The sequence below is a fragment of the Sporolactobacillus vineae DSM 21990 = SL153 genome, assembly GCF_000377985.1.
GTDB lineage: Bacteria > Bacillota > Bacilli > Bacillales > Sporolactobacillaceae > Sporolactobacillus > Sporolactobacillus vineae.
The window spans coordinates 57,672-288,357 of the sequence record NZ_KB899044.1; the positions used below are offsets into that span (position 1 = coordinate 57,672).

The following is a 230,686-nucleotide window of genomic DNA, read 5'->3' on the forward strand; positions in this document are numbered from 1 at the left end:
TGAGTGAATCCAGTGTCATCCGCAGTTTTTTCAAATTCTTTTCAAGGATCTTTCCGCTTTCGATGACCACAGTCGGTTCACCGCTGAAGACGGCTCTGGCTTTTCGGCTTTTCAGCGACAGATAAGTCGTCAGCAGAATGATGGCACTGAAAAGCAGCGCCGACACAAGAAAATTGCTGAAGCGGATCGAGGTATTGAAGGTCAGATTGCCGGCAATTGATCCGAGGGTGATCGACGCGATAAAATCATGATACGTCATCTGGGAAATCGCCTGTTTGCCGATCAGATGGGCGATGAGAATAAACAATACAAAAGCCGAAATGGTCCGGACTGCCACTTCAAGAACACTCGCCATTGAACCATCGCCCTTTCCCGGTCTCTATTCTATTTTCTTGCCCATTACCGGCCGGGTTTATTCATCGAGCATCCGATGGAAGTCCAGGCGCGGACCGGATCAGTCGGCACGGTTGAGAAAATCTTTGATCTGCCTGGTGAACGCTGAACGATCATAGTCGTTGTACAGCCCGGAATCCAGCCGGACCGGGTCACCAAAGAAGAATCGCTCATAAAGTACCTGCCGGCCGGCAAATCCGCTCAGAGACAGATCCCAGGCCAGCCGGAACAGTCTGACTTTTTCATAGCCGTCGCGATCGGCGGACTGAAGATATTTCCTGAGCTCGGCTCCGTTTTCCATATTGAAATCCGCAGCCCTTGGAATCGAGACCAGGCCGCTGGCACCGATCAGCTGGATGATTTCGATGAAGCGGGGATAGATTTTCGGAAAATAGCTCATGGCCGCCATCAGCGGTTTGCGGTCAGGCGTCATCGTTCCCCAGCGATCGACGGAAGCATTCACTTCGGACGCTGTCAGCAGTGCTTTCATCGTTTCGAGGCCAATGATGATCTCGGCAATCTTGCCCTGAATATGCTGATACTCGCCGACATTGATGGCATCGACGAGCGACTGGGCCACACCGAGGACAAATTCCGTCTTGACAATGTTTCGTGCGGTTACCTGATGGACCTGCTGCGGGAGAAAACCGCTGTCTTTATACAGCCTTGAGGCGATGTCTGTATCTCCGCAGAGGAAGACGCGATCCCAGGGGACGAGTACGTGATCAAACAGGACGATCGAATCTACTTCTTCAAAGCGCGAACTAAGCGGATGGTCAAACGGAACGCTTCCGTCTGAAAAAGCCTCCCGGCAGATGAATTTCAGTCCCGGTGTATTTGCAGGGATCGAAAAAGCATAGGCATATGCTTCATCAAAGTGAAAGTTTCCGGATGGGAAGACGAGCACCTCGTCGGTCATCCCGCCCTGCGTCGCCAGCAGCCGGGCACCGTGAATGATGATCCCTTCGCTGTTCCGGTCAATGACCCGTGCGGCAACCGGCTCGTCACTGCTTTCCAGATATACCGACGAACGGTTGACCTGGGGCTGGATGAATGTGTGGGTCAGCGAAATGTCGTTGTCGATGCAATAGTCATAAAAGTGGCGCATGTTCGTACTGTAGCGCGTATTGCCGAACAATTCGGCACAGGCGGCGAAGTTCATCACCACGGTGTTCATATAATCCGGCGACCGGCCCATCATCCCGGCAGAATAACGCGCCCAGACCTGGAACGCTTTCCGGCGCCGGGCCAGATCTCTTCGAGTCTTCGGCTGCAGGTAAGCTGTGCCGGCACTCCCGGAATGGTTTGCAGGCTGAAACGTGAGAACTTTCCGGTAAGCCGGGTCATGCTGCAGATCATACAAGGCCGCCTGACTCTTCATTGCGCCGGAAAACGCCGGATGTTCCGAGAGCCTGCCTGTTATTTTAGTGCCGTTGATCCAGACTTGATTATGGAGCTGATCAATCCGGTTTAAATACGTTTCCCCGTTGATGCAGGACATGTTGGTGTTCACCTTCATCCGCTGGAATTTGAGCATGCATCTTTTTATCTATATGAATGGTGTTTCAGGTGTATGACCGGATGGACCGGCGGGCGGAACGTCGGGAGCAGCTGTTTTTCTATCGCTAAACTTATGTAACAGATGTAACAGTTCAATTTCTTTTTGCCAACATTAAGCGAAAAAGAATGTTTTTACAGATTGTAACATTGACTGACTTGCGGATCGTGTTATCTTAATAAAGAGGCTTGTGTCACCACAGCATTATCGTTCGTTCAGACAGTTTCATCTTTATAGCAGCGGCATCCGTTCATTCAGTAAAATGACGGGTGCTGTTTGAGACGAATCGATGAAACGGAATCGGTTACCTGTGTGCCGGTGTCAGGCTGACTATGTCGGAGAGGGTTCGGGAAATAAATGACACACAAGAACATCAATTCTGAAATGGAAAATCAGGAATCAATACATATGAATCAGGAACAACAACAAACGGATGGAGGAAGCGGAAGAAGGGAGGAATGGCTGCGCGAGAAGCACCGCCGGTATATGCCTGGTCTGGATGGACTGCGGGCGGTCGCCGTATTTGCGGTGATCTTTTTTCATCTGGGATTTCCATGGGCGGGCGGAGGTCTGCTCGGTGTCAGTATCTTCTTTGTTCTGTCAGGCTATCTGATCACCGATATACTGATTTCAGAGTGGCAGGAGCGGGGAACGATCAGCCTGAAAGTCTTCTGGCTGCGTCGTGCGCGGCGGCTGTTTCCTGCGCTTTATCTGACGCTGATCCTGCTGCTGTTCTGGCTGATCTTCTTCCGTCCGTCCATGCTGGCGTCGTTCCGCCTGGACGCACTGGCGGCAATTTTTTATGTTAGCAACTGGTGGTATATCGTCCATCATCTGTCCTATTTCGAGAGCTATGCCAATCCTTCTTTACTGACGCATTTCTGGTCGCTGGGTGTTGAAGAGCAGTTTTATTTATTCTGGCCGCTGCTCATGATCTTTGCGCTGCGTCATCCGAGAGTGCGCCGCTTTCTGGCTATCCTGACAATTGGGGCGGCGATACTTTCCGCGGTGTGGATGGCTGTGCTTTATCAGCCGGGAGAAGACCCGAGCAGAATTTATTACGGGACAGATACCCGGGCCTTTTCACTCCTGATTGGTGCGGCACTGGCCATGATTCTGCCGAGCCGCAAATTCACGCAGATGACGCTGACCAGGATACAGCGTCTTTTGCTTGAGGCATCCGGAGTTCTCGCTTTTGCTGTGGTGGTGACGATGATCGCCTTATCGAATGAGTATGACGGCTTCGTGTACCAGTGGGGAATGTTCGTGCTGTCACTGGCTACCGCGGTTGTCATCGCAGCTGCAGCACATCCGTCAACATGGTTCGGCAAGATACTGGGCTGTTTTCCGCTGCGCTGGATCGGCCTGCGTTCCTATGGCATGTATCTGTGGCAATATCCGATCATCATGCTGTCGCTGAATAATTTTGATGCCGGTGTGCCGCGGCTGGCCAGATACATCGTTGAAATCGTCCTGATCATTGTTGTCTCAACGCTGTCTCTGGAGCTTGTGGAAAATCCGTTCCGCTCCGGCGCTGTCGGACGCTTTTTCCGGAAAAATGTGTTCCGGAAACCCAGGCCAGCCCGCTGGCGGATCATTATTCTGACCGGTTCCCTGCTGTTTCTGGTCGTCTCCGGCGTCAGCGCCCTGGCACAGGTAAGGGCCCAGGGAGCGAAGGCGGCCAATGTTCAGATGGTGCGCAAGAGCATCGCCGGTTCATCTATCCAGGCACCGACGGACAGCAAGGACAGTAAATCGAATAAAAGCGATTCTGGAAATCGGGCAATAAAAAAACCGGCGGGCACGAGCCGTCATCGCGCCGCAACCAAAACCGCCGTGAAAAATACATCGGGCCCGGCAGCGAAAAAGTCGCAGCCGGCAAAAGCACCTTCAGCCGGCGGACAGCCAAAAAGCACGCTGGCTCAGAAAAAGATATCGGCGATCGGCGACTCGATTATGGTTGATGTCCAGCCCTATCTGAATAAATCATTTAAACAGATCACCGTCAATGCACAGGTCGGCCGGCACATTGAGCAGGCACCAGCCATTGTCAGCCAGATGAAACAAAATGGTACGCTCGGATCGGCCGTGATTATTGAACTGGGAACCAATGGTCCGGTAACCTCCGGACAAATGGCCGCACTGGTTCATCAGATCGGTTCCGAAGTGCAAATCATTGTCACAACGACGCGTGTACCACGGCCCTGGGAGGATCAGGTGAATCAGACGATGAAGAAGGCTGCGTCCACGTTCAAAAATGTTCATCTTGCCGACTGGTATGCCGCCAGCACCGGCCACAGCGAATTCTTTGCCCCGGATATGATTCATTTGAATCCGTCGGGCGCCAAAGTGTTTGCAAATCTGCTCTATGCGACGGCTGCAGCAGCAGTTAAGTAAATTTCGGCCCGGGGAGCGCTCGTCAGGATCTGAAACGGGTTCCATGATGGCTGCCAAGATCGGTGAACGTCAGGAAAAGCCAGTAACTGAGTAGAATATAGACGGCAAACAGCAGCGAATAGCCGATTGCGTACAGATTAACATGTGACGCCAGCTGTGTGAGCAGGCGGGACGGGTGAATGATATCCCAGGAGTTAAAGCGCAGAAATCGGCCGATAAACATGGCATAGCCGCTGATCAGACAGATCAGGAAGATGGCCAGATGGGCATGCTTAGTGCCCAGCCGGCGCGTCAGGTGGTCGTGAATAAGTGCCATGGAGAGCAATCCCGACAAGTTGCCGAAGAGGACACCGATACCAATCTGGATCAGGCTCAGCCAGGCGGCCGGATTTTCAGTCATCACAACGCGCGCTCCGGACGCAGCATCCGTAAAGAATGAAACCGCCGACAGGTGTGCAAAATCGGTAATCATATAGGGCGCATTGGGGAAGAAGAGCAGCCAGAGCATCCCCAGCGGCAGGTTATATCGCCATGAACCGGCAGACGGCGGCCGGAACTGCCAGGCGAAAACCAGCGGCAACAAGGCCAGAAAACAGTTCCAGATCATCATCAGATTGATCATCCGCTGCGTGATTACAGCGACCGGCAAACTGAAAACGAGGTACAGTACAAAAAAACAGAGAACGGCGTTTTCTGTTGATCGGATGTGACGGACTGGTTTCAAAGGCACCGACCTCCAGCTGTCCCAATGGACGCATTTAGGTTCCTGTTCCATCATACGGGAAAAATCCGGAATTAGAGCGGTCCGCCGGAATGCCGTTCGGACTCACCTATGTTTTGACAATAACGGAAAGAAAGCATTACCCTTAAAAAGGCACAATTAAAGGACAAGTGGAAACTCAGGGTGATGATCATGGATACAGAATATGAGACAACATGTCTGAAAATAAATGGTTCCGGCAGGAAAAATTCAGAAGAAAGGCTGATCAGCCTGACCATCGGAGTTGAAGAGATGGATCCGCTGATTTTTTATCAGACGGGTCAGCCATTGGCAGCAGGAAAACGTTTCTACTGGCAAAGCCCGTCGGGGGATTTAACACTTACCGGCATTGGTGCGGCGGCTGTGATTCACGCCGGATCCGGGCGGGACAGGATGCTCCGTGTCCAGAAGCAATGGTCGCAGTTAACCGAACAGGCGGTTCAGTACGGAGATGCCAGTTTGCCGGGAACCGGTCCGATTCTCTTCGGCGGTTTTTCGTTTACTCCGGGAAAAGAGACGGATAGACTCTGGGGCCATTTTGTGAACGGACTTTTTCTTCTTCCCAGACTGATGCTGACCGTAAATCATGGGCAGACTTTCCTGTCGGTGAATGCCCTGCATCAGCCGGGTGAGTCTTTGGAACAGCTCGTCCGCATGATGAAGCAGCAGGCTGAAGACGTGCAGCAAATGCCGTCCGGCCGGGCAGTGGAACAGAGACCGGAATTGCTGCAGGCAGATCAGCAGGCGCCGGATGAGTGGCTGACGCTCGTCAACCGGGCCGTCGCCGCGCTGAAGGCAAAACAAATGGATAAGGTGGTCCTGGCAAGAACGCTCCGGCTGCACTTTAACGGCCACCCGGATGCAGCAGCCGTTCTCCGCAGGCTGAAAGCACAGCAGGCAGGAGATTTTATCTATTGTCTGGAGGCATCGGGGGATTATTTTATCGGTGCTTCTCCTGAGCGTCTTGTCCGGAAACAGGATTCGATGATTGAATCGATGTGTCTGGCCGGATCGGCTGCGCGCGGACAGACAAAAGAAGCGGACGATTTGCTGGGAGACCGTCTTTTACATGATGCGAAAAATCGCCGCGAGCATCAGTACGTCGTGACGATGATCCGGCAAGCGCTCGGCAAGCTGTGCCGTTCGCTGACGGTTCCGGATCACCCGGTTCTGATGAAAAACCGCGACATTCAACATTTATTTACTCCAGTCAGCGGCAGATCCGGCGACAATTTGTCCGTTCTCCATTTTGTTGAACAGCTGCATCCCACGCCGGCTCTGGGCGGTCTGCCGCGCGACCGCGCGGTACGATGGATTAGTGAAAACGAGCCGTTCAGCCGCGGGATCTATGGTGCACCGGTCGGCTGGTGCGACAGGCACGGAAATGGGGATTTCTCAGTCGGCATCCGCTCCGGACTGGTTCAGGGTCATCAGGCGGTATTATTTGCCGGGTGCGGCATTCTCGAGGCATCCGTTCCGGAACAGGAATATAAAGAAACGAAGACAAAGTTCAGGCCGATGCTGAACGGACTGGGGGTCGATACAGATGGAGCACAGTAAGGTGATGACGGCTTATCTTACCGCGGTCATCGATGAACTCGTGGCCGGCGGCGTCAGAAAAGTTGTGCTCAGTCCCGGATCACGGTCAACACCCCTCGCGCTTCTGCTGGCTGCCTGTCCGGAAATACATATTTATCTCGATATTGATGAGCGTTCTGCCGGGTTTCTGGCACTCGGAATGGCCAAGGCAGAGAGGCGGCCGGTGGCGCTTGTCTGCACCTCCGGAACGGCAACGGCCAATTATTATCCGGCCGTAGTCGAAGCTTTCTATGCCCGTGTCCCGCTGATCGTGATGACCGCAGACCGCCCGCACGAATTGCTGCACGTGGGCGCACCGCAGACGATTCAGCAGGCAGGTATGTACGGGAATTATGTTAAAAGTGCATCGGAGATAGACATTCCCGAACAGGACCTAACGATGATCCGGCATGACCGGCTGATTTGCGCGCGTGCCGTCGCACTTGCCGTTACACGGCCGTACGGGCCGGTTCATCTTAATTTTCCGCTGCGTGAGCCGCTTGTTCCGCAGATTCCGGAACCTTGGCCAGAGAACCGGTTTGATTCAGCAGCAGTTCGTGTCACAGCGGGGGTCAGGACATTGCCCGGGACGGAGGTCGAGGTACTGGCGGCCGGCTTGAAAGGCATCAAGAAGGGCCTGATTATTTGCGGTGAACTGGAAGCGGCCGATGCCGGTGCAGAACTGCTCCGGCTGGCGGAAAGACTGGGCTTTCCGCTGCTCGCCGATCCGCTGTCCGGCCTGCGGCGTCCAGATGCAGGTGCTACCGTGATCTGGAGCTATGACACGTTTCTCAGAGCAGAGCACACAGCAGCGTCTTTTCATCCGGAATTAATTCTGCACTTCGGTGCCGTTCCGGTGTCAAAAGGACTGAAGCTCTGGCTGAAAGGGCAGACTTGCCCGCAGTTTGTGGTCGACGGCGGCGATGGCTGGCGGGATCCGGAAGGAACAGCCCGGAAAATGATCTATTGCGATGAAGCCTGGCTTTGCCGCACGCTGGCAGACCGGCTGCCGAGACAAAATGACCGCGAATGGATCGGCCGGTGGCAGCGTGTCAGCGGCGAGACCGCGAATGCGCTTGCCGATGTGCGCCATCGGCCGCTGCTTGATGAAATGCAGGTTTTTGCCTGCCTGCAGGACTTGCTGCCGGCTGACGCGCATTTATTTGCCGGCAACAGTATGCCGATCCGTGAACTGGATACTTTTTTAACCGGAGATCATTCGTTCCCGGCGGTCTACGCAAACCGTGGCGTGAACGGAATCGACGGGGTCGTGTCGACAGCTGTCGGTGTCAGCCTTGTAAAGAAGCACACGGTTCTTGTCATCGGTGATCTGAGTTTCTTTCATGACATGAACGGACTGCTTGCCGCCAGGCAGCATCACGCGGATCTGACGATCATTCTGATGAATAATGACGGCGGCGGCATTTTCTCGTTCCTTCCGCAGGCTTCGGAGAAGAAATATTTTGAAGCACTGTTCGGTACACCGCATGGCCTTGATTTTGCCCATGCCGCCGCACTGTATGGCGCAGATTATTCTGAAGTCACTGAGCTTGCCGGTTTTGAACAGGCGCTAAAGCACGCTTTTCATCGCTCCGGTCTCAAGATTATTGAGGTCCCGGTGAGCCGCAGTGAAAATGTGGCCGGACACCGCCGCCTCAGGCAACAGATCGGCGATGCTCTTGCCGGTTTTCGTGGAGATGAAACGAATGATTAAAAATCTGCGCGGCGTTCCCTATCATATCGAAATCAGCGGCACAGGAAAGCCGCTGCTTCTTTTGCATGGCTTTACCGGGAGTCTTAACGCCTGGCGGTTTCTGAAATCATCAATGGAAAAGCATGTTCAGCTGATCGGGGTCGATATTATCGGACACGGCAGATCCGGCAGTCCGGCAGATCCTCAGCGGTACACCATGGAGGAAACAGCACGGGATCTCCGGGATCTGATCGGGCAGCTTCACCTGGCCAGAACGGATGTCCTTGGCTATTCGATGGGCGGTCGGCTCGCGCTCAGCTTCGCCATGCTGCATCCGGAATGCGTCGGCCGGCTGATGCTCGAAAGTGCGTCGCCCGGGCTCCGGACCCGTCAGGAACGTGAAGATCGGCGGTTGCACGACGGGAAACTGGCAGAAAAAATCCGGATTGAAGGGATACACCCGTTTGTCGATTTCTGGGAAAATATCCCACTGTTTCAGACGCAGAAAAAGCTGCCTGCCGACAGAAGACAAAGCGTCAGAGACGGGCGGCTGGCAAATTCTGTTCAAGGTTTGGCCTGCAGTCTGAGGGGGATGGGCACCGGTTCCCAGCCGTCCTGGTGGGATCAGCTGCATCGTTTCACCCGGCCTGTGCTTCTGATTACAGGCAAGGAGGATGCAAAATTCTGCCGCATCGCCGCGGAGATGGAGAAGCAGCTGCAGTATGCGGCGTGGACGGTCATTCCGAACGCCGGGCACAATACCCATCTTGAACAGCCTGCCGAATTTATCCGGGCCGTTCATCATTTTCTCCTGGACACGAACGAACTTCCGAAGGTATGAAAGGAGTTGCCCCGTCATGCAACTGGCCGGTTTCACACTGCGGTTGATTGAAGCGCCGCTTAAAGCACCGTTTATCACGCATCTCGAAACCGTCCGGAAACGGCAGGCGATCATTATTGAAGCGACAGACCGTGACGGCCGGACGGGATTTGGCGAAGCGGATCCTTTTTCCAGTCCATGGTATGCAGGGGAGACGATTGACACGTGCTGGAAGGCGCTGCGCGATTTTCTGCTTCCGCGTGTTCTGGATCACGATCTGCATGGCGCAGCCGCACTTGACACGCTTACCCGTCCGGTCCGCGGCAACCGGACGGCCAAGGCCGGACTGAGCCAGGCAATCTGGGATTTATATGCCCGGGAAAAAGGATGCACTATCGGTAAGTTGTTCGGGGCAACACGGAAACATGTTGATGCGGGAGCGGTCATCGCCGCGGAAGGACCCGATCAGGCACTGGCAATGATCGAACAGCTTCTTCCTGCCGGCTATAAACGCTTCAAAATAAAAATCTCCCGTCACAATGACCGGAAGCTCCTCGACGCAATCCGAAGCCGATACCCGGAACTTCCGCTGATGGCCGATGCAAATTCGGCTTATACCCTCGATGATCTGGACCACTTGAAAGGGCTCGACGCCTACCGCCTGCAGATGATCGAACAGCCGCTCGGTGAAACGGATCTGGTCGATCATGCGCAGCTTCAGCGTGTCCTGGCTACGCCGGTCTGTCTTGATGAAAGCATCCGGACCAGCGACGACGCCCGGTCGGCACTCGCACTGGGCAGCTGCCGCGTGATCACTGTTAAGATGGCACGTGTCGGCGGCTGGACCGAAGCTGTGCGGATCCATAATCTGTGCCGATCACAGAATGTCCCGGTCTGGTGCGGGGGCATGATTGAATTCGGCATCGCCAAGGCACACAATATGGCGCTCGCCGCACTCAGCAATTTCACACTGCCCGGTGACCTTTCCCCATCCTCACGATACTGGAGTGAAGATATTATCGAACCCGGGATTATGGTCAACCATGGATCGATTAAAGTCCCGGAAGGACCGGGAATCGGTGTCTCAGTCAATCGTAAAACCCTGGATCGACTGACCATAGCGAGGATCACACTTAATTCACAAAACGTTTGAGGGAGATTCCAGGGCCAAATGATTTCGGGCTGCTGTTTGCACTTGATCCGCCTTTCTATTTTCTCAGAACGGAGCGGCACATGGCTGGATTTATTGCTGTTTCGCGTGAAATCGTATACATTGTTAGAAGATGGCAAGATCCGATTGCCTGATGCCAATGACGGCAACGGATCCCAGCCTGTAAAGGCAGCACAGGAGGCGTTCAAAAGATGACCTCGGTTTATCGGAACACGAAAGATGCAGAGAGAAAGTTTCTTGCAGCCTACGACCGGACCCTTCAGGCCTGGAACATTCCCTTCGATTCTGAATTTGTGATCACGTCCTTTGGGAAAACGCATATTCTTGTTGCGGGAAAGGAACATTCAGAACCTCTGTTTCTTTTTCACGGATTTGCTTTCAGTTCGGCAAGCTGGATCGACAATATCCCGGCGCTGAGCGAAATGTACCGGGTGTATGCGGTTGACTTTGTCGGCGACATTAACCGGAGTACGGCATCCCGGCCGGTCCGGTCGAAAGAAGACTGCGCGCAATGGTTTCGTGAACTGCTCGATCATTTTGAGATCCGGCGAACGCATATTGGCGGTCATTCCTTCGGGGGATTTGTTGCCCTTGTTCTGGCAAGCTATGCCCCGGAATCGATCAGCAAGGTGATTGCAATCAGTCCCGCCGGATCCTTCCGGCGGCAAAGTATCCGATTCTTTTACAAATGCCTGCTTGCCGGACTTTTGCCGTCGACCCGCAGACTGGACAATCTGGTCCGTTATATGACCGGGGCGGGGCAGACCGTGAACAGGCTGCTGAGTGACCAGTTTATCACAGCGATGCAAAACGCGTTGCCGCGGACCCGGCTTTTCCCTTCGCGTCTGAGCGTCAGAGAGCTGGGCCGCATTCAGCAACCGGTACTGCTCCTGATTGGCGACAGGGACATCCAGTATGCTCCGGAAAAAGCCATTAAGCGCGCCGAAAGTGCACTCCCCATGATTGAAACACATCTGATCAGTAATACCGGTCATGGACTCCCCTTCGAACAACCCGCGAAAGTCAATCAGCTGATGCTCCGGTTCCTGAGTCGTAAAGAGGCCGAAAAGAAGGCGTGAACGGCGTCTTTTCCTTGCATTTTAAAAATTCTTTGTTCTCAGAAAAAATTGTGTTGGTCCGGAGCAATTGTTTTGATTCTTCCAAAGAACCGGCATATAATGATGTAAGCGCTTTAATGTGAACATTCTGTGACATTTTATTCGACTGGAGGAATCTCAATGCAGGAACAATTGCTGTTACCGGCCGAACACGGAACACATGATCTGGACAATATCGAGAAGCTCAGAAAGTCCTTTCAATGGAAACAGGCGGAGAACTTTTTCAGTTGGAAAAAGACGGGGAAAATGAACCTTGCTTATGAAGCCATTGACCGGCATGCCGAGCATGGCAGAGGAGAACAGACGGCACTGTATTATTCGGACCAGGTGAGGGATGAAACGTACACATTCAATCAATTGAAAAGACTCACCAATCAGGCGGCCAATATTTTGAAAAATGACGCCGGAGTTGAAAAGGGCGACCGGGTATTCATCTTTATGCCGCGTTCGCCCGAACTCTACATTTTGTTTCTGGGCGTGATCAAGGCCGGGGCGATTGTCGGGCCGCTGTTCGAAGCTTTTATGGAAGGAGCGGTCAGAGACCGTCTGGAGGACAGCGGGGCAAGCGTTCTGTGCACCACGCCTGAACTGCTCTCCCGTGTTCCGTATACCGAACTCCCAAATCTGAAAAAAATCATTCTTGTCGGCGATACGGTGCAGGATGACGGCTACTTTATTGACTATCAAAAGGCCATGGATCGTGCAGAACCGACGTTCCCGATCGAATGGATGGATAAAGATGACGGACTGATCCTGCATTATACCTCAGGTTCAACAGGGAAACCAAAAGGCGTACTTCATGTTCATTACGCGATGGTGCAGCATGCGCAGACCGGGCGATGGGTGCTCGATCTGAAAAAAGACGACATCTATTGGTGCACGGCTGACCCCGGGTGGGTGACCGGAACTTCTTACGGCATTTTTGCCCCGTGGCTGAACGGTGCAGCCAATGTCGTCCGCGGCGGCCGTTTCAGCCCTCAGGACTGGTATGAAACGATTGAAAAATATCAGGTGACGGTCTGGTACAGCGCTCCGACCGCTTTCCGGATGCTGATGGGTGCAGGCAAAGCACTGGCGGATCAACACGATCTGTCCAGTCTGCGGCATGTACTCAGTGTCGGTGAACCGCTCAATCCGGAAGTCGTGAAGTGGGGCTGGGAAGTGTACCATAAGCGGATTCATGATACATGGTGGATGACCGAGACAGGAGCGCAGCTAATCTGCAATGTCCCGAGCATGACGATTAAAGCGGGTTCGATGGGCAAACCGCTGCCTGGAATCACGGCGGCTATTGTCGACAATTCCGGGCATGAACTCCCGCCGAATACAATGGGAAACCTGGCGATTAAAAAAGGCTGGCCGTCGATGATGCACACGATCTGGAATAATCCGGAAAAATTTAATTCCTACTTTACGCCAAACGGCTGGTATGTATCGGGCGATTCGGCGTACATGGACGAAGACGGCTATTTTTGGTTCCAGGGACGGGTGGATGATGTCATTATGACCAGCGGTGAACGAATCGGCCCCTTCGAAGTCGAGAGCAAGCTGGTGGAGCATCCTGCCGTGTCGGAAGCCGGGGTCATCGGTATCCCGGATCCTGTCCGCGGTGAAATCATTAAAGCTTTTATCTCATTGAGAGAGGGCTTTACCGCAACCGAAAGTCTGAAATATGAGATCCATCACTTTGTGAAAAACGGTCTGGCCGCGCATGCCGCTCCGAAAAAGATCGATTTTCTTGAAAAATTACCGAAGACACGCAGCGGCAAGATCATGCGCCGTGTACTGAAAGCCTGGGAACTGAACCTACCCACGGGAGACCTGTCGACCATGGAAGATTGACTTCTAAACTGATGAAAATGATATCCGGCGCCGCAGCCTGGCGGCGTCTTTTTTGTCTGTTCGCTGATGCGTTCGGTTATAATAAGGTCAAACAAAAAAAGGACGTATTAAAAATGAAAGATCGATTCAGTGCAAAATATAACTGGCTCATCAAGGAAAAATCGCCTTACTTATTGCAACATGCCACAAATCCGGTAAACTGGCTTCCGTGGACGCCCGCCGCTTTTCAGAAAGCAAAACGGGAGGGAAAACCGGTACTCGTCAGCATCGGCTATTCTGCTTGTCACTGGTGTCACGTGATGGCCGGCGAATCATTTGAGGATCAGGAAACGGCGGCACTCTTAAACGAAAATTATGTATCCATCAAGGTGGACCGTGAAGAACGGCCGGATATTGACGCCGTTTATATGAAGGTCTGTCAGACGCTGACGGGACAGGGAGGATGGCCGTTGAATGTCTTTCTGACGCCGGATCAGACGCCCTTTTACGCAGGTACGTATTTTCCCCTCCATGCAGCTTATGGGCATCCCGCCTTCAAGGATGTGCTCCGGGAGCTTAAAAAGCAGTATGATCAGAATCCGGATAAAATCGCTGCGATTGGATCGCAGATTATGACAGCTCTGGCGAAGCAGAGCAGAAGCGGGCGGAAACTGACAGATGAGACAGTGCGTAAGGCATACGAAGCGCTGTCCGAAAATTTTGATCCTCGGTTCGGTGGTTTCGGCGATGCACCGAAGTTTCCTGCACCTCATCAGTTGATCTTCCTGCTTCGTTTTGGTTCGCTGACCGGAAAGAAGCAGGCAATGGATATGGCTGTCCGAACGCTGCGCGCTCTGGCAGAAGGCGGGATTCGTGATCATATTGGCGGTGGATTTTGCCGCTACGCAACGGACAGGCAGTGGCAGGTGCCGCATTTTGAGAAAATGCTGTATGATCAGGCGATGCTGGCAGCGGCGTTTACCGAGGCGTATCAGGCAACCGGAGAGGCCGCGTTCAGAGATGTTGTCGCGACGATCTTCGACTACTGCGAACGTGATTTGCTGAGTCCTGCCGGCGGCTTCTACTGTAGTGAAGATGCGGATTCCGAGGGTGAAGAGGGCAAATACTATCTCTGGAATCCCGGTGAAGTCCGTGCCGTGCTGGGAGCGGATGCGGGCCTTTTCTGCGAGGTGTATCACATTACAGACGCCGGAAATTTTCACGGACAAAGCATTCCGCATCTGAGCGGAAGTGACCTCGGCCGTATTGCTGAAGCAAATCATCTGTCACTGCCGGCCCTGAATCAGCAGCTCGCTGCTTCCCGGCATAAACTATTTGCCGCGAGACAGAAACGTGTCCATCCATTTAAGGATGATAAGATTCTGACCTCATGGAATGCCTTGATGATCGCGGTACTTGCTGAAGCAGGAAGGGTGTTACATAACAAACATTATGTTAACTTAGCGAAATCTTGCTTTCATTTTATTGACACACACTTAGTTCAGGACAGCACACTGCTTGCCAGGTACAGGGACGAAGAGGCCAGATTTTCAGCCTATCTGGATGATTACGCTTTTTTAACTCTGGCTTGTGAGGCGATGTATGAGGCGACCTTCGACTTGACGTATCTGGAGAAGATGAAGGTCTGGGGCGACCGGATGACCGGCCGGTTCATGGACCGGGAGCACGGCGGATTTTTCATGGAAGAGCCGCAGTCAACGCTGATTATCCGCAACAAGGAGGCTTACGACAGCGCGGTGCCCTCGGGAAACAGTGCTGCTGTCCTTGCACTGCTCAGACTCTCGGAAAGAACGGGTGATCAAAACTATATCCATTACGCGGATCAGGCATTCGCCGCCTTTGCCGATGAGGTTTCCGAATATCCTGCCGGCTATACATTTATGCTCTCTGCACTGATGCTCCGGCTCTCCGGTCCCAGTGAGCTGGTTGCTCTGCAGGGAGCGAAAGGGGAGGCCGCAGTGGCCGAACTCAGGTCCTCTGATCTTCCTTATCTGCCGGGACTAGCCTTGTATGCCGGAGACCCCTGCCGGCTTTCCGCGTTCAATGAAAACATCGGGATCTACTCACCGATTGCCGGAAGGACGACGTACTTCTTCTGTCAAAATTTTATCTGCCATCTGCCTGTCACCGAATTTGCGAAGCTGAAAACGCAGCTGAATGATGAGGCTCAGAAGACTTCAAAAACGGATTGATGATACAATAGAAAAAGAAATCATGGTCTGGGGGAGAGACAATGGAATTCAAAACCGTACTTTTTGATTTTGACGGCACCGTGGCCAACACGCTGCCCTTGTGCATCCACGGCTTCAAATCGGTTTTCAAAAAATATGATCATCGTTCGATCGATACGGAAGGGATCATCTCGATGTTCGGTCCGACCGACGACGCGATGATCCGCAAAAATTTGCGCGATCAGGACGCCGTTCCGGAAGCCATCGAATTTTACTATCAGATCTATACAAATGAACATAAAAAATATGTCGGGGATCATCCGGCTATTCTCCGTCTTCTAAAAGCGCTGAAGCGCAGACAGATCCAGGTCGGTCTGATTACAGGCAAGAGCCGGCGCGCCTACACGATTTCGGAAAAACTGCTCGGCTTCGAAGGCTTTTTCCAGAGCGTGATAACCGGAGACGACGTCACGGTGCCGAAGCCCGATCCGCAAGGGATTCTGAAAATGCTGGATCATTTTCACGCAAACAAGGAAACAGCGATTTACATTGGCGACAGCAACAACGATATTCTCGCCGGGAAAGCGGCCGGGATCCATACCGCTGCGGTACAGTGGTTCCCGATGTCTCAGTCCGGTTCCTACCCGGCCGGTCCGGATTATTACTGGACCGACGTGAATGACTTCATTGACCTGCTGCAGCGCAGCAATCCGGTCTGAAACCCTGGTCAGTTCAGGGCAGCATCCGGATCAAAATGGTTGAAGTCGGTTTTGACAAAAGAATCGATACAATCCATCTGCAAAGCTTTCCGGTCATTGATCAGCAAGGTCGGAACGCCTTGCATTTTTGCGTATAACGGGAGCCTGTTTGCCGGTGTTACGGCAAGCGATGAACCCAGCACGATCAGCCGGCTGGCCCTGCGCACAGCCTGTTCGGCTTCCTCAAAACCGCGCACGGCTTCGCCGAACAGAACGATGTCCGGTTTCAGAACGGCACCGCAGATGCTCCCTTTGTCTGTTTCGGAGGAGCAGCGGGGAAAGGCCTGATCACGGATTGATGCCGTGCTGTAGACTTTGCCGCAGCGCGGACAAACCGTCCTGGCGAACGAACCGTGAATTTCAATGACATGCGAACTGCCGGCCTGGCGATGCAGCCCGTCGATGTTCTGCGTCATCACGGTCACTTTATGGTGCTTTTCAAGATCTTTAATCCAGAGATGAACCGGATTCGGCCGGGCAGAGAGCAGAAGATCCGCGTCGAATAAATTCCAGTAAAAGGTCCAGAAATCTTTCGGGTGACTGTGCAGATACGCGATATTCAGGCAGCGCTCAACGTCGGCATTCTTGTAAAGCCCGTTTGCGCCGCGGAAAGGCGGAATCCCCGACGGAACACTGACACCCGCACCGGTCAGTACAGCCAGAGTATCATCAGCAGCGATCAGCTGATTCAATGTCGTCATTTTACTTCCCCCAGTCATTCGTTTCTAACCTTATTTTAGGATCACCAACGAACAGAATATAGCGAACGTGTATTCGATATGTTATAATTATGAGATGAAAAACGAGTTCGATCATGACGCGGGATGCTCATAATCTCTACGCCGATCCGTGAAGTGACGGAAATGACGATCATGTTCAGAGAACACAAGAGGGAGGGGTCATAATGAAAGCACGGCAATCGATGGATGAGCTTCTGAGCGATCTGAAAAGGGATCCGAATGTGGTTCACTGGCATACGGTACCCGGTCGCGAGGCGGTGTCCGTACCGTTTCCCGAAAGTCTCGACAGCCGTATCTGCCGGGCGCTGAACCATCGCGGCATCAATGCTTTATATAGTCACCAGGCCGACGCCTTTCAATCAGTCATGGCCGGCAAAGATGTTGTGCTCGTGACGCCGACAGCTTCCGGAAAAACGTTGTGTTATAACCTCCCCGTATTGCAGCATTTGCTTGACGACCCGACTTCAAGGGCACTGTATTTCTTCCCGACGAAGGCACTGGCTCAGGATCAGAAGAATGAAATGGAACAGCTGATTCAGGAAATCGGCGTGCCGTTAAAAAGTTATACATATGACGGCGATACCTCCGGCACAATCCGGCAGTCGATCCGTCGTGCCGGGCAGATTGTCATGACCAATCCCGACATGCTCCATTCATCGATCCTTCCCCATCATACGAAGTGGGTTTCATTTTTTGAAAATCTTAAGTTTATCGTGATCGATGAACTTCATGTCTACCGGGGGGTGTTCGGCAGCCATGTGGCCAACGTGATCCGAAGGCTGGAACGGATCTGCAGCTATTACGGGAGCCATCCGCAGTTTATCTGCACGTCAGCGACAATCCGGAATCCCCGGGAACATGCGGAAGCTCTTACGGGACGTAAAATGACCCTGATCAACCGGAATGGCGCACCGGCAGTCCGCAAACATTTTCTGTTCTATAATCCCCCGGTGGTTAATAAACAACTGAATGTGCGTGAGGACGAGATGATCGCCGTGAAAACAATTGCAGCACGCTTTCTGAAGAACCGGATTCAGACGATTGTGTTTGCCCGAAGCAAATTGAAGGTCGAGCTGCTGGTCAGCCACCTCCAGGAAATCAACAGCGGACGTGACGAGAAAGCGAAAATCTGTGCCTATCGCGGCGGCTATCTTCCTCTGGAACGCAGACGCATTGAGCGCGGCCTGAGAAACGGCGATATCATGGGCGTGGTCAGTACCAATGCACTGGAACTGGGCGTCGACATCGGCCAGCTGCGCGTCTGCATCATGACCGGCTATCCTGGAAATATGGCGAGCGTCTGGCAGCAGGCGGGGCGCGCCGGAAGACGTCAGGGGGATGCAATTATTATTATGGTTGCGTCCTCCAATCCGCTTGATCAGTACATGGCGACGCATCCGGATTACTTCTTCTCGCGGAACCCTGAAGACGTCAGAATCAACCCGGATAATCTGATGATTCTTGCCGACCACATCAAATGTTCGGCCTATGAGCTGCCCTTTAAGAAGGGTGAGAAATTTGGCGGTCAGCCGGCCGACGACCTGTGTGAATTTCTTGCCGATGAGGATCTGCTTCACTTTCAGGCTGGTAAATGGTACTGGATGAACGATGCATTTCCGGCCAATGAGATCAGTCTTCGCTCGGCTGTTCAGGATTCATTTGCGATTGTCGATGTGACGGACCGCGGTCATGCCCGGGTTATTGGTGAAATGGACCGGTTCGGCGCAATGACCATGCTCTATGAAGACGCCATCTATATTCACCAGGGCGTTCAGTATCATGTTGATCAGCTGGACCTCGACGAGCGGAAGGCTTATATCCGCAAGGTCAACGTCAACTACTACACGGACTCTGATCTGGCGGTACAGATGGACGTTCTGGAGACGGACGAGAAAAAACCGCTGCAGGGGCTGGACGCGGATCAGTCGTTCGGCGATGTTTCCGTCCGTGCACTGCCGACTGTTTTTAAGAAAATTCGATTTGAAACGATGGAAAACATCGGCTGGGGGCATATTCATCTTCCGGAGATGGAGATGCATACGAACGGGACCTGGATCAGCTTTTCAGAGGCCTGGACCAATCGTTTCGGCAAGGATGTTTTTCAGGGCGTGCTCGCCGGGCTGAGCCATCTGCTCCGGCATGCGGCGCCGCTCTTTGTCCTCTGCGATCAGTCGGATTTATCGGTGGTCCCGAGAATCAAGGCTACCCATAATGAGCTCCCGACCCTTTTCATCTACGATAAATATCCTGGCGGGATCGGGCTGAGTAAGAAATTATATGAGGCGATGCCGGATCTGCTCCGCAAGGCGAGAGAAATGGCGGCGGCCTGCGACTGCGAATCCGGCTGTCCGTCTTGCATCGGCTTTGTCAGCGAAGGACGTGCTGCAAAACAGGCTTTGCTTCATCTGCTGGGAGCGGTTGCACCATGTCGCTGAAACAGAAACTGGCTCTGTATAAAAAGCAGCTGCATCAGGCACAGCAGGCTGAAAAACAACCGATTCACCGGCAGACCGAAGATCACAGTACTGAGAACGAATCAGAAATTCTTGTTGCAGCAAATGCCCTTAAATCGGGAATTCGCCGTTTTGAGGACGAGTATGTACTTGTTCATTCCGAGCAGCTTTCTCTGACCCACAAGATCGGGCCGTATCGACCGGGAGATCTCTTTCGTACGGTCGCACTCTGGCACGAAGGCCCGAAAAATCATCCCCTTTCCGCGGCAGCACTGCGTGCAGAAGATCTGCTCTTTTTTGATACGGAAACTACAGGCCTGTCCGCCGGCGCCGGTGAGATGATTTTTCTGATTGGTATGGCCCGGGTCAACCGAAATGGTGTCGTGCTGAAACAGTATCTCCTTCCCGGTCCGGGGCATGAAGTGGCTTTTTATGATGCGTTTCTGTCAGACTGCGGTTCACTGAAAAATCTGGTTACTTTTAACGGGAAGGCATTTGACTGGCCGCGGGTGAAAACCAGATATCAGTTTGTCCGCGATCAGGTTCCCCGGTTACCGGCTTTCGGTCATTTCGATCTCCTGCATGCCTCCCGCCGTCTGTGGAAAGACAGACTGGATTCGGTTCGCCTGCAGTCGGTTGAAAAGGCGATTCTGTCGATGGGAAGGACCGATGATGTTCCTGGAAAAATGGCTCCGTATCTCTATTTTAAGTTTTTGAAACATCCTGATGCCGGACTGATTTCCGGTATTCTGGAGCATAATCGCGAAGATGTTCTGTCGCTGATTTCCCTTTATATTCATCTTTCCGGTCTGATTCTCGGCGATTTGCCTGCTGATGAAGGCGAATCCTTCCAAATCGGGCGCTGGTTTGCGCAGCTTGGTGCCGCAGACCGGGCACGTTCACTATTTGAACCGCTGGCCCTGCGCAGCGATGCGTACGGCATCCGGTCAAAAATTTTTCTGGCAAAGTTGTGCAAGCGGGCAGGGAAGTATGGGCATGCACTGTCGCTGTTCCGGTCGGCGATTGCTGAAGAGAAGGAACCCGACAATCTGCTCTTTATTGAAGCAGCCAAGCTCATGGAGCATCAGTTTCGGGATTACTCCGGTGCCATGCACTATACGCAGCGAGCCATTCACGGTCTCAGGGAGCGCGCGAACGCGGAAGATCATTCCGGAGCAGCCTTGCTGTCGGATTGCCTGAAGCGGCTCAACCGGCTCGATCAGAAAATGCTCAGGGAAAACAATGGCTGAATCTTTGGAAATAGTCCGCGTCAGCATAGAAATATTCCCCGGGCAAGCGCAAAAGGGGTCATAAATCGCCTTTTAGCGCCGATATTTTTACTATTTAAAAGATTTAACGACATTTTTCTCAATTCCGGACGGTCATTGTGCGAGAACGGACCGGTGAACTTCTTTTTCCTGATGTTGAATAAGAAAGGAAGTGAAACAGTGAATCAGGAATCGCTGCTTGTTGCCGGCTATAAGCCCTACGAGCTGGGCATTCTTTCTGCGGATCATCCGGGTATTCCGGTAATCCGGTACTGCCTGCGGAACCATTTGCAGGAGATGGCGGATGCCGGTCTGAAATGGGTGGTGATCAGCGGAGAACCCGGCGTGGAGCTATGGGCCGCGGAAGAAACGCTTAAACTGAAGCGAACGTATCCGGAGCTGAAACTGGCCGTTCTCGTCCCTTTTCTCGGCCAGGAGGAACGTTTCAAGGACTGGGTCCGAACCCAGTATCAGTCTGTTCTTGAAAAAGCTGATTTTACCGGAGCCATCAGCAATCGTCCGTATGAAAGCCCGGTGCAGCTGCGCCAGAAGAACGATTTTCTGGTGGCCAAAACAGACGGTATGCTTGCACTCTATGATGAAGAAAAGGCAGGGTCGCCCCGATACTACCTTGCTGCCGCCCGAAAAAGGGCAAAGCGGGAGAATTATCCGGTCACGCTCATCGATCGTTATGATCTGGAACTCGCCTCAGAAGATCTGCGGGAGCAGGATCCGGATTACTGGGCGCAGAAGTGATTGACAAGACCGGCTGAATTTGAAAAAATGAGAAACAGATATAATCTGGGGTGATGAAGGACATGGCAGAACAGAAAACAGTCCGGCTGACAAAGAATGATATACTGCATAAAGAATTTAAGACGGCTTTTCACGGCTATCAACCGGATGAAGTCGATCAGTTTCTGGATATCGTGATCAGTGACTATGAAGTTTTTAATGCGGAAATTCTCCGTCTTCGGGAAGAGAACAAACGATTGAAAGCGGGGCAGAACGCTGAGACGGCCGACCATCGCAGCCAGGCTTACTCAGACAATCTCGGTCAGACGAATTACGATATTCTGAAGCGCCTGTCGAATCTGGAAAAGCATGTTTTCGGCAATCGTCTGGATGAATAAACCCGGAGTCAGATAAGGGTTGACTCTTTTAATAAACTGGGTTAAAATTACTTCTTGTGACATTGTTCGTGTTCGGGTGATCGCTGTATTCCTTAGGGAATATAGAGGAAAGTCCATGCTCGCACGGCCTGTAACGACCGTAGTGTTCGTGCCTGGCGAAGTCATAAGCCAGGGTAGTCCGGATTTGTCTGGATTAACGGCGGAAGAACGACCTGTGTCCTTCGGGATATGGTCCGGTATTCTGTAAAGTGCCATAGAGACGAGTTCTGCCGGAAACGGGAGAAATGGAACGTGGTAAACCCCTCGAGCGGGAAACTCAAACTTGGTAGAGGAACCCTTTGGAAGGAACCAAACGGAAAAAGGGACAGATTTTATCTGTAGATAGATGATTGCCGCTTTTGTACGAGGAGCCTTGCTCCGTATGAGTGCGAAAGTACAGAACATGGCTTACAGAACATGGATGATGCATAAAAAAAGCCCTTTATGGGCTTTTTTTATTATCGGGTCATTTATCCCGGCCGGCTGCACCTGATGTTGATCCACCTGTCATGCAGCTGATGCACGCACTCTTCGGGTCAGACAGGCAATGAAGTCTGAACCGATTTGGGAGGTCAGAGTTATGGAAAATGAACTTGAGCTGTTTGCTACGACAGCGATGGGTCTGGAAAGCGTAGCCGCCTCAGAGCTTAAGAAACTGGGTTACGAGCAACTGACTGTTGAAAATGGAAAGATTACGTTCCCTGGAAAATTGATTGATATTAGCCGGACGAATCTGTGGCTCAGAACCGCCGACCGCATTCGGCTGAAAATCGGATCATTTAAAGCAATGACCTTCGACAGCCTGTTTGAACAGACTAAGGCATTGCCCTGGGCAGAATTTCTACCCGCCAATGCGGCTTTCCCGGTGACGGGGAAATCGCATCAATCCCAGCTGCACAGCGTACCGGACTGTCAGGCAATTGTAAAAAAGGCGATTGTTGAAAGCATGAAACAGCACTACGCGACCGACTGGTTTGCTGAAGACGGACCGATGTTCAAAATTCAGGTGGCGCTGGATAAAGATGTCGCAACGCTGTCCATCGATACGAGCGGTGAAGGCCTGCATAAGCGAGGGTACCGTCAATTACATAATCAGGCACCGCTCAAAGAAACGCTGGCCAGCGCGATGATTCTGCTCAGCCGCTGGACACCGGACCGGCCGTTTGTCGATCCGTTCTGCGGCTCAGGCACGCTTCCGATTGAAGCGGCGATGATCGGTCAGAATATCGCGCCCGGATTCAACCGGTCGTTTGTATCGGAACAGTGGCCGTTTTTCCACCAGAAAGAATGGGAAAAAGCCAGAGAAGAAGTTGAAGACCTGGCCAATTACCAGCAGTCACTGATGATTCTCGGCAGTGATATCGATCATCAGATGATTGAACTGTCCGAGCACAATGCGGCGGAAGCCGGATTCAGCGGACTGATCGACTTTAAACAGATGCAGGTGGCCGACTTTACCACCAGTCAGGAACATGGCTGTATGATCGGCAATCCGCCGTACGGTGAGCGAATGGGCGACCTTGAACAGATTAAGCAGATCTGCCGGGATCTTGGGGAATTATTCAGGCGCTATGAAACCTGGTCGTTTTATTTTATCTCTTCTTTTGCGGATTTTGAAAGCTGCTTCGGCCGCAAAGTCTCAAAGAAGAGAAAACTGTATAACGGCCGCATCCGGACGGATTACTATCAATATTTTGGAAGAAAACATCCATTCACTGACAACACAAAACGTTGATCATCACGGGAACGAAGTCTGTCACGTTTTGAAAAAACGCTGTTTAGCTTCATTGCTGTTTCCCGCTGCAGTTGCTCGCTTTCCACGGGCGATCCGTGAGCCTCCCTGCTCGCTGTTCCCGAGGAGCCTCACATCTTCCGCTCCAAACAACAAGGTGGAAATAAACAACATTTTTTCACAGAGCTCTCAAAAAAAGAAACAATCTGTGTCTTTTCAGCAACCGGCAGGATTATTGCTTCCCGGGATGGAAAATAGACAAAGCAGGTTTTTTAGGATAAATTAAATGAACAGTTATTCCTTCTGAGAAAAGAGTGATTCAGATTGTCTGTGGACGATACGGTTAAAGCATACAAAAAATATGTCAAAAAGATCATGGATTTTAATGAAGCCATTGCTCTGGCTGGATGGGACATGCGGACCGGTGCTCCGAAAAAGGGCATTTCGCAGCGCTCCGAAGTTGTCGGAACGCTTTCCGACGAAGTCTTCAAACGGTCGACGTCACGGGAAATGAAACATTTTCTGGATCAGCTGGCCGACCCTGACGTTCAGGATCAGCTCAGTCCGGTGACCCGACGGATGGTTGAAAAATCCAAGAAAACGTATGACCACTATGTAACGATTCCTGCTGAAGAGAATCAGGCTTATGTCATTCTTCAGTCAGAAGCGCAGAGCGTATGGGACGAAGCCAAAGCGAAAAGCGACTTCTCCATGCTGCGTCCTTATCTGGAAAAAATGGTTGCTTTTAAACGAAAGTTTATCGGCTACTGGGGCGTAAAAACAAATAAATACGACGCGCTTCTGGACCTGTATGAACCGGGCCTGACCGCTGAAACGATCGATCACGTCTTCGGCAGGCTGCGCGATCATATCGAACCGCTCGTCGCGGCAGTTACAGCTTCTGCCCATCAGCCGAAAAGTGATTTTCTCCATGTCTTTATTCCGGCCGACAGGCAGAAAGCGTTCTGCAAGCATCTGCTGCGCGAGAACGGCTACGATTTTCAGGCCGGACGGCTGGATGAAACCGAGCATCCGTTTGAGACGACGCTGAATCCCGGTGACGTTCGGGTAACGGCAAACTTTCAGGAACATGATTTTATGTCCACTGTTTTAGGCACGATCCATGAGGGCGGCCATGCCTTCTATGAACAGCATATTTCCCGCGATCTTGTCGGGACGCCGCTGTGCGAAGGCACATCGATGGGCATTCATGAGTCGCAGTCGCTGTTCTTCGAAAACTTTCTCGGCCGCAGCAAAGCATACTGGGAACTGCATTATGACGAACTGAAAAAAATCGCGGACGGCCAGTTCGACGCGGTGCCGCTTGACGATTTTTACCGTGCGATTAATCAGTCCCATCCGTCGCTGATCCGGACACTGGCCGATGAGCTGACCTATCCGCTGCACATCATGGTGCGCTACGATATTGAAAAGGCATTGTTCAACGGCGACCTGGCAGTCAAGGATTTGCCGGGGGTCTGGAACGAGAAAATGAAAGAATACCTTGGCATTGTGCCGAAAAACGATCGTGAGGGTGTTCTCCAGGATATTCACTGGCCCGGCGGTGATTTCGGTTATTTCCCGTCTTATGCACTCGGTTACGTCTATGCCGCACAGTTCAGACATGCGATGGCGCGTGACCTGCCGGACGTTGACGGGCTGATTCGCAGCGGCCGGTTGTCAGAAGTGACCGGCTGGCTGAGTGAACATATTCATCGCTTCGGCAGTCTTAAAAAGCCGCTGGAGATTCTGAACGACGCAACGGGTGAAGGACCGAACCCGGATTACCTGATTAACTATCTGACCAACAAATACAGTGAGATTTATCGGCTGTAAACGTCCGGCGCAGCGAGCGGATTGGATTGGACCGGCCGCTGCCGCCAACGCCGAAGGGAGTTTTCTGCTTGGCAAAGAATGCATCAGCTTACACAGATGATACGATACAAATACTTGAGGGCCTTGAAGCCGTGCGAAAACGGCCGGGCATGTATATCGGCTCAACGGATGCCCGGGGGCTGCATCATCTGGTTTATGAAATTGTCGATAATGGCATCGATGAAGCACTGGCCGGATTCGGCAATGAAATCCGGGTCACGATCCATAAGGACGGCAGCATCAGCGTCCGTGATTATGGACGCGGCATGCCGACAGGGATTCATAAAACAGGAAAACCGACCGTGGAAGTCATTTTCACTGTTCTGCATGCCGGAGGAAAATTCGGACAGTCCGGCGGATACAAGACCAGCGGCGGACTGCACGGTGTCGGATCTTCTGTGGTCAACGCGCTGTCCGAATGGCTGGAAGTCACGATCTGGCGTGACGGTGCTGTTTACAGGCAGCGTTTTGAACACGGCGGTCATCCGGTGACCACGCTGGAGAAAATCGGGACAACCCGTGAAACCGGATCGCTGGTCTCCTTCAAACCGGATAAGACGATTTTCAGCACAACTTCCTTTCAATTCGAGGTGCTCAGCGAACGTCTGCGCGAATCGGCCTTTCTCCAGAAGGGCATGAAGATTGTCCTGACCGATGAGCGCAGCGACAGGCAGGAAGTCTATCACTATGAAGACGGGATCAAGGCGTTCGTCGCTTACCTTAATGAGGATAAAGATGTGCTCCATCCCGTTGTGGCGTTCGAAGGCAAAGCCAATGAAATGGAAGTGGACGTGGCCTTCCAGTATAACGACGGTTATTCGGAAAACCTGATCTCCTTCGTCAATAATGTCCGCACCAAGGACGGCGGTACCCACGAAAGCGGATTCCGGACAGCACTGACCCGCGTCTTCAACGACTATGCCAGAAAATCCGGGTTGCTTAAGGAAAAGGATAAGAACCTGGACGGCAGCGACATCCGTGAGGGTTTCATGGGCATCGTCTCCGTCCGTATTCCTGAACATCTGCTCCAATTTGAAGGACAGACCAAGGAGAAACTGGGTACGAGCGAGGCGCGGTCGGCTGTCGATACGGTTGTTTCCGAACAATTAGCCTATTTTCTGGAGGAAAACCCTCAGATCAGCGAGATGCTGATCCGGAAATCGATGCGGGCGCGTACGGCTCGTCTGGCGGCGCGCAAAGCGCGTGAAGAAGCCCGCAGCGGCAAGAAGGGGAAGCGCAAGGAGACGATCCTGAGCGGCAAGCTGACCCCGGCATCGTCAAAAAATGCCGACCGCAATGAGCTTTATCTTGTCGAAGGCGACTCGGCCGGCGGTTCAGCCAAACAGGGCCGTGACCGGAAGTTCCAGGCTGTGCTCCCGCTGCGCGGGAAAGTCATCAATACACAGAAAGCACGTCTCGAAGACATACTGAAAAACGAAGAAATCAGCACGCTGATCTATGCCATCGGCGCCGGTGTCGGATCCGATTTTTCCATTAAGGACAGCAATTACAATAAAATTGTGATCATGACCGATGCCGATAACGACGGGGCCCATATTCAGGTCCTGCTGCTGACTTTTTTTTACCGGTACATGCGGCCGCTGATCGAAGCAGGCAAAGTTTACATCGCGCTGCCGCCGCTCTATAAAGTCAGCAAGGGGACAGGCAAGCATGAGTCACTTGAATATGCCTGGGACGACAGTGGACTAAAGACCGCCATTCAGCATATCGGTAAAGGATACACCATTCAGCGCTATAAGGGGCTCGGCGAAATGAATGCCGACCAGCTGTGGGAGACGACGATGAATCCGCAGTCCCGCACACTGATCCGGGTCCGGATTGACGATCAGGCGTTTGCCGAACGACGGGTGACCACCCTGATGGGGGACAAGGTCGAACCGCGCCGGAAGTGGATTGAATCGCACGTTGCTTTCGGACTGGATGAAGAGACGAACATACTGGAGAACGAGAACCTGACGGTCGTGAAAGGTGCTGAGTAATTTCAATGAGCCAGGAAAAACTGCTGGATCTGCCGCTTGAAGAAGTCATCGGCGACCGGTTCGGAATATACAGTAAATACATTATTCAGGAACGTGCGCTTCCGGATGTGCGGGACGGATTGAAACCGGTTCAGCGCCGGATTCTTTACGCCATGTTCCGCGATGGAAACACGAGTGACAAGCCGTTTCGAAAATCGGCGAAAACGGTGGGTAATGTCATCGGCAATTACCATCCGCACGGGGACTCATCGGTGTATGAGGCAATGGTCCGGATGAGCCAGGACTGGAAGGTCCGGATGCCGTTGATCGAAATGCACGGAAATAACGGCAGTCTGGATGGCGACCCTGCGGCGGCAATGCGCTACACGGAAGCCAGGCTGTCGAAAATTTCCGCCGAGCTGCTTCGGGATATGGATGCGGAGACCGTGGATTACGTCTCAAACTTTGACGATACGCTGAAGGAACCGATCGTGCTGCCTTCCCGTTTTCCAAATTTGCTGGTCAACGGATCCACCGGGATCTCAGCCGGATACGCGACGGAGATCCCGCCGCATAATCTGGTGGAAATCATTGATGCCACAATCATGCTGATGGAGCAGCCGGACTGCACGGTGAAAGATCTGATGACTGTCGTCAAGGGGCCTGATTTTCCTTCCGGCGGAATCGTTCAGGGTATTGACGGGATTCGGAAAGCCTATGAAACCGGCCGCGGGAAGATCATTCTCCGGGGCCGGACGCATGTGGACGACCTGCGCGGCGGACGCCAGCAAATCGTTATTACCGAACTGCCTTATGAGGTGAACAAAGCCCTGCTCGTCAAAAAGATGGACGAACTCCGGCTGGACCACAAGGTTGAAGGCGTTTCGGAAGTCCGTGATGAGACGGACCGTACCGGCTTGCGGATCGTTATTGAATTGAAGAAAGATGCCGATGCAAAAGGCATTCTGAACTATTACTTCAAGAATACAGATCTGCAGATTTCCTACAATTTTAATATGGTCGCCATTGACCATAAGGCGCCCCGTCAGCTGGGACTGAAACAGATTCTCGAGGCCTATGTCGCGCACCAGAAAGAAGTCGTGACCCGCCGTTCACAGTTCGAACTGCAGAAAAGCAAGGAACGCCAGCACATCGTTCAGGGTTTGATTAAAGCAGTATCGATCCTTGACGACGTCATCCGTGTGATCCGCGCTTCCAAAGATAAGAAGAATGCCAAGCAGAATCTGTCCGAATCGTTCGGATTTACTGAAGCTCAGGCGGAAGCAATTGTCAATCTGCAGTTGTATCGCCTGACGAACACGGACATTCTGACGCTCCAAAAAGAAGAAGGCGAACTGGCAAAAATTATCAAACGTCTTGAGGGGATCCTCGGATCCGAAAGAAAACTGGTTTCCGTCATTAAAAAAGAATTAACGGAGATCAGGGAGAAGTATCAGGATGCACGCCGGACGACGATCGAGTCGAAGATTGAGGAGATCAAAATTGATCTTGAGGTGACTGTGGCTTCCGAAGACGTGATCGTGATGCTCACGAAACACGGTTATATCAAACGCGCCAGCCTGAGGTCTTTTGCAGCAAGCAATGATGACGCCGTCGCCATGAAGGACACCGATCATGTGCTGTTTCAGCAGCAGATGAATACGACCGATACGCTGCTTGTCTTCACGGATAAGGGGCGCTATCTGCTCTTCCCGGTTCACGAGATCCCCGACAAACGGTGGAAGGACCTGGGCCAGAACGTCACCAGCCTCATTCAGATCGAGCCGGATGAACAGACGATTGCGGCCATTCCAATCAGTGATTTTAACGAAGAGAACAATTATCTCACCTTTATTACGCGTCATGGAATGGTCAAACGGTCGGCACTCTCTGAATATCAGGCACAGCGCAGGTCAAGACCACTGACCGCATTAAATCTGAAGAAAGGGGACATCTGCCTGAATGTCTTCCTGACAGACGGAAAAAGGGATCTGTTTCTCGCAACTTATGACGGGTACGGACTCCGTTTTCCCGAAGAAGAAGCCGGAACCGTGGGTATCCGCGCTTCAGGCGTTAAGGCCATCCAGCTGAAGGGTGACGATCGGGTGGCCGCGGGCTTCGCCTTTGCCCCGGAGGTTAATCCGGATGTCCTGATTGCCACCGACCGGGGTTCGGTGAAGAAAATGCGGCTGCTTGCCCAGATGGAGCAGAGCCATCGCGCGCGCCGCGGATTGCTGATTCTGCGTGAATTGAAAACAAAGCCGCATCATGTTGCTGCGGCTTTACCGGCCGGTCCGACAGATAAAATCCAGTTGCTGACCGACAAAGGAAAAGCCGTATCGCTTTCCGCTTCGGAAGTGCGCGATTCGGATCGTTACAATAACGGGTCTTTTGTCTTTGATCAGGATGAGGACGGCAGCGTCGTCGATGCCTGGAAAGATCCGGAAAAGAATGACGGCGGAACGAATTAATTCGAACGCTGCCTGAAGGATGACCTGCTTTTTGCAATTTGATTGACAAAATAATGGTAATACAGTAGGGTCAGACTAAGCACGAACAAATACACAGGAAAAGACTGCAGTAATGTGTAGCCTTTATTGTAGTGATAGACACCTGCCAGCCAGGCTGCCCCCTCAGACAGTATCGAAAAGACCGCCCATCCGATGACGTATGCGAATACGCCCAGTCGTGTCTTTCGGATCACTGTCAGACCGGAGAGGTAAATGTAAGTGAATGGTGTGTACATGAAATATGAGAGTAAATCCCATATTGTAAACGAACCACTGTCGTTGACATCATAATAATTAAACGGTGGTTTTGCCAGGGTTTGGTCGAACAGGGTGACAAAATAAAATCCGATCAGGAACATCGTCAGCCTTTGAGGACGGGTAAACTTTCGCGGAAACAGAGTGATCACAAAAAAACCGGCGATGCTGACGGTCAGGATGAACCATTCATTGATTTCCAGTATTTCAGCCAGATAACTCATGGATCTTTGACCGTTTCCATCTGATTTTTTGCCGACCACCGGAAAAGTTGATGAAGCAGCAGCATCGTGCACAAGTAAAAAGCCGTGAATGCAAAAATGTAAGGGACATGTGTCACGATTGTTAACCGCTCATCGAGTCTAATGTAACTTCCGGTAACCAGTGAAAACACGGTCAGAAAGAGGATCTGCACAGGCCAATTCCGACGTGTTATCCAACCGATGAACAGAACGGTCAGAAGAGGAAAAAGGAGATTACGATTCAGGAGGAAAACAGTCTCCTCGCTCATGCCGAACTTCATGTCCGGAGATTGCAGACTCGCTGCCGGAATCGAAAAGAGCAGCATAATAATAATCGAACTGGCTAAAAAGAGGAACAGCCATTCTTCCTTAGTCAGGCGTCCTGGGAACAGAACCATCAGACTGAGGGTCAGCCAAAGCAAACAAGGGGTAATGGTCAGCAATAGTGCAGCACCTTCTCCTGGAGCATCTTGTCTTAATTATCTTGTTCTGATTGGTCAGATTTCATGCGGATGAAAATATCTCCCGGCCGGTTTATTCTTTCAGTGTTATTTCAGACTTTCGGTTTAGGATGAGGTACAAGAGACAGGCCGGCGGATGCATTGATCATCCGTCGCCGATGTCAGTACGATGGATTCATTAGCCTGGTGAACAGTTTATGGAGGGATTAATTTGGGAGAAACTCAGGAGCTTTACGATATCACAATTATCGGTGGTGGTCCCACCGGGCTTTTTGCCGCATTCTATGCCGGTTTACGGCAGATGAAAGTCAAAATTATTGAGAGTCTGCCGCAGCTTGGGGGGCAGCTGGGCACGCTCTATCCGGAGAAAGAAATTTTTGATGTTGCCGGTTTTCCGAAGATTAAAGCGAAGGATCTGGCAAAAAATCTGATTGCTCAGGCGAAGCAATTCCATCCGGATGTTGTCCTGGATGAACGCGTGGCTGCACTGGATCGTGACAAAGATCATTTTGTGATCACTTCGGAATCGGGCAACCGTCACCTGACGCGAACGGTACTGATTACTGCAGGCGTCGGTGCGTTCTCACCGCGTCCGCTGAAAGTTGAAGGCGCGGAACAGTACCAGGATAAGAATATGCACTATTATGTGGATGATATGAACCGGTTCGCCGGTAAGCGGGTCGTTATCCTCGGTGGCGGTGATTCTGCCGTCGACTGGGCGCTTACCCTGGAGCAGATCGCTTCTGAAGTGGCAATCGTTCACCGCCGGGATCAATTCCGCGCGCATGAGAAAAGTGTTGAAAAATTGAAACAGTCAACGGTTAAGATTTACACCCCATTTACAGCTAAATCAATCATTGGCGATCAAGACAAGATCGACCAGCTGGTCATCGGTGAGGTCAGAGGCGATCGGGAAGAAACCCTTCCGCTCGATGATCTGATCGTCAATTACGGTTTTGTCTCCGCACTGGGACCGATTAAGGACTGGCCGCTTAATTTTGAAAAGAATGCCATCGTCGTTAATACCAGAATGGAAACAAGTATCCCTGGTATTTATGCTGCCGGTGATATTGCTTCATATCCTGGTAAAATAAAGCTGATTGCGACCGGTTTCGGTGAAGCACCGACGGCAGTGAATAATGCGAAGCATTACCTCGATCCGGATTCGAGAACGCAGCCGATGCACAGTTCCAGCTCCGGAGAACTGTTTTCTAAGGAAAATGCCTGATTCGTGCGTTTTTCAGTATTCTTTGAGGCCCGGTATTCTCATTCTGAATGCCGGGCTTTATTACTGCGCTGCGTAATCTGTCTGCATCGCTTTTGTTTCGAACTGAGTATCGTTTTTTCTCCGGCTTTCCCGTATAATGAGCTTACATAACGAATTGATGGAGACGATGGAATGATCATTAAAAAATATGCCCGTCTGAATTCTGAGACAACAGAGGAACTGCGAAAACTTGAAAACGTTTGCCGGACGTATAACCGGATACAAAGCGAGCCGGTTTATCTGGATATATCCCTGCATTATGACAAAAGGATCTGTCACACTTTCATTGCATATGAGTCGGGACAGGCAGTCAGTTTTGTCCACTTATTTCTTCCGACAGCCCGCGAGGCGGAACTGACCGCAATGACTCATCCGGATTATCGCGGCCAGGGCTATTTCACTGCTTTGCTTTTCTCAGTAGAAGAAGAACTGAATAAATACAGGATTCCTGATCTTTTATTTGTTTCCGATCATGTCCAGTCGGCACAAAATGAAAGCATGCTGGAACATCTTGATGCGACCTATGACTTTTCCGAATATGTGATGACCGTTCAGCGTCAGGAATGGAACAATTCGACAACGGACAATGGGCTGATTCTGGAAAAAGCGGAATACAAAGATCTTGATGACCTGACGGCTCTGAGCGTCGCCGCTTTCAATGACAGTCCCGAAGATGCAAGGAGGCTGGCGGAAAAGGCGCTGCTATCAGGTTCAAGAGAAGGGTTCAAGGCCGTTTTCAAAGGCAAGGTCGTCGGCATGCTAAGTATCGATTATGAAGAAAAGGACCCCGGAATTTTCGGATTCGCCATTCATCCGGAGTATCAGAAGAAAGGATTCGGACGCCGGCTAATGTCGCTGATCCTCATCCATTTGTTTGAACGCGGTGCGCTCTGCGTCAAGCTGGAAGTGGACAGTAAAAATGCTCATGCACTGCATTTGTATCAGAAAATCGGTTTCAAGGCCGTTTCCGGCTATGATTACTATCGAAAGCCTTTGAATAAACACGTGATCGGACAGGAGATTGAGTAAGAACGATGAAATCAGCTGATGAATCTTGGGAAAAAGCACTTTTAAGAATTATTTCTTTGCTGAATGACGAAGGTGTTGCGTATACCGTTTCCGGGGAGACTGCACTTCGGGTCCAGGGAATTCAGGTACCGGATCCTCCTGATAAAATTCAAATTCTGATTCAGTGGGATGCTGCCGACAGTTTGCATGAAAAGTTACAGAAATTAGTTTCAGGTGACGTATTAAAAAATTTACGGCACATCAGTTTTTGCCTTAATATCGATCATTTTACTGCTGAACTGACAGGAGAATATGGCACCGTAATCCGAACGGATCCTGACCGGATTGTGTACCAATTGGACGGGTCGTCTATATATGTCCGATCACCGTACTACTTTTTAAATCGATATAATCCGGAAGATTCCCGTTATCGTGCTGTTAAGCATTATCTGCGCCGGATCCAGCAAACGGATTCCGGTGAAAACAGGCTGGCCTGGAATGAGGAAGCATTCCAGGCCTGGGTACGTCGGTTCGGTTCACCGGAACAGGCGGCGGAAAAAATAAGGAGAGATCCGACCGGCCGGCTGGCACAATTAGCACCGTATATCCATGAAGTCAGGGGGAAGAAGGTGATCAATCTGCTCGGTTCACACGGCGGTAAAGCACTTGCCCTGGCTTTGCTTGGTGCCCAGGTTACAGTTGTCGATATCTCGGCGGAGAATGCCGAATATGCCAGGCAGACCGCCGCGGCACTTGATCTCCCGTTGAAGTACATTGTGTGCGATGTGCTGCAGCTTCCTGACGATGAAAAGACAGCGGACTATGATTTCGTCATTATGGAACTGGGGATCCTTCATTATTTTGTTGACCTTGATCCACTTGCCAAACTTGTTCGGGATTTGCTGAAACCCGGAGGTCAGCTGATTCTCCAGGAATTTCATCCTGTATCTACGAAATTAGTCACAACTCATGGAAAGAAACAGGTCGTTTTCGGAAACTATTTTGATCCGACGCTGAGAACCAGGGAAGTAGCCTACAGCAAGCATCTGAATGCTGCAGAAACACAGGATTTAAAGAGCAAAGTCTATTTGCGCGAGTGGACACTTGGCGAAATTGTCACTTCTTTTGCCCGTTCCGGATTGCGTATTACACGTCTTGATGAGCAGCCGAATATGAAAATCAGCGATATCGGTCTGCCCAAATTGTTCACCCTAATCTGTACGAAATAACCTGTCGTTAAAAGAACAGCAATTGCTGTTCTTTTGTGCTGCATCATTTATCACCTGCCTGTTCCTGAAATCAGCGGGCAGGGGAGTCAGACGGTTCGGCCTTCGGTTTCCCGATCCGACCCCGCCCGGCAGAACGGAAATAACGTTCCAGTTCCTCCAGAGAACGCCCGTTGGTTTCCGGAAGATAATTCCAGACAAAGAACAGGGCGATAATCCCAAACAGGAAGAAAATAAAGAATGTCGTTGATAAACCGATCCAGTCGAGTAATACCGGGAAGACAAGACCAATCAGGAAATTCGTGATCCAGAGACAAAAGACAGTTACACCCATGCCGATTCCGCGGAGTTTCAGCGGAAAAATTTCTGAGAGCATCAGCCAGGTTACAGGGGCGATCGCACCTTGCTGAAAAGCCAGAAAGGTGACCGTCAGGCTGAGGATAACATACGGTAATGCGGGAGTTCCCTGTAACGTTAGCGATGCAACTCCGATCATCAGCAGTACTGAAGTTGTACCGATAAGTCCGGTGACCAGCATCGGACGATGATTGGTTCTCCCAAGCAGCCACATACCAAACAGTACGGCAACAACGGAAATGATGCCATTGGCTATATTGGCAATCATGGCGACTTCAGTCTGAAAACCGGACTGTTCCAGAATATGCGTACCATAATACATGATCGAGTTCACACCGGTTATTTGCTGAACGACGGCGATCCCAATACCGAGAAATACAATCCGGCGAATCCAGGGAATACGAAGATCGCGGAATGTCGCCTGGATCGTCTGCTTCTCTTTATCGACTGATTTTTTAATTTCAATCAGCTCAAGATGTGCCCGTTGATGCCGGCGAATTCTGCGAAGGACGTTAAGAGCATTTTTTAGCATTCCCTGAGAAGCGTACCAGCGCGGACTTTCAGGCACGATCATCATGCCCAGCCAGAGCAGCACCGCAGGAATTGTCGCCATAACCAGCATATAACGCCAGACATAACTGGCACCTCCTGCGTAGGCAGCAATGATCGCGTTGAAAACATAGGCGAGCAGCTGACCGCTGACGATCATCAGTTCGTTTTGGGTGACAATCCGGCTCCTTTGCTCAGCCGGCGCGACTTCAGCCAGATACGTCGGAACGGTCACCGACGCACCGCCTACCGCAATCCCAAGAAGGAACCGGAACGTAATCATCATTCCGGCGTCTGGTGCCAGTGAACAGCCGATGGTGGTCAGCAGAAAGACGATGGCGAGATATTTGATTACCCTTTTTCGTCCGAATTTATCGGCTAGTTTTCCACTGAACACAGCACCGAATGCGGCACCGAGAAGCAGCGAACTGGCGACAAGACCTTCGGCCAGGGCATTAAGATTCAACTGACCTGGTTGCGCCATTAGCGGGAGCGCGCCATTGATGACCCCGGTGTCGTATCCGAACAGGAGCCCGCCGAAAGTTGAAATAGAAGCAATAATCCGTAGAAATCTTCGATACTTGTTTGATCGGGGTAATTTCCCGAGGGCATTCTGACTATCTAAGTTAGGACTATTCGTCATGATAAGATAACTCCTCCTAAAAAATACATCATACTTACGTTTGAATCGCAGACAAAACGGCAATAGAATAGAGGTCTTATACATCCATGCGATGGGTTAAGCGTTGAGATCCTGAAACAGGAGAATGAAAAATAGAATCATGGAAATCGTAGAGATAAAAAGTTGTGTACAGAACTTTAAACGTAATTACTGATGCAATATAATTAGTTTAGCATTAAACTGATCATACGTCAAAAAAGGTGAAATAAATTGAAAAAAGCGATTAATGAAAAAACAGTGGATAAAGGCAAGAAAAAGGACCGGCAGCTCTGGCAGACACTTTCCCAGACCTATCATATACAGTTGCGTTCTTTCGGACGTTTCTTGTTAGAATGGAATTTGTCTGTTTCACAATACAGCGTGCTGAGATATGTTGCTGAGTCAGAGCGGATTTCGCAGAAGGCACTGGCACAAAAACTGCTTGTTTCGAAAGGAAATGTCACCCAGCTGATCGTGAAAATGGAAAGGTCAGGCTATATTCGGCGAGAGCAGCAGTGGAAGACAAAGTATATCTCACTGACTGAGAAAGGGTATTCTGTCTATCAACAATTGCTTCCTGAACAGGAAGACTACTTTGCCGGCCAGTTCCAGTCTCTAACAAAGAAAGAAGAGAAACAGCTGATTAAGCTGCTTCATAAAATCATGCCTGAAGGAGGCGGAAAAAATGAAAAAAAGTAAAGCGATAAAGCAAACAAGTGAAATAAATAAACGTATGTTTAATCTGTTTGTTCGTAAATAAAGTAAAAAAAGAATGAGTCAGTGCAGCAGCTGCTCTAAAATGACCGCCACACCATCCTCATCATTGGAACGTGTGATCAATGATGCACTTTGTTTCACCCGCTCAATCGCATTATCCATCGCCACCGGAACGCCGCAGGTATGGAACAGTGCAAGATCATTGGTATCATCTCCGAAAGCCATGACCTCGCTCATGCTGATTTTTTTCATCCGGCAGATTCGATCCACGCCCGAAGCTTTAGACACGCCTTTTCTCATCATCTGAACCAGACTTCCTCCATCCGTCACAACAAAGGATGTTTCCTTCCTGTACTTTTCGATCACCGGCAGTCCCGTTGTAAAGTGAGAAACCAGAATTTTATTTGCCGGAATTTTTACGAGTTCCTGAAAAGACATTGTTGAAGGTGTGAAAAGGAAACGCTGGCTGTGAATGATCTCTGGCGGCATTGTTGTAAACAGGTGATCTTCGGATTCTACTGAAAGATAAGCCTGATTCACGTTCTTCCGCACATCGTTCAGAATCCGGACCGACAAGGAAGAGGGAATCCATTCACTGTGGCTATGGCCCAGCGTATCGAACGTCAGTGCTCCGTTATAGCAGACAAGTTCGACACGATGAAGTATATCCGGCGGCAGGAATTGCCGGACTGAACGCGGCGGCCTTCCGGTAGCAATGATGACGATGATACTCCGTGACAGACAGGCCCGCAGAGACGCAATGCTCCGCGACGACAAGCGCTTTTTTGAGTTCAGCAATGTACCGTCAAGATCAAGGGCAACGGCTTTAAGGTCTTGCTTCAGTTCCATTTCTTCTCCCTCAATTCCATAAAAAAATACTTGTGTCCACTATAACATGTTTTACTCAAAAGCTTATGCCTGAATGTCTACGTACAATCATGCGTATAATATGTCGGAAAATATATGATAAATATACATATAAAATACTGTATTTCCACGTATAGTTCCGCTATATTTATATGTATAAAGCAAATAGATCAATCGAATGGAAGGAAATGGGGACGCCTTATGCCAAACAAAACCATCTACGTACCAGATGCTGATCTTGCGGTTTTTGACCATGCGCAGAATGTTTCCGGAAAAAACTTGTCCGCAACCATTGTTCAGGCACTCAGATATTTTATTAAGATTGGTGAAGGGAAAGGCTTCGAACACGTAGAAGTTGCTGAAGGCGAGAAGGGGTTTTATAAACGGAAGCGGTTCATCGGCAGGGAGCTGGCATCGGCAACCGTGACCGACGGGGAAAGTTCGGTTACGACAGATTATACCGTTTACGAGACCGTCCACGGCCGGTTCGCGGTTTATAAAACCATTGCAAAAAAAATTCCTTTTGAACAGTCGATTGAACGCGAACTCGAAAAACGGATCATGGAAAAGATCGGGGCAGAAAATGTCACGACTTTTCAGCCTGCTGAGGATGATGAAGAGTTCGATGTATGCAAACTTGAGGTATACGGGTCGCTCGACTTGCTTTCAGGGCATGTGCCCGGAGATTTGTTCCGGACACTCCATGAAATTAGAGACGGGGATTTTTTGGATATTTGACCGACAGTAGCGCAGGAGAAAAATTGATGAGCACGATAAAATGCTGCAGATTGGGAAAAGGAGTATCGTCGTATGATCCGGATTCTGGCCAAGACCGGGGAGGAAACACTGAATGATCGGATGAATCTGAACGAGCTTGAAGCCGCCGATGCCGAATGGTACTGGGTGGACATCAGTGAACCTGAGCAAAATGAAACAGATCATTTCTATCAACGTTTTCCTGCAGCCCGGTCACACCTGAAAAATGAACACCGCTACTCAAAAAGGCCGCAAATGAAAATCTCAAGTGACTATTATTATCTTTCGGTTCAGGCGGTCAGCCCAAGCACGATGAAACCGCACGAGCTTCAGCTGTGTATCGGTAAAAATTACTTTTATTCCTTCCATAATGATAATTTGAAAGCAGTTAACGATGTATGGCATGCAAGCCGGATGAACGACAAGATTGATGAAAAAGCAAAAAGCGCTAATGAGATTCTTCAGCACTTGTTCGACCGACTGATTGAACAGTATTTTATGGTCGCCAATCAGCTGGAAGACAAGATTGATGCCTTAAATATGAATGCCAAGCATGAATCCATTCACATCATGAATACGAAGGTCTTTCAGTTAAGAAGTGAACTGCTTGGATTCCGCCGTGCGGTGACGCCTTTGCTGGACATCTTGCAGCGGATGGTCGGGTCGCCTTATATCCCGACCAGTGACACGGACAATCTCTATCTGAATAATCTCTGTGAAAACCTGTCGCGTCTTACCCATATGATCGAATCCAACATGGAGATCACCTCGGACATCCGTGACAGTTATTTGTCACTGACATCCTACAGGACAAACAGTATCATGCAGACGCTGACGGTGATTACAACGATCTTTATGCCGCTGACGTTCATCGCCGGAATATATGGAATGAACTTTAAATATATGCCTGAATTGAACTGGAGAGATGGTTATTTTCTGGTGCTGGGGCTGATGCTTGGCATCGCGATTGTCATGTATTTCTGGTTCCGTAAAAAAGGTTGGTTTGATCAGTGAAAAAGGGACTGCCGCATGGGCAGTCCCTTGATCTTTTTGCACACATCATGATAAATTTTTAACGATATCGATAACTTTCGCCGGATCGGTCCGCTCTTTATAGTCCGAGCTGACATGGGCGAAGGTGATTTTTCCGGTTTTATCGAGAACAAATGTAGCCGGCTTGGGTAATTCCCACTTGTCATTCCCGTTTCTCGTTTCAAGATCAATTCCTGACTGTCTGTAGCTTTGAATCAGATAATCGGGAAGCTTGAAGATCAGATGGTAACGATCGGCGATTTTACCATCCTGATCACTCAACACAATGAATTCCAGTTCATCTTTTTCCTTAGTCGACAGACTGGCATCCGGTGTCTGCGGACTGACCGCAATCAGTTGTGCCCCGGCTTCCCGGATCTGCGGAAGCGCACGCTGATAGGCTCTTAATTCAAGATTGCAATAGGGGCACCAGCCGCCGCGATAGAATGAGAGAATGACCGGACCTTTTTTCAATTCCCCGGAAAGCGCAATCTCTTTTCCCGTGGCGTCCGGCAGAGTAAAATCCGGGGCCTGATCACCTGTTTTCAGTCCTGGCGCCAGTCCCGATTTCTCCAGTTCCTCAATGGCACGGGCGTTCAGGCGCTGTTTTTCGGGTGACGATTTCTTTTTTGATTCAGCTTGATAAGCATCTATTTCATCAGTCAGCGATGACACAACAACTGCCTCCTTCATTGATGAACACTTTAATTATAGAAAAATAGTTTCATGTTTCCTAATCTTTAGCTCAGATCCGGAAAGTCAGACAGACCGGTCAGTTTTCTTTTTTAAATTAGGTTCGACATGAACACTGATTGCCAGAACGTGAAAAGTCTCGGTGAGGTATTTTTCCACTCGCGTCGCAATCGCATCAGCTTCACGCAGACCAAGAACCGGATCGACAAGAATGACCATTTCCAACGCCGTATTATTGCCGTATTTTCTTGCCCGGATTGAAGCAACACCTTCAACGCCGTCCATTTTCCCGACGGCGTCCGTGTAATCGGCGATCTGTTTATCATCGAACCCGTCGGACAAATTGAACGCCGCTTCTTTAAAGATGTCCCAGCCGGTTTTACAAATCAGCAAGCCGACTATAAAAGCGGTTACAGTATCCAGCCAGGCAAAATTCAGCTGGGCGGCAAAAATACCGGCAGCGGTGCCGAAACTGACCCAGGCATCAGAGAGATTGTCTTTGGCGGCTGCCAATACTGAGGAGCTGTTGATCTTCTGCGCCAGACGCTTATTATAACGGTAGACAAAGTACATCGCGGTTCCGGCACAAATACCGACCCATGCAGCCATAACATCCGGTTTCTGATCATGCCCCTGAAACAGGGTCGACAGCGCATCATACAGCACATTCAATCCGACGGCAAACATGATCAATGAAGCGATCAGCGAGGAGATCGTTTCACTGCGCCAGTGCCCGTAGGGGTGGTCGCTGTCGGCCGGGCGGCGTGAGATTCGAAGCCCGATCAGCACCGCGATTGACGCTACGATATCTGTCGCATTGTTCAGACCGTCGGCGCGCAGTGCCTGAGATCCTGTCGACAGGCCAATGACCAATTTACATACAGACAGTACAATATAGGCTGCGATACTGATCAAGGCACCGCGTTCACCTAATTTTAGATTCTCATATTTATCCTGGATCAAATCTTCACCTTCTTCCGGCAATAAATTAATCATAACAAGCGACTCCGCTGTGTGTCTACAGCAACCTTATTGCCGGAGAACAGAGAGATGAAGGCTGAGAAAAACAGTTAGCCGAAAGAAACATATACCTTTTTTTACAGCTGCCGGGTAGTTTCTCATTCTGTTCCAGTGTATACTACTTAGCAAAAGCCGGGTGTACCGGATATAAGAGAAAAAGTGAGGGATAATGAACAATAATGAAAGAATTGAAAAGACGGATACTTGAAGATGGCCGAGTGATCGGAACGGATATCCTGAAGGTCGACCATTTTCTCAATCATCAGATCGATCCTGTTCTGATGCAGACAATCGGAAATAAATTTGCTGATATCTTTAAAAAGGATCAGGTCAGTAAAGTGATCACGATTGAATCATCCGGAATCGCACCGGCGCTGATGACCGGACTCGCACTCAAGGTGCCGGTGATTTTCGCCCGCAAGAAAAAGCCGGTGACCCTGAATGAGGGAAGCCTTGCCACTGAAATTGTTTCGTTCACCAAGCATGTCCGGAATACCGTTTACATTGAAAAAGACATGCTTCAGACCGGTGACCGGGTCCTGATTATCGATGATTTTCTGGCAAACGGGGAAGCCTCACTGGGACTGGCACGGCTGATTGAGATGGCCGGCGCCGAAGTGGCAGGCGTCGGTATCGTGATCGAAAAATCGTTTCAGGAAGGCCGGCGCAGACTGGATCATGCCGGCTACCGGGTTTGTTCACTGGCCCGAATTGCCTCACTGGGCAATGGTAAGGTTGAATTTGTGGACAAATGAGCAAATGGTGCATACATAAAAATAGTTATGTTAACTAATAAATCTCTGTTTAAACTTAAACTTAAAACGGTTGTTTTCCGGAAAGCGAGCACCCGCAGCGGCAAACAACACCCGGATTAAGAAAGCCTCAAACTTAGTTCCCATCCGGGGCAACAAAATGATCATCCATATGATCGACCGCTTTTTTCAGCTCTTCATTCGACAGATGTGTGTAGATCATTGTTGTCTGGATCGATGAGTGGCCCAGCTGGCGGCGAAGTTTCGGTATATCGTTGTTTTCTGCCTGATAGCGTGTTGCAAACGAATGGCGCAGTTTATGGACAGAGAGGGCAGGCTTTCCAAAAGCGACGGCATATTTTTTAACCAGATTTTCTATCGCACGCGGACTGAGTCTCCGGGTCGTCCGGTGCGGGCCCATCGACGCGGCAACGAATAGTGCTTTATTAGACGGAGGCAGCTGATATTTTTTCGCACGGACATCGAGATAGTCCGCAAGGTCAAGTCCGGCCTGTTCGCTGAAATAAACATATTGCTCCTTATTTCCTTTACGAAGAACGCGGACCATTCGTTTCTTCAGATCAACATCGCTGAGATCAAGTCCGACCACTTCGGAAAGCCGGAGCCCCGAACCGAGAATCAACGAGATGATGGCTGTGTCGCGCTCGGCATTCTGCTGATGAAAATTCAGCAGTTTTTTATTATCTTTCACCGTCTCGCAGTAGTCCTCCGCAACGAACTGGCGAAAGGCATCGTATTCATCGTTCCAGAGGATTTTACCGGCCATCTTCTGAGCTACCGTTTCCTGGTCTTCTTTTATCTTGTTGAAAGCGATCTTGGCCATGACGTTTCGCACGAGATAAGGCTTGAGATCGCTCGTTTCAGCTACATTTTGTAAATAGTTAAACAGTGATTTGAGTGAGGACAGTTTTCTGTTGATCGTAAATCGGTCATTATTGAGCCGGAAGTGAAGGTAGGACAGAAAATTTTCGATCTGCTGCGGCGTCAGTTTCTCCAGACAGCTGAGAGGGACATCCTGACGTTTTCCATTATAAAAGCCTTCAGTGAGCAGCCAATTGAAGAAAATCAGATAATCGTGACAATAATTGAGCAGGGAGCGGGGGGACATCGTGCGTCTTTTTTTGTCCACATATTCGCCGACATACCAGGGAAGTTCCGCAGTTTTTTCATCAATTCGATCGAGAAGTTCCTGCTGGCGATAGTCATCCATGATTCAATCCCTCCGTAGGTGTTAATATTTACCATCTTTAGTGTAACTCAGAAGATTTGCGGTGTCAATATTTTACGCAGTAATCTCAATTCTTATGACACAAGTACAAAGGTTGGTACAAATCATGTGCATCGGGGACTTTTAATGAACAGAAATAGAAAACATAAAAAATAAGCGGAAACTTAAAAGATTACGCCAAGATCAGCCGGAAAATTGATTACCCAGATGAAAATGCACGTTCCGGTGCCAAAGTGAGCCGCTCAAATCGGAGTTTATCAGCCAATTTGAGAATATATCAGCCGAAATCGAGATTTATCAGCCAACCAGAATGCTGAAGCGTGCATGTAGAATTGGAAGACAATCCAGAAGGAATCAATTAAGACGGCGAAAGTGCTGAACGTTTTTTAAACTGCAGCAAGAGCACCTTCAGAGAATCAAAACAGATTACTTCGTCAAAATTATATTTTACGTAGTAATGTCCAGAGCTGAAATGACCTCCTCTTTTTGTGATCGTCATGATAAGTTCATCAGTTCATCCATTAATCAATTTCACCGAAAAATTTCAGTACATCATTCCAGCTGTTCATTCGGTTCTCCGCTTTTTCGTAATAATTATGCGGCGATGAAAAAAGTAAACCTTTGCCGGAAAAATGTGTGAAATGACGGCTGTTGTCATCAATCAGGTAATCTGCATGAATAATCCGTTTATCCCCGCAGAAAACATAATTTAGTTCCGGGATAAAATCAAAATATCTTCTCAGCCAGTTGTACTTATCAGTCACGCTGTTCGGAAATTCCATGGCCGCCGTCGTAATAAAAATGTTATGGTGCCGGGATAGTTCACGGACGACTTGCTGCGCATCCGGAATGACCTCCAGATCCGCAAAATAGCCATTTGTATTTCGCAAATAAAGCAGAACATCGCTGAATTCAGGTTTTAACTGACGCAGGCTGGTGCCTCTCAGATCATCTCGGGTCACGGATTCGTGAAACAAACGATTGAACAATTTTAGCTCCTTACCGACAAAGTCGGCGATTACTTCATCCATATCGACAGCGATTGCAGCCATCTGCCATCCCCCAGTCCGGATCAGAAGAATTGGATTCACTTTTACTATTGTAAACGATCGCGCGCCATTCTGATAGAAAAAAACCGGGATCATTCTACTGGTCCCGGACATTGCTCATCATTCATTCACGTGCAGGATTATATCGATCCTGGAAGGATCCGTGATCCGGACCCCTCCCTTCTCTTCAGAAACCGGAAACCCCATCTCCTTGACGCGCGCAATGGCTTTTGCCCGCGTGGCTGAATCAGGATACTCAAGGGTAAAATCTTTCATACCTGCTGTAAGCGCACTGTCTGCCGGGCGGCCTTTGCTCATCCAAACATTCAATCCAATATGGTGGTGGTAACCGCCTGTTGAGAGAAAGTCTGCCTGATCCCCATATTGGGCAACCAGCTGAAAACCGAGACCTTGGCAATAAAAGCGCTCCGCTGCATTCAGATCGGCCACCTGCAGATGAATGTGCCCCATGATCGTGTTTTTCGGCATCCCGCTCCAGCCTCTTTCATCACGTTCATCGAGAATGTGTTCGTCGATCGCATCGGTCGTCATGTAAACTCTGCCATTCTCCCATTTCCATTCTGCCGCCGGACGGTCGCGGTACAGTTCAATCCCGTTTCCATCCGGGTCGGCCAGATAAACCGCTTCACTGACAGCATGATCCGAACCGCCCTGAAGCGGATAGTCTTCTTTCAGTATGCGGTAAAGGAGTGTTGCCAGGTCCCTTCGCGACGGAAGCAGCAATGCGAAGTGATAGAGACCGGCCTGTCGGGAACGGTGCGGCTGAATCCCTGCAGGCTGTTCCAGCGTGATCAGCGGATCGGTTCCGTTCGCTGAGAAAGTGATCGTTCCCTGTTCCTTTTTCAGAACACGGAAACCAAGCAAATCCTGATAAAATATTTCAGATCTCTGAAGGTTCATGACGCTCAGATGAATCTGACTGACATATCTATTCGGTGCAGTATGAAATGACATGGCGCGTCCTCGCTCTCCTCTCTCACTCCACAGAAAACTCATTATTTAAGTAAGATGACGTAAGTCAATATATATTAATAAGCGCGGGACGTCCAATAATCGTTCTCGAGTGCCCGGATTATTCTTGATCCATTCAGGTCATTCATCGTTATTGCCGGAACGAGTTCATTCTGGAAAAGATTATACGTTTTCGAGTTGTCGCTCATGATTCCTGTGAAAAGGGCCTTCTGTTCCTTTGTCACCATATAGGGCTGAACCGCTTTCTCGGACCGGGTCAGTTGCAGCTGTGCGGCTGAATACTGTCGGGCTTGCTTCAAGGCACTTTTTGTGAAAATTATGTAAATCCAGATTTATAAACGCTAAGAACCGGATGGATCGGTCCATCCGGTTGTATCCTTTCGCATTATTGAGCCAAGAGCCGTTTATTTTCCGGCGAGCAGCTGTTCGCCGATTGAAAAGTTCGCTTCGGTTTTCGCCTGGACCTCTTTAAGCGAAGCTCCGGGCTGCAGTTCGACCAGTTTGAGCTGTCCGTCATCCAGGTGGAATACGGCAAGATCAGTAATCAGACAGTCGACAACACACTTTCCTGTGAGCGGCAAGGTACAGGTTTTTCTAATTTTCGGTGTGCCGTGCTTCGATACATGGTCCATAATGACCACCGTCCGTTTTGCCCCCTGGACAAGATCCATGGCTCCGCCCATACCTTTGACCATCTTCCCCGGAATCATCCAGTTTGCCAGGTCCCCCGACTCCGAGACTTCCATACCGCCAAGAATCGCAAGATCAATATGTCCGCCGCGGATCATGGCAAATGATTCAGCACTGTCAAAAAATGAGGCGCCTTTAATTGCCGTTACGGTTTCCTTTCCGGCATTGATCAGATCCGGATCCACCTCAGTTGTGTGCGGATAAGCGCCAATGCCCAGCAGACCATTCTCGGACTGTAGCATGACATGGCTGTCGGCGGGGATTCGGTTAGCAATCAGTGTGGGCATACCGATGCCAAGATTCACATACATCCCGTCTCTGATTTCCTTCAGCGCACGGCTCAGTATAAGTTCCCGATTTCCCATGCAGTGCTCCCCCATTCATTTAGTTTTCAGCAACGGTCAACCGTTCAATCCGTTTCTGATAATCGGATCCGGCAAAAACGCTCTGAATATAAACCCCTGGAGTATGGATCTGATCAGGATCAAGCGCTCCTGAAGGGACAATCTCTTCTACTTCGGCAAAGGTGATCTTACCGGCTTTTGCCGCCAGCGGATTAAAATTCTGCGCTGTTTTTCGGTATATCAGATTCCCGTCCGGATCGGCTCTCCAGGCTTTCACAAGACCGAAATCGGCTTTGATTGCCTTCTCAAGGATATAGGTCCGGCCATCAAACACCTTCTCCTCTTTTCCCTTCGCAACCTCCGTGCCCACGCCTGTTGCCGTATAGAATGCGGGAATGCCGGCACCGCCGGCTCTCAGCCGTTCGGCCAGTGTACCCTGCGGAACGAGCTCGACCTCCAGTTCACCACTCAGAAACTGCTGCTCAAAGCGTTTGTTTTCACCGACATAAGAGGCAACCATTTTACGGATCTGTTTATTTTCCAGGAGCAGTCCCAGCCCCCAGTCGTCAATACCGCAATTATTGCTGATGACGGTCAGATCGCGCACCCTGCTTTCCCGCAGGCCGAGAATCAGTTTCTCAGGGATGCCGCACAGGCCGAAACCGCCGGCGATCAATGTGGCGCCGTCATGGATTTGTTCGATCATTGCGGCGACAGAACCCGTTACTTTTCCCATTTTTGACTTTCCTCCGATCAGAAAAAGAATGAACTGCCGATCGCCAGCAAGAATACGGTGGCCGTTTTCAGAATGGTAATCATGAAGATATCCTTATAGGACTGCCGGTGCGTCAGTCCGGTGATCGCCAGCAAGGTGATGACCGCCCCGTTATGCGGGAGCGTATCCATACCGCCGGAAGCCATTGAGGCGATCCGATGCAGCAGTTCCGGATTGATGCCCATGGCGTGTGCTGCCTGCAAATACTGTTTGCTCATCACTTCAAGAGCAATTGACAGACCGCCTGACGCAGAACCTGTGATTCCCGACAGCACATTGACCGAAACCGCTTCTGAAATCAGGGGATTGCTGCTGGCATTGAACACGTGATGCTGAATAGCTGAAAATCCGGGCAGTGTTTTAATCACATTGCCGAACCCGACTTCCGAAGCGGTATTGAAGATCGCCAGCAGCGCCCCGGATGCGGCGATCGTCAGGCTGGAAGTGAGTTTCACTTTAACAGTCCGGAACCGGATGGCCAGAGCCACAAGGATGCCGAGTGACAGCGCGACAACCAGTGACCAGGACGACACCACTTTGCTGACGTCCGCAATGGCAAAGACTTTATTCAGCATGGCGGCACTGTACCAGTCTTTTGCCGACAAGGCAGTCCGGCTGAAGATAAAATTAAAGACGATCACGACAACAAGCGGAGAAACAGCCAGCCAGAAATTCGGGAGCTTATCACCCAGATTTGCGTCAGGTTCATTGATGTGGCCGGTGCCGTAGCCTTCATTCTTCCTTGCTGCCTGACGCCGCCGGTGTTCCAGCCAGAGCAAGCCTCCGATAAGCACAATGATCGAGCCGATGATGCCGACGATCGGCGCGGCATAGGTATCGGTTCCAAAATAACTGGTGGGGATAATGTTCTGAATCTGCGGCGTGCCCGGTAGTGCATCCATCGTGAATGTGAACGCGCCGAGTGCGATCGCCCCGGGAATCAGCCGTTTCGGAATGTCTGCTTCCTTGAAAATGGCTGCCGCGAACGGATAAACGGCAAAGGCCACGACGAATAGTGAAACACCGCCGTAAGTCAGAATGGCGCAGGCCAGGACAACAGAAAGCATGGCCCGTTTCGAGCCGATTCCTCTGACAATCGTATGGGCAATCGATGCGGCGGCACCGCTCATTTCCATGATTTTTCCGAAGACCGCGCCGAGCAGGAAGATCGGAAAGAAGTTCTTCACATAGGTTGCGGCATTGGTCATGAAGACTTCAGTATAAGTCGGGAGCAAATGCCCTCCCGACAGGAGCACAGCAAATAGGGCCATCAGCGGGGCAATGATAATAACCGGGTAGCCGCGATAGGCAAGAAGCATCAGAAGGCCAAGGGCCAGAATAATCGCCAGAATCTGTAAAGCCATAAATCATCTCCCCATTTCGGTTTAAAATTTATAGTAACCGCTTACATTAATCCGGTACTTCATTGTTCACAATGACGGCCGTCCCCTGACCACCGCCGATGCAAAGAGCGGCCAGACCGGTCTTTGCGCCGGTCCGCTTCATCCCGTAAAGCAGAGTACAGAGAATACGGGCACCTGAGGCCCCGACGGGATGACCCAGTGCGATCGCACCCCCGCTGACATTTACCTTATCCGGATCCAGTTTCAGATCGCGGATGACAGCGATTGACTGCGCAGCAAAGGCTTCATTAATTTCCGCCAGATCAATGGCGCCAATATCCAGATTGGCCTGATGCAGCGCTTTCTTGACTGCCGGAACCGGTCCGTAACCCATGATCTGCGGATCCAGTCCGGCACTGGCATAGGAACGGATCGATGCGAGTACAGTCAGTCCGGCCTCCCTCGCTTTCTGGCGCGTCGTCAGGACAAGCATGGCGGCCCCGTCGTTCAGTCCGGAGGCGTTGCCGACGGTCACCGTCCCGTTCTTCCGGAACACAGGTCGCAAACCGGACAGGGTCTCCAGTGTCATGCCATGCCGGGGATGCTCATCCTGACGGACCTCGGATTTCTTCTTCTTTACCGTCACTTCAACCGGAACGATCTCTTCATCAAAATAGCCGAGAAGCTGCGCCTTCTCTGCTTTCAGCTGACTGTTCAGGGCGAATGCATCTTGCTCTTCCCGGCTGATGTGCCACTGTTCGGCGATGTTCTCCGCCGTCACACCCATGTGAACGTGACTGAACGCATCGGTCAGGGCATCCATAATCATCGAGTCCTCGATCTGTCCTTCGCCCATCCTTTTTCCCCAGCGATAATCAGTGAGCAGATAGGGTGCACGGCTCATGCTCTCCGTTCCCCCGGCCAGAATAAAGTCGGCATCACCGGCACGAAGCGTCTGAACTGCCTGGATCACGGCACGAAGTCCTGATCCGCAGAGCATATTGATGCCGACCGCCGTCGAGCTATCGGACATCCCGGAATGAAGCGCGATCTGCCGGGCAATATTCTGCCCAAGCCCGGCCGACAGAATATTGCCGATCACGGCTTCATCAATGTGGTGTGCCGGGACACCGGAGCGCCGGATAGCTTCCCTGGCGGCTGCAGTTCCAAGAGCAACAGCTGAGACTCCGGATAAGGCGCCGCCAAATGAACCGACCGGTGTTCGTGCAGCGCCGACGATCACAACCTCTTTCATCAGACCTCCCCCTTTATCAGGTAACTGAGAATAACGGTAGGCTGCGTTCAATTTTCGGTGAATCATAGCTCTGTGACCGTTTTGTGACAATTCATTGTATTGGTGCATTTCGAGAATTATGTGAACAATCTACTGGTCTAATTCTGAACACAGGACTTATACATTTATTAGGACCTCCTCTGTCTGCTTCGCTTCTGAAATCGTTGGACAGTGACAAGTCAGGAGCAGGCAGTCAAGAGAATATGGACAAAGATGCGGAGGAAAACAGATTGGTCAGAGGGAAAACAGTTGTGATTACAGGCTCGGCCCGGGGAATCGGTTTCGAAATTGGCAAATCATTCGCTCAAAACGGAGCAAATGTTGTGCTTTCCGATATTAACGCATTATCCCTTGCTGAAGCGGAGCGCACGATTACGGCTCTTGGCGGGACGGTAACTGCCGTTGCCGCGGACGTCACTAAAGAAGATCAGATTCAGAATCTGATCGATCAGGCAGTGAAGACCTATGGTGGTGTTGATATTCTCATCAATAATGCCGGGCTGCAGCATGTCGCACCGATCGAAGACTTCCCCTCGGAAAAATTCGAGCAGATGATCCGAATTATGCTGATTGCCCCGTTCTATGCGATTAAGCATGTACTGCCGGTCATGAAAAGCCGGAAATACGGACGGATTATTAATATCGCATCAATCAACGGCCTGATCGGCTTCGCAAATAAAGCGGCGTATAACAGTGCCAAACACGGCCTGATCGGCCTGACTAAAGTCGCTGCACTGGAAAGTGCGGCATACGGCATCACGGTAAATGCCCTCTGCCCGGGTTACGTTGATACGGCGCTTGTCCGCGGCCAGCTGAAAGATGTTGCGGCGACACGTAACGTGCCGGTTGAGGCGGTTCTCGAAGAAGTTTTTTATCCGCTTATTCCACAGAAACGCCTGCTCGACGTTCGTGAGATTGCCGATTATGCCTTGTTCCTGGCAGGCGATAAAGCCCGGGGCGTCACCGGCCAGGCGGTTGTTCTTGACGGCGGCTACACCGCACAGTGACGGCTTCACGGTACATCATCCCTGGTCTCTAGCGTTTCTATCCTATTGATAGAAAACCGGTCATCGTCAGATGCACCGGTTTTTTCACACATATTCATACCTTTCAATTCTATTAAACTGAAAAGAATCTTTAAAAAAAGTAGTCTATCTCCTCCTCCTCGCGTCATAGAGTTAGAGAGATGAAGCGATTCTCAGAGGAGGGACAAGCATGCACGGAATGAAACGGCGGCGAACGCGGGTAGTCAATCTTATCATCACTTATCTGTCCGTCTTAATCGCTTTCTTTGTGCTTGCTGCAGCGGTCACCGTCAGCCAGGTCCGGATCCTTTCGATAGAAAATGCGCTCCAGAAGGCAACATGGCCGGCTGAAACACTTCTTTCTCAGACTTTCGGGAATGAAAATGCCGCCTTTCTTCACGTCCTCCGCAGCACGGACCGGCCGAAGAGCCTGGGCCATCTGGCATTTGAATCGATGACCGATCTCCGTTTTGACGACATTCGAAGTCTGTTCGGATCGGAAATTCCCGGATTTTCGATTTATAATACAAAGATCTTTGCTGCCGGAGAAGGCCTGAATTTTAATAACCTCCCTCAGGACAATCCGCCGCAGATAAAAATTGAAGCGCCGAAAAAGCCGGCCAAAGTACCCGGCAAGACCCCTGTCGCTGAAAATAAGCTGACCAAAAAAGTCCTCCTTTACCAGACACATTACTGGGAATCCTATAAACCGGCAAACAACGGTCTGGATGCCAATACGACCAACCCGAATGTCGGCGTTTTCCGCGCCGGCAATGAGGTTGCCCAGGTCCTTCTGAATAACGGGATCGGTTCCCTTCACCCAGATCCGCGCAACTGGGGAGCCAATACAGCCTATGCAAGTTCCAGACAGCTGGTCCGGAGCATGCTGAAACAGAATCCGTCACTGACTTATCTGATCGATATTCACCGGGATTCTCTTGGCCGTTCCGTAACAACAATGAAGCGTAACAGCAACACGTATGCCCGGATCAGCTTCATCGTCGGGGAAACCAATCCGGGCTACACCGCCAATCTATATTTTGCGAAACAGCTGAAAGCGATTCTGGACAAGCACTACCCGGGAATCGTCCGCGGCATCGTCGGCAAAACGAAGTTTGACGGCAATGGGATTTATAATCAGGATTTATCTAAAAATGCAATTCTGATTGAAATCGGCGGCGTCGACAACACACTGGCCGAAGTGGACCGCTCTTCCAAAGCCGTCGGCGAAGCGCTGTCCGAATATATTAAAAGTGCGAAAAAGTAAAATAACGGTTGTAGAATTTAGTATCAGGTATTAATATGTAATTATAAATTCTGATAAAAAAGCTCACGCAGGATGGACTGAGCGTGACGAAAATGAGGTGCATTAATATTGGAACTGAAAGATCTTATTGCTCCGGACACATATAATCTAACCAGTGAAATCGACCGGTTCGATTCAGAACGGATCGCGCTGCGCTGGGAAAGTGACAAGGGAGAAAAAAAGACGATCACGTATCATCAGCTGATTCAGCGGGGAAAACAGTTTGCCAATGTCTTGTCCGGCCTTGGCCTGAAAAAAGGCGACCGGATCATGACCATCGTTCCAAGGATCATCGATGCCTATGTCATCTACCTTGGTGCGCTGCGCGCCGGCATCGCCGTCATTCCGGGTTCCGAAATGCTCCGGTCGGCCGACATTGCGCTGCGTCTCAGCCAGGGCGAAGCCAAGGCAATCGTCGCTTATCGTGATTACACCAGCCAGGTTGACGGGATTAAAGAAACTTTGCCCGCATTAAAATATAAAATTTCCGTTGATGGGGAGACGGACGGCTGGCTGTCGATGAACCGGCTGGTCAGTGAGGCATCCGCAGACTTTACAACGGTCCGGACGAGCAAAGACGATATGGCTTTTCTGACGTACACATCCGGCACATCCGGCACGCCAAAGGCGGTCATTCACAGTCACGGCTGGGCATACGCGCATCTGAGGATCGCGCCCTCCCGCTGGCTCGACATTCATGACGGCGATACGTTCTGGGCGACAGCCGGACCCGGCTGGCAGAAATGGATCTGGAGCCCTTTCCTATCTGTCCTTGGGAAAGGTGTTACCGGTCTCGTTTACTTTGGGCGTTTCCACCCGGAGAAACAGCTGCAGCTGCTTCAGGACTATCGGGTGAACGTGCTTTGCTGTACACCGACAGAATACCGGCTGATGGCCAAGGTTAACAATCTTGGCAAGTATGATCTGTCGCATCTGCGCAACGCCTGCTCTGCCGGAGAGGCATTGAACCGGGAAGTGACCGATATCTTTAAAAGGACCTTTGATATTCAGTTGAAAGACGGTTATGGGCAAACTGAGAGCACACTGCTGATCGGTACAATGGTCGGCGATCAGATCCGTGTCGGTTCGATGGGCAAAGCGATACTCGACCCGTTTATCACGGTTATTGACGAAGAAGGCCACCCGGTACCGGACGGGACAGTCGGAAACATTGCCGTCAGGCGTGATTTTCCTGCACTGTTCCGCGGCTACTTCCATCAGGAAGACCGCTACGAAGCAGCTGTTCGCGGCAACTACTTCCTGACTGGCGACCGTGCGGCGAAAGATAAAGACGGTTACTTCTGGTTCCATGGACGGCGCGACGATGTGATCATCAGTTCAGGTTATACCATCGGACCGGTGGAGGTTGAAGATGCTCTGTTGAAATCCCAGGCTGTTAAAGACTGCGCTGTTGTCGGAATACCGCACGAGATTCGCGGGAATATCGTGAAAGCATTTGTGATTCTCCGCGACGGGTACGAACCGTCACAGGATTTGATTCACGAACTGCAGACTTTTGTGAAGAAAGAAACAGCGCCGTATAAATATCCACGGGAAATCGAGTTTGTTCAGGATCTTCCAAAGACCATTTCCGGAAAGATCAAGCGCTCGGCACTCCGCGACCTCGAAGTACGCCGTGCCCGTGAAAAAGGCATGAACGTCGAATAAGTTCCGATTATCAGAAAGCAGCAAAAAAGCACGTCTTCCGACGAAATGGAAGACGTGCCTTTTTGCTGTTTATCCAATGGTTCAGTACCCGTCGATGACATTGGTATACGGCGTCAGCGGAATCCAGCGGGACAGAAGAAATCCGGAGACGACCGTGACTGTCATGACCGAGAGAAAGATGAGATCTTTCCTGCTCCATCCGATCTGGTAATAAAATGTCCGCTTTTCTTTCATCGAAAAACGTTTGGCTTCCATAGCAACTGCAGTCCGCTGCGCCCGGCGGATGGACTGTACAAGGATGCCCAGGGCATAGTGCAGAAATCGCTCGTAGAACGCCCGCAGTCCCTTCTGTCGCGACATACCGCGGACTTTCATCGCCTGACGGATGTGTCCGAGCTCTTCCGCCATCATCGGCAGCATCCGGAACGCAGCAAGACAGCCGTAAGCATAGCGTACGGGTACCTTCAATTGTTGCATGAGTGAATAAAAGAAAGGCACCGGCGGCGTCGTGGACGCGAACAGAACACCGAGCAGACCGAACACAAAGGTTCTGAGGCCTAGCTGGATCCCGCGGGCCAGGCTCTCCTCTGTCGTCCGAATCAGAAACCACTGAAAAAGTACGTGTGAGCCCTTACCATAAAGGATCATCGCTGAAGCACTGAAAAAAGAAACAATAAAGGTCATCAGAAAAAATCCGACCGACCATTTCCGGGGCAGTCCGTTCGCCCAGAGCGTCACAATGGAAAAAGCGACAGTGGTCCAGATCATCGTATTCAGATTCTGCACGGACAGGTAGAGAATGAACAAAAAGGCGAAACAGATCAGTTTCAGCGACGGATTGACTTTAAAGAATAATTTACTGGTGTCTGTGATAACGGGATCCATTTTCGGTCTCCTCTCCCCGCCCGGATGCGGGAACCCGGCTGTCCCCGATCAGGCGGCCGTCCGCGACGGTCAGGACACGTGTCGCAAATCTGCGGACAATCTCCATCTCATGAGTGACCATAATGACAGTTGTGCCTCCGTCTACCAGCGACTGGAACAGATCAAGCAGGGCAAATGTATTGCGGGCGTCCTGGCCAAACGTCGGCTCATCGAGGATCACCGCCTGCGGCCGGTCAATCAGCGAGGCAGCGACACTGAGCCGGCGTTTCTGACCGACCGACAGTTGATACGGATGTGTCGTCCGCTGCTGTGTCAGGGCAAATTGCTCCAGACTACGGGTCACCAGCTTCTCGATCTCTGAAACAGGCAATTTATTCAGCTTCAGACTGAAACCGAGTTCATCTTCCACTTTGTCGGTGACAAACTGATATTCAGGATTCTGGAAGACAAAGGAAACATCCTCTTCCTTGTGATCCAGGTACCAGTGCATGATCCCTTCATGGCGGACCAGACTGCGGATGCCTTCGACCATTGTGCTCTTTCCGGCCCCGTTCTTACCGATCACAGCCACCCATTCCCCGCGATACAGGTGCAGTTCAGGAACGGTGAAACACTTCGTCCGCCCATGATAGACTGAGAAATTCTTCAGATCCAGAATCGGCTCTTCATGTTTCTGCCGGCGTATCGGCACGGGACGGCGCCGCTCATAGGCCGGCCAGGCATCCGGATGCCAGATTCCGTAGGCATCGAGTTCATCACGATATTGCTCCAGCACCTGGTCTTTAGGCCCGTCCGCTAATATGCGGCCGTCCGGATCAAACAGAACGATACGTGCTACCAGATCAAGGATCCGGCTGATTTTGTGTTCGACGATGAGCAGCGTCCGGCCCTTACTGATCCGGCGAACGGTCTCCCAGAGCTGCTCCGTGCCATCCGGATCGAGAAGCGCCGTCGGTTCATCAAGAAACAGGACCTCCGGCTCAAGCGCAAGCACACTCGCAATGGCGAGCCGCTGTTTCATCCCCCCCGACAGCGTGCGGATCAAACGATGCGGATCGGAAAAGTCGAGCCCGGTAAGCTTCAGGTAATCGTGAATCAGTCCCGGCATCTTTTTCGGATCGATTCGACGGTTTTCCAGGACGAAGGCAATTTCTTCATCGACATAGGGCATGCAAAATTGTGTATCGGGATCCTGAAAAATAAAACCCCAGCTTTTCGGGATCGACAGCTTCTCCGTATGCACCGGCAAGGGGACACTTTTAGGAATCAGCCCTGACAGAACCTGAAGCAGTGTCGATTTGCCGCAGCCCGACGGCCCGAGAAACAGAATTTTCTCACCCTTTTGATAATTGAAACTGAGATCCTTAAAAAACATGTCCTTTTTTTGAGGAAATGCCAGCCTTAAATCAGTGACGCCCCATACGGGTTCGTTACTTTTTAAGCACATCGTAATCTTCCTTGGTGACCGGGCGAACAAGCTGGGTCACACCGGTCTTCTCAAGTGCTTTGACCAGAATATAAGGAAGAAATCCGGCAAGGATAATCGCGCTGATGAATCGGAAAACGATATTCAGTGTCAGGTTCCAGCCGACCAGACCGGTCAGATAGCCATACGGAATATCAAGAATAAACGAACCGATCGAAGCGGCAACGCCGGACAATATAGCGGTAAGAAGCGTAAACCTCTTATAAAGAAATGCAGCAAATACAGCTTCGGAGAATACCCCCTGGATCAGTCCATAATAAACGTTGATGATACCGCCGCTGCCGGCAAACAGCAGTTCAACTGCCGCCGCCGCGGTTTCTGCAAGAAATGCGACCCCCGGTTTGCGGATCAGCAGGGCTACGAACGGTCCGGCAATAAACCAGATACCGTACGTCAGCATTTCCAGCTGAAGGCCGAACGGCTTTAATAAGTCATAGACCGGCCCCATCAATCTGAAGATCAGTCCGAAAACCAGTGAAGCGACAATCGTGACCAGAATATCGGTCAGATTCAGTTTACCAATCTTTTGTTCAGCCATTGCAATTCCCCCTGATGTCGCCCGCCCGCCATGATGCGAATGCTGCCGGTTGATGCCGGAAAGCAAAATTAAACCGCTTCCTTTGAGCGATAGAAAGCGGTTTTTGTATTTCCTATGAGTACCACTTTCCTACGCTGGCATTAACCAGATCAGGTCCAAGGGTCGGAGCCCAAACTCCTCTCAGCAAAACGCACCCCTAGTGGACAGGCATATTCTTTTTTACCTCTTAAATGTACACCATCGCCGGGGAATCTTCAAGAATCAGAAGACGGAACATCCGCTACTTACTGAAAACAGTGGACAGACATTCATAATTTATCAGGACAAGCCATATCTTTTGATAGAGCCATTTTCCTAAGGAGGAAACAGAAGATATGGAAAAAATCGTCCCTGTCATCCCGAAAACAAGACGCGCCCTTCTGTTTGAGAGAGTCACCCGTTATTTCCGCAAATTTGACCGGCTGTCTGCAGAAGATTGTTTCGAGGCGCTGACAGCCGTCATGTACCGGCTCATTTTGTTTTTAGGCGTCCCCTATCTCGTTTTCCAGATTGTCCGCTTTCTATTTCTTCCCGGAAACTGATCCTTCCGCGGTATTCTTACGGTCGGCATCCAGTTGTGTCAGCAATGTATCCAGAACAAAATCGATGGCTTCGATCGTCTCGATAAACCGGCGTCGCCGCGTATCCTCCTGGAAGGCGGTGACACAGACAATCTGAAGGTTTTCGCAAGTTGCCTTGATTTGCTCAGGGTGGACATATCTGGGCTTCCGCTTCCGGACCCAGTCCCCGGCCATGGGTTTCCAGGCATTTACGGCTGACTGCATCAGATCTGCAAACGGCTTGACCCTGCCCTGGAAATCAACCTGATAACCCGGCAGCGTTGTCACGTTCATAAACTGGTCGCAAGCTTTCTTATTCAGCATTTTCAGCTCTTTCGTCGTCTTTCTGAGTCGATCGGTCGGATTGTTCATCTGTATCTTCCTCCATGGCTGCAGCAGTCTTTCCTGCTCCCCTAGTTTACCATGGTTTGAGAACGATGAAACGGCGGGGCCTCTTCACGTACCTGCACCGGTACATCATTTGTGCCATGTCCGCCGGCTTCCGCATGCCGAGCCGGCAGAGGGTCAAAAAGTGTGCTGTTTCGTTCGAGACTGAGGAGGCGCCGGACCGACCGGAGCAGGAGTTTCCTGTATTGGCCCCGATAATCCCCGGTTTCGTCGATCAGCCGGCGCTGACACTTCTTCTGAAGCTGTTCGACGTCAAAGATCATACCGGTTAATTTTTCATCGATCTGTTCCCTTGTAAGGCTTCCGGAGTCGTGCCGAACTGTCATGACAGTTCCCTTCTTTCCTTATTATTTATCTGTTAAAACATTCGCCCGGCAGATGCGGAACTCCTTTATGGATGACAAAAGTGGTGCCACGCCGACAAAACTAGTGTTCTGTCGGCACCTTCAGAAACCGGATCCGCCATATTTCCGATTTACAGAGGTTCCAGGGAGACAGGTGTTCCCGTTACTACAGGATTTTTGGTATACTGTTAACGACCGCCCGCTTGGTCTGTGAAGGGAGACTGGGAGAATGACCATCAACTATCCGAATGGACAGCCTTACGTAGCGAACGGAATGCACCGGAATACCCCGGCAGAGGATCATGTCGAATACGGGCATCGCGGCATGACGCTCGAAGACGATCTCAACGTCTCGAACAAATACTATCTTCAGACGGATCAGGCCGTCATTTATAAAAAACCGACGCCGATTCAGATTGTTCACGTGGACTATCCGAAACGGAGTGCAGCGAAAATCACCGAGGCGTACTTCCGGAAAGCTTCGACAACAGATTACAATGGGGTATTCAAGGGCAAATATCTGGATTTTGAAGCAAAGGAAACGACATTCGCCAATTATATCCCTTTGAAGAATTTTCATGCCCACCAGGTGGCGCATATGCAGCGGATTCAGAGACACGGAGGAATCGGATTTATTATCGTTAAATTCACCAAAACCGGTGAAGTCTTTTTCCTTGATGCCCGGTATCTGTCGGAATGCTGGTCGGCATCGCTAAAAACGGGCGGAAGGAAATCAATTCCGAAAACACTTTTTCAGGATCAGGGGTACCTGATTCCTAAGCACTATTTACCGCGAATTGATTACCTTTGTGTTGTAAATGATGTATACTTTTAAGCTAGTCAGAATTTCTGATTATCTGCGAATAGTCTAGCATCGCGGATTGTTGGTTTTGTGTCTGGAAAGGTAGGAATGATCTATGACGGAATATCGTACGAGGATGGAAAGGCGTCGCGCGTCCGAACTGGAGAGCCAGTCGGGAGACGGCCACAATGGGAAACACGCAGCGCCTAAGTCATCCGGCGGCGGGCATAAAAAAAGAGGCTGGTTCAAGCGATTGCTGATCATCTTTTTCCTGGTCCTTCTCTTCTTTATCCTTGCCGGAACGATCACTGTTTTCGCAATTATAAAGAATGCTCCGGCACTGAATGAAAATGAACTGAAGAACCCGGTTTCTGCGGTACTCTACGACCAGAGCAACCGGAAAGCCACATCCCTGGACACTGGCGTCAGCAGGCAATACGTAAGCATCAGCCAGATCCCGCTTGTCGTTCAGGACGCTTATATTTCAACTGAGGATACACGATTCTATCAGCATTTCGGTATTGACCCGGTACGTATCCTTGGGGCCGAGGTTGCGCAGTTTACGAAGGGCTATAAATCGGAGGGTGCCAGCACGATTACCCAGCAGGTGGTCCGTAATGCGATGCTGAGCCAGAATAAGACGTTTACACGGAAGATTCAGGAGATGTATCTGGCCGTCCAGGTCGAAAAAAAATATACCAAGAAACAGATTCTGGAGATGTATCTGAACCAGATCTATCTTGGGAGCGGTCCCACTTATGGCGTTGCGGCAGCTTCCGAGCACTATTTTGGTACGAATATTAAGAACATTACTCTTCCCCAGGCCGCCATGCTTGCGGCGATGACCCGGAATCCAAGTTACTACGACCCGATTCTTCAGCCGGCCCATGCCAGGCAGCGGCGTGATCTGGTGCTTGACCTGATGGTAAAAAACAAGGCCATTACACCGGATCAGGCAGCGCAGGCTAAAGCCGTCTCAATGAAGACGATGACCCGGGGCCACAGAGCCGTTCCTGTCAGCAACCGGAAATACGGTGCATTTGTCGATTATGTACGGCGCGCCATTCTGAGCGATAAAAGTCTCGGTATCACCGAGAAGGATCTGAATTCGGGCGGACTGAAAATATATACGACACTGGATCAGTCGATTCAGCAGCAGACGCAGAACACCCTGAACAACAAGGCCAACTACCCCAATGTTCAGCGTAATTTTAATGCCGCGGTTTCTGTTGTCGATACACAGACCGGAGCCATACGGGCACTTGGCGGCAGCCGGAATTACAGTTATGGCGATCTGAACTTCGCCGACAGGGAAAGTCGGAGTATCGGTTCGACGTCAAAGCCGATTGTCGACTATGGTCCGGCCATTCAGTATTTGAAATGGCCGACCGACTATACGGTGGACGACAAACAGGGAACAAGTTATACAAGGGGTCCGACAGTCGATGACTGGGACGGAAAGTTCATGGGCCAGATGACGATGCGCAAAGCGCTCTATCTCTCTCGAAATGTTCCGGCGGTGCGTACGCTGCAAACACTGGATAATTCAGTCGGTTCAGGCAGTGTGATCCGTTTTGCCGGAAAGCTGGGGATACATTTGCCGCGGAACGATTTTAATGAATCCTTTGCCATTGGCTCATTTGGTGCGACACCGCTTCAGATGGCCGGCGCCTATGCGGCTTTCGGCAATAGCGGTATTTACAACCAGCCATATGCCATACGAAAGATCGTTAAACCGGACGGCGAGACGCTTTATTTTAAGCATACCCGTCATGCGGCGATGAGCGATTCGACAGCATACATGATTACAGATATGCTTCGAGATGTCATGACTAAGGGAACCGGTGTCCGCGCGAATATCCCCGGAGTTGCCCTGGCAGGTAAGACCGGTACACAGAACATCGATTCGAAATTTGCTGAGAAGTACCATATCTCCCAGGCCGGCGTCAATACCGGTGCAACGGATTCCTGGTTTGTCGGCTATACAACAAGACTGACGGCTTCGGTCTGGACAGGCTATGTCGACGTGAATAAAAGCCTTAAGAACCCGAAGCTCTACGGTTCCTACCTTGGGCCGGGCGAACAAGGCTATGCTCAGTTTATCTTCAAATCAGTCATGCAAAACTTTATGCCCGGGTCGCCTGATTTTGTTCAGCCCAGCTCCGTCATCAGTTTGAGCGGCGGCGAACTGGCTGTGCGGAATTCAAATGTTTCCAATCATTTTAACACGAATCGTTCGTCGTCTTCAGCACCGGCTAGCAGTGCTTCAAGCAGCAGCTCAAGCAGCAGTTCAGCTCCGGCCAGCAGCTCAAGCAGCAGCAGTATCAGCAACTCCAGTGCTTCGAGCTCAGCTCCGGCCAGCAGTTCTGCACCGGCATCGTCATCGTCATCGTCATCAGCTCCACCCTCTTCACCGACAGGCGGAACGACTTCGACGAGCAGTTCCAGTGCGAACCCAACCCCGGCACAGAATCAAAACTCGAATTCAGGACAGGGGTCGGGCGGCAATCAGAGCAGCCAGAACAGCCAGAACAGCCAGTGATCCATTTCTCAGCAAGCAGCAAAACCCCGGAAAACCAGTCAACTGGTTTTCCGGGGTTTTTTAATGGTCTCTTCGACTCCTGGCAACGGCTATTTTTTTAGTGAGTTCATCCTCGAGCAGATTCAGCTGGATATATGACGTATAGCGGTCGGGCTGACGGGCAATATAGTCGATCCGCTCATCAAGATTAAGCGGAGCAAAAGCCATCCGGTTTAATTCAGAGGACAGATGACGCTTAGCAAGACCATCAACGGGTCTTCCTTCCTCCCAGAACATGCGCTCAATAAATTCTGCCAGTGCACCGATCATTGATTCCCGGATCAGGAATGACTTTTGTCTTCGATGAAACACGTCCTGAATTAACCGGCGTCGCTGATCCCAGCGCCGTTTCAGCGTATCATCAGGTTCAGCCCATGGCCAGGCAGTCCGAGCATCCGGCTGCACGACATAAAGAATATCATAAAAAAACGGGTACTCTTCACTCATGGTTCGGACCTTATCGAGCTGAATCGACGACCGGGGTGCATAGAAAGGTGATACACAGAATGAACCGGGAACAGAAAATACTCTATTTTCGGGCGGCAATGAAATCCCCCCTGCTTTTCATCCGCTTCTGCCCTTCCCGGCAGAGATCAAGCAGCGGGCACTCCGGACAATTCGGATTGGCCGCTTTGCAATGGTAGCGGCCAAAAAAGATCAGGCGGTGATGTGTCAGCGACCATTTCTCGCGAGGCACCCGTTTCATCAGCGTTTTCTCGACTTCAAGCACGCTGTCTTTCCAGCGGCAAATGCCCAGGCGTTTCGTCACACGTTCAACATGGGTATCGACAGCGATTGCCGGCTGGCCAAAAGCAACAGACGCAATCACATTCGCTGTCTTCCGTCCGATTCCAGGCAATTTAACCAGCTCGTCGCGTGTCTCCGGCAATTGACCGTTGTCATCTTCAATCAGACAGGCGCACATCTGGCGGATGTGTTTCGCTTTGGTGCGAAACAGTCCGATTGAGCGGATATCGCGCTGCAGTTCCTCGACCGGCACCGCCAGATAATCCTCCGGTTCATGATACTTTTCAAAAAGAGCGGGGGTCACCCGGTTCACAAGTGCATCCGTGCACTGGGCCGAGAGCATGACTGCAATCGCCAATTCAAACGGATTCCTATGATTCAGCTCACAATGTGCGTCGGGAAACATGCGGGCAATGGTTTCCATAACATAATCAATCTGTTTCTGGTTGAGAATCGGAATCAGCCTCCTGTCTCCGGTCAGTCCTGGTCAAGCCAGTCATAGTCCGGCTTTTTCTCCGTGTGATCTGCAGTACCGGGCTTTACCATACGGCCTGCCGGCTGGCGCCGCCGGATCTGGTCACCGTGTGCCTTGGCCTGTGCCGCCGTTTTGATCCCGTTTTTCTTCCATTCAAATAATATCCGGTCGATATATCTGAAGTTAAGTTTTCCGGAGACTACGGCTTCACGCAAGGCAGCTTTAATCATTGCTGGTGACTGGTGGTCGTCGTCCGTCCACATCGCCAGCGTTTCACATTCGATCGGCGACAGCGGCCGGCCGAATTCAGTTTCGAAAAGTGTATACAGCGTCTTTTCCGTGGCCTCCGGAGCAGACGAAGTCTGTTCCCGGTAAGCGAAACGGATCAGCTTTTCCCAGAGCGGCTGAAGCGAATAAGCTTCTGTATACAGCTCGTTTTCCGTTTTCTGCACAATTGACAGAAAACCATGCTGCACCATATCATGTAGCATATCGGCGCATTCGGTTTCACTTAAGGTCATTCTGGCAGATAAATTTTCAAATGTCGGGAATTCGTCTCCATGAGTGATGAATGAATGCACTTCGATCAACAGCATACATTCTTGTTCGTTCAGGCCGATTTCATTATAATGTTCAATCAAGAGTGACGGTATATTCAGCTGACTGTCCATCATCAGTCTGGTTAAAAATTTAGCATCCATGTCCTGACACCTCAAAAAATAGTATAACATGACTGACCCTGTCGTTTCTGACGGATTCAAACCGGCATGGCAATGTGAAAGAAAAACAGCCGGTGAGAAACCGGCTGCCGAAAGTCCTGTTTATTTGACCCTTGATCACGGATAAATCCGATTCAGCAGTCTTGGGAACGGGATGGCTTCGCGGATGTGTTCCAGTCCGCAGATCCAGGCAATCGCCCGCTCCAGTCCGAGCCCGAAACCGGAATGCGGTACAGAGCCGTACTGACGAAGTTCAAGATACCACTTATATGAAGGATCATTCAGATGATATTGTTCGTAACGTTTCTTCATCAGTTCGAGGTCATCAATTCTCTGACTGCCGCCGATGATTTCACCGTACCCTTCCGGAGCAAGCAGATCCGCGCAGAGTACCACTTCTTCCCTGTCGGGATCCGGTTTCATATAAAAAGCCTTGGCTTTCGCCGGATATTCGGTGACAAAGACAGGCACATCAAAATGTTCGGCGATTGCCGTTTCATGCGGCGCGCCGAAATCATCACCCCATTTGATATCATCAAATCCATTTTTGTTCAGAAAGCGGACCGCTTCGTCGTACGTTATCCGCGGGAAGGGGGCTTTGATCTTTTCCAGTTTCGATGTATCCCTGCCGATGACCTTCAGCTCCGGCTGGCATTTCTTCAGCACACGCTGAACAAGACAGGCAATATAATCCTCCTGAATCTTAAGGCTCTCTTCATGGTCACAGAAAGCCATTTCCGGTTCAATCATCCAGAATTCGATCAGATGACGGCGCGTTTTCGACTTTTCTGCACGAAAAGCAGGTCCGAATGAGAATACTTTGCCGAAAGCCATTGCCGCCGCTTCCATATAGAGCTGGCCGCTCTGCGACAGATACGCATCGCGGTCAAAATACTTCGTATGAAAAAGGTCGGTCGTTCCCTCCGCGGCACTGCCTGTGAGCAGGGGTGCGTCGACTTTGATAAAGCCATGGTCGTAAAAATAGTCGTAGGTCCCCTTAATGACTTCGTTGCGGATTCTCAGAATGGCGTGCTGACGGCTCGACCTCAGCCACAGATGACGATGATCCATCAGAAACTCAACCCCGTGTTCCTTGGGTGTAATCGGATAATCGTGCGCTTTCTGAATAAGCTTCAGACCGGAAACCGTTAATTCATAGCCGGATGGTGCCCGCTTATCCTCGCGAACTAAACCGGTTACATAGAGCGAGCTTTCCTGCGTCAGTTCTTTAGCTTCTTCCCAGTCCGCCTCATCAACCTCATTTTTGAGGACGACGCCCTGAATAAAGCCGGTTCCGTCACGTAGTTCGAGGAACTGTATCTTGCCGCTTGACCGTTTATTTGCGAGCCATACGCCGATCGTAACTTCACTTCCGACATGACTGCTGACTTCCGAAATTGTTGTTCCCATGCTTCAATGACCCCCTGATCGATCAACCTGACGATAAGTTTCAGTTTGTATGTTTCTTAATAAAATGTTCAATTCTGTCCAGCGCCGTTTGAAATTTCTCAAGCGAAGTCGCATAGGACAGACGAATATGTTCCGGAGCACCGAATCCTGCACCGGGAACGACAGCGACTTTCTCCTCCTCAAGGAGCGCAGCCACCCAGTCGGTCACCGTGTCAAAGCCGCAGGCCTTGCTTGTCTTCGCGATATTCGGGAACAGGTAAAAGGCGCCTTGCGGTTTAATGCAGCTTACCCCGGACAGACCGACCAGCCGCGGATATACCGTATTCAGCCGTTTCTCAAATGCCTGACGCATCTTCTCGACGCTGTCCTGCGGTCCGTTGTACGCTGCAATGGCCGCGTACTGAGACGCCGAGGCGGGATTCGATGTACTGTGACTGGCGATGTTCGTCATTGCTTTGATCAGTACTGCATCGCCGGCCGCATAGCCGATCCGCCAGCCGGTCATGGCATGTGATTTGGATACGCCATTCACAACAATTGTATTCTTCTTGACGGCATCTGAAATCTGGGCAATCGAGTAAAATGTGTTGCCGTTATAGATCAGCTTTTCATAAATTTCATCCGAAATAATCAAAATATCGTGTTTCAGGCAGAAGTCGGCAATCGGCTCGAGGTCTTCCTTTTCATAGATCACACCGGTGGGGTTGCTCGGCGAGTTAAGGATCAGCGCTCTTGTCTTCGGTGTCGCTGCCTGTTCCAGATCCGCGACGTTAATTTTGAAATGCTGCTCCTGAGTCGTTTGAATCGGCACAGGAACGCCGTCGGCCAGCTTTACCTGTTCCGGATAACTGACCCAGAACGGTGCGGGAATGATCACCTCGTCACCGGGGTCAAGCAGCGCCTGAAACAACAGATAAAGAACATGTTTCGCACCGTTACCGACAATGATCTCAGAAGGCGTGTAGTCAAAACCCTGATCCCGCTTCAATTTATCAATAATCGCCTGTTTCAGTGCAGGCAGCCCGGCCGTCGGCGTATATTTGGTATGTCCTGCTTTCAGTGCCTCAGTGGCTGCATCGATAATAAATTCAGGTGTATTAAAGTCCGGCTGACCGGCACCCAGTCCGATCACATCAAATCCCTGTGCGGCCAGTTCACCGGCTTTAGCGGTAATTGCCAGTGTGCTTGACGGCGTAATTGTGGCAACGCGTTCTGCTAATCGCATAACTTGATCTCCCCTGTCTGTGAGCCGAGCCTGGCTGAAGCAGGCTCAGATATTTAACATCCGTTGGACTTCCCTGCCTGTATCAAAGTTGAATGAGACGTAGTTAAAACTGTTATGGCTGTTTTTAAACGTGATTTCCCACACCGGCTGATTCTGAATGGCACCGAGCCGGACAGAGACAATCGACCGGACATCCAGATGCAGCGCAGCAAGTTTTTGGAGCGCCTGGCTGCGTGTCAGACCATTCTTCACCGGACGGGCCAGATAGCCGGCTGCTTTACTTGGTTTATCAGGTACCCAAATGTACATCGCGACACCGTTTCGGGTTCCGCTGACGACTTCGTAAGCCTGCGTCCCATAATAGGCGGTCACCGAACCGGTCTTCTGCAGCTGATCGTGTGCCGTCGCTTTTGCTGCGGCAGTCTGAGCCGCGGCATTCGCAACATTCATGTTGCTCCTGTATAGATACCAGGATCCGGATAACAAGACAAGCAGGAGGATCAGGATCCCGGTAATAACCCAGTTTTTCAAAAAATCACCTTACCAAGCTCAATTTTTCCGAAGAATCGGTTCCTCAGGTCAGCCGCTTCTTCATCGAAAGTTTATGTACTACCGCCATTCGGGCAGACGGAGCGATTGCTCCGCAGCACTCTCTATTATATCAAATAGAAGGCGCCTTTTCGCAGTAAAATGCATGATTCACGAAACAGTTTGCCGCGCTCAGGTCCATTCAATATCGGCTGAATAGATCTTCCTGATGGTTCCGCTGCCGTCCTGCAAAAGCAGAACGCCACTGTCGTCAATCCCAAGCGCTGTTCCTTCAAGGATCCGGCCTTCAGGACGCCGGACACGGATGTGTTTACCCAGGCTGACGGCCCGCTTTTCCCAGAGCGGTTTGATGGACTTGAAACCATCTTTCAGATAAAGCTGATACAGATGCTCAAAATGAAGCAGAAACAGCTGGACGAATTCGGCCAGATTATATTTTCTCCCGGTCAGACTGTAAAGTGACGCGGCTGTTTTCTTCAGTTCGTCCGGTACTTCCGCCATATCGGCATTGACATTGATGCCGACACCGATGACCACGGCTTTCACGAAACTGGCCTCTGCCTGCAGTTCGGTCAGGATACCGACCAGTTTGCGGCCGTGATAAAGAATGTCGTTGGGCCATTTAATCCCGCAGGAAAGGCCGGTGATCTCTTCGATCGTATCCGTTGCGGCAACCGCCGTGAGCAAAGTCAGCTGCGGTGTCTGATCTATCGGCAGGTCCGGGCGCAGGATCAGGCTCATCGTCACCATGACGCCGCGCTGTGATTTCCAGTTGTGGCCCATTCGCCCTCTGCCGGCTGTCTGTTCATTGGTGATGACCAGTGTCCCATCGGCTGCACCTTCATCAGCCAGTCGCAAGGCTTCTTTTTGAGTCGACCCGATAGAATCGTAGAAAATGATCGATCTCCCCAGTTTCTCAGTGCGCAGTCCGGCAGTGACCGCTGCCTCACTCAAACCTTCCGGCGTTCCGGCAAGCCGATAGCCTCTTTTCTGAACGGCATCGATACGATACCCTTCGTGCTCCAGTTCGCGAACATGTTTCCAGACAGCTGTCCGCGAGCAGCCGATGAGCCGTGAAATATCCTGACCGGAAAGATATTCATGCTGATGCTGATAAAGCATTGTCAGTATTTTTGTTCGCGTGCTGCCGGCTGCTCCATGAACCATGTCTTGATCACCTCCGTTCTGTTCCGGACTGCTCCTTCAACGACAGATTTTTCAAGCGTGCGGATCACTTCTGCCAGCCAGGGCCCGGGTTTTCTTCCGGACCAGCGGATCAGGTCGCGACCGGTAACCGCCAGATCGCTCCGGCTGTGAATCGGCAACCCGGCCCATAGACTGCCGGCTGCTTTCAGACGATTCTCCAGTGTATCCCGGCGGAACGTACCGCCGGCGGTCAGAAAGCGTTCGACGGATGCCGCACATTGGGGTCCCGCCTGATAGACAGACATCCGGCTCCAGCTGCCGGCTCTGCGGATTTTTCCAAAAGCAAGGATCGCCGTCACACGCTTCTTCAGTTTGCCGGACCATTTCCATGCCCGGGCGAAAGCGGCAACATCGCCGACCCCCGTACCGTCCAGAAAAGCTGCCCAGCGTTCTGCATCATCTTCAAGCAAGGGCAGCGCGACGGGCGGATCCGGCAAATCAGCTTCTTTAAGCAGCGGCAGTGCGCGAAAACATCCGGTTGCGAAGAGTAATCCGATTGCCCGATTTGCTGCCGGTCCGGCAAGCAGCCGGGTCATTTCCTGATCCAGACGCTCTACAGAAATTTTTTTTAAAAGCCCGGCCTGCGCCTGAAAAGCGGCAAATTCCCGGTCTCCAAGTGTAAACTCCAGCTCGGACACAAACCGGATGCCGCGCATGATCCGCAGGGGATCCTCGTGAATCCGTTCTTCCGGTGCGCCGACCATCCGGATTCGCCGTTCAGCCATATCCTTCCTGCCGCCGAATAAGTCGATGATTGCCCCGGATCGATCCATAGCAAGCGCATTAATGGTGAAATCACGACGCATCAGATCCTTATCCAGCGAAGATTCGAACCGGACATGATTCGGATGGCGAAAATCGGAATAACCGCTCTCTGACCGGAAAGTCGTGACTTCATAAGTTTGGCCGTGTGCGATTACCGTCACGGTGCCGTGCTTGACCCCAGTCGGAATCGTTCTTCTGAAAAGGCTGATGACCCGGCCGGGATGAGCCGCCGTTGCGATATCGATGTCATGGACCGGCCGGCCGAGCAGAAAATCACGGACAGCACCGCCGACCACGTAGGCTTCATAGCCGTGGTCAATCAGACGGTCCATGATTGGTGCCACTTCAGAAAAGGGAAAATGCATTAAAAACACCTCAATTGTTCTTTGCGCACCGGTTCAAAGTAAAAAAATGTGATTATTCCTCTGAGTGCTGCCTTTCATGAACCAGCTCACGCCAATGGAAATCACCGCGTTTCAGCGCATGGATCATCACTTCCGCCGATGCCAGATTGGTGGCGAGCGGGATCCGGTAGACATCGCTGAGCCGGAGCAGCGCATTGACGTCCGGTTCGTGCGGCTGGGCGGTCAGGGGATCACGGAGAAAGATCACCAGATCCATTTGGTCCGATGCGATCAGCGCACCGATCTGCTGGTCGCCGCCGAGCGGTCCCGATTTGAACCGGTTCACTTTCAGGCCGGTGGCTTCCATGACTTTCAGGCCGGTCGTCCCGGTTGCGTACAGCTTATGCTGAGCAAGAACCGACCGGTAAGCGATGGCCAGACGAACCATTTCCGGTTTCTTTTTATCATGAGCAATCAAAGCAATATTCATGGCTGTCCCCCCTCATCAAAAATAGTTGAATGACTCAGTCCAGAATATTTTCCAGTCCGTATACGAGTGTATCGAGTGACATGACGGTGCGCACCGAATAGGCAACACCGGTCATGAAAGAAGAGCGGGCCATTGAGTCGTGGCGGAGCGTCAGCAGCTCGCCCTTGCTGCCGAAAAGAACTTCCTGATGGGCGACCAGTCCGGGCAAACGCACACTGTGTATTCTCATCCCGTCATAATCTGCACCGCGGGCACCTCTGAGTGTCTCCCGCTCATCCGGAGCGCCCTGTTTCTTCGGCTTTCTCGTCTGTGCAATCAGTTCTGCAGTTTTGACAGCTGTTCCTGACGGCGCATCCTTTTTTCCGTCATGATGCAGTTCGATAATTTCGACATCCGGAAAATATTTTGCGGCCATCTTGCTGAATTTCATCACGAGTACTGCGCCGATCGCAAAGTTCGGTGCGATGATCCCGCCAAGCTGTTTCCCGTCCATCTGCTCCCGATAGCCGGCAACTTCCTCTTTCGTAAAACCGGATGTCCCGATGACTGGACGGACGCCATAGTCGATAGCTGCCTGAAGGTTCCGTCTCCCTGCTTCCGGATTGGTAAAATCAATCAGGACATCGGGATGTACCGCGGAGAAACAGGCACCGATATCATCGTAGACACGGGCGTTCAGTCCCGGAATGCCGAGCAGTTCGCCGGCATTCGCTCCATCATGTCCGTCATCGGCGGCTGCGGCCAAAGTGAATTCCGGTGTCCGTTCGATCATGCGTACAGTCTCTGCGCCCATCCGTCCGCGCGGTCCGGCGACGACAATCTTAATTTGACTTGTTTCCGTCATTACTTATTTCTCCTTTATCTTTTTTGGTCCAGCGGTCTTTATCCCGTGTGTTGAATTTGTCGCATACACGGGCAAGCGCTGAATCCATGTCAATGTGCAGACTATTGGCCAGGCAGATCAGAACAAACAGCAGATCGCCCAGCTCTTCTTCAACGGTTTTCTCAGGTTCTGTTTCTTTTTTCGGTTTCTCTCCATAATAGTGATTGACTTCCCGGGCCAGCTCGCCCAGTTCCTCAGTCAGCCGTACGGTCTGAGCCAGGGGTGAGAAATAGCCTTGTTGAAACTGGCTGATATAATCGTCAACATCCTGCTGCAATTCGTCCAAAGTCTTTTTACTCAAGGCATCTGCTCCAATCCGCCGTGCCCCTTCCCTGCTGGTTTGCAGACAGAGCCGGCCCGTCAAAGTTCCAGAAATATCATACCACTCTTTGAAAGTAGTGGAAATCCGGGTTGCGCCCCGCAGGCTCCGCGATGCTTTGCTTAAAACCGGAGATATTGAAGGATTGTCTTCATACGCTTATGATATAAAAGGCATACGACTCTGGAGGGTCAAACGTGATGAAACTAGACTTGAAAGCAAAAAACATCCTGTTTATTCTGATCGGTGCGGCGATTTACTCATTCGGACTGGTCAACTTTAATATGAAGAATCAGCTGGCCGAAGGGGGTGTCACCGGCCTGACTCTGATTTTATATAATCTGTTTTCCGTTGATCCGGCATACAGCAATATTGTGCTGAACATTCCACTGTTCCTGGCCGGCTGGAAGTTCTTTCGCCGTGATGAATTTATTTATACGTTGATCGGCACGTTCTCCTTGTCGGTCTTCCTGTATCTTTTTCAGCATCTGCTCACATTCAACTTTGTGCTGAACCATGATCTGTTCCTGGCCGCCCTGTTTGCCGGAGTGTTTATCGGCGGCGGTCTCGGCATCATATTCCGTTATGGAGGCACGACAGGCGGTTCCGACATTGTTGCCCGAATCACACATAAACTCTACGGCTGGGCGATGAGTAAAACCATGCTGGTCATCGATGCTGCAGTCATTATCCTCTCAAAAGTCTATCTGGACTATCGGGAAATGATGTATACACTTGTCGGCGTTTTTGTCGGTGCCAAAATGATCGATATCGTTCAGAAAGGGGCGTATGCTGGCAAGGCGGTCATGATTTTCTCCACAAAGAGTGAAGAAATTGCCGATAAAATTCTGTCCACGCTTGACCGAAGCCTGACTCTGATCGATGCCAAAGGGGGCTTCACTCGCCGGCGGATGAATGTACTTTACTGCGTCGTCAGCCACAATGAAGTCTTCCGTCTGAAAAATCTGATCCATGAAATTGACCCGGATGCGTTTGTCACGGTCAACGATGTTCATGAAGTATTCGGGGAAGGCTTTTCTTATCCGAAGTCGGAAAATGGTCTTCACGAATCGGGCAGGTCCTATCCAAAGCCACCGCAGTCTGAACATTAAAGCGATGACTTTTCCCGGAGCATCAGGTACGCCCCGACCGCTCCGCTGAACCGGCCGTTTTCCGGGATTAAGGACTCCAGTGAACAGAGGCTGCAGTACCGGTGTACCGTATTCTTCATTACGGGGTTGTCCGCAAAGATACTGCCGATAAAGACGGCCGTACGAAGCCCTTCATTTCTTGCCGCAAACAGTGTCAGCGAAGTGATTGTCTCAGCCACCATGCCGATCACCGCGGCAACCTTGTCAGCATTGCTGATCCGCCGGCTGTTCTCCAGTACCCGGCCGAAGTTGCTTGCCGTCAGATCGCCGGGAATCGGCGGCCGGGCGCCTTCGTAAATGTGCGCCACCGTAAGATCTGCCTGATCCCTGTGTCCCTGTGCCGCAAGTTCCATCAGGGTCTTAAAATCAGATTCGCCGGTCATCAGTTTCGCCAGACCAAGCAGCGTTCCTCCTCCGACCCCCGTGCCGCCAAGTCTTTTCTGACCCGAAGGAGCCACGCGGTGAATGGATGTTCCTGTGCCGCAATTCGTTAGAATAAACCTGCCGGGCACAGATGGATGCCGGCTTCGAAGCAGAGCACGCACGCCGCGTGCCGATGCTTCAAACTCCGGAACAACGGGTGACCGAACCAGACCGAGCTTATCCTTCAGCCTGATTGCCGAACCGCCGGTAAAGCAGAGCCGTGCATCTTTCAGGTGGGTTCGGATCCACCGGCCGCATTGTTCTTCATCCCCTGCCGGAAAACAGCGGAGAATCCTTCCGCCCACACCCTCTGCCGCAATTTTGATCAGTGTTCCGCCGGCGTCTATTCCGGCAAGCCATCTCCCAGTCATTCTGCATCGTCTTCTCTCATCAGTCAGTCCGGACTTTCTTCATTCATCGGGTACTCTATCAATTACAATACTAAAAATCTATCGAAAAGTACATGAAACGACCGGAAGATGGCCACCCTGGCCATCTTCCGGTCGCACGTAAAACGCTAACGGCAAATCTATGAATCAGCGGCTCAATGTATAAAAATAAAGGAACCAGACGGCATGATTCTGTTCATCTTTGGCAATCCGGTAGAAAAGCGACCTGATCTGGGGATCAGCCGCCATGTCACCAGTCTCAAGATAAAAGTCGACGGTATTCTGTTCATCCTCAATCGCATGGCGCAGTCCCTCCATGTAGGTGGAAGGGCACTGCTCCGTCTGCTGCGGCTGAAACGTCTGGCCTGTCAGCTGCTGATACAACGTCGAAAGCGCCTGATAATGGCGCATTTCATCGTCGCGTATCTCGCCGATCTGCCGGCGTTCATGAGCTGTACGCGCCTGATTCATCAGTACTTGATAACAGTTGACAGCATTGTACTCACCAGAGATCGCTGCTTTGATCCGTTCGATCAGTGTGTCATTTCCACCCGGTTCAGCCGACCGATATGCTCCTGTCATCCTGGAAACCTCCTTGATCATCTCGATCTAGTTTATTCCGGGAGATCAGGAAGTGTGCCCAGGGAGAATCACAGTCGTCAGCAGTAACCATAGTGAAGCTGGATCCGTATATGAGATCTTTACCGCTCCTCAAAGACCGGTGCACGCCGTGCTTTAGTCGCCTGTTCAAACGCATAGGCCAGTTCGATCAGTTTCGGTTCGCTGAAGGCGAGTCCTGTGAACGTAATGCCTACCGGCTCCCCTTCTTCTGTATAACCGGCAGGCACAGTAATCGACGGGTAACCGGCTTTTGCGGCAAGATCACAGCCGTGATAACCGGCAAAAACGAGCGCGTCAAGATGTCTTGATTTTATCACAGCATCAAGCCCCTCTTTACGCGACAGGCGAATATCGTCTGCACGGTCGGCGAGATACTGACGGTTACCAAGATCGCTGCTCAGCGATTCTGATTTAATCAGGACGGCCTGCCCATATTTAAGTTCAGCATCCGCATGTTCCTTGTTGAAGGCAATAACATCTGCCAGGCTGTGTACCGGAGCTGTTTCCGGAAGCTTTTCCAGATAACGGTTAATATCAAACTTGAATTCCCGGTACATCACGGACGAATGATGGTTTTCCAGTTTCTCCGCAGATTCGATGACCACCGGATCAAGGACCGCAGCTCCCTTTTCCGTCATCTTTTTCAAAGCCTGGTCAAAAATTTTAACCTTTTCTTCACTGACCGATTCCAGAAAGCTCCGGTCAACGCCGAGACGTGTTCCGCGCAGGCCGCTGCGTTTCAGATAGACGGTATAATCTTTCTTGACGTCGCCCTGACTCCAGACGGTCTCCTCGTCTTCTTCGTCGACACCGGTCATGACGTTCAGCAGCAGGACGGCATCTTTGACCGTACGTGCCATCGGACCCGCCGTATCCTGACTGTGCGCCAGCGGAACCAGGCCGCTGCGGCTGACGACGCCGACCGTCGGCTTGATGCCGACTAATGAATTCGATGAAGCCGGACTGAGAATGGAGCCGGAGGTTTCGGTACCGACACCGGCAGCGGCCAGATTCGCCGCCACAGCGGCACCTGTACCGGCACTTGATCCGCCGACGTCAAACGCCCGCCCATAGGGGTTCAGCACCTGTCCGCCGAGCGCGCTGTAGCCATTCGGCATCTTCTCCGCCATGAAATTGGCGAACTCGGTCAGGTTTGTTTTTCCGAGAATCAGCGCGCCTGCTGCTTTCAGCTGTTTGACGAGAAAGGCATCCTGCTCAGGCTGATGGTCCGCCAGCGCCGTCGATCCGGCCGTCGTATGCAGCGGCTGCGCGGTGCCGATATTGTCCTTAATCAGGAGCGGAATACCGAACAGCGGACCAACATCCGGATTGACCGACCTCCGGACATCGCTGGCTTCTGCTTCATGGAGGATTTCCGGGTTCAGTTCCAGCACAGCGTTCAGTCCGGCCCCATTCTGGTCAAACTTTTTAATCCGGTCCAGATAGTGCTGGACCAGTTGCTTCGACGTGAACCGGCCGGCTTTCAACGCGCTCTGGAGCTCAGAAATGGTCGCCTCTTCAAGTTCAAACGGACGCCGTCTGGCCACTTCCTGACGCAGATACATGCCAGCGGTCAGCGCTGCAGCCGTCGCACCGGTCAGTGCAGCAGCAAGAGCAAATTTTTTCTTCTTGGACATTGTGACTCACCCCATCGACATCGTCGCATTCTTCCAGAATTAAAACGCTTTATTTGATGCCTGTCCGGTATGCTGTAACGACTTAAGATGCACCTGTCTTGCCGGGCAGAACCTTTTTCAAAATTACCTATTATCTTACCGTTATCAAGAGCAACTTTCAATCTTCTGCCCGGGGAAAAAAATCATACCGATCCTTCCTTCTGTGCGAATGGCCGGACCAGTACCGGAGTCTTGTTTCCCAGGCTCCGGGGATTCATTTTTCACACTGGATCATTCTTGTGGCCGGCCGCTGTCATTTCTCATCAGGCGCCGTGTCCAGAGACCTGCGCATCATCCGCTTCCACTTTGACCGACGCACCGTCTCATGGAAACCGGCTTTTTCAAAAACTGACGGGACTCCGGTCCAGAGAAAAGCACCGGGGACATGCTCACTGTAAGGGATCTGCGGATAGGCTTCGACGGTTTCGGCGCCGTTCATCCGGCAAAAGTTAAGTACTGCCCGGATCAGATCGAGCGTATACCCTTTTCTCCGGAATGCCTGATCAATAAAAAAGCAGCTGATCGACCAGACCGGCAGTGAATCGGGTCGTCTGAAGACACGGGATTTTTCAAGCCGGAGATACACTTCCCGCGGCGCGGCCGCACACCAGCCGATCGGCTGTTTGTCCAGGTACAGGAGCACGCCGACCGGCTGGTGACGGTCCACAAGCTCCTTCATGGCCAGCTTATTTGATTCACCTTTGCAGGCATCAAAGTCGGCCTTATAGCGGCGCCAGCTCATGCACCAGCAGCCTCCGCAGGCGCCGCGTTCGCCGAACAGCCGGACAAAATCATCCCAGTGATCCGGATCCAGTACGAATGCGGCTAAATTGCCGGCCTTGTTCTCATAGATTTTCATCTTCAGCTCCACCTGTCTGGTTAATGAATCATCAAAAAACACTTCACTGCATCCAGTTTAACGGAATCACAGCGAAGTGCAATTTTTCTTCCGGTTTGATTCAAAAATCATTCAGTGGAAAGCCACTTCATGGTGATGTGCTCTGGTCCGTTCTTTTGCCACCCATTTGCGCAGCTCTTCGAGGACAATAATTGCCACTGGGCAGAGCAGCAGCAGAAACAGGTGACTGAACTGCGGTGTTGCCGTCCCGAAGACAAATTGCAGAAACGGAACATAGGCAATCAACAGGAACAGGACGATTTCAATCAGGATGCCCCAGCCCATCAGCGAGTTCTTTTTATTCAGCATAGTGAATAAAGACAGACGCGGTGAGCGGCACTCAAGCAGGTTGCCGATCTGGCAGAAAATCACGGCGCCGAATCCCATAGTTATCGCATACTGATAGATATATTGAATGTGTGCGCCGGCTGTGCCGTTTGCCACCGTTTCGGTGAACTGGCGCGTTGCCGCCGGCGAGTATCCGTAACTGCCCCAGGAAAGAAAGAACATCAGGAACAGCATGGCCGACTCGATGATCCCGAGAAAACAATAGGATCGCAGCAGGACACGCCCGTTCAGGATACTTTCCCCTGGTTTTCTCGGCGGGTAGTCGAGGACATCTTTGTCCGGTAATTCCTCGCCCAGTGAGATCGCCGGAACAAGGTCGGTACCCAGGTCGATCGACAGGACAAGCAGCACGGTCAGCGCCAGCGGTATGTGGAAGACAGCCATGGCAATAAACGGCAGCACTTCCGGCACATTGGACGCCAGAATGTAGGTGATGAACTTACGGATATTTTCATATATGGCCCGTCCTTCTTTGACGGCTTCGACGATCGTCGCGAAGTTATCATCAAGCAGGACGACATCTGATGATTCGATGGCCGCATCCGATCCGTTCTCCCCCATGGCAATGCCGATATCGGCTTTTCTCAGTGCCAGGACATCATTGATCCCGTCACCGGTTGATGCAACGACGTGTCCGATATTCTGGTACGTCTCAACAATTTTCAGCTTATCCTTCGGGGTTGTCCGGGCGAAAATAACCGGCAGATCGGTATTGATCTTTTCCGCGAGTTGCTGCCGGCTCATTTTTTCCAGCTCGGCGCCGGTGATCGCCACATATTTATCTTTCACGATCCCGATCTGGCGGGCAATCGCCGCTGCCGTCAGGGCGTAGTCTCCGGTGACAATCGTGACCTTGATGCCCGCTTTGTAGCAATCCCGGATCGCTTCACGGACGCCTTTCTTCGGCGGATCATACATGATCACGAGACCCAGCAGAGTCAGGTCGTTCGCATCGGATTCGGGACGGCGTGTCCGGTCGGCACAGGCAATGGCAAGGACGCGAAATCCCTTGCCTGCCATCTGGTCGTTCATGGTGCGGACATGCGCTCGATCCGCATCAGTCGCGGCGATTTCCTTTCCCTCTTTAAAAAGATAGCCGCATCTGGCGAGTACACGGATCGGATCGCCTTTTGTGAACTGAATCACATGATCCTTCTCGAAAAGCCCGCTCTGGTTGTTTACTGCCAGTACCGTCATCGATTTTGTATTGGAACTGAACGGTCTGACTTTCTTGCGCGTAAACTGTGTGTTCAATTGTTCGGAAGGCAGTCCGTATTTATAGGAAGCCACGAGAATTGCCGCCTCGGTCGGACTGCCGATCATCTTCCATCTGGCCGGATCGTCCTTCTTTGTCTGAAGAACCGTATCCGAGCAGACGGCCGATGCCGTAAACAGCCGGTCAAGGCCGGGGCGATTCGTCTCGGTTATTCCGCTGACCTTGCCTTCTTTCTCATAACCATTGCCGCCGATTTCGATCGACCCGTCCGGCGTCCATACCTCGCGGGCGAAGATGGCATTCTGAGTCAGCGTCCCGGTCTTATCGGTACAGATCACCGATGTGCTGCTCAGCGTTTCAACGGCCGACTGCCTGCGGACGAGCGCATTCTTCTTGGCCATTCGCTGAACCCCGAGCGCCAGTGAGAGGCTCACCGTCGGCATCAGGCCTTCCGGGATGTTCGCAACAATAATCCCGATTGCGAAAATCAGTGCTGCATTGACGGAAAAACCGGTGATCATCGTCGACGCGAGAAACGCCAGAATGCCCAGCGTCACCGCGATGATCGACAATGTCCGCGTGATCTTCTGAATTTGCGCATCCAGCGTGCTCTTGCGGCGGACGATATGTGCCGTTGTCTGCGTGATATTGCCGATCTGCGTCTGTTTCCCGGTTCCGTAAACCACACCGGTTCCCTTACCTTCTGTGACCGATGTCCCGGCAAACAGCAGGTTGCGGCTGTTGACCATAGACTTTCCGGCCAGCGGATCTGCTTCCGGTGTCCGGTCCACCGGCACGGATTCTCCGGTGAGCATCGAGTTGTCGACGAACAGGCCCTCACCGCCGATCAGACGAATATCGGCCGGGACACGGTCTCCGGCAGCGAGGTCGATCACGTCGCCGGGAACCAGCCGCTCGGCAGGAATTACCGTCAGCGAGCCGTCTCTGTAAACCTTTACATTATTTGGAATCATTTTTGATAAAGCTTGCAGTGCATGGTCCGCCTTGCTTTCCTGAAAGAAAGAGAAAGTCGCGTTCACGAGAATGATGAACCAGATCACATAAGCAAGTACCGGTGTGCCCGAGATCAGCGCCATCGCACTTGCCACCCACAGCATAATCGCTAAAATGTTGACGAGCTGTTTGACGAAACGGCGAAGCGGATGAAAAGATTGTTTGCTTTTGATCGAGTTGTCACCGTGGGCAAGCAATCGCTGCTCTGCGGTTTTTCCCGTCAGCCCGGCTCTGGCCGTACCCAGATAGTCACAGACTTTCTCCGGTTCGATTTCAGAGATCTTCTGCAGATCGACCCGGATCTGACGCTCTGCGTTGTCTCTATCTGTTGTCTCTTGAGGCATAAAACTCATCCCCTTTACCTGTAGACATACATCTTGTTACATCTCAATTTTAGCACACTCGAAATTTCTTGCTCGTTTTTGACCGGAATGTGAAGCTTATTTTTTAATTGACGAATGAGTTTCCTCATGCAGGAGAATCCGTATCGGGCAGCGAAATAATTAATTAGAAACTGTAAAACATCAGGACCGAGGGTGAAAATCATGGAATTGCATGAGGCATCGAATCGTTTCTATTTTCTTGATGATGACGGGAAAGAAGCTGGCGAAGTCACATTTACCAAACCTTATGAAAATGTGCTCAGCATCGACCATACATTTGTCGACCCTGCCTACCGCGGTCAGAAGCTGGCCGGACAACTGATTCAGGCAGTGGTTGACAAAGCCGTGCGTGAGCACAAGAAAATCATCCCTGTATGTTCCTATGCCCAGGCGAAATTCCGCCGCGTTAAAGCCTATCAGGATGTTGAATATCATGGAGCCTGACAGGCAAAGAGCGGAACGGATCTATATGTCCGTTCCGCTCTTTTTTCACCCGGGCTGATTGAAACTGCATCTTCTTTAAAGCCTTGTGAGCATCGCGGCCAGTGTATCCGTGTTGAGGAGGGAACCGACGTAAAACGGGCCGAATTCGCCGAACCGTGCGCTCACCTCATCAAATCGCATCTCATAGATCAGTTTCTTAAACTGCAGCGGATCATCGGCGAACAGGGTAACCCCCCATTCCCAGTCGTCGAGCCCGACTGAGCCGGTGATCACCTGCCTGAGCTTCCCGGCATATTTACGTCCGATCCGGCCGTGACTGCGCATCATTTCCCGGCGTGCATCCATCGGGAGCAGGTACCAGTTGTCCTGACCGTCCCTTTTCTTGTTCATAGGATAAAAGCAGAAATGAGCCGTCTTCGGCAGAACCGGGTAAAGCCGTGTCCGAATCCGCGGATTGGCATAAGGGTCACCCCCGTCTTTACCCAGATAGTTGCTCAGTTCGACGACTGAGACATAGGAATACGCCGGCCGGGTAAAATCCGCAAATTTCGTTTGATTGAACCGGACTTCCAGTTCATTGAGCTCGTCCAGAGTCGGCCTTAACCACATGAATACAAAATCTGCCTTCTGTCCGACAATCGAGTAGAACGCATAGCTCCCCTTCTTGCTTTCTTCATTCGCTGCAAGCTCAGCAACGAATGCCTTCACTGCCTGAACAGCTTCCTGCCGTTCAGGCAGTGTAAGCCTTTTCCATCCGGACCAGTCGATGGTCCTGAATTCATGCAGACAGTACCAGCCGTCCAGTGTCTCTGCAGCTTCCGCCATAAACTCATCCCCTGTACAATTCCTGAATTCCTTCATCAAGCCGTAAATCAGGCACTATGTATCGTTGCCTGATTCCGGGCAGGTGCTTTGTCTTCCCGATCCAGCTGCACTGCTCTTCTGGCAACAATGGTCGCCAGACATGCGATGAACTGCGGATCCGCATTCGGCATCGCCGGTCGATAATAAGCGGCACCCAGTTCTTCAGTCAGCTGACGGCACACTTGATCGTTATCATAAAGTACTTCCAGGTGATCAGCAATGAAACCGATCGGACAATAGACAAAAGCGGTACAGCCGCTCTCGTGATAAAACTGCCGCGTCAGCTCGCGCACGTCCGGTCCGATCCACGGCTCGCCTGTCCGGCCCGCACTCTGCCAGCCAACAGCAAACCGCTTCAGATGCAGTGCATCGGCGATCAGCTGCGCCGTTTCTTTTACCTGGCCGGGATAAGGGTCGCCATTCTGAATGATTTTCACAGGCAAGCTGTGTGCGGAGAAAATCACCGCCGTTTTCGAAAGATCCCCGATTTTGTCCAATTCCTTCCTGATCTGCCTTGCCCAGAATGCGATGAACGACGGTTCGTCATACCAGTCATCAATCATATGGATTTTTAGCCCGTCGTACGCCTGTGCTGCCGCCTGAGCACGATCCATATAAAGCCGGACACTGTAATCCGAATAATGTGGTGCCAGAATCAGGCCGATGGCTTCTTTAACACCGTCTCCGGCCATCTGCGAGACTGCGTCCTCAATGAAAGGCGCCGTGTGCTTCATTCCGAGATAGAGTTTGAATTTTTTTCCGGTCACCGTCCGGTTCAGCTTCTCAGTCAGGCGCTCACCTTGCGCTCGGGTAATTTCCGCAAGCGGCGAGACCCCGCCGATCGTCCGGTAGCGTGCGATCAGATTCTGCAGGGCCGGTTCGGACGGTTTGCGCCCGTGCCGGATGTGCGTGTAGTAGGCTTCGATCTGATCGGGACGCTCAGGTGTTCCGTAAGCCATGACCAGAAGGCCGATGGTTTGATCACTCATGAGAAAGTACCTCCATTTTTTCCTGATCCAGCAGACTAAACTAAATCTACTAATATGTGAAATGCGTCACAGCATACTAAGTCATAGTCTTAGTATAGTATATTTGGATATTTATATAAAAGTTTTCGAACTGGAAAAAGGATACATCGTCGTATCCTTTATAAAACGATACTATAGATCTGTTTTCTTCCCACTTCTTAAAGGCCGATCATCTTCGTGAGCCAGTGCTTCTTCTTTCGGCTTGCTTCATTCGCTTCGCGAAGCCGGGTCACAAGTTCCCTGTCCCGCAGTTCGATCCGCCGCTGCATTTCCCGGTCGTATCGGGAAATCACTTCATCGGCCGTTTTCTGCGCGGTCGTTGCGGCAACCTGTTCGATCATCGCCCGGAATTGAGACTCGGACAGGGGTATGCCCGATGGCGTGATGGCGGGTTCATCCCAATTGATCAGGTTCGCATCACCCGGCTCTGCTTTCCCCGGTGCAAATCCCCTGCCGCGAGTTATCTGTTCGGCCGCATCATCGATCGTCAGCCCTCTTTTTAAAAGCCCCGTTAACTGTTCGATTGTCCGGATATCCTTGTTGAAATAGATTCGCTGATTGCTTTTATTGCGTGACATTTTATAACCATGTTTTTCAAGCGCAACCGTCAGCCGACGAAGTTTGCTCACCGTCATGTTCAGCCGCTCAGCAACAGTTTTCGTAAAATAGCCGATATTTTCCCTGTTGAATCGCATGGGATCACGCTCCGTTCCGTAGTATAAGCATCATATACTTATATTTAGATACAGAGCCGCTATTTTCCTGCCGGATTGACGAATTCAGACATAACGACTTTTCTACATGTTCTGACGCCCTTCGCCATTAATGGAACAGCGTTGCCGCAATTATCCGGGAATCCACAACACGAAAAGCAAACGGACTCCCCAAACTAAAAAAAGAGCGCAGGAAAATGATCCTGCCCCCTTAATCTCGTGCGATTATTTTGTTGTTTCAATGACTACCGTGAACGGTCTCTGAGTTGTTCGGCTTCACGCCGGAATACCTTGAAGAGAAGCGGCGACAGTATGCCGAAAGCCAGGTTCCCTGCTGCGTGATAAAGGTCGAACGGCAAGCCGGCAAGCCACATCCCGAATACTGTGACAAGGTTCGACGACATCAGGAAATAGGACAGCGCCATGACGAGACCAAACAGGAAGCCGGACAGGCTGAGCCACAGAATGTAGACCCATGGATACTTCGGCAGTGCGGCAGAGAGGAGGCCAATCAGACCCCATGCCAGCATCTGAAACGGTGTCCAGTAGCCAAGGCCAAGAACAAGGTCGGACACGAGCGCGACCATCATGCCTTCCGCCAGCCCCATCCGCCAGCCGAAAAACCAGCCGGTTAGAATGATGATCAGCGTCGCCGGCTGGATATTCAGTCCGTGAATCGCCAGCCGGCCGGCTACGGCCATAGCAGTCAAGAGAGACAGAACCGTCATTTTACGAATGGTCAGCGATGAACGCCTCTTTCTTTTCAGTCTCAAATCGTCCGGCATGAGCGATTATTTTACCGGGCAGGCGCCGCCGACGCAATCCGTCTGACCGACGATCTCCAGATCTCTCTGGTCGGACGAGTGCTCCGGATTCATGTCGCTGTAGATGTCCTGAACGTTGCCGGTCACACGATCTTTCATTTCCTGATACTTTGCTTTGTTGATTGGTTCCTTAGGTGCCTGAACGAATCCGTGTCCGCTGTAAGGAAGCAGTGAAGTCGACTTGCATGCCGTCCGGTACTGGCGGAACAGCCCGGCAATCTTGTCCTTTTCTTCCGGATGGAACGTAATCGTGCAGCTGACGGAGTTATCCGACCAATACGTCTGCAGGAATGCCTGCGTCGCGAACTGTTCCTCAATCGATACATCGTTGGCCGATACGAAGTGATCCATTTCCGCGCCCTCGGCCTTCACCGGGAACGAGGCGACCATTGTGTTTGCAGAATAAGCATCCTTCTCGACCGGATAGCCGGCTTTCTCGATTGCCGGAATCAGCGGGTCGCTGTCCTGGAACCGGATCCTCTGGATGATGTATTTGTCGAAACTGAAGTGCATCCCTTCAGATACGCCGGCCAGTTTCGATACCGTTCCGGACGGTTTGACCGTCGTGTGCTTGATCGACGTACCGCAGCCCAGCGCTTCGGAATAGGCCTTGTCCGCCCCAATGACCGCATTGTAGAACCCTTCAACCGCCTTGACCGCCGCTTCATTATAAACCGGAGCCTTTACCGTTTCTCCAGTAGCTGCTTCGGTCTCTTCACGGAATCCGGTCACCAGCCGTTTACCGAATTTGGTAAGGATCCAGTCCTGAATGCTGCTCATTGAGATACCGATCCGGCGGTTTTTCTGAATAATTTTCCGGGAGACTTCCCAGTCATATTTGGAGAACGTCACGCGTTTTGCATAACGGGTGGCCAGGGCGAACACTTCATCCATATTCCAGTTCTGTTCCTCAGCAACCAGCGGGAAGACTTCAAACAGGTTACACGGTTCACCGTTGCACAGCGAGATTTCACCGCACGGATTTGTCCCCTCCGCTTCACCGTCGATGCCTTCCTGGCGTCCGTCGGCGAGCCGTCCGTAATTTTGAATCATATCCATATTCACAATACCCGGTTCACCGTTCTTGCTGATGGAATCGGCAATCGTCTCGTAATCATCGAATTCCGGACTGACAATCACGCTGTTATTGGATGCCCAGCGGTGGTCCATCAGCTTCTCCTGATCCTGTTTCATCGTGACGAATCCCTGATCCACGGGACTGCCCAGCGCAATCTCGGCACTGCGGCGTACATTGCCGGCGACGACATTCTTGCCGATCAGGTTGCAGACGTCCGTGCAGTCGACCGAGGTCAGCTTACGGCCGCAAGCTTCGTTGAGCACCTGATTGATTGAAAACAGCATCTCGACAAAAGGTGCCGGGCCGGCCGCCACACCACCGAAACCGTGAATCAGTTTCCCCTTCTCACGGATATCGGTGACATCGATTACGACACGGTTCGCCGGGCCGGTAGTCTTCTTAAAGTGTGCATCGATCAGCAACGCGTTCGATTTCACCCAGCCTTCACGGGAGTCGGCTGTTTCGGAAAACAGGTAGGGTTCGCCCCGATGTGCCCTGTACCAGTCGTCCGCATCAACCGCGCCGGCATTAATCGCTGCCCGGTAATCATGGTTCTTCTTGCTGATCAGGACAACAAGATCGATCGCCTGGTCCACTGACGGCATCTCGGCAATGTTCTTTTCAACCACGGAGAAGCCGACACCGCCGCCCTTCATCAGTTCATCAAAGAGAAACGAGAACGGCATCGAAACTGCTTTCTGATCTTTAGCCAGATAATCCGGAACAATCACGCTGTCGCCATAGGCTTGCGGGCGGATCGAGATGAACCAGCAGTTGTTCAGCGCATCGCCGACCCGTTTCTGATAGTCGGTTCCTGAAATCCAGAGATTGCGTCCGGACGGCGTCGATGCAAGCCCGTAGATCAGTTTGAACAGCCGCTCTGCTTCACGCTGAAGCCCGAGATAGACTTCCGTGGACACAGTCTTTTCATGAAGACGCGGGTCAAGGTTGATGTTTCCTTCAACGACTCTTTTGACCGTTTCCTCCCAGTTCTCGTGGCGCTGTTCATCCTCCAGCCATCTGGCATAAGTCCGTTTATATGTGACCCACCCGAGTTCGCCCCAGTGTGGTTTGACTTCTTTTTTTACACTTTCGATATAGGACTCTGACAGTTCGATTCTCATCCCTGATCACCACTTTCAATTTATATATTAATTATAATAGCCACATCTTGGTGCTATTTCAAGCAGCAATACTACATATGCCAAAAAAATAGACCTTTCCAGAGAACTGGAAGGGTCTTTTTTCCTGTCAGACCAACAAATTTCTTGCAGTAAATTTTTCCTCAAAGATGTTTTTCGACAAACGAAAAGATGCCGGAAAAATAACGTTCAGGGTGAACGAAGGACGATGAAGCGTGAGGCGCGTCCTTGATGATCATCAGCTCTTTGTCCACCGGTGCCGCCTCATATACCTTATAAACCATTTCTGTCGGCACATAGGTGTCCTTCTCCCCGTGGATGAACAGCATCGGAACACAGGCCTTCTTCAGCTGTTCGACGGAGGATGCCTGATAGATGCTGAAGCCGGCTTTATTTCGGATCGCCCGGTCGGCGAGCGGAAGCACAGGAAACTTCGGCAGTGAATAGAGCTGATGCAGCTCGTAGGAAAATTCATCGGCGACGGATGTATAGCCGCAGTCTTCAATGATCGCAGCAACATTCTCCGGAAGTTTTTCACCGGCCGTCATCATCGCCGTCGCCGCACCCATTGAGATGCCGAAAATAACGATCCGGGCTTCCGGATCCTCGGCGATGATTTTATGAATCCACCCGACGACGTCGAGCCGGTCGTCCCAGCCCATACCGATGTAGTCCCCCTCGCTCTTGCCGGCGCCGCGCAGATCCGGTACGAGCGCATTGAACCCTCGCTGCGCGAATTTAGCCGTGAAAAAGAACATGTCGCTGCCTTCATTCATGTAGCCATGCAGCGGGATTACCCAACGGTGGCTGTCCGGATGGACAAGGAACCGGTAGCCGTGCAGTTTCAGATGGTCATTAGATTCCAGATACACTTCTTCGGGGTGATGTTCGTTCGTGAATTTTTCCATGAACGCCTTTTGGTTCTCAAGCGTATCCTTGACAACCTGCGGAATTTCCCCGATATTCTGTGCGGAGCGCAGTGAACCCTCCAGCTCCGTTTTGTCATTACGTGCAATCGCCAGTTTATAAAAATGCCGGCCAATCACGTCGCCTGCCACTTTGAAGAACGCGGCCGTACTGGTCAGCACAACCGACGAGATCAGCAGATCTTTGCGTACATTCCGTTTTTCCTTCGCTGTTTTTCTTTCATCACCGGACAGCGCCGGTTCATTCATTCCCATAAAATTCACCCCGTGAGACACCGGCATGGGAATCCGCCAGTTATTTTTCAACCTTATTACTCATTACTATTATTCTATAACGAAAATGCATCGGAAGGAAGTCGTCTATGGATCGATTTTCATGAATTCACAGATTTTCTGCTGAACCAACCGTCCTTAAAAAATGAAGAACAGCAGCAGGTATCTGTTTCACCGGACACCTGCTGCCTGATCATCTGTTTAATGCTGGTGATGGTTTTTGAAAAAGATATTGTTCAGGAAAAATTTACTCTGTTTGATCGGGATCTCATAAACCTGTTCCCATTTTTCAGCGATTTCTTCGGGGCTGCTATCCATAAGCTTTTTCTTTTCCTGATTACTCAGATTATTGACAATACTATTCAGCTTTTCGGTCTCATCCATGACCTTCATCTCCCCTTAAAAAATGCAGAACTGGTTAACAAGTTTCAATGTGTTCTTAATCCCTCCGTTTGCCTTTGCCTATTATAGCGCTTTAAACTGTTTTCCGCAGAGTCGGCGCTCGTTAATTTTAGGCTGGTCACCCCCCCTTAGCGTATGCCGGGGAAGCAGCAATCAAACCGAGAAAATAAGTTTCGAAGGAAACGGTTCCAGGATACTCGTGCAATAGAGGCACGATTCGCGTAAAATAATAACGTGCGGGGAATCCGTAGAACCTGGAATAAACCCGGGCATACCTTCTTCACACTGATTTTTAATATGAAGCGGAGATGAATCTTCTGTTCAATGATGTTTTCTTAAAAGCATGCCGCAAGCAACCGGTACCTTACACACCGGTCTGGTACATGAGACAGGCGGGCCGCTATCAGAAAGAGTATCGGGCGATACGCAAGCGCTATTCATTCTTTGAGATCTGCCGGCACCCGGAAATCTGTGCTCAGGTGACCCGCCTCCCGGTGGAAAAACTGGGTGTCGATGCCGCCATTCTTTTTTCCGATATCATGACGCCAATTAAGGCCCGAGGCATCGATGTAAAACTGGTCGAAGGGGTCGGTCCGGTGTTCTCCCGGCCGATCCGTTCCGGAGCCGATTTTGCCCGCTGGCGTTCGCTGGATGTTGCCCGCGATCTGCCTTTTGTTCTTGATTCGGTATCGCTCCTCCATCAGCAGCTGGAGGTGCCGCTGATCGGGTTTGCGGGTGCTCCTTTCACACTGGCCAGTTATCTGATCGAGGGCGGTCCGTCCCGGAACTATCACAAGACGAAAGGATTTATGTATGCGCACCCGGAAGACTGGGACGCTCTGATGAGCGATCTGGCGGAAATGACGCTCAGCTACCTGATCGCCCAGATCAGCGCCGGTGCCCAGGCCGTACAGGTTTTTGATTCCTGGGTCGGTGCTCTGAGTGCAGCAGACTATCAGACGTTTATCGCGCCGGCAATGAAAAAAATCTTCTCCGGTCTGCAGGAAACCGGTGCAGTCAGCCTGTATTTTGCCGCCGGTGCCGGTCACCTGCTGAAAGAGTGGAACAAATTCCCGGTCGACGTTCTCTCGTTTGACTGGCGAGTGTCACCGGAGGATCTCGTGACATCGGGCATCACCAAGGCGGTTCAGGGGAATCTTGATCCTTCCCTGCTGCTCGCGCCGCAGCATCTGATCGAGAGCCGGGCAGCCGCCCTTCTCGATCAGATGCAGAGCCGTCCGGGCTACATATTCAATCTTGGTCATGGCGTCTTTCCGGAAGTCAGAGAAGAGGCGCTGCAGGCTCTGACACGTTTCGTGCATCACTATTCCGAACAAAAAGAAAATGACAAAGAAACCACCTGAACGTTGCTTCAGGTGGTTTCTTTTCGCCAAATTCTTATTTATTGAAAGATTTATCTGTCACGATTCGGCAACCTTGCGGAACGCATTCCGTGCGGCGGCAATCGTCCGGTCAAGGTCTTCAGTTGAATGCCGGGTTGACAGAAACAGCGATTCGAATTGCGACGGCGGCAGCGAGATTCCCTGTCTGATCATCGCCGAAAAATAGGTTTTGAAATGGTTTAGATTCGACGACCTGGCCGATGTGTAATCCGTTACCTTCTGATCGGTGAAGAAGAAAGACATCATGGCACCGACATCGTTTACGGTCAGCGGAACACCGTAGTTGGCCGCCGCCCGGCGATAGCCTTCTGCCAGATAAGCTGCCTGTTTGCGAAAGACCGTATAGTCCTCCGGTCTGAGCTGCGACAAGGTCATATAACCGGCAGCCATCGCCAGCGGATTCCCTGAAAGTGTACCGGCCTGATAGACCGGTCCTGCCGGGGCAACCTGCCTCATGATTTCACTTTTGCCCCCGTAAGCGCCCACCGGCAGGCCACCGCCGATCACTTTACCCAGCGTTGTCAGATCCGGCGTCACCCCATAATAACCCTGGGCACAATCGTAAGCAACACGGAATCCGGTCATTACTTCATCAAAAATGAGCAGAGCACCGCAGTCTTTCGTGATTTTTCTGAGAAACTCCAGGAAACCGGGCTGCGGCGGAACGACGCCCATATTGCCGGACACCGGTTCGACAATAACACAGGCAATCTCCTGCCCGAACTTTTTAAAAACTTCATCAACGCGATCCGGGTCATTGTAAGGAACAGTCAGCGTATCCTCTGCAAGCTGTACCGGTACGCCCGGACTGTCCGGCAAACCGAGGGTGGCCACGCCGGAACCGGCCTTGATCAGCAGTGAATCAGAGCTCCCATGATAACTGCCTTCGAATTTCAGAATTTTATCGCGTCCGGTGTAGCCGCGGGCCAGACGGATTGCGCTCATCGTTGCTTCAGTGCCGGAATTAACCATACGGATCATTTCGATCGACGGCACACGTGCCTTTACCAGTTCCGCCAGCTTCGTCTCCAGAACGTGCGGTGCCCCGAAACCGAACCCTTTATCCGCTGTCTCTTTGACAAACGCGAGTACCTTCTCATCGGCATGTCCGAGGATCAGCGGACCCCAGCTCAGCACATAGTCAATGTACTCGTTGCCGTCCAGATCATAGACTTTCGAGCCCTTCCCATGATCCATATAAATCGGATCCAGATCAACCGATGAAAAGGCGCGGACCGGACTGTTGACGCCGCCCGGCATCGATTTGCCGGCTTCCCTGAAAGCTGCGGCCGATTTACTGAAGTCCATAATTTATCCCTCTTCTGCAAGCCAGCGGCAGGCATCCTTGGCGTGATAGGTAATAATCATGTCGGCTCCGGCGCGTTTCATTCCGGTCAGTGATTCGAGGACGACCGCCTTCTCGTCAATCCAGCCGTTCCGGGCTGCAGCCTTCACCATCGCGTATTCTCCGCTTACATTATAGGCAACCAGCGGCAGGTTCACCTGATTCCGTACATCACGGAGAACATCAAGATACGGCAGTGCCGGTTTCACGATGATCATGTCGGCCCCTTCACGGACATCGGATTCCGCTTCCCGCAGTGCTTCGCGCCGATTGGCCGGATCCATCTGGTAGGTCTTCCGGTTGCCAAATTTCGGCGCGCTTTCGGCTGCATCGCGGAACGGACCGAAGTAGGCCGATGCGTATTTAACTGCATAAGACATGATCGGAATCTGCGTGAAGCCGGCCTCATCAAGACCTTCACGAATTGCGGCAACAAATCCGTCCATCATATTTGACGGAGCAATAATATCGGCGCCGGCCTCAGCCTGGGAAACAGCGGTCTTTACAAGATAAGGCAGACTTTCATCGTTGTCCACGTCGCCATCATGAACAATGCCGCAATGGCCGTGATCCGTGTACTCGCACATGCAGGTGTCGGCGATGACCACAAGATCCGGAAAATTCTTCTTCGTCTGGCGGATCGCCCGCTGAACGATCCCCTGATCGTCATACGCACCTGAACCGACGGCATCTTTCACTTTAGGCACCCCGAAAAAGATCACTGATGGAATGCCAAGGGATGTGACTTCGCTGAGTTCATCATCCAGACGGTCCAGTGAATACTGGTAGACGTTCGGCATCGACTTGATCTCCGATTTGCTATTTGTCTTTTCATCCGTGACAAAAATCGGATAAATAAAGTCCGACGGCCGGATAAATGTCTCGCGGACCATCTCTCTGATTACCGGTGTCCGTCTCAGTCGGCGGTGACGGTCAAATTTAAGATTGCTGTTCATTGTCAAGACTTCCTTTTTTATGATAGTAATTAGCCAGCGCATCGATCAGATCAATGGCTGTAAATTGATTTGGGACAACTTCGGGTCTGTAGCCGAATGCTTTCACTGCGTCGGCAGTGGCCGGTCCGATGACGGCAACGGTGCATTGTGTTAGCGCACTGCGCCAGAGCGCTTCCGGGAGAAGGTATGTAAAAAAGCGGACCGCCGACGGGCTGGCAAAAGTGATCGCCGACAAACGGCGCGACCGAATCGTTTCTTCGAGCTGGTCCCTGTTTGTTTCGTTGGCCACCGTCTGATACAGAACGCAGCCTGTCACTTCGATATTCTGATTCCGGAGCGCTTCAAACCAGCCTGTATCCGACAGGGAACCGAGCGGGACGGCGACCCGGGCTGCGCTGATCTTCTTCGTTGAGAAAGCAGTCACGATGCCCCGAGCATTGAAATGGTCCGGGATAAAATCAGCTTCCAGCCCGTAGTTTTTAAGACGCTCAGCCGTCTTCTTCCCTACAGCTGCCAGTTTCACTTGGCTCAGCCGCTCACGCCGGTCAAGCACACGCATGAAAAAATCAAGGCTGTTGCTGCTGGTGAAAATCAGCCAGTCGGCCTGTTCCACATCCCTGAGCCACGCGCTCCGTGAGGCGTCGGCCAGAGGCGCCCGGCGATAGGCAATCAGCGGAACTGTTATCGCTTCTCCTCCATAGGCGTGAATTCTGTCGATCATTGCTGCGGACTGGTGCCGTGCACGTGTCACGAGCACCTGTTTTCCATCCAAGTAAGGCGGCAGAGACAGACTTGGCATCCCCGTCACTCCAGTCCGAGCTCAGCCAGAATTTTTGCCGCTCCCCGGTTGAGCAGATCCTCGGCAATCCGGGTCCCGAGAACCACCGGATCGTCTCCTGTGCCATGGCTTTTCAGTACTTTTTTGCCGTCGACCGATGCGACCCGTCCCTGCAGGTGCAGATGTCCGGCCGCATCGCGTTCACAATAAGCGGCAATTGGCACCTGGCAGCTGCCGTTCAGGCGCTTCAGAAAGGCCCGTTCTGCCCGCACCGTCACCGCTGTTTGCTCATGATTAATGCGGTCCAGCAAAGCTTTCAGCCCGATGTCGGATGAACGGCACTCAATCGCCAGCGCCCCCTGTCCGACGGCCGGAAGCAGGAAATCATAAGGCAGCGCTTCACCGTTCTCCTCAATGCCGAGCCGCTTCATACCTGCTGCGGCCAGGACGATGGCATCGAAATCACCGGATTTAAGCCGGCTGATCCGAGTCGTAACATTCCCGCGCAGCGGGCGAATGGTCAGATCCGGCCGGACAGAGAGAATCTGTGCGGCGCGCCGCAGGCTGCTTGTTCCGATCACCGCGCCCGGTTTCAGTTCCTCCAGGCGCCGGTTCTTAGCGGACAGAAGCACATCATGCGGGTCTTCCCGCTCAGGTATTGATGCGATCTCCAGTCCTTCCGGCAATTCTGCCGGCATATCTTTCATGCTGTGAACGGCAAAATCAATTTCTCCGCCCAGCAAAGCCCGCTCGATCTCTTTCACAAAGAGACCCTTTCCTCCGACCCTGGACAGAGCCACATCCTGAATCCGGTCGCCCTTCGTCACAATATGCCGGAGCGTAAATGTAAAATCATTTGTTTTACCGGACAGGCTGTCGACCACCAGTTGACTTTGAACCAGGGCCAGCCTGCTCTTCCTTGTTCCCACCCGAATCGTTCTCATGATTGACTCTCTCCACTTCATTTTTCACCATCTGTACCCGTTCCGCATAAAGAAAAAGAGCTTCAGGAGATGCTTCCGTTGAGCTCTTTTGAAGGCGATGCGGCCGCGTCAGCTTGTTTTCCGCTCATTCCGGAATGGGCAGCTTCCTCAATATCAAAGATTTCGGCAAAATGCTCGATGGCATGCTTCCCATGTTCGCTTCCTGACAGTTCTTTGATGCGGGTAATCGGTTCCCGCAGCAGCTGATTAATCATACTTTTGGCCTGTTTGCTGAAAACTTTGCGCTCCCGCTCGGTCAGTTCAGGCAATTTGTGATCGATCCGTTCCATCATTTCAGAGTGAATGGAAAGTGCCTTTTCGCGCAGCGCGGAGATCACCGGAACCACGCCCAATGTATGCAGCCACTCGGCATACCGGTCCATCTGCGCGGTGATCAGCGGCGTGATCCGTTCGGCTGCCCTGCGCCTCGCCTCGAGATTCTGATCGACAATCCGCTCCAGGTCATCAATATCGAACAACCGCACCTGTTCCAGACGCGCCGTTTCCGGGTCGATATTGCGCGGCACACCAATATCCACCAGAATCAGCGGCCGGGTATCCCGCGCTGCAAGCAATGGCGCGAGACTTGCCTTAGTAATCAGGTAATCCGGTGACGACGTGGACGCAAAGACAATATCGCTGCCGGCAATCGATGCATCCAGTGATGCAAAAGGAACGGACCGGCCGTGAAACTGACCGGCCAGACGGTCTGCCTTTTCTTTTGTACGGTTGATGACCGTCAGATGGCGGACGCCGCTGCTCATCAGATGCTTCAGCGCCAGACAGCTCATCTCGCCGGCACCGATCATCAGGACCGATTTTTCATTGAGCGGTCCGGTCACGTCCTGCAGCAGCTTCACCGCCGCGTAGCTCACCGAGACCGGATGATCATTGATCTGCGTTTCATCCTGGGCATGTTTGGCGACAGTCAGGGCCTGTTTAAACAATTCATTAAAAAGAGTCCCGGTCGTCCCGAGCTGCTGGGCCGTCAGAAACGCGTGGCGCACCTGTCCGAGAATCTGCGTCTCGCCGAGCACCATGGAATCCAGCCCGCAGGTCACCCGAAAAAGATGGCGGATCGCCTCCTGGTCTTCCCTGAGGACGAGAAACGGTTTCAGCGATTCCGGCGTGAGATGAAACCAGCCGGCAAAATACTGCTTCGTGTAATAGCGTCCTGTATGCAGCTGATCACACACAACATAGATCTCGGTACGATTACAGGTCGACAGGATCACTGTTTCAAAGATGCTCTTTGTTTCTCTGAGCCCGGTCAGTGCCTTTTCAAGTTCTGCAGCCGGGAACGTCAGTGCTTCTCTGACCCGTACCGGTGTATTTTTATAGTCGACGCCGACTGATAGAATGTGCATGAATCAAGTCTTTCTCCTTTCTTCGCAATCTTAACCGCTTTCTCAAACATAACAAATCAGAGCGGAGATTAAAAGTATACGTGATTAAAGTGTACGAATTGTCACACGTATGTCAAATTTATGCGATGAAAATATAACCGTATCCATTATATAACGTGCGATCGGTATATGGCATGCCTGTGCCTGACAACCATTAAATGATCTGTTGCTGACGTCATCGAACTTTCTGAAGCAGAAAAATAATTTCCATATAAATGAGCGGCTTTTGACAAATCTATTCCCATCGGTCCATAAAAGTTTTATATTAAACAGTAAATGTTATTTTTCATTACATCTTATTGATGATTCAAACCCGGGGAGGTTATTTTGTGTCAAATGAACTGTCACGCTCCATTAATCCTGTCGCTGCACCATCTGTGACGAAAAAAGAATATGGAGCGACTGAGCGTGTGCCCCACTCAGCGGCACGCAATATGTCGTTCTGGGACATGCTCGCGACCTGGATCGGAGCAAATGCCAACAACGGCACGTGGTACATCGGCGGCGTTATGGCCGGACTCGCGTTCGGCGGTGCGATCGCGGTCACGCTGATCGCCAATCCGATCGCCTACTTTTTTATGGCACTGGTCGGCTATATGGGCTACAAAGCCGGAACCTCAACAATGGCGCTGACACGTCCGTCTTTCGGAATCCGCGGCAGCAAGCTGCCGAGTGCAATCAACCTGACGTCCTTCGTCGGCTGGACGGCCGTCAATACCTTTATTGCCGCCATTTCGATCAGCTTCCTGCTGAAAGGCAGTCTCGGCTGGCCAGCATTCGGTGAAAAGGGCAGTGCAAAATCAATGATTGTCGGCATTTTGATCATGAGTGTGCTTCACCTCATCTCCATCTCGCTCGGCCACCGTTCCGTCAAAATGATTGAGCGGTTCGGCATGATCCTGATTGGTGTTCTGGGCATCTGGGAAACGATTGTCGTGCTCAGGAATGTCTCTTTCAGCCAGATTCTCAGCTGGCATCCGTCTGTTGCCTCATCACTTCCATTCGGCAGTGCCATGGATACGATGGCCGCATTCAGCCTCGCCTGGATTCCGGCGATCGCTGAATTCACCCGCTACACGAAACGAAGGGCAAGCGCCACGGTCGCTCCGATGATCGGCGCCAATGTCGGCCTGTTCTGGTTCGCTTTTGTCGGCATCATCGCAACGATCGCGACGGCTGTCGCCAGCGGTACTTTCGATCCGAACAACTCGGATCCGAGCACGATCGCCAGCAAACTCGGTCTCGGCTGGCTGGCCATGGTTGTCATTATCCTGACGAGCACGACCGCAAATGCCGTCAATCTGATGGCAGCCGGCATCACGCTGACGAACATTTCGAAAAAAATCAAACCGATTACCGCCCTCTGGGTGTCGACGATCGCCGCCGTTCTGCTCACCTTCGTCCCGCTGCTGTTCGGGACCTTTCTCGATGCGTTCATTTCCTTTCTGGATTATCTCGGCATGGTGCTCGGCCCGCTGATCGGCATCATGGTGACCGACTTTTTCATTGTCCGGAAACGAAACTATGATGTGCCGGCTTTTGAAGAAGTTAAAGGTAAATACTGGTATTCCAGCGGTTTTTACTGGGCCGGACTGATTGCCTGGGCGATCGGCGTCGTTGCATTCGTTCTATTACACAACCTGCCATTCTTTAAGGCAACAACCGGTGCAACTTATCCGGTGCTGATCCTTTCCGGACTGCTCTACTGGCTCTTTACACGAATTCATAAGTAACGAGGTCTTAAATATGCTTGTACGTCATGCAAAACTAGCAAACCGTAACGGACTCTGGCAAATTTACACGGAAAACGGCGTCATCCGTAAAATTGAACCGATGCGCGAGACTGAAACCGATAATTCCGGGACCGTGCTTGATGCCGAGGGCGGACTCGTGATTCCGCCGTTCATTGAACCTCACGTTCATCTGGATACCGTACTGACGGCCGGTGAACCGAAATGGAACATCAGCGGGACCCTTTTTGAAGGGATTGAGACCTGGGCGCTCCGCAAGAAGGTCCTGTCGCGTGAAGATGTGCTCACACGCGCCAAGACAGCACTGATGTGGCAGGCTGCCCAGGGCATCCAGTTCGTCCGCACGCATGTTGATGTGTGCGACCCGGAACTGACGGCGCTCAAGGCCCTTCTCGAACTGAAGGAAAAAGTATCGGACTGGATGGACATTCAGATCGTCGCTTTTCCGCAGGAGAGCATTTTCGGCTATCCTAAGGGCAAAGAATTAATGGAAGAAGCGATGAAGCTCGGCGCCGACGCGGTCGGCGGCATCCCCCATTATGAGCTGACACGTGAAGACGGCGTAGCATCGATGAAATTCGTTTTCGACCTGGCCGAGAAATATGACCGGCTGATCGATGTTCACTGTGACGAAATCGATGATGAACAATCCCGTTTTGTCGAAGTGATCGCTGCCGAAGCGTATAAAAGGGGTATCGGCGACCGCGTGACGGCCAGCCATACAACCGCGATGCATTCCTACAACGGCGCCTATGCGGCCAAGGAATTCCGCGTGTTCAAAATGTCGGGGATGAATTTTGTCGCCAATCCGCTCGTCAACACGCATCTTCAGGGCCGGTTCGATACCTATCCGAAGCGGCGCGGCGTCACCCGGGTCAAGGAAATGCTTCACGCCGGCATCAATGTCTGCTTCGGCCATGACGACATTTTTGATCCCTGGTATCCGCTCGGAACGGGGAACATGCTGCAAGTCCTGTTCCTCGGCCTGCATGTCTGCCAGCTGATGGGTTATGAGGAGATCAAGAAATCACTGGATCTGATCACCGCCAACAGCGCCCGGACGCTGCATATCTCCGACCGCTACGGGATCGAAGAAGGCAAACCGGCCAGCTTCCTGATCATGCCGGAGTCGGACAGTTATAATGTGATTCGTAAACTGGCGCCGGTTCGCTACTCTGTCCACAAGGGGAAACTCCTGGCGGAAACCAAACCCGCAGAATCCGAACTGATTCTCGACGGGAAAAGAACACCCGTGCATTTTAATTGATCCGTTTTTTATCGGGAATTGCGTGAAACCGGCAATTCCTTTTTTTTCGGTCTTCAGAGTGAAATTTTCGGTCTTTGCAAGTTTCAGCCGCTTTCTCATCCTGATCTTTTGAATATTCTCAGGCAGCCGGATATACTTTTATCAGAGGCTGTTTTTTTGTGAGGAAAAGGGGATGAGAGATATTAAAAATGTAAGCCCTTACACTAAAGAGGATCCCATTGTTGCCGCGATTGCCGATTACATGTGTGCGGATCTTCATTTCAGCGATGAAGCTCTGGATACGGCGAAACTGGTCCTGACCGATGCGATCGGGTGCGGGATCCTGGCACTTGACTTCCCGGAATGCACCAAATTGCTCGGACCGGTTGTTCCAGGCATTTCCGTACCGGGCGGCGTACAAGTACCGGGTACTGATTACATTCTTGATCCGGTACAGGCAGCTTTCAATATTGGCTGCATGAACCGCTGGCTCGATTATAACGATACGTGGCTGGCTGCCGAATGGGGCCATCCTTCCGACAATCTGGCCGCAATTCTGGCAAGTGCTGCTTATCTCAGCAGACGCAACCGGTCTCTCGGAAAACCGCCGCTGACGATGCGGCATGTCCTGGATGCCTTGATTAAGACGCACGAGATTCAAGGCGTCCTTTCACTGGAGAACAGTCTGAACAGGCACGGCCTCGACCATGTCTTTTTCGTTAAAGTGGCCTCCGCTGCCGCTGCCTGCAGGCTGCTCGGAGGTACGAAAGAAGAAGTGGCTGCCGCTGTCTCCCAGGCCTGGATTGACGGAGCCAGTCTCCGCCTTTACCGCCACGCACCGAATACCGGTTCACGCAAGTCCTGGGCGGCCGGCGATGCGGCAAGCCGCGGTGTTCAGCTGGCGCTCCTGACCCTGCGCGGCGAAATGGGCTACGCGACCCCTCTGACCACAAAAGAATGGGGTTTTCAGGATGTGTTTTTGAACGGCCAGCCTGTCACCCTTGCGCGCCCCCTCGGATCCTATGTGATGGAAAATGTGCTGTTCAAAGTGTCCTATCCGGCGGAGTTTCATGCCCAGACCGCACTGGAAGCCGCGATTCGCCTGCATCAGTCAGTGGCTCATCGGCTTGACGAGATCGAAAAAATTGAGATCGTCACGCATGAATCAGCCATCCGGATCATTACCAAAACCGGTCCGCTGCACAATCCGGCCGACCGCGACCACTGCATTCAGTACATCGTCGCTGTCGGGCTGATTTTCGGTACGTTGAATGCCGGGCATTATGAGGATGCTGCCGCCGCCGATCCGCGGATCGACGCGCTGCGAAGCAAGACAAACGTACGTGAAAATCCGGCATACAGCAGAGACTATCTTGATCCGGAAAAGCGATCGATCGCCAGCAGTGTCCAGGTTTTCTTTTCCGATGGATCAAAAACCGATCGTATCGCCGTTGAATATCCGATCGGCCACCGCCGGAGACGAACAGAAGCGGTCCCATTGCTTGCCGATAAGTTCAGACACAACCTGCGTACGCATTTTCCTAAAAAAAGAGTTGATGCCCTCATTGACTGCTGCCGTGAACGGAAATCACTTGAAAAGATGCCTGTCGATGAATGGCTGGACCTTTTTTCGATTAATTGACGCAATCATTTGAATGGAGGAGATTACATTGAGCTGGCTTGTGAACAGACAATCATCACAATCGCAACTGGCCGCACGTTTCCGGGAACTGATGAACGGGCCGGAGATTCTGAAAATTCCCGGTGTCCATGACGGCATGTCCGCACTGATCGCTAAAAAAGTCGGTTTTCGCGCCCTGTACCTGTCCGGTGCAGCATATACAGCAAGCCGCGGTTTGCCGGATCTGGGACTGATTTACTCCAATGAACTGGCAGTTAAAGCAGCGGAACTGATCCGGGCTGCGGATCTGCCGTTGCTGGCCGACATCGACACCGGCTACGGCGGCGTCATCAATGTCGCCCGGGCGGCTCGGGAAATGGCCGAGGCGGGTGTCGCAGCCGTCCAGATAGAGGATCAGCAGCTGCCGAAGAAGTGCGGTCATCTCAATGGAAAACGTCTCGTTTCTGCCGAAGACATGGCGCAGAAAATCAGCACGTTGAAGAAGATTGCACCGGAGCTTGTTGTCATTGCCCGAACCGATGCAAAGGCCGTCGAAGGACTGGAAAGCGCCTGCGCACGTGCCCGCAGCTATGTCGCGGCCGGTGCAGATGCTATTTTCCCGGAAGCGCTGACGACTGAGACGGACTTCAGGACCTTTCGCCGTGCCGTCGATGTCCCGCTTCTGGCCAACATGACCGAGTTCGGCAAGACGCCTTACTATACGGCTGCTCAATTCGCATCATTCGGTTTTCAGCTGGTCATTTATCCGGTAACGTCCATGCGTGCTGCCGCAAAAGCTGTTGAACGCGTTTTTACAACCATCTTCGAAACAGGGACGCAGAAAGATGCTCTGAGTGCGCTGCAGACCCGTGCCGAACTGTATGAAACGATTCAGTACAGTCAGTACGAGTCCCTTGATCGGGAGCTGGCGAAAACAATTCTTCCCGAAATCGGGAAAGAGGATCCGGAGAAATGACGCGGCCGCCTGAAAAAATTTGAAAACCTGAGCAATGGTCAGCCCCTCCGGCTGAGCTTACTCAGGTTTTTTATCGTGCGGGTCGTGCTGCCGGTGCCATGCTTTGATTTGCTCCAGTCGCTGTGCCACCTTGGCTTCAGAACCCTGATCGGTCGGATGATAATATTGATGTCCGATCAGATTCGACGGCATCGTCTGCATGGTCGTCAGTTTATCCTTCGTGTCATGGGCGTATTGATAGCCTTCTCCGTAATGGAGTTCTTTCATCAGCCGGGTCGGTGCGTTCCGGATAACCGCCGGTACAGGCTCGTCGATACTGTTCTTCGCGTCATCTCTGGCCGCTTCATAGGCAGTATAAACCGCATTCGATTTCGGTGCCAGCGACAGATAAGTAACCGCGTGTGCCAGGTGGACACCGCACTCAGGCAGCCCGATAAAATGGCAGGCCTGATAGACCGAAACAGTGATTTCTACAGCCCTGCTGTCGGCCATTCCGACATCTTCGCTGGCAAAACGGACGAGGCGGCGGGCAATGTAGAGCGGATCTTCCCCGCCCTCCACCATTCGGGCCAGCCAGTACAGTGCCGCATCAACGTCACTGTTGCGCATCGACTTGTGCAGCGCTGAGATGAGATTGTAGTGCTCCTCCCCATGTTTGTCGTAAAGCAGCGATTTCTGGGAAGTGATCTGTTCCAGCGTGTCCGGATCGACAGAAATCCGATCACCGGCTTTTGTTCCATTCAGTACCGCCATCTCCAGGGTATTCAGTGCCACCCGCCCGTCTCCGTTGGAAAATCCGGCAATCATGTCAAGGGATTGCCGGTCGATTGAAATTTTCCGTGTGCCAAAGCCCCGGGGATCCTGAAGCGCCTGCCGAAGCAGCCGGACAATGTCTTCTGAAGTCAGTTGCTTCAGGACGAATACTTTACAGCGGGAAAGCAGCGCGGAATTAATTTCAAATGACGGGTTCTCCGTCGTCGCGCCGATTAAAGTGATGCTGCCCTTTTCGACATAAGGCAGAAATGCATCTTGCTGCGCCTTATTGAAGCGATGTATTTCATCAACGAAGACAATCGTTCTGGTCCCGAATTTGCGGTTTTCTTCTGCATCGGCCATCACTTTGCGGATGTCCTTTATCCCGCTCGTCACCGCGCTGAAATTGATAAAGGCTGCCTTCGTTTTTCTCGCAATGATCCGGGCTAACGTGGTCTTGCCGACCCCTGGCGGCCCCCAGAAGATCAGCGAAGCCGCTTCATCCTGGTCAATCAGTGTACGCAGCACTTTGCCCTCACCGAGCAACTGGCGCTGACCGACGAATTCGTCGAGATTTCTTGGGCGAACCCGCTCAGCCAGAGGCCGTGATTGCTCCGGATGATCAAATAAAGATTCCTGTTCGATGTTTGCCACTCCTTTTTGCTGCTAGCCAGTCCGCAGCAGACAATCCATTGCAGCATGCCCAACGTAACCCATGATTTTTCACTTAACGTTTTTAATTGATAAGCTCTAGGCGGCAGCGATAAGGAAGCCGGAATTATTTTGCCACGGATGCCCGTTCAGGGTTCAGTTCAAACAGCTGATACTCATCGTTCGATGCCAGTTCATGCATCATGGCCACAAGACGTTCATGGTGGGTGAAAAAGATGACCTGTGTCCGCTTCGACAGTCCGAGCAGCACCCGGAGTGTTTCCTTAGCGCGCAGGTCGTCGAAATGAATGAGAATGTCGTCCACAATAAACGGAATCGGTTCATTGTGCGCAGCATACTTCTCAATGCTTGCCAGACGCAGCGACAGATAGAGCTGGTCTTTGGTCCCGTCGCTCATCCCTTCCAGCGGCACCTTCCCGCCGCTCGCGTGAGTCCCCATCAGCACCGGCTGATCTTTTTCATCATAATCGACCGTCAGACCGGTGAATGAACGAAGCGTCAACCGGGTGAACAGTTCTCCGGCGCGCTTCAGGATCGGATCCTGGTTCTGGTTACGGTACTGCTCGATCCCCTTCTGCAGCAGCAGTGAGGCCATTTTCAGCTGAATGTACTGGTCTGTCTGGTAGGCGATCTGAGCCAGAACGCCTTCCTTTTCCTGCTCGGCCCGAACCGCGTCGGTACTGTTGCCTTGAATCTTCTCTTCATATTCATGTTTTACCGCACCGTGATCCTGCTCGCACTGTGAGCGTTCCGGTTCCAGCTGTTCCAGTTCGTTCCCGATCTCATCCAGATCTGCCGCAAGACTGTTTCGGTCGATTTGCGCTGCTTCCCGGGCGAGTTCGTCGAGGGACAGCCCGTCTCCGATCTGTAACAGTTCTTTACGGGTCTGGCTCAGTTCCGACTGACGCTGCTTCTTGAAGAGCGAAGCCTGTTCCGTCTTTTCCAGCTCTCCGGCAGTCGTACATCCGGCCTGGCGAATCAAACCGGTTAAAAGGGCTTCGGCTTCCTTTCTTTTTTGATCGGCTGATTTTGCGTCGACGCCGATCCTTTTCAGGCGTTGGTGAAGGCCTCTCAGCGTCTCCTGATCCGTCCGCGCTTTCTGAAGCTCCTGATAAAGCCGGTTGACGGCGGCGCCGCAGTCCGTCTCATCCATCCCGATGGAAAACAAGTGCGTCATCTCTCTCGTCTTTTTCATAAAATCCTGCACCTGAGCGCGCACTTTCTCCAGATCGATGATCACCCTTTGCCGCTCGTCTTCCCGAAGTGCCAGCTGCTCATAGCGGTTGAGCAGTGTTTCGGCGATCGCCGGTACTGTTGACGGGGTGATGCTCGTCCCGGCGACGGCGTCCTGCCAGGCTGCCGCCCACTGCTGCCGTTTGAGACTGTTTTCTTTCAGCTTGCCGGTCAGTTCTTCCTCATGCTTACGACCGTCTGCCAGGCTGGCTTTCAGGTTGTCCCGCTTTGTCAGCGCCGTGCGGGTTTTCCGGATCAGATCCTCCGCCAGGCTGATCAGATCTTCCAGACCGTCTTTTTCAGAAACAGTTACCCTGTTCTTCAGAACGTCATGAAGCAAATGATGCAGGTCGCTCTTTTTGTTGTTCAGCGCATCAAGCTCCCTGCGACAATCATCAGAGTCCTGGACCATCGTCCGGATCTGTTCATACTTGACAAGCCATTCATCCATTTCAGCCGGTGAAAGCGGGGTGATGCCATAAGTTGCCCACAGGGCGTTCCAGTCGTCCTGCCATTGATCTGCCACACGGTTCAGCTGTTCCTGTTCCGCTTTCAGCTGCACGATTTTGTGCCTGCTGCTTTCACTATCAGCCAGATATTTATTTTTCTCCCCGACTTTTGCCGCTTCGGCCCGCATACGGTCGGCAACACGGTCAGATTCACGGACATCGTCTTCATAAACGTCCTCAATCGCGCGGCTTCCGGTGTAGGCGTCAATGCTCACGCCCCAGTCGCCACGCTCCAGTTTGTTCCGGATCAGTCCCCAGCCCTGATCGCGATGCTTCCGGACATTTGTCAGCTGCGCTTCCGAGGGGATTTCTGCCAGGGAATCCAGCTCACGGATCTGTTTCCGGCACGTGGCCGCGATTTCTTCCTGAGCGTGAATCTGATCGATGATCTTCTGCCGGCTTTGATCCAAAGCGCGTTTTTTCTGCTCATTTAATCTTACAGTCTCTGTCAGAACAGCGAATGACCTGCCGATCAGTTCCCAGACGGTTCCATGCCACAAAGGCAGCCGCTTCACTGCTTCATCAATCTGTGCCTGCTTGAGTGCCAGTTTTTTCTCCAGACTGGAGAGCAACGATTCAATATCGCCCGCCCGTCTGGCTTTCTCCACTGCGCGTTCAATCTCCTCGCTTCCCGGCTGATCCGGCAGCGCATTCAGCTGATCCTGTTTCTTCTGCTGTTCCTCTCCGATCCGCTCCAGATCGTTCTGAAGGGCCGTCCGTGTATGATCGAGCAGCGGCTTCTGTTTACACAGCTGCCGGATCGTCTCCTTTTTCTCTGCAGATAAACGAAAGCGACCAATCTGCCTGATGTCTGCGCGAGCCGGGTCCAGTTCTTTCATCGCTGAAGTCAGCTGTGCATCGAGCTGGTCACGTTTTCCCTCAAGCAGCGGGATACGTTTCCGGTTCTTCTGATACTCAGCCAGTTCCTGGAAAAGCGTTTCAATACGTGACGTCTGTTCAAATAGGCCGTCGGGGATGCGCACTTCGCTCAGCTGACGCAGCAGCTCTTTATGCTCCTCATCCGCACGCTGCCCGTCTCTTACGGCGTTACTCAATGCGTTCTGCGCCGCCCTGCGCCGGTCGCCGGCATCGTCAGGAAGATCCGGCACATCGGCAAGCGCGGCTAATTTTTCCTCGAGATCTCTTAGTTTCGCCAGTTTCGGCAAGGTCAGTTTGATCCGTTCAAGCATCGTTTTCCTGCGTCTCAGCGCCCTGAGCCTTCTCTTGATCTCCTCAATCTTTTCTTCTCCGTCTCTGTAGGATTTCTCCAGCGCGTTCCAGTTGCGGACCTTCAGCTGCCGTTCGGCAATCGCCTTCTTGAGCTCCTTCTCCTCACTGATCAGCTTGTTCAGCGGTGTTTTCTTTCCCGACTTTTTAAAAATGTCCCTTGATTGATTTTCAAGGCGATCAAGAACCTTGCGCAGCCGGGTCAGACCGGAGGCTGCGGAAAAAAGGCTCTCACCAAGATTCCCGCCGCTCTGGAGCAGTCCCTCGCCACCTTCGCGCATCCGGACATGATCCAGAGCGAACATATTCAGGAAATGTTCCTTTGTGAGACCGTTCAAATACTGATTCACGAGGGCCTCACTGATCGGATGACCGTCCAGATCGAGAACGGTGTGCTTCATCCCCTTACGCCGGACAAACTGCAGCGTTTCTCCCGTTGATTTCCGGAGCTGGCCCTCAATTCTCAGCGAACCATTATCGTGGAGAAACGAATCTGTTGTCCGCGCCGGGATCCCATAGAGAAAATCGGTGATCGCCCGCAATGCCGTACTTTTTCCTGCTTCATTCAGACCGAACAGCAGATGAAAATTTTTTGCGGAATCAAAGGGAATTGCATAATCTGTGAACTGGCCGAACGCGCGAATCGTTAACCGGTCAAATCTCATGACACACTCATCTCCGGATGGGATAAATAATAGAGAATCAGATCTTCAACATCAGGCAGACGTTTTTTAAGGAATTCCGTACGATCAAACGAAAAACCGCCGTTTCCGTTTTTCAGTTCAAAAGGCAGTGCCTGCTTCAGGTCCTGGAATGCATCAAGCAGCTGATGCAAAGTTGCCTCATCCGCAGACATCCGGTTGATCGTGTTGAGGATGGCCGCCACAGGTGTGTCCTGTTTGGTCAGTTCAGCCAGACTGACCGGATCCGTCGTCTCGATCTTCACCTTCTCAACCCAGATGTCGCCGCTGCCGACTTCCAGCGCCAGTGACCGGATATTATTGATCAGATAATCCTCCCGCACAATCAGTTCCTGGTGAAGCTTCGTTATGCCGTGGATCTGAAAACGGACAGCCAGCAGCCGTCCGCCCGCCTGCCGGTAGCGCTCCTCAAGCAGCGTCCGCGCACTGTCGCGCATTGCTTCAATATCGGTCATCCCGGTTGCGTCAAGATCGCAGCGCTCCCAGCGCAGGACGTCGAGCGGCAGCTCGGTAAGCGTGTCAACGGTGCCATTTTGTACGCTGACCAGCGTGCAGCCTTTTTCCCCGGTCTCGTTGATGTGCCGGCCCTGAATATTGCCGGAAAAAAGAATCACCGGATCTTTCGGATGAAGCAGTTCACGTTTATGTATATGGCCAAGCGCCCAATAGTCGTAGCCCTTCTCGATCATGTCGTCGACGGAGCAGGGCGCATAATTCTCATGCCCCTCCCGCCCGGTCGCACTCGTGTGCAGCACACCGATGTTAAAGTACCCTTCACGGCGTTCGGGATACCCTTTGACCAGATTTTCCTCCACGGATCGCGAGGCAAAACCCTGACCGTGAACGGCCACTTTCAGCTCTTCGATAACGTCTGTTTCCGCGTGATCAGTCGGAAATTCACTCACATTATCCGGCAGTTTCAGTTCTCTCGAGATCAAGCTTGCTGCATCGTGATTCCCGCGGATCAGGAACACGCGGATTCCGGCCTTCTGCAGGCGTACCATCTGGCTCGTGAAGAAGAGTCCGGTGTTGTAGTCCTTCCAGTCGCCGTCGTATAAATCGCCGGCAATAATGAGGAAGGCGACCTTCCGCGTGATTGCCTGATCGATCAGGTTGACGAATGCATCCCGGGTGGCGCTCCGGATCCGTTCCACCGGCGCACCTTCATAGTGTTCGAGTCCGATCAGCGGGCTGTCCAGATGAATATCCGCCGCATGAATAAATGTAAATGACATACATCCTCCCCCCAGTCTCGCAAACTTCGCATACATCACGATCTAAAACTTATGATTAGTTTAATAGTAACAGATTCCTTGTTCAGCTTAAATATGAACCACTTGCAGAGAGTGTGAAAACAAATTTTAAGTGAACCAAAAAGATTCTTAAACTGAACCGGCTGAATCATTAGGATTCAGGCAATAAACTTGTAAGCGCATACATTGAAAATTATAATAAGAACACAACGTGATGCAGAAATGACCGAAATTTTATCCAAAGAAAGCCGGGCTGAATGATGAAAATCAGAGCTGCTGTGATTACAGAAATGGGCAAGCCACGTCCCTATGGAACAAGCAAACCGTTGTCTGTCCGTGAACTTGAGCTGGATGAACCGCAAAGAGGTGAAGTACTGGTCAAGATTAAGGCAGCCGGACTCTGTCACTCCGATCTGTCCGTAATCAATGGCAGCCGGCCGTGGCCGATGCCGATGGTGCTCGGCCATGAAGCCGCCGGCATCGTTCAAAAGACCGGTGAAGGTGTCGACGATCTGGCTCCCGGCGATCATGTCGCCTGCGTTTTCAAGCCGGCGTGCGGCCACTGCCTGCCCTGCCGCGAAGGACGTCCGGGACTGTGCGTCGAAGGCACAAAGGCGAACAACGCCGGCACCCTGCTCGGCGGCGGGATCCGGTTACATGACGGTGACCGGACGGTTTATCACCATCTTGGTGTTTCCGCTTTTTCCGACCACATTGTTGCTTCCAGCCGGTCGCTGGTGAAAATTGACCCGAGTGTACCATTTGAACAGGCAGCTCTTTTCGGCTGCGCCGTCCTGACCGGTGTCGGGGAGGTCATCAATACCGCAAAAGTTAAAGCCGGGGCAACCGTGGCCGTTGTCGGGCTCGGCGGTGTCGGCCTCAGCGCACTGATGGGGACAGTTACCTCCGGCGCCGGCGAGATCATTGCTGTTGATATTAATGACCGTAAACTTGCCTTCGCGACGTCACTGGGTGCGACGCATGTCTTCAACTCCAGGGAAAAAGGTACGGTTGAGAAAATCAAACAGCTGACCCACGGCGGCGTCGATTATGCCTTTGAAACGGCGGGCGCCGTCCCGGCCATGGAGGTCGCCTATCAGATTACCCGACCCGGCGGCGAAACGATCACCTCCGGACTGCCGCATCCCGAATCGCTCTTCTCTTTTCCCCAGGTGACCCTGGCTGCGGAAGAACGGACAATCAAGGGCTCTTATCTCGGAAGCTGCGTGCCCAACCGCGATATACCCCGGTATATCAGTCTGTTCCGGCAAAAGCGCCTGCCCGTCGATCAACTGCTCAGCAAAATCATTCCGCTCGAAGAAATTAATGAAGGTTTTGAGCAGCTGGCTGCCGGTGAAGTCAACCGTATCGTGGTCGTTCCCTGACAGGGAATAATAATCGTTTGGCATTTGAGTCTTTAAAAAAGACTTTAGCTGAAAAATAGGATAGACTTATTCTCACAAAGTCTCAGGTTCAATTCCCGGGACTTTTTTAAATGGAATAAACGGAGGGCTGTCTCATCACTTTTTACCGGCCCTTCTGCGGGTCAATTTTCACCAGTAATTTCCTGTCCTCTTCCCGTCGCACGAACCGTTCGGAGACCAGCTGATGCAGCAGGCGGCTGACCGTTTCCGGCGCAATACCCAGGTAATCGGCAATATTCTGTCCGGTAAGATGTATCCCGATAGCATACCAGCCGTCCGCCCGGCGCCGGCCTATTTTTAAAGCAAGCTGACGCAGAAAGTTCAGGAGCCGATCGGCGGCGCTGTGAAGCAGAGCATCCGAATAGCGCTGCATCAGCTCATGATTTTTTCGGATCAGAAATCGGGTCAGCTTCCGGCGCAGTGCCGGAAGTGTTTCAAATGCGGCCCATGCCTTTTCCTTCGGCAGAATAAAGAGCCTGCAGGAGGTGATCGCCTCCGCATTGGCCGGATAGGCGCCTGCATCCGTCAGCAAACCGACATGCGGGAAAAAGTCGCCAGGCGTGAACAGACTGACCGACAGCCGCTTACCGCTTTCATTTTGCTGATACGCGCTGACCAGCCCGTCAAGGATAAAGAAATAGTCGCTAAGCGGTTGTCCCTGAAAAAATAAGACGGACTTCGACGGATACGTACGAAAGCGCCCTTCTTTTTCTAATTGTGTCCGTTCCTTTTCTGATAATGGCTGCAGCCAGCCCAGTTCAGGTAAACGATCGATCATGACTCTCCCCACACATCACAGTTGATTTTTTCACCGTTACGCTGTTTATCCTCTTACTTGTTGTGATTATCGTCACATTTAACAGCCTGTTTCTTGATCTCGATCAAAGTACGTGCCCATAATCTCCTTTACAATCTTCATTGTAAGGGATTCTTCAATCGCAGTGTAACACGATTTTCCCTAAGGAGGAATCATCAATGGATGTTTTCACATTTCAGGCAAGTACCGTCAGGAAAGATATTCTTTATAAAGATGGCGATCAGGTCATTATCCATCTCACCCTGCAGGCCGGACAGGCCATCCCGGAACACAGCGGTAACGATGCCATCGTTACCGTCATTCCGATCCGCGGCGAGATTGCTTTTTCGACGCAGGATCAGACGGCAACGCTGGTTCCCGGCAAACTTGCCCGGCTCAATGCACGCGAGCGCCATTCGCTCAGAGCAGCCAAAGACAGTGAAGCGATTCTTGTTAAATGGAATAACCGGTAACGAAATAGGGAAAAAGGTGCAGAAACGTTAAGAAACTTTGTGAGAATCAGGGATTGACGATTGATCTTTAACCGTTTTCGTAAAAATCAGGTTCATTTCATCGTGGTTGATCAGTCGCAACGCGTTTTATTAGCCGAATTTAAGATTTATCAGCCGATCGGCCGGTTGCTGCACCGAATCCGTTTCATGTCACAGGAAAGGAGTGCATGAGCATGAGTCAAACAGAAAAAAAAGAATCAGCGCAGGTATACACCCGGGTCGACCAGGAAACGTGCATTGCCTGCGGCGCCTGCCAGGCAACAGCACCGGACATTTTTGATGCGAACGATGAGGGCATCTCCTTCTCGCTCATCGACGACAATCAGGGAATCCGGCCGATTCCCGAGGAACTGCTTGACGACCTGGAAGATGCGGCAGATGGGTGCCCGACCGAATCGATTCTCGTAAGCCATCGCCCATTTAAATCGGCCGAGACTTCAGCAAAGTGATCCGTGTACGCCAGCGCCGGCAATCTGCTGCCCTTTAGGGACGAGCCGCAGTTCGGATCACCATCGCCTCTTGACTCGGGCATAACAGAGAATTATCCTGATCAACGGATGAACAGTATCCGAATGGTGAAGTTAACATAATCATGTTTATGTTATGGAAATGTCAAGGAGGTTTTCATGATGCGTCATGTACTGGTATTAGGTGCCAATGGACAGATTGCCCGTCTGGCTGAAAAGCAGATGCTCGCTGATTCTGACGTGCATCTGACACTTTTTCTGCGCCGTTCGTCTCGCCTGAAACCTGAGGATCTCAGCCGGGAGAAAGTCGTCGACGGAGATGCAGCCGATCGTAATGCGCTGACCGAAGCGATGAACGGAACAGATATCGTCTATGCGAACCTGGCCGGTCAAAATATTGAAGATCAGGCGAAGGCAGTCGTCGCCTCAATGAAGAAAGCCGGCGTCAACCGGCTGATCTGGATCTCCACGCTCGGCATCTACGACGAGGTGCCCGGCAATTTCGGCAAGTGGAACAATCAGCAGCTTGACGGTTATCTCGACCGCTACGGCGCAGCGGCAAAAGTCGTCGAAAATGCCGGCCTCGATGAGACGATCATCCGCCCGGCCTGGCTGACCAATAAAGATGAGATTGACTATGAGACAACTCAGAAAAACGAAACGTTTAAAGGTACGGAAGTCTCACGTAAAAGTGTGGCAGCCTACGTTACCAGCCTTGTAAAGGACCCTGCGAAGGACGTGCACAAATCGGTCGGTATCAATAAACCGAATACCGACGGCGACAAACCTGCATGGTATTAAGCTTTACCAATAAAAAGATAGGCTTAAAAGATCAGAGACAGCCGCTCTGATCTTTTTTCATCTGTCCCTTTTAAACAAATCGCGACGGCGCAGTCAGCAGTCTCAGCCGGTAGCAGTTCATCGCTGCTTCACCAAGCTGCTGCATCAGATTGTTGTTGACCAGGGCACCGACCGCAGCACCGATCCCCGGAACCAGCTGCATCATTTTCGCAAAATCGATGTAGTCCCGGTATTCCAACTGGAATTCTTCCCAGTCCATGTCACGGAAGGCGGCCTGACTGCTGTCCCAGTCCTCAATGGTTTTCATCGTCTCCCGGCGAACGGCATCGCTGGAAAAAGCCAGCTTGAAGATTTGCAGGAGAAAGATGCGCTCTTCATATTGCGCCGTGTCAAAACCGTAGATCGCCGCCGCGTCGAACAGAAACTTAATCTTGATCGAGAGCAGCAGCGGAAAGTCTGCCAGTCCAAGCAGGATCCCGCCGGCACCGGTACCCGCCCCTTCCACGATCGCTGCTTTCCGGTATGCTTCAATTTTCTTCTTCAGCTTCTGATCCTTCTCTTCCAGCGACAGTCCACGGCTCTGATTCTTCTTTGTTGTCAGATGAGAGCCGGTCAGCGTTGCCCGCACCATATTTTTAATCGCAATAGTGATCGCACGCTGCACCCTTTCCGGAATCCAGTTGTTCATCCGGGTCTGCACTTTCTTCGAGATCCGGCTGACGGGGCCGGAGCGCTTCAGTATTTTCCGCTGCCAGGCTTGAATTTCGCTATAGGCTTTCAGCTCATAATGATTCATCGGACCTGCCCCTTTCGCAAATTTGGAACTGTACTGCGTCCATTATTAGTATTCGCCGGATCGGCACGCTTATTTGCGCAAATCTGTATGCACAATATGGGGTAAAATAAATGATCAAACTTATGGATAGGTTTGTCGCCAAGTCTTGTGCTTCGTAATCCATCCGCCGGCACATTCAGCCCAATCTGACAAATCTGTAAGACTTCCGGCCGGAAATGTCAGCGGACGCCGCGCGATCGCCTGTATACTGAACACATCAGTTAAATCATAGTTTCAGGGAGCGAACACGATGCTGCTACAAGTCAATCACCTGCAGAAAATATTCCAGACAAGATTCAGTAAAGAAAAAACAATTGCCTTACAAGACGTGACCTTCAGTGTTGATGACGGCGAATACATCGCCATTATGGGGGAAAGCGGTTCGGGGAAAACGACGCTGCTCAATACGCTGGCGACGCTGGAAAAACCGACGTCGGGATCTGTGATCCTCAATGGCCGGGATGTGACGAAAATCAAAGAAAACAAGCTGGCCGAGTTCCGCCGCACCCATTTAGGATTTATTTTCCAGGACTTTAATCTTCTTGACACGCTGTCGGTTCGGGATAACATCTTCCTGCCGCTCGTCCTTGGCCGCCAAAAGATAGGCGTTATGCAGCAGCGTTTAGAGGAGCTGGCCCCAAAATTGAACATTGCCGATCTGCTGAATAAGCAGCCGTTCGAATTGTCCGGCGGTCAAAAGCAGCGGGTGGTGATCGCCCGGGCACTGATCACCGGGCCGGAACTTGTTCTCGCCGATGAACCGACGGCGGCGCTTGACTTCAGGAACAGTGAACACCTGCTCTCGCTTCTTGAAGAAATCAACGGCACGGGCCAAACCATTCTGATGGTGACGCACTCGGCGATTGCAGCCAGCCACGCGAAGCGCGTCCTGTTCATAAAAGACGGGCGCATCTTTCATCAGCTCTACCGCGCCGATCGGGAAGCCGCCGCGTTCATGCAGGAAATCAGCATGACAATGACCAACCTTCTGGGAACTGAGGTGCGCTAAGATGCTTTATTTAAAATTAGCCGGTCGCAACATCCGTCAGTCGATCAGCAATTTTCTCCCCTTCGCCCTGTCCAGTGTGGTGATGTTCATCATGAATCTGATGGTCGCCACCATTTTACTCAGTCCCAGCTTGAAAAAGCTTCAGGGATGGGGAAATTTTGCGATGTTGCTGATCCTGGGCTTAATCGTCCTGACCCTCTTCGCTGTCATCTTTATGATTTACAGTTATCGCTTTTTACTGAAACGGCGGACAAAAGAATTCGGGCTCTATCATATTCTCGGCCTGAAGAAGCGGCAGATCGCCCGCATCGCCGCACTGGAACTGCTGATGATGCTCCTTGCAACCGTCATTGCCGGAACAATCCTGGGGATTATCCTGGCCAAATTCCTCTATCTCATCTTTATTCATCTGCTTGGTGAAAATTATTTCGACTTGCAGTGGAGCCCGATTGCAGTCGGTATTGTAACGGCTACCTTTGCGTGTATCTATCTGCTGCTCATGATCCTCGGCAGTTTTTCCATCCATCGTCAGTCCAGTCTTGAATTGCTCAATAACGCGAGTAAAGGAGAAAAAGAGCCCCGGTCACGCGGCTTTCTCGCCGTGCTGGGCATCGTCTCCCTCGCCATCGGGTATTATCTTGCGGTAACAGTTGCCTCACCGTTCGATGCCCTGACAAAATTCTTTATCGCTGTGCTGTTCGTCATCTTCGGGACGCTCCTCTTCTACATGAGCTTTACGATCTGGCTGCTTAAACGGCAGAAAAAGAACAAAAACTATTACTATCAGCCAAAGCACTTTATCACGGTATCCGGTATGCTCTACCGCATGAAGCAAAATGCGGTGGGACTGGCCAATATCTCGATTCTTGTCACGATGACATTCGTTACCCTGGCGACTACTGTCGGGCTCTACTCCAGCATCAATGGGTTTCTGAATGACTATTTTGTCCGCAACACAATCATCACGGTCAATACGACCGAACAACGAAGCAGCGCGTTCATTGATCAGGTAGCCAAAGAAAGCGGAATACCTATGAAACACAAAGTAGTCTACGAACTGTCGAACAGTCTGACCGGAGCAATGAAGAACGGCAACTTCGAGAACAGACAAAATCTTTCCAGTCTGACGACGGTTAATTTCATGACCGCAGAGACCTATAAAAAATTGACAGGAAACACGGTTCACCTGAACAGCAATCAAGCGATCGCCTATCCGGCCGTCGGCAGCTTCACGGAATCAAGCATCCGATTTGGGGATCAAACATTTAACATTAAAAACAAAATTAACGGCATCCGAAATTTCCCATCGATCAGGCTGACCACAGCAAACTGGCTGATTCTGATCGTCAACTCGAGAGCGCAGATTCAGCCGGTCTTAGACGCTGCAACCAAGGCGGCAGGAAACATTTTACCCCTTGGCTTTGAGACGACCATCAGCGCGGACGCAGCCTCAAAGGACGCGGCGAAGCTCAATAAGGCATTGTCCGACTACCGCGTGGACGGAAATAAGATTCAGCGGCTCGATACAACAAAAGAACAGGCGCTCCGCGGCACCGCACCCTCCTTACTCAGCTATGATGACATACACCGGCAGTTTCTTGCCTTTGCCGGCGGCTTCCTGTTCATCGGCCTCGTCTTAGGGTTCACTTTCATTCTCGGCACGGCACTGATCATTTACTACAAGCAGATTTCTGAAGGCGAACAGGACAGGCGCAGCTTCAAAATCCTGCAGGAAGTCGGTTTAAGCGGTGACGAAGTGCGGCAGACGATTCGCTCACAAGTGCTGCTTGTATTCTTCTTGCCGATTGTTGTCGCAGTGGTTCACTTCGGTTTCGCGTTTATCATGATTCAGAAACTGATCAGTCTGTTCGGCACGACCCGCTTCGGTTTGCTGCTGTTGACCAGCGTGGGCACGATCGCTGTCGTGGCGATCATTTACTACTTTATCTACAGACAAACAAGCCGGGCTTATTATCGAATCGTCGAACGATAACACGCAAGCGGGCATCCCAAAATTTGCGGGGTGCCCTTCTTGTATTTGTCCCCTGTCCGGAATTTCAGTAGAATGAGGATAGCCAATCACTACGGGAGATTATTTGATGACAAAGCTATTTATTGTCGAAGACGACGCAGCCATGGTGAAACAGCTGAAGTCTGTGCTGACCGACTATACAGCGGTTTCCGTTCAGAATTTTCGCAGCGTCCGCCAGGAAATTGAAACGGAGAATCCCGACCTGATCTTAATGGACATTACCCTGCCCTACTTCAACGGATTCTACTGGACGACGGAGATTCGCAAGCGAGCGACAACCCCGATCATCTTTCTCAGTTCGGCTGATGATGAAATGAACCAGGTCATGGCGATGAACATGGGCGCCGATGATTACGTTACCAAACCGTTTTCGGCCGACATATTAAAGGCGAAAATCAATGCCCTGCTGCGCCGGACCTACAGCTTTTCTCAGGCACAATTGACCTTCAAGGGGTTCATCCTGGAAGGCGCTGAATTAAAAAAAGGGGCGGACAAAGTTGAGTTAACGCCCACCGAGGCCAAACTGCTGCGCACTTTTTTCGAACAGCCCAATCAGACCGTACCCAAAGACGTGCTGCTCGCAAAGCTCTGGGAATCGGATGACTACATCGATGCCAATGCCCTGCAGGTCAACATTGCCCGCCTGCGCAAGAAACTGAACACGATTGGCTTCGATTACATCGGAACGGTGCGGGGTGTCGGTTATGTTCTGGCGTGAGCGAAAAGATTACATTTACGCTGTCCTCACCATTGTGCTCGTCATGAGCCTGACCTTTTACCTGCGCGGTCTGCCCATGCATACGTTCTGGTCGGGTTTTCTGTTTGGTGTGACCGTCCTGATTGTTTTCAGCGGCTATGACTATTACCGGTTTCGACGCCGCCGCAACGAACGGCTCCGGCAAGTCGTCCCGCAGGTTGACTTAACACCGCAGTCGCAGGCAGAACAAGACTTGCTGAAGCTGCTCGATGAACAGAAAGACTACTACGAGAAGAAAATGGCCGGAATCAGGCATTTTGACGAGGACTTAACCGACGTGGTGCGCCTGTGGAGCCATCAGATGAAGGTGCCGCTCTCTGTGCTCAACCTGATGGGACAGACGGATGATTTTACGCGGGACGAATTGAAAGATCAGACATTCCAGCTGGAAAACTATCTGAATATGCTGCTGCACTACCTGCGCCTGAACCATGAACAAACCGACTACCGGTTTACACACGTGCCGATGAAGCCGCTGATTCAGGCCATCGTCCGCAAGTTCGCCCCGCTGTTCATTCGGAAAGGACTGAGCGTTACCGTTGATGGCGACGCAACCTGGACTACAGACGAAAAGTGGCTCTCCTTCGCGCTCGAACAAATCATCAGCAATGCCGTCAAATACACCAAAAAAGGCAAAGTCAGCGTCCGTATTTCCCCGCGGTCCGTTCGAATCAGCGACACAGGCATCGGTATTCTCAAGGAGGACTTGCCGCGCCTGTTTGAGCACGGCTTTACCGGCTACAACGGCCGCCGCGACAAGAAGGCAACCGGCCTCGGCTTCTTCCTCGCAAAAGAAGTGGCTGACCGCCTTTCGCTGAGCATCGATGTGGCTTCAGAAATTGACAAGGGCACAACCGTGACTGTTTATCGATCTGAATTGGCTTTGAAAAAATAGCAGAATAATAAGCACCATTCAGGAATAATCCCCTGAGTGGTGCTTCATCTTTTCATATCCATTGCCGATCAAATTATTTTGCAAGATCGTCGATTGAATTGATCTTTACATAGGATGGAACCGCAAGCCCCATTTTCGTACCTTTAAGGTTCGGTCCAAGATCCGTCAACTGATCTTTGAATTGCATGAAATAAACGGCTTGAGTTGTCGGCAGCCAGGCCGACACAATCGCATCGATGCTCCCCTGTGCCACACCAGCCCACATTGGCCCGGCAGCCAGCAGTTCAAGGTTCACCTTATACCCCAGATCACCAAGAATGGCAGCCACCACATTGGTACTGGCAACTTCCGATGACCAGGCAACGTAACCCAGTGTAATCTTCTTTCCATTGACCTTGTGTACACCCTTCGTCCATTCAGATACCTTGTCAGCATTGGCAGCAATCCATTTTCTTGCGGCTTCACCTGGCTCGGAACCATTCTGAATGTCAAGCATGACACGTTCAATATCAACCGGAGTCCAGTAAAATTGATCCAGCAGCTTCGCCGCGTTCGGAGCCTCATCAGTGAAACCCTTATGAACAATCGTGTGAATCGCTTCTTCAGCACCAAAGGCGCCTTTTGGATCTTTCAGGTACTTCAGATTATATTTTTGAAAGATCCAGTGCGGTGTCCAGCCTGTGATAATGATCGGCGCTCTGTTCCGAATGGCATCATCCAGGGAAGCAGTCATGGTAGCTTCAGATCCGGACTCCAAATTCCAATGATTCAGGCCATAGTCTTTCATGACTTTGTTTTCCAACACCTGCATCTCACCGGATCCGGGTTCAATCCCTGTGATCGTGTCATGGGTCTGTTTCCCGATAGGCGCATTTGGATCGTAGGAAGCCATCATACTGCTGCATCCGGCAACAACCAGGGTAAGAATCATCATCAGTCCTGCAACGATCAGTTTGATTTTTCTCAATGCATTGCCTGCCTCCTATTGAGGGGTAGTTATAGCCTCCGATAGTCTCAGCTCAGTCTCATTTGCTGATGTCTTTCGCTCTTCTGGAAATCCGATCGAAGATAATGGCCAGAATGACGATCGACAGCCCGGCTTCAACACCAACATCCGTGCGCAGTGCCGTTACAGCCATATAGACATCGGCACCCAGCCCGGGGGCACCAACCAGTGAGGCGACAACAACCATAGATAGCGCCAGCATGATACTCTGATTGATTCCTGCCATAATCGTTGGCCTGGCCAAAGGAATCTGTACCTTGAACAACTTCTGCGCCGTGGTCGACCCGAATGCCTCGGATGCTTCAATCAAGTCTCGAGGCACCTTTTGAATACCAAGACTGGTCATTCGAGTCGTCGGCGGCATCGCAAAAATAATCGTTGCGATGACACCCGGAGGCATTCCGGTGTGGAAAAGAAATACGGCTGGTATGAGATAAACAAATGAGGGCATCGTCTGCATGACATCCAGAATCGGTGTAATGATTCGCCGGAAGGTTTTGCTGATTCCGGCAAGAATGCCCAGCGGCAGCCCAATAACCACGGACAGAACGACCGAGGTCAGAATAAGTGCAAACGTCTGCAGGGCGTGCTCCCAGTATCCCAGGTCATAAATCAGCACCAAACCGAATAGAGTGAACAGTGCCACGCCCCAGCCTCGTCTCCTGAAAGCAATCACAACAAAGATGAGAATGAAAGCAAATGGTGTGATCAGGTTGAAAAACGTGACCAGCACGTCGACAAACCAGCCAATGCCATCTGCGATGGCCCCAAAAAAGCCGGAAAAATGGGCTGTAATAAACTGAACCAGGAGACTTGCCCATTCTCCGATCGGAATCTTCGGCAGAACGGAACCGTTCATGACTTCACCTCCGTATCACGTGGCGCGGCGATGCCGGCCAGTGCATGAATCACGGAAGCCCGTCGAACCATCCCGACCAGGCGGCCCCGCTCATCCACGACCGGAAGCGGCAGTGACGCTTTTGAGATCTGCTCAAACAGGTCATTCAGTACCGTATCCTCAGAAACCGTCTCGACCTCTCTGACGATATTGCGGCAGCTCTGTCCCTTTTTTGCCGCTTCCGCCGCACGTTCCGCATCGACAACACCAAGAAACTTTTTCCCGCGATCCACCACAAAGATGCTGGAGATCCCGCTATCATTCATCAGCTCAAGAGCTACTCTTGGTCCCCGGCCCACTTGCATCGCATCCGGACGGGACATAATCCGGCCGGCAGTGATAACCTTGCTGAGATTGACATCTTCCACAAAGTGAGCAACATAGTCGTTCGCCGGGTGGATCAATATCTCCTCGGGTGTCCCAAGCTGAACAATCCGACCATCCCGCATCAAGGCAATCCGGTCACCGATCCTGAGCGCCTCATCCAAATCATGCGTAATAAAAATAATCGTTTTCTGCATCTCATCCTGAAGATCCAGCAACTGATCCTGCATCTCCTTACGGATCAGCGGATCTAACGCGCTGAACGCTTCATCCATCAAGAGAATATCGGTATCACTGGCCAAGGCCCGTGCAAGCCCGACTCGTTGCTGCATCCCGCCGGAGAGCTCGGACGGCAAGCTGCTCTCATAAGCTTTCAGGCCGACTGTAGCGAGCGCCTTCTTCGCCCGCTCTGTTCGTTCCTTCTTCGGCACGCCCTGAATTTCCAGCCCGTAGGCGGCATTGTCGCGTACCGTTCGATGCGGAGACAGCGCAAAGTGCTGAAAAACCATACTAATACCACTCCTGCGCAGCTGACGGAGATCACGTTTGTTCATTGCCGTGACTTCCTTTCCGTCCATAAATATCTGACCGGAAGTCGGTTTAATTAAGCGGTTGAGCATACGGACAAGTGTTGACTTACCACTTCCCGAGAGGCCCATAATGACAAATATTTCGCCGGATTCGACTGAAAAATTCGCCGAACCGACACCTACTGTCATTCCTGTCTTTTTCTGAATCTCCTGTTTCGTCAGGCCCTGATCCAGCAAACGTAAACATCTGTCTGGATTCTTACCATAAATTTTCGAAACCTGCCGGACTTCTAGTTTGCTCATAAACTCAACTCACTTCCCATGAATATCGGTGCTTGACGGGCTAATTAACGGCCCAGGCGGCAATGGTTCAGGCATCAGTCTTCGGACCGTATTCATGTCTGTTTCACGTATATATCTCTTAAAATTCACCGAATTGTCGATTCCTTTCTCACTGAAACTCAGCAAATACTCAGGGTTCGATCACGGGCAGTATTGTTCCAATATAACATAATCCCCAGGTGTGTGTAAAAAATCCCTTTTAAACCCAAAGACTGTGTCGCCCGTCCGCAGCGTCCTATTAAAAGGCAAAATGGCCGTGGTCACTGGCGTGTAAAGCTTCGGGAATCCAACTTGAATGTGTCGCATTTGTGATGATGCAACTCGTTCGCAGCAACATCTTTCTCTCCGGGTGGGGAATGCGAAATCGGCTAATAAAAAACATCCTCAAATAATCATTGAATGACGACACATGATGTGTTACTTTAGAAATGTACTACAATTTCATTTTCGTACTAGGGGAGCCGGTAAACGGCTGAGAGTAAGACGCAATGTCTTTGACCCTTTATACCTGATCTGGATGATGCCAGCGGAGGGAAGTATGAACAGCGAGCAATGACAACTTTCAGCGCAGGTTTTAACGAACCTGCGCTTTTTTGTGTTTCGACAGTCACGCTCTGAGGTAACATGTAACCGTTTTATCCGGCGCCGTGCAAGCTGATCCTCCGTTTCTGCTGATTCCTCCCCGCTTCTCCGGTGCGTTCATGAATTGAGAAAATCTGAGGGGTGAAGAAAAATGCAGACAGCATTAACGATTGCCGGTTCGGATTCTGGCGGCGGCGCCGGGATTCAGGCCGATCTGAAAACTTTTTCCGCACTGGGCGTGTTCGGAATGAGCGCCGTTGTCAGTGTCACGGCGCAGAATACGGTCAGTGTGAGGGATATTGAGGACCTCTCACCCAGGATCATCGGTGAACAGATTGACGCGGTATTTCAGGATCTTCCTGTCGGTGCGGTGAAGATCGGGATGGTGTCCAACCAGGCCGCTATTCAGGTGATCGCGGAAAAATTGAAACGGTATCAGCCGGAATACATCGTCCTTGACCCGGTGATGGTGTCCAAGAGCGGCTTTGACCTGCTCAAACCGGAAGCACAAAACGCCTTAATCGAACAGTTGCTGCCGCTCGCCACGGTCGTGACGCCGAATCTGTTTGAAGCTGCGAAGCTGGTCGGCCGTGACGTTTCGTCGCTTGATGACATGCATGAAGCAGCTCAAGAGATTTATCACATGGGGCCGCAACGTGTGCTCGTCAAAGGCGGCCATCTTCCGGACGGACCGACGGATATTTTCTACGACGGCCGCATTTTCCATGAGTTCACCGGTCATCACGTGGCAACGAAGAATACACACGGGACAGGCTGCACGCTGTCCTCGGCGATCGCCGCCTATCTTTCCAGAGGCGAGGAACTTTCTGAAGCGATTCAAAAAGCGAAGACCTACATCCAGGGGGCGATCGAGCACAGCCTGCCGATCGGCCACGGCTGCGGCCCGACCCATCATTTCTACCGCTGGTATCCGGAAAGCGAGGTACTGCAGAAATGATCACAAAGGCCGGACTTTATCAGGATTTTCTTAAAATTCACGACGTCCATCCGCTGATTCACCAGATTACCAATACCGTGACGATCAACGACTGTGCGAACGCCACACTGGCCGTCGGCGCCAGTCCGGTCATGGCCGACAGTCCCGAAGAAGCTGCCGAGATGGCTGCTCAGGCTTCCGCGCTGGTGATCAATATCGGCACACTGAATGAAGGCACACTGGTCGCGATGAAGGAAGCCGGCCGGTCGGCCAACCGGCACCATGTCCCGGTGATTCTCGATCCGGTCGGGGCCGGCGCAACCAGCTACCGGAAACAAACGGTTTTTGCCCTGCTGGACACGTTTCATCCGGACATCATTTGCGGCAACATGTCAGAAATCAACGTGCTGGCCGGGCGCGAATCCAGTGCACGCGGCGTTGACTCTGGTGACCCGATGGAACACGCCGGTGCGGTGGCCGAACATCTCGCCGGCAAACGGCACTGCGTGGTCGCCATTACCGGAGAAATCGATGCGGTTTCCGACGGTACACGAACCGTACGGCTGCATAACGGCGTGTCCTGGCTTGCCTCCGTCACCGGCACCGGCTGCATGACGAATTCATTGATCGCCGCGTTTGCCGGAACCATTGATGATCGGTTTGCCGCAGCAGTCGGCGGCATTATCGTCATGGGGCTGTCCGGACAAAAAGCCGAGGAAAGGCTCCGAGAATCTGAAGGTATCGGTTCCTTCAGAATCCGGCTCTTCGACGCGTTCTCAACCTTGAATGAAGAAGACTTTGCCAAAGGGGTGATTGACGATGCCTCACCTGCCGATTGATTATTCCCTCTACCTTGTCAGTGATCCTTACGATCCGGCGGCCCCGGACCGCTATTTTAACCGGATCCGTGACGCGCTGCGCGGCGGCACCACGCTTCTGCAGTTCCGGGAGAAAAAAGCGTCGTCAAAACAACTGCTCAACATCGCTGCGACTTTGAAGAAACTGGCCGGGCCGTTCCACGTTCCGCTGATCATCAACGACCGCGTCGATCTCGCACTCGCCGTTGATGCGGACGGTGTGCATGTCGGCCAGAACGATCTCCCCGCCCGGGTTGTCCGCCGGCTGATCGGAAGTGAAAAAATCGTCGGCGTTTCGGCGGCGACCGTCGCGGAAGCAGTTCAGGCGGAAGCAGACGGCGCCGACTATCTTGGCGTCGGCAGCATCTTCCCGACCCGCTCCAAAGCCGACGCGACCGTGACCTCCATTGACGAGTTGAAAGCCATCCGCCGGGCCGTCCACATCCCGATTGTCGCGATCGGCGGCATCGACCGAGCGAACCTCCGCAGGCTGGACCCGGCGGATATTGACGGAATCGCCGTGATCTCTGCGATTCTTTCGCAGCAGGACGTTACCGGTGCAGCCAAAAAGTTAAAAGAATGTTTCCTTCAACTCGGAGACAGTCTCTGACTTAAGTCTGCCGGACGATTTGCGCGACATTAAAAAAGATCCGGGCGAATCATGAGTAAGTGATCATGCCGCATGCGCAGCGAGCACCGTAAAATATGCTATCAAAAAATCACAACATACACTAATTTCTGAAATTAAGGATTGACAGTCTTCCAAACCGTGGTGTAAACTGATCATACTTTAAGAAAGCACATTCGAAGGGTCGCTAGTTTGATGATGATTAATCTACGATTGCAAAACCTACTATCTGAACGAGTGCAAGGGCTGGCCGGCTTTCCCTTGTCTAATTTCATTCACTGGTAGGGCATAAACAATCGTTGGTCAATTAAGCTAGCTAGTGCGTGCGTGTCCTGTTCATGATCATAGGATTCGTGCAGATCTATCTCATCGATCCCATTCACTCATGAATGGGATTTTTTTTACCCTTTTTTTAACGAGTCTCTTTTAAGGTGGTGATTTTTATACACCATTTTTCGGAATTTTGCACGTATTAAAATATATCTGAACAGGAAAGGCAGTGAGTGTATTGAGCGATGATTTGTGCAGCGATTTGCGATTTCAGATTCAAACCGGTAAACCACTGGTGATTCCCGGCATTTTTGACGGCATCTCCGCAAAGTTGACCCAGAAAACAGGCTTTCCGGCAGCGCTCGTCTCAAGCGTTGGTGCAGAGGGAACATTGCTTGGCTCCGACAATTACGGACTTCTGAGCATGTCCGAACGCGCCCGTCATTTAAGGTATATTCGTCAGACGGTTGACCTTCCGCTGATTATTGATGCGGAATCCGGTTATGGAAATGCACTGAATACTTTTTACACGGCAAAAGAATTTGAGCGTTCCGGCGCCTCGGCATTGATCCTGAATGACCAGTCCGCCCCTTCTGTTTCTGAATTCTTTCAGAACTTGAAAGTGATCGAGACTCAGGAAATGATCGGAAAAATTCATGCGGCAAAAGACGCCTTGGAAAACCCGGAATCCTTCATCATTGCCCGGACAGACAGCCTGGCAGCTAAGGGAATCGATGAGGCATTCAGCCGGGCTCGGGCTTACCGCGACGCGGGAGCCGATTTAATCATCATCGGCGGATTAACGGATGACACATTCATAGCTCAGGCAGCGGCATTGTCCTCAGAATTTCCTGTCGGCATTGATAGGATCGAAGGACGAAATCATACTTTCTCCTCAGCACAGGATCTTTTTAAAAAAGGTTACGGCGTCGTTTTTTATCCGGCAAGCACACTGTTTGCGGCTTCTCAGGCAGAAGAAGCGGCACTCAGGCAATTAAGCGGAAGCAGCAAGTCCGATAAATCTGACTATACTTTTTCCAGCCGGATAGCCGGACATCAGCCATTGAAAAAGGAGGTGCAGCCATGAAAGCGGATCGAATGCGCGCACAATTCAACCGTCTCGTTCATGAACCGCAGATTATCAGCATGGTCGCCTGTCCGGACAGCCTGTCCGCAAAAATCGCCGAACGAACCGGCTTTAAGGCCATTTTCCAGGCGGGTTATACCACTTCAGCTTCCGAACTGGCGATGCCCGATCGGGGAATCGCGGATTTCGGCATCATGGTTAACCGGGCCAGGGAGATCGTCAACTGCGTGGATATCCCGGTCTTTGCCGATGCCGATACAGGTTACGGCAACTTGATGAATGTGGCCCGGACGGTACGCTGCTACGAATCGATCGGCGTTGCCGGACTTTTCCTGGAAGATCAGAAATGGCCGAAGCGCTGCGGCCATATGGACGGCAAAGCGGTTATCCCGATGGAGGAAATGGTTGAGAAGATTCGTACCGCCGCCCGTACCCGGAAACACCGTGATTTTCTGATCATGTCCCGTACAGATGCCCGTGCGGTTTACGACCTGGACGAAGCCATCCGGCGGAGCCGGGCCTATCACCAGGCGGGCGCCGACATGGTCTTCATTGAAGCGCCGCAAAATAAAGAGGAGCTCAAAAAAATTTCAGCGGCATTTCCTGATGTTCCGCTGATGGCGAATATGATTGAACACGGCAAAACACCGCTGATGACAGCCGATGAGCTGCAGGAACTGGGTTTCCGGATCATGGTTCATCCCACAGCATTGGCTTACGCACAAACCTTCGCCGAGCAAGAATTGCTCAAGGAACTCTATACCCGTAAAACCACTGCAGGCTTTATGGACAGACTCGTGCCCTTTGATCAGTTTAATCGTTTTATCGGACTGGATGAAGTGAACCAATTGGAAGAGAAATATACATCTGCAGAGTAAAAAGCAAATGATCCATTTATAAGATACAGATAAATTTCCGGGGTGATGGAAAAGAAACCGGATCCCACGGATAAATTAGGAGTGAGGATATATGGAAGCAGAAGGAACGATCAGTAATCGTCGGATTAAGAGCAGAGGGAAAGCAAGTGAACGGGCAATCGATCATTACACGGAACAAGAACGGCAGCAGCTTGAAGCACGGATTAATAATCTTCCCATCACCGGGACGATGTACAAAGTCTTTACCCTGATCACGCTCGGCATGCTGCTCGATGGATTTGACGTCTATCTGGCCGGCGGCGTCCTTGGCAGTCTTGTGCAGACCGGATGGTCAACCCTGTTTCTGAACGCCGCATTTATCTCGACAACATTCATTGGACTTTTCATTGGGTCGATTGCTACCGGCATCGTCGGCGACGCGAAAGGACGTCAATTTGCCTATCAGATCAACCTGCTCATTTTCGGGCTGGCTTCTCTGGCCAGTTTCTTTGCGCCTAACATGATCACGCTGATCATTCTCAGAGGGATCAGCGGATTCGGGCTCGGCGCAGAAATTGTCACCGGCTTCGCCCTGCTCGGCGAATTCATGCCGGCCAAGTCAAGAGGCAAATGGGTAGCCAGCCTTTCCGTCATTGCCAACTGCTCCGCCCCGCTTGCCACCTTCACCGGTTTTCTTATCATTCCATCGGTCGGCTGGCGCTGGATGTTCGTCATTGTCGGCGTTGCCTCGTTAATTGTCTGGTACTTCCGCCGCAGCCTGCCGGAATCGCCAAGATGGTATTTCTCACAGGGACGATTCAGCGAAGCCGAACAGGTCGTGTCGATTTTCGAACGTGAAGCCGAGAAGAAATACGGCGAACGCCATCCCGGTACGGACCTTCAGGACAGCAGCCAGTTTAATCAGATTGACGAGCAGCAAGGCAAATTCAGCGAACTTTTCGGCAGAGATGAGATTAAGAAGACCCTCCTCGGCTGCTTCATTCTTGCCGCGCTCAACACTGTTGCCTACACCTTTGTGACCTGGGTACCCACCCTGCTTGTCAACGGCGGCATCACGATTTCCAAATCCCTTGGCTATACAGCACTGATGATGGTCGGTGCACCGGTCGGCGCTTTTATTGGAAGGCTGACCGTCGACCGATTCGGACGTAAATGGATGATCGTCGGTTCCTTCATTATGACCGCTATCTTCGGATACTCTTATGCCTTTCAAACGAATCCGACCGCGATCATGATCATCGGTTTTCTAATGACCGTTTGCATCTACATCCTCATGGCGATCGGCCTGGCCATCTATGTCCCTGAACTGTTCCCGACACGGCTGCGGATGCGCGGCAACGGAACCGCGCAGGCTGTCGGACGCTTTTTCACGATTATCACCCCCTATGCCGTTGCCGGTTTACTCAGCACTCAGGGACCTGTCAGCATCTTCATCACCATCGGTATCTTCATGGCCGTTGTCGCCGTGCTGACCATCCTGTGGGGCCCGGAGACCAAGAAGCAGATTCTGAAATAATCACGGGATTAATGATCGTTATTGAGATCGCTGACTAAACGGCCACCTGCTAAAGCAGGTGGCCGTTTAGTCACTCAGTAAGAAAATTTACGTTGGCTTCAAGATAAGAAGCAATCTCTTTAATCGAGGTTATTTTCTTATTTGCAATCAGTATGGCATAATCGTAAAGTTGCATAGGTGATAGCGTCAACTCAAAACCGTTCACGTCTAATAAGGTAATGGCACATAAAACCCCGGTCCTTTTGTTACCATCAGTAAAGTATTGATTATCTGCAAATGACTTTAAATAATAAGCTGCTTTATCAAAGATTGTCGGATATTTATCTACCCCAAACACAATTTGATAGGGTCGTTCAGCAACATATTCAATCAAGTCAGAGGATGTTTCTCCTTCAATACCGCCATATGTTTTTATAGCGTACCTATGAAAATCTCTAATATCATCAGCCGTTAGATGTATGCTTTTAACCATTTTCAGTTTTTACTCAATTTCTTCAGAGTCTTAGCATACTTCTTTGCCATCTTTTTAAAAGAGGCCATAACCTTCGCCTTCCTGATATCTTCTCTCTCTTTTTTACGAATGGCTTCGGTCATGTCTTTCTCCTCCTTCTTATCACCCATAACCACTAATACCACCTTTCAGCTTGTGCATTAGCAGTGTATGCTTTAACGTAGGATAATTATACCATAAAGCAACTAAAACTTGAAAGATAGAAAAGTGTCCCTATCCCTTGCGAGTTCTATGTTTTTCCTGGATAAATTTGCTCAGGCTACCACCTTTGTCAGCTGTTTCTGATAGCTGGACAGCAGTTAGCGATTGGCGATAGATAGAGTAGTCATCATAAAAGGATCCTCTCTGGTTGTTGTGATGACTTAACTTTACCCAATTTGACGTATTCAAAGCAAGTAAGTTTGCGACACATTAGTGGAAAAAGACTGTTTGACGTATACAACCTGGTCATTGATAATTGCGGTGATTTTGAAGATTCTGCGACGTAATTAGATGGATTGAACTAGAAAATGGAGCCTGTCTCGACGTCGATTGAGCGCCTTAATTGTTAATTTTATTGTCCTGAAAACAGCTGAGAAACTGATCGACAAAGGTTTGCATCCGCCACCCTTCCAAAGTGCCAATGTTGACGGTGGCGATGCCTTTAATGCACAAATAGTGCAGAATTTATGAGACAACATTCATTACATGTGATCGTGAAAAGATCGATTCAATGATAATTTTATAAGACGAAATCCCAGGAGAAGTCAACCTCAACTTCTCCTGGGATTTTCTTACTGCGCATAAAATCGATCATCCAGATGTTAACCCCCGCCGAAGTTCAGCATAACCAATTCTATCGCGCTATTTTTTCAGTTCTGCAATCCATCCCACCGACAAAGCACTTACAACCCCCGAGAAGAGGACATACAGGGTCAGCAAGAGCGGTGATCCGTCGCCTGCCTGCAGCAGTGATGTAGCAATAATCGGGGTAATCCCGCTGGCAAAGATGCCAGAGGATTGATAGACGAAGGATACTCCTGTATAGCGAACTTCCGCATCAAACAATTCGGCAAACAGAGCGGCTTCCGGCCCGTAGACAATCGCATATAAGATGCCAAACGGAATAATGATCGCCAGCCAGATCAGCCAGGTGTTTCCTGATGAGTGGCCCATCATCCAGAAAGCCGGCATCGCTGATATTCCTGTAATTAAACTTCCCCAAAAATATACTTTCGTTCTGCCGATTCGGTCGGACCAATAGCCGAACAGAGGAATAAAGAAACACATGACGAATGCGGCAACAGAAACACCGAGCGTCGCCATCGAATTGCTGATGTGAATATGATTCGTCAGGTAATTTATCGAGAAGACGCCCATGACATTGAAAAACACACCATCGATGTACCGGGTGCCCATGCCTGCGATGATTTTCCGTGTATTGCCCTTCCACATCTTTTTAAAAGGAATGCGAGTTTCTTTATTCGTATCTTTCACTTTCTGGAACTCCGGGGTTTCTTTGACCGCAATTCTCATCCAGAGCCCGGTAATGAGCAGGACAATACTCAGACCAAAGGCGACCCGCCAGCCCCAGGCAAGGAACTGGGTATCGGACAGAAGTGCGGTAAGCAGCCCGATAACACCGGATGCGAGCAAAAGGCCAAAGGACAGACCGATCTGAGGGAAACTGGCATAGTAACCACGCTTGTTCTTCGGGGCATACTCATAAGTCATCAGGATGGCACCGCCCCATTCCCCGCCAAGCCCAATTCCCTGAACAACACGAAGCAGCAGTAAAATGATCGGTGCCCAGATGCCGATTTGATCATAGGTAGGCAAAATAGCGATCAGGCAGGTGCTTCCGCCCATAATCATGACCGTTAAAATCAGCATCCGCTTACGCCCAAGTTTATCACCGAAATGTCCGAAGATGACGCCACCTACCGGTCGGGCGAAAAATCCGACGGCAAATGTGACATAAGCGAGCAAGGTCGACAAAAAAGGATCATTGCTCGGGAAATACAGCTGGTTTAACACCATACCGGCCACGACACCATACAGGAAGAAATCATACCATTCAATCGTCGCGCCGATAATACTTGAAGAAACGACAGGTAACAGCTTGCTTTTCGTTTTCTTTTCCACAAAAGACCTCCTTTAATTGTTTCCCCGGCGGCAAAGCGCCGGAAGATCTGAAAGTGAAATAGTAGCATGGCCCATGAAAAAAAGTCAAATAGTATGCTGTTATGATGAAAATAATTTTTATGGAGTGATAGAGGTGTCCAGTATATGTAAGATTGCAGGACATCTCAGAAGTCCGTGCAGAGACTGGCTGAGATTAATCAAGATTACCATAGGTTCATACAACACCTGATTCAACGTGCTACACGTGATTATTCCATGAAATCGACAACTGAAATAAGAAGGCTGGACTGCAATCCTGAGAACAACGAACCAAATCGATCGATCAACTGCTTGATAGCATCGTCTGCTGAATCCAGATCTTTGCCGTCAATCTTTTGGGAGATCTGTCACGGGTCTTGCGTTCCGCCAAGGTTAGGAGCACATCATCTTCACTTCTATAAAATAAGATAATTCCCCATCTAAGCTAAATTCAGGTGGGGATCATTATTTGATGCGTACGGTTAAGTAAGATTCCGGTAATGGACATCAACAGGAAAATCAGTAAACCGTTCATACCTGCCATATAATGAATCGAGCTAATTCCGGGCAAGATGTTCAAAAATCGCCGTCAAAAAGCGGATCCCCTGATGATAATTATCCAGGTGTACGTTTTCATTCGGTGAATGAGCGCCCGAACCCGGATCACCGATTCCGAAAGACATCAGCGGTGCATGGAGATAGTGATTAAAGAGATACATCGGTCCGGTTCCTGAACTTGTCGGCAGCAGCTGCAAATGGTCTTCGCCGCCATAAACCTTCGCGGCAACGTCCAGTATGCTCCTGACAATCGGTGCGTCGAGGTCGGAACGATAACTCTTTTCCCCCATCAGATACTCGACTTTCACATCACTGAACCCTCGTTTATTCAAATACTTCTGCACTTTCTTATAAATATCGACCGGATCCTGATGCGGTACCAGACGAGCATCAATCTTCGCCCGTGCCGTATGCGGCAGCACCGTCTTGACACTTTCACCCTCATAGCCGCTTGTCAAACCGGCAATATTGATGGTTGGTTCAAAAGCATAGGCTTCCTTGATATTGTCAAAAAGAAATGGAAGCTGAAGATCATGGAGTTTCTTAACCGATTCTTTATCAAGATACATCTTGTCGATGAGCGCCCTGGCTCGCGGGGAAGGTTCTTCCACATCATCGTAGAAACCGTCAACGAGAATTCTGCCGCTATTTACATCGCGCAGCGTAGCCAGTGCCTGTGCCAGGCGCCATCCCGGGCCTTCGATATAAGCAGCTGATGAGGAGTGAATATCATCCTTGCCGGTTCGGGTGACCAGATCAAAACAGCTGATCCCCTTATTGCCGCCGGTAATTTCCAGTTTGCCCTGCGAGGTCTTTGAACCGCCTTCCCAGACCACCAGATCAGTCTGAAATAGATCAGCGTATTTCTTCAGATAGTCTTCCAGATTCTGGCTGGCGATTTCTTCCGCACCTTCAACAAAAAACTTGACCTGAAAGGGAAAATCACCGTGCTCCTGCCTGTAGATGTTCAGGGCAGTAAGCCGGGCAATTAGTTCACCCTTGCAGTCAGCTACTCCGCGGCCGACAAGCTTTCCGTCCTTTTCGGTCAGCGTAAACGGTTCGGAGTGCCATTCTTCCAGAGGTTCCGGGGGCTGCACATCATAGTGGTTATAAAATAATACAGTCGTCGCCCTTTTCTGCGGGTCTTCCGGCTGAAAATCTGCATACACTAGCGGGTATTTATAATCATGGAACACTCTTGCCTGCCCACCTGCCTGAGTAAATAATTTCCGCAAGAATTCCGCTGTTTCGGGAATAGCTTTGTTCTGGGCAGAAACTGAAGGCAGCTTTATGTAGTCGGCTAGATGTTTTTTATATTGCGTAACAATGTCATCACTCGCACTCACTTTTGTCATCCTCTTTTATTCAAATTAGTCATTTAAAATGGTCATAAAGAAATGCCGTTTTCTGTGATAAGAAAACGGCATGAGTTAATGATTCATACGCTGTCTTCTCATCTTTGCAGAATATATTCTGCTGGAATTGACACCATGCAACTATGCTGGTTGTCGGGCTTCATCGGGCCAGTCCCTCCGCCGCTCTGGATAAGAATCGCTTGTGTTTACTTATTAACCATTATATTAGATATATTAGCTGGAGTCGTCAATATAAAGCTACATTATTTTGATGTGCTTTATTATTGATTCGATTCTTTTTCACTAAGTGAACCTCCCGCCACTAAAGTGGTGCGTTTGCCGGCATTAATCACTTACCAATTAAAAAAGCTGTCACGGCTACCTCATTCACTCATTCAAAAAGAGTAAATGATTGGTCCACTTTCGGCGGAAATAATTCTGCATCTTCGCCTCATCGTCTAAATTAAGAATAACAAAATCTAATCGAACATCCTTAAGCTTCCTGAATGTCTCAAATTCGCTCTTATTAATGATTCCTTTAAACAGGTAATGCTCAATGCCATCAAAGTCTGGTTTCCCAAATTTAATTAACGCATGAATCATCCTTTGATTTGAACGATGCGTGAACCGATAACGCAGGGGCTTTCGAAGAAGGGATAATGAGCCATATTTATAACTGACTTTCTTTTTCGCAGCTAATTGACTGGATCTGGCCAATTCATCCTTCAGCTTTTCATACTCAGCGTTTACGGCTTTTAATTGACTGCGATTTCGGCTGATTCGTATCGCCGCATCGTTCAGCGTCAAATTCACTTCAGGTATTTGCTCACTCTTTATCAGTTTCTGCCCCGCTCGATTAAAAGAAGGCTTAACATAATATTCCGGAGTTAAGTGGTACGGTTCAAATAAGTCCAGCAGTTTCTGGTCTTTATTCAAATTGCGACTGGTCAGTATCGTCAGTCTCTGGAGTAATCCAAGATTATACAGATATTCATTGAGTCCAGTGTAATCATATTGATAAATTTTTTTAGGAATGAACTTCGCCACCAGATGACTGCCAATCTCATACCTTCTGGATTCACCACTGCTGAGACAGCCGCGCACACAGTCTCGAAGTGCCTTCCCTTCCTTTTCAAGTTCTTTTAGCCGTTTATACGAACCGGATGCGACAAAGGCTTCCATTAATTGTTCCGCGTCCCCTCTGTTTGAAGAGAGGGTTTTACTTTTTGAACGAGAACAGGACATAACCCAGATGCCCCCTTTGAACAGCAAGTAATCAGTTCTTAATGCCCGTTGCTTCCAGTTTCGATAACGACAGCTTATTTTGCAACGCGATGCGTGCATTCTGACAGGCCATCTGTACAAGGTTCTTTTTGGTGCCACGTTTGGGATGGATCAAACGGATGCCCAGAAATTTCTGGATCGTTTTTTCATCATCCAATTCCGGTATCAAGATTTCTTTTGGCCGGATATGGCGATGGCCCAAATAAAATTGTCCCAGATAAGCACGTATACCCGTTTCCGGCTCGGCATACACGGGGAAGAATGAAGCTGCACGCTGCAATAATTTTCCACTGCGAATATGGAAAACCTGCACGCATAGCCAGCCTTCCTGAAAAGCGTAACCGAACACATCGCGATCGACGAAATCCAGGTTATTGATGCTCTGCTTGTCCATCGTCGCTTCAATACAAGAGATCAAATCATGGAGCTCCCGGGCCTTCTCAAAGTCTAGCCGATCCGATGCCCCCCGCATCTCCTCTTTTAATCTTCGTTCAACTGCTCTGAACCCGCCATGAAAAAAATGAACGATTTTACGCGTTACCCGGCGATATTCTTCTTCGCTCACTTCCCTGGCACAACACCCAATGCATCTACCGATCTGGTAATAGAGACAGGGCCGCCGGGCGGTAAGCGGGCACCGCCTCAGTGGATAGAGACGGTCCAACAGGGCTTTCGTTTCATTAGCAGCACTTACATTGGGAAAGGGGCCGAAATACTTCCCTTTATCTCTCCTCACCTGTCGGGTAATGATGAGCCTGGGATGGCGCTCATCCGTTATTTTTATATAGGGGTAGCTTTTATCATCCTTCAGCAAGATGTTGTATTTCGGACGATAGTTTTTAATTAAATTATTTTCAAGAATGAGTGCGTCAACATCAGATGCAGTCACAATAAACGTAAAATCAGCAATTTGACTCACTAATTTCTCCGTTTTTGGATTATGTTTGCCGATGAAATAAGAGTGTACGCGTCTCTTTAAGATCTTTGCTTTTCCAACATAAATGACCGTACCGCGATGATCCTCCATCAAATAACAGCCGGGCTGTTTCGGAAGCAGGGAAAGTTTATCTCGAATCACTCGATTCATTCATTTCACCTCCGCGTTTCATCATCTGTCGGTTGAATCAGCACGATTTACGATAGAATCCGGTTAATCAATTTCTTCAAATCTGGTAAGACGCCGTCCTCAAACCAGGGATTTCTTTTGATCCAGATAGAGTTTCGTGGTGACGGATGCACCAATGGAAAATAGCTGGGTAAATAATCGCGATAATTTTTAACCATTTCAGTTAATGTCATTTTTGAATGCGCCTTCAGGTAGTACTTCTGCGCGTAGGCGCCAACTAATAAAGTTAACTCGATACCTGGCATCGCCCTGATGAGTGGATCATGCCACTTTGCCGCGAATCCCTTTCTCGGCGGCAAATCGCCGCTCTTCCCTTTGCCGGGAAAATAAAAATCCATCGGAAGCACGGCAATTTTCCCCGAATGGTAGAAAGTATCGTCTGATACGCCCATCCATTCCCGTAACCGTACGCCGCTTCGATCATTCCATATTATCTTTGTATTCTGCGCGATCTCACCCGGAGCCTGCCCGATGATTAGCAGCTTTGCTGTTGGGGCGGCATAGTAGAGCGGATCGATGTTGTTATTTGTGAAACGAATATTTTCAGGATCTGCTTTAATTCGATGAAAAAGATCTTCGAACACGTCCATCTTCGTTACCTCCTGAACAAGCGATGATACCTTGGTTCATCAGCTAAAATTAAAAGTCCGATCAGTGAACCATCCTGCATCCCGTGCGCGCATCAGCGCGGCGGATGTTTCGGGCGCAGACCGCTCCGGAGAACGGATTAGGATCAGAATACCGAAACGAGCCATGGCGCCGTATACAAGACCATGAATAAGATCCCGTAACCCACGCCCCAGCGGTGAAGCAGGCCCGAAACAAGTCCGATCAGCATGACGCCGCCGATATTCATCCAGCCTGCATCCATATACGCAAGCAGGAGAACGAAAGCGCAAAACAGGCCAAGGATGGCTTCGTGAGGAATCCGTTTGAACACAAAGGCACATATCGATTGCGCATATTTGATGGCCAGCGTATACGTGACCATGAGGGCAACGCCGGCGCCAATCACTGTCGCCCAGATGAAATCAGTCTGCGAAAGGATGTGGTGCATATTGTGCGTTGCAGTGAAGACTGGCGGTGCGTCAAACAGCGCATGAGCAGGGCCTATGGCAACCGGAGAAAGGGGGATACCTAACGCGATCAGCGGGATCAGCGTCCCGGAAAGATAGGTCGCGTTTGCCAGTGCATTCATCGTTGTAATTGCAAGTACCGACCGTTCAACCGGATCCTTCGTCCGTTTTGAAAAGAGTTCGCCAAGAAGCGTCGTCATCCCGACCGGGCTGAGAATAAAAGTAAAACAGCTGACCAATGACGCGACAGCGCTTGTGATCCATTCCTGTTCTTTCAACGCATGAAACGGATTGAGCGATTTCCATTCAAAGGGCACTTTCTGAAGGGTAATCCTACGCGGCTGATCACACTTCATCCGTTCTCTTTTCTCTTTATTCAGCAGCTCAAACAGAGTCAAAATGATCGGTCCAATCGTTATGCCGAGAAAGAACGAAATGAACACCGTTGTTCCTTTTGGTACAATGCCGATGCCCCAATAGAGATAGCGCAGCCCTTCAATGAGCAGTGTGAAAGGGAGAATGGAGGCAAGTGCCAGTACCTTATTCTTACTCAGCAAGGCAAGTAAAACAGCGCCGGCAAAGAAGAGCGGGTCGGCGTACGCTTTAATGACTTCGGCAAGCGGAATCAGACTTCTTGCAAGCAGTAAACTGACCGGAACACTGACCAGTACACCGATCAGTGAACCCCCGGCCATTTTGCGCAGCGATCGGTCGGCCATTCCCTTTCGTTTAAGTAACAGCGCATGGCCAACGAGCGGACTTGCCATAACGCCGCCGGGAATCCCGACAATGGCTGCAGGTACCGCATCCATCAGGTTATTGGCAATCGCAGCTGAGATAAAAAAGCAGAGGACAACGACAGGTTGAACACCGGCGAGCACTAAGATCAGTGTGACAGGAACCAGAACGGCTGTTTCGTCCGTCCCCGGGATGATGCCAATAATTGTATATAAAAGTGCAGCCCCAACAGCTGCAATGATCATTTCTACTAAGAGAACAAGGCCCATCCATTATTTCTTCCTTTCCGTCTCTTCAAAAATACGCTTGGGTTTAATGAAGAGTGAGCAAACCATAAACCCGATCACCGCTCCGATTAAGCCAAATAAGAGCGGCATCGGCGCATGGTCCGGTGCAGCAAAATAGCCGCCCAATGTTGTGATACTGCTGATCGCAATCGCGAGGACAAGATCCCTGACCCGGACGACATCATCCCATATTTCAATCATTTCAGGATCCTGTTTTGAACGTGAAGTCATCAATAACGATTCTCCTTTCTGATTCAGAGGCGGGAGCAGGTGCGAACAAGTAAGGAAGTCTCTTTTTCACCCTGATCTTTATCAAGCACTCAATCCTGTACGCTGATGATTTAACCCCGTATTTTAGACTGAGTTAACCGCTCATACTTATCCTTCAATACAGATACTTCACTCTCATCACAGAAGACAAAATGTCCAGGAATGATTTGGCGCAGCTGCTTCTTCGATGCCTCTCCTGTCTTCTGGCGATCTGGCTGAAAGATCAGTCTTTTTTTATGCTGCTCGCGGAGTGGATCTGCTTGCGGGATCGCCGAAATCAATGCCTCTGTATAGGGGTGGAGCGGGCATTGATACAGGTCATCTGCCGGCGCCAGTTCGACGATCTTGCCCGCGTACATCACACCGATCCGATCGCTTATATACTTAACCATGGAAAGGTCATGAGCGATGAATAAAAGTGTAAGTCCGCGTTCTTTTTGTAACTTCTTTAATAGGTTGACAATTTGGGCCTGGATGGAAACATCCAGAGCTGAGATAGGTTCATCCGCAATGATCAGCTCCGGTTGAACGGCAAGCGCCCGGGCGATACCCACGCGCTGACGCTGACCACCGGAAAGTTCATAGGGATAGCGACTGGCAAGATTCGGTTCCAGACCAACTGTTGTCAGAAGTTCGGCAACTTGCTGTTCTAAATCTTCTTTGGTTTTTGCAAGACCATTCAGGACTATTCCTTCTGCGATAATTTGACCAATGATTAAATGCGGGTCTAACGAGGAGTAGGGATCCTGGAAAATCATCTGCATCTTTTGATGGAACTCACGTTTCATTTGTCTGCCATAATGATTACCCATCGACTGATCTTCCAGCCGTATGGTACCGCCCGACGCTTTATAGATGCCCATGATGGTTCGTCCCAGGGTCGATTTGCCGCATCCCGATTCACCGACCAGGCCAAAGGTCTCACCTTGATACAGTTTGAGTGAAAGATCATCAACGGCGTGCAACTGTCTTCTCCCATTTGAAAAGGATTTCTTCAAATGACTGACCTCAAGCATGACTTTATCTGACTGCTTTATTTTTTCATCTTCCTTGTGTTCGCGTTGTCGCTTACTCCCGGCCTGTTGCCCGCGCTTGCGAATCTCCTCCGGCACATCTACGGATGGCGCTTCGGGGTGCAGTAACCAGGTCGCGGCAAAATGAGTATCGGAAACCCGAAACATCGGTGGTTGCTTGATCTGATCGATTTTCATGGCATACTTATTTCTCGGTGCGAACGCATCACCTCGAATGGGCAGCTGCAGATTCGGCGGAGAGCCTGGTATTGTGTATAGCACATCACCGGTTGTTTCCAGACTGGGTGTTGCACTGAGCAGCCCCCACGAATAGGGATGCCTGGAATGATAGAAAATATCCGATGATGTGCCAATCTCGACGATCTTTCCCGCATACATGACGGCTACCCGGTCCGCCACATTCGCAATCACACCGAGATCATGTGAGATAAAAATAATGGACATGCCGTTCTCTTTTTGAATATCCTTCAGCAGTTCGATAATCTGTGACTGAACAGTCACATCAAGCGCTGTCGTTGGTTCATCAGCAAGCAAAATATTCGGTTTGCAGGCCAATGCAATCGCGATCATCGCTCGCTGCCGCATGCCACCGGAAAATTGATGTGGATACTGTTTCATTCGCAGACTGGCATCCTTGATTCCGACCCGTTGTAGCAGCTGCAAAACCTTCTCTTTCGCTTCAGTGCCCGAAAGATTCTGATGCGTCTTCACAGCCTCCATAATTTGATTGCCGATTTTCATCGTCGGATTCAATGAAGTCATGGGATCCTGGAAAATCATCGAAATCCCTCGTCCGCGAATACTTTGCAGGACATGCTCTTTCGCCCCGGCCAGGTCTAATCCCTTGTACCATATACGCCCCTTCTTAATTCGTGTATTATTTTTGGGAAGCAAGCCGATAATTGCCTTTGCCAGGGTTGATTTTCCAGAGCCGGATTCACCGACGAGACCGAGTATCTCACCTCTTCGAAGTGACAAATTCACTCCGCGAATCGCCTGGATTTCTCCTCCATACGTGTCAAATGAAAGATGCAAATCTTCAATTTCGAGCAAAGCTTTTTCCTCCATGATTCTCCCTCTTTTCTATATTTCTCTTGTTTCTATATCGTCGATCACTGTGTTTTCAATATAAATGGGTTGATCTTCATAAACTGCTCTCAGTGGCATTGTGACTTTCATCACATGTATGCTTAAAATTATAGTGATAATGGTTCTCATTTTCAATCAATATCCTACCCTGAAGTGCGTATTAACCATGACAGTTTTGTGACCATTCAAGTTGGTGATAATGATTAATCTTCGGATACAAAGTTTGAGCAATATGAAATCGGATACAAAGTTTGAGCAATATGAAATGGGTAGTGAATTTCAATAAACTATTTGTCTCTTCTTTGATGACTCACTCTTGAAACTGAAAATGATTATCACTAAAATGGCAAGTGATCCAGGAAAAATCAGGCTGCACTGTCCTCTGCCCTGCAATCTATCAATCATCTCTCTGATTACTTTCTTGTTACCGCACGCGTCGCCAGCTTTCGGTTCCATGCTTCGAAGTGCTCGCGCCTTTCGGGGGAATAAACAAGAAATAAGTGCAGCGTTAATTCATCTCATAAAAGCTGGTGTTATCATGCGTCGCTTAGCTGATCTCTTTCATGCAGACGGTATTGATTTGAAGCGAACCTTAGTCAATGTCACGCATTGCCGTAATTGCGGCAGAGCGCTGAACGTCTATAAAATGCGCATGGTCGGCGGGCCACGAAAAGGTTCACGGACGACGATCACCGAGCATTGTGACTGCGCGTTGTCTCAGAAGGCGGTACAAGAGGCCGACAGAATCAAGCGTGAACGATTTTCCGAACTGTCGACGATCAACGATGCCTTAAAACAGGCAACGTTAAAAAACTTTTCTGTCCAGAATGCGTCACAGATCCATGCGGTCGAACAGGCTATTGCATTTGTTAAAAAGATAGGAGAAAATAAGCCGGCGAGAATGATTTATTACGGCAAACCCGGCCTGGGCAAATCGCATTTGGCCGTAGGAATCAGTAAACTGCTTGACCAGAAGTATCATAAAACGTGCTTATTTATTGATGTCCCGGCTCTAAAGCTCATCTTTAAATCAACCTGGGCGAAAGAAAGTACGCTCACAGAGCGCGAACTCATGACATTCATCGCAGATGCCGATCTGCTCATTCTGGATGATGTTGGTGCAGAAGGGATTACGCCATGGACAAAAGAGCTCATGTTCGCCATACTCAATGCGCGATTATCGAAAAGTCTGCTGGTAACGACAAATCGATCAATCTCAGAACTCTATCTCGATTACGGTCCTAAAATTATCGACCGTTTTCTGGAGAATATGTCCAAAGCGGATCTTGTCCACTTAGACGGTGACTACAGCTATCGCCTTGCACGCTTTATCGAGGATGATAAATAGTAAAAAGATGACGACATAGGCTTCGGCTTGATTCCTTATCCAGTGTGCGAACAACACGCCGGCTGCTCGCATCAGCAGGTGTGACCGTGGGCAGCCTGGGGCCTCCTCAGACATGCTGGTATCTGTGGGGTCTCCTTTGGCCAGCGATCAACAGAAACGCTCCGCAGACGCCTGGGCACTTTCGTGACTAACGCAGGACGCGTTCCTCTTTCATGCCGCTAATCATCGTGCCAGCAAGGTAAAATTATACACTTGCTTTAACCTGTTACTGTTAAAATAAATTCCCGTCAGGAAGAGCTGACGGGAATTTCTAATTGATCAATCATAACGGTGCAAGTGCCGTAAAGTTTCACAAAAAAGATCAGTTCGTCTGGCACTATAGAAAATTTTAACCGTTTTGCAATCTAGTGCATCATAACCAGTATTTTAAAATTAATTACAATATTTTTTCTTTTTTGATAAAATCTAAAAAAGATGAAATGATGCGTCTAATAAAATATAGTGTTCCTTTAACTGATGGCGAAGTGCCCCGGATAGAGAACATCTTGAAAGACATAACGACCAATCAAAACATTAAGAAACGCAGCCAGATATTACTTATTACTGGATACCGACATCAATTACGGAGAAACACACTAGCACAAAGAACAAAAAGATCGACAGGCGAGGTCTTTAACGCTTGAGTCAATATGATTTCCTTTGATCAGGGCATAGGCGCCACTAACGGCCAACTACTACTGGGTGGTTCTATGAGCACATCGCAAATTCAATGATGCGTTTCATTGTTGTAATTCTTTAAACGAGATTTGATGACCTTCAGTAATTCATCACTCCCTATATCGTGACTTGTGCTAAAAGAAGCCACCTGATCCAACAATGATTCAAACTCAAGACGAAGATTTTCGTCTTTTTGTAGTGTTGTGGAAAAGTTCTCAACACTCTTACCAAGCTCTTTCTCCATCTTTTCGGCAAAGTACTCCTTATCGATCTTCCAAGATAAAATTTTTTGGATATATACGTAAAGCTTAGGGTTATTAATAACAACTAGAAGCAAATCTTTCCGAACTCTGGTCAGAGCCTCAAACAGCTCCGCTATCTGTTTGTAAGGATAGTAATTAATATACCTACCCTCCATTCCTTCCTTCGTTGCGCAGTAATGCTTGTCGAGGATGACCAGTACACGGTCGTACTCCCGACCTATTGTATGATGTACGTCATGAGAGAACCAAAAATGCTTCCGTCTCTTTACTACACGAGTTGTTTTCGTTACATATTCTGTCGGTTCAATAGATACATAGCCCTCATTTCTCACTTTGTTAGTAATATAATAATTAGCCATTTCCTTATCAGAAAAATACTGAAGTTGGACCTTTTTATAATGATATGGTCTTGCACCTGACTTGCCATTTCCTAAGAATCGTTGAATAAAAGATGATAAAGAGGGATCGTAACGCACCCGGCCTTTTAAGTTGACATGTAATATGTCGCTAGTTGATATAGATGGCTCTATTTTCAACGCGTCCTCCGCTACATGCAATGTCTGCTGCTTATCCATTGACAAAATCAATAATGACCCAGTGAGAGTCACGAGTACATTCAATTTTTCTTGATAGATTCTTTGCGCTTCATCAACCAAAATAACATCAAATTTTAGTTTAGCAAGATCGTCTTGTGACAAATGATTAATAGGTTCAACTTTTATCCCTATGGTATTTGAAACCTGTTCGTAATTTTCCAATGGAGCACAAAAAATCACAATTACCGTCTTATTTCGTTGCTGATATTCTCGAGCTAAATCTAATAAGAGTAGTGTCTTCCCAGTACCAGGTCCACCAGTGATAACTATTCTTGATTTTGAGCTATTAAGTATTTCTTCCCTCCTCTGATATTGATTCTCTGTAAGAAAATATTTATGCTGAGCGAATAATTCAGGCTGAACGTAAGGAGAAACAATCATTGATGTTAAATCGACTTCTTTTAACGAATGATCAGAATCATTAGTTAACTCAATCAAATCAAACAACCTTTGCGGTTCTATGTTGGTAAATTCACCACTGTTATTAATCCAAAAGATTACATTTCTACTCTGTAGATAACAACACACAGTAAGGCTCTTGGGATTCAAGATATTTAAGTACAGTTGATGACGACGAAGCTGTCGCTCTATAGCTGATAATCCACCATCTGGCAAATCATGTTTCAGTTCCAAATTAAAAACTCCATCGTTCCCAAACCGAAGAACGTCGAACTGTTCCTGTAACCCTCCAATCGCAGAAACGTAACCCAATATATAGCCCACGCTTTGCTCAAATGAAAGCTCATGCTCAGAGTTTAATAAAGAAATCAAGGCAAAGAGGTCATTCAATTCATTAGCAGAGAATCGCGGCTCATCTTTATCATAGTTGTAGCCGATGTCCTGAACCTTTAAAAATGACTTCACTAATTCGGGATTTTTTTGATTGACAATATCGCTTACCGTCCATAAATTTGTGTATCTCAACTCATTCATCCTCAATATCCCCTATGTATGATGGATCCTGAATTCCCGTGCTTTTATACCAAGGTTCTGATAATCCCTGATATTAAGGCATCTTTGGCAAATAGCAACCAGCATAATTATACCAATAGGAAAAAGACCATTGTATTAGAAATCCTTTTCTGATGCGCTTTTCAGACTCCTTGGTATAATTTTCCGGGAATGCAGGATGGATTTCTAAACAAACACAGGCCGACGATTTGCTACTGTTATTCAACGACATATTCACAGTCTCGTTAACTGTCGTAGGTGGATAGCCTATACTTCCACAGCAAACAGCTTAACAGTAACTCTCCTCTGAGCCCTAACATCAGTGGCGCACAACCCGATATGTGCCGGCATTTTTCCTTTCTTCCATATCGAGTTCGCCCCATTGCAGCAGTTTCGCTTCACCCATTTCTTCGACAGCCTGATCATGGTCAGCTAATGCGTCATAAAACACCAATTCTTCAGGTGTCAGTCACAAGTCCTCCCCCTTACTTTCCTTCACCTTCTTCGCTATCTCAATTAGGTTTCAAATAACTAACTGGACTTATCAAGATCAATACGCCCAGTAAAAGTAAAGCCAATTCACCCCAGAGTTAATCATATTTTTGCTTCATTTCAGCAATCTCCTCTGGAAGTTTGGTCGTTAGCATCATATTATGCCTAAGCAAATTACCAGCCGATTGATGGCTCGCCTTATTTAAATCAACACTACTAATCAGTTCATCGATGTATGGTACAACGTCCGGTTGGGAATAAGAATATGAACGAACAGATTTTCCGAGTAAGTCACTGTTCAATCCCCACTCTTTAGAAAAATCTTTAACAGCACGATTTAATTTTCTTGCTTTCCAAGCTTCAAATGCCTCGTCAAAATTTAAACCGCTCGATAATTTTCCAGGCACAAGTTCAGTGTCCACAAATTCTTTCAATAGCTGTGCATGCTCGTATTCACCCATATTACTTAATTCCTGAATTTGCTCATAGATAATACGGAGTGTCTCACTATCTACAGTTTGCACACCATTCGTTGAGGTCACTTTAGAACCGATCAAACGAAGAATATGATTTGCATCGATGACCTGAGTTCCCGCTAACTTCGTTTTTCCAACAAGCGGATTAGTTGGTGTTGGCGGAGATGGAGTGCCTGGCTTCCGGGTTAAGTTCCTATAGGCACCGACATACTGCAACCAAGTATGCTCATCAATACCAAAAGCTGCATCATCCCACTTGAATTTATAGTATTGTTCTACCAAATTCAACTGCTCAGCAGCATCTTTAAAAGCAAGTATAAATGCTTCTTTTTTCTTCTCATCATGTTCAATGGTCTGCCATTCGGTTGGGTCAGGTAAAGTCGGAATCATTTCAGTAACTTTTATGGCTAATTTCTTTACGGCAGTTTCATAAGTATCAACAATTGCCTTACTGCTCTTACCCCCACTTCCATACAGCTTCAAAGCTTGATCGACTCTTTCTTCAGTCATTCGAGGATATTGGAAGTTAATGATCGTACCAAATTCTTTATTTGAGCCAAACACACGATTTGTTCGTGAATAGGCTTGAATCAAACCTTGAAGTTCAAGCGAGCGGTCAACATAAAGCGTATTCAGACGTTTAGAATCGTAGCCTGTCAGCAATTGATCTGCCACAATCACAAGGTCTATATTCTTAGGATTTCGCCCGCTGCCACCTCGAGTCGCACGTTCTACAAGGTCTTCAAAATAAGCATCTTCGCCGTGCTTTTTATCCCCGGCAATAAACTCAATACCTGTAAAGGCAGCGTAGTCTTTAAACATCCCTTTGATAATTTCAGGGTCGAGTGACGCAGGGTCATTTTCGTTACCGAAACTAAACGTCATCGCCACATTCAGCTTCGCTCCACGATCTTTCAATTGTTTTTTAAATTCATCATAATAAGCAATTACACGATCTTTATAGGCCACTGTCAAAATAGCATTAAATGCTCTGCCTTGTGATTGCGCGTCCCAGTTACTCAGAATTTCCTCAACGACACGTGGGATATGCGTTTCATCTTGGTATACAAGCAAATCTCGTTTTTTAGCCTGCTTTTCAACGTCAGCTTCTGACATTTCTTGAACTTGGCGTTCAATTTCTCTGTCTGTTAATTCAGGATGTTCTTCCTTCATTTTTTCAGCTAGTTGCTCTCTTAAATCATCATAACTCTTGAATTCTCCAGTGTTGATATAGTCAACGTGAAAACCTAATACATTCCTATCCGCAATCGCCTCATCAATTGTATATTGATGTAACATAGGGCCAAATAACTTCTCAGTCGTATTGATGACTTCGCTTTTTTCATTGACCTTTCCTTTGATCTTATTTTCATCAAATAAAGGCGTACCAGTAAAACCGAAGAAGAGTCCATTTTTCTTGAAATAGCGCTTAATGGTTCCCATCATCTGCCCCATTGTCGTACGATGGGCTTCATCGATGATAAATACAATTTTCTTATTGGCTAAACTATTATCGCGTGCTTCTTCCAGTTCCTTAACTAAAGCATTCAGTTTGAATGTGGTCGTGACCACAATTCCGTTTTTCGTTGATTTGAGTATCTTTTTTAGCTGGTAGGTGCGTGATGTATCATCAACGGAAACGGGCTCGTAAGCAGCATATGCTTTGAAGTTTTCACTGGTACGATTGTCTAGCTCACGTCTATCAACGAGAAAGACAACTTTATCAAATCCTACTCGAGTCGATAAAAACAAAGCCGTCTTGAAACTCGTAATCGTTTTGCCCGAACCGGTCGTGTGCCAAACAAAACCGCCATGAGGCAATTTTCCCTTATTGTCCCAGCCAAATGCTGCCCCTTCAACGGCCTGCAAAGCGTGAACCTGATAAGGACGCATGAGCATATGTCGTCTGTTTTCCTCATCGCGAGCTTCATCAATAACCAGATAATCTCCGACCATCTGATGCGCCATTGGAATCATCAAGAATTGCTTAATCACGTCTTTCCAGTCGTTTACAGCCTTGTTATCTTTATCGGACCAATGAAAGACGAACCCAGGGTTAAAATCCCCTATTGTTTTTGGCGTAGCGAAATAGCGAGTAGCAATTTCCGAAGTGATGACCATCATCTGCGAAAATGCCATAAAGTTATTGCTGTATTCGCCGTCACGATAATAACGCATAAACTGTCCAAATGCCTCATCTAGCGTTTTGTCCGTGCGTTTTTGCTCAATATTGATTAAAGGCAGGCCGTTGATCAGTAAGACAATGTCAAAGCGGTTGTCATTGGGGGTCTGTACTTCTCTAGCAATCCGATAGCTTGAGTCCCCACCACGCACCTCAGCTTTTTTGAAAATCGTCAACGTGATTTGTTTTCTCGTAATTTTTGGATTGTCATCACGATAGACGCCATCAATCTTACCTTTTGATTCTTCAATGGCTAAAATCTTTGCTGCCTCGTAGCTGTTGTTGATACGGCTGACTTTTGCCATAACTTGACTGAACTCATTATCCGTCAATGCCACACCTTCAAGCTGATCAGCATTGATACGGTTGAGTTCCTTACGCCAGTGGGTAACTAAATCAGCAACCGTTACTTTTTGCTTATTGCCGTCGAGATAATCCGGTGCTTCCCATTTATATTTTTGTAGTTCTTTGACAAAATTCTCTTGAAAAGTTTTCTCTGCCGCACTTTTTGGTGCATTACTCATAACTTACACCCCCTCTAAACAAACATCTCATTTAGATATGCATTTTTCATATTTTGCAGTTTTTCCAACTTATGCTGATGAAGAGCGATAGTCTGGTCGAGACTCGAGAAAAAGGCACCAATTTTCTTCTGCTCAACTAGTTCAGGCACCATGATTTTGTAGTCAGCATATTCTTGTGCGTTAACTCCTGGCTGCCCAGAACGCTGTGAAGTAATCTTAATGAAGTTATTATACTTGTTTGTTAGTGTATTCTGGAATACAAACTCAGAGTCAAATTCTGGCTTGATTCTCGCACGGATCAAGAAACCCGCATAATAAACAATCCCATCAGATTTCTTGTAGCGATACGTTTTTCCAACACTTGCACCTGTGCGAGCAAATAACACATCACCTTCTTGCAACTTATAGTTATTCGATTTGCTTAAATCAATATCAGGCGACGTCAAAGAGTCGGTTTTAAACTCGCGTGTCTCATCATCAATATCTGTGATGCGAATATACTTGTTTGTTCCATCGTATTTAGTAGCGGAGATATTTAATCCGTACTCAAACGATTTCGATACTTCACCTAGCTTCCGCTGTTCCCAAGCGCCAGTAAATCCTGCAAATCTCCGTTTTGGCTCACGCTCACCCTCAGCGGGAAACATCTCAGAAAGGTATGCAGATTTAAGTGCTTTTAACTTTTCCAACTTACGCTGATGAAGGGTGATTGCGTTATCGAGATGGTCAAAGAAGGTGGCAATCTTAGTTTGTTCGCCCATAGTCGGGGTGAAAAAATGCATTCTTATCAGATCTGGAATATTCACAGATTGAACCGTTGTCCCAGTCTTTACAATCTTGTGAAGAATGAACTGCTCTTTACTCTCCAACTGAGATACTACAAACTGCGTATTTAGCTGAGCACGATCAAATGTCAGAGCCTTAATATCCTGATTAATAGCCACAGTCTTTGTTGGACGTGAGATTGGGAAGGTATGCGCCAAGATACCGCTACGATAAACAATTAGTGGTGTGTCTTTTTCAACCAGTTTTGTAGCCGTTTCTTCGACTGCCTTCTGAGTAATCATGTACGTGCCTTGGCTAACATAGCGTTGCTTGATTTCCTGCGAAGACAACCAGACGATATTGCCACCCCAAAACTTCGGGTTGGACTTTGATGGTGTCCCTCCGCTCGTTAACTTGATTAACTCCCCCAACTTCCGCTGTTCCCAAGCGCTGGTATTTTGAAATTCCTTAAATCGTCTTTTTGGCACTAAGTTTGTTTGTTCTGTCATGATCTCACCACCAGGTCACGCATCAATGCTTCAAGTGATGATTCCGAGTCTCGAATTTCTTCATCAATCGCTGATAAGGTGTTGGCATAACGATTGTGCAACATTTGCAGCGTGTTTAACTCTGCTTTTAACGGTTTCCATACCAAATCAACCATAGCGTCCACCATGCTACCGAACCATTTTTCATACATCAAGCTGTCGATTTCTTCGTTTGTCAAAGTTAAGATACGTTCTTGCACGGATTCTTTGAGCGCTTTTTCATCCGCTCTCACGGCTCTGCTAAGCGCAGATTTATCCGCTAATAATTTTTCAACTTTTTTCAGCAGGTTATGTTCAGCCGTTCCTCTGCCCCGCTTCTTCAACTCAGCTTTGACTTTTTTGTTTTCAAAAGCCTCACCAGACTTATTCAAGGTTTCGCCTAAAGCATTTTCTTCATCACTGTCTTCAACATTCGCAGCGCTGACCAAGTCTGACAGCTCATTTTCAATCTCTTGAATGCGAGTCTTCTTTGATTCGATTTCTTCTAACTCATGACTGTATAAACGTTTCGCAATCAACTCATTCGGCACGATCCTGCCAACCCAGCCATCTTGCTCTTCACGTTTTTTATTACCTGATCCTTTCGTGACCATATTGGGTTCACGCGTGCGTCCTGCGGTATAGAAACCACTTAACGCAATGATCTCCGTATCATGGGTCAGTGCATTTTTCCAAATCTCAGCCACAACCTGATAGCCGTCATAAACATCAATATATTTGAACGCTGAAAGAATCTCCTTGATTTCTACAAGCATTTCATCCATCAACTGAGTCAAGCTACTGCCGTTGTCTACATTTCGTAAAATGTCCCAGTATTTATCAATATAGGCTTTTGTTTTGCTTTCGATTTCTTTTGTTTTTTGGGCAATGCGCGCGTCGCTCAATATATCATCAGATATTTCCTCAATGGGCTTCACAAGTTCAACATAACCGTCACGGATTTTTTTCAAAGATCGTTTCAAAACATCTGGTGCTGTAGACTGCAAAATCTTCAACTTGTCAATGTCCTTTTGAGGAATTCCACCGAGCAGGTGAGCATCTACATCCTGAGGAATCTCTTCGCTAAGTGCCTCAATATAGCGAGGAATGTTCATGTTGTATTGATTTTCGATAATCTCTTCACGTGTCGCTAAGTGGCTATAGCCTTCTTCTTCCCTACGTTCAACGTGCGTATCGACAATTTTAGCGATGTCTTTTTCTTGCAAGACGTTTTGTTTTCCAACTTTAATAAAGCCGCGCGACGCGTCAATGATTAAGACAGGTTCATCGATTTTTCGGTTCTTCTTCAAAATCATCACAACAACTGGAATACCCGTATTGGTAAACAAGTGATCCGGTAAGCCAATAATCGTATCTATGTAATTTTTCTTAAGCAAACGTTCACGAATGGTGCCTTCAGCTGAGCCACGAAATAGCACACCATGAGGCAAGACAATCGCCATCGTACCGTTCTGACCTAAGTGGAATAATCCATGTAAAAGGAAAGCGAAATCTCCTTTAGAGTCAGGTGGCAACACCCCAGCAACTTCAAAACGAGGGTCACTGACTTTTAGCCCTGATTTATTCCAATTTTTCACAGAGTATGGAGGATTCATTACCACTGCATCAAATTGTACGCCTTCATTTGGACGTTCTGGATCTTCTGGCCAGTCCTGGGAAAGTGAATCGCCGTTTCTAATAGTCATCTTCTCAGGACGAACATCATGAAGGAGCAAATTCATACGCGTTAAATTATAGGTTGCTGTATTTTTTTCTTGCCCGTAATAGTTCAAATTCTTTTGTGCATCTTCATCTAAATGCCTTCCAACCGTTAAAAGTAGCGAACCAGAACCAACAGTCGGGTCATAGATTGACTTGATGTTTGAGGTTCTCGCTACAATTTGTGCCATGACTTCACTGACTTGTCGTGGTGTATAGAATTCCCCTGCTTTTTTCCCTGATTCCATCGCAAACTGACCGATGAGGTATTCATACGCATCACCCAGTACATCACCTTTTTGCAGTGCCACCATGTTTAAATCAGCAAACAGCAAAATCAGTGCCTTAACATTTTTGCTCCGTTCGTTTAAGTTGCTTCCTAAAGCAGTATCCGTTAAATCAAGAGTTGAACTTGAGAACAATCCCTTGAAGTCATCCGAATCACCAGAAACGGCAATCGTACGTTCGAAGTTATTCAAGCTATCCGTTACCTTTTGGACTTCAAAATCTCCTGAATTGATATCTTTTAACCAAGTCTGATAAAGATACTCAGGCAAAACATAATAACCAAGTACATTTTTAATCATCTTCTCTAGTTGTTCGCCGTATTCTGCTTTTGCCTTTGAGTATTCCTCAACCAATTCGGATTCAGCCATCTCGCCTAACCCGCTGGTCACTTTAAACGTTTCTAAAGTCTTATCACTCAAAAACTTATAGAACATTAACCCAAGCATATAATCTTTATAGCGGCTGGCATCCATTGAACCGCGTAGTTCATTTGCCCCATCCCATAATCTACGTTTAATTTCTTCCGATGTTATCATTTCATATCACCCATTAATTTCCTATTTTTCAGTTCAAGCACACAAACATATCATGTGTATAATTCAGATATAATCTAACACACTTATTGGTTCATAACCTATTCACAAAGTTTCTTTTAGCCGAATAATTCTTGGAAGCTATTACATTTCACTCGCAATGCTGTTACCCGTGAACCATCAATCGGAATTCGATATGATTTTTCGCCTTTTTTTCGACTGACTGTGAACCACTGTTTACCAGCATCTATAATCTGAAGAATTTGCTCTTTATTTAATAATGCGAGCTCACTGTTTGACAGATCTCCAGAACTACATATTAAAGCAAGCACCACATTTTTTCCTTCGTCAATATAGTCCTTAAGTTCTTGATAATCACCAGAAATATTGAATGCCCAACTATTGTAATTCAGCCTTTTTATATTCTGACAGTCAGCACGGTACTTCAAGAAAAGTCTGTATTCGTTACCAGAATTCACTGTAAAATCATAGACTTGACGATCATCATTCCCTTCAATCAACGCTGGATTCATAATCCCTTGATTAAATAACATAGATAAAACTGATCCATAGTAGAAATCAGCAACTTTGAGTTTTGTCATCATGTCTCCCCCTTTTCCCTGTTAAAGCTATTTATTTGCTTTATTTTGAATAGTTAGATGTCAATTCTTTGAATCTTATGGCTCACTACCAAAGTCACGTTAACTATCTTCATTTTATCAGATTTTATAGTATATTATTTCTATTCATTCATATGGAAGAAACAAATCTACTGATTCCATTAGTTTTCAGATACAGCTGCTCTGATTCCCATTTTTTCATAGCAATCCTCATACGCTTTCTTTTGCTTTTCAGTTGCTTTATTTATTGCTTCTTTGAATTCTTTCTCAGCACCCTGTTGCTCAACGGATAGCACTGGCACTTTCAGGTAATTGAATTCTTTTAATCCAATTACCTTAATTGCTGTTTCTTTCTGCATGGATTCAAGATAAGACTGGCCAATGGGGCTCTCCAAATAGGCTTTAATGAACAAAGAATTCATTCCTTTTTTGGGTCGGATATTAAATTTGTATGTTGCAGCATCGGAGGATTGGCTGAATACATAAGGATTTCTTTCCAGCAAACAGATATACATACAGCTACCGCATAGTTGACCGACCTTTGTATCATCAGATCACTGTTCCTGCACTCTCCCGATTATTTTTTTCGTCTTCTCCAGTGGGAATGGAACTTCTTCAATCGGAAAATAGTCAATGCTTTCAACGCGCGCGGTTCCTTCCATGTTCGTCGCGCCGAACGGTACACGGACATAGTCGCCGACTTCGATACCTTCATCATCGGTTTGATAATAATAAGTTTTCTCGCTGTCATCGAAGGCGACGCTGCAGTATTTTACTTCTCCATCTTTTCGCGCATTCATGAACGCATTTCGATCAAGCAGCCGGCCAAATCCATAGAGGCCAACAAACTGACGGATCAGGTCCATCAGTTCAGACCATGATTCTTCGGGGATGTGGCGTCGATTATAAATACCGGAATGTGATCGGACCGTGCCGTCATAATAGTCTGCCTCAAGTTTGTAAAAGCGGGCACCCGTTGCATCATCAACCTTTGGTGTATCCACCCAGCCGTCGTCATGGAAACAATCCTCGACAGCTCGCAAAAGGTCATCCATTCCCCCTTGAACATCGTACTGGTGCGTCACCGAACAAGCCATTCCGGCACGCTGCCTGATGACGAGCTGCTGCCTTTCATGGTCGATGGTTAATGATTCTGTATCATGCCAGTTTACCCCCTGCGGACTGAATGAGGCGTCAAAATGACGATGACGATCAAATTCAATCGTCATTTTCCTGATGTTCACCGTGCTGTCAGCGTCATCATCGATATCGAAAAAGTGCAGCAGGTCTCCCCAGTTGGGCGGATAGGCGTTACTGCCTGACCAGACTTCGTCGCGTTGTCCCCCATAGTTGACCGCGAGTTTCCACTGTGTTCCGTCAAGAACCCCGAGATCTGTGTATTCGCTTTCCCAGTATTCAACATGGATGTTCTCAAAAGCCTTCATCAGTTGTGCTGTTTCTTCACGTGAATAATGTTCTGTGGCTGAAGGATCCCTCATAAAATCTGTGGTGAAAATTGCTCTGCCGTTTTCAAATACCATGCGATACGTATTCCACCCACTAAAGAAACCACCGATATCAAAACAAATTTCCTCGATCTGTGTGCTCTTCAACCGCCTGTCAATCGATTTGAGCCGTTTCAGCCATTTGATCATCGAGCCGTCCTGAAAAAAGTCAAAAAGCGCCCCATCGCAAAACCGCTCGGCTCGGATCGCTCCCATAATCAGCGCAAGAACACACTGAGCACCAAGCGAGTCCGTCCCGGCATGACGCATCACCTCGCTGTCCCATTTCAATCCGTTGTTTTCAAGAATCGAGCTGTACTCGGTCAGAGCGTACCCCGGATGGCTGTCTGAAAACTGGCAAAATTCGCGGATAAACGAATCGACAAGTTGATTATAATAGATATCTGGCATGGGAATCGGAAACTCTGGAGTGCCAGCATGCTCATTGCCGATAGACCAACCGCTGAAAGAATCAGGTGCGGACAATTTACCGATATATTTGGTCAGCATTTTGAACTGATTATCCGTACTTCCACCGAAAAATCGAGACCATTCATGATAAATGGCATAACGGTCCTGATCAAGATATGTAACTGCTTTTTCAACAATCGAATCAGAGACGCCATAATAAGCTTCTGCAAGCGCACCGGTAATGGCGGCCCGTGTTCCGCGATCACCGCCCAGGGAAACAGCCGTCCGTATCGCATCGTTAAACGATACAGAGTCTAAAAAAGCCTCGATTGCCTGTGGCACAATTCCCTGGCCGGTCTCGGCAGGTCCATTTACTTCTCTGATCCCATCAAGGGTAAAGTCCAGAGGAAAATAGTTCTGGTTTACTTTTTGACAGATTTCCGATTTGGTAAATCCCCGCCTGGCCATGAAGACAGCGACAGCCACTGCTTCACCATCCTTAATCCCTTCATGGTGAAGAGGGATGGCCCCGGTTATCGCTTCAGCCAGGCAGATGGCTTCCATGTCCGTTCTTGCTGCAAATCCCGCTGGAATGACAGACAGCACCCCACCGTTTCCAAAACTGCTGTCGATTTCAGGTGTCTCACCATTTACCTGACCGGATAAGCTTTTGCCTGAACCAGATTGGCGATATTGACGACTGATTTTTTTCACATTCCTGAGCGTCAGATTTTCCAGCAAGGCCAGGAACTCATCATCGTATGTTCCGCCTGTCGAAAGTTTTTTTACTTTTATCGTATCCATAAGCGCCCTGGCCACGGCAAACATCAGGAGGCTGCTTTCTGTCAGCCGGCAATCGTCTGTAAACAGTTCAAAATCTTTGCCCTGATTATCATCGGACGTAAATCGGGAACCGGCGATATCGCCGATCATCGCACCGATCAATTTTTCCCTCCCCCTTCAGCTTTTTGCCATTCTCGTGAGCGCCATTTCTGCCGATACATGATCCTCCACCGCTGTTCGTGCCGCAACGGGAATTTCAGAAGATAGTTCGCCCATTCAGGTTAAAAATCTCGGGACCTTACATTTTTCCATGTCAAACGAACGCGAGGTGAGCGGACAGCTTACGATTGATTCGTTGATCTTCCTGTTGGAAGTTCTTGCGTGATCCGTCACAGTTAGGATAGCGTTTAGCGTGTCCACAAATGCAGTCAGTTAATCCCTTTCCATTCAGTATCCGCTGCGTACACTTTTCAATCCTTGACACTCATGTTGTCGATCGTTTGGGCTTTGAAAAGTGGAAAATGTATGCTTTCTTGCGTCCCGGTGTTCATCCTTTAAAAGCTGTTTTCAGGTCAGGATTTTCATCGAATTTATTTGAAATGCCTAACTCCGTTTTGCACTTTACATCTACCTTTAAACCTGCTTTTTCAACGTCAATGCCCTTTTTAATATAGTCCTTCAGGATGGGGTCCATGTCAACTGTTTCCTGAACATCGGTGAATCGAATCTGACGCGCCGCCTGCACGTTCTCCGTTTGTTGGATGAGAATCCTATGGGCGTACTTTAACAGTGTACCTTTGTGAAACAGAAGCGACAATATTCTTGAAACTCATGGGTTAAAACGATGTTCTTCCCTTCATATCAACCATTGTTTGATAAAATCATTGAATAAAAAAGGATGGATAATAAATGATCCATCCTTTTTTATCAGCTGAACAAAGCGGCAGCAGATCAATATCAATCCGAATATTTGATATTTATCCAGATCGGGCAGTCAATCTGCTATTTGGTTCTTCCACTTCATGGACAACCGGTCTGTCAGCATGGTCAAGATAACGCTTCACCATGTTCGATCCAATGTCGGATCCTCTCAGAACAGGTATCTGCTGTGGGCACGAGGTTCATTGGATCTTTCCGTTTATTATTTTAATTATAATCTGGACCGTTCCGACCTGGTTCCAATTGTGATGTCCCTTAATTTTGTTTCCATGATTTCAATCTTTTTTATCCTGGCGATTGCAAAACATATCGGCAAACGCAATACTATGTCCTTAGGCCCTGGACTTGGAATTTTCGGACAAATGATTACCGGGATTGATGCTTATGCAGGCAGCATCACAATCACAACTGTGATTACCGGAACCATCATCGTTCAATTAGGATTTGGCTTCATCTTCGAACTGATGTCAGTGATGCTTGCCGACACTGTTGACTACGGTAAATGGATCAGCGGCGTACATGCGCAGGGATTACCATCCGCTTCAAGTTTTGCCGTAAAATTTGGCATGGGTATCGGCGGAGCCGTATCTGCCTTAATCATGTCTTATGCATGTTATACACCTGGAACCGTTCAGTCTTCGGGAGCTCTGACTGCGATCGAATTCAATTTCGTCTGGCTGCCGGCTATTGGTTTTGCCATTGCAGTCCTGGCCCTGTGTTTCCACCATGTTGATAAGCACGAAACTCAGATCATCTATGATCTCAATAAACATCACCATGCAGAAGCCTGGCACCAAAGAAAATTCGATCACTTATACGATGTCGTGACAAATGCACTGCTCTTGAGACGTTTGATCCCATCCGTTTAACGCAGACGCTCCATTCGTGAAGCAGGGCTTGCCGTCTGGCAAGGCCTGCTTATTTTATTGGGCAGGCTGTGATTAACAAAGCGCTCATACTGGAGCCCGATGATGAGGATACCTGGTATGAGCGTATGTATGGAGATGATGGAACCGCCGTATACAGATCCGTATTTACGGTGGTATGATTTTCTTCCTGCCCGATCTATGTGATTTATTCAAACATTTCGGAGGAGGCATGAATCATTCAATCAATTTAGCAATTAACTATAAACAAGTGGGAGCTGGAAAATCTGTCTCTCTTCCGTAAACGGATCCTTACGATTGTTCACAGAAAGAGACATGGCTTAGAATCACTTCCCTTTACATCACATCATTCAAATAAGACAGACCAATAAAAATTATCGTTTCAAATATTGGGCATAATAGAGCAATAACAATAATAATGGGGATCAGAAGATAGAACTTTATTTTCAGGGCATATAAGATCACGCCAAGAATATAAAGAAAACCGACAATAAGTACGGCATAATAAGCATAAGGGGGCTGAACGGTCTCACCTATCCCTGTAAAGTCAATGCTCAGGGAGGCAAGCAGTCCAAACCCAAATAAGACAGTTAGGATCACATTAAAGAGGCAAAAATAAAACAGCCATTTATTAGACCGCTTCATACAGACACTTCCGTTTGTTTCGTATTCTTCTATCTATGTTGCCCGTCCGGTTCATCCGATTTTTTAAATGCTCAATAACATCCTGTTCATGGCCCTTTCGCTGATTTATTTCTTCTAAAAATGCTTTGTCATGCGTTTGTGTTTTACCGGTTTCCAATGGCTCTTTATACAGCCCGAGATAAAGAAGTCCCTGTCGCTTTGCCCGATCTTGCGGTTGTATTTCCATGTACATCAGAAAGCAATGCGATTTTACGGTTCATGCACGTTCCACGCTCCCGGCTGGCTAAATTTGCTTATCAACTCATTGTTATTCAAGAACAACGCTGTTTGGGGGTCTTAATCATAAGTTTCAACACAGATCGTAATCATACATCTTAGACAAACAATATTAAACTTATTGTGAGATCTCCCCTCACCCACCGGCACCAGGCCTATCATACGTCTTTTTAACCCACTGCTCTAATTCAGCCCGGAACTTCTCTTTTTGTTCATCGTTTTGAAACATCTTTTTGAATACTCATTATGTGAAAAAGAATTGCACCTTCTCCGTCTCCGTCGTCTGCACAGACAGGAAGCAGAGAAACAAAAGGTGTGCGCCGCTCTTACGCCGTTCTTATCATAATCTTATTCCAGCATAATTTGGTAGACATGAATCAGTAAATCATTTGTGTCCCATAAATCTCTTAAGCTGCATGTTCATATGGAGCGTCTCCCCCTTACCTTGTATGTTTGGTTCTCGCAAATTAATCATACCAGGGAGGGACTCCTTTATTGTTCAATCTAGCATAAAAATGTTCATTCCAGAAAAACCCAAAAAATATTTGACATATCTCTGGTTGAGTTGTATATTAATTCACAATTAAAAGTAAAAGAGTGAACATAAATGTTAGCAAACCATGCAGCTATTATTCGAATTATTATCAGCGCCATTATCATTATTTGATAATGCGGGCTGCATGTTGTTGTCCGCAAAAAAGCGGGCAGGGCTAGCGAGGCTAGGAACTGTCAAAGGTTCCTAGCCTTTTTCTTTTACTCTTAATGAATCATTGAACGAGGAGGCAGAGAAAATTTTTTCGTTCGGGTTTTAATTAGACTGTTACTTGGGGGGATTTTTTGATGAATGGTGTTGCTGTTGATGAATCATTCGTCGGTGAAACATTAAAGCGAGATTCGGTTAAAACCGTTATCTTTGCTTCAATGATCGGAACAGCCATCGAATTTTTTGACTTCTATGCTTATGGAACCGCTGCTGCTGCTTATTTTCCGAAGGTCTTTTTTCCTGAGGTAACGCCGACAATTGCGACGATTCTGAGCTTGCTGACCTTTGGTGTTGCTTTTGTTGCCAGGCCATTAGGCGCATTTGTTTTTGGCCACTTTGGCGATAAGATCGGCAGAAAAAACACTTTAGTTGTTTCTCTGCTGTTAATGGGCGTTTCAACCGTCTTAATTGGAGTTTTACCAAGTTATAACACTTTAGGCCTGACAGCTGTCTTACTGTTATGCACATGTCGTTTTGTTCAAGGAATCGGTTTAGGAGGAGAGTGGTCAGGTGCTGCTCTAGTGGCAACTGAAAATGCTCCTGCTGACAAACGTGCTTTATATGGTGCTTTTCCAGAATTAGGTGCGCCATTAGGCTTCTTTTTAAGTAATGGTCTATTCTTTGTTCTTGAAAGTATTCTAACACCAGCACAAATGATCACTTTTGGTTGGCGTGTTCCGTTTTTGGCTTCTGCTTTATTAGTTATCGTCGGCTTATGGGTGAGAGCAAGAATGCAAGAGACTCCTTTATTCCGATTCGCACAAAAGAAAAATAAAGTTACCCGCTCACCCTTATTAACCGTTTTGAAAACGAGTTGGCGCCAGCTGATCCAGGGTACATTTATTGTCTCTGTTACATATACCCTTTTTTATACACTGGCAACCTGGTCATTGGCCTATGCAACGACCAATCTAGGATTTACCAACCGTGAATATTTATTCTTACTGATGGGGGCTGTTTTCGTATTTGCCGCATTTATTGTGATTGCCTCGTTAAATGCCGATCGATTTGGCCGGCGGAAGGTTTTGATTTCTTCATCTGTAGCCCTCATCGTCTTTTCTATTGTCTTTCCCTACTTACTTCAAGGTCACCAGAATTTCTTTGGCGCTGCTGCTTTCTTAGTCATTGGATTTGCTTTAATGGGGATTGCTTTTGGACCGGTCGGTGCCATTTTGCCAGAATTATTCAAAACTGAAGTCCGTTATTCAGGTTCCGGAATTGCCTATAATCTGGCGGCCATTGTAGGTGCTGCCTTCACGCCAACCATTGCAACTTGGCTAGCTGCCACCTGGGGCATCAAGTCTGTTGGACTTTATCTAGGAATCATGGCTGTCGCTTGTTTCGTTTCGTTAATCACTGTCAAGGAAACTAAAAATGTCGATTTTACGAAATAATCATTCAACTTATGAGGGTGATTAACATGTTACTTAAAAATAAAAAGCATCGGTTGCCGCCGATACTTTTGCATCGTAAATTCACTCTGTCAAATCATTATGTCGCTATGCAAAATTAATTATAGCATCATTTTTTTAGTTGCCTGTTGCTTCAGGCTTGCCCTCTATATCTGGTACGGATAGAAAAATTTTTCTATCCGTACCAATTTTTTTATGCAAAACCGGAGATGAAGCTGCATATCCGGTTTTAACTCGCCTCATCCTTTTTGACAAATGCAACTGCGACGTCCGGGAATGCATAGAGATATTCAGGATGATGTTTATGGTCAACATCGATGACCACACAATCTTTTGCTTTCTTCAATGAGTGTGACTGGAACGCCACTCGGATTTTTACCAATATAGCAATCTTTGCCGCTGACCACGATTTCAACAAATTACATGTACTCACTCCCCCATTTATTTTGGTTTGACTATTTCGTATTTATTTTCGCACCGCGGTTCATCGCCACCATTTTGTCTTCTTTGCCTTGTTGTAAGGGATTACATCGGTGTTATAGTTGAATTGTGAGATTGTGAATAAATTCTCTATTTGGGAGTGACGATCATGAGTAAAGTCCTTGTCATTGAAGCGCATCCGGATACCGACAAATTTTCCAGCAGCCTGACACTGGGCAAGACTTTTCTGGATGCCTATCAGGAGGCGCATCCGGACGATGAAATTACCGTGCACAATGTTTCCGTTGAAATGAACTATCCGCTCAATGCAACGGCACTGGCAATCTATCACAAAACAATTGACCGGAAGCCGCTGTCGGAGCCTGAGCAGTTATTTGAAGAGGGACGCCAGAAATGGCTGGACGAATTTATCAGCGCCGATAAATATGTCTTCATCAACCCGATGTACAATCTCTTTATCCCGGCAGAGATGAAGAGCTATTTCGATCTGGTCATGCAGGTGCCGTACACATTCGTATACACACCGGAAGGCAATCCGCAGGGTGTGCTGAAGCACAAGAAGGCGATTCATCTGCAGTCCGCCGGCGGGTTCTATCATGGTGAAAGCGGCCATCCGGATCTGAGTTTCCTGGACATGGCGGATACTTATGTGAAGACCATTCTTAGTGTCATGGGAGTCACCGATTATCAGGCGCTGTTTGTCGAAGGTATGGACCACGAACCTGAGCACGCCGAAACGATTGAAACCGCTGCCTTCGACAAAGCGGAAGAATTGGCGAAGACATTCTGAGCCGGTGAGAATTCAAATTTAAAGCGTCCGGTACCTTGCGGTGTGCCGGACGCTTTTTCATGGTGGTTGAACCTCAAAAGGATCACTTATTGAGGCTGAGTGACACGCAGCATTTAGGATCCAGGCGTTCCGAATTTGGCGGCTATTTGTCTGAACCACGCTCTGCATGAAAAGTGCATGCATTCATTGTTGCGATTTAGAGTTGCTGTTCCGGCCGGAATCGGTTTAAAAATACTTGCTCAAACTTTCGACTGAACTCAATCCTTCACAATTTAAACGTTTCATCGTCCCGGCCGTTGTCCTGATTCTCGATGTAGTCCTTGATCATATTTTCCGTCACAGCACCAACTGTCCTGCAGAAATATCCTGGTGCCCTTTGTGACACTGGTGATTTTGAAAATCAGTTCACGCGAACCACGGCTTTGGTGATCTTCTCAGGGATCCGTCCGGCGAGCAGATCAGGAATGTCTTCAAGCTGCATTTCATGAGTGATCAGGGATTCAACATCCGCCCCGGCGACCATTAAATGGATGGCGTCCTGCATGGCATGCGGATTGATAAATGCCCCTTTGACAGTCAGCTCATTAAAAAAGATTGGATAAGATTTGATGGTGAAGGTATCATCGGGATTTGAGACGCCGAACATGAGTACCTGACCGCCTCTTGCGGCAAAAGTCAGCGCCTGCTCTTGTGTGTTCGGGAGACCGACACATTCGATCACCAGGTCATATCGCTCAGAATGTTCTTCTTTCTCGGGATTGAATACTTCGTCGGCACCAATCTTTTTAAGCAGAGCAATCTTTTTCGGGTTGTGCCCGCTCACGGCAACTTTCTTCAAGCCCTGTTGCGCAAGAAGCAAGGTAAAAATCTGGCCGATGAATCCGTCACCGATGACGAGTGCGGTATCATGCGGCTTGATATCAAGTTCGTCCAGACCGTGCACGACACAGCTCACCGGTTCAGCCATCGCGGCGGCTTTCAGAGACAGTCCATCCGGGATTTTATAAACATTTGTTTCCGGTACATGGACATATTCGGCCATCCCACCGTTTCGGGTGACGCCGACTGCCTGATTATTTTCGCAAAGCTGCGGACGGCCTTCCCGGCAAAAACGGCAGACGCCGCAGGGAATATTCGGATCAATCGCGACACGATCGCCGATTTTCAGGTCACTGTGGATCTCAGAACCCAGACTGTCGACGATTCCGGAGATCTCATGTCCGAGGATCACCGGGATTCTTGCTTCCCCTGATCCAGGCTGCCCGCCATATAAGTGCTTGTCCGTCCCGCAAATACCGACATAACTGACGCGTACGCGGACTTCTCCAGGTTTCAGGGGCTGCTCTTGCGGATGCTGTATTTCCATCTGTTTTTTTCCTGTTAATACAAGTGCTTTCAATGTTTGGTACTCCTTTCATTAGGCCGTGTTCGCTTTGACTGTTGGTCATCTGAGTCATGATTTTTCACCTGATCGCGACGCTGCTTCTCATTTTTAATCATGCCTAACTGAGCCACAGATCTTTTTAACATGCTGCGAGCCTGACGCGCATTTCGCCGAACTTGTTTCTGCTTCTGTTCCAGTTCCTCATCAGAATACCGGGACAGTTTCTTCTGAATTTCCACAGTACTGACATAGCTGCCCTTCACAAAGTTATAAGTGGATTTTCCGGCCACATCGAATCCATGCCCGATCCTTTTTCGAGATGGGTCCTTTCCGAATTCGATGACCTGATGAATTACCTTTTCGCTGAAGTGATGATCCCAGAATGTAATCAGCGGGCCGGCAAAAAATGAGATGATGATGGTCGCCAGGCCAATCGGCCCGCCCATGAGAAGCGCTGCGACCATAAACAGGAGATCCTGTGCGATCCGGCAGAATTTATATTTGATGTGCAGACGGCTGGAGAGAATCGGTGCCAGAGCGTCATACGGAGCGACGCCAAGGTCGACCATCATATAAAGCGAAGTGCCGAGCGTAAATAAAAGCAATCCAAGAATTCCATTGATGACCGCCGTAAGCAGCGACGGCTGATAATGAAACAACGTCGAATGGAGTGTTGAAAACCAGTCAATCAGGAACCCGGCGAACACCATATTAAAAACTGTGCCGATCCCAATTTTCTTCCGGTCGAGGAAAATGACCAAAAGGATAATGACAAGATTGGCAAGCAGCTGATACACGCCTAAACTCAGGTGCAATTTTCCGGATACGCCGATGTTCAGTGCCGTAAATGGGTCAAGTCCGACATTGCCGACACGGCAAAACGTCGCACCAAGTGCAAGTATGGCGACACCGATCAATGAAATAAGTGATTTGAGAACAAGTTGCAGATATCGGTGAGACGGATTTCTATCCTCTTTCGTCAACTAATAATACCCCCAATCTCAGATACAATTCCCCCAATGAGCATGAACGATCCAACCATTGGTAAAAATCCCGGAATGTTCTGATTGAAAAATTTTTCGCCCTGTCCTATAATTATATTTTTCCAATAACTTTTCCTTTTGTCAAGGACACCGGCAATCTGGCGGCTTATAATCGGTGAATAAGAAATTTTATTTCTACTTGTTGGTCAAAGTTAATGAAGAAATACTTTATCTTTCTTCATTGATCACAACCGGAACAGACATAGCACGAACCATTGTTTCCAATTATTTCCATGAATATACGCGACCACGCTTTATCAGCGCCGATAAATATGTCTTCATCAACCCGATGTACAATCTCTTCATCCCGGCAGAGATGAAGAGCTATTTCGATCTGGTCATGCAGGTGCTGTACACATTCGAATACACACCGGAAGGTAATCCGCAGGGCGTGCTGAAGAACAAGAAGGCGATTCACTTGTCCCTGTCCCAGTAATAAATATAGAGACATATGTTCTCTTTTCCTGTATGATTAATGTATCCCTAAATGAGCGTCCCGGTACAGCCCCTAATAAACAACGGGAGACTTGTGTATGATGGATCATGACCGATATTTTAAGGAACTGCTGAACGTATTTTTTGATGAATTTCTCGAAGCTTTCTTCCCGCAGGTGTATCAATCACTAGATCTCACGAATAAACGATTTCTTTCTGAAGAACTTTTCCCTGATCTCATACAGGGAGATAAGAAACGTGCTGATGTCATTGCTGAGGCAAAATACAAAGATGGTGGCAAAGATTGCGTGCTGATCATCCATCTGGAAGCTCAGAATTACCATCAGAACAATTTCCCGCAACGAATGTTCACCTACTTTGCGATGATTTACTTAAAATTCAGAAAACCCGTTTTGCCGATCGCGATTTTCAGTTATGATGGGGTTAGGGATGAACCGGACCAGTTTAGAATCCGAACCCCCTTTCTTGAAACGCTCTCTTTCCGCTACTTTAAAATGGAACTGCGGCGGATGAATTGGCGATTGTTCATGAACGCGAACAATCCGGCCAGTGCGGCGCTGATGTGCAAAATGAATTACCGTCCGGAAGAACGCGTGGCCCTGCGTATCTCTTTTCTGAAACAATTGGCAAGGATGCATCTGGACGAAGCTCGCGGCAGCATCGCTTTTGGATTTTTTGAAACCTATCTGAAACTGAATGATCAGGAGGAGAAAGAATTCATGAAACAAACAAACGACATGCCTGAAGAATTGCGCGAAGAAGTGCTGAAGTGGCCGAATTCATTTTATGACCGTGGTAAAGAAGAGGGAAAAAGAGAGGGGAAAAAAGAAGGAAAAAAAGAAGGAAAAAAAGAAGGAAAAAGAGAGGGAAACAAGGAAACAGCGATTCGATTATTAAAAATGGGAATCGACGTTGTCACAGTTTCAAAAGCGACCGATCTTAATCAGGAAGAAATCAAGGAGCTCCAGAGGAAAATCTTATGAATTCAAAAACTCCTGCGACCAGGAAACAACATTCAGAAGTCCTGAAGTGGCCGAATTCATTTTATGACCGTGGTAAAGAAGAGGGAAAAAGAGAGGGCAACAAGGAAACAGCGGTTCGATTGATGGAAATGGGTGTGGACCTCTTGATCGTGACCAAGGCGACCGGTCTGACCCGGGAAGAGCTGATACACTTGAAAAAGTAAAGCTTGCACTCCCTCAATTTTTTCTCATAAAAATGACAACAGCGTGGCTGCAGATTATCGTTTCGACACATACCTGCAGCCACGCTGTTGTTTGGCTCAGCAAAAATAGAGCGGTTCGTTCATTTTGGCGGCATAGTCCATGCCTTCCGCTAAAGATAACGCCTCCTGAACATCATCTTCCGCCGGCCACGAAGCGATCAGTTCCCGAAGTCTTGGTGCAACTCGCGCACATTCTTCCGGTGTTAATTCGCCTTCACAGTCCGAGTGATCCAGAAGCGGAATAATATCGTCGTCAAAGGCGGCAAATGATAATGTGCCGCCAAAGCCGTCCATTTTATCCAGGTCCATCCCTATTTCCCTGGCCAGCTTGCAGCGAAAATCGTGAAACAATCCGTAAGCCCAGTGTGCATCACAATAACTGAAATTAACGCCCATGCGCTTCACTTCCCCGGTTATGAGTTTTTTCAAGATAACTCATTTTTAACCGAATCGGGAAGCGCGGGCAAACCGGCAAATCGTCCAATATCCGGCAAAAGGCGGCACATTTTTTAATGATTCAGCGGACATGACTCGCTGGCAGCGACTTTTCACGGAAAGCTTACTTTTTTACGCCATCTTCCAGCCCGCAGGCTTCGGCGAGCAGTTCAATCAGATGAATGGCCCGGACGTGATCCTGGAGACCTTCGCGCTCAATGCCTGCTTTCATCTGCAGCAGGCAGCCGGGATTGGTCGTGACGATGATTTCCGGATCGTGCGCCTTCACATCGGCCATCTTCACATCAAGGATCTTCATCGATTCGTCAAAATGGACGACATTATAGATTCCGGCAGAGCCGCAGCAGAAATCGGGATTGTCCAGTTCCCGGAAGTCAATTCCTCGCACACTGCGGATCAGCTGCTTGGGTTCATCCACGACTTTCTGGACATTCGTCAGGTGACAGGAGGGCTGATAGGTCACGCGCCTGCGGATCTCTTTCTGCAGCGGCAGATCAAGCCGGGCCAGAAGTTCACTGATGTCGATGGAACGGGCGGCAAAAGCTTCGGCACGTGCCTTCCATGACGGATCATCCGCGAACAATTCCGGATACTCATGCAGCATCGCCCCGCAGCCCCCCGCCGTATTGACCACATAATCAAAGCTTTCCGTCTCGAACGCTTTGATGTTCTGTTTCGCCAGTTCCCTTGCCTGCTGCGTCCGGCCGCCGTGATTATGGAGAGCACCGCAGCACGTCTGACCGCCCACGGCTGCAACCGTGCAGCCCCCGGCCGCGAGCAGGCGCATCCCGAGATCATTAATCCGGTCGAAGAGTGCGTCCATGATACAGCCCGTGAAAAAGCCGACTTTAAAACGCGGCGTGTGCTTCGGCGCGATTCTGGACGGGCGGCGGTGACGGCGCACGGGACTGGTTACGGAAGGAAGAATTTCTTCAAAGGTGGAGATGCATTCCGGCAGCAAGTGATGCAGACGGGTTTTTTCAGCCAGACGCCGCAACCCTGACTTCTGATAAAACCAGAGAAGATTGGTCCCCGCGCCCATTACGTTTTTCTTCGGAAAAACCTGATTGTAATAGAGATCTTCCTGAAACTTTTTCACCGGCGACAGTTGCTCGTGCTCGCGGATCGCCACTTTGGCGGATTCAAGAATCCGGCCATAAGCGACATGAGTCGGGCAGACGCGTTCACAGGCCCGGCATCCGAGACAAAGATCAATCGGTTCTTTCAGCTCATCAAGCGTAATCTTGCCCTCTGCCGCCATTTTCACAAGATTGATCCGGCCTCGCGGCGACTGAGTTTCGGTCCCCATCGTCTTGTAGGTCGGGCAGGCCGGCAGACAGCTCCCGCACTGGATACAGCTGAAGGTCGCGTCATAGTCCAGCTTCTCTCTCGGATCCTCGTTCATCGCGACTGCACCAGCTTCGGTCCGGCCACTGGAAAAATTTTCGATGGGTTCAGAATATTGTTCGGATCCCACGCCATTTTGATCCGCTTCATCAAATCCAGTTCCTGCGGCGTCAGTTCCCACGGCATATACGCGCGTTTCATCGTACCGATTCCGTGTTCGCCGGAAAGCGTTCCGCCGAGTTCGATCGCCGCCTTGAAAATCGCTTCGACGGCCTGCTCTGCCCTTTTCATCTCTTCACGATCGCGTTTGTCACAGATGATGTTCGGGTGAAGATTTCCGTCACCGATATGGCCGAAGACGACCAGGTCGATCTGATACTCTTTCTTAATATCCTGAAGTTTCTGACAGAAATCAGGAATTTTACTCCTTGGAACGGTGGCATCTTCGGATATTTTTGTCGGCTTCTTTGCGGCGATTGCTGGAGAGACCAGCTTCCGCGCCATCCAGAGTTCACGGGCTTCTGCTTCGGAATGGTCCACCTTGACGGAACGGACGCGCATTTTTTTGGCAATGTCACTGATCCGCGCTGCATCGTCGGCGACCGCCGCCGGGTGCCCGTCGAGTCCGACCAGGAGGATCGCTTCAGCATCCACCGGCAGCCCCTGCGGCTTAAATGCTTCTACGGCCTGAATTGATGCCTGATCCATCATTTCGATCTTGGCCGGCTGGATTCGTGAGGTCAGAATCCTGGTGACTGTTTTCGCCGCTTCAACAAAGTGATCGAAAATGAGCATTACGGTATGGGAGGCGAGCGGCCGGGGAATCAGCCTCAGCGTCGCTTCGGTAATCACGCCAAGCGTCCCCTCCGAGCCGACGATCAGCTTCGTCAGATCATACCCGGTGACATTTTTCACCGTCCGTCCTCCGGTACGGATGATCTCTCCCTGAGGTGAGACGACTCTCAGACCGATCACGTAGTCCTTGGTCACACCATATTTCAGGCAGCGCGGACCGCCGGAATTCTCCGCCAGATTCCCGCCGATCGTGGAAAAATGCGAGCTGCCCGGATCCGGAGCGTAGAGCAGTCCGTACTTTTCTGCTTCGTGATCGAGATCTGCCGTTATCACGCCGGGCGACACCACGGCAACCATGTCTTCGCTGTCGATCACCAGCTTCTCTTTCCATTGTGAAAAATCGAGTACAATGCCGCCGTCCACGGGCAGCGGCCCGCCGCTCAGACTTGATGCCTGTCCGCGCGGCGTCACCGGAACGCGCAATTTATTCGCGATCTTCAGGACTGCGGCCACTTCTTCCTCAGACTTAACCTGCACGACCACATCCGGTTTATAGAAACCGAACGACGCATCATAGCCATAACTGACCAGATCGGTTTCTTTAGTCAGAATTCTCCCAGGGTCAGAAACAATCCGATGTAATTGCTCCGTGAGTTTTTCTTTCGGCACCATTTTGTCCCCCCACTCCTCAAATTGCGCATCCGCACGGCAAAATCATGGAACCGTTTACATTTTGCAGCTATTTATATGGTTAATATTACTTTTATCCCATTTATGTCTGTCATGCAAATGATATGACTCAATCCCGGGGAATGTGCCTGAATCGGGCTGACGCGGACGATTGGCGCGAAAAGGCACGATGAAGCGTAAAAAGGGATTGCGGAAGGCCTGAATTTGGCTGGCAGCGCCGAATTTTTCCACTCGCTTCGAAATGGCTAAAAGCGCATCGATCCGTAATAATTAAATGTTAAGCCCCGTAATCTCAGCGGATCCAGAATTACTTTTTCCAATAACATGATATGATGAAATTACATTATTTTGGCAACACGCCCGGCCGATGAATCGCCGTTTGAATAGAATAAATCATGACAGGCAGTTATGTCGAACAGCTCATTACAGGGAGTGCTCACCTGATGAATAAATTTCTTGTCACATGGATCTATGATCTGCTTCTGGCAAGTTTGTATACCTGGTGCCTGTATCAGGCATACATTTACGACGCGAAAACGATGACCGGGTCGGTGCTTATCTATCTCGTCATTTACGGATTTTTCACACTGATGATCCGCTCTGTATTCGATATCATCATTATGAACACCGTCGCCTCATTCAGCCTGCTGTTTATCTTTCTGGATCCGGTCATACAGCGTGCCGGCGGCTATTTTGATTTCCAGCCGATCCTCGGCATCGCTGCCAATATCCTGATTGCTCTGGTGCAGATCGTCACAATGATGCCTCTGCTGCAGGTCGGTGAACGGTTTCTGAAAAGCCGGACCCAATATGTGATCTCGTTGATTGCGCTTCTGGCGTTCAGCTGCCTGATGACCATGTTTGTGCTCCTCGTTCCCATTTCCACGCGAGGGTAAGCAGAATCAAGCAGCCGGGCACTAGATTCCTGTATAATAAAGATGAAAAGAATTCTGTAAACGGAGAAGTGACTGATAAAGATGATTCGGAAATGGACAAGGGCGCAGCATGACCGGCTGATTGATACCGCCCGCGGCGTACTGGCTCCGACGGCGCTGATTCCGGAGGCCCAGGTTCTCCATGTCGCAACCGGAACTGTCAGCAGAAAAAATATCTGGCTGTGCGGCGACCGGATCGCCTATGTGGGACCGGATCGTCCGTCTGATTCCGCGCAGACCATGATTTACACCATCAGACCGGATCAGGTGATTGTTCCCGGTTATATTGAGCCGCACGCGCATCCTTTTCAGCTGTACAATCCGTTCACCCTGGGAGAATTTTTTACTCGTGAAGGAACTGCCATTTCAATTAACGACAATCGGATGCTTGCTCAGCACCTGAGTCCGGAAGCGCAGAAAACTTTCATCCGCGAGCTTGATGAGACCGGGGGGCATCTGTGGCTGTGGTGGGCTTATTTTGAAGAACATGATCCGGTTAAAAATGACGTGCTTGCGGACTGGCTGGCCCAGCCGCTTGTGGTTCAGGGCGGCGAACTCAGCAACTGGCTGGCGATGCGTTCGGGGTCGGCGGATCTATACGCGAAGCTCTGCACCGTGCGCCGCTCCGGAAAACGGATGGAAGGTCATCTGCCCGGTTCATCGGCGAACACACTGAATCTGTTCGCCGCGGCGGGAATCACTGCCGATCACGAATCGATGAGTGCCGATGACGTCCTGAAACGGCTCGATCTCGGTTACGTTGCGGCGCTGCGCTATTCGTCGATCCGGCCGGACCTGCCGAAACTGATCCGGGCACTGAGCCGATATCCGGATCTCGACCGTTCGCGGCTGATGCTGACGAGCGACGGCGCCTCCCTCCCCTTCCTGCTGCAGGCCACCCCTGCAGATCTGATTCAGCTGGCGATGAAAAATGGTTTTTCGACTACCGATGCCTACCGGATGGCGACGATCAATCCGGCCCTCTACTATCATTTTGACGACGCGGCCGGATCCGTCTCCCCGGGCCGGCTGGCGCATCTCAATGTGCTGGATTCGCTGCAGGACCCGCATCCGGCCGATGTGCTGTTTTCAGGAAAATGGATCCGGCGCCAGGGCCGAAGCTTCCCGCCGCCAGAGGACTTTTCAGACCGGCTGAATCACTATTTAGGGAATCGGCGATTTGCCCTGCCGTCCGCCCCGCCGAATCTCCGGGAAACAACGACGATCGGCATCGATCTTGTGAACAATGTGATCACACGGCCCTATACCTTTTCCGCGGAAGCCCCGCTGTCTGATCATGAATGCCGGCTGATTTATCTCTGCCCGGCGTCAAAAGAGTATCTGTCAACCCGGATACGCGGTTTCGCTGTCAGACTGAATGCACTGGTCAGTACGTACAGCGTCTCCGGAGGCATCGTCCTGATCGGGAAAAACCCGGCTGCGCTGAACGCAGCATGGAAAAAGCTGAGCGCAGGCTTCCGCGGGATTGCCGCCGAGTCTGGTGACGGATCCGAAGCTGAGATCGCTCTTGACCTGCTCGGTATGATGAGCACAAAAAATATAGACAAGTTGGCTGAGGAAGCCGCAACTTTTACCCAAAATCTTCAAAAGGACGGGTTTCCATACAATGATCCTTATTTCTGCCTGCTGTTTCTAACTGTCAGCGTCCTCCCCTTTATCCGGCTGACACCCGCCGGCCTGATTGACGTCAAAACGGATCATGTTCTGGCACCGACGCGGCAGCTGCCGTTCTAAGATTCTATAAAAAAGGAGACAGATCAGCCGGGCCTGTTCCGAAAAGGATAAATGCGTTGAGCGGGAAGATGAATTGAAAAGGAGTACCTGTAGGCATGATCCTGCTGCTGATCATCGTGCTGCTGGCTGCAGCCGTCCTGTGCATGATACTGGCTCTATCGGTCGTCATTGCTTTTGCACCGGGCGTCTTCCACCAACAAGCAAATATCGGCGCCTTTTATGACGTGATCATCATTCTCGGCTGCCCGGCGACAGCCGACGGGAAACCGTCCGCGACGATGCGGTCACGGATGGCTGCGGCGCTTGAAGCATACCAGGGAAAGCATGCTGCGGAGCTGATCTGTTCCGGAGGCAGCGCGCATAATGCCTACCCGGAAGCAGATGTGATGGCCGGCCTGGCCGAAGCATCCGGCGTTGCTGCCGAACATGTCCACCGCGAAACGCGGTCGGCAAATACCTATGAAAATATCGCGAATTCCGTTCAAATGATGAAGGATAACGGCTGGAAGTCGGCACTGATCGTCACGTCGCCCTGGCATCTTCGCCGGGCGGGCTGTCTTGCGGCAAACTATCCGATTCGGTACGGCCTGCTCAGCTCCCGCCCGCCGAAGCAGCTTTCGGTCCGGAAAGCCATCGTTCTGTCTGTCCGTGAAAACTGTAAGATCATTCAGATGAAACTTGGACGGCACTGAAACAAAAGCAGCGAACAATTTTTATCAGAGAACAGTTCAAGACCGAAACTCTCCCTCTGAAGACCGATAACTTCACTACGAAGACCGAAAGTTTGTCCCGGCTGCTTCCTGAGATGCTGTGAACCGCCGGAACATCTGCAGATTCCGCCTATCGCTGTTTAAAGACAAAAGCTGCTTCATCATCTGCTGATGAAACAACCTTTTTTATTTGACCATATGATTATGCTGCTCGATAATGCCGGCGATCAAGTCGTACCAGTCGCGTGCCGCTTCACGTGCGAATTTATACTGATTGTCGTCGGCACGGACGCCGCTCCTGTGAGCGAAGAAGCGGACATCCCATTCCTCATGGTCCGGATCATTAACATAGATTTTGAGTGGTTTGCAGTTTGCGCGCTAAGGACTCGCAAAACTGAAGGATCGCGTCGAATATGGTACAATATTTTTGTCTTTTGACAGATTTGTGACACCTAATTTATTGAAAAGGAAGCGTTTTTATCGTGACTGTTGCATGGAAAAAGGTCCGGGATTATGAAGAAATCATCTTCGAGACCTATGAAGGAATTGCGAAAATCACCATCAACCGTCCGCAGGTACGCAATGCATTCACTCCGAACACGGTGATGGAAATGTATGATGCATTTACCCGCGCGCGCGACGACAGCTCGATCGGCGCGATTATTCTGACCGGCCAGGGACCGCTCGCCTTCTGCTCCGGCGGCGACCAGAAAGTCCGCGGCAACGGCGGTTATGTCGGCAAGGACAATATCCCGCGCCTGAACGTTCTTGATCTGCAGCATCTGATCCGTGTGATTCCGAAACCGGTTGTCGCCATGGTTGCCGGCTACGCGATCGGCGGCGGCAATATTCTCGCACTGGTCTGCGACCTGACGATTGCGGCGGACAACGCCCGCTTCGGTCAGACCGGCCCGAAAGTCGGCAGTTTCGATGCCGGCTACGGCGCCGGCTATCTGGCCCGCGTCGTCGGCCAGAAGAAAGCCCGTGAGATCTGGTTCCTGTGCCGTCAGTACAATGCACAGGAAGCGCTGGACATGGGCCTGGTCAACACTGTCGTGCCGCTTGACCAGCTGGAGACGGAAACGATCAAATGGTGCAAAGAAATGATGACAAAGAGTGCCACCGCCCTGCGCTTCCTGAAAGGTGCCTTTAACGCTGACTCTGACGGCCTCGCCGGTCTGGCGCAGCTCGGCGGCGACGCCACGCTTCTTTATTACACAACGGATGAGGCAAAAGAAGGGCGCGATGCCTTTAAGGAGAAACGTGATCCGGACTTCAGCAGATTCCCGAAATTCCCGTGAGTCATATGGACAATACCGCTCTTTCGATGCCCGTCTGGCTGAAGCAGCGCGCCCTGCTGACGCCGGACCGGGTGGCTTACGAGACGGAAAACCGAAAACTGACGTTCAGGGAACTCGACCGGACCGTGCGGCGGCTGGCTGCGGCGCTTGAGCAGCATGGTGTGCAGGCCGGCAGCCATGTTGCTGTCCTGCAGGAGAATACGCTGGAAATGGTGGCCGCGCAGCATGCATTGATCTATATAGGTGCGGTCTGCGTGCCGCTGAATGTGCGGCTCTCCGCGGCTGAACTGACGGATCAGGTCACCGACAGCCAGAGTCAATTTCTGATTGACGACAGCGCCGATGCCGGCAAAGCCGGTGATGTCCGTGAATCTGCCGGCTGCACCGTGCTCCGGATTGATGAGCTGATGGCCGAACCGATGACCGGCGAACCCATGCTGAAAGACGACATTTTTTTAAACGATCCGTGTACGATCATTTACACGTCAGGAACGACCGGGCGTCCTAAGGGCGTCGTGCTCACCTATGGCAATCACTGGTGGAACGCCAACGCCTCGCTGATCAATCTCGGCCTGCGCCGTGACGACGAGTGGCTGTGCAGCGTGCCGCTCTTTCACGTCAGCGGCCTGTCGATTATGATGAAAAATGTGATCTACGGCATGCCTGTTTACCTTTTCCGGCATTTTGACCCGGAGAAAGCGAACGAGCAGATTCTGAAGGGAACGGTGACGCATATTTCTGTGGTTGCTTCGATGCTGCAGCGGATGTTCGCGGCGCTGAATGGCCACGTTTATCCTGCTTCCCTGCGCTGCGCGCTGCTCGGCGGCGGGCCGATCCCGGGCGAGCTGCTGCGTCTCTGCCAGGCGCAGCATGTGCCGGTCTACCAGACATACGGTCTGACGGAAACCGCGTCACAGTGTGTTACACTCCCTCCGGAATACATGACGTCGAAGATCGGTTCCGCCGGCAAACCGCTTTTCCCCCTGAAAATAAGGATCGTTTCCGGGGCGCATCCGGCAGCAGCCAAAGAACCCGGGGAAATTCTGGTTAAAGGGCCGACCGTGTTCAGCCATTATCTGAACCGTGCTGAGGCAACCCGCGATGCGTTCACAGATGGCTGGTTCCATACCGGTGACATCGGCTATCTGGATGAAGACGGATTCCTATTTGTCCTCGACCGGCGCAAGGATCTGATTATTTCCGGCGGGGAAAATGTATACCCCGCGGAAGTCGAATCCGTACTGAGAGACGATCCTAATGTCGTCCGTGCCGGTGTCATCGGCGTCGCCGATCCGGACTGGGGGCACGTTCCCGTTGCCTTTGTCTGCGTCGGTGCCCCGGAGAAATTTTCGGAAACGGCGCTGATCGCCTGGTGCCGGCAGCGGCTGGCTCATTATAAAGTGCCGAAACGGATCTTTTTAATCGAAGCGATGCCGGAAAACGCCTCGCATAAAATTCTGAGAAGAAAACTGTACGCGAAACTTCCGGCAACTTTTTCATCCTGAAAGCACTTCTGCTCAGGCAGTCCGCAACCACGGGCTGCCCTTGCTATGAACGGTGTGCGAAAAATGTCTCGGTTGGTGTAAAATAAATGCGTGAAAAAAATTAAGGGAGTTTTAACAGTGACTGAAAAAGCATGTACAACCGTTCTTGTCGGCAAAAAAGCATCGATCGACGGGGCGACACTCGTGGCGCGTAATGATGACACGCCGGATCCCTTGTCTGCCCATCGTTTCTATATGGCCCCGGCGGTAACCGGGCGGCATGAAACGCTGACCTCGCCGCTGAACGGGTTTACCGCGCCGCTCCCGGCGAACGGCTATCGCCATACAGCCGTGCCGAATATTCATCCTGAGAAAGACGGAATCTACGACGAATCCGGCATCAATGAAAAGAACGTGTCGATGAGTGCGACTGAAAGCGTTTATGGCAATGAAAAAGCGCTGGCTTATGATCCGCTCGTCAAAAACGGGCTGGCCGAAGACGCGATGCAGACCATGGTGCTGCCGTTCATCGATTCTGCCCGGGAAGGCGTGCAATATCTCGGCGGCCTGATCGCCAAGTACGGTTCTCCGGAAGGCAACGGCGTCGCGTTCAGCGACAAAAACGAAGTCTGGTATATGGAGATTGTGACCGGCCACCACTGGGTCGCCGTACGGATTCCCGATGACGCTTATGCCATCGCCGCCAACCAGGTAGCGATTCAGCAGATTGATTTTAACGATCCTGAAAATTATATGTGGTCGGACGGCATTCAGCAATTTGTCACCGGCCATCATCTGAACCCTGATTCGGAGGGCTGGAATTTCCGCCACATCTTCGGAACCTCCACGGAGAAGGACCGCCACTATAATACACCGCGTGTCTGGTACGGCCAGCGCTGCCTCAATCCGGAGATCGAGCAGGATCCGCAGTCCGGCGAGCTGCCATTCATCTGCCATACCAGCCGTAAGATTACGGTTGAAGATGTCGGCTTTATCCTGAGCTCTCATTTTAATGAGACGAAATACGATCCGCTCGGCAAGGGTAATGAGACGGACAAATTGCTGTTCCGGCCGATTGCCATGAACCGCACGCAGAACTCCCACATTCTGCAGATCCGCAATGATGTGCCCGATGCTTACGCGGCGATCTTCTGGCTGAACTTCGGCGTGCCGTCCTTCTGCCCGTACGTGCCGTTTTACAGCAATGCCACCGACACCGACCCGAGTTACAGCAAAACATCGGATACGATGAATCTCGATGACGCTTACTGGATGTACCGCGCACTTTCGTCGGTCGTTGAAGGACATTATGAGGCCTATATCCAGGAAAACAGGGACTATATCACTGCGGCGAAACAGGCGCTCCGTACCCGCGTCGAAGCAGCTGATAAACAGGCGGCAAAACTGAGCGGCAAGGAACTGACTGATTTCCTGACCGAACAGAACCACCAGACGGTTGCTGAAATGAAGAAACGGACGCTCGACCTTCTTTTCGGTCTGCTGACCAGGGGCCTTACCCTGTCCAAACTGACCTTTGATTATGATAAAAATCTGTAAAGGGAACAGCACCAAAAAACCAGCCTGTGGGCTGGTTTTTTATCGATTTACAGAAATGCGCGCATTTGTTGAGAAATGCGCGCATTTTATCATAAATGCGCGCAAATCAGAAAAATCGCGCGCAAATTTTTTACGAGAGTTCCGGAAATGGTCCATCCTCATCCAAACTATACGGGCACAAATGAAAATGTGTCTATCAGTCTATCAGGGAATCATCCATTGCAGGACATACGCCTGCAAGAGCGTAATCACCCCGATAATGGCCAGGAAAAAGAGACTGTGTTTGATCGTGAACAGGAACAGACTGCCTTCTTTCCCTACCTGTCCGGTCGCGGCGGCAGCCACAGCAATTGACTGCGGCGAGATCATTTTGGCCGCCACCCCTCCGGATGAATTGGCCGCCACGAGCAGCGTCGGATCGACACCGATCTGATGGCCGGTGATCTTCTGCAGGTTAGAAAACAGCGCGTTGGAGGACGTATCCGAACCGGTGAGGAACACGCCGAGCCAGCCAATGACCGCCGAAAAAAACGGAAAAGCGGCACCGGTTGATGCCAACCCCAGTCCGAGAGTGGCGCTCATTCCCGAATAGTTGTCAATATAGGCAAAACCGAGCACCGACGCGATCATCAGAAGCGGCAGCATCAACGATTTCAGCGTTTCGCCCAGTGTCAGCAGCCATCTTTTCCAGGTCATCCGGAGCAGAAACTTGCTGAGGATACAGGCAACCATGATCGAACTTCCGGTTGCGGCCAGCAGATCAAATTTGTAAATAGCCGCGTACGGCGCCGGCGCGCTGACAATCGGTGCAGCCTTGAATACAGCGCCGTCCAGACCAGGCACAGGGATCAGCACCGTCAGTTTACCGAGTATCGTTTTCACCCAGTCCGATCCGCCCCACAGGCAGATGACGACGACCAGTGCGAGAAACGGCGACCATGCCTGAATCACTTTACCCAAGGGATGTTTTCGTCCGCCCTCAAGGGCTGCTGCTTGTTCCGTGAATCCACCCGACGGCGGGAGGACCGGTGCCTCCCCTTTGAAGCGGAAGATCGTTTTCGGCTTCCATACCTTCAGGAAAAGCGTCACGGCAACAAGACTCACAAGCGACGACGTAATATCGGGCAGTTCCGGTCCAAGATAATTGGACGTGAAAAATTGGGTTGCAGCAAAGGAAATGCCGCAAACCAGAATCGCCGGAAGCACCTCAATCGTTTTTTTCCAGCCCGCCATGATAAATACCAGCCAGAACGGGACGAAGACGGACAGGAACGGGACCTGGCGGCCGACCATCTGGCTGATTGAGGAAACGTCGATTCCGGATACCTGTGCTGCCGTCAGAATCGGAATACCGACTCCGCCGAAAGCAACCGGTGCTGTATTGGCAATCAGACACAGTCCCGCTGCGTAGAAAGGATTGAAACCGAGTCCGGCAAGCAGCCCGCCGGCAATCGCCACCGGTGTGCCGAATCCGGCCGTTCCTTCCAGAAAAGCGCCGAATGAAAAAGCGATCAGTAAAGCCTGCAGCCGGCGGTCTTCGGTTACCGAAGCGATGGAATCGCGGATCAGGTCAAAATGGCCGGAAGCCACTGTCAGTTTGTACAAAAAGACAGCGGTCACAATGATCCAGCCGATCGGCCACAAACCCTGGAATGCCCCATAAATTGTCGCCGAAACAGCCGGGACCACGGGCATTCGATAAATAAGGACAGCTTCCAGCACCGCAATGAGTACGGTCAGCAAACCTGCCCAGTGCCCTTTCATCTTTTTGATCGCCAGAGCCCAAAAGAAAAAGGCGATTGGCACACAGGCAGCGAGAAACGAGAGCAACATGTTTCCAAGCGGGTTGTAATTCTGCACCCAATGCACGTCGGTAGACCTCTTTTCATAATTTTATGGGTACGTCTTTTTAGTGTAAGCGTATACATAATAGCATGTACTACATGCAAAAAAGATCGGTTTGTGTCGCCGCCGAATCAATGATTTTCGACGACTGCACATCCATATATCTGTCCGTTCGACACTTTCTCTAGACATTCATCTTAAAAAACGATCTGACAGCGGATTCGTGAAGACGCTCAGAACATTAATCCGCGCTCCGAAATGATTGTTTCGCGCTCCGAAATTTTTGAAACGCTCCGAATTCGGAAAATCGCGCTCCGAAATCATCAATTTGCGCTCCGAAATGGTCGTATCGCGCTCCGAAATTTTTGACACGCTTAATCCGGCAGAACGGGAACAGAAAGAATGGACTATAATTAAACCACATGTCAGGAGATACTGCAGCGATGGCCTGTGAGAGGAGTATGACTTATGAGCACGCTGAATCAGCGTATTCAGAAACGCTACAACCGAATTTCCGGAATTTACGATACGATGGATCAGATGATCCGTGAAAGCTGGCGCCGGGAACTTCTCGGACACGTCCATGGCCGGGTTCTTGAAGCCGGTGTCGGCACAGGTGCGAATCTCCCTTTCTACCCGGAAAAAGCCGAAGTGACCGGCATCGATTTCAGCCGGGGCATGCTGGACCGGGCAAGAAAGAAACTGGAGCAAGGCCCGAACAATAGCAGAATTCACCTTGAGGAAGCCGATATTCAGGCTCTGCCGTTCGCGGACGATACTTTTGACTTTGTCGTATCCACGTGCGTGTTCTGCTCGGTTCCGGATCCTGTCCTCGGGCTGCGGGAATTAAAACGCGTCTGCAAACCGGACGGCCGGATTCTGATGCTCGAACATATGCGCAGCAAAAATCCGGTCGTCGGTGTCCTGATGGATCTCCTGAATCCGCTGACGGTCAGGCTATGGGGCGCCAATATCAACCGGCGGACGATGGACAATATCCGCCGTGCCGGACTGACCGTTCTTGAGGAGAAGCCCCTGTTTTACAGCATCCTGAAAAAACTTGTCCTGCGCCCGTAACCGCGCGCAGGTCCCTCCCTTTTTTTCCTCGCTCATGAACGCCACTTTTCATTTGAGATGAAGCAAGTTGATTGTCATTTGAATTTTAAGCGCTTACACTAAAAAATAATCTGACGAATCAGTCCCTCTCTCACAGAATCAAGGAGGCTTTGCAGTGGGATTTATTGTGTCTGGAACGAAGTCCTTTCGGAAAGCAACCCTCTCTCTTTTTGCCGGCGGATTTGTGACTTTTGCGATTCTATACAGCACGCAGCCTTTGCTGCCGGTGTTCACCGATGCTTTCCATGTCCTCCCTGCATCAGCCAGCCTGACTCTATCGCTGACTACCGGCGTCCTTGCCGTCACGCTGCTCTTCTCTTCACTTATCTCCGAACGGTGGGGTCAAAAGAAGGTCATGGCGATTTCTCTGTTCCTGTCGGCGATCATGGCGATACTCACAGCGTTTGCCCCTTCATTTTCCATCCTGGTGATTCTGCGCATCGTCCAGGGCATCGCACTTGCCGGTCTGCCCTCTATCGCCATGGCCTATGTCGACGATGAATTTGACGCGAGAAGTCTGGGAACGGCGATGGGGCTGTATGTAAGCGGAACAACGCTCGGCGGCATGTCCGGCCGGATCATCGTCGGAACGATCTCCGATTTTTTTTCCTGGCAAGTCGCACTCGGTGCCGTCGGCCTGATCAGCCTGCTGTTCGCCGTCTGGTTCTGGATCGGGCTTCCGGAACCTGTCCACTTTGTAAAGAAAAAAGTGCCTGTATCTGAAGTTTTCGAACCACTGCTGCAACACTTGAAATCGGTCAATCTGCTTTGCTTATTCGGCATCGCCTTTTTCCTGATGGGCGGGTTCGTGACACTTTATAACTACATCGGCTATCAGCTGATCCGGCCGCCTTATTCGCTCAGCCAGGCGGCGATCGGATGGATCTTCGCCGTCTATCTGTGCGGCACGTTCAGCTCCGCCTATATGGGAAAACTGGCGGATACTAAAGGAAAGTCCGGCGTGCTGGTCACCAGCATGAGCCTGATGCTCACCGGGCTGCTCCTGACACTGGTTCCGCTCCTCCTGGTCAAGATCATCGGAATTGCGCTATTCACATTCGGTTTCTTCGGCAGCCATTCGATTGCAAGCGGCTGGGTCGGCAGGTTCTCCGGTGCCCATGCAGCCCAGGCTGCTTCATTATATTTGTTTTTCTATTATGCGGGATCGAGCCTGATCGGGACGTTTGGCGGAACCATCTGGCATTTTCTCGGCTGGGAAGGCATTGTCCTGCTGATTTCGATGTGTATCGGTTCTGCCCTTGCCCTCGAAGCGGTGCTGGTTCACCATGAACATGACATGCAAAACCGCTTGCCGGACAGGTCCATACCCCATCCGTTTCATACGATAAAAAAATGAGGTGCACGGCCGAAACATCAGCCGCGCACCTCATTTTTCTCATTTCCGGCACAGCTCAACGCGTGGGAACCAGCGCCCTGGGCCGCGCTTCCGTCTTCTCATCTTTGTCTTTGCGCTGACGATATTCCGAAGGCGTCATCCCGCAGTACTTCTTAAACAGCGACGTGTAATAGCTTTGATTGCAGAAGTGGAACAACAGGGCGATTTCGGAGACGCTGCTGTTGGTATGTGCGAGGAAGTACAGCGACTCCTCAATTCGCTCCCGGTTAATAAACTCGGTCAGCGACCAGCCCACTTCTTTTTTAAAAATATGCGACAGATAATTCGGATTGAGATAAACATAGCCGGCGATGTCCTGCAGGGTGAAGTCCTGCAGAATTCGCTCGTGAATGAATTCAACGGCAATCTGAACCGGATGGCTGTAACTGTGCAACTTCTTCTGAACCTTTTTCAGCTGATCGATAAATCCCTCCAGCATTGTGTATTCAAAGGCTAACAAAGCGTCGCGGTCACTCATTTTCTCAATCTCCAGAATACAGGCGTCGCTGTAGTTAAACGCGGTCTCAGGAGGCATCCCGCCGCCGATTACTGCTCGGGTCAAAAGCGTACAGGAACAAATCAGTGAATTTTTCAGTGAGCGGACGGGGTCTTCGGCCAGCATGGCCCGTTCCAGACGGTTGATCTTCTTCAGCAGAAAGTAAGCGCTGTCATATTTGCCCTCAGAAACAGCCTTCAGTAACCGTGTCTCAATCAGATAAGGGGGATGCAGATAATACTCACGGTGTTCCTTCAACCGGTGGCGCAGAAAATGGCGCACAACATCCGGATTAATGGTCGGCATACTTTCGTTCGCTCCTTCCGTAAAGCTGAATATTTTAACAACCATCCAACGTTTCTAATATCATTCTAATTCTCATTCGGCTAAAATCAAAATGTGATGTAGAACGATTTTGATTGTTATATATCACATTACACATGAGGGGGTAGCTCAATGTCAAAGAAATGGCTCTCAATATTGGCAGCGCTTACACTTGCAACTGCTTTACTCGCAGGCTGCGGTCAGAATTCATCGGGATCGGGAAGTTCCGCTCCGGCGAAAAAAGTTGTCTTGAAATTCGCGGCTCAGGCGGACAGTACCCCGGCAACGAAGGCTTTGATCAAAGCGTATAACGCGCAGTCCAAGAAATATAAAGTAGTCTGGACACAAATGACCAATGACTCGGCACAGATGCATGATCAGCTGCTGACGTCCCTGTCCAGCGGTTCCAGCGAATATGACATCATCTCGATGGATGTTGTCTGGGCAGGCGAATTTGCCGGCGGCGGTTATCTTCAGCCGCTTGACAGCCAGCTCGTGAAATCCAGTCTGACTAAAGATCAGTTCAATCAAGGTTCAATGATCTCCGGTAATTATCAGGGGAAACAGTATACCCTTCCTTTCTTCCCGGATGTCGGCCTGCTCTATTTCCGCAAGGACATTGTCAGCTCGGCCGATGCGGCAAAACTGACGAGCGGTCAGTATACGTACCAGGATCTTGGTAAACTGGCAGCTAAGTACGCCGGTCAGAAAGGGACAAAATATGGCCTCGTCTATCAGTCGAAACAGTATGAAGGCCTGACGGTCAATCTGACCGAATTCTCCAAATCCTATAAAGATACCAAAACAGGCCTGCAGACGATGCATCAGTTCACGACAGCTAAATGGGCACCAAATAACCTGCTCAATTACACAGAAGCAGAAACAGCAACCAGTTTCACGCAGGGTGCTTCCGTATTCGCACGTAACTGGCCTTATCAGTACGGTATGATCAAGACGGGCGGCAACGGCATTAAGCTTAAAACCGGCCAGGTGGGCATTGCACCGCTTCCGAACGGCGGTTCGGTCGGCGGCTGGCTGCTCGGGATTAATAAAAATTCAAAGAATGCTGCCGGTGCCTGGGATTTTATCAAGTATGTATCCGGCAAATCCGGACAGAAGATCCTGTCAACCAAAGGCGGCTACCTCCCCGGCTACAATGCGCTGCTGAAAGATCAGAGCGTCCTGAAATCCAATCCGCTCCTGAGTATGCCCGGCTTCCAGAAAGCGCTGGCGACCACGATCGCCCGTCCGGTATCGCCGAAGTATAACAAAGTTTCGGATACGATTCAGATCGCTGCGCATAAATATCTGAGCTCCGGCACAGGTCTGGACAGCGCTGTGAAGACGATACAGACGGCAGCCGGAAAATAATGAGCGCGTTATTCTGAATAGCACGTCCTGGGGCTCTAATGAAAATTAGAGCCTTTTTCTAAAAATGCTGCAGGCAAGTTGCTCAGCGGTATGAAAGCGAGGGTTCACCATGAAAAAAGCCGGCTGGCAGCCCCTATGGTTCATCCTGCCCACTTTACTTTTCATTGCTGTGTTCTCCATCTGGCCGATCATCCAGTCGTTCACCTATACCTTTTTCGACTATCAGCTGAACAATCAGCAGAAGTCCGGCCTCTACCTGAGCGATCGCTACAATTTCGATCTGTTCAATGAGACGCAGACCTACGTGAAACTGTTCATGTCCGAAGACCGGCCGCACGTGACTGCCGAAGCCGACCGCGCCAGGATTGACGGCGTGCTGAAACAGGTTGATGCGGCCAATCAACAGTTCAAAGGAAAAGTGAAGATTCAGAAGATCAGCAGTGCGGAGGAAAAACAGCTGAGCGCACTGGACGGACGCGTAACCTCTGTCGTTCAGCAGATTAACAGCAAATATAAAACACCGAACGGCAAGAATCTGGCCCAAGTCATCAAAGGTTATAAAGAAAGCTTTATCAAATCCAATTTCATCGGTTTCCGCGGCTATGCACAGGCACTGACCGACCCGAGACTGGGCAACGCGCTCTGGAAAACAACCCTATTCACTGTTGTCTCTGTGTTCATCGAATTCGTCCTCGGCCTGTTCCTGGCGATGATCATGAATAAGGCGATCCGCGGTCAGGGCTTTATCCGAACAACATCACTGATCCCCTGGGCGATTCCGACGGCAGTGGCCGCCTTGATGTGGAGCTATCTGTATGACGGCTCAAGCGGGATCGTCGCAAACTTTTTCGAAAAAATCGGTCTGGTGGGGAACTCAAGCGACCTGCTGCTCTCGGCAGGGGGGGCGATGGTTTCGACGATTATTGCCGATGTCTGGAAAACCACCCCGTATATGGCGATTCTTCTGCTTGCCGGGCTGCAGAACATACCGGAGTCCATCTATGAAGCGGCGGATATTGACGGCGCAAATAAATGGCAGCGCTTCTTCCGGGTCACTCTGCCGATGCTGAAGCCGGCGATTCTGGTCGCCCTTCTGTTCCGGACGCTCGATGCGTTCCGGGTGTTCGATTTGATCTACGTATTGACTAACGGCGGTCCCGGCGGGGCGACGGAATCATTGTCGCTGTATGCCTACAAGACGATGTTCGGCCAGACAAATTTCGGATACGGTTCAGTCATCGTCATGCTGATGTTTGTCTGCGTCGCCATCATTGCCGTCATCTTTGTCAAAGTGCTGGGAACCAATCTCATGGATAAAAATTAGAAGGTGAGAATCGTGAAGAAAACGAAACTGAGAACCCACTGGCTAGGCGCCGCATTGATCGTTGTCTTTCTTTTCGGCATGATTTTCCCTTTCTTCTGGATTCTGATCACCTCGTTCAAACCGGATGGGGAAATCTTCGGCGATGGTGCGTTCCGGATTTTTGCGCAGCATCCGACGCTGAACGCGTATTATGAAGTACTTTTTAATAAAAATATTCTCACTTCGGTCCGTAACAGTCTGATTGTTGCGACGACAACTACGGTGTATATCATCGTGATCGCTACATTTACGGCCTACGCGATTTCCCGGTTCCGCTTCCCGGGAAAGAACCTCTTGCTCGGGCTCATTCTGGCTGTTTCCATGTTCCCGCAGATGATCGTGGTCGGACCTGTGTACAATATGTTTCTCAATCTTCATCTGACGAACAGTTTTGCCGTGGTCCTGCCCTATTCGACGATCACACTGCCGATTGCCGTATGGATTCTCGTCACACATTTCAACCAGATCCCGATCGCTCTGGAAGAGTCGGCGAAAATCGACGGGGCGTCGCCGCTGCAAATCCTCTACAAGATTGTCTTTCCGCTGGCCGCACCGGGCGTTTTCACCACAGCGATTATTGTCTTTATCGCCGCCTGGAACGAGTTCCTCCTGACGATTACCCTTAACTCGGATTCGGCGTATCATACCGTCCCGGTGGCCATCTCCTTCCTGAGAACGCAGTTCCAGATTCTCTGGAGCGAGGTCTCGGCTGCGACGGTCATCGTTACGATCCCGACACTCGTGATCGTCCTGCTCTTCCAGAAGAAGATCGTGTCCGGACTGACCAGCGGCGGCGTCAAAGAATAACAGATAAGGAGTCTGTAGCTGATGAACTGGACCATTTCGAATCAATCTCTGGATCCGCAACAATTGCTTGTCAATGAGAGCCTCTTTTCACTCGGCAACGGCTATCTCGGCGTGCGCGGCAACTTTGAGGAAGGTTACCCTGAAGGCGTTCCGACGATCCGTGGAACATACATCAACGCCTTCCATGACCTTGCAGCCATTCACTACGGGGAAAAAGCATTCGGCTACCCGGAAGTCCGGCAAAAACTGATGAACCTTATCGACGCCCAGACGATCAGGCTCTATCTGGACGACGAAACGCAGCCTTTTTCGCTCTTCTCAGGGGATGTGGTACACTTCGAACGCACGCTCGATCTGCAGTATGGGTTCAGCGAACGCCTGATCCAGTGGCACTCACCGGCCGGCCGTGAAATCATGATCCGGTTCCGGCGGCTCGTATCCTTTGTCCGCCGCGAACTGTTCGCCATCGAAGTGACTGTAGAGCCAGTGAATTTTTCCGGCCGGCTGAAGATTGTTTCAACGGTGAACGGCGATGTCGAAAATTTTTCCGATGCCTCCGACTCGCGGGTCGCATCGGAGGATGAAGCGCACCTTGATGTGTTGTCGGCGAGAAATGACGGGGCAGTCAGTCTGGTTACCGATCAGGCACATACATCAAAACGAAAGGTTTCCTGCGCCGCGTCACTAAACTTCTCCGTTCCGGCAGAGACGCAGCTGGCCGTTTTGCCGGGGTCGGTGGAAACGAGTGCAACCGTCGCTCTGAACGGCCCGGTGACGGTAATCAAGAAAACAATTTATACTGATTCATTGCGGCATGGTCAGCAGACCGAACAAACGGCCGCGGCGCTCCTGCGAGGACTGGATCATGTACCTTTTTCTAAACTGCTGGAGGAGCAGCAAACTTACCTGGATCGGTTCTGGCGCCTGTCCGACGTCCGGATAACCGGCAGTCCGGCGCTGCAGACGGGGATCCGCTTCAATCTGTATCAGCTGCTGCAGGCTGCCGGCAGAGATTCGGTCAGCAGCATCGCCGCGAAGGGATTATCCGGCGAAGGCTACGAAGGCCATTATTTCTGGGATACGGAGATCTTCATGCTGCCGTTTTTTACACTGACCCAGCCGGAACTTGCGCGCGGGCTGCTCCTCTTCCGTTATGGACTGCTGGACAGTGCCCGGCGCCGGGCACGCGTGATGGGGCATCGCAAAGGGGCGCTGTTCCCGTGGCGAACCATTACCGGATCGGAATGTTCCGCCTTCTTCCCCGCCGGGACAGCCCAGTACCACATCAATGCCGATATTGCCTACAGCTGCGTGCAGTATTATCTGGCGACGGGCGACGATGATTTTCTGGCTCGCTTCGGTGCGGAAATTCTATTTGAAACCGCCCGTGTCTGGATGGAAACAGGGCATTATCTGAACGGCTCATTCCGGGTTGACGGGGTGACCGGACCCGATGAATATACGGCGATCGTCGACAATAATTACTACACGAATGCCATGGCAAAATATAATCTTTACTGGGCGGCAAAAGCCGCCGGCAATCTGAAAGCTGCGGATCCCGGCTGCTATACCCGGCTGTCGGAACGTTTGCAATTAACTGATCGCGAGCCGGAGGAATGGGCGCATGCGGCGAAGGCCATGTATCTGCCCTATGACCCGGAACGCGGCATCAATCCCCAGGACGATACGTTTCTTCAGAAGGCAGTCTGGAATTTTGCAGAGACGCCGCCGGGGAACTATCCGCTTCTCCTTCACTATCACCCGCTGACCCTTTACCGGTATCAGGTCTGCAAACAGGCAGACACCGTCCTCGCTCATTTTCTGCTCGAGGATGAACAGACACTTGAGACGATGCGCCGCTCATTCGACTACTACGAAAAGGTCACAACGCATGATTCGTCCCTGTCGACCTGCATCTTCAGCATCATGGCCGCCCGGCTCGGCGACACCGGGAAAGCCTATGACTACTTCAAGACCGCCGCCCGCATCGACCTGGACAACACCCAGGGAAATACGCGGGACGGGCTTCATCTGGCCAATATCGGCGGCACCTGGATGGCGATCGTCTTCGGCTTTGCCGGCGTCCGTATCAAAGAAAACGGCCTGTCCCTCAGACCTGTGCTCCCGTCAGCCTGGAAGGGTTACGCATTTCGGCTGGTTTATCATGGTCGCGTGCTCTCTGTATCCGTAGCCGGCGAACAGCTGGAGCTTCAGCTGACTGAGGGAAGCCGCCTCTCTTTCAAGCTTTACGATCAGCCGGTTGAACTGAAAAGCGGACAGACAGCCGTATTCCCGCTGCACCGATAATAGCAAAAGATCCTGCTGAGTAAATATTGAGGGCAGGATCTTTTACTATTCTTTTCAATAAACTTCAGTGAAACAATATTATTGATCACGCACGTTGATTGGAGCTGAAGGTGCGCGAGCCAAGTGATACCCCACAGCGAGTGCAACAAGCGAGGAGGCTCACGGATCGCCCGCGGAAAGCGAGCACCTGCAGCGGAAATCAACAGACAGTTTCACAGCATCCTTCACATTGGAGTTAATTCATTAATTTACAGATGTCATTGGCAAAAGCGACGGGATCCTGAACCTGCAGTCCTTCAACCATCAACGCCTGATTATAGAGCAGGTTTGTGTAGAGACTGACCTTCTTCTCATCGTTCAGGTCAAAAGCGGCTTTCAATGCTTTAAACACGTTATGGTGTGTATTGATTTCGAGAATCTTATCCGCTTTAACCTGCTGATTGTTCGGCACCTGGTTAAGCACTTTCTCCATCTCGATCGACACTTCGCCTTCTGTCGCGAAGCAGACCGGATGCGTCTTAAGCCGTTTCGATGCACGGACGTCCTTGACCTTATCCGACAGGATCTCTTTCATTTTCCCGAACAGATCTTTATTCGCTTCATCTTCAGCCTTAGTTTCTTTCTTCTCTTCATCGTTTTCAAGGCCTAAATCACTGCTCGACACAGATTTAAATTCTTTCTCTTTATAGGCATGCAGCATCTTGATGGCGAACTCATCGACATCGTCGGTAAAGTAGAGAATCTCATACCCTTTATCGGCGACAAGTTCGGTCTGCGGCAGTTTCTCAATCTTTTCATTCGACTGGCCGACCGCGTAATAGATATATTTCTGATCTGCCGGCATCCTTGAAACATATTCGTCCAGTGTGACATTCTTCTTCTCGGTCGATGAATAGAACAGCAGCAGATCCTGCAGTTCATCCTTATGGGCACCGTAGTCCATATAGCAGCCGTATTTCAGCTGACGTCCGAAAGCCTTGAAGAATTTCTCATACTTCTCCCGGTCTTCCTTTAGCAGTTTCTCCAGCTGTTTCTGAATTTTATGATTGATATTCTTGGCGATCAGCTGCAGCTTGCGGTCGTGCTGCAGAATCTCACGGGAAATATTGAGTGAAATATCCTCAGAATCCACCAGACCTTTGACAAAACTGAAGTAATCCGGGAGCAGTTCGGCACACTTTTCCATGATCAGGACACCGCCGGAATAAAGTTCCAGGCCTTTTTCATAATCCTTCGAATAGTAATCAAACGGAATATTCTCCGGGATGTAGAGAATCGCATGATAGCGGACGGTACCGTCAACCTGGATGTTGAGATAATCCAGCGGCTTGTCGTAGCCGTAATGCTTCTCCGTATAGAAATTCTCGTAATCTTCGTCTTTCAGTTCATTCTTATTCTTGCGCCAGATCGGAACCATGCTGTTAACCGTCTGAATCTCTTTGGTTTCTTCGGTTTCTTTCTCATTGTCTTTCTTCGGTTTATAGACGGTCACTTCCATTTTGATTGGGTAGCGGATGAAGTCGGAATATTTCTTAATGATCGCTTTCAGTTTATATTCTTCAAGAAATTCACTGTACTTCTCATCGTCTGTATCTTCCTTAAGTTTCAGGATCACGTCGGTTCCGATGCTGTCCTTCTCGCATGGGTCGATCGTATAGCCGTCGGCACCGGACGATTCCCATTTATAAGCCTGATCGCTGCCGAGCGCCTTGGTCATCACCGTGACTTTGTCAGCAACCATGAATGCCGAATAGAAACCGACACCGAACTGGCCGATGATGTCGTGCCCGTCCTTCGCGTCGTTGGCATGTTTAAAATTGAACGAACCGCTCTGCGCGATCGTACCAAGATTATTCTCGAGTTCATCCTGAGTCATCCCGATGCCGGTATCGGAAACGGTTAATGTCCGGTTCTTCTTGTCGGCCGTAATCTGAATGTAGTAGTCATCTTTGTTAAAATTCAGACTCGTATCCGCGAGTGCCTTATAATAGATCTTATCAATGGCATCACTGCTGTTTGAAATAATCTCTCTCAGAAATATTTCCTTCTGAGAATAAATCGAATGGATCATCATATCGAGCAGTTTTTTCGATTCTGCTTTAAATTCTTTCGTCGGCATAGATCTCTCTCCTTCTGGCCAATCGTATGTAACAATCCCATCCGTTCCTCAAATTAGCACTCATAATGTTTGAGTGCTAACACAATAAATTTATATCTCAATGGTGCGCATTTGTCAACTTGAAACCGGCAACTGACGCTTCTCTGAACCGTTTACAGCCAGTTCAATCAATGCTACTATGAGGCGTAGATGACAGATCAACGGAGAGAGCGAAATGATGAAAACCTTCTATATCGTCCGGCACGGTGAGACGATTCTTAATCTATTAAACCGCGCTCAAGGCTGGGCGGATTCGCCGCTGACCCGAAAAGGTGTCGGGCAGGCGGCCAATCTTGGAAAAACGATTGCGGAAACCCCGATTACTTTCGATGAAGCCTACACAAGCGATTCCGGACGGGCAAGAGAAACAGCCCGTCTGGTCCTCGATCACTCAGGTAACGGATCCGTTCCCCTGCATGAGACAGAGACCTTGCGTGAAGCCGCATTCGGCAGCTATGAGGGCAGCAATAACGATCAGATGTGGGGTGACGCCGGCCGGGCAGCGGGAATTGAAGGAATGACCCGCAAATCGCCGATCGACTTGAAAATCAAGGCGATCGCCGGTATTAAACAACTGGATCAGATCGATTACGCAGAAGACTTCGAAACAATCCGGACCAGAATCGAGAAACTGAGAGACAGGCTGACGACGACGGAAGGTCAATCTGTCCTGCTTGTCTCCCACTCGCTGCTGATCTGCTGCATCCTCCATGTCCTGTTTCCGGACGGGCTTAAAATTGATCGCGTGCCGAACGCCAGTGTGACGAAGATCCATTATGCCGATCATGCGTTCCACCTTGACTACATTGGCCGAACCCGGCAGCTGTAATACGTACCGAACTTTTAAAGAATTAATCCATAAACGCCATAGGACGCAGTGAAGAGGAACAGGGCCTTCCCGGCTTTGCTCCTCTTCACTATAACCTTAGAAAGCAGACTGTTTATTTTATTTTCAGCGGCTCAAGCTGTTTCTTTACTTCATCAATCGAAACACCGGCCTGCAGCAATGCAGAAGCGGTATAAGCGCTTTCGATAAAAGCTGTATCAAAAATTGTGATCGGTTTCTCCGACACTTCTTTAACCATTTCCAGGTTCATTTTGGAACTGCCGAGATCATAAAAGGCAAGAATTTCTTCCGCCTTATTGGCATTGACTGCGGCCTGGATCTTATCAAAACTGCTGCCGATCCCGTCGTCATCTGTTCCGCCTGCTGTGGTGATCGAGACATCCCTGGCCACTTCATTCAGCAGTAAGGACAAACCGTCAACGATCTTTGAGACGTGCGACACAAGAAGTACCCCATATTTTCGGGTCATAAAATGCCTCCCGCAATCAGACACTTAAACAGATAGCCGCTGGACATCGCTCCGGGATCAATATGTCCGACGGAACGGTCTCCTAGATATGATGCGCGGCCCTTTTTGGCTTTTAATGGCGCTGTTGCCTGCACCGCCTGATCGATCACGGCATCGGTCAGTTTTCCTTCCTTTAATGCATGCAGAACCGTCAGCCAGACGTCGACCATCGTTTTATCGCCGGGTTCGGCTTTTCCCCGCTTCTGAATGCCGTCCGCACCCGCCTGAACGATGGAAGTAAGGTCGGTATCGGCGTTTCCTGCTTCTTTGGCCATGCCGATCAATGCTGAACCATACAAAGGGCCCGACGCACCGCCAATTTTACTGAGCAGCGACATTGCGGCTGTCTTCAGAACATCCTGCACGGTTCCAAAATTTTGCTTGCCCAGCGCTTCTTTCATTGCAGCAGTACCGCGACTCATGTTCGCTCCGTGATCGCCGTCACCGATCGCCTGATCCAGTTCGCTCAGGTAATCTTTTTCAGCGGCAACCTTATCCGCGAACAGATCCAGCCACTTGATTGTATTTTCAACTGTGAGCATTGTTGTTCCTCCCTCAAATTTACCAGGCTGTTGTTTCCACAGGTACGTTGAGCCAGTCGAGCCACTGATCCTGTTTCAGATGGAACAGGGTCAGGGAGATACCTGCCATATCCAGAGATGTCATGTAACTGCCGACTTTTCTGAAGGGAAGTTCGATCTTATCCTTTGTCAGGATTTCAGAGACATCATTTGCAAAAATATATTGTTCCATTAACGGTGTTGCTCCGAGTCCGTTCACAAGAATGGCATACCGATCGCTGGCATTCCATTTGAATGCGTCACGCAGCTTATCGGTAAGTTCCTTGGCAATCTCTTTTGAAGACTTAATCGGTTCGCGCCGGTAGCCCGGCTCCCCATGGATCCCGACACCGTATTCCATTTCATTATCCTTGAGCACAAATCCCGGTTTTCCGGACTCCGGAACCGTCCCTGCCGAAAGCGCAACACCAATGGTTTTAATCGATGAGATGACCTGATCGCCGAGATCTTTTAACTCATTCAGCGACAGTCCGGCTTCCGCCGCGGCCCCCATCATTTTATGAACAAGAATCGTTCCGGCGACGCCGCGTTTCCCGGCGGTATAAGTGCTGTCTTCAACGGCAATATCATCATCGACGACGATATGTTTTACCTCGATATGATCCATCGACGCCAGGTCTTCAGCCATTTCGAAATTCATGATGTCTCCGGAATAGTTCTTAATGACCAGCAGGACACCTGCACCCTGATTCGCTTCCTTGATGGCAGCAGCAATCTGGTCGGGCGTCGGTGAGGTAAATACAGGTCCGCAAACCGCTGCGGCAAGCATCCCTGATCCCACAAATCCTGCGTGGGTGGGTTCATGCCCGCTGCCGCCGCCACTGACGACAGCCACTTTTCCTTCTGATTTCTGCTTTCTCAAAATGACGTTCGTGCCCGGCAATCGCCTGATCAGCGATGCACTGGTGAAAACCAGGCCGTCAAGCATCTCATCGACGACATCCTCTGGCTTATTGATGATTTTTTTCAACAATACTCACCCTTTTCACTGAATGTCCCTTTACTCCAATATCATCATAGTGCGGAAGCGCTTGCTTGTCCAATTCATTACAGTTTATTCCAAAAAAGACCAGGCTATTCAGCCTGATCTTCAGCACACATGGTTAATCATCAAAGCGTGGCCACATAATGCTTCATCCGGTTCATTGCTTCCTGGAGCTGAGCCATGGATGTGGCGTACGAACAGCGGACAAACCCTTCCCCGCCTTCTCCGAAAGCCGTACCTGGAACGACGACGACTTTTTCAGCCTGGAGCAGTCCGGTCGCAAATTCTTCGGAACTCATTCCGGTCGATTCAATGCAGGGGAAGGTATAAAATGCCCCCTCCGGCTTAGGACAGGTAAGACCGATCTCATTCAGTGAACGGACGATAAAGTTGCGGCGCTCGCGGTAACTCCGCCGCATCTCGTTCACATCCTTCCGGCCGGTCTTCAGGCCTTCCAGTGCGGCGTACTGCGCCATCGTCGAAGCGCACATGATCGCATACTGATGGATCTTGAGCATGCCGCTGATGATCTCTTTCGGGGCGCAGACAAATCCGAGCCGCCAGCCGGTCATCGCCAGATCCTTGGAAAAGCCGCTGATCAGGATCGTTCGCTCGCGCATGCCTTCCAGTGCGGCAAAACTTGTATACAATTCATCATAGACCAGCTCCGCGTAAATCTCATCGGAGATAACGACAAGATCGTGTTTGATCGCTACGGAAGCTACTCTTTCCATTTCTTCTTTACTGAGCATCGAACCGGTCGGATTGTTCGGTGAGCAGATCATGATCGCCCGGGTCCGGTCTGTGATCGCTGCTTCAAGTTCTTCAGCAGTAACCTTGAACTGATTTTCTCTGGAGGTCTGAACGATCACCGGTTTTCCGCCGGCGAGGGTCACAAGTGGCGCATAAGAGACGAAACAGGGTTCGACAACGAGCACTTCATCGCCCGGATCAAGAATGGCCCGCATGGCAAGATCAATCGCCTCACTGGCACCGACAGTGACGATCACTTCCGATTCCGGATGATACGCGACACAGAAATAGTTTTCAATATAGGCGGCAATTTCTTCACGCAGCACCGGAAGTCCGGCATTTGCTGTATAGGAAGTGTGGCCGTTCTCCAGTGACAGGATCGCCGCCTCACGCACATTCCACGGCGTGACAAAGTCCGGCTCACCGACGCCGAGCGAGATCACCCCGGTCATCCCGGCCGTCGCATCGAAGAATTTCCGGATACCGGACGGCTTCAGGGCCCTGACGTGCTTTGCCAGATAGTTTGTTTTCACTGCCATCACGGAGACACCACAATTCTTTTATCGGAATGATCCGCATCATAAATTGTGCCGTCATGTTTGTATTTTTTCAGAACAAAATGTGTCGTCGTTGAGATGACGCCGTCAATGGTCGACAGCTTCTGTGTGACAAAATGGGCGACTTCATTCACTGAGTTTCCTTCGACAACCACCGACAGATCGTACGTTCCCGACATCAGATAGACGGATTTGACTTCGCTGTGCCGGTAGATGCGCTGGGCAACGTCCTGAAAACCAACATCCCGCTTAGGTGTAACCTTCACGTCGATCATCGCAGTAACGCCTTGATGCCCGTCAATCTTATTCCAGTCAACAAGCGTGACATAGCGGACAATAACTTTCTGATCCTCAAGTTTTTTTATGATTTCTTTGGTCTGTTCGAGACTGAGATCCATCATTTTGGCCACATCTTCATTGGTCAGACGGGCGTCTTTCTCCAGTATTTCGGCAATTTCAATTTCTGTAGCAGTCAGCTTCATCTGATTTCTCCTCTCAGTTTATCAGTTAAAGAAACATAAACTTTACAATCATTATATTACTTCCGCGATTCGGTGAAAACGAATTTATCCAAGAAACACACGGTAATGAAGCATCCCGCCGGACCATCGCCGACTTTCCGGGACAACTTACCCACGGGCCGGTACCGAATATGCTATAGGGAGGCAATATGCCGGAAGACTGGCGGGTCAGTCTTTGCGATACGAACGGAGAAATAAGAGCAACAGATGGAGGAATAAGCCATGAAAATAGTTGTGACCGGCGCAGCCGGTTTTATCGGTTCCCACCTGTGTGAGCGTCTGCTTCAGAATCCGGAACATACAGTGATCGGGATCGACAGCCTGGTCAATGAACGGAAAATCAGGCTGAGGAACCTGATCCAACTGCTGGAGATTGATGAACCGCGTTTTCAATTTTTCCCGGTTGATCTGTTAACGGCAGATCTCCAGCCGCTGCTCGATGGAGCCGACGCCGTCTATCATCTTGCCGGTGTGCCCGGTGTCCGTTCCAGCTGGGGCAGTCAGTTCCGGACCTATGTTGAAAATAATATTCTCGTCACACAACGCCTGCTGGAAGCCTGCAAAGGATTGAAGCTGAAAAGATTCATTTATGTCTCCACATCTTCAGTATACGGGGAAAAGGAAGGCAGAATCACCGAGGACGCGCGGACACAGCCGCTGTCTCCCTATGGCGTCAGTAAACTCGCCGGGGAACATCTCTGCCGCATTTACTGGCAGACGGAGGGGGTTCCGGCCGTCATTCTTCGCTATTTCACTGTATACGGTCCGAGGCAGCGTCCGGACATGGCTTTTCACAAATTTATTCATCAGATACTCAAAGGAGACCCGGTACCGGTTTACGGCGACGGACTGCAGTCACGTGATTTCACGTATATCAGCGATTGCGTCGAGGCAACGGCGACCGCACTCAGAGCTGATCACATCATCGGCGAAACGATTAATATCGGCGGCCATGAGCGGGCATCAATCCAGAACATACTCAAACTACTTGAAGAGCTGACCGGAAAGCCGGTAGCGATCAGCACACTTGCTCCGGCTAAGGGAGAGCCCCGCCATACATGGGCGGATATCAGCAAGGCACAGGCGCTGCTGCACTATCATCCTGCTGTTTCATTAAAATCGGGATTGCAGCGGGAAATCAGCGATCTTAAGGCGTTTTACAAAAAGGAACTGAACTCCTGATGTAAAAATACGCTTCTTAAAAAAACAACGTTAAAGCAGGAGGCTTTCCTAATCAGCCTCCTGCTCTTCTTCTGTTCATTGATAGCCTCTTCCGGTCACCTGCTTTGCAAGCCAGGGACGTGCCGGAGGATTAGGGCTTTTCACATACTCCTCTATGAGCGGGTCATTTACTTCTAGCACCGCTGTCTTTTCCCGATCAGGGATTTCCTTTCCCGGAAGCTCTTCTGTGCGCTGTTCCAGTTTCTTCTCAGGACTCTGTTTAGATTTCTTCTCAGGACTCCTCTGTTTAGGTCTCTTGTCAGGCGGCGTTACCGTGGCTGATGCGTCAACTGTGTCACTTGCGCGTTCATGTTCACTTGAAAATGGAAGATCACCGCCCGCCCTGTCCTTCGATACGGACAGCTCAACCCATTCTTCCTGTGGTACCTCAGGCGGTGAAAATGTTTCCGTCTGAATCGTTCGTTCCGGATCCGTGATCAGTTCTTCATATTCCGCCTCGCTCCATCCCATGGATCCCGGCGGGGAGAAACGGTAGCGGTCCAGATCGACAATGGGAATGATCAGCTTTTTGAGGTTTTCCGGCAGCGTCACGTCGTCCCCTCCTTTAGATGAAGGATATGCGTTTCAGACTGTTCCAGAAACGGCTGCTTGGATTCTTCCATGGCGATCACGTTCCGGAAGTTCATCAGATATTTCTCATCACCCCAGGACTGTTTCTGACCCAGATAATATTTGTGCACCATTGAGCAGAACAGATGGGGAAATTTCAGGTCCGTCCAGAGAATTCGATACTGTGCCGGCGTTAACGGATGAACCTGATCATAGGACCGGAGCATCCTGATCGCAAGTTCCGTGTCCCACACGTTCAGCTTTCTCATCACTTTATTTAATAAAATCCGCAAGTCTCTGGCAGGCAGATCAATCGTTACGGAGTGCAGATCTTTCAGAAACATGTGCTCCTCTTTTACCGTCATCCGGGCAAGTGTAAAATCCTGCTGGCAGAACATGCCTGATCGCAGCGTTTCCAGTGTCCACTCACTGAGTTCAGGCGTATCTAATTCGTTCAGCGCTTCATACCCGCGTTCGAGCATCCGGTCTACGTGCGCCAGAAACAGTTGTGAAAATGCATCGTCCGGATCCTGCAGTGCCACTTTCTTATGGTCTTCCAGTTCCTGCAGTTTCCATCGGTACAGCTTCTGCCATTTACCTGTTCGTGTTCGTTTTTTGCTTTGTTCGCCGGGAATATACCCTTTTGAAGCCTGATGAAACTGCCCGGTAAATGCCATGATTTCCTCGAGTTGATCCCGGTCGTAGTAAAGGACCGGCACCCCCTCACTGGCTTCATAGAGCACATAGACAAATTCGCCCCCTGCCAGACACAGGCCCCCGTTTCTTGTCGGAATCAGACGGGCGATCGGCAATCCGTTTTGCTGAAGATGCCAGTGCGCGCCGGCGATAAACAGCATCCTGCTCGGCCGGATCTGTTCCTGTCGCAGGAAAAAATTCCTCTGTCCGGTTTCAATCAGCCATTTCGACCGGCCGCCGCGTGAAGAGATCAGCCGGACCGATTCCGGCCGAATTGCATAGTGACTGAGTACATGACTGACGTCACGATGATTTTGTTCAATACTTTTGCTGTATTCCTGACGATTCATGCCACATCCCTCACTTCTTCTGAGCAGCAGAGCGATAGACAGTCATCAAGTTCTCTGCGACCCGCTTCCACCCGAATTTTTCTTCAGCTGTCTGTCTGCCGCTGCGCCCCATCCGGTCTCTGAGCTCAGAGTCTCCGAGCAGCGTATTAATCCGCCGGGCATACATTTCCGGCTGGTCGAAGTCATCAATAACAAAGCCATTCTGCCCCTCCCGGATGACCTCCCCGTTGCCGCCCCGGTTCGTTGTGATCACCGGCAGCCCGGCAGCCATTGCCTCATAATGGACCCGTGCAAGCGGTTCCTGCCACTGCGAGCTGCAGACAAAAAGATCCGACATCGCATAATAAAAAGGAATATCGCTTGGCCGGACAAACTTGATAAATGTGACCTGTTCCGGAAACATTGCGCCAAGCGTATACAAGTGCCGGACATAGTTATTCACACGGTCGTCTCCGAACCATTTCGAACCGATAAAGACAAGCATCGCTTCCGGATGTTCCGCCGCAATCGCCGGAATCGCCTGAAGCAGAATATGCGGTCCTTTCACCTTGCTCAGACGGCCGACAAACAGAATAATATGCTTTCCTTCCAGACCTGCCTTCTCTCTCATGATCTTGCGGATCTGCGCGCCCTCATCCGTCCACGCCGGCCGGAAGGTGTTCAGGTCCACCCCTGAATAGACGGTCCGTACTTTTTCCGCTGCATCAGGAAATCGCTCGGTTATCGTCTTCCCGATATAGTCGCTGACCGTAATGATTTCAGCAGCCGAATCGATACATTTTTCGCCGCTTTCCCGGCTCATCTTTGTTTCTGTAAACATCTCATTGTGCACGCTGAGCACAAACCGGCTGTCCGGTGCCGCCTTTTTCAAGTGTTCCAGCCATGCCGGCCGGTTGCACAGATGGACCACTTCGAACTGGCCGCGGCTTAACTGACCGGCAAGCTCGGTCACGTAAGATTCCCGGTTCAGCCGGATATAGTGAATGCCCCCGACCGTCTCTTCATCTTTCAGATCAGGATCCTTGATGGAAAAGACCGTGACCTGTTCCGAAACGGCCAGAAGCTCAGCCGACGACTGAATATATATCTGAATCGCCCCGCCGCGAATGGCCGGAACCGGGAGTTTTTCCGTCCCAATCATCGCTATCTTCATAAGACGCCTCCTTCCGATACACACAACCTCTTCATTCGTTATGATACGGAAAAAGTTGTTCTGTTGTGCGCAATACTCATTTAGGTGAAAGGTTTGGAGGCATAGCGCGCCCTGCCGCCCAATTATGCGGCGATAATCCCCAAAAAGGTGCAAAAGCCATAAATTATTGGTGATGCAGTAATGAAGCGGAGGTTTTTACATGAATAAGCCGAAGGACCCCTTTCTGAATCACCATTCGATTAAACTTACCGGTATCGACATCGGTACGTCAGCCGGTCGTCTTTCTGATGCTGAACGGAAGCCTTTGAAGCAAAAGACACCATCCGAAATAAAGAAAAAGGACGATCCCGGGCTCGACCCGGAAATGACCGAAAAACTGAATCAGCTTGCCTTTACCCTGGTAAAAAAATGGCCGTTTAAAGTAAATACGATTGAACTGATTCAGGGCGGCCAGATGGCGATTGTCTGGAAACTGGATACGGATCGCGGACCGCTCTGCCTGAAACGTATTCACCGGCCTGAGAAGAAAGCTCTTTTTTCAATCTTTGCCCAGGACTATCTGGCGCAGAAGGGATCGCGCGTTCCGGGAATCATTCCCAATCAGGCAGGCAATCTGTATACCCGGCAGGGACCGTTTCTCTTTGTTGTCTATGACTGGATTCTCGGTCATCCGTTCGACCTGACCCTCAGGGAAGATCAGGAATGGATCATGAAAGGATTGGCCCAGTACCATCTTGATTCGATTGGCTATCAGCCGCCGGAAGGTATTCCGGTATTCTCGAAACTGGGCAAATGGCCGAAACATTATATTAAGCGATGCCAGCAGATGGTCTCCTGGAAGTTAATTGCCGAACGTGAACCGGATGATCCATTTTCGAAACGCTATCTGGCGGAAATCGATCCTTTTATTCAGCACGGGAGAGATGTGCTGAAACAACTGCTCACATCGGGCTACAGCGAGTGGGTTGACCGGTGCAGCCGGCAGCCGAATTTATGCCATCAGGATTATGGCACCGGAAACACACTTTTCTCGGACGGAAACATCTGGATTATCGATCTGGATACAACCACGTTCGATCTTCCGATACGCGATTTAAGGAAAGTCATCATCCCGCTGATCGGGGACCAGGGCGATTGGGATCAGCAACTGTTCGACACCATGCTGAGCGCCTATGAAAGCGTCAATCCGCTGACGGCGGATCAAAAGGAAGTGATGCTGATCGACATGCTGTTCCCCTATGAACTCTATGAAACAGCCAATGAAAAATTTGGCCGGAAAGGCGAGGTGCCTGAAGAGGAACTCATCGGGGCATTCGCGTATGAAGAGCGAAAGAAAGCACAGGTATCCGCTCTGCGCAGCCAGCTGTAATTTCCGGACAACGTAATGAACCAGAGGATCCGCAGGTACGGATCCTTTTTTCATTGAGCGGATCTTGTGCGTGCTTGTTCACAACCTGAACGGTCTGCCGATTGGAAAATGTTTTTCAGTGAAGTATACTTGGGATGAAATAGTTGTTCATTGCACTGAACCTGAACGGTGCATCCGGATTCCGGATAGTCACATACGGAGGAATTGATTGATGAAGCTTGTTATTGTCAGACATGGCGAAAGTGAATATAACAAAAAAAACTTATTTTCCGGATGGGAAGACATCCCGTTAACTGAAAAGGGCATCGAGGAAGCAAAAGCAGCCGGTAAAAGCATCAGGGCTACAGGCATCGAATTCGATGCCGCTTTCTGCTCTGTGCTCCGGCGTTCGATCCACTCGCTGAACTATATTCTTGATGAAATCGGTCAGGAATGGCTCCCGGTCCATAAGACGTGGCGTCTGAATGAACGGAGCTACGGCGCTCTCCAGCGTCTCAATAAAGCTGAAACGGCCAGAAAAGAAGGCATCGAAAAGGTTGCCAGATGGCGCAAAAGTTATGACGCACTGCCGCCGATGCTGTCGACAGATGATCCGCGTCATCCCCGCCACGACCGGCGTTATGCTCAGGTTGATCCGCACCTGCTCCCTGGCGGCGAAAGCCTGAAGACAACGCTTGACCGTGTGCTCCCCTGCTGGAGTGACGACATTGTGCCACATCTTCTTAAAGGAGAAAATGTGCTCGTGGTCAGCCACCGGAATACATTACGTGCACTGCTGAAGTACCTGGAACATATTTCTGATGAGAACATCATCGCTCTGGATATTCCGACCGGCGTACCCATTGTTTTTGATTTCGACAAGGATATGAATATCCTGTCCAAAAAAGAATTGGGGATTAACGCACCGGTCAGTCGCTGATCATTCACGATCATTGCTTAAGAAAAAGGCTGTCCTGCTGGCTTGTTTGCCGGCGGAGCAGCCTCTTTTAAAATTTGGGATCGCCGCTTCTATTGATCAGGAACGGCTCATTCATTCATAGTTAATAGCCCTTTCTAGCCAGAATCAGTCCGCTTAACCCGCCGATCAGAGAAAAGATGACCAGATAACTGAAGCCGACCGTAAACGAAATGCCCAGGATGAATGTGCCAATCGCTGAAATAATGTTTTCCAGTCCGTTGAGCATCCCGGCACCGGAACCGACGCTCTTCTTTGGAAACATCCGCTGCAGCGAGCTCCATACAGTAGGCAGAATCACCCCGTTCATTGCACTGGAAATAGAAATCAGAATCATGGCAAGAACGATGTTGCTGACGTGCGTCCCGATCAGCAGCCCGATGCCGGCGACAAACGTCCCGACAGCGGCAAAAATGGCCCGCTTCATAATCTTATCACTGAAAAATGATGTCAGAATGATACACAGCGTCATCAGGACATAGGGCAGCATATACCAGAAGCCTGTCATCGTCACCGAAACATGGCGCACTTCGATCAGGTATGTGGGCAGCCAGAAGAGAATACCGTAAAAAATGGTTGCCATCCCTGACCAGTTGAGCAGAAGCAGCCAGAAATCCATTTTCTTGAAGACCTGCGACATTTTCATCGTTTCCGGTACATCCTCGGCCTTATCCGACTGGATATAATCCAGTTCTTTTTGAGAAACGAACCGGCTCTGAATCGGATGATCCTTAGCGACAACAACCACGAGCGGCACCATGACAACAAGACCAAGCAGAGCAAAGAAGATGAACGGTGTTCTCCAGGATCCCGATGACAGGATCATCCAGGTCACGAGCGGGCCCGTGATGATCGGGCCCATCGAAAGCCCGAAATTCCAGAACATATTGGCACGGGCACGTTCATGGGCCGGGAACCAGGTTTTGACCCACTTCGAATTAAGCGGCCAGTGCATGCCCTCCCCGAGCCCGAGCAGAACCCTTGAAAAAACGAGTGACAGGGAACTCCAGACGAACCCACAGAACAGTGTCATCACTGACCACCAGATCAAGGCAAAAAGTGCGATTTTCTGGGCACCTAATTTATCACTCAGAAAACCTCCGGCAATATTGGACAAGCCGTAAGTGACCAGAAACAGGCTGTTTCCCAGTGCCAGAGCTGCTGCAGTAACGACACCGTTCTGGATCATGACCGGACCGGCAATAGAAATATTGGTACGGTCAATGTAGGAGATCAGCAATAAGAGCCAGAGAGCAACTGCGAACCACCAGCGGAAGTTTGCCGTAAATACCGACTTTTTTACCGGGGAAGCGAAAACCATTCCCCCATTCTCGATCTTGGCCATGGTACACCTTCTTTTCAATTTTTAATGTCAGCGCTTTCATATCTCCGATAAATGTGAACATTATGTGACGTTTTTATTTTAATCACGTTTATTTTGATTTACAAGTGTTTTGATTCTTATTCCTTTATCAGTTGCTATTTAATTTTCAAAAAATTATAATCTCTTTATCAACCCTATGTATTCGCTTACATTCAATCAGACTGAAGAAGAAGGCGATGTTGATGGTATTTGACTACCTGATTATCGGCGGTGGTATCGTCGGCTTGTCCACGGCCTATGCGATCAGCAATAAGTACCCCGATGCGAGAATCATTATTCTGGAGAAAGAAGACAAAGTGGCTGCGCATCAGACCGGACACAACAGCGGTGTCATTCATTCCGGCATCTATTACCGGCCTGGCAGCCTGAAAGCAAGATTTGCCAGGGAAGGCGGTCAGAAGCTGCGGACCTTCTGCCGGGAGCATGAAATCCACTTTGAGAATTGTGGTAAGGTCATTGTCGCCGTAAAACAGGAGGAGGTGCCGCTGCTGGATAACCTTTATCACCGCGGGCTGGAGAACCGGCTGCAGCTGGAATTGTTCAACCCCGCTCAGGTGCACGACATTGAACCCCATGCCTTTTGCCTGAAAGCGATTCATGTTCCGTCAACCGGCATCGTCGATTACAAACAAGTTTCACTGGCTCTGGCCGATACTGTCCGTGAGCGCGGCGGCAGGTTGCGGCTTCATTCGCAGGTCCGCAAAATCTATGAAAAAACAGACGGGATCACCGTTGAGTGTGATGATGCTTCCTTCTCGGCACATTTTCTGATTAACTGTGCCGGTCTGCACTGCGACCAGGTTGCACTCATGCAGGGCATCCATCCAGGTATGCGGATTATTCCATTCAGAGGGGAATATTACGAGATCAAGCCGGAGAAAAGACACTTGGTCAGAAATTTGATCTATCCTGTGCCAAATCCAAAATTCCCCTTTCTCGGCGTTCATTTTACCAGAATGGTCGACGGCCGCGTACTGGCCGGCCCGAATGCGGTGTTAGGACTGAAACGTGAAGGTTACCGGAAACGGGATTTTAACCTGAACGACTTTATCGGTTCCGCCACTTATTTCCCGCTCTGGAAAATTGCTGCGAGTAATTTAGGCTATGGATTGGGTGAAATGATGCGTTCATTCAGTAAAAAGCGATTTGTCGCCAGCATGCGGACAATGATCCCTGAAATCAGCGAAGCGGATGTCGTCCGCTCCCAGGCCGGTGTCCGTGCACAGGCAGTGACGGATAAGGGCGAACTGGCCGATGATTTTCTGATGATTGAACGGTCGCACGCCCTTCACATCCTGAATGCTCCGTCCCCGGCCGCTACAGCATCTTTCTCAATCGGTGAGGCGATTTGTGATAAATTGCCTGAGCCGTCCAGATTAATGACACTGTCCTGACACGGTGAAATTGATGGAGCAACAAGGCAGCCGCGGATAATTTTTTTTGGAAAATGCGGTGTCTTGCCAGGGACTATCGTCCTTTTCTCCGTGAGTTTCTCTGAAAAAAGGGGAACAATGCCCCTTCTTGTCCCGAAACAATCATCTATAATCAGGGGTAAAGTGATCAGAAAGGGGATGTCCGTCCATGCAGCTGCCGTTAATCAGCACCGTCATTTCGACCGGTTCGGGGATGTTATCCAATACCTTCAGTCAACTGAGCGCACTTCAGCAGGAACGCCATACGCTGCTGAACCATATTCAGGCACTGCAGGGACAAACCTCTTCAAACACGCGTGCGGAGACAATGAACCGAATCCAGGAAAACATGATTTCCATCGAGCAGCAGATCCGTAAGCTGCAGCAAGGCACTGATCAACTGCCCGTCAATAGCCGGAGCGACCGGCACAGTCCTGTGGACCGGCTGACTGTCAGCCGGGAAGCCGTCCGGCTGTTTCAGAATAATCATTAGTCGAACAGCTCCGGAAACAGCCATCGTATGCTGTTTCCGGAGCTGTTCTTTGGCAGAATGACTCGTTTTCTTTTACTCAGGTGACGGAAAGAACCCGATCATTCTGTCAACAAAACGATCAAGCCAGAGATGATCCTGATCTGTTCCGTGAAAATTGGTGCTGAACGTCATCTCACCGTTAAAAGTCGTCACAGCAACCTGAAAATACGGCGCATACTTAATTGATCCGGAGATAAATGCATCGACTGCCTGGCCAGAACCGAAACTGAGCTGAGCCGGGTCGAGTATGCCGATATTGGTCATACCGTTGATTGGAATCCGGTAGATTTTCGGGAACGCTTTAACCGCTTCTTCCAGCGGTTGTTTGTGATAAACATCCTCCAGTTCCCAATAAACTTTTAATGGAGCAAGACTTTCCTTTTCCTTGTCCATAACCTGCTTGACCTGTTTCAACGCATCGTCGAATGAAGGCTTCTCGAGCCTGGGAACCGCACAAATGTAGTTTGACGTCAGATTACAAATACCGGGCACTGCCCCCTCGGGCAGATAGGCACGTGCATTGACCGGACAGTCCAGAACGATCGTGTCCACCGGCAGAACTTCAGAAAGCGCACAAACGTAAACCGCAAACAATGCGTCATTTATCGTTGCGCCGCGTTTTCTCGCATAATCTTTTACCCATTTGAACCGGTTCCGGTCCACTTTATGATGGATGATAAACGGCCTTTCCGCATCGCCGGTCAGCGGGAGATGATCCTTCTCAGTCTGGGCGTAGCTATGCAGATCTGCGTGCCATATCTCATCCATCTGGTTGCTGTCCAAAGCATCAAAGACCTGGTTAATCCCTCTCTTCTCCGGATCCGGGAGGACAAACGGCAGTCGGCGGGCTGATGGATGGTTCGCAAAATAGGTGTAACTGCGGCTGAACAGATAGAGGAAATCGCGGAAACCGCCGCCGTCACAGATCATATGATTAAACACGAAGGCCAGGGTATCCTTGCCGGATTCACGAATCACCGTAATCCGTGCCTGGGGTCCTTTCAGCTCATCAGGTTTAATGACTAAATGCGCTTGCAGTGCCTGCTCCCGATCGTCGGTTTCGACCAGGTGAATCATATCCTCGGCCGTCCATCCGGCATCGATCCACTCTGCTTTATTCCTGTCGGCTTCAAATCGACAAGTCAGCAGCGGAACGGCAGGGAATAGAGCCGTAAGTGCCTTGTTCAGCAGATCGATGTCACTTTCTCCGTTCAACTGGACAGCAGCATGCAAAAAGTGGTCGTTCCTTTTCTGCTGCCCCGAAGTAAAGTGCTTCACATCTGCACTTTCCGCCGGATAAACTGTTGGGTTGCTCACACTCATCTGCCCACCCCTCTCTTTTCCGATATATATTAAATTCCTTTCTACTCACGCTCCGTTATACCTGCCCGGAACGCAGCAATGCCTAAGTCTCAAAGTTTCCTGAAAGCACGACGCTCCGCATAACCGGCGCACTGCGGACAGACATGGATGACCCGTCCTGTGTCGCTTACATACTTGCGCATACCGGATGCTTTTTTATGGCACAGTCCGCACCGTTTTCGAAATGGGAAAAGGCGTTTCAATCCGGTCATCCGAATCCCTCCCGGATCAAAATATGATGATCTTATTATATCTTGACGGCTGGTACCGATTCAAATGAAAACCTCTGGCGACACAAACAGCGCCGCAACAGATTCATTATCCTGTTACGGCGCCGTCATCTAAACGTCAGATGCATTGGCATTGCTTATATTGGATCAGGCAAGATAGGCACTGCGCACCTGCTGGTTGCTGAGCAGATCCTGGCAGGGCCCTTCGAGCACAATATCTCCGGTCTGGATGACATAGCCGCGGTTCGCAATCTGAAGTGCCTGGAACGCATTCTGCTCAACGAGTAAAATGGTCATCCCCTCCTGATTCATCTGCTGAATGATGTCGAAGATCTGCTCGACGATAATCGGTGCAAGCCCCATTGAAGGTTCATCGAGCATCAGCAGTTTCGGTTTCATCATCAGGGCACGGCCCATCGCCAGCATCTGCTGTTCGCCGCCGCTCATGGTTCCGCCCTGCTGATCCAGCCGCTCTTTCAGCCGTGGAAAGAAACTGAAAACGCGCTCCATCCGTTCTGTTATCACCTTTTTATTTTTTTCCAGAAACGCGCCGATCCGCAGATTTTCCCTAACCGTCAGTCTTGGGAAAATCCGGCGGCCTTCCGGAACCTGGGCAATACCGAGAGCAGCATTGATATGTGCCGGGTTTTGGGTAATCTCTTTACCCTCAAAATGAATCGATCCGGTCTTCGGCGTGACCAGCCCGCTGATCGATTTCAGCGTCGTTGATTTTCCGGCACCATTGCTTCCGATCAGTGTCACGATCTCACCCTGATCGACAAACAGGCTGATGCCATTAAGCGCCTGAATTTTTCCATAAAAGCTCGCCACCCCGCTAAGCTCAAGGTAGTGTTTCGCCGTGGTTTCCCCCGTCTTCGTATCAGCCACGCTGTGTCGCCTCCTTCCCGAGATAAGCTTCAATAACCCGCTGATTATTACGAATCTCATCCGGTTTTCCTTCAGCGATCAGCTCGCCATGATCCAGAACATAGAGATAATCGGAGATCTTCATGACGAGTTTCATGTCATGCTCAATAAGGATGATGGTGACATCAAGCCGATGGCGCATATCATGAATCAGATCGGTCAGCTGCCGGGTTTCCTTAGGGTTCATTCCGGCAGCCGGTTCGTCAAGAAGGAGAATCTTCGGTTTCGCTGCAATCGCCCGGCCGATTTCCAGGCGACGCTGGGCACCATAAGGAAGATTTCCCGCACTCTCATTGACAAATTCTTCGAGTCCCACATACTGCAAGATTTTATATGCTTCGACCTTCGCTGCTTCTTCCTCCCGAGTCACCTCTGGAAAATGCAGCAGTGTACCGATCCAGTGGCCTTTCAGACGCTGGTGCATGCCGACCAGCACATTTTCAATGACCGTCTGTTCATTGAAGAGACGAATATTCTGGAAAGTCCGGCTGATCCCAAAATGACAGACCTGGTGCGGCTTGAGACCGACCAGTGATTTTCCGTTTAACAGGATATCTCCTGAGGTCGGCCGGTAAACGGCAGTAATCATATTGAAAAAAGTCGTTTTACCTGCTCCATTTGGGCCGATCACTGCCGTGATTGAATTTTTCTCCACGTTCATTGAAACATCTCTGGTCGCCATCAGACCGCCGAACTTCTTCGTCAGGTTCTTGACTTCGAGAATATTCATTAGTGTGTTCCCTCCGCCTCAGGGTGCTCTTCGTATTGACTTGTTTTTACAGCTGCCTCAGCTTTAAGATGTGCCGCATCGACTTTTTTGTTTTTATAAGGAATTAACCCTTTCGTTCGATAGAGTGCGAAAACAACGAGCAGGATACCGAAGATAAACCGCTGCATTTTTGCAGGAGACAAAGCGTCAGGAACACTGACAACGCCGGATGCGCTGAGCTGAGTCAGCCAGGTCGACAGACTGGTCAGCACCTGGTTGTTCAGAATAATGACCACTGCAGCGCCCAGAATGACGCCGGGAATGCTGCCCATACCGCCAAGAATAACCATGACGAGAACGATCGTTGATTCAAGGTAAGTAAAACTGGACGCATCGATATACATTTGTTTCGCAGCAAATACCGAGCCCATCATTCCGGAAAATGAGGCACCGATGGCAAAGGCGGCCAGCTTTGTTTTGACCAGGGGAATACCAGATGCCTGAGCCGCAATTTCGTTGTCCCGGACTGCTTTCCAGGCACGCCCGAGTTTCGAGTGTTCCAGACGTGTCGCCACATAAATCGCAAGCATAAAAATCACAAGTGCAATGTAATAGAACTGACTGGGCTGCCCGATCGGAATGCCGAAAAAGCTTGGCGGCTCGATTGACGGGATACCCATCGAACCATTCGTAATATTGATCGGGTGATCCATATTGTTAAAAACAATTCGGATGATTTCCCCGAACCCCAGAGTGACGATAGCCAGATAGTCGCCGCGGACCCGAAGAACCGGAATGCCAAGCAGAATGCCGAAGACGGCAGCGATGATTGCTCCGATAGGTATGAATAACCAGAAAGCATCACCGGGAACCGGAAAGTGGCCGAACGGCATGAACTTATTCGCCTGGGTACTCCCGAAGATACCGTATGTATACGCACCAACGGCAAAGAAGGCAATAAACCCAAGGTCCAGCAGGCCGGCAAAACCGACAACAATATTCAGCCCGAGTGCCATGGCGACATAGATCAGTACGAGCGTTCCGACGTCCATGAAGGACTGATAGGAGGAACCCTGGCTGGCGGCAAAGGGAACCAGAACCGCGATGATGAGCAAGCCGAGTGCCCATTTAATTCTTACATTTAGTTTCAGATAATAAAGAATTAATATGGAAAGCAGCAGAACAAGAAAGGCGATCACTGAATCTGACAGAAGAAACAATCCAAAGGCGGTGATCAGTACATACGCGGCAAAAAAGATAATCTGTGCCTTTGTGCTGTCCGCAAATTTATGAAATGCATTTTTAATCATAAGCTGATCACACCTTCTCTATCGTGGCTTTTCCAAACAGGCCTTCCGGTTTAAAGATCAGCACCAGGATCAAAATGATAAAAGCGAAAACGTCTTTATATTCCGAACCCATTGCGCCATGGGTAATGGTCGACAGGTTGGCTGCGGCGAACATCTCAAGCAGGCCGAGCAGGATCCCTCCGAACATGGCCCCGCGAATGTTCCCGATACCGCCCAGAACTGCGGCCGTAAATGCCTTGATTCCCAGAATAAAACCGATGTAAGGATCAACAGTTCCATACTGAATCAGGAATAATACGCCGGTCGCGCCGCCCAATGCGGAACCGATGAAGAAGGTAACGGAAATCACGCGATTGACATTGATCGACATCAGCGACGCAGTCTCGCGATCCTGAGCAACAGCGCGCATCGCAATGCCCCACTTCGTCTTGCTGACAAACAGATCCAGGGAAATGAGCATGATTATCGTCACGATAGAAACAACAAGAAACGAGCCCTGGAATGTAGCGTTATTGAAAAATGGAAAAACGGAATGAAAATCAATCGTAAATTTATGCTGGAACAACGGCCGTGTTGTAATGATATAATTACCGGTTGTCCAATCTGCGATGAAACGTACCGCATCTTCAAGGATAAATGAAATTCCGATTGAAGTAATCAGTGCGATCAGCTTTGGGGCATTCCGCTTTCGCAGCGGCCTGTAGGCCACCCGCTCAATGCCGACGCCCATTACTCCGGTGATCAGAGCGGCAACAAGGATCATGATCATGAACAGGACCATCGTCGGTGCTGAAGACATGAATCCCATGCTCATTACCGTAAATAAAACACCTGCACCGACAAATGAACCGGTCATGAAAATATCGCCGTGTGCGAAGTTGATCAGTTCGAGAATGCCATAGACCATGGTATAGCCGATAGCGACAACGGCGTAGACGAAACCAAGCGTCAGGCCGTCGACCAGGACCTGGGGCAAAAGTTGAATAATCTGCGACAAAGGAGCCACCTCTTTCTTTTTTCTGACTGGCTTCACGATTTCTCCTGAATGATGAGGCCAGATGTTCTAAAAGGGTATAGCCTGATTTCTCCATACCCTTTTAGATATTGCCCGGCTCAATGCAGCATCCAACTCGTGATACTGCCATTTTGCAGAACCGGTTGTTTAACCGGGCCTGTCAGTACGGGCGCATGATTTTATTTTTTTGTGATTTCGGTCTGTTCTGTCGCAGGATAAACTGCCTTGTCAAATTTGTAGATGTAGATCTTGGCAAACTTGTTATCGCCCTTGCCGTCGAAAGCAACCTTCGTGGCGATGCCGTCATAATCCTGGATGCCGCGTACCGCAGTCGCTACTGCCTGACGTGTCGGAAGTTTGCCGCCGTTCTTGTCAATGGCTTTGCTGATACCTTCAAGGAGCACCGCTGCACTGTCGTAGCCATATGCAGAGTAACCTTCAACATTCTTTTTGAATTTTGCTTTATATGCTGCTGCGAACTTACGGCCTTTTTCCGTTTTGGTAACATCGCCGACAACCGTCGAATAATAGACGCCCTTGATTCCACTGCCGGCGATCTGAACGCTCGTCGACGAATCCATGCCGTCACCGCCCATGACCGGAATCGTTAATCCCTGGGCACGGGCCTGTTTCACAATCAGCGCACCTTCAGCATAAACGCCGCCGAAGTAGATCAGGTCCGGTTTCGCGGCCGCCGCTTTGCTGACTACGCCGCTGAAATCTTTTTCACCGACTGTGATCCCTTCATAGCCGAGGATGGTTGCGCCGAGTTTTTTGGCTTCATCACGGAAAGCTGCGGCAAGTCCGGAACCATATGGGGTTTTATCCTGGATGATGAAGATCTTTTTAACGCCGAGCGTTTTAATCGCATAATTTGCACCGGCCGGCCCCTGGAAATCATCACGGGCACAAACCCGGTTGACTGTTGACAGTTCGCGGTCGGTCACTGCGGTTGCCGTTGCTGCCGGGGATACCATCGACAGGTTGTTTTTCTGGTATACCTGGGACGACGGAATCGCAACGCCTGAATTCAGGTGTCCGACAACTGCAAGCACTGCATTATCGGCGGAAATGGCCTGAGCGTTGGAAACACCCTTCTTTGGATCACCCATATCGTCGTATGGAGAGAGCACTAATTTATAGCCCTTCTTGTTAAATGCTTTTTGCTGATCATCAAGAGCAAGCTGTGCACCATTTTTGATCGCTTCGCCAAGTGTGGCACTGCCGCCCGAGAGCGGAGACTGAGTCGCAATTTTGATTACTTTCAGTCCGCCGGCGGACCCGCCGGATTTTCCGCAGCCGGCAATCAGGCCGACCGCCAATGCGAGTATAGCTAGCAGTGGGATCATTCTCTTTAATCTCATATTTACCCTCCCCTTTTTGGAAAACAATACAGCAAAAAGCATAAATACCATTTTTATGTAGGCTGCATCACGCTCCCCGTAATTTCTATGAATTATCTGAGTTTATTGATAACTCTTAAAAGTTATAATACTTTAAAATATAATAAGTGTCAGCAGATATGTCAGAAACTCTGACATAAAAAATATTTATCACTTTCGTCTCCGTCACTGGCTTCATTTTCCGGAGACGAAAACCCCCGGAGCTGGAATTTTATTTTCCAGCTCCGGGGGTCCGCTAATGTGGATTGGTTCAGACGACTTTAAATGCGGATACCATACGTTGCAGATTCTCCGAAACATAATCCAGATTTCCGGTGATCTGCTTCAGACGGGTGATTTCTTCTGCAACATCATTGAGCAGATCCATCGATGCTTCACTGCTGCTGGCATTTTTCGCTGTTTTCTCCTTGATTACATCAGCCGCACGATTGATACGTATCACCACATCGCCAACGTCATGGCTTTCCTGTATGGTTATCTCTTTGAGCCGCTCCATTTTCTCGGTGATCTCTTTAATATTTTCAGAAATATAGTGAAATGTGTCGATCGTATTTTTAATGTTCCTGCTGGAAATCCTCACTTTCTCGTCCGTTCTCCGAATATCTTCCAGAGTCCGTTTCGTTTCATTCTGGATATTTTCAACGAGATGGCGGACAGAACCTGTGGCCTCTTCAGTCTGGTCGGCCAGTCTCGAAACCTCACTGGCAACCACGGAAAAACCTCTTCCCGCTTCCCCTGCCCGTGATGCTTCAATCGCCGCATTCAGCGACAGCATCTGTGTCTGCTCGCTGATCCCGGAGATCGTTGTGACAGCCTCGGTAATCGCTTCGGAGTGCTTGTGGAGCTGATCAATATGTGCCATAGTGCCGCCCATTGTCTTTTCCAGTTCACCAATCTGGTCCAGTGTTTCTGAAGATGTGAGATTTGCTTTTCTCGTCCGGCCGCTGGTGTCTTCCGTTTTTTCAGTGACCTGATGGATCAGCAGCCCCATCTCCTTTATCGCTTCGGAGAGATCATTAAACTGACTGCGGGTATCCTGAAAAATGGCATTCTGCTGCTTTGCGGTCGCAACCAGGCCATTTACCGTACCGGCGACTGTTTTCATGCTTTCCGAAAGGTGGCCCGTCATCCCGTTAACCGTCGTTGCCGCACTTTTCGACGCTTTCGCAGACCTTCCCACCCGTTTGACCATCGTCATTTGATTATTGATAAATTTATTGAACCAGCGGGAAAGTTCACCTATTTCGTCATAGGAATTTTTGTTCACGCGAGTGGTCAGGTCTCCCTCTCCCTCAGCAACCTGATGCAGAATATCGACCGTTCGGTTTAACGGTGTGACAACGAGCTTCCGGACCGTCAGACACACATACAGGGATAAGATCAGCCAGGTGGCGGCCGAACAGATCAAGCCCCAGAACATTGAGAAACGGAAACAGATCCCGTTAACGGCAACAGCTGCGGCGGCCGAAAGGGAATAGTAGAGCGGGATGCGCAGATTCAGACTCCTGAAATTGTAAATTTCCGCAATATCCCCTTCGCACATCATGCCCCAGACCTCATCCGAAAAAGGTGGATGGATCAATGTTCCTTTGCCGCCGACAAGAATGTGCCGGTAGTCCGGATAGCCCGGCCAGACATCGAGATTGCTTCCGTTGGTGATCGTCTTGTTGACACCCTGGTGAAGATCCCCGGTCTTCGGATCTGTGAACCGGATCTCAAATTCAGTATGCTTATCCACTCTGACGACGCCCCATCGGCCTGTCCTGACACCATCTTTCAAATTGTCGCCGAGCGTAAACGTATTATCTTCAAAACGGCTCCGTGAAATCGCCGTTCCGGGAAGGATATTGCGTGCCGACTGAACCATAAACAGATAATTGTCGCCCGATTCTTTATACACGTGTGTATCCTCATCCTGAATGACATTGCTCAGCGTATCGTTCAGCACACGTCCCAGAAAAATCGTCTTTCGTCCTTCTGCGTTCTCGCCGGGAAGGGAAAACATCAGGGTCACTTCGTCATGAAAATGCAGGTTCGAACAGTCGATATCCAGTGTCCGCAGATCCTCATAGGGTCCGTACATCAGACGCTTGTTCCGGATACCTCTCGAATAATTCGGCAAATCGGACATTTTCGCTCCGATATGTCTGATGCATGTACTATGCCGGACCGTACCCGTTTCGTCCAGCAGAATAAACTCAATGAAATCGCTGCTCTCATCCAGTTGCCGGTGCATCATTTTCTCTGTCTCGCTGCTGTCCGAGTAACTTTCGACGATACGGCTCACATTTTCAAGTTCTACCCATCGGTCACGGAACCAATTGTCCAGTGCTTTCTTTCTCCCGTTGGAGATGCCTTCAAAAACCTGCTCGTGATGCTGTTTCAACTTTCTGTTCAGTGCATACATCATATGTACATGCTGCATGGTAAAGACCCCTCCCCAGGACATGCCGAATTCTGATTTTTACGCTCTGTAAGAGACAGAATTTAGATTCATTATAATGGATCGTCAGAATAATCATTTATTTTTACAAAAATCCGGGATAAAATTTTTTCAAGGCATGATTTGAAATTATCTTGTGACAGATTCAATACTGGTGCAAGCAAAGAAAGAAGATTATAATTAAGATAAAACCAAGTTAACCGTGGGGAGTACTGAACTTATGCCAATAAAGATTCCAAAGGGTCTTCCAGTGAGGAAAATTTTAGAAAAAGAAAATATTTTTGTCATGGAGGAGAGCAGGGCGATCACCCAGGATATTCGTCCGCTTAATATACTGATCTTGAATCTGATGCCTGAGAAGCAAAAAGAAGAGGCACAGCTTCTGAGACTGCTCGGCAATACTCCGCTGCAGGTGAATGTGACGTTCATGAGAACGGCAACGCATGAATCAAAACATACCAGCCATCTTCATCTGGAGCAGTTCTATACGACTTTTGACAAGATTCACAATCGGAAGTACGACGGACTGATTATTACCGGGGCTCCTGTAGAGCAGCTTCCGTTTGAAGAAGTAGATTACTGGGACGAGCTTAAGGAGATTATGGCCTGGTCCAGGACCTCCGTGACTTCCACATTGAATATCTGCTGGGGTGCGCAGGCCGCACTCTACTATCATTACGGAATTGATAAAGTATTACTGCCGAGAAAACTGTCCGGAGTTTACAAGCATACCGTCCGCGTCCCTAATGTCAAACTGCTTCGCGGTTTTGATGATGTATTTACCGCGGTTCACTCCCGGTACACTGATCTCGACCGTAATGCTCTGGCGGCGCATCCTGAAGTACAGCTGCTCGCTTCTTCAGAAGAAGCAGGCCCCTTTATTCTGATTGCAGACAAGGGCAACCAGATCATGGCTACCGGCCATTTCGAGTACGACACGGATACGCTTGCCATTGAATATCAGCGGGACCTGAAGAAAAATATCCATCCGAATCTCCCGGAACACTATTTCCCTGACGATCAGCCGGAGAACAAACCGGTCAACACCTGGCGCGGACATGCGCATCTCTTTTTTTCCAACTGGCTGAATTATTACGTCTACCAGGAGACACCCTTTCAATGGGAATAAATGATCAAAAGAGCCGGACGAGGAGTCCGGCTCTTTTGATATCTTCAATGTGTTTCATTTTGAAAATCAGGCTTTATTAATCAGCCAGTCACGATCCTTGTCATGCAAGTTTTTTTCAATCGTCCCGACAACGTCTTCCTGAACGAGCGTTTTGGCCTGCCTGACGGCGGCAAAAACCGCTTCACTCTTGGCCGCTCCGTGAACCTTGATAATCGGTGCGGCAAGCCCGAACAGCAACGCACCGCCGTATGCCGAGTAATCCATGCGTGTCTTGATTGATTTCAGTTTCCCGTACATGAGACCGGTCAGTACTTTGGTGTAAAGTGATCCGCCGAGCGTTTCTTTGAGCAGCGAAATCATCGACATGGCTGTTCCTTCGATGGCTTTCAATACCATATTGCCGGAAAACCCGTCAGCGACAATCACATCGGCAGGTCCTTCGAGCAAGTACCGCGACTCAATGTTTCCAACGAAATTCAACGGCGCTTCACTGAGCAGCTGATAGGATCTTTTCATCAGATCGTTACCCTTGCCCGGTTCCGTTCCGATATTCAGCAAACCGACACGCGGGTTGCTGCGATGAAGCACCTTCTCGGCATAAATCGAACCCATCAATGCATACTGAAGCATGTTTTCCGGCTTTGTCTCCGCATTTGCCCCAACATCGAGAAATAAGAACCCCTTATTCTCATGAATGGTGGGAAGTGTCGGCGCCAGAGCCGGACGGTCGATACCTTTGATCCGGCCGACGCCGAACAATCCGGAAGCCATCAAAGCACCGGTATTACCTGCTGAAATGGCTGCACTGCAGCGCCCTTCCCTGACCTCGTTGACGGCCAGAACCATCGACGCCTGTTTTTTACTGCGAACGGCCTTCACCGGAGCATCTGTGCCCTCAATTTTTTCCGTTGTATGCAGGATCTCAATATGTTGCGTATCGCCGACAAGCGGAGACAGCTGCTCACGATCACCGACAAGAACAAATTCAAGATCAGGAAAAGCTTTTGCAGCCAGGATTGTCCCGGCTACAATTGCTGCAGGCGCATTGTCTCCGCCCATCGCGTCGATCGCGAATTTCATTAGTTTTTCTCTCCTTTTATTTAAGCAAACACAAGACTCACGGTCTGTTCTGTTCTCAAGTCTCGCTCAATGATACTCTGTTTCTCGTAAATTCATGATTCGTTTCATTACTTTAACACTTTTTACGAATTCTGTCCAAATAAGGTTTCAAAAATTCACGAATCAATTTCTTCCGACAACGCGAACGGCTGCTGTCCCGACTGCAGTCACCATTCTTCTGCTCCCCATATTGCGCTATAATTAGCGATATGAAAGCTTCAGGGAGGGACAAGCATTGAAAAAAATTTACACGGCATCACTGATCTACCTGATCGCCGGACTGGCAGCCGGGATCTTCTATCGCGAAATGACAAAAGCAGTCCATTTCACCGCCTATACGCAGCTTTCCGTACTGCATACGCATCTGCTCACGCTGGGAATGCTCTTCTTCCTCATTCTGATTCCGCTGGAAAAGCTGTTCTTGCTGACCTCGAGTAGATGGTTCACACCGTTCTTCTGGGTCTATAATATCGGCCTGATCTGGACTGTTTCGTTCATGGTTCTCAAAGGGACGCTAACTGTTCTCGGAACGCCTTCCGGTCCGGCAATCGACGGGCTTTCGGGCATGGGCCACATCATTCTGACCGCCGGCCTGATTCTGTTTTTTGCAGCGCTCAAAAATCGATTATTTCCTGTTGAACCCGGAAAATGATTCGGCTGGTTTTCATTCAGAAAAAAAGAACCGGAACCGACAGTTTCAGCTGACGTTCCGGTTCTTTATGTGTATCTGCTTCCTCGGCCCGGTTTATAATAATCCTGAATTATTTTCCAACTTTTGCTGTTTCATAAACTGGTGTGCAGGAGTCCGCATACTTCGGATTCTTCGCTACGGTCAGATCGAAGAACAGTTTCTTGATGTCCTTGAAGATTTTGCCCTGATGGCCGGTGCCGATGACGCGGTGATCCACTGCGACAATCGGAGTGACTTCCATCGCAGTGCCGCTGAAGAACACTTCATCAGCGGCATAGAGTTCCGATCTTGAGATGCTGCGCTCTTCCACTTCAAGGCCCAGATCTTCCTTTGCCAGCTTCATGACCAGATCACGTGTGATTCCTTCGAGGATGTTATCCGCAGGCGGCGGAGTGACAAGCTTGCCTTTCTTGAACATGAAGATGTTCTCGCCCGAACCTTCGCAAACATGATCGCCGTCCGTCAGGAACAGGGCTTCATCGAATCCGGCACGCTTTGTTTCCAGTGCGGCCAGCGCCGAATTCATATATGCGGCAGTTGCTTTCGTCCGCGGCGGCAGCTGGTTGTTGGAGATCCGTCTCCATGATGAGAATCCGACGCTCAGTTCCGGTTTGCCTGCATATTTATTCAGCGGCTGTGTATAGATAACAACCTTAACATCTTTGACGTCCAGTGTTGGTCCGATATCCTGAGCATCATTGTAAACAATCGGACGGACATAAGTTGTCGTACGACACTTGTTCGCTTTCAGAAGATCGAGTGTTCCCTGGATCAGATCATCAACAGTCAGGTCGAAATCCAGATTCACGGTTTTTGCGGACTGTTTCAGCCTTTCGTAGTGTTCCTTCAGCTTGAAGCCGTAAAGCTGCTGCTTCTCATCATCCCAGTAAGCACGGATACCTTCGAAAACACCCAGCCCGTAGTTAAACGCTTTGCTGCGGACGCTGATTTTCACATCGTCCTCTTTGACAACTTTTCCATTGTAGTACACATAAGATTCTGACATGCAAACTCCTCCTTGGTTTACTATCCTTAATAGACAGATGCCGCCGAATCCCGGTTCTTTAATCGTATGTACCCGAAATCTGAATCAAACAGCCCCGTCGTTTTTTGTAATTCCAATTCTAGCACAAAAAAGCAGGAATATTTCAAAAAAGAAGAAATATTTTTCAAAACGGACAAATATTACCCGGAATGTGAGTGATCAGCTTCCGCCCTGGCCGTTATCCGTCTCACGAGCTGTATGTGCGTAGCTTCATCATAACGCAAAAATCAGAACAATTTCTTCTTTTCGGAAAATTGTCGCATTTAATTCATCCATTACCTTCGACGATCCGCGCTTCTCATTCGTCAGTCACTGTCGTGATGAGAAAATCGAGCGGCTGCAGGACGACACGGTCATGAAATGTACGCAGCGCCAATTGCGCAAGCTGATGATTTCCTGTTTCATCGTCAATCAGATCGGCAGTGAACGACTGAACTTCACTGGTCGGATTGAACACAATCACCGTGAAATGATCTTGCGATAAAACTCTGAAGTAGCCAAGCAGTTTCTCAGCAAAAAAGGGCCGGTAGTCTCCGCTTTGCAGACAGGGATTGGTTCTTCGTTCCTGTATGGCTTCGTGAAAAAAGCTTTCGATGTCCTGATCGATACGGGACCAGGGAAAAAACTTCCGGTTGTCCGGGTCTTTGCCGCCGGTTAATCCGGCTTCGTCGCCATAGTAGACACAAGGCACGCCCGGCAAGGTCATCAGCATCCAGACAGCGATCCTGAGTTTCTTTTTCTCTCCCTGCAGTACGGTCAGCACACGCTCCGTATCATGCGTCCCGATATTATTAAAATTTGCCGCAAACGCCTCCGGAGGATAGTTTGATTTGAGGGTCATGCTGGCCCTGACGACTTCCTGTGCACTGATTTTCTGCTGCAGAAATTCCAGAATCAGCTGGCGGAACGGATAGTTCATGACACCGTGAAGCATACCGCCCTCCAGATAGTGCCTTCGCTTTCTGTAAGCGAGCTTGTTCGACGCATCCTCCCATACTTCGCCGATCACTACCTTGTCCCCGCCCTGTCCGGCGGTTCTGTCGACGGCTTCCCGAACACCCCGGATAAACTCATCAGAAAGCTCGTCCGCAACATCGAGCCGCCATCCGCCGATCCCCGTCCCGGTCCACTTCGAGACGATGCTGTTCTCCGAATCGAAAATAAAACGGCGATAACTTTCGGATTCCTTGTTGATCGCGGGCAGATCGCCGATACCCCACCAGCTGTCATAGCTGTCTGGGTAGTGGTGGAAAGAGAACCAGGGATAGTAGGGCGAGTTTTTGTCATTGGCGGCACCGCCCGGACCATAGTGCCGGTACTGGTTAAAATAAATACTGTCGGCGCCGACGTGGTTAAAAACGCCGTCCAGAATCAGATGCATGCCCAGCCGTCCGGCCGTGCGAACCAGTTTCAGAAACGTCTTTAAGTCGCCGAACATCGGATCGATCCGGGTAAAATCGGCCGTATTGTATTTGTGATTGCTGTTCGCTTCAAACACAGGGCTCAGATAGAGAATCGTCACCCCGAGCTTCTTTAAATAATGCAGTTTCTCGATAATCCCCTTCAGATTTCCCCCATAATAGTCCCAGCGAACGATATCCCCCTTGTTATCTCTGATGTAATAGGGCGTGTCCGCTTCGGTCGCATAGATAAATGAATTTCGTTTTGGATGCTCGATCCGATGGAATCTGTTTCCGTTACAGAACCGGTCGACGAAGATATGATAAGCCACCCCGTGCCGGTACCAGTCCGGTGCCGGGTCTTCATGTGCATAAGTCGTCAGCTGATACTGCCGGATCCAGCCGGCATTTTCGGATGCCGTCCCTCTTCCTCCATAATCGTCCTCCGCCCGGCCGTAGTACACCGTTCTCTCGTTTCCCTGCGGATCCTGAACATCTACCTTGAAATGATAAAAGTAAAGGCCCGACTGGCCGTCTGTCTCAAATCGGATTGAGAAAAACGAATCACCGTCCGCCCACATCTCCAGATCGTCGAACGGATGGCCGTCCTTCTGGATCACAAGCCAGACTCGAGGCGCCTGTTCGCTCTCTACACGCAGCGAAAAGAACACGGTCTTTCCTGCCTGCACGGCGCCGAACGGCCGTCTGTATACGTCCGACCATGAATTAAAATCAATCTTCAGCTGACTTATCAAACGCGACCCCTCCTGCATCCCAAACCCGTCCGGCCGGACGATTATAGATCCCAGATATCTGTGGCGTATTGCCGGACTGTATAATCCGATGAAAACACACCCGCACCGGCAATGTTGATCAGCGCCATTCTCTGCCATTTCAGCTGATCTCTGTACAGACGGTCAATTTTATTCTGGGCTTCAACATACGCTTGAAAATCGCGCAGGACGAAAAATTCATCACCATACTTGACGAGTGAATCAAAGACATGACGCCCCTCTGTTTCCGCTCCCGGGATCGTTCCATCGATCAGCGTATTCAGAACGCGGTGAAGAACCGGATCATTATCGTAATAATTCGCTGCATGATAAGAGCCGTCCTGATAGTATTGATAAACGTCTTTTGCCGTCAGACCGAAAATGACGATATTTTCGGGTCCGACGCGTTCCCTGATCTCGACATTGGCGCCGTCCAGTGTCGCCAGCGTGACTGCCCCGTTCAGCATCAGTTTCATATTGCTCGTGCCCGACGCTTCCTTCGAGGCAAGTGAAATCTGTTCACTCACATCAGCCGCCGGGATGATCTTCTCTGCCAGTGAGACGCCATAATTTTCCACAAATACAATCTTGATTTTTCCATTAATCGCCTGATCCTGGTTAACCAGGCCGGCCACTGTATTGATCAGTTTGATGATTTCCTTGGCATAAGTATAACTGGGCGCCGCTTTGGCCCCAAAGATAAATACTCTGGGGTACAGGTCAGTCTCCGGATGGTCTTTTAAAATCAGATACATCCGGATGATATTCAGGAGGTTGAGAAGCTGCCGTTTGTAGGCATGCAGCCGTTTGATCTGAACATCAAAAAGCGCATCCGGGCTGATCACGATTCCCATCTTCTGCAGAACGAATTCCGCAAAGCGCTCTTTATTGATCCGTTTAATGTCATGCAGCTGAGACAAGGTCTTTGCGTCATTACGAAATGCCTTAAGCATCTTGAGTTCTGTCGGCGTCTTCTCCCAGTCATCGCCGATCTTGTCACAGATCAGCTTGCTCAGCGGTTCATTGGACAGCATCAGCCAGCGCCGCTGCGTAATCCCGTTCGTTTTATTGTTAAACCGTGACGGGTAGATGAAGTAGAAATCGTGCAGTACTTTCTCCTTAAGAATCGCCGTATGCAGCTTTGCCACACCATTGATGCTGTGGCTGCCGATGATCGCCAGATGGGCCATTTTCACATGACCGCCTTCGATAATTCGGGTCCGTCCAACCATCTCTTTGTCGAAAAGTGTACTGGCTTTCAATACATAACGGCGGTCAATCTCCTGGATGATCTGGTAAATTCTCGGCAAGAGATGGCTGATCATGTCGACCGGCCACTTCTCCAGCGCTTCAGACATGATCGTATGATTGGTATAACTCATAACGTTGACGGTAATGTTCCAGGCGTGATCCCAGTCAAGCTTTTCCACATCAAGGAGCAGCCGCATCAGCTCCGGAACACAAAGTGCAGGGTGCGTGTCATTAATATGAACGGCCACTTTCTCGGCAAGATGATTCATACTCAGGCCCATTTTTCGATAGTGCCGAAGAATGCTCTGAACACCGGCAGAGACAAAGAAATATTCCTGTTTCAGGCGGAGCAGGCGGCCGTCATAATTGGAGTCGTCAGGATACAGGACCTCAGAAATGCTTTCGATCTCTTTGCGCTGCTGCATATAAGCCCGGTAATCGGTACCTTCGCTTTGCGGCGGCACTTCCGCGGACCAGAGCCGGAGCGTGTTCACCGTATCGTTCTCATAGCCGATAATCGGGGTGTCGTAAGGAACCGCCAGAACCCGCTGGTCATGCTCATAATGCGGAATCAGATAGCCACTTTTCGTCTTTTCCATCCAGACATGACCGTAGAAACTGACAGTCACCGCCATGTTCAGTCTCCGCCGCTCCCAGACGTTGCCGTTCTGCAGCCAGTTTTCCGGAAGTTCGACCTGATAGCCGTTCACAAACTTCTGCTTAAACAGCCCGTACTTAAAGCGTATTCCGTTTCCGTGTCCCGCCAGCCGGCATGTAGCGATCGAATCAATAAAGCAAGCCGCGAGTCGTCCAAGACCGCCGTTGCCGAGTCCAGGATCCGGTTCCACCTGCTCAATCGCCTCAAGATTCAGGCCCAGATCTTTCAACCCCGCCCGGACGGTATTCAGAATGCCCAGATTCAGCAAGTTGCTTTTTAACATCCGTCCGAGCAGAAATTCCATGGAAAAATAGTAGGCTTGTTTCTTTTCCTTTTCGAGATATCGCTGATTCGTCTCACTCCAGTCCTTAGAGGAGTAGGAACGAACGAGGTTGCCAAGTGCGGCATATTGTTCCGCAGGGGAAGACTGCTCAATATCCATGGCGTAAAGTTCCGTAAGCATTCTCTTGAAGTCTTCTTTGAATTTTCGTTTGGATAGGTCTAACATATTGCCACACCATCCTTGATTGAAAGGTCTCGGTTGCGCAGCCAACCGGACGGCAGCTCCAGACAGCAGGATGCTCCATGTCTCTGCCTGATAGGAAAAGGCCCGGCAAAGCCGAGAAGCCGGGCGAATTTCTGTCTCATAAAATATTGATTTTCAGCCAAACATGCGGAAAGCGAGCACCTGCAGCGGGAAACAACTGTCAGGTTTAGCAGAGTTTCCTGAATGATGCAGTCAGTGCCTACTTCAACAAGGACGGACGGGCGGTCTCCAGACGGTCATTAGTTTGGGTGACCGACCGATTCTCAGGCATCTGTCTCGTCTGTTCCTCCAGAATCCGGCTGACTACAGATCCTTTTTCGATGACCACCGGCTTGTCTTCGGTGCCGATCAATTTCGTATTGGCCTCGATCCGGACCTGCTTATCGAGGATCACATGCTGAAGCTCCACGCCTGTCCCGATATAGCTCCCTTGCATAATCACAGAATCTCTTACCAGGGCATTCTTCTCGATGGTGACATTCCGGAAAACGATCGAATGCTTTACCGTACCCTTAACCAGACAACCGTTGGCCACCAGTGAATCAGTCGCATCGGAAGTCCGTGCATAATAAGTTGGCGCTTCGTTTTTCACTTTGGTATGGACCGGCTGGCTCCCTTTCAGCAGGGCCGTCAGATTGGCATCCTGAAGCATATCCAGATTTGCGTTGAAATAGCTTTTAATTGAACTGATATCTTTGACATATCCTGTATACTCAAATCCGTTGGTCGGCAGTTTCACGATTGCCTGATGGAGGACATCATTCAGGTTACAATGTTCATTCTCCGCCACAACATTGCGGATCAGCCGCATCAGCAATCTGCTCTTCAACAGATATATTTCCATATTGATCATGGCTTTTTTTTCAGCGTTCTGCAGGGAACATGAGCGCAGCGTCTGAACCAGCCCGTCTTTGCCGATATCCATGCAGGACAGATGCTGGTCGTCTTCAGTATCGACATGTTCGACCTTTTTATAAACAACCGTAATATCCGCGCCCTGTTCGATATGATTGCGCATGATGGCCTGGACATCAATATTGCACAGCATCTTCGTGCCCATGACAGCTACATATTCAGCTCCGGATTTTTCGATAAATTCAAGATTCTTGAAATAATTGTAAATATCACCGTCGAGCAACCGGCGCTGCCCGCTGGCAGGATCGCTGGTGATCGAGGAAAAGAAGAAAAGGCCGCCGTGAATGCTGTCCATACCCCACTCTTTTCCGCTGCGTACATGATCATAAATGGATCGCAGACTGTCATTCAGAAAAACGCCGATCGTTTCCACACCGGCGGAGGTCAGACTGGAAAGCGGGAAATCGATCAGCCGGTATCGGCTGCAAAAAGGCAGACTGGCAACCGGACGGTTCAAGGTCAAGGGATACAGCACATTGCGCGGCTCGGTCAGATCCAGGATGCCGCATATTTTATTCTTCCTCATCGGTCAGCCCCCCTACGACTTCGTTATAGCCGACGACTTCAATCTCCTTGTCGCCGACCACCTGCGCGTTATCGGCAAACACGGCATGCTCGCCGACAATCGCATGATCAATGGTGACATTCTTTCCAATCACTGTGTTCGACATGATAATTGAATCGGTAATCTTGCTTTCCGGGCCGATTTTCACATTCTGCGAGATGATCGAATGATCCACTTCTCCGGCAACATAGCAGCCGTCAACAACAAGCGACTCTCTGATTTTTGCGGAACCGGTCAGGTAATGCGGCGGGGCAACCGGGTTCTTCGAATAGATCCGCCATGACTTGTCACGGATGTTCAATTCGTGTTCGGGATCGATAAAGGCCATATTCGCGTCCCAGAGACTGCGGATCGTACCGACATCTTTCCAGTACCCATCAAACGCGTAGGCAAAAACATTTTCACCATTCGCCAGGAAAGAGGGAATCACATTCTTGCCAAAGTCGTCCATGTTCTGCCCGGTTGCATGACTCTCAGTCAGATAACGGCGCAGCACTTCCCAGGTAAAAATATAAATGCCCATCGATGCCAGATTGCTTTTCGGAACGGCCGGCTTTTCTTCAAAATCAATAATCCGGTCGGTGTTGTCCGTGTTCATAATCCCGAACCGTGAAGCCTCTTCTTCAGGAACACGAATCACAGCCACTGTGGCTGTTGCTTTCTTCCGCTTATGAAAATCCAGCATATGCTCATAGTCCATTTTGTAGATATGATCCCCCGACAGGATCAGAATGTAGGTCGGATGGTGCCTGTCAATGAAACTGATATTCTGATAGATCGCATGTGCGGTTCCTTCAAACCATTTTTCACCGTCGAGGCTTGAATGCGGCTGTAAAATCGTGACTCCGCCAGTTTTCCCGTCAAGTCCCCAATGGGATCCGTTACCGATATGATTATTCAGTTCGAGCGGCTGATACTGCGTGATGACACCCACTGTTCTGATGCCTGAATTTGAGCAGTTGCTCAGTGAAAAATCAATAATCCGGTATTTGCCGCCGAACGGTACCGCCGGTTTCGCAATCGTTCGTGTGAGCTTGCCCAGTCTTGATCCTTGTCCCCCAGCCAGAATCATTGCAATGATTTCATTATTCATATCCCTCGGAAAAAGGACTGGAACCGGCCCTTTTCCTTCACCCCCTCACACGTTAACTTCTTAATCACAATCAAACATATGTTACAAAGACGCCATTCATCTTAAAAACATGAAATAATAAGATCGGAAAGCGAAAAAATCGAGTGCCTAAAATGCAGCGTTTACATGATGAATTTATTTGTCATTTTTGTGGCAGATACCAATCGGATCGGCGTTGTTGTTCTCACAGAATTCGTTGATACATCAGCCTTCAATTCTATTATATTACATTTTGCAGTAAATTCCGTTTTTTTAGATAAGTATTTCCGTCCGCTTTTATCAAGAAATATTTTTTCAGTCAGAATCGGGCTCAGCCAGAGACGCATAAATTCTGCGATAAATTGCTGCCGACTGCGACCAGCCGAAATCCAGTTTCATCGCCCGCTCCTGGAGTTCATGCCACGTGTCGGGCTGTTCTCTGTAGAGGCGCAGCGCGCGGCGGATGGTGAACAGCATATCGTGCGCATTATAATTGGTAAAGCTGAATCCATAACCCTCACCGGTCGCCTCGTTATAAGGAACTACCGTATCCTTGAGGCCGCCGGTTTCGCGAACCACCGGCAGGCTTCCGTATCGGAGTGCGATCAGCTGACCGATCCCGCACGGCTCAAATTTTGAAGGCATCAGAAACAGATCTGAACCGGCATAAATCCGCCGGGCCAGTGCGTCATTGAAACGAATCTGAGCCGAGAGTGCTGCCGGATACTGGTCGCTAAGTGCCCGGAAAGCTGCTTCATAACCGGATTCTCCGGTACCAAGCAGAACGAACTGGACATCCTCACTCAGCAGGTCGTGGATCACGCGAAGCACAAGGTCGACCCCCTTCTGCTCCGTCAGGCGCGTCACCATGGCAATCAACGGTTTCCGCGCGTCAGCGGGAAGGCCGAGCTGATGCTGCAGCGTCTGTTTGTTCGCCGGTTTTCCGTCCGGTGTCTCATAAACGCTGCTCAGGTGCGGATCCGCTGCCGGATCGTACTGCCGGCGGTCAATTCCGTTGATGATCCCGTGAAGGTAGGCCTTTCTTTTCCGCAGAAACCCGTCCATACCCTCCCCGTAGTAGGGCATCTGTATCTCCGCGGCATACGTGGTGCTCACCGTGGTCAGACAATCGGCATAAGCCAGTCCCGCTTTCAAGTAGCTGACATCGTCCTTGTATTCAAGACCTTCCGGTGTAAAAAAAGACCAGTCAAGGCCGAGCAAGTCCCCGAGGACGGTCTTCGAGTAGTTCCCCTGATATTTCAGATTGTGGATTGTAAAAACGGTGCGGATGTCCCCGTAGACAGGCTGCCGGCGGTATGCCTCACTTCTGAGCAGCGCGCAGACCGGCCCTGTCTGCCAGTCGTGACAGTGAATCACGTCCGGTCTGTCCGGAAGGTAAGGGACGGCTTCCAGAACCGCTCTGGAAAAGAAGGCAAACCGCTCGCCGTCATCGTAATACCCGTAGCAGCCGTGACGGTTGAAGTAATACTCATTATCGAGAAAATAATAGCGGACTTCTCCCTCGATCAGGCTGAACAAGCCGCAATACTGATTTCGCCAGCCCACCGGGACATTGAATTCACGGATAAAAGTCATCCGGTCTTTGTCTTTTTGAGCCAGATCGCTGTATTTCGGCAGAATGACACTGACATTGGTGTCCTGATCCTGCAGCGCTCCCGGCAGCGCTCCGATCACATCGCCGAGCCCGCCTGTCTTGACAAATGGTGCGCATTCAGATGCGGCAAACAGAATATTCATGGTGATTCCCCCGTCAGTTGATCAGCGTTGATATTTTGCTAATGATTTGGTCCTGCTTGCGGTCTGTTTCATAAAAATCGAGATACCGAGCGGCGGCACCGTCACCGTCATGCTGTACGGACGGTTATGAAAAGGGATCTCCTCCGACGGGACGGGCTTCCGGTTCACCTGACCCGAACCGCCGAAATTTTTTGCATCGCTGTTGATCATTTCCAGGTAACTGCCTTTTGCCGGAACACCGATTCTGAAATTGTGATACACTTCCGGAGTGAAATTGCAGAGCACCAGGCAATAATCACCCTTTCGTTTTCCTTTACGAACGAAACTGATGATGCTCTGAGCGGAATTATCCGGATCGATCCAGTCAAAGCCCTCCTGTTCAGAATCCAGCCGCCACAGGCATGATTCGTCTGCATAGAACTGATTCAGCGTACGTGTGAAGTGATAAAATGCGGCATGCGTGTCGAATCCGAGCAGTTTCCAGTCCAGCTGCTCAAGATCCTTCCATTCATCAAACTGACCGAACTCACTGCCCATAAAAAGGAGTTTCTTTCCCGGATGGGTCATAAAATAGCCATATAAAGCACGAAGATTGGCAAATTTCTGCCACATATCTCCCGGCATTTTATTGAGCAGCGACCGCTTCCCATAAACGAGTTCATCATGCGAGAAAGAGAGAATAAAATTTTCAGAATAAGCGTAGAGCATGGAGAAGGTGATCAGGTTGTGATGGTATTTGCGGTCCGCCGGATCACATTTCATGTAATCGAGGATGTCGTGTACCCATCCCATATTCCACTTATAATTAAACCCCAGCCCGCCCTGATCTACAGGGGCGGTAACAAGCGGGTAATCCGTCGCCTCTTCGGCAATCATCAGGGCGGAAGGAAATTTAATAAAGACCGAAGCGTTCAACTTTTTTATGAACTCGATCGCTTCAAGATTTTCATCCCCTCCGTACTTATTCTTTATATTAAAGGGCAGGTCCCCGTTATGATTCAGATAGATCATCGAAGAGACGGCATCGATCCGGAATCCTTCGACATGATAAACATCCATCCAGAATCGGGCGTTCGAGATCAGGAAGCTGACGACTTCGTTCTTTGTGAAATCAAAGTTGTACGTCCCCCACTGCGGACGGTCTGCCAATTTCGGATCGTCCGGCTCATAGAGCGGGGCGCCATCAAATTTGCCCAGTCCCTGAGTATCCCGGCAGAAATGTGCCGGCGTCCAGTCCAGGATCACGCCGATCCCGCTGGCATGGCACTTATCGACAAAATACATAAAATCCTCCGGTGTGCCGAAGCGGCTGGTCGGCGCAAAGTAGCCGGTGATCTGGTAACCCCAGGAACGGTCATAGGGATGCTCCATGATCGGCATCAGTTCGATATGGGTGAAATGATTTTCGGCAACATAGCCGACCAGTTCATCAGCAATTTCCCGATAAGTGAGCAGTGAGCCGTCCTGCTTTTTCTTCCAGGAACCCAGATGGCATTCGTAAATCGTCATCGGACGATGAAAAGAATCCAGCTTCTCCCGCTGTTTCATCCATTTATGATCGTTCCAATGATATTGGTCCAGCCTGAACGTCTTTGATGCGGTATGCGGCCGGACCTCCGCATAAAAAGCAAACGGATCCGCCTTCAGGATCGTTTCTCCTGACGCGGTCTGAATGGCGTACTTATAACGCACGTTCGCACCCGTTCCTTGAATAAATCCGGTCCAGACACCGGACCGGCTGATCTGTTCCAAGGGTGCCCTACCCGGTTCCCATTGGTTGAAATCACCGACCACAGAAACATGCCGTGCATGCGGCGCCCAGACGGTAAAGCGGAACCCGCTTTGCCCCTCCCCCGTCTCCGGATGGGCGCCGAAAACCTTGTAACCTTCGTAAAGTGTCCCTTCATGAAACAGATAGAGGTCAAAATCGGTTGGAAACATCTGAGGTTTATTTTCGATTGTGATCATGATTTCACGCCCTCTGATTTTATTAATAATTTATTATTTCTCGCAAAAGCGGGTATTTCCTGCTTTAAAAAGACAATGTTTTTAAAAAAGTCAAAAAATCCTTGTTAAAGTAGGCAAAAAAAGATCCCTGCACCGGCAGAGATCAGAAAAGAATAGAGAATTTCTGTTTGATTTCAAATTCTATTGCCATACCGTTCTATCCCGAATGTTCACCAAATGCGTCGGGAAGTTTCGCCCACTTCATCCGAACCAGATCATACTTTACCAGTTTCATCCCGTTTTCATCAAGCTGCGACACAAAAGATGCCGGCACGCCATGATAACGGGCAAGATCCGGATCGAGAGAGATCGGAGCATTGCAGCGAATTTCCGCCAGATTGCGGGACAGACGCAGCATCTCCAGATCTGTCGAAATCTTCTTTTTCTGGCCGTTCGGGAGCAATTCAAGATGCTCCAGCAGCGTATCCATCGAACCAAATTCGTGAATCAGCTTGAAAGCTGTTTTCTCGCCAATCCCCCGGACGCCGGGATAACCGTCGCTTGCATCGCCCATCAGCGCCTTCACGTCGATGAATTGGGCAGGCGTGACCCCGAATCGTTCGGCAAAAGATCGATCTGTGTAACTCCGATAATTCCCAAACCCCTTCTGGAGAATATGGACACCGATGTGGCTGTCCAGGAGCTGGAGCAAATCACGGTCACCGGTCACAATCGATACATCGGCATTTTTCTGTGCCGCTTTTGCCAGGGTGCCGATACAATCATCTGCTTCAAAACCAGCCAGGCCGACATTCGGAATCGCAAAGGCGGAGGTCATTTTCTTAGCCAGATCGAACTGCGGCACCATCTCAATCGGCGGTGCGGCACGGTTCGCCTTATACCCTTCAAAGAGCCGGTGCCGGAATGTCTTTTTCCCCATATCCCAGCACACAGCGACATGTGTCGGTTTGCGCAGCTGTATCGCCAGCAGCAAATGTCTGAGAAACCCCTGAACTCCGTTCGTTGGCATTCCCTTGTCATTCATCATAAACTGACCGGTCGGTGCTGTTGCATAAAAAGCCCGGAAAAGCAGCGCCATACCGTCCACCAGAAGCAGCTTCGGTCTGTCGGACAAAAAATCTCCTCTTTTCATTTGTAAATGACCCGGCTCTGATAAAAAGAATACTGCCCTTTCGTTTGGCGCAGAAAGCAATCCCCTGCAGCAAAAAGTTACAGCCGGGCTTAATGAACTGAACTGAGTGATTAAAAAATCACGCTGTATGTCTTGAAAAGCAAGGCTTGCTCATCTGACATGCAGCGTGACACTTCCGATCCCATGATCAAAGGTTGCTTTATAATCACCCTTTTGCAATTGTTTCGGCAGACAGAATGTTCCTGTGGATACCGTTGTGCCCTTTTTGACTTTTTTACCTTCTTTTGCGAGACGGTCGACCAGCCATTTAAGCGCATGGAGCGGATTGCCAAGAACTTCTGAAGAAACGCCGGTCATCAATTCTGTTCCATTATAAGTTACCGATGTCTTAACATTTGCCAGCTCATCAGCCGACGGTTTCGGCGCAGCATTGCCCACGACAACCCGGCCACAGACGGCGCTGTCGGAGATAACCAGTTCAAGCGGCAATTTTGGAAACCAGTTTTTGAAGCGTGAATCCGGCACTTCCATTCCTGGTGCCACATCTGTCTTCTGCAACAAGGTATTTTCATCGTCATCTGCAGACAAATCTTCTTTCGCTACGAACTCCAGTTCGAGTTCAAGGAGCGGTTCATTCAAATCAGCCAGCTTCACTTCAGCTCCGTCATGCAACACGGATGAGGCAACAATCTGTCCGTAAAGCGGCGAATCCGAATTAAAAAGATCCTGCGTCTGCTTGCTTGTCAGGCTGATCTTATAGCCCTTGACTTCTTCCCCTTTTTTCTCGTTGAACGCGTGCTGAACCTCGTATGCCGTTTCCGGTGTCAGATCTGAATGCGCATAGTCTTCCCATTGAAGCGGACGGTTTTTTGTGTAAGCCTGATAAAGATCTCCCGACAATGTTTTTGTTTCTACCATGAGTAAACTCCTCCTCTGTTTTCATCCCTTTTTTTCTATGGGGATTAGCTACCATTTTAATCGGAACTGAGCTGCTGTCAACCACCTTTGGTCTGTTCAAATATTCGGAAAAGCGATATTCTATAGTTATCTGTCGATTTTGGCCGCAATAGCGAATCAATGACGTTTGCAACGGGGGATTTGCTCGTGTATAAGAGAAATTTTTTATGGTTTGGCGTGATTCTGATCATCCTGCTGGTATCCTTATATTTTGCCAACGGGATGCTGAAGGGATTAACGAAACTGCATACGACCGATGTTGTCGCCCGGCAGCAAGCCGGCTATCAGGAAAAGGCAAAGGCAGGGCAAAATCAGGCGCAGCAAAAAGTGCCGGTCGTCTTTATTCACGGCTGGAAAGGCAGCGAGAAAACATTTGGACCGATGATTCGCCGGCTGCAAAAGAAGACTTCCGGTTTGTCTGACCCACAGATCATTCGTATCGATGCAAAAAATAAGATTACAGTTTCAGGAAAGCCGACGCCGGGACGCGCACCTCTTTTCCAGATCGTCTTCAGTGACAGTGAGGGAACGATTCAGCAGCAGATCCGCTGGTTGAACGCTGCCTTTCACTATCTGAAAAAAAATGAGCACATCACCCGGATGAATGTCGTTTCTCATTCGCTGGGCGGAGTGGCATTTACCTCCTGGCTGGAACAAAAAGGCACTTCCGGAAATGATCCGGAAACCGTCAGCTTCATTCCAATTGCTGCCCCATTCGACGGGGCGATCGGACAAGTAAAAGAAATCCGTACGCTCTACCCGAATCGCAGCCGTATCCCGGCCGGAATGAAAGTACTGGCGATTGCCGGAGTCGTAAAGAATAAGGAGCAAGGCGACGGACAGGTTTCGCTGCAGAGTGCGCTAGCCGGCAAAAACTTGTTTCGTGCAAAAAATTACCATGAAAAGGTGATCTATGGAACCCTGGCGTCACACAGCAAGCTGCATGAAAATGCAAAGGTGGACCAGTTTGTTGCTGATTTTCTCTGGAAGGGCAGGATCTCGAAGTGACAGATATGCCGGATAAAGTAAAGTTTCATCTAAAAAATGTCACATATAAGAATGTATTGTCGATTGAACAACTGGATATCCCTGCGCAGCGACTGACGTGCATCATCGGAGAAAGCGGCAGCGGAAAAACCACTCTTCTGAGGCTGCTCAATCATCTGACCAGCCCGGATTCGGGACTGATCGAACTGGATGGAAGAAATCTCCTCGACTGGGATCCTGTCCAGATCCGCCGAAACGTCGTGATGCTTTCGCAGGCACCCGTCATGTTTCAGGGAACGGTCAGAGACAATCTCCTGATCGGCCTGCGTTTCTCTGACAAGCCTGCCGTGCCTGATGAGACATTGACGCAGCTCCTTGAGACACTTCACTTACATCTTTCGCTTAATGAAGACAGCGCTTCTCTGTCCGGCGGTGAACGTCAGCGAGTCGGTCTGGCCAGAATTCTTCTTCTCGATCCGTCTGTTTTGCTGCTGGACGAACCTTCTTCAGCGCTTGATGAGGAGACGGCCAGACGGGTCATGATCCAATTGACGGACTACTGTCATAAGAGGGCCAAAACAATCGTCATGGTGACCCACTCTTCAGATCTCGTGGAAAATTTTGCGGAAAATATTATCCGGATCGAAAAAGGCCGTCTGGCGGAGGAGGCTGAATCAGATGCACGGCAGTGACCTGACTTTATGGCAGCTTGCCTCAGCATATATTTTTATTCTTATATTATTAGTGATCGTTAAAATCAAGGGCATACACCGCGAGCGCGAGATTCTTATTTCTTCAGTCCGGATGACCGTCCAGCTGATGATCGTCGGCTATATTCTGGCGTATATTTTCGGGCACGCAAACCCGCTGGCCACCGTGCTGATCCTGCTGCTTATGCTGCTCTTCGCCATTTATAACATTTTCCAGCGTGCCAAACTGCCGCTGAACAGAGTGCTCAAGAAACGTATCGCCCTGGCCATGTGTATCGGTGTTGCAGCGACACTCAGCTATTTTGTCCTTGTGACGCTCAGCGTGTCTCCCTGGTACAATCCGAGATATGTGATCCCGATTGCCGGGATGATCATCGGAAATACAATGACCGGTGTCTCTCTGGGTGTCAATACACTGCTCGAAGGCATGCGCTCAAAGCGGAATCTGGTTGAGACAGCACTGATGCTCGGCGGAACACCGGCAGACGCATCACGGCCGATCCTCAATCAGGCTTTTGATAGTGCGATGCTGCCGACGATTAATTCGATGGTCGGTATGGGGATTGTTTTTCTTCCCGGCATGATGACCGGTCAGATTATCGGCGGTGCATCGCCGCTGCAGGCGATCCGTTATCAGATTGCCGTGATGCTGGGGATTGTCGGCGGCGCATCACTGACCGTTCTGTTGTTTGTGGAGATCGGTTATAAGGCTTTTTTCAACAACCGGAGCCAGCTCCGGGAACCTTTTAACGAACACGAAAAAGCAAAAAGATAAGAGACGGATTCTATAGATTTTAGCTCTCCAATACTTAGCTGTTGTTTTCACCCGCAGACGCTCGCTTTCCGTGGGAAAACAGTCTGGATTTATAAAAAGGCGGATCGAAAATTTTTCCGGTCCGCCTTTTTAATCACGATTAATTAAATTAATTTTGCAAGATTAATCCGTTTGTTTACGGCGTAGAAAATCAGAGCGCCGATAACCAGCACGATAAATTCACCGGCCGCAATGGTCAGCCAGTTTACCATAAACGGCACTTTGCCGGCGATCCCTGCAAGTTGCAGTTCCAACGCGATGATCCACATCATGAACGTGAACGATGCCACGTTGATCACCATTCGCCATTTGATGCTCTTCACTAATTTTGTACAAATAATTGTGATCAGCAGCGAAAGAATGGACTGGCCGGTACCGAAGACAAGGTCAAAGGCCATCAGCGGTGAAAACAGGTTGGCAATGAAAACACCACAGACAATACCGAAAAAATATTTCTTGTTGAACACAACAAGATGATTCAGCATTTCCGAAATCCGGAACTGCAGGGCATAAAATGCGATCGGCTGCACGATCAGCGTGAGTACCACATAAATTGCAGCAACAATAGCGTTAGCCGCAATCAGTTTGAGTTTCATATGAAAACTCCTCCTTAGTTTTTTGATAGACGTGGGATGGTTTCGAACCACGTAAGCATCAGGTTCAAACTATTTTATTCTAAACCAGCCATCAAAAATGTCAACAGCAAACAGCCCGGTTCACGAATGGAACCGGGCTGTTTGCTGTTGATCGAATCTTATTCCTTATTTTTCAGGCTTTTCAATTATCCCGGTTGTTCGACAGGAAGATCATCAGAATGAACCGGACCAATTCCATTGCCGAGACCAGTGCAGCAGCGACATACGTCATTGCTGCAGCGGACAGCACCTTTCGTGCCCCTTTTCGTTCATCTTCCTGAATAATGCCCAGGCTGACGACCTGCTTCAATGCACGCCCTGAGGCGTCAAACTCAACCGGGAGCGTCACGAGCTGGAAGAGCACCGCTGCTGCAAAGAACGCGACACCCAGTACGGCAAGATTCATCATACCCAAGAGAAATCCTGCAAGAATCAGGAAGTAGGACAGATTAGACCCAAGATTGGCGACCGGAACAAGCGCACTTCTGACACGCATAAACGTGTAATTGTTTGCATCCTGAATCGCATGACCTACCTCGTGAGCGGCAACAGCTGTCCCCGAAATCGAGGCACCATTGTAAATGTCTGTCGACAGATTTACTGATTTGTCACGGGGATCATAATGGTCAGTCAGTGTGCCCTGAACTTCCCGGACGGACACATCATACAGGCCGTTATCATCGAGAATCTTCCGTGCCGTCTGTGCACCGGTAAGGCCTGTCGAATTTCTGACTTCGGCATACTTAGCGTATGTCGATTTCACCCGCATCTGTGCCCATAAGGGAATCAGCATCAGCACGGCCATGTAAATCAAAAACTGAAACATGCATTCATTCCTCCATATGTGTGCGTTCTCAATTGTTCAGCCGAGTACCGGAAAATTTCCCGGACTCAGCTTTTTTCTCTAAACTAATTATACAAATTTTAAAGCAATTGTACCGTTTGTGTCAAAATATTTTCACAAGTTAATTATCGGTACGTCATTCTCGGCCAATGAGAACCGCCCCTGCTGAATCGCCTCCAGGAGACAAAAGCTAATGAAAGGATCAGAACAACACCGATCACAAAAGCGATGAATGGAACACGGTTCCCCTGAATGGCCATCGTCTGCAGATGAAACAACTGGCGGAATTCGGCCCGTAATTTGCTGAGGTCAGCAAGACTTTCCCGATTGGTCAGCCCATCTTTGCCGAGACCGGACACCAGCCGGTCAACCCGGTTCAGCAGATCGTCGGAACCGCTGATGACCAGCGCGGGGTAAAGAATGGCATATTGATTGAGAAATTGATTTCGCTGATCGTAAAAAGCCGCCCTGTCATGTTTTCGCATCGCGGATTCCATCGCCCCGATCGTCGACAGAACCGGATCCCGCATCTGCGTCCACAATGGATCATGATTCCCGGCCGACAGTGCGTCAAGGCTCAGCCGCAGCGAAAGCGCCCGCGCCGGTCTTTCTCCCGCTGATGTGCTGCCGGTCAGAACGGAACCCAGCTGATCGAGCTGAATTTCTATTGTCCGCTGATCGGTTTCGGAATACATGGATTTTATGGCCGACCACGATGCTTCCAGATTTTTCAATACAGCTTTCGCCGCCTGAATTTGATTTGCGTCGGTATATTGTACGATCTGGTCGGCCTGATCCGATAATGCAGCCGATGTATTTTTCCCTGCGCCTTCAGCGAAGCTGCCGAACGAAAAAAAGATATAAAAAAT

Annotated in this window: 195 protein-coding genes, 1 other RNA gene, 1 pseudogene and 4 riboswitches (2 of these 201 only partly in view); of the genes and pseudogenes, 82 read left to right on the top strand and 115 right to left on the bottom strand. The window is 50.1% G+C overall.

Going from position 1 to position 230,686, the window contains the following annotated elements; translation table 11 throughout:
- Both D889_RS0104565 and hpaB read right to left on the bottom strand, forming a co-directional pair.
- A protein-coding gene (locus D889_RS0104565) for a DUF421 domain-containing protein (protein ID WP_010631228.1) crosses the window boundary here: on the bottom strand, nucleotides 1-355 show its beginning. Its footprint begins 359 nt before the window's first position; the window shows 355 of its 714 coding nt (coding positions 1-355); the start codon lies at nucleotides 353-355; its stop codon lies beyond the left edge, outside the window.
- Nucleotides 356-454: 99 nt separating this feature from the next.
- Nucleotides 455-1,894: a 4-hydroxyphenylacetate 3-monooxygenase, oxygenase component gene (gene hpaB, locus D889_RS0104570; RefSeq protein WP_010631227.1), complete on the bottom strand. Its 1,440-nt coding sequence runs from the start codon at nucleotides 1,892-1,894 to the stop codon at nucleotides 455-457.
- A gap of 414 nt (nucleotides 1,895-2,308) precedes the next feature.
- Between hpaB and D889_RS0104575 the strand changes: the two genes are divergently transcribed.
- Nucleotides 2,309-4,348: an acyltransferase family protein gene (locus D889_RS0104575; protein ID WP_010631226.1), complete on the top strand. Its 2,040-nt coding sequence runs from the start codon at nucleotides 2,309-2,311 to the stop codon at nucleotides 4,346-4,348.
- Nucleotides 4,349-4,370: 22 nt separating this feature from the next.
- On the opposite strand, the gene D889_RS0104580 is transcribed toward D889_RS0104575, so the two are convergent.
- Nucleotides 4,371-5,072, bottom strand: a complete 702-nt coding sequence (locus D889_RS0104580) for a DUF1361 domain-containing protein (RefSeq protein ID WP_010631225.1) — start codon at nucleotides 5,070-5,072, stop codon at nucleotides 4,371-4,373.
- Nucleotides 5,073-5,261: 189 nt separating this feature from the next.
- Between D889_RS0104580 and D889_RS0104585 the strand changes: the two genes are divergently transcribed.
- The 8 genes from D889_RS0104585 (at nucleotide 5,262) to D889_RS0104630 (ending at nucleotide 16,220) form a co-directional block, all read left to right on the top strand.
- Complete coding sequence (locus D889_RS0104585) at nucleotides 5,262-6,668, top strand: isochorismate synthase (RefSeq protein ID WP_158511565.1); 1,407 nt, start codon at nucleotides 5,262-5,264, stop codon at nucleotides 6,666-6,668.
- Nucleotides 6,655-8,400 (top strand): 2-succinyl-5-enolpyruvyl-6-hydroxy-3-cyclohexene-1-carboxylic-acid synthase, encoded by a 1,746-nt coding sequence (gene menD, locus D889_RS0104590; RefSeq protein ID WP_010631223.1) that lies wholly within the window; start codon nucleotides 6,655-6,657, stop codon nucleotides 8,398-8,400. Before D889_RS0104585 ends, menD begins: the two co-directional genes overlap by 14 nt.
- Nucleotides 8,393-9,220 (top strand): 2-succinyl-6-hydroxy-2,4-cyclohexadiene-1-carboxylate synthase, encoded by an 828-nt coding sequence (gene menH, locus D889_RS0104595; RefSeq protein ID WP_010631222.1) that lies wholly within the window; start codon nucleotides 8,393-8,395, stop codon nucleotides 9,218-9,220. The genes menD and menH overlap by 8 nt, the downstream gene beginning before the upstream one ends.
- 16 nt (nucleotides 9,221-9,236) lie before the next feature.
- Entirely contained in the window at nucleotides 9,237-10,352 is a 1,116-nt protein-coding gene (gene menC / locus D889_RS0104600) for an o-succinylbenzoate synthase (RefSeq protein WP_010631221.1), read from the top strand.
- 209 nt (nucleotides 10,353-10,561) lie between these two features.
- Nucleotides 10,562-11,449: an alpha/beta fold hydrolase gene (locus tag D889_RS0104610; RefSeq protein WP_010631219.1), complete on the top strand. Its 888-nt coding sequence runs from the start codon at nucleotides 10,562-10,564 to the stop codon at nucleotides 11,447-11,449.
- A gap of 159 nt (nucleotides 11,450-11,608) precedes the next feature.
- Complete coding sequence (acsA, locus tag D889_RS0104620; protein WP_010631218.1) at nucleotides 11,609-13,330, top strand: acetate--CoA ligase; 1,722 nt, start codon at nucleotides 11,609-11,611, stop codon at nucleotides 13,328-13,330.
- 113 nt (nucleotides 13,331-13,443) lie between these two features.
- Nucleotides 13,444-15,522, top strand: coding sequence for a thioredoxin domain-containing protein (locus D889_RS0104625; RefSeq protein ID WP_026039034.1), 2,079 nt, complete (start codon nucleotides 13,444-13,446; stop codon nucleotides 15,520-15,522).
- A gap of 41 nt (nucleotides 15,523-15,563) precedes the next feature.
- Nucleotides 15,564-16,220 (top strand): HAD family hydrolase, encoded by a 657-nt coding sequence (locus tag D889_RS0104630; RefSeq protein WP_010631216.1) that lies wholly within the window; start codon nucleotides 15,564-15,566, stop codon nucleotides 16,218-16,220.
- A gap of 8 nt (nucleotides 16,221-16,228) precedes the next feature.
- On the opposite strand, the gene D889_RS0104635 is transcribed toward D889_RS0104630, so the two are convergent.
- Nucleotides 16,229-16,960 carry an SIR2 family NAD-dependent protein deacylase gene (locus D889_RS0104635; protein WP_010631215.1) on the bottom strand — a complete coding sequence of 244 codons (732 nt, stop codon included), beginning with the start codon at nucleotides 16,958-16,960 and terminating at the stop codon, nucleotides 16,229-16,231.
- A gap of 203 nt (nucleotides 16,961-17,163) precedes the next feature.
- Here D889_RS0104635 and D889_RS0104640 point away from each other — a divergent pair, with 203 nt between their 5' ends.
- The 9 genes from D889_RS0104640 to parC all read left to right on the top strand — a co-directional run bounded on the left by D889_RS0104640 (nucleotide 17,164) and on the right by parC (nucleotide 29,949).
- Entirely contained in the window at nucleotides 17,164-19,434 is a 2,271-nt protein-coding gene (locus D889_RS0104640) for a DEAD/DEAH box helicase (RefSeq protein WP_010631214.1), read from the top strand.
- Entirely contained in the window at nucleotides 19,425-20,702 is a 1,278-nt protein-coding gene (locus tag D889_RS0104645; protein WP_010631213.1) for a ribonuclease H-like domain-containing protein, read from the top strand. The genes D889_RS0104640 and D889_RS0104645 overlap by 10 nt, the downstream gene beginning before the upstream one ends.
- A 198-nt stretch (nucleotides 20,703-20,900) precedes the next feature.
- Entirely contained in the window at nucleotides 20,901-21,476 is a 576-nt protein-coding gene (locus D889_RS0104650) for an SLOG family protein (RefSeq protein ID WP_033403888.1), read from the top strand.
- Between the two features lie 62 nt (nucleotides 21,477-21,538).
- The gene (gpsB, locus tag D889_RS0104655; RefSeq protein ID WP_010631211.1) at nucleotides 21,539-21,853 is read left to right on the top strand and encodes a cell division regulator GpsB; all 315 of its coding nucleotides are present in this window, start codon (nucleotides 21,539-21,541) and stop codon (nucleotides 21,851-21,853) included.
- Between the two features lie 68 nt (nucleotides 21,854-21,921).
- Nucleotides 21,922-22,308: RNase P RNA component class B (gene rnpB, locus D889_RS15365), an RNA gene on the top strand.
- A gap of 164 nt (nucleotides 22,309-22,472) precedes the next feature.
- The gene (locus D889_RS0104665) at nucleotides 22,473-23,627 is read left to right on the top strand and encodes a THUMP domain-containing class I SAM-dependent RNA methyltransferase (RefSeq protein ID WP_010631210.1); all 1,155 of its coding nucleotides are present in this window, start codon (nucleotides 22,473-22,475) and stop codon (nucleotides 23,625-23,627) included.
- Nucleotides 23,628-23,948: 321 nt separating this feature from the next.
- Nucleotides 23,949-25,460 (top strand): carboxypeptidase M32, encoded by a 1,512-nt coding sequence (locus D889_RS0104670; RefSeq protein ID WP_010631209.1) that lies wholly within the window; start codon nucleotides 23,949-23,951, stop codon nucleotides 25,458-25,460.
- A gap of 68 nt (nucleotides 25,461-25,528) precedes the next feature.
- Nucleotides 25,529-27,499 carry a DNA topoisomerase IV subunit B gene (gene parE, locus D889_RS0104675; protein WP_010631208.1) on the top strand — a complete coding sequence of 657 codons (1,971 nt, stop codon included), beginning with the start codon at nucleotides 25,529-25,531 and terminating at the stop codon, nucleotides 27,497-27,499.
- A 5-nt stretch (nucleotides 27,500-27,504) separates the two neighbouring features.
- On the top strand, nucleotides 27,505-29,949 hold the full coding sequence (gene parC / locus D889_RS0104680; protein ID WP_010631207.1) for a DNA topoisomerase IV subunit A: 2,445 nt from the start codon (nucleotides 27,505-27,507) through the stop codon (nucleotides 29,947-29,949).
- Here the strand turns inward: parC and D889_RS0104685 are convergent.
- Both D889_RS0104685 and D889_RS0104690 read right to left on the bottom strand, forming a co-directional pair.
- Nucleotides 29,946-30,467, bottom strand: a complete 522-nt coding sequence (locus tag D889_RS0104685; protein ID WP_010631206.1) for a hypothetical protein — start codon at nucleotides 30,465-30,467, stop codon at nucleotides 29,946-29,948. The two genes, parC and D889_RS0104685, sit on opposite strands and share 4 nt — an antisense overlap.
- Nucleotides 30,464-30,928 (bottom strand): hypothetical protein, encoded by a 465-nt coding sequence (locus D889_RS0104690; RefSeq protein WP_010631205.1) that lies wholly within the window; start codon nucleotides 30,926-30,928, stop codon nucleotides 30,464-30,466. The genes D889_RS0104685 and D889_RS0104690 overlap by 4 nt, the downstream gene beginning before the upstream one ends.
- Before the next feature lie 229 nt (nucleotides 30,929-31,157).
- Between D889_RS0104690 and D889_RS0104695 the strand changes: the two genes are divergently transcribed.
- The 3 genes from D889_RS0104695 (at nucleotide 31,158) to D889_RS15240 (ending at nucleotide 34,450) form a co-directional block, all read left to right on the top strand.
- Nucleotides 31,158-32,174: an NAD(P)/FAD-dependent oxidoreductase gene (locus D889_RS0104695; RefSeq protein ID WP_010631204.1), complete on the top strand. Its 1,017-nt coding sequence runs from the start codon at nucleotides 31,158-31,160 to the stop codon at nucleotides 32,172-32,174.
- A 171-nt stretch (nucleotides 32,175-32,345) separates the two neighbouring features.
- Nucleotides 32,346-33,242, top strand: a complete 897-nt coding sequence (locus tag D889_RS0104700) for a GNAT family N-acetyltransferase (protein WP_010631203.1) — start codon at nucleotides 32,346-32,348, stop codon at nucleotides 33,240-33,242.
- 5 nt (nucleotides 33,243-33,247) lie between these two features.
- Nucleotides 33,248-34,450: a class I SAM-dependent methyltransferase gene (locus D889_RS15240; RefSeq protein WP_010631202.1), complete on the top strand. Its 1,203-nt coding sequence runs from the start codon at nucleotides 33,248-33,250 to the stop codon at nucleotides 34,448-34,450.
- Between the two features lie 70 nt (nucleotides 34,451-34,520).
- Here the strand turns inward: D889_RS15240 and D889_RS0104710 are convergent, their stop codons facing one another.
- Nucleotides 34,521-35,996, bottom strand: coding sequence for a sugar porter family MFS transporter (locus D889_RS0104710; protein WP_081498653.1), 1,476 nt, complete (start codon nucleotides 35,994-35,996; stop codon nucleotides 34,521-34,523).
- A 249-nt stretch (nucleotides 35,997-36,245) separates the two neighbouring features.
- Between D889_RS0104710 and D889_RS0104715 the strand changes: the two genes are divergently transcribed.
- On the top strand, nucleotides 36,246-36,713 hold the full coding sequence (locus tag D889_RS0104715) for a MarR family winged helix-turn-helix transcriptional regulator (RefSeq protein WP_010631200.1): 468 nt from the start codon (nucleotides 36,246-36,248) through the stop codon (nucleotides 36,711-36,713).
- Nucleotides 36,714-36,791: 78 nt separating this feature from the next.
- On the opposite strand, the gene D889_RS0104720 is transcribed toward D889_RS0104715, so the two are convergent.
- On the bottom strand, nucleotides 36,792-37,580 hold the full coding sequence (locus D889_RS0104720; RefSeq protein ID WP_010631199.1) for a Cof-type HAD-IIB family hydrolase: 789 nt from the start codon (nucleotides 37,578-37,580) through the stop codon (nucleotides 36,792-36,794).
- Nucleotides 37,581-37,799: 219 nt separating this feature from the next.
- Here D889_RS0104720 and D889_RS0104725 point away from each other — a divergent pair, with 219 nt between their 5' ends.
- Both D889_RS0104725 and corA read left to right on the top strand, forming a co-directional pair.
- Nucleotides 37,800-38,336, top strand: coding sequence for an EXLDI protein (locus D889_RS0104725; protein WP_010631198.1), 537 nt, complete (start codon nucleotides 37,800-37,802; stop codon nucleotides 38,334-38,336).
- A gap of 72 nt (nucleotides 38,337-38,408) precedes the next feature.
- Nucleotides 38,409-39,368, top strand: coding sequence for a magnesium/cobalt transporter CorA (gene corA, locus D889_RS0104730; RefSeq protein WP_010631197.1), 960 nt, complete (start codon nucleotides 38,409-38,411; stop codon nucleotides 39,366-39,368).
- A gap of 45 nt (nucleotides 39,369-39,413) precedes the next feature.
- Here the strand turns inward: corA and D889_RS0104735 are convergent, their stop codons facing one another.
- Complete coding sequence (locus D889_RS0104735; protein ID WP_010631196.1) at nucleotides 39,414-40,061, bottom strand: peroxiredoxin-like family protein; 648 nt, start codon at nucleotides 40,059-40,061, stop codon at nucleotides 39,414-39,416.
- Between the two features lie 84 nt (nucleotides 40,062-40,145).
- Nucleotides 40,146-41,042 carry a cation diffusion facilitator family transporter gene (locus D889_RS0104740; protein ID WP_026039031.1) on the bottom strand — a complete coding sequence of 299 codons (897 nt, stop codon included), beginning with the start codon at nucleotides 41,040-41,042 and terminating at the stop codon, nucleotides 40,146-40,148.
- A gap of 236 nt (nucleotides 41,043-41,278) precedes the next feature.
- On the opposite strand from D889_RS0104740, the gene D889_RS0104745 reads away from it, so the two are divergent.
- On the top strand, nucleotides 41,279-41,854 hold the full coding sequence (locus D889_RS0104745) for a xanthine phosphoribosyltransferase (RefSeq protein ID WP_010631194.1): 576 nt from the start codon (nucleotides 41,279-41,281) through the stop codon (nucleotides 41,852-41,854).
- 133 nt (nucleotides 41,855-41,987) lie between these two features.
- Here the strand turns inward: D889_RS0104745 and xerS are convergent, their stop codons facing one another.
- From xerS to D889_RS0104785, 8 genes are all read right to left on the bottom strand, one after another.
- Nucleotides 41,988-43,082: a tyrosine recombinase XerS gene (gene xerS, locus D889_RS0104750; RefSeq protein ID WP_010631193.1), complete on the bottom strand. Its 1,095-nt coding sequence runs from the start codon at nucleotides 43,080-43,082 to the stop codon at nucleotides 41,988-41,990.
- Between the two features lie 539 nt (nucleotides 43,083-43,621).
- Nucleotides 43,622-44,152, bottom strand: coding sequence for a 5' nucleotidase, NT5C type (locus tag D889_RS0104755; protein WP_010631192.1), 531 nt, complete (start codon nucleotides 44,150-44,152; stop codon nucleotides 43,622-43,624).
- A 117-nt stretch (nucleotides 44,153-44,269) separates the two neighbouring features.
- Nucleotides 44,270-45,124 (bottom strand): VOC family protein, encoded by an 855-nt coding sequence (locus tag D889_RS0104760; RefSeq protein WP_010631191.1) that lies wholly within the window; start codon nucleotides 45,122-45,124, stop codon nucleotides 44,270-44,272.
- A 74-nt stretch (nucleotides 45,125-45,198) separates the two neighbouring features.
- On the bottom strand, nucleotides 45,199-45,441 hold the full coding sequence (locus D889_RS0104765) for a hypothetical protein (protein WP_010631190.1): 243 nt from the start codon (nucleotides 45,439-45,441) through the stop codon (nucleotides 45,199-45,201).
- 105 nt (nucleotides 45,442-45,546) lie between these two features.
- Entirely contained in the window at nucleotides 45,547-46,197 is a 651-nt protein-coding gene (locus D889_RS0104770) for a 3-oxoacid CoA-transferase subunit B (RefSeq protein ID WP_010631189.1), read from the bottom strand.
- Between the two features lie 19 nt (nucleotides 46,198-46,216).
- Nucleotides 46,217-46,912, bottom strand: coding sequence for a CoA transferase subunit A (locus D889_RS0104775; RefSeq protein WP_010631188.1), 696 nt, complete (start codon nucleotides 46,910-46,912; stop codon nucleotides 46,217-46,219).
- Between the two features lie 17 nt (nucleotides 46,913-46,929).
- Nucleotides 46,930-48,315, bottom strand: coding sequence for a GntP family permease (locus tag D889_RS0104780; RefSeq protein WP_010631187.1), 1,386 nt, complete (start codon nucleotides 48,313-48,315; stop codon nucleotides 46,930-46,932).
- A gap of 46 nt (nucleotides 48,316-48,361) precedes the next feature.
- Nucleotides 48,362-49,549, bottom strand: a complete 1,188-nt coding sequence (locus tag D889_RS0104785) for an acetyl-CoA C-acetyltransferase (RefSeq protein ID WP_010631186.1) — start codon at nucleotides 49,547-49,549, stop codon at nucleotides 48,362-48,364.
- Between the two features lie 242 nt (nucleotides 49,550-49,791).
- Between D889_RS0104785 and D889_RS0104790 the strand changes: the two genes are divergently transcribed.
- The 3 genes from D889_RS0104790 to mbcS all read left to right on the top strand — a co-directional run bounded on the left by D889_RS0104790 (nucleotide 49,792) and on the right by mbcS (nucleotide 53,587).
- Nucleotides 49,792-50,595: a 3-hydroxybutyrate dehydrogenase gene (locus D889_RS0104790; protein WP_018962175.1), complete on the top strand. Its 804-nt coding sequence runs from the start codon at nucleotides 49,792-49,794 to the stop codon at nucleotides 50,593-50,595.
- Between the two features lie 208 nt (nucleotides 50,596-50,803).
- Nucleotides 50,804-51,880, top strand: coding sequence for a stage II sporulation protein P (gene spoIIP / locus D889_RS0104795; RefSeq protein WP_010631184.1), 1,077 nt, complete (start codon nucleotides 50,804-50,806; stop codon nucleotides 51,878-51,880).
- Between the two features lie 108 nt (nucleotides 51,881-51,988).
- A complete protein-coding gene (gene mbcS, locus D889_RS0104800) occupies nucleotides 51,989-53,587 on the top strand; it encodes an acyl-CoA synthetase MbcS (RefSeq protein WP_010631183.1) in 1,599 nt (532 codons plus the stop codon).
- An 81-nt stretch (nucleotides 53,588-53,668) separates the two neighbouring features.
- On the opposite strand, the gene D889_RS0104805 is transcribed toward mbcS, so the two are convergent.
- Genes D889_RS0104805 through D889_RS0104815 form a run of 3 tightly spaced genes read right to left on the bottom strand, consistent with a single transcriptional unit; the run spans nucleotide 53,669 to nucleotide 56,562 of the window.
- Nucleotides 53,669-54,472 carry an energy-coupling factor transporter transmembrane component T family protein gene (locus tag D889_RS0104805; RefSeq protein ID WP_010631182.1) on the bottom strand — a complete coding sequence of 268 codons (804 nt, stop codon included), beginning with the start codon at nucleotides 54,470-54,472 and terminating at the stop codon, nucleotides 53,669-53,671.
- Nucleotides 54,444-55,919, bottom strand: coding sequence for an ABC transporter ATP-binding protein (locus D889_RS0104810; RefSeq protein WP_010631181.1), 1,476 nt, complete (start codon nucleotides 55,917-55,919; stop codon nucleotides 54,444-54,446). Before D889_RS0104810 ends, D889_RS0104805 begins: the two co-directional genes overlap by 29 nt.
- A complete protein-coding gene (locus D889_RS0104815; protein ID WP_010631180.1) occupies nucleotides 55,903-56,562 on the bottom strand; it encodes an ECF transporter S component in 660 nt (219 codons plus the stop codon). The genes D889_RS0104810 and D889_RS0104815 overlap by 17 nt, the downstream gene beginning before the upstream one ends.
- Before the next feature lie 43 nt (nucleotides 56,563-56,605).
- A riboswitch (TPP riboswitch) is annotated at nucleotides 56,606-56,704 on the bottom strand.
- Between the two features lie 166 nt (nucleotides 56,705-56,870).
- Between D889_RS0104815 and D889_RS0104820 the strand changes: the two genes are divergently transcribed.
- A complete protein-coding gene (locus D889_RS0104820) occupies nucleotides 56,871-57,077 on the top strand; it encodes a hypothetical protein (RefSeq protein WP_010631179.1) in 207 nt (68 codons plus the stop codon).
- Here D889_RS0104820 and D889_RS0104825 read toward each other — a convergent pair.
- A complete protein-coding gene (locus tag D889_RS0104825; protein ID WP_010631178.1) occupies nucleotides 57,057-57,467 on the bottom strand; it encodes a YppE family protein in 411 nt (136 codons plus the stop codon). The two genes, D889_RS0104820 and D889_RS0104825, sit on opposite strands and share 21 nt — an antisense overlap.
- Nucleotides 57,468-57,508: 41 nt before the next feature.
- Nucleotides 57,509-57,829, bottom strand: a complete 321-nt coding sequence (locus D889_RS0104830; protein WP_010631177.1) for a hypothetical protein — start codon at nucleotides 57,827-57,829, stop codon at nucleotides 57,509-57,511.
- A gap of 247 nt (nucleotides 57,830-58,076) precedes the next feature.
- Between D889_RS0104830 and recU the strand changes: the two genes are divergently transcribed.
- On the top strand, nucleotides 58,077-58,682 hold the full coding sequence (recU, locus tag D889_RS0104835; protein ID WP_010631176.1) for a Holliday junction resolvase RecU: 606 nt from the start codon (nucleotides 58,077-58,079) through the stop codon (nucleotides 58,680-58,682).
- Nucleotides 58,683-58,785: 103 nt separating this feature from the next.
- Nucleotides 58,786-61,191, top strand: coding sequence for a transglycosylase domain-containing protein (locus D889_RS0104840; protein ID WP_248676827.1), 2,406 nt, complete (start codon nucleotides 58,786-58,788; stop codon nucleotides 61,189-61,191).
- 60 nt (nucleotides 61,192-61,251) lie between these two features.
- Here the strand turns inward: D889_RS0104840 and D889_RS0104845 are convergent, their stop codons facing one another.
- The 11 genes from D889_RS0104845 to D889_RS0104895 all read right to left on the bottom strand — a co-directional run bounded on the left by D889_RS0104845 (nucleotide 61,252) and on the right by D889_RS0104895 (nucleotide 70,344).
- Nucleotides 61,252-61,677, bottom strand: coding sequence for a YpoC family protein (locus D889_RS0104845; RefSeq protein ID WP_238537579.1), 426 nt, complete (start codon nucleotides 61,675-61,677; stop codon nucleotides 61,252-61,254).
- Between the two features lie 82 nt (nucleotides 61,678-61,759).
- Nucleotides 61,760-62,431 (bottom strand): endonuclease III, encoded by a 672-nt coding sequence (gene nth / locus D889_RS0104850; protein ID WP_026039029.1) that lies wholly within the window; start codon nucleotides 62,429-62,431, stop codon nucleotides 61,760-61,762.
- A 23-nt stretch (nucleotides 62,432-62,454) separates the two neighbouring features.
- On the bottom strand, nucleotides 62,455-63,153 hold the full coding sequence (locus tag D889_RS0104855) for a DnaD domain-containing protein (RefSeq protein WP_010631172.1): 699 nt from the start codon (nucleotides 63,151-63,153) through the stop codon (nucleotides 62,455-62,457).
- A gap of 135 nt (nucleotides 63,154-63,288) precedes the next feature.
- The gene (gene asnS, locus D889_RS0104860; RefSeq protein WP_010631171.1) at nucleotides 63,289-64,581 is read right to left on the bottom strand and encodes an asparagine--tRNA ligase; all 1,293 of its coding nucleotides are present in this window, start codon (nucleotides 64,579-64,581) and stop codon (nucleotides 63,289-63,291) included.
- A gap of 40 nt (nucleotides 64,582-64,621) precedes the next feature.
- A complete protein-coding gene (locus D889_RS0104865; RefSeq protein ID WP_010631170.1) occupies nucleotides 64,622-65,806 on the bottom strand; it encodes a pyridoxal phosphate-dependent aminotransferase in 1,185 nt (394 codons plus the stop codon).
- A gap of 45 nt (nucleotides 65,807-65,851) precedes the next feature.
- Nucleotides 65,852-66,337 carry a cell wall elongation regulator TseB-like domain-containing protein gene (locus D889_RS0104870; RefSeq protein WP_010631169.1) on the bottom strand — a complete coding sequence of 162 codons (486 nt, stop codon included), beginning with the start codon at nucleotides 66,335-66,337 and terminating at the stop codon, nucleotides 65,852-65,854.
- Between the two features lie 189 nt (nucleotides 66,338-66,526).
- Nucleotides 66,527-67,522 carry a biotin--[acetyl-CoA-carboxylase] ligase gene (locus D889_RS0104875; protein ID WP_010631168.1) on the bottom strand — a complete coding sequence of 332 codons (996 nt, stop codon included), beginning with the start codon at nucleotides 67,520-67,522 and terminating at the stop codon, nucleotides 66,527-66,529.
- Nucleotides 67,480-68,658: a CCA tRNA nucleotidyltransferase gene (locus D889_RS0104880; RefSeq protein ID WP_010631167.1), complete on the bottom strand. Its 1,179-nt coding sequence runs from the start codon at nucleotides 68,656-68,658 to the stop codon at nucleotides 67,480-67,482. Before D889_RS0104880 ends, D889_RS0104875 begins: the two co-directional genes overlap by 43 nt.
- An 85-nt stretch (nucleotides 68,659-68,743) precedes the next feature.
- On the bottom strand, nucleotides 68,744-69,160 hold the full coding sequence (locus D889_RS0104885) for a methylglyoxal synthase (RefSeq protein ID WP_010631166.1): 417 nt from the start codon (nucleotides 69,158-69,160) through the stop codon (nucleotides 68,744-68,746).
- 34 nt (nucleotides 69,161-69,194) lie between these two features.
- Nucleotides 69,195-70,004, bottom strand: coding sequence for a 4-hydroxy-tetrahydrodipicolinate reductase (dapB, locus tag D889_RS0104890; protein ID WP_010631165.1), 810 nt, complete (start codon nucleotides 70,002-70,004; stop codon nucleotides 69,195-69,197).
- The gene (locus D889_RS0104895; RefSeq protein WP_026039027.1) at nucleotides 69,982-70,344 is read right to left on the bottom strand and encodes a nucleotide pyrophosphohydrolase; all 363 of its coding nucleotides are present in this window, start codon (nucleotides 70,342-70,344) and stop codon (nucleotides 69,982-69,984) included. Before D889_RS0104895 ends, dapB begins: the two co-directional genes overlap by 23 nt.
- Nucleotides 70,345-70,562: 218 nt before the next feature.
- Here D889_RS0104895 and D889_RS0104900 point away from each other — a divergent pair, with 218 nt between their 5' ends.
- A complete protein-coding gene (locus D889_RS0104900) occupies nucleotides 70,563-71,474 on the top strand; it encodes a YitT family protein (protein WP_010631163.1) in 912 nt (303 codons plus the stop codon).
- On the opposite strand, the gene coaW is transcribed toward D889_RS0104900, so the two are convergent.
- The 5 genes from coaW to D889_RS0104925 form a co-directional block, all read right to left on the bottom strand.
- Nucleotides 71,471-72,307: a type II pantothenate kinase gene (gene coaW, locus D889_RS0104905; protein ID WP_010631162.1), complete on the bottom strand. Its 837-nt coding sequence runs from the start codon at nucleotides 72,305-72,307 to the stop codon at nucleotides 71,471-71,473. The genes D889_RS0104900 and coaW overlap by 4 nt on opposite strands.
- A 165-nt stretch (nucleotides 72,308-72,472) precedes the next feature.
- On the bottom strand, nucleotides 72,473-72,907 hold the full coding sequence (locus tag D889_RS0104910) for a ferritin family protein (RefSeq protein ID WP_010631161.1): 435 nt from the start codon (nucleotides 72,905-72,907) through the stop codon (nucleotides 72,473-72,475).
- Between the two features lie 119 nt (nucleotides 72,908-73,026).
- Nucleotides 73,027-74,583, bottom strand: a complete 1,557-nt coding sequence (locus D889_RS0104915; protein ID WP_010631160.1) for an amidase family protein — start codon at nucleotides 74,581-74,583, stop codon at nucleotides 73,027-73,029.
- Between the two features lie 292 nt (nucleotides 74,584-74,875).
- The gene (locus D889_RS0104920) at nucleotides 74,876-75,481 is read right to left on the bottom strand and encodes a GNAT family N-acetyltransferase (RefSeq protein WP_238537578.1); all 606 of its coding nucleotides are present in this window, start codon (nucleotides 75,479-75,481) and stop codon (nucleotides 74,876-74,878) included.
- Nucleotides 75,482-75,592: 111 nt separating this feature from the next.
- Nucleotides 75,593-78,442 carry a cation-translocating P-type ATPase gene (locus tag D889_RS0104925; RefSeq protein WP_010631158.1) on the bottom strand — a complete coding sequence of 950 codons (2,850 nt, stop codon included), beginning with the start codon at nucleotides 78,440-78,442 and terminating at the stop codon, nucleotides 75,593-75,595.
- 201 nt (nucleotides 78,443-78,643) lie between these two features.
- Between D889_RS0104925 and D889_RS0104930 the strand changes: the two genes are divergently transcribed.
- Complete coding sequence (locus tag D889_RS0104930; RefSeq protein ID WP_010631157.1) at nucleotides 78,644-78,925, top strand: GNAT family N-acetyltransferase; 282 nt, start codon at nucleotides 78,644-78,646, stop codon at nucleotides 78,923-78,925.
- Nucleotides 78,926-79,000: 75 nt separating this feature from the next.
- On the opposite strand, the gene hemQ is transcribed toward D889_RS0104930, so the two are convergent.
- From hemQ to D889_RS0104965, 7 genes are all read right to left on the bottom strand, one after another.
- On the bottom strand, nucleotides 79,001-79,750 hold the full coding sequence (gene hemQ, locus D889_RS0104935) for a hydrogen peroxide-dependent heme synthase (RefSeq protein WP_010631156.1): 750 nt from the start codon (nucleotides 79,748-79,750) through the stop codon (nucleotides 79,001-79,003).
- 47 nt (nucleotides 79,751-79,797) lie between these two features.
- On the bottom strand, nucleotides 79,798-80,778 hold the full coding sequence (hemH, locus tag D889_RS0104940; protein WP_010631155.1) for a ferrochelatase: 981 nt from the start codon (nucleotides 80,776-80,778) through the stop codon (nucleotides 79,798-79,800).
- A gap of 197 nt (nucleotides 80,779-80,975) precedes the next feature.
- The gene (locus D889_RS0104945; RefSeq protein WP_010631154.1) at nucleotides 80,976-81,512 is read right to left on the bottom strand and encodes a MerR family transcriptional regulator; all 537 of its coding nucleotides are present in this window, start codon (nucleotides 81,510-81,512) and stop codon (nucleotides 80,976-80,978) included.
- Nucleotides 81,513-81,775: 263 nt separating this feature from the next.
- The gene (locus D889_RS0104950; RefSeq protein ID WP_010631153.1) at nucleotides 81,776-82,315 is read right to left on the bottom strand and encodes an ECF transporter S component; all 540 of its coding nucleotides are present in this window, start codon (nucleotides 82,313-82,315) and stop codon (nucleotides 81,776-81,778) included.
- 6 nt (nucleotides 82,316-82,321) lie between these two features.
- Nucleotides 82,322-84,556, bottom strand: a complete 2,235-nt coding sequence (gene nrdJ / locus D889_RS0104955; RefSeq protein ID WP_010631152.1) for a ribonucleoside-triphosphate reductase, adenosylcobalamin-dependent — start codon at nucleotides 84,554-84,556, stop codon at nucleotides 82,322-82,324.
- Between the two features lie 161 nt (nucleotides 84,557-84,717).
- The gene (locus D889_RS0104960; RefSeq protein WP_018962177.1) at nucleotides 84,718-85,755 is read right to left on the bottom strand and encodes an alpha/beta hydrolase; all 1,038 of its coding nucleotides are present in this window, start codon (nucleotides 85,753-85,755) and stop codon (nucleotides 84,718-84,720) included.
- Nucleotides 85,756-85,974: 219 nt separating this feature from the next.
- Nucleotides 85,975-86,157: a hypothetical protein gene (locus D889_RS0104965; protein ID WP_010631150.1), complete on the bottom strand. Its 183-nt coding sequence runs from the start codon at nucleotides 86,155-86,157 to the stop codon at nucleotides 85,975-85,977.
- A 326-nt stretch (nucleotides 86,158-86,483) separates the two neighbouring features.
- Here D889_RS0104965 and hemE point away from each other — a divergent pair, with 326 nt between their 5' ends.
- The gene (hemE, locus tag D889_RS0104970) at nucleotides 86,484-87,539 is read left to right on the top strand and encodes a uroporphyrinogen decarboxylase (protein WP_010631149.1); all 1,056 of its coding nucleotides are present in this window, start codon (nucleotides 86,484-86,486) and stop codon (nucleotides 87,537-87,539) included.
- A 57-nt stretch (nucleotides 87,540-87,596) separates the two neighbouring features.
- Here the strand turns inward: hemE and hemL are convergent, their stop codons facing one another.
- From hemL to hemA, 5 genes are all read right to left on the bottom strand, one after another.
- Nucleotides 87,597-88,889: a glutamate-1-semialdehyde 2,1-aminomutase gene (gene hemL / locus D889_RS0104975; protein WP_193379215.1), complete on the bottom strand. Its 1,293-nt coding sequence runs from the start codon at nucleotides 88,887-88,889 to the stop codon at nucleotides 87,597-87,599.
- Nucleotides 88,890-89,879, bottom strand: a complete 990-nt coding sequence (hemB, locus tag D889_RS0104980) for a porphobilinogen synthase (RefSeq protein WP_010631147.1) — start codon at nucleotides 89,877-89,879, stop codon at nucleotides 88,890-88,892.
- The gene (locus D889_RS0104985) at nucleotides 89,863-90,678 is read right to left on the bottom strand and encodes a uroporphyrinogen-III synthase (protein ID WP_010631146.1); all 816 of its coding nucleotides are present in this window, start codon (nucleotides 90,676-90,678) and stop codon (nucleotides 89,863-89,865) included. The genes hemB and D889_RS0104985 overlap by 17 nt, the downstream gene beginning before the upstream one ends.
- Nucleotides 90,679-90,683: 5 nt before the next feature.
- Nucleotides 90,684-91,601, bottom strand: a complete 918-nt coding sequence (gene hemC / locus D889_RS0104990; RefSeq protein ID WP_010631145.1) for a hydroxymethylbilane synthase — start codon at nucleotides 91,599-91,601, stop codon at nucleotides 90,684-90,686.
- A gap of 62 nt (nucleotides 91,602-91,663) precedes the next feature.
- Nucleotides 91,664-93,007: a glutamyl-tRNA reductase gene (gene hemA, locus D889_RS0104995; RefSeq protein ID WP_010631144.1), complete on the bottom strand. Its 1,344-nt coding sequence runs from the start codon at nucleotides 93,005-93,007 to the stop codon at nucleotides 91,664-91,666.
- 368 nt (nucleotides 93,008-93,375) lie between these two features.
- On the opposite strand from hemA, the gene D889_RS0105000 reads away from it, so the two are divergent.
- From D889_RS0105000 to prpB, 4 genes are all read left to right on the top strand, one after another.
- Nucleotides 93,376-94,779 (top strand): cytosine permease, encoded by a 1,404-nt coding sequence (locus tag D889_RS0105000; RefSeq protein ID WP_010631143.1) that lies wholly within the window; start codon nucleotides 93,376-93,378, stop codon nucleotides 94,777-94,779.
- Nucleotides 94,780-94,792: 13 nt separating this feature from the next.
- Nucleotides 94,793-96,064, top strand: a complete 1,272-nt coding sequence (gene codA, locus D889_RS0105005; RefSeq protein WP_010631142.1) for a cytosine deaminase — start codon at nucleotides 94,793-94,795, stop codon at nucleotides 96,062-96,064.
- 172 nt (nucleotides 96,065-96,236) lie between these two features.
- Nucleotides 96,237-97,685 (top strand): bifunctional 2-methylcitrate dehydratase/aconitate hydratase, encoded by a 1,449-nt coding sequence (locus D889_RS0105010; RefSeq protein ID WP_010631141.1) that lies wholly within the window; start codon nucleotides 96,237-96,239, stop codon nucleotides 97,683-97,685.
- Nucleotides 97,686-97,713: 28 nt separating this feature from the next.
- Complete coding sequence (gene prpB / locus D889_RS0105015; protein WP_010631140.1) at nucleotides 97,714-98,640, top strand: methylisocitrate lyase; 927 nt, start codon at nucleotides 97,714-97,716, stop codon at nucleotides 98,638-98,640.
- Between the two features lie 57 nt (nucleotides 98,641-98,697).
- Here prpB and D889_RS0105020 read toward each other — a convergent pair whose 3' ends face one another.
- The 3 genes from D889_RS0105020 to D889_RS0105030 form a co-directional block, all read right to left on the bottom strand.
- On the bottom strand, nucleotides 98,698-100,038 hold the full coding sequence (locus tag D889_RS0105020; RefSeq protein WP_026039023.1) for a replication-associated recombination protein A: 1,341 nt from the start codon (nucleotides 100,036-100,038) through the stop codon (nucleotides 98,698-98,700).
- Between the two features lie 133 nt (nucleotides 100,039-100,171).
- The gene (locus tag D889_RS0105025; protein WP_010631138.1) at nucleotides 100,172-103,699 is read right to left on the bottom strand and encodes a YhaN family protein; all 3,528 of its coding nucleotides are present in this window, start codon (nucleotides 103,697-103,699) and stop codon (nucleotides 100,172-100,174) included.
- A complete protein-coding gene (locus D889_RS0105030; RefSeq protein WP_010631137.1) occupies nucleotides 103,696-104,970 on the bottom strand; it encodes a metallophosphoesterase family protein in 1,275 nt (424 codons plus the stop codon). Before D889_RS0105030 ends, D889_RS0105025 begins: the two co-directional genes overlap by 4 nt.
- 278 nt (nucleotides 104,971-105,248) lie before the next feature.
- Between D889_RS0105030 and D889_RS0105035 the strand changes: the two genes are divergently transcribed.
- Nucleotides 105,249-106,373 carry a zinc-dependent alcohol dehydrogenase family protein gene (locus D889_RS0105035; RefSeq protein WP_026039022.1) on the top strand — a complete coding sequence of 375 codons (1,125 nt, stop codon included), beginning with the start codon at nucleotides 105,249-105,251 and terminating at the stop codon, nucleotides 106,371-106,373.
- A 142-nt stretch (nucleotides 106,374-106,515) separates the two neighbouring features.
- Here D889_RS0105035 and D889_RS0105040 read toward each other — a convergent pair whose 3' ends face one another.
- Nucleotides 106,516-107,190, bottom strand: coding sequence for a Crp/Fnr family transcriptional regulator (locus D889_RS0105040; protein ID WP_010631135.1), 675 nt, complete (start codon nucleotides 107,188-107,190; stop codon nucleotides 106,516-106,518).
- A gap of 197 nt (nucleotides 107,191-107,387) precedes the next feature.
- On the opposite strand from D889_RS0105040, the gene D889_RS0105045 reads away from it, so the two are divergent.
- The 3 genes from D889_RS0105045 (at nucleotide 107,388) to D889_RS0105060 (ending at nucleotide 108,988) form a co-directional block, all read left to right on the top strand.
- On the top strand, nucleotides 107,388-107,681 hold the full coding sequence (locus tag D889_RS0105045) for a cupin domain-containing protein (protein WP_010631134.1): 294 nt from the start codon (nucleotides 107,388-107,390) through the stop codon (nucleotides 107,679-107,681).
- Nucleotides 107,682-107,893: 212 nt separating this feature from the next.
- Nucleotides 107,894-108,169, top strand: a complete 276-nt coding sequence (locus D889_RS0105055; RefSeq protein WP_010631133.1) for a ferredoxin — start codon at nucleotides 107,894-107,896, stop codon at nucleotides 108,167-108,169.
- Between the two features lie 180 nt (nucleotides 108,170-108,349).
- On the top strand, nucleotides 108,350-108,988 hold the full coding sequence (locus D889_RS0105060; protein ID WP_010631132.1) for an SDR family oxidoreductase: 639 nt from the start codon (nucleotides 108,350-108,352) through the stop codon (nucleotides 108,986-108,988).
- A 70-nt stretch (nucleotides 108,989-109,058) separates the two neighbouring features.
- Here the strand turns inward: D889_RS0105060 and D889_RS0105065 are convergent, their stop codons facing one another.
- Nucleotides 109,059-109,784 (bottom strand): EcsC family protein, encoded by a 726-nt coding sequence (locus D889_RS0105065; protein ID WP_010631131.1) that lies wholly within the window; start codon nucleotides 109,782-109,784, stop codon nucleotides 109,059-109,061.
- A 289-nt stretch (nucleotides 109,785-110,073) separates the two neighbouring features.
- Here D889_RS0105065 and D889_RS0105070 point away from each other — a divergent pair, with 289 nt between their 5' ends.
- From D889_RS0105070 to D889_RS0105085, 4 genes are all read left to right on the top strand, one after another.
- Complete coding sequence (locus D889_RS0105070; protein WP_010631130.1) at nucleotides 110,074-110,832, top strand: ABC transporter ATP-binding protein; 759 nt, start codon at nucleotides 110,074-110,076, stop codon at nucleotides 110,830-110,832.
- A 1-nt stretch (nucleotide 110,833) separates the two neighbouring features.
- Nucleotides 110,834-112,825, top strand: coding sequence for an FtsX-like permease family protein (locus D889_RS0105075; RefSeq protein WP_010631129.1), 1,992 nt, complete (start codon nucleotides 110,834-110,836; stop codon nucleotides 112,823-112,825).
- A 106-nt stretch (nucleotides 112,826-112,931) separates the two neighbouring features.
- Nucleotides 112,932-113,582, top strand: a complete 651-nt coding sequence (locus D889_RS0105080; protein ID WP_010631128.1) for a response regulator transcription factor — start codon at nucleotides 112,932-112,934, stop codon at nucleotides 113,580-113,582.
- Entirely contained in the window at nucleotides 113,569-114,516 is a 948-nt protein-coding gene (locus tag D889_RS0105085; protein ID WP_010631127.1) for a sensor histidine kinase, read from the top strand. Before D889_RS0105080 ends, D889_RS0105085 begins: the two co-directional genes overlap by 14 nt.
- 73 nt (nucleotides 114,517-114,589) lie before the next feature.
- On the opposite strand, the gene D889_RS0105090 is transcribed toward D889_RS0105085, so the two are convergent.
- The 3 genes from D889_RS0105090 to D889_RS0105100 are packed head-to-tail and all read right to left on the bottom strand — an operon-like array spanning nucleotide 114,590 to nucleotide 117,577.
- Nucleotides 114,590-115,483, bottom strand: a complete 894-nt coding sequence (locus D889_RS0105090) for a glycine betaine ABC transporter substrate-binding protein (protein ID WP_010631126.1) — start codon at nucleotides 115,481-115,483, stop codon at nucleotides 114,590-114,592.
- A gap of 58 nt (nucleotides 115,484-115,541) precedes the next feature.
- Complete coding sequence (locus D889_RS0105095) at nucleotides 115,542-116,381, bottom strand: ABC transporter permease (protein WP_010631125.1); 840 nt, start codon at nucleotides 116,379-116,381, stop codon at nucleotides 115,542-115,544.
- A complete protein-coding gene (locus D889_RS0105100; RefSeq protein ID WP_010631124.1) occupies nucleotides 116,378-117,577 on the bottom strand; it encodes a quaternary amine ABC transporter ATP-binding protein in 1,200 nt (399 codons plus the stop codon). Before D889_RS0105100 ends, D889_RS0105095 begins: the two co-directional genes overlap by 4 nt.
- 483 nt (nucleotides 117,578-118,060) lie before the next feature.
- A riboswitch (TPP riboswitch) is annotated at nucleotides 118,061-118,168 on the top strand.
- A gap of 181 nt (nucleotides 118,169-118,349) precedes the next feature.
- Here D889_RS0105100 and thiD point away from each other — a divergent pair.
- From thiD to D889_RS0105130, 6 genes are all read left to right on the top strand, one after another.
- Nucleotides 118,350-119,156, top strand: a complete 807-nt coding sequence (thiD, locus tag D889_RS0105105) for a bifunctional hydroxymethylpyrimidine kinase/phosphomethylpyrimidine kinase (RefSeq protein WP_010631123.1) — start codon at nucleotides 118,350-118,352, stop codon at nucleotides 119,154-119,156.
- On the top strand, nucleotides 119,153-119,974 hold the full coding sequence (gene thiM / locus D889_RS0105110) for a hydroxyethylthiazole kinase (RefSeq protein WP_010631122.1): 822 nt from the start codon (nucleotides 119,153-119,155) through the stop codon (nucleotides 119,972-119,974). Before thiD ends, thiM begins: the two co-directional genes overlap by 4 nt.
- Entirely contained in the window at nucleotides 119,955-120,602 is a 648-nt protein-coding gene (gene thiE / locus D889_RS0105115) for a thiamine phosphate synthase (protein WP_010631121.1), read from the top strand. Before thiM ends, thiE begins: the two co-directional genes overlap by 20 nt.
- A 517-nt stretch (nucleotides 120,603-121,119) precedes the next feature.
- Entirely contained in the window at nucleotides 121,120-121,977 is an 858-nt protein-coding gene (locus tag D889_RS0105120; protein WP_238537577.1) for an isocitrate lyase/PEP mutase family protein, read from the top strand.
- Nucleotides 121,974-122,855: an isocitrate lyase/PEP mutase family protein gene (locus D889_RS0105125; RefSeq protein ID WP_010631119.1), complete on the top strand. Its 882-nt coding sequence runs from the start codon at nucleotides 121,974-121,976 to the stop codon at nucleotides 122,853-122,855. The genes D889_RS0105120 and D889_RS0105125 overlap by 4 nt, the downstream gene beginning before the upstream one ends.
- Before the next feature lie 91 nt (nucleotides 122,856-122,946).
- The gene (locus tag D889_RS0105130) at nucleotides 122,947-124,371 is read left to right on the top strand and encodes an MFS transporter (protein WP_010631118.1); all 1,425 of its coding nucleotides are present in this window, start codon (nucleotides 122,947-122,949) and stop codon (nucleotides 124,369-124,371) included.
- Between the two features lie 70 nt (nucleotides 124,372-124,441).
- Here the strand turns inward: D889_RS0105130 and D889_RS0105135 are convergent, their stop codons facing one another.
- The 9 genes from D889_RS0105135 to D889_RS15890 all read right to left on the bottom strand — a co-directional run bounded on the left by D889_RS0105135 (nucleotide 124,442) and on the right by D889_RS15890 (nucleotide 135,820).
- Nucleotides 124,442-124,843, bottom strand: coding sequence for a type II toxin-antitoxin system death-on-curing family toxin (locus D889_RS0105135; protein ID WP_010631117.1), 402 nt, complete (start codon nucleotides 124,841-124,843; stop codon nucleotides 124,442-124,444).
- Between the two features lie 882 nt (nucleotides 124,844-125,725).
- Complete coding sequence (locus D889_RS0105145) at nucleotides 125,726-127,006, bottom strand: MFS transporter (RefSeq protein ID WP_010631116.1); 1,281 nt, start codon at nucleotides 127,004-127,006, stop codon at nucleotides 125,726-125,728.
- A 575-nt stretch (nucleotides 127,007-127,581) separates the two neighbouring features.
- Nucleotides 127,582-128,928, bottom strand: coding sequence for a M20/M25/M40 family metallo-hydrolase (locus D889_RS0105150; protein WP_010631115.1), 1,347 nt, complete (start codon nucleotides 128,926-128,928; stop codon nucleotides 127,582-127,584).
- Nucleotides 128,929-129,032: 104 nt separating this feature from the next.
- Nucleotides 129,033-129,133: riboswitch (SAM riboswitch) on the bottom strand.
- 191 nt (nucleotides 129,134-129,324) lie between these two features.
- A complete protein-coding gene (locus D889_RS0105155; RefSeq protein WP_238537573.1) occupies nucleotides 129,325-130,182 on the bottom strand; it encodes a hypothetical protein in 858 nt (285 codons plus the stop codon).
- A gap of 31 nt (nucleotides 130,183-130,213) precedes the next feature.
- Nucleotides 130,214-131,308 carry an excinuclease ABC subunit UvrC gene (gene uvrC, locus D889_RS14845; protein ID WP_010631113.1) on the bottom strand — a complete coding sequence of 365 codons (1,095 nt, stop codon included), beginning with the start codon at nucleotides 131,306-131,308 and terminating at the stop codon, nucleotides 130,214-130,216.
- 47 nt (nucleotides 131,309-131,355) lie between these two features.
- A complete protein-coding gene (locus D889_RS0105165; protein WP_010631112.1) occupies nucleotides 131,356-131,937 on the bottom strand; it encodes a uracil-DNA glycosylase family protein in 582 nt (193 codons plus the stop codon).
- Nucleotides 131,938-132,080: 143 nt separating this feature from the next.
- On the bottom strand, nucleotides 132,081-133,430 hold the full coding sequence (locus D889_RS0105170) for a tripartite tricarboxylate transporter permease (protein ID WP_010631111.1): 1,350 nt from the start codon (nucleotides 133,428-133,430) through the stop codon (nucleotides 132,081-132,083).
- A 3-nt stretch (nucleotides 133,431-133,433) separates the two neighbouring features.
- The gene (locus tag D889_RS0105175) at nucleotides 133,434-133,679 is read right to left on the bottom strand and encodes a hypothetical protein (protein WP_010631110.1); all 246 of its coding nucleotides are present in this window, start codon (nucleotides 133,677-133,679) and stop codon (nucleotides 133,434-133,436) included.
- A 110-nt stretch (nucleotides 133,680-133,789) separates the two neighbouring features.
- On the bottom strand, nucleotides 133,790-135,820 hold the full coding sequence (locus tag D889_RS15890; RefSeq protein WP_010631109.1) for a dipeptide ABC transporter ATP-binding protein: 2,031 nt from the start codon (nucleotides 135,818-135,820) through the stop codon (nucleotides 133,790-133,792).
- A 337-nt stretch (nucleotides 135,821-136,157) separates the two neighbouring features.
- Between D889_RS15890 and D889_RS0105185 the strand changes: the two genes are divergently transcribed.
- Nucleotides 136,158-137,189, top strand: a complete 1,032-nt coding sequence (locus D889_RS0105185) for an ATP-binding protein (protein WP_238537572.1) — start codon at nucleotides 136,158-136,160, stop codon at nucleotides 137,187-137,189.
- A gap of 766 nt (nucleotides 137,190-137,955) precedes the next feature.
- Here D889_RS0105185 and D889_RS0105190 read toward each other — a convergent pair.
- The 8 genes and pseudogenes from D889_RS0105190 to D889_RS15820 all read right to left on the bottom strand — a co-directional run.
- Nucleotides 137,956-139,698: an ATP-binding protein gene (locus D889_RS0105190; protein ID WP_010631107.1), complete on the bottom strand. Its 1,743-nt coding sequence runs from the start codon at nucleotides 139,696-139,698 to the stop codon at nucleotides 137,956-137,958.
- A 608-nt stretch (nucleotides 139,699-140,306) separates the two neighbouring features.
- A complete protein-coding gene (locus tag D889_RS0105200) occupies nucleotides 140,307-143,390 on the bottom strand; it encodes a type I restriction endonuclease subunit R (RefSeq protein WP_010631105.1) in 3,084 nt (1,027 codons plus the stop codon).
- Between the two features lie 14 nt (nucleotides 143,391-143,404).
- On the bottom strand, nucleotides 143,405-144,664 hold the full coding sequence (locus tag D889_RS0105205) for a restriction endonuclease subunit S (RefSeq protein WP_010631104.1): 1,260 nt from the start codon (nucleotides 144,662-144,664) through the stop codon (nucleotides 143,405-143,407).
- Nucleotides 144,661-147,225: a type I restriction-modification system subunit M gene (locus tag D889_RS0105210; protein WP_010631103.1), complete on the bottom strand. Its 2,565-nt coding sequence runs from the start codon at nucleotides 147,223-147,225 to the stop codon at nucleotides 144,661-144,663. Before D889_RS0105210 ends, D889_RS0105205 begins: the two co-directional genes overlap by 4 nt.
- 116 nt (nucleotides 147,226-147,341) lie before the next feature.
- Entirely contained in the window at nucleotides 147,342-147,824 is a 483-nt protein-coding gene (locus D889_RS0105215) for a hypothetical protein (RefSeq protein WP_010631102.1), read from the bottom strand.
- 179 nt (nucleotides 147,825-148,003) lie between these two features.
- Nucleotides 148,004-148,357 carry a restriction endonuclease subunit S domain-containing protein gene (locus tag D889_RS14855; RefSeq protein ID WP_010631101.1) on the bottom strand — a complete coding sequence of 118 codons (354 nt, stop codon included), beginning with the start codon at nucleotides 148,355-148,357 and terminating at the stop codon, nucleotides 148,004-148,006.
- Between the two features lie 39 nt (nucleotides 148,358-148,396).
- A complete protein-coding gene (locus D889_RS0105225) occupies nucleotides 148,397-150,703 on the bottom strand; it encodes an ADP-ribosylglycohydrolase family protein (protein WP_010631100.1) in 2,307 nt (768 codons plus the stop codon).
- A 322-nt stretch (nucleotides 150,704-151,025) separates the two neighbouring features.
- A pseudogene (locus D889_RS15820) lies at nucleotides 151,026-151,402 on the bottom strand (YdeI/OmpD-associated family protein); the annotation flags it as partial.
- 263 nt (nucleotides 151,403-151,665) lie between these two features.
- On the opposite strand from D889_RS15820, the gene D889_RS0105235 reads away from it, so the two are divergent.
- Both D889_RS0105235 and D889_RS0105260 read left to right on the top strand, forming a co-directional pair.
- The gene (locus D889_RS0105235) at nucleotides 151,666-152,349 is read left to right on the top strand and encodes an MFS transporter (RefSeq protein WP_010631098.1); all 684 of its coding nucleotides are present in this window, start codon (nucleotides 151,666-151,668) and stop codon (nucleotides 152,347-152,349) included.
- Between the two features lie 1,779 nt (nucleotides 152,350-154,128).
- Complete coding sequence (locus D889_RS0105260; protein ID WP_010631736.1) at nucleotides 154,129-155,445, top strand: MFS transporter; 1,317 nt, start codon at nucleotides 154,129-154,131, stop codon at nucleotides 155,443-155,445.
- 247 nt (nucleotides 155,446-155,692) lie between these two features.
- Here the strand turns inward: D889_RS0105260 and D889_RS15570 are convergent, their stop codons facing one another.
- Nucleotides 155,693-155,881 carry a hypothetical protein gene (locus D889_RS15570; RefSeq protein ID WP_018962189.1) on the bottom strand — a complete coding sequence of 63 codons (189 nt, stop codon included), beginning with the start codon at nucleotides 155,879-155,881 and terminating at the stop codon, nucleotides 155,693-155,695.
- A gap of 171 nt (nucleotides 155,882-156,052) precedes the next feature.
- On the opposite strand from D889_RS15570, the gene D889_RS0105270 reads away from it, so the two are divergent.
- Nucleotides 156,053-156,694, top strand: a complete 642-nt coding sequence (locus tag D889_RS0105270; RefSeq protein ID WP_010631735.1) for an FMN-dependent NADH-azoreductase — start codon at nucleotides 156,053-156,055, stop codon at nucleotides 156,692-156,694.
- 400 nt (nucleotides 156,695-157,094) lie between these two features.
- Here D889_RS0105270 and D889_RS0105275 read toward each other — a convergent pair whose 3' ends face one another.
- Together D889_RS0105275 and D889_RS0105280 are read right to left on the bottom strand one after the other, a co-directional pair.
- Entirely contained in the window at nucleotides 157,095-158,060 is a 966-nt protein-coding gene (locus D889_RS0105275; RefSeq protein ID WP_238537632.1) for a zinc-dependent alcohol dehydrogenase family protein, read from the bottom strand.
- Between the two features lie 29 nt (nucleotides 158,061-158,089).
- Entirely contained in the window at nucleotides 158,090-159,061 is a 972-nt protein-coding gene (locus tag D889_RS0105280) for a YczE/YyaS/YitT family protein (protein WP_010631733.1), read from the bottom strand.
- Between the two features lie 175 nt (nucleotides 159,062-159,236).
- On the opposite strand from D889_RS0105280, the gene D889_RS0105285 reads away from it, so the two are divergent.
- From D889_RS0105285 to D889_RS0105295, 3 genes are all read left to right on the top strand, one after another.
- The gene (locus tag D889_RS0105285; protein ID WP_010631732.1) at nucleotides 159,237-159,557 is read left to right on the top strand and encodes an NAD(P)H-dependent oxidoreductase; all 321 of its coding nucleotides are present in this window, start codon (nucleotides 159,237-159,239) and stop codon (nucleotides 159,555-159,557) included.
- A 100-nt stretch (nucleotides 159,558-159,657) separates the two neighbouring features.
- Nucleotides 159,658-160,560: an RpnC/YadD family protein gene (locus D889_RS0105290; protein ID WP_248676828.1), complete on the top strand. Its 903-nt coding sequence runs from the start codon at nucleotides 159,658-159,660 to the stop codon at nucleotides 160,558-160,560.
- Nucleotides 160,557-160,763, top strand: a complete 207-nt coding sequence (locus D889_RS0105295; protein ID WP_010631730.1) for a hypothetical protein — start codon at nucleotides 160,557-160,559, stop codon at nucleotides 160,761-160,763. The genes D889_RS0105290 and D889_RS0105295 overlap by 4 nt, the downstream gene beginning before the upstream one ends.
- A 96-nt stretch (nucleotides 160,764-160,859) precedes the next feature.
- Here D889_RS0105295 and D889_RS0105300 read toward each other — a convergent pair whose 3' ends face one another.
- From D889_RS0105300 to D889_RS0105310, 3 genes are all read right to left on the bottom strand, one after another.
- On the bottom strand, nucleotides 160,860-161,231 hold the full coding sequence (locus D889_RS0105300) for a hypothetical protein (RefSeq protein WP_238537629.1): 372 nt from the start codon (nucleotides 161,229-161,231) through the stop codon (nucleotides 160,860-160,862).
- Between the two features lie 130 nt (nucleotides 161,232-161,361).
- Complete coding sequence (locus D889_RS0105305; RefSeq protein WP_010631728.1) at nucleotides 161,362-162,663, bottom strand: (Fe-S)-binding protein; 1,302 nt, start codon at nucleotides 162,661-162,663, stop codon at nucleotides 161,362-161,364.
- Nucleotides 162,660-164,072 carry an FAD-binding oxidoreductase gene (locus D889_RS0105310; RefSeq protein WP_010631727.1) on the bottom strand — a complete coding sequence of 471 codons (1,413 nt, stop codon included), beginning with the start codon at nucleotides 164,070-164,072 and terminating at the stop codon, nucleotides 162,660-162,662. The genes D889_RS0105305 and D889_RS0105310 overlap by 4 nt, the downstream gene beginning before the upstream one ends.
- 461 nt (nucleotides 164,073-164,533) lie before the next feature.
- On the opposite strand from D889_RS0105310, the gene D889_RS0105315 reads away from it, so the two are divergent.
- From D889_RS0105315 to D889_RS0105350, 6 genes are all read left to right on the top strand, one after another.
- A complete protein-coding gene (locus tag D889_RS0105315; RefSeq protein WP_010631726.1) occupies nucleotides 164,534-164,986 on the top strand; it encodes a hypothetical protein in 453 nt (150 codons plus the stop codon).
- 81 nt (nucleotides 164,987-165,067) lie between these two features.
- Nucleotides 165,068-166,780 carry an adenine deaminase C-terminal domain-containing protein gene (locus tag D889_RS0105320; protein ID WP_010631725.1) on the top strand — a complete coding sequence of 571 codons (1,713 nt, stop codon included), beginning with the start codon at nucleotides 165,068-165,070 and terminating at the stop codon, nucleotides 166,778-166,780.
- Nucleotides 166,781-166,875: 95 nt separating this feature from the next.
- A complete protein-coding gene (locus D889_RS0105325) occupies nucleotides 166,876-167,472 on the top strand; it encodes a YdcF family protein (RefSeq protein ID WP_010631724.1) in 597 nt (198 codons plus the stop codon).
- Nucleotides 167,473-167,972: 500 nt separating this feature from the next.
- The gene (gene menB / locus D889_RS0105340) at nucleotides 167,973-168,791 is read left to right on the top strand and encodes a 1,4-dihydroxy-2-naphthoyl-CoA synthase (RefSeq protein ID WP_010631722.1); all 819 of its coding nucleotides are present in this window, start codon (nucleotides 167,973-167,975) and stop codon (nucleotides 168,789-168,791) included.
- A 5-nt stretch (nucleotides 168,792-168,796) separates the two neighbouring features.
- Nucleotides 168,797-170,296, top strand: a complete 1,500-nt coding sequence (locus D889_RS0105345) for an o-succinylbenzoate--CoA ligase (protein ID WP_033403886.1) — start codon at nucleotides 168,797-168,799, stop codon at nucleotides 170,294-170,296.
- Between the two features lie 117 nt (nucleotides 170,297-170,413).
- Nucleotides 170,414-171,832, top strand: a complete 1,419-nt coding sequence (locus tag D889_RS0105350; RefSeq protein ID WP_010631720.1) for a C69 family dipeptidase — start codon at nucleotides 170,414-170,416, stop codon at nucleotides 171,830-171,832.
- A 204-nt stretch (nucleotides 171,833-172,036) separates the two neighbouring features.
- On the opposite strand, the gene D889_RS0105355 is transcribed toward D889_RS0105350, so the two are convergent.
- Nucleotides 172,037-173,701: an L-lactate permease gene (locus D889_RS0105355; protein WP_010631719.1), complete on the bottom strand. Its 1,665-nt coding sequence runs from the start codon at nucleotides 173,699-173,701 to the stop codon at nucleotides 172,037-172,039.
- 444 nt (nucleotides 173,702-174,145) lie between these two features.
- Here D889_RS0105355 and D889_RS0105365 point away from each other — a divergent pair, with 444 nt between their 5' ends.
- Both D889_RS0105365 and D889_RS0105370 read left to right on the top strand, forming a co-directional pair.
- Nucleotides 174,146-174,754 (top strand): class I SAM-dependent methyltransferase, encoded by a 609-nt coding sequence (locus D889_RS0105365; protein WP_010631718.1) that lies wholly within the window; start codon nucleotides 174,146-174,148, stop codon nucleotides 174,752-174,754.
- 154 nt (nucleotides 174,755-174,908) lie between these two features.
- Entirely contained in the window at nucleotides 174,909-176,150 is a 1,242-nt protein-coding gene (locus D889_RS0105370; protein ID WP_010631717.1) for an MFS transporter, read from the top strand.
- Between the two features lie 55 nt (nucleotides 176,151-176,205).
- Here D889_RS0105370 and D889_RS0105375 read toward each other — a convergent pair whose 3' ends face one another.
- The gene (locus tag D889_RS0105375; protein WP_010631716.1) at nucleotides 176,206-176,991 is read right to left on the bottom strand and encodes a helix-turn-helix transcriptional regulator; all 786 of its coding nucleotides are present in this window, start codon (nucleotides 176,989-176,991) and stop codon (nucleotides 176,206-176,208) included.
- A gap of 150 nt (nucleotides 176,992-177,141) precedes the next feature.
- Between D889_RS0105375 and D889_RS0105380 the strand changes: the two genes are divergently transcribed.
- The 4 genes from D889_RS0105380 to D889_RS0105395 all read left to right on the top strand — a co-directional run bounded on the left by D889_RS0105380 (nucleotide 177,142) and on the right by D889_RS0105395 (nucleotide 182,857).
- Nucleotides 177,142-178,380 (top strand): extracellular solute-binding protein, encoded by a 1,239-nt coding sequence (locus D889_RS0105380; protein WP_010631715.1) that lies wholly within the window; start codon nucleotides 177,142-177,144, stop codon nucleotides 178,378-178,380.
- Nucleotides 178,381-178,489: 109 nt separating this feature from the next.
- Entirely contained in the window at nucleotides 178,490-179,704 is a 1,215-nt protein-coding gene (locus tag D889_RS0105385) for a carbohydrate ABC transporter permease (RefSeq protein WP_010631714.1), read from the top strand.
- 78 nt (nucleotides 179,705-179,782) lie between these two features.
- Complete coding sequence (locus D889_RS0105390) at nucleotides 179,783-180,550, top strand: carbohydrate ABC transporter permease (protein ID WP_238537635.1); 768 nt, start codon at nucleotides 179,783-179,785, stop codon at nucleotides 180,548-180,550.
- Nucleotides 180,551-180,571: 21 nt separating this feature from the next.
- Nucleotides 180,572-182,857, top strand: coding sequence for a glycoside hydrolase family 65 protein (locus D889_RS0105395; RefSeq protein WP_010631712.1), 2,286 nt, complete (start codon nucleotides 180,572-180,574; stop codon nucleotides 182,855-182,857).
- A gap of 235 nt (nucleotides 182,858-183,092) precedes the next feature.
- On the opposite strand, the gene htpG is transcribed toward D889_RS0105395, so the two are convergent.
- A complete protein-coding gene (gene htpG / locus D889_RS0105400) occupies nucleotides 183,093-184,976 on the bottom strand; it encodes a molecular chaperone HtpG (protein WP_010631711.1) in 1,884 nt (627 codons plus the stop codon).
- A 214-nt stretch (nucleotides 184,977-185,190) separates the two neighbouring features.
- On the opposite strand from htpG, the gene D889_RS14865 reads away from it, so the two are divergent.
- Nucleotides 185,191-185,844: a histidine phosphatase family protein gene (locus D889_RS14865; RefSeq protein WP_018962193.1), complete on the top strand. Its 654-nt coding sequence runs from the start codon at nucleotides 185,191-185,193 to the stop codon at nucleotides 185,842-185,844.
- Nucleotides 185,845-185,956: 112 nt separating this feature from the next.
- Here D889_RS14865 and dhaM read toward each other — a convergent pair whose 3' ends face one another.
- The 5 genes from dhaM to D889_RS0105430 all read right to left on the bottom strand — a co-directional run bounded on the left by dhaM (nucleotide 185,957) and on the right by D889_RS0105430 (nucleotide 189,728).
- Nucleotides 185,957-186,331: a dihydroxyacetone kinase phosphoryl donor subunit DhaM gene (dhaM, locus tag D889_RS0105410; protein ID WP_010631709.1), complete on the bottom strand. Its 375-nt coding sequence runs from the start codon at nucleotides 186,329-186,331 to the stop codon at nucleotides 185,957-185,959.
- Nucleotides 186,328-186,912 carry a dihydroxyacetone kinase subunit DhaL gene (gene dhaL, locus D889_RS0105415; protein ID WP_010631708.1) on the bottom strand — a complete coding sequence of 195 codons (585 nt, stop codon included), beginning with the start codon at nucleotides 186,910-186,912 and terminating at the stop codon, nucleotides 186,328-186,330. Before dhaL ends, dhaM begins: the two co-directional genes overlap by 4 nt.
- A gap of 19 nt (nucleotides 186,913-186,931) precedes the next feature.
- The gene (gene dhaK, locus D889_RS0105420; RefSeq protein ID WP_010631707.1) at nucleotides 186,932-187,921 is read right to left on the bottom strand and encodes a dihydroxyacetone kinase subunit DhaK; all 990 of its coding nucleotides are present in this window, start codon (nucleotides 187,919-187,921) and stop codon (nucleotides 186,932-186,934) included.
- A gap of 140 nt (nucleotides 187,922-188,061) precedes the next feature.
- Nucleotides 188,062-189,228: an aminotransferase gene (locus D889_RS0105425; protein ID WP_010631706.1), complete on the bottom strand. Its 1,167-nt coding sequence runs from the start codon at nucleotides 189,226-189,228 to the stop codon at nucleotides 188,062-188,064.
- Nucleotides 189,228-189,728 (bottom strand): Lrp/AsnC family transcriptional regulator, encoded by a 501-nt coding sequence (locus tag D889_RS0105430; protein WP_010631705.1) that lies wholly within the window; start codon nucleotides 189,726-189,728, stop codon nucleotides 189,228-189,230. The genes D889_RS0105425 and D889_RS0105430 overlap by 1 nt, the downstream gene beginning before the upstream one ends.
- 261 nt (nucleotides 189,729-189,989) lie before the next feature.
- On the opposite strand from D889_RS0105430, the gene D889_RS0105435 reads away from it, so the two are divergent.
- The gene (locus D889_RS0105435; RefSeq protein WP_010631704.1) at nucleotides 189,990-190,949 is read left to right on the top strand and encodes an NAD-dependent epimerase/dehydratase family protein; all 960 of its coding nucleotides are present in this window, start codon (nucleotides 189,990-189,992) and stop codon (nucleotides 190,947-190,949) included.
- Between the two features lie 75 nt (nucleotides 190,950-191,024).
- On the opposite strand, the gene D889_RS0105440 is transcribed toward D889_RS0105435, so the two are convergent.
- Genes D889_RS0105440 through D889_RS0105450 form a run of 3 tightly spaced genes read right to left on the bottom strand, consistent with a single transcriptional unit; the run spans nucleotide 191,025 to nucleotide 193,757 of the window.
- Entirely contained in the window at nucleotides 191,025-191,540 is a 516-nt protein-coding gene (locus tag D889_RS0105440) for a hypothetical protein (protein ID WP_010631703.1), read from the bottom strand.
- Nucleotides 191,537-192,604: a CotS family spore coat protein gene (locus D889_RS0105445; protein ID WP_010631702.1), complete on the bottom strand. Its 1,068-nt coding sequence runs from the start codon at nucleotides 192,602-192,604 to the stop codon at nucleotides 191,537-191,539. Before D889_RS0105445 ends, D889_RS0105440 begins: the two co-directional genes overlap by 4 nt.
- 10 nt (nucleotides 192,605-192,614) lie before the next feature.
- Nucleotides 192,615-193,757: a glycosyltransferase family 4 protein gene (locus tag D889_RS0105450; RefSeq protein WP_010631701.1), complete on the bottom strand. Its 1,143-nt coding sequence runs from the start codon at nucleotides 193,755-193,757 to the stop codon at nucleotides 192,615-192,617.
- 199 nt (nucleotides 193,758-193,956) lie between these two features.
- On the opposite strand from D889_RS0105450, the gene cotI reads away from it, so the two are divergent.
- On the top strand, nucleotides 193,957-195,126 hold the full coding sequence (gene cotI, locus D889_RS0105455) for a spore coat kinase CotI (protein WP_010631700.1): 1,170 nt from the start codon (nucleotides 193,957-193,959) through the stop codon (nucleotides 195,124-195,126).
- 211 nt (nucleotides 195,127-195,337) lie between these two features.
- Entirely contained in the window at nucleotides 195,338-196,045 is a 708-nt protein-coding gene (gene gpmA, locus D889_RS0105460; RefSeq protein ID WP_018962194.1) for a 2,3-diphosphoglycerate-dependent phosphoglycerate mutase, read from the top strand.
- A 121-nt stretch (nucleotides 196,046-196,166) separates the two neighbouring features.
- Here the strand turns inward: gpmA and D889_RS0105465 are convergent, their stop codons facing one another.
- Nucleotides 196,167-197,426, bottom strand: a complete 1,260-nt coding sequence (locus D889_RS0105465; RefSeq protein ID WP_010631697.1) for an MFS transporter — start codon at nucleotides 197,424-197,426, stop codon at nucleotides 196,167-196,169.
- Nucleotides 197,427-197,647: 221 nt separating this feature from the next.
- Between D889_RS0105465 and lhgO the strand changes: the two genes are divergently transcribed.
- Nucleotides 197,648-198,859, top strand: a complete 1,212-nt coding sequence (gene lhgO / locus D889_RS0105470; protein WP_010631696.1) for an L-2-hydroxyglutarate oxidase — start codon at nucleotides 197,648-197,650, stop codon at nucleotides 198,857-198,859.
- Between the two features lie 187 nt (nucleotides 198,860-199,046).
- Nucleotides 199,047-199,370 carry a hypothetical protein gene (locus D889_RS0105475; RefSeq protein WP_018962195.1) on the top strand — a complete coding sequence of 108 codons (324 nt, stop codon included), beginning with the start codon at nucleotides 199,047-199,049 and terminating at the stop codon, nucleotides 199,368-199,370.
- 72 nt (nucleotides 199,371-199,442) lie between these two features.
- Here D889_RS0105475 and D889_RS0105480 read toward each other — a convergent pair whose 3' ends face one another.
- The 8 genes from D889_RS0105480 to D889_RS0105515 all read right to left on the bottom strand — a co-directional run bounded on the left by D889_RS0105480 (nucleotide 199,443) and on the right by D889_RS0105515 (nucleotide 208,790).
- Nucleotides 199,443-200,732: a hypothetical protein gene (locus D889_RS0105480; protein WP_010631695.1), complete on the bottom strand. Its 1,290-nt coding sequence runs from the start codon at nucleotides 200,730-200,732 to the stop codon at nucleotides 199,443-199,445.
- Between the two features lie 89 nt (nucleotides 200,733-200,821).
- On the bottom strand, nucleotides 200,822-200,983 hold the full coding sequence (locus D889_RS15725; protein WP_010631694.1) for a hypothetical protein: 162 nt from the start codon (nucleotides 200,981-200,983) through the stop codon (nucleotides 200,822-200,824).
- A gap of 165 nt (nucleotides 200,984-201,148) precedes the next feature.
- A complete protein-coding gene (locus D889_RS0105490; RefSeq protein WP_010631693.1) occupies nucleotides 201,149-201,889 on the bottom strand; it encodes an ABC transporter ATP-binding protein in 741 nt (246 codons plus the stop codon).
- Nucleotides 201,882-202,658, bottom strand: coding sequence for an ABC transporter ATP-binding protein (locus tag D889_RS0105495; protein ID WP_010631692.1), 777 nt, complete (start codon nucleotides 202,656-202,658; stop codon nucleotides 201,882-201,884). The genes D889_RS0105490 and D889_RS0105495 overlap by 8 nt, the downstream gene beginning before the upstream one ends.
- Entirely contained in the window at nucleotides 202,658-203,947 is a 1,290-nt protein-coding gene (locus D889_RS0105500) for an ABC transporter permease subunit (RefSeq protein WP_010631691.1), read from the bottom strand. The genes D889_RS0105495 and D889_RS0105500 overlap by 1 nt, the downstream gene beginning before the upstream one ends.
- A gap of 7 nt (nucleotides 203,948-203,954) precedes the next feature.
- A complete protein-coding gene (locus D889_RS0105505; protein ID WP_010631690.1) occupies nucleotides 203,955-204,944 on the bottom strand; it encodes a branched-chain amino acid ABC transporter permease in 990 nt (329 codons plus the stop codon).
- A gap of 197 nt (nucleotides 204,945-205,141) precedes the next feature.
- Entirely contained in the window at nucleotides 205,142-206,326 is a 1,185-nt protein-coding gene (locus tag D889_RS0105510) for a branched-chain amino acid ABC transporter substrate-binding protein (protein ID WP_010631689.1), read from the bottom strand.
- A 289-nt stretch (nucleotides 206,327-206,615) separates the two neighbouring features.
- On the bottom strand, nucleotides 206,616-208,790 hold the full coding sequence (locus D889_RS0105515; protein WP_010631688.1) for a methyl-accepting chemotaxis protein: 2,175 nt from the start codon (nucleotides 208,788-208,790) through the stop codon (nucleotides 206,616-206,618).
- 238 nt (nucleotides 208,791-209,028) lie between these two features.
- On the opposite strand from D889_RS0105515, the gene metA reads away from it, so the two are divergent.
- A complete protein-coding gene (gene metA, locus D889_RS0105520) occupies nucleotides 209,029-209,937 on the top strand; it encodes a homoserine O-acetyltransferase MetA (RefSeq protein ID WP_010631687.1) in 909 nt (302 codons plus the stop codon).
- A 66-nt stretch (nucleotides 209,938-210,003) separates the two neighbouring features.
- Here the strand turns inward: metA and plsX are convergent, their stop codons facing one another.
- Entirely contained in the window at nucleotides 210,004-211,017 is a 1,014-nt protein-coding gene (gene plsX, locus D889_RS0105525; RefSeq protein WP_010631686.1) for a phosphate acyltransferase PlsX, read from the bottom strand.
- A 274-nt stretch (nucleotides 211,018-211,291) separates the two neighbouring features.
- Between plsX and D889_RS0105530 the strand changes: the two genes are divergently transcribed.
- Nucleotides 211,292-211,708 (top strand): DUF2871 domain-containing protein, encoded by a 417-nt coding sequence (locus D889_RS0105530; protein WP_010631685.1) that lies wholly within the window; start codon nucleotides 211,292-211,294, stop codon nucleotides 211,706-211,708.
- 109 nt (nucleotides 211,709-211,817) lie between these two features.
- On the opposite strand, the gene D889_RS0105535 is transcribed toward D889_RS0105530, so the two are convergent.
- The 9 genes from D889_RS0105535 to D889_RS0105575 all read right to left on the bottom strand — a co-directional run bounded on the left by D889_RS0105535 (nucleotide 211,818) and on the right by D889_RS0105575 (nucleotide 225,788).
- Nucleotides 211,818-212,753 (bottom strand): branched-chain amino acid transaminase, encoded by a 936-nt coding sequence (locus D889_RS0105535; protein WP_010631684.1) that lies wholly within the window; start codon nucleotides 212,751-212,753, stop codon nucleotides 211,818-211,820.
- A gap of 337 nt (nucleotides 212,754-213,090) precedes the next feature.
- The gene (locus D889_RS0105540; protein WP_010631683.1) at nucleotides 213,091-214,947 is read right to left on the bottom strand and encodes a glycoside hydrolase family 13 protein; all 1,857 of its coding nucleotides are present in this window, start codon (nucleotides 214,945-214,947) and stop codon (nucleotides 213,091-213,093) included.
- A 41-nt stretch (nucleotides 214,948-214,988) separates the two neighbouring features.
- Nucleotides 214,989-217,382 (bottom strand): glycogen/starch/alpha-glucan phosphorylase, encoded by a 2,394-nt coding sequence (locus D889_RS0105545; RefSeq protein WP_010631682.1) that lies wholly within the window; start codon nucleotides 217,380-217,382, stop codon nucleotides 214,989-214,991.
- Between the two features lie 238 nt (nucleotides 217,383-217,620).
- Nucleotides 217,621-218,862 carry a glucose-1-phosphate adenylyltransferase subunit GlgD gene (gene glgD / locus D889_RS0105550; protein WP_010631681.1) on the bottom strand — a complete coding sequence of 414 codons (1,242 nt, stop codon included), beginning with the start codon at nucleotides 218,860-218,862 and terminating at the stop codon, nucleotides 217,621-217,623.
- The gene (locus D889_RS0105555) at nucleotides 218,849-219,994 is read right to left on the bottom strand and encodes a glucose-1-phosphate adenylyltransferase (protein WP_010631680.1); all 1,146 of its coding nucleotides are present in this window, start codon (nucleotides 219,992-219,994) and stop codon (nucleotides 218,849-218,851) included. The genes glgD and D889_RS0105555 overlap by 14 nt, the downstream gene beginning before the upstream one ends.
- A 333-nt stretch (nucleotides 219,995-220,327) precedes the next feature.
- Nucleotides 220,328-221,770, bottom strand: a complete 1,443-nt coding sequence (gene glgA, locus D889_RS0105560) for a glycogen synthase GlgA (RefSeq protein ID WP_010631679.1) — start codon at nucleotides 221,768-221,770, stop codon at nucleotides 220,328-220,330.
- 21 nt (nucleotides 221,771-221,791) lie between these two features.
- Nucleotides 221,792-223,738 (bottom strand): 1,4-alpha-glucan branching protein GlgB, encoded by a 1,947-nt coding sequence (gene glgB, locus D889_RS0105565; RefSeq protein WP_010631678.1) that lies wholly within the window; start codon nucleotides 223,736-223,738, stop codon nucleotides 221,792-221,794.
- A gap of 196 nt (nucleotides 223,739-223,934) precedes the next feature.
- The gene (locus tag D889_RS0105570) at nucleotides 223,935-224,852 is read right to left on the bottom strand and encodes a 5'-3' exonuclease (RefSeq protein ID WP_010631677.1); all 918 of its coding nucleotides are present in this window, start codon (nucleotides 224,850-224,852) and stop codon (nucleotides 223,935-223,937) included.
- Between the two features lie 168 nt (nucleotides 224,853-225,020).
- Nucleotides 225,021-225,788, bottom strand: coding sequence for a 2-keto-4-pentenoate hydratase (locus tag D889_RS0105575; protein WP_010631676.1), 768 nt, complete (start codon nucleotides 225,786-225,788; stop codon nucleotides 225,021-225,023).
- Nucleotides 225,789-225,974: 186 nt separating this feature from the next.
- On the opposite strand from D889_RS0105575, the gene D889_RS0105580 reads away from it, so the two are divergent.
- The 3 genes from D889_RS0105580 to D889_RS0105590 are packed head-to-tail and all read left to right on the top strand — an operon-like array spanning nucleotide 225,975 to nucleotide 228,299.
- Entirely contained in the window at nucleotides 225,975-226,835 is an 861-nt protein-coding gene (locus D889_RS0105580; RefSeq protein ID WP_010631675.1) for an alpha/beta hydrolase, read from the top strand.
- A 5-nt stretch (nucleotides 226,836-226,840) separates the two neighbouring features.
- Nucleotides 226,841-227,506 (top strand): ABC transporter ATP-binding protein, encoded by a 666-nt coding sequence (locus D889_RS0105585; protein ID WP_033403893.1) that lies wholly within the window; start codon nucleotides 226,841-226,843, stop codon nucleotides 227,504-227,506.
- Entirely contained in the window at nucleotides 227,493-228,299 is an 807-nt protein-coding gene (locus D889_RS0105590) for an ABC transporter permease (protein ID WP_010631673.1), read from the top strand. Before D889_RS0105585 ends, D889_RS0105590 begins: the two co-directional genes overlap by 14 nt.
- Nucleotides 228,300-228,442: 143 nt before the next feature.
- Here the strand turns inward: D889_RS0105590 and D889_RS0105595 are convergent, their stop codons facing one another.
- The 3 genes from D889_RS0105595 to D889_RS0105605 form a co-directional block, all read right to left on the bottom strand.
- Complete coding sequence (locus tag D889_RS0105595; protein WP_010631672.1) at nucleotides 228,443-228,934, bottom strand: QueT transporter family protein; 492 nt, start codon at nucleotides 228,932-228,934, stop codon at nucleotides 228,443-228,445.
- An 8-nt stretch (nucleotides 228,935-228,942) separates the two neighbouring features.
- A riboswitch (PreQ1 riboswitch) is annotated at nucleotides 228,943-228,991 on the bottom strand.
- Between the two features lie 124 nt (nucleotides 228,992-229,115).
- The gene (locus tag D889_RS0105600) at nucleotides 229,116-229,799 is read right to left on the bottom strand and encodes a zinc metallopeptidase (protein ID WP_010631671.1); all 684 of its coding nucleotides are present in this window, start codon (nucleotides 229,797-229,799) and stop codon (nucleotides 229,116-229,118) included.
- A gap of 143 nt (nucleotides 229,800-229,942) precedes the next feature.
- Nucleotides 229,943-230,686 carry the 3' portion of a sporulation protein YpjB gene (locus D889_RS0105605; RefSeq protein WP_010631670.1) on the bottom strand. Its footprint extends 36 nt past the window's final position, so only the last 744 of its 780 coding nucleotides appear in the window; the start codon falls outside the window, past its right edge; the stop codon is at nucleotides 229,943-229,945.

What these genes read in the sequence shown, in the direction of transcription:
- hpaB (WP_010631227.1), bottom strand. Translation starts at nt 1,894, where the DNA reads ATGTCCTGCATCAACGGGGAAACGTATTTAAACCGGATTGATCAGCTC.
- D889_RS0104575 (WP_010631226.1), top strand. Translation starts at nt 2,309, where the DNA reads ATGACACACAAGAACATCAATTCTGAAATGGAAAATCAGGAATCAATA.
- D889_RS0104585 (WP_158511565.1), top strand. Translation starts at nt 5,262, where the DNA reads ATGGATACAGAATATGAGACAACATGTCTGAAAATAAATGGTTCCGGC.
- menD (WP_010631223.1), top strand. Translation starts at nt 6,655, where the DNA reads ATGGAGCACAGTAAGGTGATGACGGCTTATCTTACCGCGGTCATCGAT.
- menH (WP_010631222.1), top strand. Translation starts at nt 8,393, where the DNA reads ATGATTAAAAATCTGCGCGGCGTTCCCTATCATATCGAAATCAGCGGC.
- menC (WP_010631221.1), top strand. Translation starts at nt 9,237, where the DNA reads ATGCAACTGGCCGGTTTCACACTGCGGTTGATTGAAGCGCCGCTTAAA.
- D889_RS0104610 (WP_010631219.1), top strand. Translation starts at nt 10,562, where the DNA reads ATGACCTCGGTTTATCGGAACACGAAAGATGCAGAGAGAAAGTTTCTT.
- acsA (WP_010631218.1), top strand. Translation starts at nt 11,609, where the DNA reads ATGCAGGAACAATTGCTGTTACCGGCCGAACACGGAACACATGATCTG.
- D889_RS0104625 (WP_026039034.1), top strand. Translation starts at nt 13,444, where the DNA reads ATGAAAGATCGATTCAGTGCAAAATATAACTGGCTCATCAAGGAAAAA.
- D889_RS0104630 (WP_010631216.1), top strand. Translation starts at nt 15,564, where the DNA reads ATGGAATTCAAAACCGTACTTTTTGATTTTGACGGCACCGTGGCCAAC.
- D889_RS0104635 (WP_010631215.1), bottom strand. Translation starts at nt 16,960, where the DNA reads ATGACGACATTGAATCAGCTGATCGCTGCTGATGATACTCTGGCTGTA.
- D889_RS0104640 (WP_010631214.1), top strand. Translation starts at nt 17,164, where the DNA reads ATGAAAGCACGGCAATCGATGGATGAGCTTCTGAGCGATCTGAAAAGG.
- D889_RS0104645 (WP_010631213.1), top strand. Translation starts at nt 19,425, where the DNA reads ATGTCGCTGAAACAGAAACTGGCTCTGTATAAAAAGCAGCTGCATCAG.
- gpsB (WP_010631211.1), top strand. Translation starts at nt 21,539, where the DNA reads ATGGCAGAACAGAAAACAGTCCGGCTGACAAAGAATGATATACTGCAT.
- D889_RS0104665 (WP_010631210.1), top strand. Translation starts at nt 22,473, where the DNA reads ATGGAAAATGAACTTGAGCTGTTTGCTACGACAGCGATGGGTCTGGAA.
- parC (WP_010631207.1), top strand. Translation starts at nt 27,505, where the DNA reads ATGAGCCAGGAAAAACTGCTGGATCTGCCGCTTGAAGAAGTCATCGGC.
- D889_RS0104685 (WP_010631206.1), bottom strand. Translation starts at nt 30,467, where the DNA reads ATGAGTTATCTGGCTGAAATACTGGAAATCAATGAATGGTTCATCCTG.
- D889_RS0104700 (WP_010631203.1), top strand. Translation starts at nt 32,346, where the DNA reads ATGATCATTAAAAAATATGCCCGTCTGAATTCTGAGACAACAGAGGAA.
- D889_RS15240 (WP_010631202.1), top strand. Translation starts at nt 33,248, where the DNA reads ATGAAATCAGCTGATGAATCTTGGGAAAAAGCACTTTTAAGAATTATT.
- D889_RS0104710 (WP_081498653.1), bottom strand. Translation starts at nt 35,996, where the DNA reads ATGACGAATAGTCCTAACTTAGATAGTCAGAATGCCCTCGGGAAATTA.
- D889_RS0104720 (WP_010631199.1), bottom strand. Translation starts at nt 37,580, where the DNA reads ATGGAACTGAAGCAAGACCTTAAAGCCGTTGCCCTTGATCTTGACGGT.
- D889_RS0104725 (WP_010631198.1), top strand. Translation starts at nt 37,800, where the DNA reads ATGCCAAACAAAACCATCTACGTACCAGATGCTGATCTTGCGGTTTTT.
- corA (WP_010631197.1), top strand. Translation starts at nt 38,409, where the DNA reads ATGATCCGGATTCTGGCCAAGACCGGGGAGGAAACACTGAATGATCGG.
- D889_RS0104745 (WP_010631194.1), top strand. Translation starts at nt 41,279, where the DNA reads ATGAAAGAATTGAAAAGACGGATACTTGAAGATGGCCGAGTGATCGGA.
- xerS (WP_010631193.1), bottom strand. Translation starts at nt 43,082, where the DNA reads ATGGATGACTATCGCCAGCAGGAACTTCTCGATCGAATTGATGAAAAA.
- D889_RS0104755 (WP_010631192.1), bottom strand. Translation starts at nt 44,152, where the DNA reads ATGGCTGCAATCGCTGTCGATATGGATGAAGTAATCGCCGACTTTGTC.
- D889_RS0104760 (WP_010631191.1), bottom strand. Translation starts at nt 45,124, where the DNA reads ATGTCATTTCATACTGCACCGAATAGATATGTCAGTCAGATTCATCTG.
- D889_RS0104770 (WP_010631189.1), bottom strand. Translation starts at nt 46,197, where the DNA reads ATGGGAAATCGGGAACTTATACTGAGCCGTGCGCTGAAGGAAATCAGA.
- D889_RS0104775 (WP_010631188.1), bottom strand. Translation starts at nt 46,912, where the DNA reads ATGGGAAAAGTAACGGGTTCTGTCGCCGCAATGATCGAACAAATCCAT.
- D889_RS0104780 (WP_010631187.1), bottom strand. Translation starts at nt 48,315, where the DNA reads ATGGCTTTACAGATTCTGGCGATTATTCTGGCCCTTGGCCTTCTGATG.
- D889_RS0104785 (WP_010631186.1), bottom strand. Translation starts at nt 49,549, where the DNA reads ATGAAAGAGGTTGTGATCGTCGGCGCTGCACGAACACCGGTCGGTTCA.
- D889_RS0104790 (WP_018962175.1), top strand. Translation starts at nt 49,792, where the DNA reads ATGGACAAAGATGCGGAGGAAAACAGATTGGTCAGAGGGAAAACAGTT.
- spoIIP (WP_010631184.1), top strand. Translation starts at nt 50,804, where the DNA reads ATGCACGGAATGAAACGGCGGCGAACGCGGGTAGTCAATCTTATCATC.
- D889_RS0104805 (WP_010631182.1), bottom strand. Translation starts at nt 54,472, where the DNA reads ATGGATCCCGTTATCACAGACACCAGTAAATTATTCTTTAAAGTCAAT.
- D889_RS0104810 (WP_010631181.1), bottom strand. Translation starts at nt 55,919, where the DNA reads ATGTGCTTAAAAAGTAACGAACCCGTATGGGGCGTCACTGATTTAAGG.
- D889_RS0104820 (WP_010631179.1), top strand. Translation starts at nt 56,871, where the DNA reads ATGGAAAAAATCGTCCCTGTCATCCCGAAAACAAGACGCGCCCTTCTG.
- D889_RS0104825 (WP_010631178.1), bottom strand. Translation starts at nt 57,467, where the DNA reads ATGAACAATCCGACCGATCGACTCAGAAAGACGACGAAAGAGCTGAAA.
- D889_RS0104830 (WP_010631177.1), bottom strand. Translation starts at nt 57,829, where the DNA reads ATGACAGTTCGGCACGACTCCGGAAGCCTTACAAGGGAACAGATCGAT.
- recU (WP_010631176.1), top strand. Translation starts at nt 58,077, where the DNA reads ATGACCATCAACTATCCGAATGGACAGCCTTACGTAGCGAACGGAATG.
- D889_RS0104840 (WP_248676827.1), top strand. Translation starts at nt 58,786, where the DNA reads ATGGAAAGGCGTCGCGCGTCCGAACTGGAGAGCCAGTCGGGAGACGGC.
- D889_RS0104845 (WP_238537579.1), bottom strand. Translation starts at nt 61,677, where the DNA reads ATGAGTGAAGAGTACCCGTTTTTTTATGATATTCTTTATGTCGTGCAG.
- D889_RS0104855 (WP_010631172.1), bottom strand. Translation starts at nt 63,153, where the DNA reads ATGGATGCTAAATTTTTAACCAGACTGATGATGGACAGTCAGCTGAAT.
- asnS (WP_010631171.1), bottom strand. Translation starts at nt 64,581, where the DNA reads ATGGGAACAACAATTTCGGAAGTCAGCAGTCATGTCGGAAGTGAAGTT.
- D889_RS0104865 (WP_010631170.1), bottom strand. Translation starts at nt 65,806, where the DNA reads ATGCGATTAGCAGAACGCGTTGCCACAATTACGCCGTCAAGCACACTG.
- D889_RS0104875 (WP_010631168.1), bottom strand. Translation starts at nt 67,522, where the DNA reads ATGGTTCATGGAGCAGCCGGCAGCACGCGAACAAAAATACTGACAATG.
- D889_RS0104880 (WP_010631167.1), bottom strand. Translation starts at nt 68,658, where the DNA reads ATGGACCGTCTGATTGACCACGGCTATGAAGCCTACGTGGTCGGCGGT.
- D889_RS0104885 (WP_010631166.1), bottom strand. Translation starts at nt 69,160, where the DNA reads ATGAATATTGCTTTGATTGCTCATGATAAAAAGAAACCGGAAATGGTT.
- dapB (WP_010631165.1), bottom strand. Translation starts at nt 70,004, where the DNA reads ATGACGGAAACAAGTCAAATTAAGATTGTCGTCGCCGGACCGCGCGGA.
- D889_RS0104900 (WP_010631163.1), top strand. Translation starts at nt 70,563, where the DNA reads ATGAAACTAGACTTGAAAGCAAAAAACATCCTGTTTATTCTGATCGGT.
- coaW (WP_010631162.1), bottom strand. Translation starts at nt 72,307, where the DNA reads ATGACTGGGAGATGGCTTGCCGGAATAGACGCCGGCGGAACACTGATC.
- D889_RS0104910 (WP_010631161.1), bottom strand. Translation starts at nt 72,907, where the DNA reads ATGACAGGAGCATATCGGTCGGCTGAACCGGGTGGAAATGACACACTG.
- D889_RS0104915 (WP_010631160.1), bottom strand. Translation starts at nt 74,583, where the DNA reads ATGTCCAAGAAGAAAAAATTTGCTCTTGCTGCTGCACTGACCGGTGCG.
- D889_RS0104920 (WP_238537578.1), bottom strand. Translation starts at nt 75,481, where the DNA reads ATGAAAATCTATGAGAACAAGGCCGGCAATTTAGCCGCATTCGTACTG.
- D889_RS0104925 (WP_010631158.1), bottom strand. Translation starts at nt 78,442, where the DNA reads ATGCCTCAAGAGACAACAGATAGAGACAACGCAGAGCGTCAGATCCGG.
- D889_RS0104930 (WP_010631157.1), top strand. Translation starts at nt 78,644, where the DNA reads ATGGAATTGCATGAGGCATCGAATCGTTTCTATTTTCTTGATGATGAC.
- hemQ (WP_010631156.1), bottom strand. Translation starts at nt 79,750, where the DNA reads ATGGCGGAAGCTGCAGAGACACTGGACGGCTGGTACTGTCTGCATGAA.
- hemH (WP_010631155.1), bottom strand. Translation starts at nt 80,778, where the DNA reads ATGAGTGATCAAACCATCGGCCTTCTGGTCATGGCTTACGGAACACCT.
- D889_RS0104945 (WP_010631154.1), bottom strand. Translation starts at nt 81,512, where the DNA reads ATGCGATTCAACAGGGAAAATATCGGCTATTTTACGAAAACTGTTGCT.
- D889_RS0104950 (WP_010631153.1), bottom strand. Translation starts at nt 82,315, where the DNA reads ATGCCGGACGATTTGAGACTGAAAAGAAAGAGGCGTTCATCGCTGACC.
- nrdJ (WP_010631152.1), bottom strand. Translation starts at nt 84,556, where the DNA reads ATGAGAATCGAACTGTCAGAGTCCTATATCGAAAGTGTAAAAAAAGAA.
- D889_RS0104960 (WP_018962177.1), bottom strand. Translation starts at nt 85,755, where the DNA reads ATGGGAATGAATGAACCGGCGCTGTCCGGTGATGAAAGAAAAACAGCG.
- D889_RS0104965 (WP_010631150.1), bottom strand. Translation starts at nt 86,157, where the DNA reads ATGGATGAGACCGAAAAGCTGAATAGTATTGTCAATAATCTGAGTAAT.
- hemE (WP_010631149.1), top strand. Translation starts at nt 86,484, where the DNA reads ATGAATCTTCTGTTCAATGATGTTTTCTTAAAAGCATGCCGCAAGCAA.
- hemB (WP_010631147.1), bottom strand. Translation starts at nt 89,879, where the DNA reads ATGAACAGCAATCTTAAATTTGACCGTCACCGCCGACTGAGACGGACA.
- D889_RS0104985 (WP_010631146.1), bottom strand. Translation starts at nt 90,678, where the DNA reads ATGCCAAGTCTGTCTCTGCCGCCTTACTTGGATGGAAAACAGGTGCTC.
- hemC (WP_010631145.1), bottom strand. Translation starts at nt 91,601, where the DNA reads ATGAGAACGATTCGGGTGGGAACAAGGAAGAGCAGGCTGGCCCTGGTT.
- hemA (WP_010631144.1), bottom strand. Translation starts at nt 93,007, where the DNA reads ATGCACATTCTATCAGTCGGCGTCGACTATAAAAATACACCGGTACGG.
- codA (WP_010631142.1), top strand. Translation starts at nt 94,793, where the DNA reads ATGCTTGTACGTCATGCAAAACTAGCAAACCGTAACGGACTCTGGCAA.
- D889_RS0105010 (WP_010631141.1), top strand. Translation starts at nt 96,237, where the DNA reads ATGAGAGATATTAAAAATGTAAGCCCTTACACTAAAGAGGATCCCATT.
- D889_RS0105025 (WP_010631138.1), bottom strand. Translation starts at nt 103,699, where the DNA reads ATGAGATTTGACCGGTTAACGATTCGCGCGTTCGGCCAGTTCACAGAT.
- D889_RS0105030 (WP_010631137.1), bottom strand. Translation starts at nt 104,970, where the DNA reads ATGTCATTTACATTTATTCATGCGGCGGATATTCATCTGGACAGCCCG.
- D889_RS0105035 (WP_026039022.1), top strand. Translation starts at nt 105,249, where the DNA reads ATGAAAATCAGAGCTGCTGTGATTACAGAAATGGGCAAGCCACGTCCC.
- D889_RS0105040 (WP_010631135.1), bottom strand. Translation starts at nt 107,190, where the DNA reads ATGATCGATCGTTTACCTGAACTGGGCTGGCTGCAGCCATTATCAGAA.
- D889_RS0105045 (WP_010631134.1), top strand. Translation starts at nt 107,388, where the DNA reads ATGGATGTTTTCACATTTCAGGCAAGTACCGTCAGGAAAGATATTCTT.
- D889_RS0105055 (WP_010631133.1), top strand. Translation starts at nt 107,894, where the DNA reads ATGAGTCAAACAGAAAAAAAAGAATCAGCGCAGGTATACACCCGGGTC.
- D889_RS0105060 (WP_010631132.1), top strand. Translation starts at nt 108,350, where the DNA reads ATGCGTCATGTACTGGTATTAGGTGCCAATGGACAGATTGCCCGTCTG.
- D889_RS0105065 (WP_010631131.1), bottom strand. Translation starts at nt 109,784, where the DNA reads ATGAATCATTATGAGCTGAAAGCCTATAGCGAAATTCAAGCCTGGCAG.
- D889_RS0105070 (WP_010631130.1), top strand. Translation starts at nt 110,074, where the DNA reads ATGCTGCTACAAGTCAATCACCTGCAGAAAATATTCCAGACAAGATTC.
- D889_RS0105075 (WP_010631129.1), top strand. Translation starts at nt 110,834, where the DNA reads ATGCTTTATTTAAAATTAGCCGGTCGCAACATCCGTCAGTCGATCAGC.
- D889_RS0105080 (WP_010631128.1), top strand. Translation starts at nt 112,932, where the DNA reads ATGACAAAGCTATTTATTGTCGAAGACGACGCAGCCATGGTGAAACAG.
- D889_RS0105085 (WP_010631127.1), top strand. Translation starts at nt 113,569, where the DNA reads ATGTTCTGGCGTGAGCGAAAAGATTACATTTACGCTGTCCTCACCATT.
- D889_RS0105095 (WP_010631125.1), bottom strand. Translation starts at nt 116,381, where the DNA reads ATGAACGGTTCCGTTCTGCCGAAGATTCCGATCGGAGAATGGGCAAGT.
- D889_RS0105100 (WP_010631124.1), bottom strand. Translation starts at nt 117,577, where the DNA reads ATGAGCAAACTAGAAGTCCGGCAGGTTTCGAAAATTTATGGTAAGAAT.
- thiD (WP_010631123.1), top strand. Translation starts at nt 118,350, where the DNA reads ATGCAGACAGCATTAACGATTGCCGGTTCGGATTCTGGCGGCGGCGCC.
- thiM (WP_010631122.1), top strand. Translation starts at nt 119,153, where the DNA reads ATGATCACAAAGGCCGGACTTTATCAGGATTTTCTTAAAATTCACGAC.
- thiE (WP_010631121.1), top strand. Translation starts at nt 119,955, where the DNA reads ATGCCTCACCTGCCGATTGATTATTCCCTCTACCTTGTCAGTGATCCT.
- D889_RS0105125 (WP_010631119.1), top strand. Translation starts at nt 121,974, where the DNA reads ATGAAAGCGGATCGAATGCGCGCACAATTCAACCGTCTCGTTCATGAA.
- D889_RS0105130 (WP_010631118.1), top strand. Translation starts at nt 122,947, where the DNA reads ATGGAAGCAGAAGGAACGATCAGTAATCGTCGGATTAAGAGCAGAGGG.
- D889_RS0105135 (WP_010631117.1), bottom strand. Translation starts at nt 124,843, where the DNA reads ATGGTTAAAAGCATACATCTAACGGCTGATGATATTAGAGATTTTCAT.
- D889_RS0105155 (WP_238537573.1), bottom strand. Translation starts at nt 130,182, where the DNA reads ATGTCCTGTTCTCGTTCAAAAAGTAAAACCCTCTCTTCAAACAGAGGG.
- uvrC (WP_010631113.1), bottom strand. Translation starts at nt 131,308, where the DNA reads ATGAATCGAGTGATTCGAGATAAACTTTCCCTGCTTCCGAAACAGCCC.
- D889_RS0105165 (WP_010631112.1), bottom strand. Translation starts at nt 131,937, where the DNA reads ATGGACGTGTTCGAAGATCTTTTTCATCGAATTAAAGCAGATCCTGAA.
- D889_RS0105170 (WP_010631111.1), bottom strand. Translation starts at nt 133,430, where the DNA reads ATGGGCCTTGTTCTCTTAGTAGAAATGATCATTGCAGCTGTTGGGGCT.
- D889_RS0105175 (WP_010631110.1), bottom strand. Translation starts at nt 133,679, where the DNA reads ATGACTTCACGTTCAAAACAGGATCCTGAAATGATTGAAATATGGGAT.
- D889_RS15890 (WP_010631109.1), bottom strand. Translation starts at nt 135,820, where the DNA reads ATGGAGGAAAAAGCTTTGCTCGAAATTGAAGATTTGCATCTTTCATTT.
- D889_RS0105190 (WP_010631107.1), bottom strand. Translation starts at nt 139,698, where the DNA reads ATGAATGAGTTGAGATACACAAATTTATGGACGGTAAGCGATATTGTC.
- D889_RS0105200 (WP_010631105.1), bottom strand. Translation starts at nt 143,390, where the DNA reads ATGAGTAATGCACCAAAAAGTGCGGCAGAGAAAACTTTTCAAGAGAAT.
- D889_RS0105205 (WP_010631104.1), bottom strand. Translation starts at nt 144,664, where the DNA reads ATGACAGAACAAACAAACTTAGTGCCAAAAAGACGATTTAAGGAATTT.
- D889_RS0105210 (WP_010631103.1), bottom strand. Translation starts at nt 147,225, where the DNA reads ATGATAACATCGGAAGAAATTAAACGTAGATTATGGGATGGGGCAAAT.
- D889_RS0105215 (WP_010631102.1), bottom strand. Translation starts at nt 147,824, where the DNA reads ATGACAAAACTCAAAGTTGCTGATTTCTACTATGGATCAGTTTTATCT.
- D889_RS14855 (WP_010631101.1), bottom strand. Translation starts at nt 148,357, where the DNA reads ATGTATATCTGTTTGCTGGAAAGAAATCCTTATGTATTCAGCCAATCC.
- D889_RS0105260 (WP_010631736.1), top strand. Translation starts at nt 154,129, where the DNA reads ATGAATGGTGTTGCTGTTGATGAATCATTCGTCGGTGAAACATTAAAG.
- D889_RS0105270 (WP_010631735.1), top strand. Translation starts at nt 156,053, where the DNA reads ATGAGTAAAGTCCTTGTCATTGAAGCGCATCCGGATACCGACAAATTT.
- D889_RS0105275 (WP_238537632.1), bottom strand. Translation starts at nt 158,060, where the DNA reads ATGGAAATACAGCATCCGCAAGAGCAGCCCCTGAAACCTGGAGAAGTC.
- D889_RS0105290 (WP_248676828.1), top strand. Translation starts at nt 159,658, where the DNA reads ATGGATCATGACCGATATTTTAAGGAACTGCTGAACGTATTTTTTGAT.
- D889_RS0105295 (WP_010631730.1), top strand. Translation starts at nt 160,557, where the DNA reads ATGAATTCAAAAACTCCTGCGACCAGGAAACAACATTCAGAAGTCCTG.
- D889_RS0105305 (WP_010631728.1), bottom strand. Translation starts at nt 162,663, where the DNA reads ATGAACGAGGATCCGAGAGAGAAGCTGGACTATGACGCGACCTTCAGC.
- D889_RS0105310 (WP_010631727.1), bottom strand. Translation starts at nt 164,072, where the DNA reads ATGGTGCCGAAAGAAAAACTCACGGAGCAATTACATCGGATTGTTTCT.
- D889_RS0105315 (WP_010631726.1), top strand. Translation starts at nt 164,534, where the DNA reads ATGAATAAATTTCTTGTCACATGGATCTATGATCTGCTTCTGGCAAGT.
- D889_RS0105320 (WP_010631725.1), top strand. Translation starts at nt 165,068, where the DNA reads ATGATTCGGAAATGGACAAGGGCGCAGCATGACCGGCTGATTGATACC.
- D889_RS0105325 (WP_010631724.1), top strand. Translation starts at nt 166,876, where the DNA reads ATGATCCTGCTGCTGATCATCGTGCTGCTGGCTGCAGCCGTCCTGTGC.
- D889_RS0105345 (WP_033403886.1), top strand. Translation starts at nt 168,797, where the DNA reads ATGGACAATACCGCTCTTTCGATGCCCGTCTGGCTGAAGCAGCGCGCC.
- D889_RS0105365 (WP_010631718.1), top strand. Translation starts at nt 174,146, where the DNA reads ATGAGCACGCTGAATCAGCGTATTCAGAAACGCTACAACCGAATTTCC.
- D889_RS0105375 (WP_010631716.1), bottom strand. Translation starts at nt 176,991, where the DNA reads ATGCCGACCATTAATCCGGATGTTGTGCGCCATTTTCTGCGCCACCGG.
- D889_RS0105380 (WP_010631715.1), top strand. Translation starts at nt 177,142, where the DNA reads ATGTCAAAGAAATGGCTCTCAATATTGGCAGCGCTTACACTTGCAACT.
- D889_RS0105385 (WP_010631714.1), top strand. Translation starts at nt 178,490, where the DNA reads ATGAAAAAAGCCGGCTGGCAGCCCCTATGGTTCATCCTGCCCACTTTA.
- D889_RS0105390 (WP_238537635.1), top strand. Translation starts at nt 179,783, where the DNA reads ATGATTTTCCCTTTCTTCTGGATTCTGATCACCTCGTTCAAACCGGAT.
- D889_RS0105395 (WP_010631712.1), top strand. Translation starts at nt 180,572, where the DNA reads ATGAACTGGACCATTTCGAATCAATCTCTGGATCCGCAACAATTGCTT.
- htpG (WP_010631711.1), bottom strand. Translation starts at nt 184,976, where the DNA reads ATGCCGACGAAAGAATTTAAAGCAGAATCGAAAAAACTGCTCGATATG.
- D889_RS14865 (WP_018962193.1), top strand. Translation starts at nt 185,191, where the DNA reads ATGATGAAAACCTTCTATATCGTCCGGCACGGTGAGACGATTCTTAAT.
- dhaM (WP_010631709.1), bottom strand. Translation starts at nt 186,331, where the DNA reads ATGACCCGAAAATATGGGGTACTTCTTGTGTCGCACGTCTCAAAGATC.
- dhaL (WP_010631708.1), bottom strand. Translation starts at nt 186,912, where the DNA reads ATGCTCACAGTTGAAAATACAATCAAGTGGCTGGATCTGTTCGCGGAT.
- D889_RS0105425 (WP_010631706.1), bottom strand. Translation starts at nt 189,228, where the DNA reads ATGGCAGTGAAAACAAACTATCTGGCAAAGCACGTCAGGGCCCTGAAG.
- D889_RS0105430 (WP_010631705.1), bottom strand. Translation starts at nt 189,728, where the DNA reads ATGAAGCTGACTGCTACAGAAATTGAAATTGCCGAAATACTGGAGAAA.
- D889_RS0105435 (WP_010631704.1), top strand. Translation starts at nt 189,990, where the DNA reads ATGAAAATAGTTGTGACCGGCGCAGCCGGTTTTATCGGTTCCCACCTG.
- D889_RS0105445 (WP_010631702.1), bottom strand. Translation starts at nt 192,604, where the DNA reads ATGAATCGTCAGGAATACAGCAAAAGTATTGAACAAAATCATCGTGAC.
- D889_RS0105450 (WP_010631701.1), bottom strand. Translation starts at nt 193,757, where the DNA reads ATGAAGATAGCGATGATTGGGACGGAAAAACTCCCGGTTCCGGCCATT.
- cotI (WP_010631700.1), top strand. Translation starts at nt 193,957, where the DNA reads ATGAATAAGCCGAAGGACCCCTTTCTGAATCACCATTCGATTAAACTT.
- gpmA (WP_018962194.1), top strand. Translation starts at nt 195,338, where the DNA reads ATGAAGCTTGTTATTGTCAGACATGGCGAAAGTGAATATAACAAAAAA.
- D889_RS0105465 (WP_010631697.1), bottom strand. Translation starts at nt 197,426, where the DNA reads ATGGCCAAGATCGAGAATGGGGGAATGGTTTTCGCTTCCCCGGTAAAA.
- lhgO (WP_010631696.1), top strand. Translation starts at nt 197,648, where the DNA reads ATGGTATTTGACTACCTGATTATCGGCGGTGGTATCGTCGGCTTGTCC.
- D889_RS0105475 (WP_018962195.1), top strand. Translation starts at nt 199,047, where the DNA reads ATGCAGCTGCCGTTAATCAGCACCGTCATTTCGACCGGTTCGGGGATG.
- D889_RS0105480 (WP_010631695.1), bottom strand. Translation starts at nt 200,732, where the DNA reads ATGAGTGTGAGCAACCCAACAGTTTATCCGGCGGAAAGTGCAGATGTG.
- D889_RS15725 (WP_010631694.1), bottom strand. Translation starts at nt 200,983, where the DNA reads ATGACCGGATTGAAACGCCTTTTCCCATTTCGAAAACGGTGCGGACTG.
- D889_RS0105495 (WP_010631692.1), bottom strand. Translation starts at nt 202,658, where the DNA reads ATGAATATTCTCGAAGTCAAGAACCTGACGAAGAAGTTCGGCGGTCTG.
- D889_RS0105500 (WP_010631691.1), bottom strand. Translation starts at nt 203,947, where the DNA reads ATGATTAAAAATGCATTTCATAAATTTGCGGACAGCACAAAGGCACAG.
- D889_RS0105510 (WP_010631689.1), bottom strand. Translation starts at nt 206,326, where the DNA reads ATGAGATTAAAGAGAATGATCCCACTGCTAGCTATACTCGCATTGGCG.
- D889_RS0105515 (WP_010631688.1), bottom strand. Translation starts at nt 208,790, where the DNA reads ATGCAGCATGTACATATGATGTATGCACTGAACAGAAAGTTGAAACAG.
- metA (WP_010631687.1), top strand. Translation starts at nt 209,029, where the DNA reads ATGCCAATAAAGATTCCAAAGGGTCTTCCAGTGAGGAAAATTTTAGAA.
- plsX (WP_010631686.1), bottom strand. Translation starts at nt 211,017, where the DNA reads ATGAAATTCGCGATCGACGCGATGGGCGGAGACAATGCGCCTGCAGCA.
- D889_RS0105535 (WP_010631684.1), bottom strand. Translation starts at nt 212,753, where the DNA reads ATGTCAGAATCTTATGTGTACTACAATGGAAAAGTTGTCAAAGAGGAC.
- D889_RS0105545 (WP_010631682.1), bottom strand. Translation starts at nt 217,382, where the DNA reads ATGTTAGACCTATCCAAACGAAAATTCAAAGAAGACTTCAAGAGAATG.
- glgD (WP_010631681.1), bottom strand. Translation starts at nt 218,862, where the DNA reads ATGAGGAAGAATAAAATATGCGGCATCCTGGATCTGACCGAGCCGCGC.
- D889_RS0105555 (WP_010631680.1), bottom strand. Translation starts at nt 219,994, where the DNA reads ATGAATAATGAAATCATTGCAATGATTCTGGCTGGGGGACAAGGATCA.
- glgA (WP_010631679.1), bottom strand. Translation starts at nt 221,770, where the DNA reads ATGAATATTCTGTTTGCCGCATCTGAATGCGCACCATTTGTCAAGACA.
- glgB (WP_010631678.1), bottom strand. Translation starts at nt 223,738, where the DNA reads ATGATCACAATCGAAAATAAACCTCAGATGTTTCCAACCGATTTTGAC.
- D889_RS0105575 (WP_010631676.1), bottom strand. Translation starts at nt 225,788, where the DNA reads ATGGTAGAAACAAAAACATTGTCGGGAGATCTTTATCAGGCTTACACA.
- D889_RS0105585 (WP_033403893.1), top strand. Translation starts at nt 226,841, where the DNA reads ATGCCGGATAAAGTAAAGTTTCATCTAAAAAATGTCACATATAAGAAT.
- D889_RS0105590 (WP_010631673.1), top strand. Translation starts at nt 227,493, where the DNA reads ATGCACGGCAGTGACCTGACTTTATGGCAGCTTGCCTCAGCATATATT.
- D889_RS0105595 (WP_010631672.1), bottom strand. Translation starts at nt 228,934, where the DNA reads ATGAAACTCAAACTGATTGCGGCTAACGCTATTGTTGCTGCAATTTAT.
- D889_RS0105600 (WP_010631671.1), bottom strand. Translation starts at nt 229,799, where the DNA reads ATGTTTCAGTTTTTGATTTACATGGCCGTGCTGATGCTGATTCCCTTA.